The sequence below is a fragment of the Chryseobacterium proteolyticum genome, from assembly GCF_046591535.1.
Lineage (GTDB): Bacteria > Bacteroidota > Bacteroidia > Flavobacteriales > Weeksellaceae > Chryseobacterium > Chryseobacterium proteolyticum.
The window spans coordinates 747,355-978,040 of sequence record NZ_JBJLWK010000003.1 but is presented as its reverse complement, the minus strand read 5'-3'; the positions used below and the strand labels follow the sequence as shown (position 1 = coordinate 978,040).

The following is a 230,686-nucleotide window of genomic DNA, read 5'->3' as shown; positions in this document are numbered from 1 at the left end:
AGCTAAAGAAAAAAATAGAAAATATTTTGAATAAGGTAGCTACCTTAGATAATCAAAATTTTGAAAATCACACCCAAGAACTGGAAGAGCTATACCAATCTATAAGAAGTATTGGGAATTTATATTTTACAAAAAGTAAATTATTACAAGCTGATTTAATAAAAGAGCCTAATAACTCATCTTTTGATTCTGAAAACATTAGGATTATATACGAGGCAATGGACGCTTTAACCAGACTCAGTTTAAAAGGCAGAGAAAATTCTGAACTAAAAGCCTTTAAAAAGAGTTTTGCTAAGAGATATGAAAACCAATGGGTCCCTGTAGCAGACGCCGTTGATATGGAATATGGTATTGGATATGGAGACAAAAGTGGTACCCATAAAAATTATTTGGTTGATGATTTCCAATACACAGCTAGAAATAGATCACCTCTAACAAAAATTACATGGGACAATAGTTTACACGATTTTTGGAAAGACAAAATACTAGCTGGCTTATCTAATCATTCCAGCGATATTGAGATCACAGAATCCGAACTTAAAAAATTTCCTAAAGACGAAAAATCACTTAATGCGACTTTTTGTGTATCAACATCTCTTGTTAGCAATGAAGAAAATAATAAAAAAAATATTCTTAAAATACGCTGGGGGACCTACAGCCAACTTCCTTATTGGAAGATTTTCAACAATAGATGATCAAATCAAAGATCTTTATCATGACATTGTGGATGCCGAGGAAAAAATTCATCATGATAAAATTGTTGCTGAGCTCAACCACCTTCCTCAGGATCGATTAGGAAATGTTATGCACAGGGCAAATTCAAGAAAATATGAAATACCTTATTTAGTAAATTCAAGTGTAGATCAAGAATATCAGATCCCAATTTCAGATTTGGAAATAAAACTTGTTAATGATGAATTTATACTAAGGTCAAAACAAAAGAAAAAAGAAGTCTTACCTTATTTAAGTTGTGCTTTAAATTACAAAGCAAAAGGATTACCAATTTTCACCTTTTTAGCCGAACTCCAGGAACTTCAGGGGACTGGAAGCTATGCATTGGATTTAGGTTTTTTACCCGACTTCTTCGAAAGAATCCCAAGAATAAATTATAAAAACATCATTTTAAGAAAAGCATCCTGGAAAATACCAAAGTCAGTTATTGAGGCCCTGGAAAATACTTCTTCAGATCACGAATTGTTGGAAACATGGGAAAAGTATATAAAAGAAAAAGGAATTCCAGCCTTCTTTAGTATCAGTATGTTTGATAATGAAATGATGATTAATTCACATCATGCTACATCTTTGAAAATATTTATTGAAGAAGCTAAAAAACATTCCGTAATTAATATCCAAGAGTCTATATTGGAAGAATATAAAGCGATCAAAGATACTGACGGAAATGATTATCATAACGAAATGCTTTACTTTTTCAAAAAACAAATTCCGGCTAAGATAATTTCTAATGATATTTATTGTTCTGAAAAAGAATTGAGTGCTCAAAGAAATTATATAATTGGAAGTGATTGGACATATTATAATATCTATATGGGATCTAATCAATCTGATAAAGTTTTAACTGATCTAAAGGAAGAACTTGATGTATTAGTAGAAAACAAAAGTATTGACAAGTGGTTTTTTATTAGATATAACGATCCAGACTATCATATAAGATTAAGGATTTTCAGCAATAAACAATCATCAATACCTCATTTAGCTTTAAATAAAGTATTCAATGCCTTATATCAAGATAAACGAATCATAGACATTTCTCAAAATACTTATAAAAGAGAATTAGAAAGGTATGGGGCGAAAACTATCGAGCCTGTTGAAAGTATATTCTTTCACGACAGCATGATGTTGACAGAATTGTTAACAGTAATCACTCATAATTATCAAAATCCTGAAGAGATCAAATGGAAAGCGGGAATTTATATTGTACACAAATATATAGAAGCATTTAATATTTCTTTGGAAGACGCTAGTCAATATACAAGCAATGTTTGTGATTACTTTACTAACGAATTTTCGTTCAGCAGGGAAACAATCGTCCAGCTAGATAAGGATTATAATCAAAAGAGAATCTATTATAAGAATCTTATAGATGAAAAGAAAGTAGAAGATATAGAAGAAGGGGAAATATTGTTTCAAATTATAGATCATTACTTTAGCTTAATAAGGGAAGAAATAATCCTGCATCAGCTTTCTCATGATAAATTAGTAGAAAGTATTATACATATGAGTGTCAATAGGCTTTTTACTAATAAACAAAGACTATACGAGTTTTCATTATACCATATCCTTAAAAGATATTATAATCAAAAGATCAATCAGAATAAAGTAAAAAAGCCGGTTGAGATTTTAGCAAAATAAGGTTTTTAAAGGGAATTACGTCTCTTCTGGTAATACAGCTTAGAAGAATGAATGATGAAGTTATCTTTATTTATACAAATACTTTTGAAATGGAAATAAACAAAAATATTATGCTAAGTAGACTTAAAGTGGTTTATATCCTCCTATTTATATGGATTAATAGTTCCACTATAAAATCACAGGAATACAAACATACTTCTATAAATATGGAAACAGGGAAAAACCTGAAACAAGTAATAAATGCCTTTGATACAAAAAGTATTATTGGCTTAGGGGAAGGAACACATGGCACTAAAGAATTTAATGATGTTAGAATAGCATTAATAAAGGAACTTGTCAATAAAGGTTATAAAACAATAATTTTTGAAAATGCATTCGGTGATACTTATTTCTTTAATCAGGAATTAAATTCTGAAGTTCCTTTGTCTATTGTGATGCAGAATAATCTTTTATCCATATGGCAAACAGACGAAGTTAAAAATTTCCTTACATGGATTAGACTTTACAATCAAAAACATTCAGATAAAATTACTTTGTATGGAGCTGATTTTAATTATGTATCTAATGCAATTAAAATTCTGCAGCAACAACTTGGGTCAAATAATGAAGATATAAATAAGGATCTTTTAAGGCTAAAAGAAATTGGAAATATCCAGGATTCTATCTGGAATAAACAAAATGACAAAAATTTTAAGATTGATATGAATACTCTCATAGAAAATGGGAATGAAGGATATGAACTTACACAAAAAATTGATGCATTTACAAAGCAAAATCCAATGAAATCCTCTAAGCCTTCATTAGAATTAGCCCTTGCCAATTGTACCTACGCTTTTTCAACTTTTTATGCAGCAAAGAAGAAGACAGAGGAAAAATCAAGAGATGAATTAATGGCAAATATGATTTCAAAAATTCAGGAAGAAAAAAAGAAAGTCATCATATGGGCACATTCTGCGCATATTTCTTTTCAATTTCCTTATAATGTTACAGATCTGGCTATGGGAGGATACCTAAAGCAACATTACGGTGATAAATATTATGCATTGGGAACTTTAACCGCTAAGGGAACTTATAGTGCAACACTTGATAGAATTGACACAAAAAACAATAGTTTTAAATCCTATACCCTTAACCCTATCGTAGAGAAATCATGGGAATATTATTTCTCCCAAAACAAAGACACTATGTTCTTCGTCGATTTACATCAAAACTCTAATCTGAAGAAGCTGCTGAAAATGAAGTTTATTGGTTATGGTCCTGAAAGGGAAGACTCCTATACTAAAGACATTAATATTAGTGACTTCTTTGATGGCATTATTTTTATCAAAAACACATCCGCAGCTGTACATACCCTTTAAAATATGTCACCTTGCAAAAATTTAGCAAATCTCTATTTTAGCATATATAAATGATTAACAATAATTTACTAAATCTCTATTAACACATAACAAGCAACGAAATTCAAAAATAAGTCTTAAGTCACCTATAAAGGAAGAAATATTTGTTTTATTAAAACATCTTTGTATTTTAGATAAAAAAATTAGCATGACCTTAGATAAACTAATCAACTACTTAAAACTTGATAAGCAGGAATTCATTTTCCAGTTTAATTCGCATCCCAATTACCCTTCAGCACTTGCTTTTAGTGATACGCTCAACTTTTTGGGTGTAAAAAATGATGCTTATGAATTGGATAAAGAATATTGGGATGAACTTCCTGAAGAATTTATAGCAATTGTTGATAATTCTTTCTCTTTGGTTAAGAAAACGGGAACTCAATATTCCGTTTATTCTGATAAATCAAAGACATTAAATAAAGATGAACTTCACAAAAATGCGACCAATTTTGTTTTGTTATTTGAGAAAACAGAAAATGCAGAACAAAAAATATCAAATTACAGACCTTTTATATATGCAATTCTTGCCGTAATCCTTTTATATTCCATTCTGAATTTTTCATGGTTTGAAATCCTCTTTAATTTCTTATCATTAGTGGGAGTCTATATTTCACTGGAAATTTTTAATCAAAAATTTGGGAATACATCAGCAGTAATTGGTAGCATTTGTGGTGATACATCAGCAAATCAGATTAAGAATTCTTGTAATAAAATTATTAATGAAGATAAAACAAGTATTCTGGGATTGAAATTTTCTGATTTCTCCTTAATCTATTTTGTTGGAATTACAGTATTGGGATTATTTTTGCCTGCAACAAGTTATGTAATAAAGGGCTTTACCATTGTTTCCCTTATTGCCATTGGTTATTCACTATATGTTCAGGCTTTTGTAGAAAAAACTTTTTGTAGAGTTTGCCTATTAATCATTTCAGTTCTTGTAGCTCAACTTATTTTAACATTATTCTTTTTTGAAAACTCTTATTTCAATGCAAATATTGCCATTTTAAGCATATTATTATGGGGAATTACATTTTTTGCCGTTTCTTATTTCAATACTTTGCTTACGGATAAGGAATCTCTTCAAAAGTCTAATGCAAAAAATTTAAGATTTAAAAGAAATTATGATTTATTTAAAAGAGAGCTTTTAGATAAGGAAAAAATTACGTTCAGTGATAACGAAACTTTTTCACTGGGAAATAAAGATGCAAAAATCCATATTTCAGTAGTTTCAAATCCTTATTGTGGTTTTTGCAAGGGAGCACATGAAATTTTAGAAAGCCTTTTAAAAAAATATCCGAATGAAATTTCTGCCCAGATAAGATTCAATTATTTTGCAGAAAAATCTAACGAAAAAGCGACAGGCCTCCTATCAGATTTTATGAGTATCTATAAGAACAAGCATGAAAGTGAGTTTTTAAAAATAGTAGAAACCTGGTTTGAAAATAAAGATGAGAAACAAATCAGAGATCTGGCAGGTACTAATGGCCAATTAGAGGATCTTAATTCATTAAACGAGATGTCAAAAGAAAATCTAAATGCGGGATTAAGCTTTACTCCTATTTTAATTATTAACGGATTTCAGTTTCCTGACAAATATGATCGTGAGGATATTCATTATTTCATTGATGAATTAATTGAGGATGATGAAATTTAAAATAATTACAATAATTTAACAAATTTCACTAATTTAGGAAAAAAATAACCATCATTATACAAGTCATCACAGTGCTTACACTGATCGAAAACTAATAGCATGAAAAACATACCACTTTTTTCACATCAGAATCCTAAAAGCATTCAAATAGAATCTTTAATCAGCAGACCATTATCCAACGGAAGACTTGTGTTATATTCTGATTATTGTCCTTCAGAAATTTGCAGGGTAATAATGTCCAAAAGATGTTTACTGATGGACGGCAATTACTAGAAATAATGACAATTAGTATAAAAAATATTAATAAAAAATGTCGTCAAAATATGACGGCATTTTTAAATGATTTTGAATTTTGAAGAAATTTCCTTTTTACAGGCAACCTGACGCTAAAGACTGTGGTCCTACATGTCTTAGAATAGTCAGCAAACATTATGGTAAAAGTATATCGTTACAACAAATCCGCAGCCTTTCTGAAACTACACGTGAAGGAAGTAGTTTATTAGGGCTGAGTGATGCTGCTGAGGATTTAGGATTCCGTTCATTAGGAGTTCAGGTGGACTTTAATACTTTTGTTGAAGAAGTTCCTTTTCCATGTATAGTACATTGGAATAAGAATCACTTTGTCGTAGTCTATAAAGTTGATAAAAATAATAAAGTATATATTTCTGATCCAAGTTATGGACTCATCACCTACAATAAAGACGAGTTTATCAAATTATGGATTGGTGAAAATGCCACTGAAAATACAGAGGAAGGAATTGTTCTTATCCTTGAAACAACTCCAGCTTTCTTTCAAACAGAATTTGATGATCAGGAAAGTAAGGCTAGTTTTTCCTTTCTTTCTAAATATTTATTTAAATATAAGTCTTTGGTTATTCAGCTTGCTGTAGGATTATTGGCAGGAAGTTTATTATCCCTTTTATTCCCTTTTCTTACTCAGAGTATCGTAGATGTGGGAATACAAAACCAGGATCTGCATTTTATTTACCTGGTCTTACTTGCACAAATCATGCTTTTTATAGGAAGGATGGGAATTGAAGTTATTCGAAGCTGGATTTTACTTCACCTTTCTGCAAGAATCAACATCTCTATTATTTCGGATTTCTTTATCAAACTTATGAAACTCCCTATCAGTTTCTTTGATACAAGAATGACAGGAGATATTATGCAGAGAATTAATGACCATCATCGAATTGAGCAGCTTCTGACCAATTCATCACTTAACACGTTATTTTCACTTGTTAACCTAATTATCTTCAGTATAGTATTACTTCTTTATGATTACAGACTGTTTATTGTTTACCTCGTGGGAGCTATCTTATATATTGGATGGATCACATTCTTTTTAGGCAAAAGAAAAGAGCTGGATTATAAAAGATTTTCCCAGGTTTCTCAGGAACAAAGTAAAGTTATCGAACTCATCAATGGAATGCAGGAGATAAAAATGCATAATGCAGAGAAACAGAAACGTTGGGATTGGGAATTCCTTCAGGTTAAGCTGTTTAAAATCAGGATCAAATCTCTTTCTCTAGAACAATGGCAATCTGTAGGAGGTAACTTTATTAATCAGATGAAGGATATTCTGGTAAGCTTTCTTTCCGCTAAACTGGTTTTAGATGGAAACCTCACGTTAGGGATGATGCTTTCTGTACAGTATATCATAGGCCAGCTTAACAGTCCCCTTTTACAGCTCATTGATTTTATCAAACAAACCCAGGATGCTAAAATTTCCCTTGAAAGACTAGGAGAAATACATGATAAAGAGGACGAAGAGAATAAAGATGAACAATATGTTTCAGACCTTCCTCAAAAGGATATAGACATAGAAAATCTTTCATTCAGATATATAGGCTCGGATTCTTATGTGTTTGAAAATCTTAATCTGAGTATTCCATATCAAAAAACAACAGCAATTGTGGGAGCCAGTGGAAGCGGTAAAACAACTTTGCTCAAACTGTTAATGAAATTTTATGAACCCAATCAGGGAGATATTAAAATTGGTAACACAAAACTAACAAATGTTTCACCCAGATTCTGGAGGGATCATTGTGGTGTTGTTATGCAAGAAGGCTATATCTTCAATGATACCATTGCTAATAATATCGCGATAGGTGAAGATCATATTGATAAAAAGAAGTTACGGAAAGCAGTAGAAATAGCGAATATAAAAGAGTTTATTGAAGAACTTCCACTAAGCTATAATACCAAAATAGGAAATGAAGGTGTGGGCGTAAGTGGTGGACAAAAGCAAAGGCTCTTCATCGCAAGGGCAGTTTATAAATCCCCGGAATACATTTTCTTTGATGAAGCAACTTCCGCATTGGATGCAAACAATGAAAAAGTAATTATGGAAAACCTTGAACAGTTTTTCAAAGGTAAAACAGCCATTGTCATTGCTCATAGACTTTCCACCGTAAAGCATGCAGATAAGATTATTGTTTTAGATAAAGGAAAGGTAGTGGAAGAAGGAAGCCATACTGAGCTTGTCGCTCTGAAGGGGGAATATTACAGACTCGTAAAAAATCAGCTTGAATTAGGAAATTAATCTGCGTTTTTTATTAACTTCACTACACTAATCCCATAAAATATTAATTATGAACAATTTAAAAAAAAATCAAAAGACAAGTTTTAAAAGAAGTAAATGGTGCAGGCCCAATTCCTGCATACCCATGCAATTGTTTTTGCATTATAGGAAATGATAAAGTGTGGAATGCATGCAACAGATATTGCCCGGGAGGAGTAATTCCAGGTGTTGAAATGGGAAATGATCCCAAATGTGATTATAATTTACCCCTATAATTTTTAGCATTATAGAGATTAAAGCAAAATCCTCTATTTGAGGATTTTTATTTTCAATTGTTTATTTTAATATGGAAAAAGAAATTTTAGATAATATAGAGCTTCGTTCGGAAAGTGTTCAGGATATTCTTACAAGACCGCCCCATTGGATGATACGCTGGGGAAACACCATCATATTTATTATCCTTATCCTCATTTTAATTATGAGTTATATAATAAAATATCCTGAGTTTGTGTCAGCTCCTATTGTGGTTACTTCCCAAAACCCACCTGAAAAATTAGAGGCCAGAACAAATTCTAAAATTGAAAAAATTTTTATCAAGGACCATCAGGAGGTTAAGAAAAATGATGTCCTTATGGTTATGCAGTCTGCTGCCAATTATAAAGATGTTCTTGCTCTGAAAAAAATCATCGACTCTCTTTCTCCTACTCACTTAGCTTCCTTTCCTATAAATGAAACGTCTCATTATAAATTAGGAGAGCTTCAGGGAGATTATAACAATTTTGCAAAAGCATTTCAGGATCAGGAATTATTTACAAGACTTCAGCCTTACGCTCCTGAAAATCTTGCTGCTAACCAAAGTATTTCTGAATACAGGGTAAGGATTGCCACGACAAAACAACAAAAGAAACTTGAACAAGCTAAATATGAGCTTACAAAAAAAAAGCTATCAAAGATCACAGGAACTTTTTAACCAGGGAGTCATCGCTTCCGTAGAACTTGAAGGGGAAAAAATAAAATACATCCAGGCTCAACAAAATCTGGAAAATATTACCATTTCTTTATCTCAAATGGAAGAAGCAATATCCAACCTTAACAAAACTAAAAGCGGGACTGCTATCAATACGGAAAAGGATAAAATTAATTACTCTTCACAATGCCTGCAATTGTTTGAGCAATTAAGAAAATCGATGAAACAGTGGGAGCAGAACTTCCTTGTTATTTCTTCTACAGATGGTATTGCCAGCTTTCAGCAATTCTTTGGAGAAAACCAATTTGTAAAAACAGGGGATGCGATCTTATCTATATTACCTCGGAATAAAGAAAATTTAGTTGGAAGAATGTATGTTCCTCCTACTAACTCTGGAAAAATTGCTCCCGGAGAAAAGGTTTTGATCAAACTGGATAATTACCGGTTTCAGGAATATGGTATTGTGGAAGGTAAAGTACAGAATATCTCTCTCTCTGCCGATGAAAAGGGGAATTACTACGTAGATGTTCTACTTCCTAAAGGCTTAAAAACATCATATAACAGAAATCTCACATTTGATAAAGAGCTTAGAGGTAATGCTGATATTGTTACTCAGGATCTAAGACTCATCGAAAGGTTTTTCTATCAAATCAGAAAACTATTGGGATATCAAAGCTAATAGAGCCAAATCACAATATATAAAAACCCACAACTAATAGTTGTGGTTTTTATATAATCTTTAGTAATCACATATCAATAGTAATGTTTATCACATAATCATATGCACGTCAATTGTGTTATTTAGCCATAACTAGTTCATAAAAACATTTTATATATAAATGCTTACAAAATTCTTTTTATAAAGCTGAATTGATATCTATTCTAAGAAAACTACGGAGATTCGGAACCAAGAATGAGAATAAATATTAATGGGTATCATCTTTTACAATATTTGCAGAAAACAAAAAAGGAAAAGTAAATTATTACTTTTCCTTTCTATAGTAGCGAAGACGGGAATTGAACCCGTGACCTCAGGGTTATGAATCCTGCGCTCTAACCAACTGAGCTACCTCGCCTTTTTGGTGGTGCAAATATATAAAATATTTCTAAACCTCCAAAATTATTTTAGCTTAAAAAACTCCAAAACATCGGCAACATGGTCTGGTTTATTGATTATCTTATTGTTAGCATCTAAAATAAAATAAGTCGGAGTTGCATGAATATTATAAGTTTCACTATAACTACTATTCCATCCTCTTAGCTCGGAATCATTAATCCAAGGAAACGCGGTAATTCTTTTATTGTAAGATTCTTTATCTACATCCAAAGAAAGCCCAATTACCTGAACATTCTTCGCTTTTAAATCATTATATTTCTCCAAAAGTTTTGGCAATTCAGTTTCACAATGAGAGCATGTGGAAGACCAGAAAACAATGATTTTCTTATCTGCTTTTACATCATAAATAGACTTGGCATTTGTATTAACCGGAGCCTGGAATTTATAATTAGGAAAAGTTGCTCCGATCTGTACATTGGCATTTGCCTTAAGTGTTGATGCTAACCTGTCTGTAATCGTACATTTGAGATCTTTAGCCTGATCAAGATATTTTTTCTTTAAATCAGCCATTTCATACACATCAAAAATGTCAATCAACTCGGATAATACCGTTTGACCCCGTGGTGTTTCCACCTTTAACCGGTCAAGTAATTTATCTACAGAAGCTCCAACATTGCTGTTTCCACCAGAATTAAGATAAGATACCAATACAGGTCTCAACAATGATGATGTCTCAAGCATATCATTAGACTTATCAATAAAATTGATTATTTCTTCCTGTGATACCTTTTTATTAGGGTCATTAGTTAAAAATTTACTATAGTTTGTATTATAGTAATAAATAAACGGATGGTCCGTGGAGTTCACTTCTCCAAGGCCTCCTGATAATCTTGATATTTCTGCTTTCAGAGCTTTTCCAAAATCTGTATTATCTTTATAGTATTCTTTAATCTGTGCTAATGCCGGTAATATAAGCTCTTTTTTCTGAGAACCATCTTGTTGTTTACTCATTAAACTATTCGACTCATCCTGGTAAATAACATCTTTGATCTTATTACCCTGAGTATCTAATTTAATGTTTACATTCTTATTTTCTGATATGAAATTGAATGTATTATTGGTAGTAGGAAAATACATTTTCATCATACCAACATAGTTCTGCGGATATTTAAAAGTCCATACATTATTTTTACTCTGCTCTTTTGTAAAAATAACATCTTTGGAACCATTTAATGTATATAGAATTGCATCTTGATCTTTAAAATCAGCCGGTGCCTGAACGGTAATTGTGAATTGTGCCTGTAAAGAAAAAGCAGATAAAACTGCTGATAATACAAATATCTTTTTCATAATGTAAAAATAAAAAAACTCTCTGATTAATCAGAGAGTTTTCAATATTTTAATTAAATTTTTATATTTTTTGACCCTTATATTTTCTTGTAAAAAATACAATGAATAAGATGGCAACAATCGATAGTAAATAAACATACATATCAATTGGCGCAGCCCCAGGGCCTACACTACCACCACCATCACCCGGTTGTGGTGGTTGCCCTCCTCCAGGGCCTGAACTTCCTTGAGCATTAGCCAGGAAAGCACAAAAGAAGAAAAGACTGTATATTAATTTATTTAAAGCTTTCATATATTTTATTTTAAGATTTTAGTGTTAACAGTTTCTCCCTTATCTGAAACAATTTTTACAACGTAAGAATTTTTGATAGAATTATTTAATTCAATTACAAAATCTGTAGAAGTATTAACTGCTTTTTTAGAGATTACCAGTTTACCACTCATATCATAAACTTCAATATCTGCTTTTTTCCAATCTGGGTCAAATCTTACAATATAGTTTGTAATATCTGGGTTATAAATTACTTTAGTCCTTGATGAAGGCTTAACAGCTGTTCCATCCATTGCAACACTTCTTGCTGTAGAAGCATTAGGTGCTCCATAATAAAGGCTATATTCAGTTGCTGTAGCAGGAATAACATCACCTTGTTTAGCTTCTGTTACAGTTCCGTTTGGAGCTTTATAATAGTAACCAGTACCAGAAGATAACTGATGTGTTCCATTACTTACCAACTCACCATTTTCTCTAAGCTCAAATTTAAAGGATTTAATGTTGCTGTTATAAGTTGCTAACATCACATTTTTCCCTTTAAAGTCATTCTCATTAGCTTCGTTGATATATAACCAATACTTTGAAGTAACGTTATAATCATACCCTCCATTAACGCTTTCTTCAAAAGTTCCAATAACGTCTGCTGTTGAAGCTGTATACTGAGTTTTTGCAGCAACAGAATTTCCAGTCGTTCCATTAGGATAAACTACATAATATGTTCTTCCTATTTCTTTACCGTTAGCATCCAGAGCAATAACTCCTAATTGCTTTACAGTACCTTGTGTGCCACTAGCAGCACTTCTGCTTGCAGTAACATTATAGTCTGTATTAGCAGCTCTGCTATAATAATTAAATCTTCTTAGATTCGCGAAGTTTAAAACGTCAGTATTGTTATTATTATTAAGTTTAATAGCAAATGCCCCCATAGGTCTTATCATCATATAGTCAAGATCTCCTGTTGGAACACCTGCAGCAAACGTAATTGCTTTATAAGAATTTGAACTACTTCCATTTTGATTGGTTACAACACCTGAAACATCAAGTCTAACACCATAAATATTGCTAAGATTTACTCCATCTCCATTTGCCGCTGGTTCATTGTATGCAATCTTAGATAAATCAAGATTGGTCATAAAAGGATTGGCAAATTGATACCAGTTTTTACCATAATTACCTGTCCAAACTGATCCACCAGCTGCTATTTCAAAACCATCCTGAATGTAGCTGTTGTATTTTTCCTTGTAATCGTTTAAATTAGAACCATTAGCACCAAAATTAACTGTTCCTGCATTTTTTAAGGTTACACTCACCTGTGCTGCATCTACATCACTTAGTGGACGTCCTTTTACAGTACGTGTTACATTACTTACATCAAGGCCGTTTCCTCCCAGGATCCAATAAGCATATGCATAAGCAGCATCCGCAAATTTATAAATCCCATTGATATTAGGTAAATGATGCCATTCTGCTCTTGTATTATCCCAGTGAAGGATTCCATTTTTAGAGTTTCTTACTCCATTAAAAGTTTTACCTAATTCAGCACTAAGCGTAGCTGGAGTTTTCATAAAGAATGGCATACCAACTTGCTGGTAATCACCATGACGAATCTGTCTGAATTCTTGGTCTACAATTCCGGTAATGTTTGCTTGTGGAACACCTGTGATGAATAATTGTCCGTAAGTATAAACGGGAGTTGCTGTAGAATTGTTTGTATTAACAGATGCATAAGCCGTAGGCTCATTAAGCTTGTTAATAAAATTACCTCCTCCGTTTGCTTCTGTCTTATCAGCATTTGACGCATCAATAGTCTTGACAAGATCAGTTGCTGTACCAGAAACCATAAAGTTTCCATGGTTTTCTATAGTACCATTAGCTTTCATTTGTAAACCTCCCCCGCTATAAACTAGGGTACCTTTACTTACATACATATTAGCATTAGCGTCTACGTGACATAATATCTGCGCCTGAACAGAATAACTAATTGCTAAAAGACCTATAGCAAATAAACTTTTTCTCATTGTATAAATTATTTGTGTGTGTTATAATACAATCTCACCCGCAAAGGTATGATTTTTTTCATAATAAAAAAATTATTTTTATTTATTAACAATAATATTATCTTCAGTTAATACTATTTTCTTTTCCTCACCTATTGCAAACATGTAGTCTTCCAAGACTTTTTCGGTAGTTCCTCTAAGTCCTCTGGCTCCCAATCCTTTATCAAGGGTTTCCTCCACGATCTTTTCAATAGCACCATCCGTAAATACCAATTCTGTGCCATCCATTTTAAAAAGCTCAATAAACTGATTGACGATTGAATTTTTGGGCTCTTTCATGATACGTACCATCGTTTCTTTTGTTAGTTTTTCGAGGTATGTAATGATTGGAAATCTTCCCAAAAGTTCGGGAATTAATCCGAAAGAACGAAGGTCTATTGCATTAATATTTGTTAATACATATTCATCCTCATCTACATTATTTATCTTTTCAGTACTGAAACCTATTGCCTGCTTGTTCATTCTTCTCTCGATAATTTCCTTTATACCGTCAAAAGCACCGCCAGCAATAAATAGTATGTTCTGGGTATTAACCTGGATATATTTCTGATCCGGATGTTTTCTTCCTCCTTGTGGTGGAACATTTACAATACTTCCTTCAAGCAATTTTAAAAGCCCCTGCTGAACACCTTCCCCAGAAACATCTCTTGTAATACTTGGATTATCAGATTTTCTGGCAATCTTGTCTATTTCGTCAATAAATACAATTCCTTTTTCAGCTTTTTCCACATCATAATCTGCAACCATAAGAAGTCTTGAAAGAATACTTTCAACGTCTTCTCCTACATATCCGGCCTCGGTTAAAATCGTGGCATCTACTATACAAAAAGGAACATTAAGTTCTCTTGCTATAGTCTTGGCCAGCAAAGTTTTTCCGGTTCCTGTTTCACCGATCATGATAATATTGGACTTTTCAAGCTCTACTTCTCTATTTTCATCCTGTGCATGAAGCAATCTTTTATAATGATTGTATACAGCAATCGAAAGTTGTTTTTTTGCCTGATCCTGTCCGATCACATATTGGTTAAGGAACTCTTTAATCTCCTTTGGCTTTTTTAGCGTATCTATATTTTCCGCAGGTGAAAATTCAGTTTTAGTAGCACTGTCTTTTACAATCGCATGAGCTTGTTCTATACAGTTTTCACAGATAAAGCCATTCTGACCAGAAATAAGCATCTGCACTTCATTTCTTTTTCTGCCACAAAAAGAACATTGGTTTGAATTCATACTATTTATATAATATATATGTTAAAGAAAATCGTAAAAAATTTCTTTTTTACGATTTCTTGATTTTTAAGAATTAATAATTGATTTTTGAATTTCGGTATACTCTTCATCCGTTAATTTCAGTCTCTCATTTTTAAAATTCATATCTTCCACTGTATTGAGTGGTATTAAATGAATATGTGCATGAGGAACTTCCAGGCCTACCACTGCAATCCCTACTCTAATACAAGGAATTGCTTTTTTAATCTGCTTGGCAACCTTTTGTGAAAATCCCCACAGGTTTTTATACTCATCGCTTTCCAGATCAAAGATCAGATCCACTTCTTTTTTAGGGACTATTAATGTATGTCCTTTAACTAAGGGCATTGCATCTAAAAACGCAACAAAATTTTCATCCTCTGCTATTTTGTAGGAAGGAATTTCGCCATTAATGATTTTTGTGAATATAGTACTCATATGCATCAAAAAATTTACTTCAGAGAATTATACATGTATTAATTTATCCCTACAGGGTAATTTCAAGTACTTCGAAAGATAATTTATTTCCGTTCGGTAAAACAATCTCTGCGGTCTCCCCCACAACTTTACCTAGCAAACCTTTTGCAATAGGTGTATTTACAGAGATCTTGCCGCTTTTAAGGTCGCTCTCATTATCAGGAACTAAAGTAAATATCTGTTGTTGTTGCGTTGCATTATTTTTTAGTTTCACAGTTGTTAAAATGGAAACTTTTGAAGTATCTAGCTGACTTTCATCTATTATCTTAGACCCTGAAATAACATCTTTCAGTTTAGAAATTCTCATTTCAAGCATCCCCTGAGCTTCTTTTGCCGCATCATATTCTGCATTTTCAGACAAATCACCTTTGTCTCTAGCTTCTGCAATCTGTTGAGTAATTTTAGGTCTTTCTACAGTTTCCAACTGCTCAAGCTCAGCTTTCATTTTATCTAACCCCTCCTTTGTAACATAGCTTGCCATAATTTTCAAAATTTAGTTTTAGTATAAAAAAATAATCCGACATTTGCCGGACAATGTTTTCGTGTTGTAATCGTTTAATTTTTACAAATATATAAAAATTTAAATTGAAATGAAAAAAACTTTTTCAATCTTATTCTTTTCCACTTTACTGATAATCAGTAATATATCTGTTAATTCTTGCGGAAGTCGGGAAGACACGGTAAGCTGCTTTCCCAATACTCCAATTAACGTAACCTTGAACCTTAATTTAGCTGCATATAATAATTTGAACTATGTAGGTGGATGGATCTATGTGGATGAGCAACAATCAGGAACACGGGGTTTAATTATTGTCCGTAGATCAGATAATCAGTTTATGGTATTTGATAGAAATGCACCTCATATATGCCCTGATAATGATACTACACTTGAAGTAAAAGACAATATTAGTATCATTTGTCCAAAGGATAACGCTAAATGGATTTTACTTACCGGCCAACCTTCGTCAGGAACGAATGTACCTCCGAAAACTTATCCTTACAATTATAATCCCAATACCAGAGTATTAAATGTTTATTATTAATTTATGAAAGTTGTAATACAGAGAGTTTCAGAAGCCAATGTAAAAGTAGAAGACAAAATCGTCGGTGAAATCAACAGAGGCTTTATGCTCCTAGTTGGCATTGATGAAAATGATGAGAAAGCAGATGCAGATTGGCTCGTACAAAAAATACTGAACCTAAGGGTTTTTGCTGATGAAGATGACAAACTCAATCTTTCATTAAAAGATATTTCAGGAGAAATCCTTTGTATCAGCCAGTTTACATTGATCGCTGATTACAAAAAAGGAAATCGTCCCTCTTTTATAAAAGCAGCAAAACCCGATAAAGCAATTCCTCTTTTTGATTATTTCAAAGCAGAGATGGCAAAGTCAGGGTTAAAAACAGAATCCGGAATTTTTGGAGCGGATATGAAAGTTTCTTTAATTAATGATGGTCCCGTCACTATTGTAATGGATAGCCAAACAAAATCATAGATTACTAATTTTCATAAAGTTATTATTAAAATATCAATAGAATTAAATATATTTATTTCACTAAATATTGAAATTTTAATACAAAAATTATGAAAAGAAAAATCTTCCTTCTGGTAATTTTCTGTTTTGTGCTATCTTTTGGCCAAAACAGAAAGGGGCAATTTCAATTAGAACAAGATTCGAAATCCCACTCTATTTACGTCTGTTTTTCAAAAGCTCCCGTTGCAGAGGACATTATTAGGTATGCAATGAGTACAAACTCTTCATTTAAAGATTTTGTTAAAAAAAATGACCTTTCATTTATTTATGATTTTGAATTGAGTGACAGGAAACTGAGTGAAATGGTTGAATCCAGTAAAAAGAACAAAAAAACTGGTGAATCTATTGAAAAGCTAAAGAGGATTTACAAAGTAGAGTCTCCTGTTAAAAGTAATAAAGATATTCTGAAGCTTGCAGAAGATTTTGAAAAGTTTCCGGAAATCGAATATGCATCACTAATGAGTAATGAACCTATCACTCCTCCTTTTATTAACACCTATGCTGCTACTCCAAATTTGGAAAGTTCACAGACTTATCTACTGGACAATCCGGGAATTAATGTCAATTATGCCTGGTCAAGAGGAATTACAGGACAAAATGTGAGAATACGTGATGTTGAATATGGATTTCATAAATCTCATGAGATGCTCGTTAGTCAGAATGCCATACAATTTGAATCAGGTGTTTCACCTAATCCATCATTAACCAATCCAAGCAGCTCATATTATAGTTTTCTGGATCATGGTACCTCGGTAATGAGTATTATGGGTTCTGCCAAAGATAATATCGGGCTTTCAGGAACAGCATACAATGCCACTGAAATGAAGGGATATTTAGAATGGACAACAACTTCATATAACAGAGCTTCGGCAGTAAGCAGATCAATTAACGCATCCCAGGCAGGGGATATCATTCTGTATGAAATGCAAACTGGTGGACAGAATTCAAACTATGTTCTGGCCGAATACAACAATGTAATCTGGGATCTCACAAAAGCGGCTACTGATTCGGGAATTATTGTTATTGCGGCAGCTGGAAACGGAAATGAAAATTTGGATGCATCATTCTATTCGGCCTATAATGCAAGAGGAAATAGTGGCGCAATTGTTGTTGGAGCAGGATCTAATACAACCCAGCATTCTAAATTAAGTTTCAGCACGTATGGTTCACGAGTAGATGTTCAGGGGTGGGGACAGAATGTTTTAGCTGCAGGTTATGGTTCCTGGGCTAAATATGACAATGATAATAACAGAACTTACAATCTTTTTAACGGAACGAGTTCAGCAACGCCAATAGTCGCTTCGGCTGCCATATTGATCCAATCTTTTAATTTCCAGCAAACAGGACAATTTTTAAGTCCATCCGAAATGAGAAGTTTATTAGTTAATACTGGAATTCCTCAGGGCGGAAACCTTACCACAAAAATAGGTCCATTACCTAACATTAAAGCCGCCATAGAGTCCTTGGAAAATAGCAGCAATACACTTTCTACAAAAAATGTAATTGCAGGCCCATTAAAAATAGAAATTTATCCTAATCCCACCTCAGACTATATTTTTGTTCGAAATACCGAAAATGCAACTATCAATTTTGAAGTCCTTACTCTAGCCGGACAGATTGTTTTAAAAGGAAAAACATCATCCGATAAAAAGATAAATATTACAAATTTGCCAAAAGGTAATTACCTTATTATTGCATCAGATAGTCAAAGAAAAGTCATTGAAAAATTAATAAAACAATAACCCAAACAAAAAGGTCCTTCAAAATTTGAAAGACCTTTTTCCTAATAAACTTTTATAAAAACTAATTCGCAGGTATACTGCTGAAATTCAATGCTACTTTTAAGTTCATATCTGAACTTGTCTGATTTTTCAGTTCATAAACTGTTCTTACTGTAAGTCCGTTGCTCTTTACGACCTCATCCAAAAATCCATTATTATTAAGATCGAGGTTTAAGCTGGAACTATTTGAAGAGATGTTGGATCTTGATGCAACAAGTCTTTCACCCGTACCATTTGAAGAAATATAAACTTTAATGTTTTTAAAAGCACTTAAGTTGCCACCAGAAGGAGAAACCACAGAGATTTTTGCATCTGCCAATCTCACATCTTTTATTTTAGCATTATTATTCCCACCAAACCAAGTCTGTACATTAGAAGCAGTAGCCGTAGAAGACACCTCTTTATCAGCAGGCACCCCTGTGGATACTAATACATTAGCCGTGTAAGGAAACGTATTCTGAACCAATGACTGTACTGTTCCACAACTAACAAGGGCAACAGAAGCTGCCACTGCAGTTAAAAATATATTTTTCATAATTGTAAATCTTAATACAAAAATTATCTTGCAGAAACTATACCAAAGAATTATTATTCGACGCTTACTGAAAAACTTCCTTTTGTGTTTCCGGAAGCCATGTTACTTTTGCCTATAATTAGCCATACTTCACCCTTGCCCGCCATCTGATAAAAAATATCTCTTCCAAAAGGACCATCGTATTCTCCATTTGGCAATTTTATCTGATTGAAACGAATATTAAAATCTTTTTCTTTTGTAGAAATGGATGCCTTGATATCACTTTTATTATAATTTGTGATTTTGAGAATCAGCTCCTGTCCTTCTTTTGTAAATTGCTCTCCTACTGTAAATGGAAGCTGTGAGGCATCGGCAGTTCTTATTATTTGCCCATCTTTCTCACTTCTCATCACACCTTTTTTTTAAGACATGTTTGGTGACGGGAGAATTATTAATGATAGAATCTTTTTTTTCTTATAGCAGCTGAATCTACTGAATGTTCTGGACCCGGCTGTTCTGAAATCATGATCGAATCTTTGTTGGCTGTTTCGTTTACATTTGGTTCTTTTTTACAAGAAACAATAATCAATGGGATCAGCAATAAGGACTTTTTCATAATAGTTATTCTTTTAGTGTTTCATAGTAAAGTACTTCTGACAAGAAAGAAAATGATTTCTTTTGTTTCACTTTACTTATAATTTGTTTTTTTTAGTATAATATCTTTTTTTTCGGCAGCAAACTTCAGTAAACTTTTCTCACTAAAGTTGATTTCTGTGAAGTGATAATCAGCATTAAAATCACTTCGCTTCATATTGTGAGAAGTAATTAATCCTCCCCAATTGATATAACTACAAGCCAAAATTGTTCCATAAAAATACCATGTCATTGTATTAAACAGAAAAGCATTTCTTTTTCTGTATTGAATTTTAATATACGTCATTGTCAAACCAATCAATGAAAGAGTCAGGAAAGCATATACTCCAAGCCTTTTATATGTAAAACCATAATTGATAATGTATTCGGAGTTCTTTATCATCGTGGAAATAATCAGTGCCGCATTTAAAAAAAATCCAGATCTTAGCCAGGTTTTTCATAAGCCCGGCTTTTGGATCAAAATTAAATCCGGATTTAAAATAAAACATAATCACCAGAATAGACATAATAATAGACATGATCACAGCATTTACTCTTTGGTGGGTTTCTTCTGAAAGCTGGCCGGGAGTTTTTGAAGCTTCGTAGAATAGTTCGTAATTATAAGTGATGATAAAAAAGATCAATAATACATTTAATGCTAAAAACGAGATTATACCGCTCATCCTTTCTGCATCAATATCAAGAAAAGAATATGTTGATTGTACGATTCGATCTTTCGTGTGAAAAGTATCATCTAAAAAATGATTTTGTTTATAAATGATTTTTTCTACAGCATAATTCCAATAATTGAAAGCGATAAACATCCCCAATACTGTTATGCAGAACAGTTCCCAAATATTAATATCTATTTTGATATTCGTAAACAAGCTGGCAAAATGATCACTTCCTACAGAGTAAATTCCAAAAAAAAACAGCAACTAATACCAATGGAATCAAGATAAAGGCAAATATTTTCTGTCCTAACCCCGAAATATTTTTTTGGGGAAGCCAACTATCAAAATTAAAAAATCGACATAAAAAAGTAAAGCAGTTCACTATAAAAACAGGAATCAAGAAGAGAATTTTTAGTCTTTTATTTCCTGATCTGTAAGATAAAAGCAGAAGTGAACTTACAACCGCCACAAAAGAAGCAAAATCTCCATACCAGGCAAAAGCTACTGAAGAAAAAATACTTGTGAAAAAAAGCATGAAAAATACTTTTGTTTTGTTTGACTTTGGTGTTTTGTACCATGTTAGTAACGCATAAGCAATACCTAACAGTCCAAGATTTAAACCTACATTTTCGTTATAAAAAAGAATAATAAATAAGACGGTTGTAAGGAGTATATAGTGATGTGTTTTCATGATATTTAATAATAAGTTATTGTATTTTTTTGCTGAATAAAATCTTTCAGATTTTCAAAATTTTGCCATAGCAAAGCTTCAAAATCCCAATGATGAAAGGACCTCATATTTTGACCTTTCCGAAATGCCTGCAGGTACATTTTTGAATATTCCGGTAAAATCAAAGTTCCTAATATGATTGCTGCCAGAAGATGGGCATTAAGTTTTCCATTTCCCAACAGCAGATATTGCATGGCAATTTCATCTTCGAAATTAGTTCCGCAACCTGTAATCAAATGATGAACATCGTGATTTTCCATTTTAGGAATCATGGTAAATCCATGACGCTTATAAAATTCCCCCAGTTTACGGCCTAAGGTATCTTCATTGAAACTAAGCAGTTGTTTTTCGTTGAACTGCCATTGTCTTTTCTTTTTCTTAAAATATCTTCTGTAAAACTTTTGAGTTTTATCATATACAAAAAGTAAAAACTGAACACGTAATTTTTTCATAGTTGATTATTTAATTAAGATTAACTCCAATAACAGTATAAAGACAGGCGATAGGGATATTGATTAATAATATTCCGATTGATTGTAAACAAGCATGAAGCTTGGCATGATATATCGACCCATAAATTAAAAGTCCGGCGATGACCAATAAATTCAAGATGGATCCAAAAATGAGCAATAAGAAGCCTCCTATCGCAAATACATCAATTCTGCTGACAAGGTATCCGAACAGGCATATATTCCCAAGCAAAAATGAAAGCCAGAAAACATATTTTCCTATATTCACAATTTCTTTATTATCCATATTATTTTAAGCTTTTGTTAAGGTAAAAACAGTAATTTCCGGACGAACCATAAACCGAACTTGATAAGAATGTCCGATTGCCCGGTTGATGTAAAGCATTCTGCCATCCTGCAAATCAATTTCTCCGGAAACATATTTCTTATTTTTAACAGGGAGTATGGGAGTGATCACACCGGGAATCCGGCATTGTCCGCCATGGGTATGCCCGCTTAGGATCCATCCCTGATATCCGTTCCATACATCTTTATCACAAACATCAGGATTGTGGCAAAGAATCAGATTCGCTTTAGACTGATCTAAATCTTTCATAACCTTCAAGGGATCAAAATTGGGTGAGCACAGATCCTCAAATCCAATAAAGTTGATTCCATACCGGTTATTTTGATCATTATTTAGCATCTCAATTCCATAGCTATTTAAAATCCGACAAATACTCCTGGAAAGCTCAATGTCTTTCCACCCTGGTCCATAATCGTGATTTCCCAAAATTCCAAATGTTCCAAGGTTTCCATATACGGCTTCTTCCATTACTATTTTTAAATCGTTTTGTTCGTCCAGTGTTCCGTGATTTACAAAATCACCGGTGTACACTACAAAATCCGGATTAAATTTTTTAGCCTTATGGAAAGATTCAATAAGGAAATTCCAGTCAAATCGGTTACCTACATGCAAATCGGAAATCTGCATCAAAATTTTACCTTCAAGGTTCACCGGTAAGTTTCTAATGGGAAGCTTACGTTCAACAAACTCCACCCAAAAAGGCTCTACCTGCCATGAGTATAGAGCAGGAAAGGATCCTACTACAGCGAGCTGAAAGAGCTTTTTTAAAAACGTTTTTCTTGTCATGTACTATTTTTATATATTGAATAAAAACAAAGAACTTTGAATTACAAAGTTAATTGATAAAAAAATTAGTTTTATCTGCCTATTAATTTTTCAAGAGCATCTAAATGATCAGAAAAAGCCTTTCTTCCACTCTGGGTAACCCTATAAGAGGTTTTAGGTTTTTTCCCAACAAATTCCTTCTTTATTTCTATGTATCCAGCCTTTTCCAAAGCGTTACTATGACTGGCCAAGTTACCATCAGTAATCTCCAATAATCCTTTCATTTCCGAGAAATCAACCCAATCGTTAACCATAAGAACAGACATAATGCCTAATCTTACCCGACTTTCAAATTCTTTGTTGAGCTGATTTATTTTAATCATAATCTTTGGTGGTAGGTATAGTATACAGTATTACTTTTTTAGAGCTGCAAATTTAAATCATTATTTATATTTTTTATGCATAATGAGGCCATACACTATATGTAAAAAACCAAATCCCAGCGTCCACGCTACTAATCCCCATCCTACAAAGAAAAGGGAAACTAACCCTAGTATAATCTGGCAATAGCCCAGATATTTGACATCAGTTAAAGTATATCTCTCAGCATTCACGAGTGCTAAACCGTAAAAAATTAATGTCGCAGGGGCAATCAATGGAAAAAGGTGATGATATAAAAGACCCAGACATACTACGCCTCCTGTTATTAATGGAACAGAAAACGTTAATAGCAGACGTTTTGTCGTAGCATCCCATATTTTCAATCCTTGCTTTCTGCTTTTATTCGCTGTAAAAAAGTATCCGCTCAGTACCGCAACAAATAAGATCAAAGTTCCTATAATCACTAATTCTCTCACTAAAGAAGGATTGTAGATATTTCGATCTCCATCAAAATAATCGATTCCTTCTCTCTGAAAAACAAAATACACATACACTGCACCTGCAATGGCAGCAAGTCCGGCAAAAACACCAGACAATCCACTCAATGAAATAAATCTGGAAGATCGTTCCATCATAGAACGGATGTGGGATAGATCTTCGTGGTAGTTTTTTGAATCCATATAAAGAACTTTGAAATACAAAGTTAAATATTTTTCTGAAACTTAAAAATATTTCGAAGATTATTTAAATAAAAAAACCGCTGATTATTTCAACGGTTTTTTTATTTATGAAGTAAGCCTTTACTTAACTCTTAATTTTTCTTTAATAGACTCAATATTTTTCTTTGCAGATTCTTCCAGGATAAGACTAGCACTCATATGAATCCTTTCCGGCATTAATTCATTGAAGTGTTCTGTTCCTTCCCATGATACCTTTTTAATAAGTGCAAGAGCATCACTGCTTCTGGAAGCTAATATCTGTAGAAATTTATCCAGTTTAGCATCCATTTCTTCGATATTTTCTGAAACAGAATGATAAACATTATGTTGTTCAGCCCATTCAGCAGATCTGAAATCTGCATCAATCGCCATTGCAGAGAATTGTGATTTTCCTATTTTCCTTTCAACATACGGGCCTATTACAAAAGGACCAATACCTAAATTAATTTCAGTCAAAGCCAAGGCAGAATCCTTTGTTGCAAAACAATAATCAGCTCCACAGGCAATACCTACTCCTCCACCTGTCGTTTTTCCCTGAACTCTTACCACAACTATTTTACCACAATTTCTCATCGCATTCAGTACCTTAGCAAATCCTCCAAAAAACCTTGTAGATGCATCTAATTCTTCAATAGCAAGAAGTTCATCAAAACTAGCACCGGCACAAAAAGCTTTTTCACCACTGCTTTTTACAAGAATAGCTTTTACTTCATCTTTTGCACCTTCATCTAAGATCGTTTGTGCTAATTTTTCCAGAATCGCTCCAGGAAGTGAGTTACTTTTAGGGGTCCCAAAGGTGATTTCTGCGATATTGTTTTTAAGTTCTGAGACTACAAATTCGTTCATTTTAATTTAAATTGGATTCTTACAAAAATACGAATTACAGCCTGTTAACGAAAATTTAACCACAACAAATTGACCTGCAAAATAGTGATCAGCATGTCATTCTATTTTAAGCCTATTACGTAGAAATACGGATGCATCAATTTGGTACTTTCTACTCTACTTTCGGGTCCCATTATTATTGTTCCTTTGAGATACTAAATATGCTGCTTTTTTCCTGCTACAGTGCCAGCTCTTAAAAAGCACAGAAATTAAAAAAGGAGTACATGAAAAAGATATCTCTAAATTCCCTGCAAGAGCATATCTAATTAAAATTCCTTTGGGATCAAATAAGATCATAAAGAAATAGCTTACGACGATAAAAACTAATAACCGTGAAAATAATATCATAAGCTATCATTGTACCGTGAAAGATTCTACTACACAAATGGAAAATCCCTTGAGCTATTCAAGGGATTTGTTTTTTAATGCAAGTATATATTTATCAATATAGCTTTGCTTTTCTTTTAGTTTATATTGCTGTATATATCTGGGATGTTCAAGAATGGTCATTTTTTCAAAGAGATTTGCTTCTTTATTCAGTTTTGAGATAAAATCTGCATTTTTCTTTCCTAAAACAAATACTTCTGAAGTATCAAGATTTAAACTAATATGCTTTTTTAAGGATTCAATCATAAAATCTTTAACATCAGAAAATAGCTCCTTATCATCATAGTAATTAGCATTAAGCCAGCCATTTCCGGATCGTTTTACGATTGCTAAGGGAAAAGGAGAGTTTATATAAAAATCTTTGTAAAATTCAGTGGCTCCTCCATACTGTTCGATCATATCATACATGAAAACAGATGAAACCTCATGCGTACGTGCAGATTGCATTGCTATCCCACAAACACTTTCAAGTTGTTTTGTATCTGTAATGGTACTCCAGTTACACCAGCGCCATGTCTGCTGGGATTAATTCCTACCATAAACTTTCTTTGTATGGAATCATTATAATACTTTTTATAAAACTGCTCCATAACAGCCATCGTTTCCGGATTGTCAAAATATGGATTCAACACCTCAAAATTATGTGGCAGCTTACCGTTATAATTAAGGTTTCTATTAAAGTCAATAACTTTATCAGCAAAACTAGCTCCCATCATTAGCAATCTTCTTCATCCTCCTGCTCTTCGGAAAGGGCCAGTTCAATGTCAATAAACTGAATATATAACCCGCATACCTGATTATCTTCGTCGTAAGCAAAGTATACAGGATAAGCGCCATCACCGAACCCACTGGCAAACATCGGAATTTGATAAGATGTACCTGGTATTGTCCAATTGATCCAATCCCCTAACTCTCTCTGGTTTTTGGGGTTGTTTTTATAACTCTGAGCAAAGATATCGGCAAAATAATCATCGTAAATGTTACCCACATTTTTTTGGGTAAGGAACTTATCGAAATAAGGCAATACCTCCGCATCAGTAATACAAGCAAGACCAGCGTCTACAGAAAATCCAAAATATTCTCCTTCTCCCACTCCTTCCAGTTCTTCATGTCCTATTAAAGCCTCACGATAAATTACAGGCCTTTTATCCGTAAATGAAACTTTTACCGCTGCATAGCGATTCCCCCAATCTTCAGATTTTACTACTGCTATTTGTACCGGAAAATTTCCTTTCGGAGAGTTAATAAAGTAAGGTTTTTCTGCTGCATTCAAATAGACCAAAGGATCTCTTACTATTACTTTTCCAGAAGGGATAGAAACATTTCCGACATGTATTACTTCCATTTTTTTTTCCGAAAATCTCGTCTGAAGTAAAATAAGCTTCTAAATCTGTAGGACAAACCAGAAGATCTTTCATTTCATCCCATTTTTGTAGCCAGCTTTCATTCATGATATTATTTTTTATCAATTCATTTAAAAATTAAAATTACTATTTATTTAATCCGGATCAAATGAAGACGGACTTTTAAAAACAAAAATATATACAAAATACTATTACTTACTGATTTTCAATTATTTTAATTATTTTAGTCATCGAACTTATCGTGCTGAAAATACGATATAAAAACTATTTACCCATGATCGGAATTCTTGCTGAACTTATTATTTCAGGGCTCTTGCTATGGTATATCGATAAAAAAACACTTTCTGTTTTAGGATTTAAACCCACCAGAAATAGAATTATGAACTGGACAACAGGCTTCCTGTTAGCAGCATTGGTATGCTTAATTTATCATGTAATGAATAAGACTTTTAGCGATAACAGCTGGATATTAAATAAACATATGACCTTACAGACAATATTCACCAGCGTCTGGTGGACTTTAAGATCAGTCATATTTGAGGAACTCATTTTTAGGGGAGCATTACTTTACTTAGCCATTGAAAAATTGGGAATTAAGATCGCCTGTTACCTTTCTGCCATTTGCTTTGGTGTCTACCATTTGTTTTCTTATAATGCATTTGGAAACCCTTTTCAAATGGTGATTATTTTTTTTTATGACCGGAATATTTGGATTGATGCTTGCATTTGCATTTGCAAAAACAAAATCACTTTATCTTCCTTTTGGACTTCACCTGGGATGGAATATCTTTAATATTGTTATTTTCTCAAACGGTCCTTTGAGACAACAGGTTTTGATTAAAGCCAATGAGAATAAGCCGGAAGGTCTCATCTCACTTTTTATATTTCTATTTCAAATCTTTGCACTTCCCATTTTGGTTTACTGGTATTTGAGATATCTAAAAAAACAAGACATCAATACCCAAAAAAAGGAAGCTTTATAAAGCTTCCTTTTAATATTATCAGATCAATCCAAATTGTTCAAAATGATGGGTAAAATGCTTCTTATGCATCAATTCCCACATTTCTTTATTTAGCTTTCCGAACACAAAATTCAGATGTTCTGCTTGAGGATTTTCTTTGTAATAAATTGAAAATCGTTTCAGGTTATCTATGAATGATTCTTTTGCCGCATCAAAATTCTTATGTCTTAATTCCAACAGTTTTTCATCTTCAGCCAAGTAAGGTGCCGGAAAATCCTTAGGCATTTTCCTGTGATTGTAAAGGGAATCCTGCCATTTTTCGAGCTGTTCTTCAGGAGTAAAGCATTTTTCAGCTTCAGGTTCTCCCATACTTACCAAAACGCCATGCTCAAGATGCTCAATCATTTGTTGTGGAGACATATTACCCCAGTTTGGTTTTGTACTTCGGGTCAAGCCTCCTAAAATTTTCTGAATATTTTTAATATTAAGATCAACAAAAGGAGATTTTTTTGCAACTAAAGTTAAAATAGTAGCCACACAAACCACCTCATCTCTTTGATTAATTACTTCCACTAACCATTTAACAACCCCAGATGGAATATTTCTTCCTTTGACTCCCCTGTTTATTTTTTCTTTAGCTGTCAAATAAACAGTAATTGTATCTCCTGCATATACCGGTTTAAAGAAGCTGCAATTTTCCAGACCATAGTTTGCTATTACCGGTCCTTTTTTACCTGATACAAATAGTCCGGCAGCAGCAGAAAGGATAAAGTATCCGTGAGCAACCGTCTTATCAAAAATAGTTCCCGTTAAGCTTGTAGCATCTGTATGTGCATAGAAGTGATCCCACGAAACATTGGAGAAATTCACAATATCTGCATCGGTAACTGTTCTTCCTGCTGTTTCCAGAGAATCTCCAACTTCAACATCTTCAAAGTATTTTTGAAATGGGTGCTTATCTGCATATTTTTTCTCCGCCCCTTGCTGGTAAATTTTGGTGATTGCCGTCAAAATATCAGGTGACCCTTGAATAGCTGTTTTTTGTAAAAAGAAATGCAGCCCGTTTAACCCTCCCATTTCTTCTCCTCCACCTGCTCTTCCCGGTCCTCCGTGCATCAATGTAGGAAGTGGGGAACCATGTCCTGTACTCTCTTTAGCATTATCTCTGTTCAGTACATAGATTCTTCCATGTTGCGATGCCATTTTCCAAGAAGTTTCAGCTACAAATTGATCATCGTGGGAAACAATTGAGCCAACTAAACTTCCTTTCCCCCTTTTCGCCAGTGCTGCAGCTTCTTCAGCATCTTTGTAAGGCATCAAAGTAGAAACGGGACCAAAAGCTTCTACATCATGAGAAATATTTTTCTCGAAAGGCTTATCGTTCAGGAATAATTTAGGACTCATGAATGATCCTTTTTCATAGTCTGCATCTACAAGCTCATGTTTACCATCATAAACTAGTTCTGTTTCAGTTTTCAGAATATCTACTTTTCGGAGAACCTCATCATACTGTTGCTTTCCTACCAATGATCCCATTCTTGTTTCACGGCTTAGAGGATTTCCTATTTTAGTTTGATCCAATGCTTTTGCCAATGCATGCTGTACATCACCGATAAGGTGTTCCGGTACAATTATTCTTCTTATAGCGGTACATTTCTGGCCAGCTTTTGTTGTCATTTCATTACGAACCTCTTTGATGAATAAATCAAATTCCGGAGTTCCTGGTTTTGCATCCAGTCCCAGGATAGAACAATTCAACGAATCTGCTTCCATATTGAAACGAACTGCATTACCTGCCACGGAAGGCAATGATTTCAGTTTTCTTCCTGTATTCGCAGAACCCGTAAACAATACGGAATCTCCATCCTGAACATAATCAAGAATATTTCCGGGTTCGCCACAAACCAACTGTACAGCACCTTCCGGAAGAAGACCACTTTCAATCATGTCCTGGAATACCGCATTGGTAAGATAAGATCCAAAAGGTGATGGCTTTACAATGGACGGAACACCTGCCAACAATGAAGTAGAAAGCTTTTCCAGCATTCCCCACACCGGAAAGTTATACGCATTGATTTGTATAGATACTCCTTCACTTGGAGTAAGGATATGAGTTCCTAAATGAGTTCCGTTCGCTGAAATTTTCTGTGTATCTCCATCTACCCAGAATGGAGTATTAGGCAACATTCTTTTTGCCAATCCCGAGTAGGTAAAAAAAAGTCCCAAAACCTCCTTCAATATCAACCCAGGAATCCACATGGGTAGCTCCAGTTTTATAGGATAACTCGTAGTATTTTTTCTTTCTTTCCAGCAGGTAAAGCGCCACTTTTTTCAACATTTCTCCACGGTCATAGAAAGTCATTGAAGAAAGATTTTTATATCCTACAGTTCTTCCATAGTCAAGAGCCTGTTCAAAATTAAGGCCTTCAGTATCGGAAACAGCTACCTGCTCTCCTGTAACGGCATTGTACAAAGGAACTCCGCTTCCGGTCCCTTCTATCCATTGTCCGTAGATATAGTTTTTTAACTTTTCCATATAGTTTTTTTACTTTTTACTTAAATTAATTAGTGAGCCCTAAGGTATTCGCAGTAATAACCGAATTACTATTACGATCAAATATTTTTAGGAACACCGATCAAGTGAAACTGATTTACTTCGGCTCCTGGTAAGGAAACATTTTCACCAATCCTTCATATAAACTTCTGTGAAGAATAGTAGCATGATTGTCTGTTTCCATCATTTTATATTCTAATGTCCAGTTTTTCTTTCCGGCTTTTTTCAAAACATCGTAGAAAGCTTCGGCATCTTTTACCATTACCGGATGTTCTCCTTTTCCTACAGAAACATAGACAAACTTTTTAGTATCCGAAGATTTTGTAAGTAATTGAGGAGCCTGCTTTAAAAGGCTTTCATCATCCCACCATAAACTTGGACTGATAATAAAATAATTATTGAACATTTCCGGCTTTTTCAAAAGAATTTCCGTTGCTAAAAGTCCGCCCAGAGACTGGCCAAAAAGGTATTTTTCCGTAGTTTTAAATTGGCTTTCAACATAGGGTTTTAGCTCTTTTTCCATGAATGTAATAAACTGATCAGAATGCCCTGTGGTAGGATAGTCTTTCTGCAAGTCTTTTAAATCTGTATGAAAAGTAAAATCTCTTTTTCTATCTACGTTAGCAACTCCCACTACAATGGTTTCCGGCATGGAATACATCTGATTAAAGAATTGTACTAATCCCGTAACGTGAATAAAATCTTCATTTATGCTTCCATCCAACAGATAGATTACCGGGTATGATTTTGTTTTGTCATATCCTTGTGGAAGATAAATATTCAATATTCTGTCTTCATTTAAGGTTTTAGACTTAATCGTCCTCACTTCTCCAATTGTAAGCGGTTTTGTAGTAACAGTTTGTGCTGACACCAAACTATTTATCGCCAACATCATGCTGCATATAAGTGCAATTTTTTTTAATCATATTTAATTGTATGGTTATTGTTTTATATCATCCCAGATACTGTAATCCACAATTTTCGTTGGAATCTGCGGGACATATTCTGTAAAAGGCTCACAAGGCAGAATAGCTTCTTTTCCCTCTCTTGCCAGTTCCTGATATAACTTTGTCCCTTCTGTTTTCCAATGAATCATTTCATCGGAAACATCACGAATGATTTTTGCAGGACTTCCTACAACCAGTTTTCTTGGTTCACATCTGAAATTAGCCGGTACAAAAGCCAATGCTCCAACAATACTTTCATCGCCAATATAAGCTTTGTCCATTACCACAGCGTTCATTCCGATCAGACAGTTTTTGCCGATGTGTCCGGAGTGAATAATAGCTCCATGTCCGATATGTGCAGATTCTTCTAATATCGTTTCTATATTCGGAAAAACATGCAGGGTACAGTTCTCCTGCACATTAGCTCCATCCTTGATGATAATTTTCCCCCAGTCCCCACGGATTACCGCATTGGGACCGATATATACTTCTTCACCTATTTCTACATTCCCGATAATGACTGCCTGCGGATGAATGTATGCAGAAGGTTTTATAATGGGACGAATCCCGTGGTATGAATAGATGTTCATCTTTTTTTAATTTGAAAATCTGAGAATGCGATAAATTGAAAATTAGGAATGTCTTTAAGCATTTTCAAATTCTCAAATTAACTCACTTCCAAATTAATTATACTTTTTCAATTACCATCGCATATCCTTGTCCTACACCTATACAAAGTGTACACAACGCATATTTCTTATCCTGTTTATGAAGCTCCATTGCTGCAGAACCTACGATTCTTGCTCCGGAAACTCCCAGTGGATGACCTATTGCAATGGCACCTCCATTTGGATTTACTCTTTCATCATCATCTTTCAACCCTAAACTTCTAGTTACTGCCAGTGCCTGTGCTGCAAATGCTTCATTCAACTCGATGATATTCATATCTTCAAGAGAAAGGTTTAATCTTTTCAGTAGTTTTTGAGTTGCTTCTACCGGTCCTATTCCCATGATTCTTGGTTCAACACCTGCTACTGCGGATCCTAAAATCTTTGCTTTTGGCTTAAGACCATACTTTTTAACCGCTTCTTCACTCGCTAAAATTAAAGCAGCAGCTCCGTCATTCATTCCTGAAGCGTTTCCTGCTGTAACTGTTCCTTCTTTTCTGAAAGCTGGACGAAGTTTTGCCAATCCCTCCATAGATGAAGAAGGTTTAATAAATTCGTCTTTTTCAAAAATTATTGGATCACCTTTTCTCTGAGGAATTTCAACTTTTACAATTTCTTCTGCCAGCCTTCCGCTTTCCTGAGCTCTTGTTGCTTTTTGCTGAGACCAAAGGGCAAATTTATCCTGATCCTCTCTATTGATCTGATGTATATCTGCTAAATTTTCGGCAGTTTCTCCCATTCCATCAACACCATACAGTTCTTTCATTTTAGGATTGATAAAACGCCATCCGAAAGTAGTATCAAACATCTGGCTGTCTCTTCCGAAAGCAGCACTTGGTTTTGACATCACATAAGGTGAACGGGTCATATGCTCTACTCCTCCTGCAATATAAATTTCTCCTTCTCCTGCAGCTATTGAACGAAAAGCGTTTGCCACGGCGGACATTCCGGAAGCGCATAGCCTGTTGACAGTTTCTCCCCCGATTTTATAAGGAAGACCAGCCAGTAAAAGACCCATTCTTGCAACATTTCTATTATCTTCACCCGCCTGATTGGCACACCCGAAAATAACGTCTTCAATTTCTTCTACCGGAACTTCGGGATTTCTTGCAACAATTTCTTTGATAACAATTGATGCCAAATCATCAGCTCTTACTTCCGATAATCCTCCCTGTAGTTTTGAAATAGGAGTTCTGATATAATCTACAATGTATACGTTGTTCATTTTTTATTTAGATTTTGAGATACCAGACAAAAAGATTTCACTCGTTTTTAATCAGATATCTGAGTCTTATGTCTGATTTTATAATTCTGTTACTTTTTTTCCGATCTTATATACTGTTCCTACAAATTTTGCAATAAGCTCTTCATTTTGATTGGTGATCTGAATATCATAAACAGCAGTTTTCCGGGTATCGTTAACCAGCTTACTTTCTGCCCTAAAGATATCACCTTCTTTTCCTGCTTTAGTAAAATTGATGATACAATTTAACGCAACTGCAGCGTCCCCGGAATTATTGGATGAAAAGGCCAGTGCAGAATCTGCAAAGGCAAACGTCACCCCTCCATGGACCGTCTTAAGTCCGTTAATCATATCTTTTTTAATAGGCATTTCTATTAGACAATAATTTTCTTTCACCTCAATCATTCTGATATTCATCCATTGGGAAAAATAATCCTGACCGAGCATATAATCTGCAATTTGTTTTGGATTCATTTTTAGTTTATACTTGTTATTTCTTCATATAATTCTTCAACCAATACATCATAAATCCCCATAGTTTTACCTAGAATCATATGTTCATATGAAAAGTCTTCGGAAGGATACGAAGCATTCAGATCGAAATTATTTTCATCAGCTATTCTCTTGATCGCCTCCTTATATTTATCATTAAATTTCCCCAGCAATTCCAACCTTTCCTGACCATCTTTGATCAGAGAACATTCTCGGACCAGGTATTCTTTTTCCATCAAAAGCCTCTGCTTTAATTCTGCTCCGAAAATATCTAAATCCATTATAATAGTTTTATCCTTCTTATTAAGCAAGCTTATTTAATAAAGGGCTTTGTCGGTATCTTTCTTCCTGATATTCGTTATAAAGGTTCTGCAGGGTTTCCGAGATTTTTGTATATCCTATTTCTCGCCCCCAGCTTAATAAACCTTTCGGATAGTTGACTCCTTTTTGCATTGCCAGCTCGATGTCTTCATCATTCGCTACACCTAATCTTTTAGCTTCTACAGCTTCATTGATCAGCATGGAGATGATTCTTAAAAAGATCTGTTCATACAACGCATCATCTTTTCGAGCAATCGGTTTCTCAGCTCCTTCCCTGTAATCAAAAAAACCTTTTCCGGTCTTTCTTCCATGAAGTTTTGCTTCAGACATACGTTGCTGTAACAAGGAAGGTTTATATTTCGGATCATTAAAATAATCCTTATAAACAGTTGTTGTAACTGAAAAATTGACATCAACTCCAATGAGATCCATTAATTCAAAAGGTCCCATTTTAAAGTTTCCTAAGGTCCTCATGGCATCGTCTACCTGCTCTGGTGTAGCAATATTTTCTTCAACGATTCTCAATCCTTCACCATAGAAAGGACGTGCAATTCTGTTGACAATAAATCCTGGAATATCTTTAGCAATAACAGGAACCTTTCCCCAATCTTTCATGAGGTTATACATTCTCTCTGCTAAGGACTTCTCTGTTAATAAGGAAGGAATAATTTCAACTAAAGGCATCAGAGGTGCAGGGTTGAAAAAGTGAATTCCAATAAAACGTTCAGGATATTTCAATTCAGCGCCAAGAGATGTGATAGAAATGGACGATGTATTGGAACCTATAATACAGTTTTCGGAAACATGATTTTCCAGTTCTGCGAAAACTTTAGTTTTAATTTCTTTGTTTTCAATGATTGCTTCAATGACTAATTCACAGTCTTTGAAATCTTTGAGATCTGTAGCGATAGAGACATTAGCCAGAATTTCGGTCATTTTTTCAGTTGAAATTTTCTGTTTATCTACTAATTTGGTTAATGTTTTTTCCAAACCCAGCGTTGCCGTTTCTACCTGTTTTGAGTTGGCATCATATACCCAAACTTTACAGCCATTTGTTGCTGCTACTTGTGCGATGCCTATTCCCATAGTTCCGGCACCGATAATTCCTACATTCATATTTTAAATTTGAAAATTTGAAAATGAGCTAATTTGAAAATTACCTAAGCTTTTGAACTTGAAATAATTTTAGATAAGATTAACACAATCTCTTTTAAATCTGATCGTATTTTTTCATCCGGAGATTTTAAATATTGAGATTGAGAACATAACAAAAGCCAATACTCTGTTTCTTCAGCTTCTTTAGCCGCGATTTTTATTTATGAATAAAATCAGCCTTGCTTTCTGCATTTTGAGCTTCTCTAACATTAGCCCCAATTGAAGCTCCTGATTTAAAAATCTGGTTTGCCAATGGAAATCTATTAGCCTTATATAGTTCTTCAGAAAATTCAATAATGCTCAATGCAAAGTCAAAAGTCTTATTTACAATGATATTTTCTTTGTCATCTCTCATTTTCAAATTTTCAAATTAGCCCATTCTCAAATTAATTATCTTCCCTTATAATCAGGTTTTCTTTTTTGTAAAAAGGCGTTTACACCTTCTATGAAATCTTCTGTTTCTGCAGCTTCCTGTTGCAGGTCGCCTTCTAACTCCAGTTGCTCTTTGAGTGTATTATTGTACGACTGAGCAAATGCTTTTTTAGTAAGTTTTATAGCAGCGGTAGGCATATTGGCCATTTTCTCCAGAATTTCCATCGATTTTGGAATAAATTCCTCTTCGTTGAAAACTTCAGCTACCAAACCGTAAGCTTTTGACTCTTCTGCTGACAATCTTTTTCCTGTAAATGCAAGGTAATTGGCTAATTGTCTTCCCAATAGTTTCGGAAGGAAATAAGTTCCTCCCGTATCAGGGATCAACCCGATATTTGAAAAAGCCTGTGCAAAATAAGATTTGTCAACTGCTAATACGAAATCACAGATCAAGGCAAGCATGGCACCTGCTCCAACTGCCGGGCCATTTACCAGTGCAACCACAGGTTTTCTGCAATGTGTGATTTCTGTAACCAATGGATTGTAATAATCCACTACTATTTTTCTAATGATATCATGATCATGGTGTTCATTTCCCTGTACAAAAGCATCATCTAAATTCTGTCCTGAGCAAAATGCTCTTCCTCTTCCGGAAATCGCCACACATCTTACCGTTTCATCTTCATTACAGGATTTTATAAAATCTTTCAAATCTGCCAAAGAAGGTTTTGTTAATGCGTTTAATGATTCAGGTTGATTCAGGTAGGCAATTTTGAGTTTTCCATCAAAATGAGTCTCGATATCAAGTTGTGTATACATAGTTTTTAAATTTATTATTTAACAATGCTCTAATTTAACAATATAAATTAATGTAACCATCTACCAGCTTAGTAATCCGGCAGTAGCTTCGTTATGCTTTACATAGCCATATGCCTTAAATATAAAAAGTACATTAATTTATCAATGGCATTTAAAATAATCAAAAGGTTCTAAACAGTCCAGACATTGGTATGATGCTTTGCATAATGTAGATCCAAATCTGCTGATCTGCTTAGAATGCATAGAACCACAGCGTGGACATTTTTTAGGTTTCCCTATATGGTGCTCATCTGCCCCTTTCTCCGGAGGAGTAATTCCATATTCACGGAGTTTTTCTCTTGCTTCATCTGTTAGCCAATCCGTTGTCCAAATTGGAAACATTTTGGTAACAACCTTTGCATCCCACCCGTTTTCCTTCATGATTTTCATGATATCTTCCTCAATGGTAAACATAGCGGGGCATGCAGAATAAGTAGGCGTAATTATTACCTCGCAAGAACTTTCGCTGGTAGCTTTTGCCTCTCTTACAATACCTAATTCCACAATATTGATTACCGGAATTTCCGGATCAGGAACCTGGGATAATATGTTTAATAATTGGTTCATTACTTATTAATCATTTGCCTATTTGAAAATCCATTATACAATTGTTTAATTTTTAAATGGGGATATATTTTCAAATAAATCTTATTTTACTACCACGTACACCCCGGATATGCTCTCTGCATATATTGTAATTCACAAAGAATATATCCAAAATACTCGGTATGGTAACCTGTTCTTGACTTTGGCTGCATAAAATGATCCGTTGGATATTCTAGTCCAAAATCAGCAAAATCTTTTTCTGTAACAGCAATAAACTGCTCATAAAGGGCATCAACATCAGGTACAATATTAAGAGTGATCAGATCATCTTCGCCTTCCACCTTTGCAAACAGACCTTTTGTGTATTCCCAGATATTTTCAATTGCTTTTATCAGACGTACTTTACTTTCTTCTGTTCCCTGTGCAAAAATTTTCATCCAGGATGAAGCATGAGTATAGTGATATTTAACCTCTTTCAAAGATTTTTGGGCAAGCGCGGATAAGTCTTCATCTGAAGAATTTGATAAAGCTTCATACATTAATTTCTGATAGATAGAAAAAACATACACTTTAAGAATTGTCTGGGCATAATCTTCATTAGGGAGCTCTACCCAATGAGCATTGATGTATTCATGTTCATATCTCAAAAATGCCAGATCATCCTCGCTTTTACCATTATCAGCTACTCTTGAAGCATACTGATAAAAGTTATTCGCTTGTCCAAGTTCATCAAGAGCAATGTTGGTCAATGCAATATCTTCTTCCAGATAAGGACCTTCACCGCACCACTCGGATAGTCTCTGCCCCATGATGAAACTATCATCCGCGAATTTTAATAAATAATTATATAATGGATTCATTTTTTGATGGATTTCAGATTCAGATTTCAGATTTCAGATTTCAGATATTTAATTTTCATATCTGAAGTCTCATATACTGAAGTCTTTATTAATTACATATTTTTTACATCATTAGGAATGTCATAGAAGGTTGGATGACGGTATAATTTATCATCTGCAGGATCAAAAAATGATTCCTGATCCATACCTTCTGAACTTACAATATATTTGCTGGGAACAACCCAAACGCATGTTCCTTCTTTTCTCCTGGTATAAACGTCTCTTGCATTCTGAAGAGCCATTTCTGCCGTTGGTGCCTGAACTGTTCCTGCATGTTTGTGGGATAATCCCGGTTTAGTCTGAATAAACACTTCCCACATATCTAAATTTGCCATAGTCAATTATAAATTTGAAAATTTGAGAATTTGAAAATGTGTTAATTAATTTTCGATCAGTACATTTTCAAATCATCATCTTATATCACTTCTTTTTGTTGTTTCTCCGCAAAAGCTGCTGCAGCTTCTTTCACCCAAAGGTTTTCCTGCTGTGCCTTTACTTTAGTTTGTAATCTTTTCTTATTACATGGTCCGTTTCCTTTCAGAATGGTCATAAATTCATCCCATGGAAGTTCTCCAAAATCATAATGCCCTCTCTCCTCGTTCCACTTCAGATCTTTATCCGGAATCGTTAATCCTAAAAACTCAGCCTGGGAAACAGTAACGTCAATAAACCTTTGACGAAGGCTATCGTTACTTTCTCGTTTTACTCTATAGTTCATAGAGATCTTCGAATTTGGTGAGCTGTCATCATTAGGTCCAAACATCATCAGAGCCGGCCACCAAAAACGATCTAACGCTGCCTGAGCCATTTCTTTCTGTTGTTTTGTTCCTCGGCAAAGTGCCATTAAAATCTCATACCCTTGTCTCTGATGGAAAGATTCTTCCTTGCAGATTCTTACCATTGCTCTGGAATAAGGTCCGTAAGAGTTACCCATCAGCATTACCTGGTTCATAATAGCAGCGCCATCAACCAGCCAGCCAATAGCTCCAATATCTGCCCAGCTCAGTGTAGGATAATTAAAGATACTTGAGTATTTAGCCTTTCCTTCCAACATATCTTCATAAGTAGCATCTCTGTCTGCCCTGATTGTTCCGTTTCCTAAAGTTTCAGTTGCAGCATAAAGATATAACCCGTGCCCTGCCTCATCCTGAACCTTAGCCAAAAGGGCCATTTTTCTTCTCAAAGAAGGAGCTCTGGAAATCCAGTTAGCTTCCGGCAGCATTCCTACAATCTCGGAATGGGCATGTTGAGAAATCTGACGAACCAATAATTTCCTGTAATCATCAGGCATAATATCCTTGGGTTCTACTTTATTTTCTTCGTGAACGTATTGAACAAATTTTTCTAAGTCCATTTCTTTTGTCTTTTGTAAAATGTAAAACGTATTAATGTATTCATGAATACTTTTTACATTTAATCGTTAATACAATTTAAACATCATAATTAAGCATCACCACATTGGTTGTCGGGTGACATTGACATGTCAGAACGTAACCTCTGGCTACTTCTTCTTCGGTAAGCGCAAAGTTTTTTTCCATGAAGACTTCTCCTTCCAAAACCTCTGCTTTACACGTACAGCAAACTCCTCCTTTACAAGCAAAAGGAACAGGCAGCTGATCTTTTAATGCCTTATCTAAGATACTCTCTTTTTTAGAATTAAGATGGAAGGAATATTCATCGTCGTCAATGATCACCGTTACCATACTTTCTATATTGGCGATAGCTTTGAATTCATCACTCATTTCCTCAGAATTTTCTTCATCGGGAGCTGTGAAATATTCAAATAAAACCTGAATAGCAGGTACCTTTTTTTCTTTTTTCAGATAATCCGCAATTCCTTTGATCATTTCCGCAGGACCACAAATGAAATAGGTAGCTTCTTTAACATCTATATCGGTATATCTTTCAAATAAATGATTTAGTTTTTCCGGAGAGATTCTTCCTTCAAAAATAGGATCTTCATGCTTTTCACGACTTACCAGATATACTACATTCAACCTTCCTTTGAAGTGCTCAACCAGTTTATCGATCTCCGCTTTCTTCATCACATGATTCATGCTTCTATTGCTGTAAAATAAATATGCCTTACTATTAGGCTCCTGGTAAAGACTTTCCTTGATATTGGAAAGAACTGGACTGATTCCACTTCCTGCAGCCAGACCAACATATGTTTTGGTATTCGATGGGTGATAGGTGGTATTGAAACCTCCCATAGGGGGCATTACCTCAAGCACCTCATCCATATGAAGATGTTCATTAAAATATCCTGAAACCTTTCCACCTTCTAAAAGTTTGACCAATACTTCCAATGTATTGCTTTTTTCACTTGGAGCATTGCAGATAGAATAAGAACGTCTCTCCTCATTTCCGTCGATCATCATCCGGAAGTTAAGGTATTGTCCCTGCTTGAATCTGAATTTATCTTTTAGTTCATCAGGAATTTCCACTGCTACATTCACAGCTTCATCGGTATCTTTCTGAACTTTTACCGTTTTTAGTTTATAAAATGAATTCATTTTTTCTTTAGTATTCTATTAATTTTTCCACCTTCGCATTTAGGTAAGCTATCCTGAGTGTGGATTTTCACTTTTGTGGTTATTCCTACCCGTTTCTTTATTTCGTTTTCAATATTTTTTCCAAAATTTCCGACAAAAATAAGATAATCATCGGTATTTATTTCAAGTTGATGAGATTTAATAAAATCATTGCCTATTTCCAGATCAATGTCTAAAGCAACGCACATTTGCTCCTTTTCGATCGGTGTAAGATAGTAATTTGGTACGACTCCTTCTACATGGGAAAAAGCTTCTTCAATCTGGCTTGGATAAACATTTACCCCTCTTACAATCAGCATATCGTCAGCTCTTCCGATAAGAGGTCTCATTTTTACCATCGTTCTTTTTCCACTCTCATCATAGTAAAGACTTGTAATGTCATTTGTCCAATATCTTAGAAGTGGCATCGCTTTTTTCGTCAAAGTGGTAATCACCAGTACGCCTTCTTCTCCAAATGGAACCGGTTGTTTTGTATTCGGATCCAAAATTTCGGGATAAAAATGATCTTCCCAGATATACGAACCGCCTTTTTCTTCGAAATCCTCCATCGATACTCCGGGTCCGATAATCTCACTTAATCCATAAATATTAGTCGCATGAACCCCCAGTCTCTCTTCAATGTGATGTCTGATGATTTCTGTCCATGGTTCAGAACCCAACACAGCATACTTTAAACTGATTTCATCAGCAGAAATTCCTCTTTTAGCAAATTCATCAGCTATTGTTAAAGCATACGAAGGTGAGCAACAAATTACTTCAGGCTTAAAATCCATTATCAAATCCACTTGTCTCGTTGTCATTCCCCCCCGAAATAGGAAGAACACTCATTCCAAGCTTTTCAGCTCCATAATGCAGACCTAATCCGCCGGTAAAAATTCCATAACCGTATGCATTATGCAATTGCATCCCAGGTTGGGCTCCTGCTGCGTTCAAAGACCTTGCAACCACCTCGCTGAAAAGATCAACATCTTCCTTCGTGTATCCTACTACCGTTGGTTTTCCTGTGGTTCCACTTGAACAATGTATTCTCTGTAATTCATTCTTCGGAACCGTAAATAATCCAAATGGATAGTGATCCCGCAAATCCTGTTTATAAGTAATGGGTAATTTCGAAATATCTTCAATCGACCTTATTTCCTGAGGTGATATTCCCGCTTCATTAAATTTTCTTTTATAAAAATCTGATCTTTCCTCAAGATAACCTACGAGATCTACCAATCTTTTGGACTGGAGCTCCCTAAGCTGGTCGAGCTCTAAATATTCAACTGAAAAATCCATAAAACTAACTAACATTTGTTAGGTGTAAATTTAAAAAGATTTTGGAAGCTGACAAAATTTTTATGATTTTCATCATATTTTGAATGATTCTAAATAACCGGAACGGTAATTTTTTTATCTCTTTTGGTTTCCAAGCAGTCCAAAGAGTATCTTATTCCTGATTTCATCAGTGATCTCTACATTTGATCCTGTGTTTCTTTTGAACCAGAAATAAGAATTATTGAGTGTATGAAGAATAAACCTTGTAGTAAAGGATGGGGATTTTAATTCCCAATTTTCGGCCTTATAGATCCCGGAAATTAATTGTTCGACTTCCTGTTGATATTTTTTCCTCAACTCAACAAATTCAGGAAGCCTTTCCTCAAGATGCTTCCATTCGTTGGAATAAATATGAGTAACATCGGGATTTTTGAGAACAACAGATAAGTGTTTATCAATAAATAAATTCAGCTTATCACTGGGTTTGATATCTGTGTTCAATACTTCCTGAAGCTCAACAAAGAAATCCTGAGCAATACCAAAGCAAATCCATTCAAGGATTTCTTCCTTAGAACGTATATGTGCATAGAGAGAGGCAGCTTTTATATTCAATTGAGTTGCCAGATCTCTTACAGAACTTCCCATATAGCCTTTCTCTTTGAAAAGCTGAACGGCTTCGTCTAATATTTTCTTTTGTTTTTCTTTAAGCTCCATCAGTAGATTGCAAAAGTAACTTTTTTGATCCAAACTGTTGTTTTTTGCCTCATAAAAGTTTTACATACCTCTTTTAATCTGATTTCAAAATAAAAAAGAATGTCAAAATTTACAGATGATATGATGAAAATGGAAATTTTGTCTAGTTACTTCAGTGTTAAAAATACAATATTCGGAAATTTTGTCCAATTTATTTATAAATTCAATAATTGAACACTTTTTGTGTTATACGACCCGAATTAAATGATTAAATTAGATCAAGGACATCAGACTTTAGATACGGATTTAAGAAATTAAATTTAATTCAAAGTCTGAATGGTCTGAAATCTGATGTCTAAAATCTATACACTTTAAGTCAACCCAAAAATATAAAATATGAATTTAAATCAATATACTGTAAAATCACAAGAAGCCATCCAGGCAGCTCAGCAAGTTGCTATGGAATTGGGTAATCAAAGCATAGAACCTCAACATCTACTGGAAGGAATCTTTCAGGTAGATGAAAATATTTCACCTTTTTTACTGAAGAAATCGGAAGCCGATGCATCTTTGGTAAGAGAGAGGAACCGTGAAAGTTTAGAAAGACTTCCCAAAGTTCAGGGGGGTAATATTTATCTCTCACAATCTGCGAATAAAGTCCTATTGGATGCGCCGAACATTGCAAAAAAAATGGGTGATGAGTATGTAACAATCGAACACTTATGGCTGTCACTTTTGGATACTTCATCTGAAGTTTCTAAAATGCTGAAAGATATGGGGGTTACCAAAAGCTTACTGGAAGGTGCTATTAAGGAATTAAGAAAAGGGAGCAAAGCCAATTCTGCAAGTTCAGAAGAAACTTACCAATCTCTCAATAAATATGCTAAAAATTTTAATGAATTAGCAGCAGAAGGAAAACTGGATCCGGTAATCGGACGTGATGAAGAAATCCGTCGTGTATTACAGATTCTTTCCAGAAGAACAAAAAACAATCCGATCCTAATTGGAGAACCAGGTGTGGGTAAAACTGCAATTGCAGAAGGGATTGCACATAGAATCATTAACGGAGACGTTCCTGAAAATCTGATGGATAAAACTTTATATTCATTAGATATGGGAGCATTAATCGCCGGAGCAAAATATAAAGGAGAATTTGAAGAGCGTTTGAAGTCTGTCGTTAATGAGGTAATAAAATCTGACGGACAAATTATTCTTTTCATTGATGAAATCCACACATTAGTAGGAGCTGGTGGTGGTGAAGGCGCTATGGACGCTGCAAATATTTTGAAACCCGCCTTGGCAAGAGGAGAGTTAAGAGCAATAGGTGCCACTACCCTGAATGAATATCAAAAATATTTTGAAAAGGACAAAGCCCTTGAAAGACGTTTTCAGAAAGTAATGGTGGAAGAGCCAGATACAGAATCTGCGATCTCTATTTTACGTGGAATTAAAGATAAATACGAAGCGCATCATAAAGTAAGGATCAAAGATGAGGCTATTATTGCAGCAGTTGAAATGTCTCAGAGATACATCTCAGACCGATTCTTACCGGATAAAGCAATTGACCTTATTGATGAAGCTTCTGCCAAGTTGAGAATGGAAATCAACTCCAAACCCGAAGAACTTGATGTCCTGGATAGAAAGCTTATGCAGATGGAAATTGAGCTGGCTGCTATTTCAAGAGAAGGCAATCAGACCAAAATTGACCATTTAAAAGAAGATATTTCTAAAATTTCCGAACAAAGAAATGAGATTAATGCAAAATGGTTGAAAGAAAAACAAAAAAGTGAAGATCTTACACAGATTAAAAAAGATATTGAATCTTTAAAACTAGAAGCGGAAAGAGCTTCCAGAGCTGGAGATTATGCTAAAGTAGCAGAAATCCAATATGGAAAAATCAAAGAAAAAGAAGATGACTTGCAGAAGCTGGAACTTGAAATGCAAAATCATCAGAACGAGTTAATAAAAGAAGAAGTAACTGCAGAAAATATCTCCGAAGTAATTGCTAAGTGGACAGGAATTCCTGTAACAAAACTTTTGCAATCGGAAAGGGAGAAATTGCTGCACCTTGAAACAGAACTTCATCACAGGGTTGTGGGACAAGAAGAAGCCATTCAGGCTGTTTCTGATGCGATCAGAAGAAATCGTGCAGGATTGAGTGATGAGAAAAAACCAATAGGATCCTTTCTTTTCCTCGGTACAACAGGTGTCGGTAAAACAGAGTTAGCAAAAGCGCTGGCTGAATTTTTATTCGACGATGAGAACAATATGACCCGAATCGATATGAGTGAATATCAGGAACGTCATTCTGTTTCCAGATTAGTAGGAGCGCCTCCCGGATATGTAGGATATGATGAAGGAGGACAACTTACAGAAGCAGTGAGAAGACGACCTTATTCAGTTGTTCTTTTGGATGAGATTGAAAAAGCCCACCCTGATGTTTTCAATACCTTATTGCAGGTTTTGGATGATGGTCGTTTGACAGACAACAAAGGCAGAGTTGTCAACTTTAAAAACTCAATTATCATTATGACTTCTAACCTGGGCTCACATTTGATTCAGGAAAATTTTGAAAACATTACTGAAGCCAATCAGGATGAAATCGTAGAGAAAACAAAAGAAGAAGTTTTTGACTTATTAAAGCAAACTCTTCGTCCTGAGTTCTTAAACAGAATTGATGAGATTGTATTATTCCAGCCTTTAAGAAAAAAGGAAATTGGAAAAATTGTTCAGTATCAGTTGCGAGGCTTTAATGATATGTTAGCAAAACGAAATATTATCATGACAGCAACTCAGGATGCCGTAGATTATTTAATGAATAAAGGATATGATCCTGCTTTTGGTGCAAGACCTTTAAAGAGAGTTATCCAGCAGGAAGTTTTAAATAAACTATCCCGTGAGATTCTGGCCGGAAATGTAAATGACGGAGACCGAATCACTTTGGATTATTTCGATGAAACAGGTCTGGTTTTCAGACCGGCGGAAAAATAAATAGTTTTTTTCATATATATTATTTTTGTAGTAAGTGCTGTAGACAAAATCTACAGCACTTATTTTTGTTAATTCACATTGACATAACATCTGGACAACGCTATGAAAGTAACACATAACGATATCAAAAAAGATTCAAGTGTAAAAAAAGCGGTAGAAACTATTATTTCTACCGCTTTTTATTTTTATCCGGACATCAAAGTTATTTAAGAGCCGGGAGATTATTTAGAATATTCAAATTTTTACTATTTGCATCATTCCCCTTAGGAAATGCTGTAAAAAAGATGCATTGGCTTCCTGCCTTTTGCTTCCCTTTATTCACAGCGCCCGAACTGAAGCTATTCTGTCCCATATTAATTGCAATATTCACATCACTAATACCATTAATCACAGCCTGTTCTTTTACGTATTGAAGATATCCCTTCAATAAACCAATACTATAAAAATATTGCCTTTTAACTTCAATTCCCTTTGCATCCAACGTCTTTTCATTGTTTAATGCATAGGTTTTATCCAGAAGTGAAGCCGTTTCATTAGCTATGAGATAATTATTAATATTCTTATCTAAAATATCATTTTTATCTGCCGTCGCATCAGGAGGAATAATACTACCATGATTCATTGCCTCTACACAATTAGCCGCAGAAACAGTATCTGCAGGAGTTTTGTAAGACATTAGATACATAGTCTGATATCCTTTATAATCTTCTCTCTGATGAGCGTCCACTATTTCGGAAGAAGGGTATTGTCCGATATTAACCCCAATTAATGCATCTTGCCCTGCTTTCTCTTCTACACTTGCAATAAACGCTTCCAAAATTTCTATTGGATAAATTACCTGTCTTGCATCTTCGGCTGACAATCCCCTAGCTGTTCGTCCCCCTAATAATACAGCGTAGTTATTAGTGAGATAAGTATCTCCCAGCGCCTGAGCTGTTTTACTATCAATTAATCGGTCCTTGTAATTTTGAGAAATTACTTTATCGCTTGATGCTTCACTTTCATTATCACTGTTGCATGATTGAAATAACATTCCAACCGATAAAAGTCCCAATATGGCAATGCTAAAAAGTTTTGTTTTCAAAATTATTTTTTTTTTCTACAAGTAAATATATTCAATTATTAATAATTATAATATAATAAGCATTTATTTTAACATAAAAATAAAATCTAATTAAGATTCGAAACATCAATTTTTTCACCAAAAAATTGCCATTTTATAAAGAAAATCCATCTTCCCGTAAAATCACGGATAACAAATAGGAGAAATCCCTGTCATTTAACCTAAAATTTTTCCGAGATTTGCATTACTAACTAACACTGTGTTTAAAAAACTAACATTATGGAAACAAAACCTATTCTCGAAGGTGATGTGGAGACACTAAGTCTTCCAAACACTATGAGTAATGTCTTTATTCAGGAGCTGATTAATAATTACCGTAATAATCAACTGAAAGCAATTAATTCTACTCTTGAAATGACTGATGCAGATTCTATCTGGTTCGACTTACCTAAATTGAAAAAATTCATTAACGATCTTGAAACAGAAGCTAAGAAAGTGAATCCCGCAACCAGTGAAAGTGATTTGGGCATTAGATTTTATTATGCTGCTTATCCTAAGATTGACAATTGGACAATTATGGAAAGTCATACTGTTCCAAAAGAGTACGCTGAACGACATACTTTAATAATGGTTCCCACTCTAAAAAAAGAAGACAAAAACGGAAAGATTTTACATTACGATTTCAATCCATCCAATTCCAATGGTCAGGTAATCGCTATGGCATTAAAATCTCGAAATACAACAGATCCTATTGAAGAAGAAGGCGGACTAGCACAAAACCACGGAAGCTTAATTCCTCCTGATTCTCCAATTGTTCAAAACTATTAAGTAAAAAATGGATTCATTGCGAAGTGTACTGGACTATTCATTATATTGTACAGAAGGTTTATCCGCTTTAGTTTCGATTTTTTTTCTAAAGTCATTAAAAAATCAATACTGGAAATACTTTTCAATATATTTGATAGCAATTTTTATATTTGAGTCTTTTGGCAGGTATGGAAATTTTTCCTTATTCTCAAAAATCAAATATTATAATTATTTTGTAATCCCCATGGAATTTTTGTTTTTCTATTGGTTATATGCTGCAAAATCGTTCAACAATAGAAAACTATTCGGGATCCTTTCCTTATTTTATCTGATTTCATTTATTCCCAGTGAACTGTATTTTAAGGAAAGTAAAATAATTTATTCATTTAATTATACTTTTGGGTGTTTACTTTTAATGATTTTAGTTATCATGGAGTACTATAAACAGGTGAATTCTGAAGATATAATCAATTTCAGTAACAATAAAATGTTTTATATAAACCTGGGAGTAACATTATTTTATATTGGAACACTTCCATTTTTTACATTTTATACACTTCTATATTATGACAACCGGGAAATCTGGAGTATTTATTGCAATTACTCACAGATTTCAGATATTATCATGTATTTATTATTTTCAGCTTCATTCATATGGGGAAAACGGAACTTTTAATAACCATTATTTTATTTAACGTATTCTTTGTATTATTCGTAGCTGCGCTAATGGTATATATTAGAAAATACAGACAGCGAAAAAAAGAGTATTTAAATGAAATTGAAATAAAAAATGAAATCCATCAGAAGGAGCTCTTGGCCACTCAGCTGGAGATCCAACAGGCTACTATGCAACAGATTGGCCGTGAACTTCATGACAACATAGGACAGAAACTCACATTAGTAAGCTTGTACACTCAGCAGCTTTTATACGAAAATAAAGTTCCTGAAGTCAATGAAAGAATAGAACAGGTATCACAGATCATCAACCAATCCCTTCAGGACCTTAGAAGCCTTTCGAAAACTTTAACTGATGATAATATCAATCAAAAGGAAATCGTAACCTTAATTCAGGAAGAAGTTGATAACACCAATGCTTTTAAAAAATGTAATGTAAGCTTCAAACATAATTTTAAACAACTCGACCTTGGATTTGTACATAAGAATGTACTTTTAAGAATCACCCAGGAATTTATTCAGAACAGTATAAAACACGCCCAGTGCAAAAATATTTTCATTAACCTCAATACTTCGAGTGAAGCACTTTGGGAACTGAATATTCAGGATGACGGTATCGGATTTGACAGGACTAACATAAGATCTAATGGCATTGGATTAACCAATATGAAAAACAGAGCGGAAATCATAGGAGCAGACTTCACTCTGGAAAGTTTAAAGAACAAAGGAACAACCGTTAATATTACACTAAAAAGACAGCCATGAAAAAAACAATTGTTATCGTTGACGACCACATCCTTATTGCGAAGGCATTGGAAGGTATTATTGACAACTTTAAAGATTTTGAAGTTATTTATGTCTGTGAAAACGGAAAAGATCTTATTCAGAAATTCGAAAATAATAATAAAATTCCTGATATTATCTTACTCGACATCAGCATGCCAATTATGGATGGTTTCGAAACCGTGCTGTGGCTCAAAGAAAACCATCCTGATATTAAAGTAATGGCCCTGAGCATGCAAGGGGATGACAAAAGCGTCATCAAAATGATCAAAAACGGGGCAAAAGGGTATTTATTAAAAAACACCCACCCTAAAGAACTGGAAACAGCTCTTGTGAAATTAAATACGGAAGGATTCTTTTATCCGGAATGGGCGTCACGCATTATATTTTCTAATCTGAACAATGAAACTGAATCTAAAGATACAGTGCGGATTTCTGAGCGTGAAAAAGAATTTCTGAAATATACAGTTACTGAACTAAGTTATAAAGAAATAGCTGATAAAATGTGCTGCAGTCCAAGAACTGTGGAAAGTTACAGAGACCAGCTTTGTGAAAAATTAGATTTGAAAACCCGTGTGGGACTCGCTGTTTTCGCCATGAAAAATGGATTCGACTAGTTTCTCGGATTGCTTACTGAATAAAAACCTTTTCCAATTTAAATTATAAAAGTCCCTTTCTGAAATTCAGAAAGGGACTTTTTACACTGTAAATACTGGCAAAAGAAAGACAAAACATTCGAAGAGCAGTAAATCATACCTTCCCATAATACGTTTTATTAATTATGCAATGAATATCATTTTACTTACATAATTATAACCAAAATAAAGATTTAGATATGGAAATTATGAAAATGAATAAAAACACAAAAACACCGCCAGCAAAGTATAAAATAACTATAAAATGAAATAAATTACTGAATTAAAATTTATAAAAATCCATAAAACAATAGCAATTCACAAAAATAGAATCTTGCAAACTCACCCAAAATAATATAATTTCGTTTTTCCACAAATAAATTTATAGAAACTATGAAAAAACTATTATTTGGAATCCTGGCATTAGGATTCATGTCCGCTTGTAACAGCGACAATGTTTCAAATCAAGGTGAAGAGACTGCAAACAAATCTGCAACTGCTTCAGATTTAGCCAACAGAAGATCTTGTCCTTCAGAAGAAATCAGAAAGCAAACACTTCAGAACAATCCTGAGCTCAGACAAAAGTATGCAGCTATTGAAGCGAATACTGAAAGATTTGCAAACGCAATTAAAATGGGGAAAGTTCTTGCAGATGGTACTGTTGAAATCCCTGTGGTAGTAAATGTATTGTACAATACTTCTGCACAAAATGTTTCTGATGCCAGAATAGCAGAGCAAATTGCTGTTCTTAATGCTGACTACGGAGGTACGAACAGTGATGTAAATAAAATACCAACAGAGTTTCAATCTGTAAAATCAGGGGATGTAAAAGTGAGATTCAGACTAGCAAATACCGTAAGAAAATCTACAACTAAAACAAGCTGGAGCACTAATGATGCCATGAAAAAAGCTTCTTCCGGAGGTATTGACGCCACCAATCCTACCAACTATTTCAACATCTGGGTAGTAGGCAGCATGGGACAAGTTCTTGGATATGCGACCTTCCCTGAATCAGCAGGATTATGGAATGATGGGGTGGTGATTGCAGCTCCTTATTTTGGAAAAACAGGAGCATCTTCTCCTTTCAATTTGGGAAGAACGGCTACTCATGAAGTAGGACACTATTTAAATCTTAGACATATCTGGGGTGATGCAAATTGCGGAAACGATCAGGTAGCGGATACACCTACACAAACGGGAGCTAATTATAACAAACCTACATATCCTGTATACAATACTTGTAGTGGGGTATCAAGATCTATTATGTTCATGAACTATATGGACTATGTAGATGATGCTGCAATGTTTATGTTCTCTGCAGGGCAAAAAACAAGAATGCAGGCAGTTGTAAGTTCTTCTGGTCCTAGAGCAGGTTTAAGAGTATTATAAGTTTTCTTAATATGTTAAAAAAGCCTTTCTCAGTTTTGAGAAAGGTTTTTTTTTATATTTTTGGCAAATTTTAAAATTTAAAATAAAAAACACACAATGATGAATAAATTAGTATTAGCATTTTTTATGCTGCTTACCTTATGCCTATACAAGGCACAGGATACTCTTCAGCAAGAAAACAATCTCTCTCATTCTATTTCAGAACCTCCCGCACTTTCAGCGAAGGTACCTTTCTTAAAAAAAGAATGGGTCCAAAAATCAATTGCCCCAACATTATTATTTACCGCTTCAGCAACTACCTGGGGTGAGCGTAAAAACATCCGTGACATAAGAAATCGATATCTGCCGGATTTTAAGGCTAGTTTTGACGATTACCTTCAATATGCTCCTGCTGCTACGGTGTACGGTTTGAAGTTAGCGGGAATTAAAGGACGTAATAATATTGGGAGAGTTACTTTATCTTATGCCACAAGTTTAGCTATTATGGGAATCATCGTCAATTCTGTAAAGTACACATCTAAAGTTGAACGTCCGGATGCATCAGCCAAAAACTCTTTTCCATCCGGGCACGCTGCAATGGCTTTTGCCAACGCCAGCTTTCTACACAAGGAGTATGGACTCGTAAATCCGGCTTACAGTATTGGAGGATATGGCGCAGCTACATTGACAGGACTTGGAAGAAACCTGAATAACAGACATTGGATGCCTGATATTCTTGCAGGTGCAGGAGTAGGGATTATTTCTACTGAATTAGGATATTTTTTCATTGATAAATTTTACAAGAATAAAGGAGATAATCTAAGCCTGCTTTCCAGGATAGAAAGTAACGGATATCCTTCTTTTCTGTCTATAAAAGTGGGATCAGCACTCGCTACCACGAACTTCCTGAAAGAATCTGAGCTCGATAACAGAAAGCAGGTTGGTTTTGATGCAGGATTAGAAGGAGCTTATTTTTTTTCAAAAAAATGGGGAATTGGAGGAGATCTTAGCTTTAGTAGTTTCCCGATCAAACCTCAAAGACTTACTTTGGATGATGAGGAACACTATGAAAACTTTGATATCACGACTCAGTCATTAGGATTTCTCAATTTTGGTTTGGGTCCATATTTTTCTCATGAATTTGCAAAAAACTGGGAAGTCATGTTAAAAGCTACAGGTGGCTATTCAATACCTGCAAGCGGAAAAATTTTTGTTAAAAGTGAGCATATTGGCACTCCAGACAATCAATTGGAGCTGGCAACTTATAAACCTTCAAAGGCTTTCAGGCTTAATTTAGGAAGTGCTATCACTTATAAATTCAATCCTGAACTCGGGATTACCGCCTACGCCGAATACAACCAGATTAAGTCCACGATGAATTACCACTTTAGCGACCTGGTAAAAGACGACGAAGAAATGAACGAAGTATTCAACACTTCTTTTGCTAAAGAAAAAGTTAGATATATAACGATTGGATTAAGATTAACAGCTTATTTCTAATAATCAAAAAGCCTTCAGTATTCTGAAGGCTTTTTGATTATAAATTTTTAGAATTATTTTCAGGAGTATAGTCCATAAAAATATCCCCATCCAGCTTAATCGATTTTACTTTATTTTTTACAGGAATCGTAAGAACTGCCTGTTTTTGATTTTTCTCCCATAATGAAGGTGTAAAATGAAGATTTTCAATTCCTCCGTCGTCATAAGTTATTATAGCATCAAAAGGAATTGCAAAACCTCCGACATTATCAATATTTACTGTAAGCAATCCGTTCTCCTGAGTTCCTTTTGTAATTTTGAGATCTATATAATTGTTTGTATAGAACCAATTATTCCAGAACCAGTTCAAATCTTTCCCTGATCCTGTATTCATAGAATTAAAATAATCCCATGGAATTGGGTGTTTTCCATTCCAATTGTTCATATAATGGTGTAATGCTTTTTTAAACAGATCATCTCCAAGATAATCTTTTAAAGCCAGATAAGACAGAGATGCCTTCACATAAGAATTATTCCCATATCCTGCTCCACTTACCTGTGTACTCATGGTAATAATGGGCTGATCCTGTTCGGCAGAAGGATCATTGATCCATTTCTTTACCCTGAAATTTTTATAAAAATCCTTTGCTTTAGCTTCACCATTCTCATCAATTCCAATCAGGTATTCCAGGGTTGTTGCCCAACCCTCATCCATAAAAGCATATCGTGTTTCATTGATCCCCATATAAAAAGGGAAATAGGTATGAGCAATTTCATGATCTGCCGTTAATCTCGCATCCTCAAAATTATCAGGAATACTGTTATCATTAATCATCATAGGATATTCCATATCAGCATAACCCTGAACAGCAGTCATTACAGGATATGGATACTCCACGCCCGGCCAGTTTTTAGAATACCAATCAAGGTTATAACGCATCCAGTCTACATAACGTTCAAAATCTTTAGCACCTGCTTTGTATGCAGACTGCACACTTGCCCGTTTTGTTTTGAGCTGAACACTTGCCCCATCCCATACATAATGATTACTCAAGGCGAAACAAAAATCCGTGATATTAGCGGCTTTGAATTTCCAGGTATTCCACTTATTCTGCTTAGTTACCTTTCCTGATTTCATTTCCTCCTGGCTTGCAATATGAACAACCTGATCGCTCCTCAGAGATGTCTTGTATCTTTTTAAATAATTAGGTTGTAAAACAGCTTCGGGATTGAGAAATTCTCCCGTTGCCCAAACCACATAATTTTTGGGTGCAATGATTGCAAAATTATAATCATTAAAATCATTGTAGAATTCTTGCCTGTCCGAATGTGGCAGCATATCCCAGCCATTATAATCATCATACACTGAAATTCTTGGGAAAGAATAAGCAACATAAAATGTTTCAGGATCAATCTGTCCTTCTCTTTCACTTTTTACAGACAATGGATATTCCCACTCTATTTTAATTTCTGATTTTGATTTCGATTTAATAGCGGTTTGCAGCTTTACACTTGCAACAGTTCCCCAATCATCACTGTTTATGTTATATTTTTCCCCATTTACAATAAAGGATTTGATATGCAATCCTGAAGATAGAAAGTCTTTGGATACAAAGCCTGATCTCGGAGCCTGCGGCTTATGAAGGTTATTGACAAACCTTATGGCTAAAGAGTGTAAATCGCCGGGGCTATTGTTAATATAAGTAATCGTTTCTTTTCCGGAAACGATTTTTGTATTATCATCTACTTTTACTTCTACATTGTATATCCCTTTGTTCTGCCAGTAATTTTTACCCGGAGCCCCGGAAATATCACGCGTCCCATTTTCATATGCTTTTTTTACATTTCTTGGTATGTATAGTTCTTGTCCTGAAAAATAGTGTGCTGAAGCAACCATTAAACATCCAAAAAGCAATCTCTTCATATCTATTTTTTAAAAATAAGTCTCAAAATTAGGTAAAATGTAACAGAGAAATATAATTAATCACCGCACAGATGCTGATATTAGCAAATTTTAACGTATGTTTTTTACATCCACCCTTGTTTATCAGTTTTTTTTGTTGTTCTGGCCCTATTAGCACATAAGCTAATCCAATCCCTGAGAGGAATTGGATTTGAAATTAATTTCCGAATAAAGAAGATTAGATTTATAATGAAAGCTCTGCAATAACCGGAAAATGATCCGAAGGATACAGCAGGTTTTCTCTTCTGTCATTAATATGCCTGTGAGATTTTATTTTCATTCCCTTTACAAAAATATAATCAATTCGGTCTTTAGGAATTTCATTGACATTAAATCCGGTGAATGTCCCTTTTGGACCATAGTGTTGGGTTTCAGAGTTATAAAAACTATCCTTCAGATTTTGGGAAATAATCTTTATAGGTTCACTGTTGTCTGTTAAATTGAAGTCTCCACTTAAAGTTAAAGGCAGATTTCCAGGATTCAATTCTTTTATTTTTTTAAGAATCAACTCCGCAGATTCCACTCTTGCAACATTTCCAACATGATCAAAATGAAGATTCATTGCTAAGAATTCTTTTTTAGATTTTCTATCTTTAAAAACGGCATACGTACATACCCTGTTGCATGCCGCATCCCAGCCTCTGGAAGGCTTATCCGGTGTTTCCGAAAGCCAGAATGTACCGGATTTCACCACCTGTAACCTTTCATTATCATAAAAAATAGCTGAAAATTCACCTTCTTCTTTTCCATCGTCCCTGCCCACACCGACATAATTATAATTTTGCAATCCTTTTTTAAGATCTTTCATCTGTTCTGGCAATGCTTCCTGAACCCCAAAATAATCCGGATGATAATACATTAATAAATCCTGTACATCTTGCTTTCGTTCTGTCCAAGCATTTTCCTTATCAGATTCTACCTGTAATCTGATATTGAAACTCATAACTTTAAGGTTTTGTGAAAACCCTATAACAAAAAACAAGACAAACACAATTGAAAATCTAAAAATCATAATCACCTATTTTAAATAATAATTAAACAAAAATAAGGCTTCTCTACCAGAGAGAAGCCTTAAAACCATGATTATATTGTTAATTTTCTGTATTCTTTTTTAAAACAGAATTATTATTCCTTCGTTAATTTAATTTCCTTTTCACCCTGAGTAATCGTCATTGTTTTCTTGTCTTTAGCAAATGTAAAAACAGACTGCCCGAAAAGAAACTTATTATCTCCGTTGTATTCAAGAGGAAATTGTGCATCTCCACCGGCCTGGCCGAAAAGTTGTCCGTTTTTTACTTTAAATGTCAGCTTTAATGGAATTTCTTTGCTTCCAAATGTCCCTGTAAAATCTTTAGGATCAATTTTATCAATTTTCTTGGTATCTGTTACAGAAGCAGAATTGTTTTTCGGATTGATATCGGGAATCTGAGAATTAGGATCCACCTTTACCTCTTCGATTTCCTTAGCAGATTCAATTTGAAAAGTCCATTCTTTATTACGTTTCCAAACCTCAACCGGAAGCTTTACAATTTGTGTTGTCCCGTCTTTAAATCTTACTTGAACTGTAGTTGGCATAGGTAATTGCCCTAGGTTTTCTACCGTAATCTGAGCTCCATTTTTAAAGTCACCACTTATATATTTTACACTTTTAACGGATTGATCAATTTTCCATTTATTAAAGAACCATCCTCGCCAAAACCAATTAAGCTCTTCACCCGAAACGTTTTCCATGGTATGGAAAAAATCCCAGGGAGTAGGATGTTTGAAAGCCCAACGATCTATATATGTTTTAAATGCTTTATCAAATTTTTCAGGTCCAAGGATTGACTCTCTCAAAATGCCTAAGCCCATACCCGGTTTGAAATAAGCAAGAACTCCGATACTGTGTTCTTTCATATTATCCGGTCCTACCATAATCGGTTCAAAATTATCGCTCATCAGATAACTTCCTGTTTGTGCAATATTTTGCTTTTTGTAATACTCCCCTTTATTGAAGGCTTCAGTAGAAAGCTGATTAATGAATGTATTAAAACCTTCATCCATCCAGGCAAATAACCTTTCATTAGATCCCACAATCATTGGAAACCAGTTGTGTCCGAATTCATGATCCGTAACTCCCCAAAGATCATCTCCCTTGGAATCCATATGGCAAAACACAATACCCGGATACTCCATTCCACCTTCATTACCCGCAACGTTTGTAGCTGCAGGATAGGTATATTCATACCATTTCTGAGAATAATGTTCTATCGCAGCTTTCGTGTATTCGGTAGATCTTCCCCAGGCTTTTTCACCTCCACTTTCAGCCGGATACGCTGATATTGCCAAAGACTTCTTGCCACTCGGCAGATTAATTCTTGCCGCATCTAAAACAAATGCAGAAGATGATGCCCATGCAAAATCCCTGGCCTGTTCTATTTTAAACTTCCATGTTTTCGTTCCTGAAGATTGATTTTTACCTATCTCCGATTCAGGGCGGATCATTACAGTTTTATCACTATTTCTTGCCTGTTCCCAACGGTTATTTTCCTCCTTGCTATACACTTCTTTCCCATTAAGAAGTTCCCCTGAGGCAACAACATAATGATTAGCAGGAACAGTTATATTGGCATTGATATTTCCATATTCCAGATAAAACTCCGAAGCCCCCAGATATGGCAACGTATTCCATCCCAGAACGTCATCATACACACACATCCTCGGATACCATTGTGCAATCGTAAAAACTTTACCATTTTTAGTTTCCTGTACACCCATCCTATCAGAACCATATTCAGGAGAAATAAATGAATAATCAATACTAATTTTCGCCACTCCTCCTTTTGCCTTCAAAGCCTTTGGTAAATCAATCTGCATTCTGGTGTCGGTAATCGTATATTTTACATCTTTACCATCAAGTTTTACCGATTTAATTTTGTAACCACCCTCCAATTTTTCTCCATGGGCTCCATTTCTACTTCCTGAAATAGGAACTACCGCATTACCACGGGAATCCTGATTAAACAAATTCTGATCGAGCTGAAGCCAAAGAAAACTCAGCTGATCTGGGCTGTTATTGGTATATTTTATTTCAGCAGTACCGGTTAACTCATTTTTAGTGTCATTTAAATTTATGTTAAGATTATAGTCTGCAGAATTTTGCCAATAAGCATGTCCCGGCTGTCCACTTGCAGAACGGTTTTCCGTGCCTGTTTGTGGATAGAAAAACGGCTTAAATGCCTCTACATAATCATATTTAGGTGTTTCCTGAGCAAAAGCAGATCCTGAAAACAGAAAAACCGCTATCGCAGAAACAAAGGTTGATACTTTACACTTCATTTTAAAAATTTATATACTTACTTAATGGATAGGTAAAAAAAATCCCGGAATTGTTACAAATCCGGGATTTTTTAACTTATTTTGAATTAATTTGATTTTTTAGACTTGATCATTGCCTCTAAAGCATCCCACATTTCCTGAGGAATATCTTCCAACATATTAAACTCTCCTGCTCCTTGCAACCATTCACCACCATCTATAGTAACAACCTCTCCGTTCATATAAGCAGAATAATCCGAAACTAGGTAAGCTGCTAAATTAGCCAGCTCCTGATGCTCTCCGACTCTTCTCAACGGAACTTTTTTTCTCATATCGAATTTCTCCTGGAGATCTCCCGGCAATAATCGATCCCATGCTCCTTTTGTAGGGAAAGGTCCCGGAGCGATTGCATTAAAACGTATTCCATATTTTGCCCATTCTACCGCTAAAGACCGAGTCATTGCCAAAACTCCTGCTTTAGCACATGCGGAAGGAACGACATAAGCAGAACCTGTCCACGAATAAGTCGTTACAATATTTAAAACAGTTCCGGGAGTTTTGGAATTTATCCAATGTTTTCCTACGGAAAGTGTGCAGTTTTTTGTTCCCTTTAAAACAATATCTAAAATAGAATCAAATGCAGAATGTGTTAATCTTTCTGTAGGAGAAATAAAGTTCCCGGCGGCATTATTAAGCAAAATATCAATCCTTCCGAACTCCTTTAATGCGGCTTCCTTCATAGCTTCCACTTCATCCCAGTTTCTCACATCACAAGCCACACATAGCACTTTTCCTCCTGTTTCCTCTTCCAGTTCTTTGGCCGTTCCTTGTAATTTTTCGATATTCCTTGAAGTAATCACCACTTTAGCGCCCAATTGAAGAAAATATCTGGTCATTGCTTTTCCCAAGCCGCTTCCTCCTCCCGTTACAATAGCTACTTTATCTTTTAATGCGTCTTCACGCAACATTGGTTGTGTATACAGATTCATACGATTTAATTTTTCCTAAAAATAATAAATATTCAACGGATAAAGCTCAGAATAAGTTTATAAATAAATGTTATAAATAATTGTTCTTTGTTTTTTATTTAATTTTACCACTCTAAAATTTATGCATCCATGAAAATATCAGGAACTCCATTTCTTTTATTCTTCCTGTTTTTTAGCCTTAATTATAATGCTCAAAAATTTGAAAAACTAGTTCAATATGTAAATCCACTTATAGGTACTGAAAAAATGGGACACACCTATCCCGGAGCCACTTTTCCTTTTGGTTCCGTACAGCTCAGCCCTGAAACAGATACCATTTCATATGAACTTAATGGAAAATATAATGGAGAAGTCTATAAATACTGTGCTGGCTACCGCTACGAAGACAAAACCATCGTCGGTTTCAGCTCTACACACTTTAGTGGAACCGGGCATTCTGATTTAGGAGATTTTCTAATGATGCCTACTGTTGGAAAACTTCAGTTTAATCCGGGCACCGCTTCTCATCCGGAAAGTGGTTACAGAAGCAGGTTCTCTCATCAGAATGAAAAAGCAGAAGCCGGTTATTATAAAGTGAAACTGGATGACTCTAATATTTTGGCAGAGCTTACAGCTACTACAAGAGTGGGAGTTCAGCGATATACTTTTCCAAAGTCTGATCAGGCCCACATTATTCTGGATCTGATGGCCGGAATTTATAATTACGAAGGAAAGAATGTCTGGACATATGTTCGGGTAGAAAATGATCATACCATTACCGGATACAGACAGACTAATGGTTGGGCAAGAACCAGAACAGTATACTTTGCGATACAGTTTTCAAAACCATTCAAATCATACGGACAGAAAAATTATGATGGAAAGCAAGTGTATGGAGGATTCTGGAGAAAATTCGACCAGACTAAAAATTTCCCGGAAATAGCCGGAAAAAATCTGAAAATGAATTTTGATTTTGACACCAATGAAAATGAAGCCATTGAGGTAAAACTTGCTTTATCCCCGGTGAGCCAAAACAATGCTCTTGATAATCTGGAGAAAGAAACAGGAAATTTATCTTTTGATCAGGTAAAAGCCCAAACACAGGAAAATTGGAATAAAGAGCTGAATAAAATCATCATTAAAGGTTCCGATACCGAAAAGACCAATTTCTATACCGCCATGTACCATACCTTTATTAATCCAACAATATATATGGATAGCAATGGAGAATACAAAGGTTTAGATCAGAATATTCATAAAGCAGATGGTTTTACCAATTATACTACATTTTCCCTCTGGGATACCTATCGGGCATTACATCCCTTATTTAATATTATTCAGCCTAAACGAAATAATGACATTGTAAAATCCATGATGGCCCACTATAACCAGTTCTCTTTGAAAATGCTCCCGATCTGGTCTCATTACGCCAATGAAAACTGGTGCATGAGTGGTTATCACAGTGTGAGTGTTGTTTCAGATGCTATCATCAAAGGTGTTTATACCGGTGATGCAAAAGAAGCGCTCTATGCCTGTGTTGCAACAGCAAATAAAAGGGATTATGAAGGAATTGGGCAATATATTGATTTAGGATATATTCCTGCTGAAAAAAGCGGGACTTCTGTGTCCAATACTCTGGAATACGCCTATGATGACTGGGCAATTGCTCAACTGGCAAAACATTTAGGAGAAACAGAAATTTACAATCAATTTATTACACGTTCTGAAAACTGGAAAAATAATTTTGATAAAAGTATTGGTTTCATGCGGCCCCGTTTAGCAGATGGAAGTTTCAAAAAGGATTTCGATATTCTGAGTACTCACGGACAGGGATTTATTGAAGGTAATTCGTGGAATTATAGCTTTTTCGTTCCACAAAACCCCGATGAACTTATTACCATCATGGGAGGAAAGAAAAAATTTGCATCCAAACTTGATGAATTGTTCACAATGCATTTATCCGATGAATTTTTTGCCGATACTGAAGACATTACGAGAGAAGGAATCATTGGAGGATATGTCCATGGTAATGAACCCGCTCATCATGTAGCTTACCTGTATAACTGGGCTGGGCAGCCATGGAAAACACAAGCCAAGATTCGCCATATTCTTGAAATGCAATATAAAGCTACTCCTGATGGATTGGGCGGAAACGATGATACAGGACAGATGAGTGCATGGTATATTTTAAGCTCACTCGGATTTTATCCGGTAGCTCCGGGTTCAGAAGATTATGCGATTGGAAGCCCGGCAGTTGATTACGCAGTACTTAATCTGGAAAATGGAAAAACGTTTGAAATTGAAGCAATTGATCAGAGTCCACAAAATGTATATGTTCAAAAGATTCTTTTAAATGGTAAAGAAATTAAAAACTTTACTTTAAAGCATTCCGATATTATAAAAGGTGGAAAACTCAGTTTTTATATGAGTGGCAAAGCAAAAAAATAATCAGTCTGCAGATTTTCAAGATCAATTTTTCGAAACAAAAATAAAAAAAGACTACAGTGAGTAGTCTTTTTCTTTATTATATACAGAGCTGGGTTTTCAATCTTCCAACTTACTCCTCAACTTCAAAAAGTAATCGCTCACCAAATTTTTCGTCAGCAATTTTTCCATTATCGAATACAAGATTCCCATTGACAAATGTCTGGGTAATTTTAGAATGAAAATTCATACCTTCTAAAGGACTCCAACCACATTTATAAAGAATGTTTTCTTTATTTACTGTCCAGTTTTCATTTAAATCCACCAAAACCAAATCTGCTTTATATCCTTCTCTTATAAAACCTCTTTTCTCTATTCTGAAAAGAATTGCGGGATTATGGGACATCTTTTCAACGATCTTTTCCAGAGAAATTTTCCCATTTCTGAAATTTTCGAGCATCACATTTAATGAATGCTGAACCAACGGTGCTCCGGATGGACATTTTGTATAAACATTTTGTTTTTCTTCCCAGGTATGAGGAGCATGATCGGTAGCAATTACATCAATTCTACCATCTAAAAGAGCTTCCCAAAGTCCGTCTTTGTCCTTCTGAGTCTTTACTGCCGGATTCCATTTAATTAGACCGCCTCTTGTTTCATAATCATCATTGGTAAATGTTAAATGGTGTACACAAACTTCCGCGGTGATCTTTTTATCTTTTAAAGGAATGTCATTTCTGAACAAGGCTGTCTCTATAGCTGTTGACAGATGGAAAACATGGAGTCTCGCTCCTGTTTTTTCTGCTAATTCGATGGCTTTGGAGGAAGATTTATAACAAGCTTCTTCACTTCTGATGAGATGATGAAACTTAACAGGAATATCATCTCCATATTGTTCCATGTATTTCTGGGTATTTGCTCTTATCGTTGCTTCATCTTCACAGTGAACAGCAATCAGCATTTTTGTATTGCTGAAAATATTTTCAAGGGTTTCAGGATTGTCAACCAGCATATTTCCTGTAGAAGAACCTAAGAATAACTTGATTCCCGGAACATTTCTCGGATTGGTTTTAAGCACCTCTTCAAGATTATCATTCGTCCCTCCCATCATAAATCCGTAATTAGCGTATGCTTTTTGGGATCCTATTTCATATTTATCCGCCAACAATTCCTGCGTTACAGCGTTAGGTACAGTATTCGGCTGATCAATAAAACTGGTAATCCCACCAGCAATTGCTGCTCTTGATTCACTTTCAATATCTCCTTTATGGGTTAATCCCGGTTCACGAAAATGCACCTGATCATCAATCACCCCGGGTAAAAGATATTTTCCGGAGCCAACAATAATCTGATCTGCTTCATCAGAAATATGGGGTTGTATTTTAGAAATTAAATCGTCTTCAATTAAAATATCGCTTTCAAAGATTTTTCCTTCATTTACGATAGTAGCATTTTTGATAAGGGTCCTCATTTACTTTTCTTTAGACTTTATATTCCTTGCAAAATTAAGGTTTATGAATGAATTTTAATATCCCTGATAAAAAATCAATTTCTAAATATTTACATTTGCAAGAAATTTCGCATTTTGAAAAAACTTCTTAACGAAACTATTATCTATGGAATAGGGGCAATTATGCCGAGAGTGATTGTAGTATTGCTGAATTATTTATTCATTAAGCATATTAATGTTAATGATTTTGCCATCTTCACCAATCTGTATGCATTAATTTCTTTTGTTAATATTGTTCTTTCTTTCGGCTTCGAAACGGCTTACTTCAGATTTTCCTCCAACAAGAATGACGAGCAAAAAGTCTTTAATACCTCTTTTTGGTTTTTAGCCACTTTATCTCTTGTCTTCCTTATCGTGGTATTGCTTTTTAACCAGCCTATTGCCGATGTTTTTGGCTATTCAAAGACTCCTGAATTTATACGATGGTTTGCATGGATTGCTTTTTTTTGACAATCTTCTTGTCATTCCTCTGGCATGGCTAAGGTTCCATAACAAACCAATAAAATATGCTGCTGTAAGGGTAATTCAGGCAGTATTTCAAAGTATTTTTGTAATTGCTTTATTTTTATACATTCCTGAAACGATTAGCTCCAAATTTGGGCTACAGGAAAAAGTAACTTATCCGTTTTATAGTAATTTAGTCGCAAGCTTTTTGGGATTTCTTCTGGTTTTTCCTATTATTCTGAAGCTTAAATTCCAATTCTCTAAAGGTCTTTTCCTTCAGATGATCAAATATTCCTGGCCGATAATGATTGCTGGTCTTGCATTTATGGTGAATGAAAATTTTGATAAATTTATTCAAAAATTCATTATTGATGACAGCTCAGCAGGAGCCTATGGGGGATGCTACAAGATGGCGGTACTCATGACGCTGTTTGTAACGGCATACAGAATGGGAATCGAACCATTTTTCTTCAAACAAATGCAAAATGAAAATGCAAAACTAACCTATGCGAAAGTAACTGAATATTTTTCTTTTTTTGCCTCCATCGTTGCATTGGGAATTATTGCGAATGTATCATGGATAAAGCTTCTTCTGGTTCCCAATAGTTCTTATTGGATCGCCATCAACATTATTCCTATTATTGTAATTGCCAACTTGTTTTTCGGAATATATTATAACCTTTCAACCTGGTATAAAGTAACAGACAGAACACGTGTAGGAACATATATTTCATGGACCGGAGCTATTCTTACCATTGTTTTGAATCTTGTGCTTTTACCAAAATATGGCTTTATGGTTTCGGCATGGGTAACGTTAGCTGCTTATTTTACCATGATGGTACTATCTTATTTCCTGGGCCAAAAATATTATCCTATCCCCTACCGAATGAAAAAAATCGCATTTTTCATATTACTTTTGGGAGTTTTCAGTTATATCATAGCGAATGTGTCCGACTATAACTTCTGGATCGGGAACCTATTGTTTTTGTTCTACACAGGAATTCTATTATATACTGAGAAAAATATGTTATTAGCAAGAATGAGAAAAAACTAAACTTTGGTCTCTATTTTGATGCTAATGATTTGAAAAATTAAACAAATATTTAAAATAATACACCCTTTCAATACTATGGCTTTATTTATGAAGACAGCCATCAGATTAAAAACAACTAAAAATACCCTAATATAACTTATGAAAATTATCGTTCCAATGGCTGGACGTGGTTCCAGATTACGTCCACATACACTAACCGTTCCTAAACCTTTGATTCCCATTGCCGGAAAACCAATTGTACAAAGGCTTGTAGAAGACATTGCTAAAGTTGCCGGTGAAGAAATTGAAGAAGTAGCCTTTATTATCGGAGATTTTGGCCCTGAAATTGAAAAATCCCTGATTCATATTGCAGAAAAACTAGGTGCAAAAGGAAGCATATATTATCAAAATGACCCTTTGGGAACGGCTCATGCCATTAAATGTGCGGAAGACTCTATGCAGGGCAATGTAGTTATCGCGTTTGCTGATACTCTTTTCCGTGCGGACTTCCAGCTTGATAAGAATTCAGATGGTGTTATCTGGGTGAAAAGTGTAGAAGATCCTTCTGCATTTGGTGTTGTGAAATTAGACAATTATGGTTTTATTACAGATTTTGTTGAGAAGCCAACAACCTTTGTGTCCGACCTAGCCATTATAGGTATTTATTACTTTAACAGTGCTGAGAAGTTAATGGATGAAATCAATTATATCATGGATAATGATATAAAAAATGGAGGAGAATATCAGTTAACAACTGCATTGGAAAACTTAAGAGCAAAAGGTGCCAAATTCACTTTAGGAAAAGTAAATGACTGGATGGATTGTGGAAACAAAAATGCTACGGTAGAAACCAATAGCAAAATTCTTGCTTACGAAAGAGAAGAGATGTCTCAATATCCATCTTCGGCCGTTATCGAAAACTCGCTGATTATCCAGCCTTGCTTTATCGGTGAAAATGTAAAAATTTCGAATTCTAAGGTAGGTCCCGGGGTTTCATTGGGTAACAATACTATTATTGTAAATTCTAATATTGAAAATTCGTTGATCCAGGAAAACACAAGAATCAACCATGGAAACCTGTCTAATTCTATGATTGGTAATTCAGCACAGTATTTTGGAGTTGCCAGAGAAATTTCTTTGGGTGATTATTCTGTTTTAGATTTTCTATCTAAATAGTTATAAGAAAAGCAGCAATAAATAAGATATATTCAAACCACACAAAATGTTTTGTGTGGTTTGGCGTTAATATTGCAAAGTATTATTTTTAATCGAAAAGACAAATACATGAAAAATTGGATCCCATTAGTTTTATTACTTCTTATCTTGTCATCCTGTAAAACACGGAACGTTTCCAAAAGTGGCAACGGTGGAATTAAGGACAGCACAGTTGTGGAGAATAACAACAATCCAAAAGATGCAGGAGAACCGGTAAGGGATAAACTTACATTTTTCGAGCATGTAATAATCCCTCCTCAATTCGAACAGATTAAAATTAACAGCAAAGTTAACGTAGAAACAGGAAATTTCGTTCCTACCCTGGATGCAACGATCTATATTGAGAAAAATAAAAAAGTATGGATGAATTTATCTGTATTATTTATAAATGCTGCCAGAGGAATAGCTACTCCGGAAGGAGTAAAGGGATTTGACCGGACAAGTAAATCCTATATCGATTCTGACTTTGAATATCTGAACCATCTCTTAAATGTAAATTTCATCGATTATCAATCCCTGGAAAAAATACTTCTTGGACGAACTTTCGTAAAAGTTAACGATTCTCAGTTCATCCTTACAAAAAATGCGCAGGGTTATCAGTTGGTTTCGTCTGTGAATCAAAAGATTGTTACTGATGAAAAAACGAGAGAGTATAAAATCTCATTACAATATGATGATAATTATGATCTGCTGAACGTTCAGTTAAAGGATGTTTTATCTCCGGACCAATTAGAAATTTCTTATAGCAATTGGGCTGAATATAATGAAATTCGTCTACCAAAAAATGTTAAAATAATTATAAAAGGTTCAAAAACAAGCCAGATTTTATTAGAAAATACGAAATTTGATTTTTCGAAGATGGAAGTGGCCTATTCAGTCCCAGCCAATTATAAGAAAATTGAAATTAAATGATTAAAAAATTTAGCTTTTTAATAGGTATTTTATTGTTCGGATTGCACAATGGGCAACAAAATAAAGAACAATTGCAGAAGCAAAATGCTGAACTTAAAAAACAAATCACACAAATAAATTCAGATCTCGCTAAAACAAGAAACGAATCTAAACTCTCCATAGCTTATCTTAATAATATCAACAAAAAATTAACCCTAAGAGAAAAAGTTTACAACAACACTCAAAAGGAAAAAAGATTTATAGAAGATGATATTTATCTTCGTCAACTGGAGATCAACCGTCAAAATAAAGAATTGGCGGTACTTAGAAAAAATTACGCAGAAGTTTTAGTGAATGCTTATAAAAACAAGGGAGTACAAAACAAAGTAACCTTTATTCTTTCTGCTAAAAACCTTGGAGAAGCTATTCGTAGAGTTCAATATCTTAAAGAATATTCGGACTATCAGGATAAAAAAGCGGCTGAAATTACAGACGCTGCAAATCAGATCAAAAAAACAATTGCCCAAAGACAAAAATCGGTTGCAGATAAGCAACAACTTTTGATAGATCAACAAAAAGATCTGGCTACTATTAATGTGGAAAGAGCTCAGAAAGAGCAGCTTGTTGAGGATTTTAAGAAAAATGAATCGAAATTAACTGCTGAATTAAAACAAAAACAAGTTCAATCTAAAGCTCTTGAAGGGCAGATCAGAAGCATCATTGCAGAAGAAATCAGAATAGCAAAAGCGGAAGAAGAAGCCAGAAGAAAGGCTGAAGCTGAGAAAATCCGTTTAGCTAAAATTGCAGCGGAAAGAGAAAAAGCAAGAATAGAAGCTGAAAATAGAGCAAGAGCAGAAGCACTTGAAAGAGAAAGAAAATTAGCTGAAGCTGAAGCTAAAAGAGCCGAGGAGCTAGCCGCAAAAAGAGCTGAAGAGGAAAGAAAACGTACAGAAGAAGCAGCTAGAGCAGAGGCTAATGCAAGGGATGAAGCTCGGAAAATAGCCGCAGCAAAAGCTTCTTCGGAAGCCAATGCAAGGGCAAAAGAAGCAGCCAGCAAACTGGCAGCCGCAAAAGCAGCTGAGGCCGCATTAGAAAAGAGAAAAGACGACGAGAAAAAAGCAGCAGAAACCAAAGCGATGACGAATTTTGGAGTTTCTACTGCAGCAGGCAATAATTTTGCTGAAAACAGAGGAAAGCTAGGCTTCCCTGTTGACAAAGGCCAGATCACCCATCGTTTCGGAAGACAACCACACCCTGTTTTTAAAAATATTACAGAAGAGAATAACGGAATTAAAATCTCCGTACCATCGGGTACACGGGCAAAATCAGTATTCCCGGGATCTGTATCTTCAGTTCTGGCTAACAGTGACGGAACCAAAACGGTAATGCTGAAACACGGAAATTATTTTACGATTTATTCAAATCTGGGAAGTGTCAATGTTTCTAAAGGCCAGCAGGTTTCCGCAGGCACCATTGTAGGTACTGTAGGACAAGACTTTGATGGGTCTTATACCCTTGATTTCCAAGTATGGAACGGAACTACACCTGTTGATCCATTAGGGTGGGTTTCTTATTAAAAAAAGACTAACTTTGTAAAAAATTTAGAAATGGAAACATTAACAATACTTGCCTTATCATGGCAGCATATCCTTATCGTAGCAATTCTGCTTGTTTTACTTTTTGGAGGTAAAAAAATTCCGGAATTAATGAGAGGTGTTGGATCAGGGATCAAAGAATTCAAAGACGCAGTAAAGGAAGAAGATAAAAATCCTACTGAAAATAAAAATTCTTCGACGAACAATCCTTCAAGCAACTAAAATTCTTCAGAATTAATGAATTTCACTGAGACTGCATGGAAAGTCTTCAATCAATCTATTGAAGACTACCACGTATTTGATGACGTTAACCATCTAATTAATAATCCTTTCGAAAAAGACAGTTTGGAACGAATTTTGTACGCAAAGAACTGGATTGATACCGTTCAATGGCATTTGGAAGATATTATAAGAGATGAGAACATAGATCCGGTTGAAGCTCTTCAATTAAAGAGAACAATAGACGCCTCTAATCAGAAAAGAACTGATCTGGTGGAATTTATTGACAGCTGGTTTCTTGATAAATTTAAAAATACAACTCCTAAACCTCATGCAAAGATAAACACAGAAACACCCGCTTGGGCTGTAGACAGATTATCAATACTTGCGTTAAAGGTTTATCATATGTCATTAGAAGCAAACAGAGAATCTGCTTCAGAAGAACATCGATTAAATTGCCAGGCAAAATTAGATGTACTTCTCATACAGAAAGAGGATCTGTCGACTTCTATTAATCAGTTGCTTACTGATATTGAAAACGGTGATGTTAAGATGAAAGTATACAAACAAATGAAAATGTATAATGATGAAAGTCTTAACCCAATCCTTTATCAAAAGGGGCAACAAAAATGAAAAGATTATTTTTTTTTTGGAATACTGTTTATACTAACTTCTTCTTGCGCATCGGAAAAATTAAATTTTTCTCCGTTGTCTAATAATTTTTATAGTGAAGCAAAAGGTTCAGATTCTGATAGAGGACTAAAAAAAAGCATAGACATCAATATCAAAGAAAATGTAAATGCTTCTGAAATATCCAATTTAATTTCCACCTTTCCTAAATTCAAAACTATTAGTATAAATGAAGAGGTTCTGTCGCTAAAATACAGCCTACAGAATTACTTGTATGCAATTGACGCCAACAATATTTCAGGAAAGAACAGAGCCATTAAAAGCTTTGAAAAATCTTATAAAAAAAATTCAGAAACTCAGACAGGATCTTCCAAAAGATGATGATGAAATCCTAAACAGATATTTGGTAAGGTTAAAAACCAATATTTCTGTTATAGAGGATTCTCTTAAAGGAAATTAAAAACTAGTTCAACGACCTTATTATTAATGATTAAAATTCAAGCGGAAGCAAACGTTCCAACGGAACACGGAACTTTCCGAATGATCGCTTTCTCTGAAAACGAAAATGACTGGATGCCTCATATGGCTATTATCGCTGAAAATACAGATTTTTCAAAACCAGTTAATGTACGTTTCCACTCAGAATGTATTACCGGTGAAGTTTTCCATTCAAAAAAATGTGAATGTGGGCAGCAATTAGATGCAGCCATGAAATATATCCATGAAAATGGAGGAGTTATTGTTTACCTTCGTCAGGAAGGAAGAAACATTGGAATAATAAATAAGTTAAAGGCTTATTCTTTACAGGAAAAAGGATTTGATACAGTAGAAGCTAATCTACAGCTTGGTCTCCCAGCAGATGACAGAAACTTCAATGTAGCCATTGAAATTTTAAATGTGCTGGAAATAAAAGACATCAATCTTTTGACCAATAACCCTGAAAAAGTAAAATATGTTACGGAAAGTAACATCCACCTTAATTCGAGGGTTCCTTTGCAAATACCCGCGAATGATATCAGCAGAGGTTATTTAAAAACAAAGAAAGATTATTTTGGTCATCTTCTGGATGACAATGATAATTAAAAATAAACAAAGGGCTCCTGAATAAATTCCGGAGCCCTTTTTAATTATAAAAAAACTGAAAAGATATATCTTAATTCTTAGTCTTTATTTTAGACTCGTCAATATTATAATATTTAATTACACTGTAATAATCATTATAATCTACAGGAGCAGCTGCAGTCTTGGAATTTTTCCCACCTGTATTAGCAGGTAAGATTACCACTCTAAATCTTTTGTTCGTATAGTACGTTGGATTAGCCGTTAGATTCAAGCTTGAGTTAACATTAATTCCTATATCAAATTTGCTAAAATCAAATGAATAATCAACAGCAACGTTGTTATTAGTAAAGAATGTATAAGGAAGTAATCTCCAGATTGGAGCATTGTTATTGGTAAGACCCGTTTGCAAGTAAATAAGCACAACATCAGATTGTACTAACTCATTTGTAAATGCGTCTGAATACTGATATAAATTATCATTCGTTTTCGTAAAAGTTGGGGTAATGTCAAAAGCAGTCCCTATTGTATCATGATCCACAAAATTATTATCATCGTCTTTATTATCACAGCTGAATATAAATAAGCTGACAAAAGCTAATAGTAGGATTGGAAGAAATTTTTTCATTTTTATAAAAGTTTTAATATTATTTATAAAGCACATCCAAAACATATACCAAAAAACTTAAAAACATCCATTCTGATGATTTTTTTAATTGTATTTTTGTTCTTATTCAAAAGTTATGAACAAAATAGTTTGCACTTCTCTATTCATATTCTTATCTATCAGTTCAAAAATCGCTGCCCAGTATATACCAAAGGGCATTTCACAGTCTGATGTAAGTAAAGCAAACCAGTGGGTTAATCAAACATACAAATCGCTTTCCCAGGATGAAAAATTAGGACAGCTTTTCATTGTTGCTCTTTATACCAACAAAGGCGAGGATTATATCAACCAGGTAAGAAATATTGTCACCCGTGATAAGATCGGTGGATTGATTCTGATGCAGGATGATGCAGCAAGAGAAATATCTCTGGTAAATGAGTTTCAGCAAAAATCTAGAGTTCCGTTGATGATCGGAATGGATGCTGAATGGGGATTATATCAGAGAATCGCAGCGGCTCACAAATTTCCATGGGCGATGACTTTAGGAGCCATACAGGATAAAAATCTTATTTACCAGATGTCCTCTAAAATTGCCGAAGACTGTAAGAGGATGGGAATCAATTGGGATTTTGCCCCGGTAGTTGATGTGAATACAAATCCTAATAACCCAATCATTGGAAACAGAAGCTTTGGTTCAGAGGTAGATAATGTCATCAGCTCTGCAATAGCATATTCTAATGGATTACAGGACAACAACATACTAGCAGCCATTAAGCATTTCCCTGGCCATGGGGACACCAGTACAGATTCACATCTGGATCTTCCTGTAGTTCCTCACCAACTCGAAAGGCTGAATGCTGTTGAATTGGCACCTTTTAAGGCTCTTATGACTAAAGGTATCGGTGGAGTAATGGTGGCTCACTTATATGTGCCAACGTTAGAATCGGGAAAAGGAATTCCGGCTTCGGTTTCCAAAAATATTATCACCGGACTTTTAAAAGAGAAGTTAGGGTATAAAGGCCTCATTATTACGGACGCACTCAATATGGGTGCAGTAGCCAATAAATATAAGCCCGGGGAATTAGATGCATTAGCCTTTAAAGCAGGTAATGATATTATGCTTTTCTCGCAGGGAGTGTCTGAAGGAAAAAAATTAATTCAGAAGGCTATTGACAATGGAGAAGTTCCACAATCAAGAGTTGAAGAAAGTGTAAAAAAAATATTACTGACCAAATATTATTTAGGGCTGGATAAATACAATCCCAAAAATCCTGAAAACATTAATAACGACCTGAATAATGATTCACACAAACTTTTGGTTCAGAATCTTTATTCTAATGCACTTACCCTATTAAAAGATGAGCAAAAGCTACTTCCCATTGCCGGAAAACAAGTGTATTATGTTCCTTTAGAAGAAGCTCCTTATCAGACGTTTGCCAATCAGCTAGGTTCAAATATCATTCTTAAAAAAGCTGACGAAATCAGTACAATTCCAGCTAATTCTATAGTTATTGCAGGACTTCATAAGGATAATGCAACAGCATATAAACCATATAAAATTTCCGGAGAATCTAAAAAGATTCTTGCTGATTTAACTAAAAATCAAAAAGTTATTTTAAATGTATTTGGAAGTGCTTATGCTTTAAAAGATATCGATATTTCAAAAATTTCCACGGTTCTTGTTTCTTATGAAAACAATGACGATTCCATGATTGCAACAGCTAATGCGCTATTGGGAAAGACAAAGATCCAGGGAAGACTTCCGGTACTTGTTAATGATCAACTAAAAGCAGGAATGGGACTCGATTTGAATCCTGCAACTGCTTCTGAAACAAAAGTGAATTCAACTATATTTACAACATCAAAACAATAATATTCCAATGAAAATAGGCATACTTTGCTATCCAACATACGGCGGAAGCGGTATCGTAGCAACAGAACTGGGAATGTCTCTTGCTAATAAAGGCTATGAAGTCCATTTCATTAGTTCAGCCCTTCCTGCGAGACTCGATATTACCAATCCTAATATTTTTTTTCATAGGGTAAATGTTCAAACTTATCCCCTGTTTCAATATCAACCTTATGATATTGCACTGAGTTCGATGATCTACAGAGTTGTTAATTTGTATAAACTGGATTTATTGCATGCACACTATGCCATTCCATATGCTTATGCAGCGTTTACGGCTAAACAGATGCTACAGGAAGATAATAACGACATTCCTTTGGTAACAACACTTCACGGAACAGATATTACTTTGGTAGGACAACATCCCAGCTACAAACATGCTGTAGAGTTTTCAATCAACAAATCCGATGCAATTACCTCTGTATCTGAAAGTTTAAAAAAAAGACACGCTACAGTTTTTCAACATTAAAAAACCAATCCAGGTGATCACGAATTTCATCGACAATTCTGAATTTGATGAATGTAATGAATGCCAGAGAACGCAGTTCGCTGATCCGGATGAAAAAATATTAATACACGTTTCCAATCTTCGCCCTGTAAAACGTGTGGATGAAGTTCTTCAAATTTTCAAGAATGTTCATAAGAAGGTAAAATCCAAACTGATCATTATCGGAGAAGGTCCGGATATGGAGAAGGTGAACCAGTTTTTAGAAGAAAATCCGGATTTGATTTCTAAAATCAGGCTTCTTGGAAAGGTAAATGACCTGTATAGAATTCTTCAGCTTTCTGACGTTTTCTTATTACCATCAGAACAGGAAAGTTTTGGATTGGCTGCATTGGAAGCCATGGCAGCGTATACTCCGGTGATCAGTTCCAACGCAGGAGGAATTCCTGAAGTAAATGTCCAGGGAGAAACAGGATTCTTAGCTGAAATCGGAAATGTAGAAGCTATGAGCAACTATACGATCAAGTTATTGAGCAATGATGAACTTTTAGCCAAAATGAAGATAAATGCGAAAGAACAGGCGATAAAATTCGATTTGAAAAACGTTCTTCCTATATATGAAGAAATGTACAAAACAACCATAGAAAATTTTAAAAACGAGTTGTCAAAAGTATAATAGATCTATTATATTTGTGACACACTCATGACGGAAAAATTACTTCAATATCTTTGGAACTTTAAAGTTTTCAAAAATTTTGACTTCAAGGATATTGAAGGAAATTCCGTTGAGATCATACATTTCGGGAAATGGAATACCAATGCCGGGCCTGATTTTCTTCTGGCGTCCATTAAAATCAACAACCTCATCCTGAGTGGAAACATAGAGCTTCATGTAAAGTCTTCAGACTGGATCTTCCATAATCATTCCGGGGATCCCAACTATCAAAATATTATTCTTCATGTTGTTTTTCAAAATGATATTGTGATTGAAGAATTTAATGATAAAAAAATTCCTACTCTTGAACTGAAGAATTATATTGATGAAAATATTCTGTGGAAGTATGAGAAACTCATCAAAGAAAATCAGTTTATTCCCTGCTAAAGTATTTTTGATCAGCGTAATGTTCCTCTTCATTTCCACGAAGAAAATGTTTTAAGAAAACTAAATGAGAAATCAGAGGAACTGGAACATGCTTTACAACAGTCAAAAAACAATTTCGAAGCTATCCTCTTTCATAGTCTTGCCTATTCTTTCGGACTAAAAGTAAATGCCTATATATTCAGACAAATTGCTGAAAGTATTGATTACAGTGTCATCAATAAAATCAGGCAAAACCCAACACATCTTGAAGCTTTATTCTTTGGAATTTCGGGGTGGCTTGAGTATCCGGAAGACGAACAAATGGAAATCTGGAAACGGGAATTTCAGTTCATAAAGGTAAAATACCGAATCCTGGACATGAGGTTTCCACCTAAGTTTTTAAGGTTAAGACCTCCTAATTTTCCTACCATCAGACTTTCACAACTAGCCGATCTTTATCACCGGCATCAAAATTTATTTTCTAAAGTCATACATTCAAAAAATAGTAAGGACTTGTTTGAAATTTTTAAGAACGTACAGGCGTCCGGCTACTGGAATACCCATTTTAAATTTGGGAAAATTTCCTCAGTTAATCAGGTTAAAACATTAAGTAATGACTTTATCGAGCTGATTATATTAAATACGATTCTGCCATTAAAATACACCTACCATAAATATCATAATGAAGAAATTACTGACGATATATTAAAATTTTATGCAGAAATAGCCCCGGAAAAGAATACCATTATTAAGTCCTGGAAAAATCTGAACATGAAAATTACCAGTTCCTTAGAAACCCAAAGCCTCATTTATCATTTTAAAAATTCCTGTGAAGAAAAAAATTGCTTAAATTGCAGTATTGGATTTAAACTTTTAAAAGATTCTTCAGATGCTTGATAATATCCGTCACAAAATGGAAAGAGAATGGTTTGGTGTTCTTACAAGAATGGGCGCTAAACTTGGGATTCCTGTTTCTAAACTTCGGGTATTCTTCATTTACTCAACTTTCGCCACGGCGGGTTTCTTTTTTCTTATCTATCTGGGATTAGCGTTTACGCTTTGGATTAAAGATATTTTCATCACAAGGAGACCAAGTGTTTTTGATTTATAATTATGGAATTTTTACCTATAACTTCACCGGAAGACTACAAAATAAAAGATATTTATCACTCCTACTCCACAACCTTTCCCGAGGATGAAAGAAGAGACTGGGATCAGTTTGTAAAGTTATTCAGCAATCCTCATGTGAAGGTTATTTCTGTATTGCACGAATCTAAAGTGATTGGATATCTTATTTTCTGGGAATTAAGCGATTACATTTTCGTAGAACATTTTGAGGTTTTTGCAGAGTTCAGAAGCCAGAAACTAGGTTCTCATATTACAGGATACTTATTCAAAAATTATCCAAGGATTATTCTTGAAATTGAACCAGCCCATATCGGGGAAGATGCTCAGAGACGATATTCTTTTTACCAGAAAAACGGATTCTCATTAATAGAAGAAATGTATGTACAGCCAAGTTACGGGGAAGGTAAGCAGCCTTTAGACTTATGGTTGCTGGCTAATTATTCTCCTGCAGATCTTAAAAAGATAAAAGAAGAAATTTATGATGTTGTTTATCATTAAAATATAAAAAGCCAGCACAATCTGCCGGCTTTAATTTTATCGTACATTTTAGAACTTTAAATGGTCAATAAGTTTATTACAGTTCCTATTAATTCACTTCATACTCCAGTTTTATCGTGATACTTGCCACTTTCTCTTTAGAGGTTGTGTTAAAAGCCCCACCATAAGAATAATCTTCATTTGAATTAGGTGCAGTGATCTGGATAACTCCCATGGTTGCCTTTTTTAAACTTCCAAGACCACTTCCTGAGTTTTCCGCAATTTTTTCCGCGCGTTCTCTGGCATCTTTTGTAGCGGTAGCGATCATTTCCTGCTTTACAGCAGTTAGCTTTGTATAAAAATAAGATGGCGAAGAGGATGTAAATTCTATTCCCCGATTGATAATCTCTGTAATATTTCTTGAAAGGCTTTCGATCTTAGCCACTTCCTTACTTTCTATAGAAACAGTCTGCGTTAGGTTATATCCTGAAAATTCTCCCTGGACACTATTTCCATTGGCATCATTATAATTACGAAATTGTTTCTGAATGTCTACTGAGGAATAAATAATTTCATTTTGCTTTATTCCTTTTGAAATCAGATAATCATTGATCACTTTTTTATCAGCAAGCAGCCCGTCGTAAGCAAGTTTTAAGTCAAAATTATTTTTTGAGAAACTTCCGGACCATGTAATAAGGTCTGATGTAAATTGCTTTGTTCCCAATCCAGTTACAGAGATTGTATTTTCAGATTTATTTCTGTTTTTAATAGCATTTCCCAGTAGTCCCAGTCCAAGAACAAAACCAATGGCTGCAATAACCATTAATATGATATTTCTGTTCATAAAATTTTGTGAATTTGATTGATTGGTCATTTAAATTTAAATTTTCTTATGAACGGATACATCAATTTCTATTCCGTAATTTTAAGATTTCTTTAACAAATCGTTCAATCCTTTTTTAATCGTTCCAAAAATGCCGGCATAGTTTCTTCTAATCTCAGCAGCACCCCCGAGAGATTCCTTGCTTTTACATAAGTTCGAGCCTGTGGTTTGATAACAAAAGAAAACTCTATAAATTCCGAGATTCTTTCCGCAGGAATCCCTGCATTAGTAAAATAATCATCATCCACTCTCTTTCTCACCCATAAAATATTGTCCTGCAGATCGTCATATCTGTATTGACGCTTTTGTCTTCTTGCTTTTCCACTAATGAGATCAAAGGCTCCCTGAACATTCAGCTGCCCTAAAAGTATCGGAAGTAGTACCTGTTTTACTTCTGCCGGTTTTTCCCTCATTTTTCCAACAGGTTGTGGAAGGCCCACTGCCTGCTGAACAATTTCCCCTTTGTCAACTTTAGCAACACTTCTTGAATCCTTAGCCAGGTCCCCGGATAATTTCTTTACCTCTACTTCCTCTATTTCTTCAGGAATTTTTACCATTGTTATGAAAAGTTGAGAATCAACACCATCTGCAAAAACTCTTTTAGAAATCCTTTCATATCCAGGTCTTACAAACCTTAATTCATCATTTTTTGAAGCTTCAATAGAAAACTCGCCCGAAGAATTACTATAGACTTTCTTATCTGTTGAAAGGTTGATGACCGTAACTGATCCAAGATTAATGTCATTATCATCTGTTATTTTCCCCGTAACGATCTGTTGCGAATAGGCAATTCCATATATAAACAAAACAATAAATAAAATTATATTTTTCATTTAATTATGATTGTTTTATTGCACTATTAATTTTTAATTACGTGGGTCTTGTCGTATTCTATGAAAGCAATTCTTAGTTCTGATTCGATCACGCTTTTATTAAAAGTTTTCCTGTATTTTTTTGCAAGATACCTTTTATCGTTAGCATATACCAGAAATTCATCTATCTGCTCTTCATTCATTCCCCTTTCTACAAGAAAATCTAAATTGATCTCCAATTTAAGCCTGTTAATGAAATTTTGGGTTTCATAATAATCAGGTTTGGTAACTTTGGGTTGGCTTGCTTTTTTTTATAAGACCTATACCCGTGAGAAACAATTTGACCATATCGACCTGTCCTGCATTAAAATCATGTCCGCTAAAGGTTTTAGAAATTTTGTTCTCGGGTAATGGCTCTTTCAAAGGGCTTCTCATATAGGCGTCCATTTCAAATTTTAATACATGGATCTTCCTTCCCTGATCATAATGTTTGCTATCTTTTTTCAGATTACCTGTGGGTTTGTAAGGAATTTCAACTTCCGGAATTAGAGTTTCAATCTTGATGAGTTTAATATCTAATAGTAAATTTATATTCTCCTTATTGATCTTTTTATCAATACGGTAATAATCTTGCTTTACAAAGCGGATCTCTTCGTTTTCCTTAGCTTCAATTACAAATTGACCGGAAGAATCACTTTGAGTTTTTGTGTTGTTGGAAATATTATAGATAAGAACAGACGCCAGAGCATTATTATTCTCATCCGCTACTCTGCCTGAAATCTTTTGTTGCGAATAAAAATGGGCAAAAGCAAAGCATGGTACGATATACAAAGTATTTTTAATCATAAAACATTCATAGATTATCTCTGGGTTTGAGGAGCACGATATGAGGAAATTCTTGCCAGTACAGCTCTTTGAAATCTCATCAGGTCTGCATCACTGCAAAAACCGTATTTAAGGATCTGTCTCCTCTCAAAACCTGATCTTAAGACATAATAAATGAAATGCTCGATTAAAGATTTATCTATTTTTAAATCTATAAAATACTGATCTCCGAGGCTTTTACGCAAGTAACGCATGAGATCCACATCGTCCCACTTATCTTTCACTTTCCCGATTGAAAACCCTTGTCCTTTTGGCTGGACAAACTCTCCTGCTTTTGCCGCCAGGATTCTCGGATCAGATTTTCGGGCAATGTATTTGTCAATATCTTGGGTTAACTTTTCTACTTTTCTGGGTCTGTTCAGGTTTTTAGAATCTACTTTCAGGTCGCCTGTGAGTCCCTTCTTTACTTCGACCTCTTCAATAAGAGTAGTCTGCCGGATTAACGTTATGCTTAGAGGAGCTGAAATATTGTCTTTTGTAATTCTCCTGTTCATCCTTTCGTAACCGCTTTTTATAAATCGAAGTTCATCTCCTTCCCTGCCTGAGATCATAAAATGTCCATCAGCATTAGTGGTTACACGTTCATCAGTTCTAATGTTGATTACAGTAACATCAGGCATTTCTATATGCTCTTCTGAAGTTATTTTTCCGAAAAGATAATCCTGTGCCTTTATTTTTTGAATGAAGAAAATGAATGATAAAAGAAAAAGTAGTTTTAATTTCACGGAAAGTTTTTTTATAAAACAAATCTAAACTTATTTTTAATGTTTTCCACAAGTTTAACCACAGTTAACGCGTTTTAGCATTTTTTTTTGATTTTCCATTCTGATTTTGTTAAAGCACCATTTTCAATTGTTAAAATTTCATTTAAATTTTAGCTAACTTGCATCTTCAATTCATCTCAAAAAATGCAAAATTCTTATACAGTAATCAATGCTTCCGCCGGTTCCGGAAAGACCTATGCGCTGGTTCAGAGGCTTCTGATGATCTGTCTTCGTTATCCTAATCAGCAGCATGCCATCAGAAATATTCTGGCATTAACGTTCACCAACAAAGCGGCCAATGAGATGAAAGAAAGAATTTTATCCTGGTTGGGAGCCTTTTCTGCAAGCAACTTCGCTGATAATAATGATTTAAAAAACATTCAGAAAGTTTTTGAAGAAGAAGGTTTAAAGATAACCATTGATGAATTGCACATCCGGTCTAAAAAATTACTGGATTATATTCTTCATAATTATTCTACCTTAAATATTGGTACAATCGATCGTTTTAATTCCCGCCTGGTAAGAAGTTTTTCTTACGAATTAGGGTTAGCTAAAAATTTTAATCTCGAGATTGAAGCAGAGCCTTTCCTCATTGAAGCTGTAGACAAAATGCTTGATCAGATCGGTGAGAATGATGCAATATCAAATTCTTTCATGGATTATGTGGATTACAGCCTCGAAAATAACGAGCGAATCAATCTTAACAAGAATCTTTATGACTCTGCAAAAGAGTTTGTAAAAGATATTCACTATGAACAGCTGAAAAGCAATACCAATTTTGACGATTCCAATTATGAAAATATAAAGAATACTATCCGGAAAGAGATTGTATTTAATAAGAAAAGAGCTGTTGAAATCGCTACGAAATCTATTGATCTTTTTAAATCAAGAAATATCGATGTTGAGGACTTTGCACAAGGTAAAAACGGTATTGGAGGGTTTTTTACTAAAGTTCTGGATTTTTACCATCAGAAGAGACCCGGTTTTCCTTTTCCGACAACTCAGGAAGACTCTGTGGTTAATAATTACAGAAAAGGAGCCGCCTCAAAATCAAAAAGTAAAGAGCCTGAAATTCTAGAAATTCTTGATGAATTATTAGAAAACAGAATGCAGCTTATTCTTCTTTATATTGAAACACAGAAAAAGGAGAAAATATTATCTGCATTACTTCCTTTAAAAGTAAACAAGGACATTCAGGATGAATTAAAAAAAAATTGAAGAGGAAAATGATCTTGTTCTCCTTTCTAAATTTAATATCCTCATCAATGAAAACCTGAAAAATGAACCTTCGGCTTTTATTTATGAAAAAGTAGGCTCCCAGTTTCAGCACTATTTTTTTGATGAATTTCAGGATACTTCGGAATTACAATGGCAAAATTTCGTCCCATTAAGAGACCATAGTGTCTCGACAGAGAATACAACATTTACATTGGTAGGTGATCCCAAACAAAGTATTTACAGATTCAGGGGTGGTGAGAGCAAGCTCATGCTGGACATTATCAACAAAAAAGAAATTTCTCCCAAACAAGCCGAACTTCTTGTATTAAAAGATAATTGGCGAAGTGCAAAAAATATTGTTCGATTCAATAATGAACTGTATCAATTTCATGCCTTAAATCTTGAAGAGGAACATAAAAATATATTTGGGACGGATGCCGAACAAAATCCTAAATCAGAAATTGATGGAAGGGTCAAAGTAAATCTTATTGAAAATCTCACCAATGAGGATTTCTACAATGACACTTCCGAAAGAATGCAGAAAGACATTCAGGATTGTCTTGACAACGGATTCAGGTTTGCAGATATTACTATTCTATGTCGTGGCAATTTTGATATTTTCAGCTATTCACAGAAGCTAGGGAACCTGAAAGTGAGGTATAGAGGAGAAGAAACCAATATTAAAACCATATCAGATAAAGGACTGACGCTAGAACTCTCAAATACCATTCAGGCTGTCATTGAGTTCTTAAAATGGGAAACCAATCCTAAAAACAAAACCAATTTAATCATGATGATGTATTATCTGAATAAATTGGGAAAAGTAAACATGCCAGATTTTACCCTGAGTATGAAAGAAATTCTGGATATTGAATCCCACGATGACATCCTCCCGTTTATCCAAAACAAATATGCTTTACGACTAAAACAAGATCACTTCCCCCGATTTAATTTATACAATTTTGTAGAGTACTATATTAATGAGTTTTCTTTTGATAATAAAGAAACCGACTTCCTGTTAAACTTTCTTGAAATGCTCTTTAACTTTACTCAAAATGCAGGAGCGAGCACTAAAGAATTTTTAAAATACTGGGATGAAGAAGCCTCCACATATACCATTCAGGCCTCAGAAAATATTGATGCTATCCAGATCATGACGATTCATAAAGCCAAAGGACTTGAGTTTCCGGTTGTTTTTATTCCTATGATGAATAAAAACCGTGATGCTGAATTTTCCAACTGGTTTGAAACCAACAGCAATGAAGCTTTGAAATCTGTTAATATCAATCAGTTTAGCAAAAGCCTGGAAGTCTATGATGAAGAAATTGAAAAATTCAATAAGAAGAATTCCTATAAAAATCTGATAGACAGGTTGTGTCTTCAGTATGTCGCCACTACTCGTCCTGTAGAACAGCTGTTTTTCTATATTCAGAAACAAAATAAAACTTCAAATAATCTCGAAATCCTGGAATTTATTCAAGGTAAAAATACAGAACAGTCTGATGAATTTGATCTTTATGAGGTACATCCTGAAATGCTCAAAAAAAAACTCTAAAGTCAAAACCTCATCTTTCAGGACAAAAGATATCAGGAATCTCAAAAATATCAACGAAAAAAATACATCTGTAAAAATAGCGACACCATCTAAGAACTATCAGGTTCGCAATGAGAAAGTGAGGATAGGACTTTTCGTTCACGAACTGTTATCTAAGATCAACACTAAAAAAGATATTCAGAAAGTATTGGAAAGCTACCTTCTGGAAGGGCAAATCACAGTAACTGAAAAGAATGAAATTGAGGAAACGCTTCAGGAAATCGTTACAGCTCATGCTGAATTCTTTGACGAAAGATGGGAAGTAATCAACGAGAAAGATATCATGATCTCCGAAAGAGGGGAAAGCAGAATTTACCGGCCCGACAGAATTCTAAAAAATGGTGAAGATTATATCATTGTAGATTTTAAAACCGGAGAAGTCACTGAAAAAAAATGACCGTCAAATTGAAACTTATAAAAGTGTACTGGAAAGTCTCGGAAGGAAAGTTATCAAGACCCAGCTCATCTATTTATAACGCAAAATCCCTTTAACAGAAGGATTTCAGGAACTTTTAAAATTTACAAATCGTAGAATTACGACAAAATATCGTAGAACTACGACATGAAATCGTAGAACCACTACAAAAATCAAATCTTGTCTTTAAAAATTTTTGAGTCCGATTAAAGTACTATACATTTGCTACATAATCACTGAATTATATAATATTTAATAACGATTAAAATTTACCATTATGGCAGCAAATTCAAGAGGAATCTTAAAATTCAACGGAAGTGAAGGTCAGAAATTATTAAAGCTTAACTACAGCGTATCAAGATCTACAGACGTTTCAGGACGTGTAGCTTCTGACCCTTCCAACGCAATCATCAAATTAACGATCGAAGCTACAGAAAAATCTGACATCTTAGAAAGCTTACTTAACGGGAAATATAAGCCTACAACAGGTGAAGTTACTTTCAACAAATCTCACGAAGAAGGAACATTAATTACTTTAACATGGGAGAACGGATATGTAATTCAACATGAAGTAGACTTTGATGCTGTGGATGACAACAGTATGCTGATCAGCTTCATCGTAAGTGCAGAAAAAATTCATTATGGTAACGGTATCTATGAAGGTATCTGGCCAGGTGCATAATCAATGCCTACAAACATTTATACATAAAAGATCATCCATAGGGATGATCTTTTTATCTCTCCGGGAGAATATTATACAATTAATCATTCTCTTTGGTCACTTAAAATGTTCAGTTAGTAAATAAAATATTTTATACTTGTTTTTCAATATGACGATTATAAAATAAACATTTACATCTATAAAAGTCGTAATTCTACTACAGTTTTTAAAATTTAACAAAATTAATCAACTTGAATTGGAAAACATTTCTAATTTAGTAAGTGAACACCAAAAACATAAGAATGAAAAATAAGACTACCAACGCAGATAAAATTGCTGAAAATCATATTGCAGGAGTACAGCGTGTGGTGAAGCTGGACGTAGTGATTGAAGGTAAAATTATTAACCATTTCAAACACTTCCGCTTACAGCAAAGTACAAGAAGACATCATAGCTTTGAGTTGACCTTAGCTCACGATTCTTTAGGGTCTTTGCAAAATCATGAGCTTGATCAGGCTCAGCAGTTTCTCGGAAAACGCTTAACGGTCGTTTTTAAATATAAGGATGCTGAAAATGAGAGTCCTGAACAAACTTTCGTCGGACTCATTACCAAAGTGGCTTTTAGTCAGGAAAAAATGAGTTTAGGCAATATTGTTCTGAAAGGATACAGCCCTACTATTTTAATGGATTCCGCTCCACATACACAAAGCTTTGGCGGTGATAAACCGGTGAATACTTCTATCATTGCCGACAGGATTTTAAAGGAGACCCTTAATTCAGGTAAATTTGACTATAAAGTTGATACCCAGAACAAAAGCTATATTAATTACAGCGCCCAGTACAAGGAAACCCATTACAATTACCTTGCGAGGCTTGCCGAAACCTACGGAGAGCAATTCTATTATGATGGCGAAACACTGTATTTCGGTAAACTTCCACCCAAAGATCAACCCATACGCCTTACTTACGGAAGTAATGTAAGTGATGTTTCCGTGGAACTGAGAGCGGTGCATACTAAACCGGAGTTTTTTGGATATAACAGCAGTAATCACACAAAATTATTAAGTACATCTGCAAGCATAAAGCATTTGGGACAGCTGGCTGCCAAGGCTTATGATCTTAATAATGACATCTATAAAACCCGTTCCCTGAACCCATCTCCAATTAATGCCAATATGTCGTTAAATGTTGATGATTCCCAAAAAAGTGCTGCGGGAAGTGCCGCAGTAGAAGTCTTTACCGTATCAGGGACAACCTCTGTTCCTTTTTTACATCCTGGTTGTGTTGCAGATATAGAAATGAGAAAACCGGATAGCAACCAGACGACTTATTTCACCAAGCTTATGATCACTGAAGTCTCTCACGAAGTTAATACCAGAGGTATCTATACAGGATCATTTGAAGCAATAGCCGAGGGGACCGGATTTATTCCAAAACCGGAATTTATCACTCCAAGTGCAGAACCACAGATTGCCACTGTAGTTTCCAATACAGACCCATTAAATCAGGGACGGATACAAGTACAATTTGACTGGCAACTAAATGACACCACTCATTTTATAAGAATGATGAGCCCTGATGCCGGAGGGACAGATGTAATCACTCAAAACAGAGGGTTTGTAGCGATTCCGGAAGTTGGAGATCAGGTAATGGTTGGCTTTGAATATCATCATCCCGACTTTCCTTTCGCCATGGGTGGAATGTTTCATGGAGCTGTTGGTTTAGGAGGAGGTGTTAACAATCATATAAAATCGATACAAACGCGAAGTGGAAATAAGGTAATTTTTAATGACGCAGAAGGAAGTATCTACATAGAAGATCCGAGTGGGAATACCTACTTTATGGATGGAAAAGGAAGCATTATTGTGAATGCTCCAAAAGATATGACCTTTACTGCAGGAAATAATATAAGAATGTCCGCAGGAAATGATATCACTTCCATAGCGGGCAGCAATATATTTGCTACAGCAAATGTCAATATCGTATCGAATGCGGGAGTAAACATGGTTGATACAGCCGGAAGAGACCTTTTACAAACTGCTACAGGAAATATTCATGAGTCTTCTGATATGAGAACAGAGATTGCTGAAAATGAAAGAAATGTTCAGTCCAAAAAGAGCGACTCTTATGCTGAAAAGGTTACCGTTGTGAGTACTAAAGAAAATATGATCTTACAAAGTGAGAAAACCGTAAAATCTCAAAGCGGAGAGCAAGGAAATTCACATTAAAAACAGTGATATGGCCATTGTAAAAAAAAGCTAATAATATCAATATACAGGTCAGTAATAACTATACTAATCTATGCAAAGTTTCCAATGAAGAATCGGAACATGTAATTATTGAGGCTACGAAGCAAAATCTTGAGCTCTCAAGTCAGAAACGTGCCATATTACAAGGTTTCGGAAAAGATGGAAAAGGTGATGAAGGATGCAAAGAAGGGGTAGTCCGAATAAGCCAGAAGCAGATTGGCAAGGCCAAAAGGGATCCTGGATTCAATTTTGACGGAACAAAGGCCGAAGATATGTATTTTGCCGATAAGCCGGCATCTTCCGCCTCCATACAAAATGATCCGGTTTTTAAATTAAATGATGCAACATTAGGAGCATATCTGGATCAGCTGATGAAGTCTTTATCTATTGGTGATATGGAAACTGTAGCCCTGGAAATGTCGGATCGATTTAAAAAGGGCACAGGTGGAACTTATAAGAGTGATGTTCTGAATAAAAAAATTGCAGGCAATGATGCCTTTATCACTTATCATAATAAATTTCTAACGGATTTTAAAAAGGAGCTGAAAAAAAGTAATTATGATCCAGCTGCAATGGGAGTTATTTCGATGGGACTTTTAAATTTTTCGTCATTCTGGGATAAAGTATCAGGATTAGGGATTACAGTACATCAGGTATGGAGTGCCAAAGCCGAAATCCTGGATTATTCTTATAACAAATGTACCAAAGTATGGAGCGGAAAGCTGAAATATACGTTTTACGATCACTATGGTCTGGATTGGGATGATATCGTAAAACATGGTGGTGACATTATCCCGCAATACCATACCGGAGATTTTTTTAAAGCCTGGTATATTCTACAGCATTACAGAACGGCAAGACCTTTCATTACCGAAATGGAAAAAAGCGTAGATTTAAATGGCAATTCCGATAAGGACTAAATTTATCATGAAAAACTTAATCATTTTATTAACATTATTTGTGGCATGTATCCAAAACAAGTCGGAAGACTTTCAGTTAGTTGCTTTATCTCCCGTTACCTACGAGTTTAAAGCAGGAGAAAATAAAAATAGAATCGACTATTTTTATGTAGAAGGAAATTTTTCATACGACGTTGATGAATATGAAAAATTGAAAAAGAAAATTGATGACAAAACAGCAGAGACAGATATAAAGAACTATCAGCTATACTCTGTTTATATCTATAAAAAAACAGATGTTCTGAATCAACAGTATAAGGCTGGAAGAGAAGGATTAGACGGTCACAACCAGGATCTCATCGCTTATATCAGATATGATAAAGGAAACAGGGATATTTTTTATATAACCGAAAGAGGCAATGTGGTTTATGATGTTCTTTCAAACAAGGAAGAAGATTTTGAGTTTGAACAATAATACAAAAACTAGAAGCAACCATGGGCGCAGGTGTAGTATTTGATGAAAAGACCAACATTCCCAGAAAAGGGATTGAGGCAACGCAAGTCAAAAGTATTAAGCTTATTTCTGACCTGGATGATGGTTCTTTAAACGACGGAAGTAAAACGATCAAGGAAAAGTCCGGGCTTGTATACGGAAAGACCTATACATTCAAAGTAGAAACATATACCAACGATGCACCAAAGGATCCTAGTATGATTCGGTGGGCGGTTAGCTATACAGATACTGAAACAGGTAAATTCTACAAAAATGCTTTGGAAGGTCCCAATACTGGTGAAGAAATCAGTATAACATTTAATGATGCCAACGGATGTGGAAATAATCTGGAGATCAAAGCATATATCAACGATGTAGATAATGAAGGAAAATTAACCCTTTTCAAACACAACAGATTCCGGTTTTTTGACCGCAAAACATTAAAATCGGAAATCCAGCAAAGGATGAATACCGGAAAAGATATAGATCAGGGACAAAGCTCAATGTGTGCTATTGCACTGATCGGGCACTTTCTGGCTATCCAGAAACCCTCTGATTACGAAAAAATAATTTTAGACATGCACCGTACGGGTGAAGCTATAGTTCCATCTACTCAATATAAAATTAAACTGGATAAGGATGAGCACCTTATCAAAGTGAAAGATTCCGATGCCAGCTATCCGAATAACAGCAATGGTGGAAAAATGTCTTATGCTGACTTTATATTTTTATTCACCATTAAGGACTATTTGAATAGTGTTTTTGATTACGATCCCGACGGTACAAGTGCAGGCGGTTTTGTAGAAGGAGGTACTGGACTCACACTTCCTCACGAAGTGGCAAGCATGATGAAGAACATTCTTTCTTACACTGATGTGAAAAATGAGACCAACCTTGTGACAAGTAAATGGGCAAGTGCAAAAAGTTCGGCAAATGAATTGTCCGGGCTTCTCACCAACGGCTATAGTATTGGCCTCCTTATTACTGCCGGTAATTTTCAGAATAACAGCAAAGGTACATTTACGATTCCTAACCACTGGGTGGGACTTAAAGGAGTTACATTAGATGAAAAAAATGAAAAAGTGATATTGACCCTATTTACATGGGGGGGATATCAGTAAGGTATGGACTGTATCTTTTGATCCTTTTGAAGACGGATATTTCGGGTATGTAGCCGGAAAATAACTCTATGATATAACTAACGAACGGATTATGATAAATAATTTTATAATAAAGAACTGGAAAACAATTTTCAATATTCAGGTAGTCATATTTGTGGCATTTGCTATCCTTACATTTATTTATTACTGGGATAAACCAGCACATACCTATTTCAACAGAAGCTTTGACACTTCAAACCTCCAGGCCGTGTTTTCTTTACTAATGACTTATCTTTTCGTCTTTTTTTATAGCTATGGCTTTTATTTATCCCATCCTCTTTTTAATTCAGATATTGAGTTTACGAAAGGAAAAGGACAACAAAAAAACAATGAAATTATTGATACTGTTTGTATTATATATTTTAAGTATTATTTCAGTTTTTGCGTTATATACCATTAACAATGCTCAGGCCATAAAAGCTCTTAATCACTAACATCAATAGGAATGTTTTTCTAACCACAATTATAAGAATGCAATGATACCTTCTAAAGCTGACATATTCCCTACATCCACTTATTTTTTACAGGATAAATGTACCGTGAAAATAGGAAGAGAGGAACATGAAGCCTTACTGTCTTATACATTATACGTGGAAACCAAAGAGGATGAAGATTATGATGTATCTATCAGCAGGACGAATCTTAAAGTAAATAACAAAAAAATAGATACGAAGTTCCTTGAAATATCAAACACTTATATGGAAGCATTATTTCCTATTCACTGTAAAATAGAAAACTACAAACTTAGCATCCACAATATAAATCAGATAAAAAAACGCATACAAAAAACGGACTCAGAAATACGATCTGTTTATAGTGGAGAAGGCACAGATCATATCCGGAATCATTTTTTCAATGCTACAGAAACTGAAGAAAAACTTATGCAATTTATCCGAGAGCTCCATTTCATGAAAGTTGCTGAAGCCAGTATGCAAAAATTCAACAATAAAAAGCAATATGACACTTCCTGGAAGGTACTTCCGATCGGGACATCACAATGGAAGGGAGAAACTTTCTATGAAAAGGAAAAAAATACCCTATTCTTTGAACCTAAAATAGATAATGCCCAGGAAATTATGAATGACGTTATCAGATATATTCATCAACATGAATATGCCGTTGATTTTGAGAAAGAAAACGTCCCTCTCTATGCAGATTTTAAACATAATATCAGCTACACGGGTAAAACAGCAAGGATTGAATCAGCCGAAACCGATGTCTGTATAGAAGTAGAAGATAAATTCTATTACCAACACATTATAACCATACAAACAAAATAACGATATGGCAGCTTCCATCCCATATAAGGTACAGAGCGGTGAGACGTTACAGGATATAGCCAAAAAATTGGGTATCAAAGAATGGACTAAGCTCAAACAATACCATGATCAAAATGCAGGCGCTGACCCAAAGGTTCCGAATGTTCCCTATCCGGGGTTTAATCTCCTGACTCCGTCAAAAGAGGAAATATATGAGATGAACGGAGAAACTCCTCCACCCGACCCTGCTGAAGAACAAAAAAAATGCCGAACAAAAACAAGGAGAGGAAAAAAAAGAAGGAAGAAGAGCAGAAAAAAGAAGAGAACGCTGCTAAAAGCGATCACGATGGAAAATACTTTGTCGTACATAATGCAAAATGTGTTTGTGATAAAGCTGAAAATCCAAAACAAACCGCTGACCTTCAAGTAACCACTCATAAAATAATAGTTCTTAATGACGATAGCAGTAAGCTGGCTGCTACGGAAGAGGACAAAACCTTCAATCCACCGGTTGCAACCTTCGGAAAATGTACCCTTAAGCCCTCTGCCGGAGGCAACCTGCCTTGCGCTCTGGCTCCAGCACCCAAATGGAACAAAACCTATGAAAGCACACAGGTAATGGGCAAAAATACTCTTACAGAAATATCCGAATTGCAATGTATGGTTGGGGGCAAAATAACCATAGACAAACATGGACAGACCGATTCTGTAAGTAACGCACATGCAGATAATACCAATCCCTTAGAGCTTGCCATGGTAAATCCTGCAGTAGCACAGCCTAAGAAAAAAGAGGAATATCCAGTAGTTACTTCTATAACGCTTACAAAAATAGAAAACAGAAAAGATTTTAAAGAAATCGATTCAAAAGGTAAAAAAGACATCATTTATCTTCGAAAAAATGAAGAAACTGATTTCAAAGCCAACCTGAAGAGCGGAAACAAGCAGCTTACCTCTTGGATGGTTTACAAGAATCATCAGGGTAAAAAAGAAGACAGGATTCTTCTCAAAGAACAAATCGGAACTGAGTTTTCACAGAGCTTTGCGGAAACAGGCAAATTCAGAGTAGAAGGATATGGGAAGCCTAAAAGTCCTGATTTTGAAAAAGGAAAATATGACAAATGTGACCCTTCATGCTCAATCGATATTGAAGTGGTAGAAAACACTCTGCTCGATATAGAGTGTACATCAGGAGATTTTTCGACAAGGATAGATCCTTCTAAAAACAGAAAATTCAGACGCGGTGTTCCTTCTGTCTTTAAAGCTAAATTTTTTATTCCTGATCTCACTGAAGAAGAAAAATCAAGACTTACATTATCTTTACTTGATGGAAGCGGAAATGTTGTTACGGATGCTGTTCAAGATGGAGATACATTGACGTTTACTCCTCAAAATACCCAGGCAAAATATACTATTATAGCCCGGTATATAAATGATACAGGAAACGTTATAGAAAAACAAATGTCCGGAGAAACTGAGGGTAATGCTGTAATCGGAATAAGCCATGGTGCTGAAGTAGTAAGACCGGGAACCGCCATGTCATTCAGTGTTTCGAAAATGAAATATAACTTCGGAAACAATCCTCTTTATGACCTTACTTCAGATGAGTCTTCGGAGATCAAGTGGAATTTGAACGGAATATTACAGGGCACAGGTAAAAGCATTACAATACCGGGCAATCTGCTTATGGCGCCTGGAAAATATGTTGTGGAAGCCTATAGCAAAGTTGCCAACGCTACGGGAAAACGAGCAAAAGACGAAGATGACGACTGGCGTTTCGAAGTAAAAAATAATGTGGTCACCGAAATAAAATATGATAAAAAACCAAAAGTTGGAGTCAATATTTTATTTGAAATAAGCAAAATGCTTATTAAAGACTACGATGCTTCAAAAGACGGACCTATTATCTGGAAGATCACAGGTCCGGTTACGGCAGGAGGCACAGGTGAAAAATTTTCATATAAGTTTTTAGTTCCCGGAAAATATACTATCAATTGCAGTATGGGAGGTAGAAATTGTGAAAAGCCTTTATCTTTGGATGTTATTCAGCCCAAAGTAATTGCGGATACTGCAAAATGGATGGATAATGACGGAAGCAGCGGGAATATTATAAAAGAGGCCGGCTATGGCCAGGATATATCTGCTTATGTAAGATATGAGGGATTACAAGGTGAGGAAGTAAAGCTGGAAGTATACGATAATGACAGCACGGGAAGTAATATTATTTTTGAGAAGACAGGAACTTTAAATGAAACTGCTACAGCGGTTTACTGGCCTTTCACGTTAGATGACTCTATAAAACAGAAAATAGAAAGCAAGGGAGTAACTAAAAAAGGAGAATTGTTCTTTAAAATGAAATCCACAAACCCTTCGCTCATCATTCAGAATGCAGATAAGGCACTCGCCTCTTCTCTTATAGTTTCTGATGTTTCCAAAATCGTGGATGCTTATTTTTGTGATGCATCAGACACTGAGAAAAGATACAACTCCCCCATCACCACTCCGCTCTATTTTAAAATTTACGCCATCAATATGGTAGACAAAAATGTTGAGGTGCATTTTATTACAAAATCAGACATATATTTCGGAATAGCATGGAGTCCTAGACAATGGAAAGACTGGAAAGACGTAAAAGAAAAATTTTCTAAAGAGACTTTTTTCAATACACAAACAGGCAAAATCAATAAAAAAGGTGAGCTTATATTAAAAGTTGATCCTGCGAAATTAGGAAAGCCTAAAAATTATTTTAAAATTTCCGCCATTATTAAGGTAACAGAAGGAGAAGGAAAAGAAGCCAAGGAAAGGGCAGTGTATCTTGATCATTCCGATATGGCTATCTTATATGCAACTGCCAGCCTTCCTAATATGGTAGAAAACAAAGCTGCGGTAAAAGTTGGAAGAGAATCCTTATCAACAGGAAAAAATGAAGACGGAGTATGTGAATGTGAAGCAAAAGTAAGAGCATTCATGAGAATGCTAAGGGTGGGTGAAGGTACACAGGATGAAGGAGGTTATTCAAGAATTGTAGGAGGAAGTACATTAAAAGATCATGGAAAAGATTTCAGTGACCACCCTAAAGTAATGGTCTGGATAGATCAAATAAATGACTATTCTTCAGCCGCCGGAGCCTATCAGATTACAAAAAAGAATTGGCAGGATAACGGTTTTGCAACATGGAGAACCAATCATGGTATCACAGATTTTTCACCTGAAAGCCAGGATAAATATTGTGTATACCTGATTAAAGAAAAGAAAAAAGCATTAGATTTAATTAAGAAAGACGATATCAAAGGAGCCATCAGTAAGTGTAGAACTGAGTGGGCAAGTTTACCGGGAGCAGGATATGGTCAAAGAGAAGAAGCACTTGATCATGTTTTGAAAAAATATGAGCAATTCTATCAGGAAGAATTAAAAGGGCCAACAAATCATTTACATCTTAAAAAAGGATTTCTCAAAGAATTTGGTGAAAAGTGTTGTGACGAAGTTAAAGCAGTGGCAGGAGATATTAATAAATACAAAATTGATGTAGATAAATACACTTGCCCTAAGGTTATGAAATGCGATACATCTAAAAAATACCAATATGATATCTATGACAATAACCAATTGGTGAAAACAATTACACTGGAGAAAAATGAGCATAACCTATTACCTTTTCCAGAGACAGGACCTAATTGGGGTAGATTCGGAACGAGAGACAGAGGAGGTGATAACTGGGTTGCGGAAGATGTATGTGCAGCATTATTAGGATTCTTTTATTCATTACCTAAAAATAATTTTTCTGAAACCTTGTATTTCAATGATATATCTGCAAATGATGGACGAAATATAGGGCACTCCGGACATAATGAAGCAGGAAATGACATCGATATACGATATCCGGGTAGTTCAAACGGTGGCCAAACTTTATGGAGTGATGCAAAAGAAGCCTATAAAACAGAAGAGAAATTTATTGAAGTTTTGGAAAATATACTCCTGGTGGGAACCAAATGGGGCTTTAATAAAAACTATGCTTATAAAAAAGATATCAAGCATACTACCGGTAAGGCGACTTCAGTTCACCAGGATCATTTCCATTTAGGATTAAGATAACAAATATGATGAAAACAAATTTTTCCCTTTATACACTCATAGCGTTTGTTTTATTATTTTTTAATAATTTTAAAAGCCAGGAGAAAAGAGCACTAAATTATCAGAATGATGATTTAATACAAACTATTGGGATAGGTCTGGTACAATTAGTAAAAACGGATAAGGATATTGTTCTGTATACTGATAAATCCTTATCTCATATTAAAATAAAAAAAGCACAACCAGGAAAAGATATTATTCCTCTTCTTAATAAGGCAGATTATGGTATTCTTTTCTTCAGCTGTGTAGAAAAAAATGATAAGTTTTACAAGGTGGTAACATCCAAAAATAATTATGCCTATATAAAACCTTCAGAAAACTATTTATTTTATAGCTGGAAGGATTTTTTGGAGGATCAGATAACTAGTATTGAAACGAAAGATCCTAAAAAAAAATCCTCCGCGTGAAGCAATTAATGGCAAAATACTAGATATAAAAAACTGGAAATCTGATGATGAAATCGAAGTACTGAAAATCCAGGGCACCTGGTTACAGGTTAAAAACATAACCAGAAATAACCAAATATTTTGGATCGAATGGCGCAGTAATGATCAATTAAAAATATACTTAAACCTTTTAATGTAAGAATGAAAACAACCCTATTAAGTATTATATTAACTTCCATTTTTTTTATAAATTGCAGTAAGCCTTCCCCTGAAAAAGGGCACGGCTCAGGAAACCCTACAACAGAAAAAAAAAGAAGTCAAAACATCTAAAAATGAAAATTTTGATTTTAAGGTTAGTGTTGCTGCTAAAGATGACGAAAACAGACCTGTTCAATTGAAAATTAACATCTTTAAAAATAATAAGGGTTTCCAGGAAATCATGTATACACCAGGGACGTGGCCTGTCGTTGAAGATTCTTTAAGTTTAAACAGAATTAATTATTTCTTATCCGGAGAAAAAATAAAAGAAGGAATCGAAAATTATCATGATTTTATCATTGCTGATTTTAATTTTGACCAGCTTGAAGATTTTGCCATTCTGTATGATTCCGGAGGCAATGGTGGACCTGTATACTCTTACTATTTCCAGGATAAAAATGATGGCACATTTAAAATGAATAAAGAATTTCCTTTAAACGAAGGAGCCTTTCCAAAAATTATAGATAGTAACAATAAAACTTTGACAACCATTGCGCCATTAAGTTGCTGTAAAATAAATACTACCATTTTTCAGCTAAAGGAAAACAAGTGGAATATTCTGTCTTCAAAAGAGCAGGATATGAAACGTTAATAAAATATATCCCTACTTGTGGTTTTTTTTCATAAATTTAGTTTCTAAAACAAATTTAAGATGAAACAATTTATAACCTTAATGAGTCTGGGCGCCCTATTGCTGGTAAGTTGCAATGCTCCCAAAAAAGAAGCAATAGCAACAGATAAAGCTTCTCAGGGAAAAAATGTAAAAATCGAGTTTACAGGTACAGACAATGTAATTCCCAAAAATGCAAAGCTTAAAGTTAATTTGTATGGGGTACCTGCTAATATGGCTGATGTACCGGCAACCTTGATCGCAGAGAAAGAATATTCACAGGAAAAAATTCCTTTTACCATTGAACTTCCTGTACCTAACAACCCCGAAAGCCTAATTAAACCGGAAGTAAAGAAAGGAGATCCGGTAAAGTATTACGTTACGATTAATTGGGATTCCGATGGAAACGGAGTTGAAGATAAAGGAGATATCGTTATTGATTATGATAAAAAATTTCCAACCATCGATATTAATCAAGACCATCAACAAATCTTTTTAAAAGTATCAAAATAGAAACATCATATCGTAAAAAATAAAAAGAGTGAACTTGGATAAGGTTCACTCTTTTATATCTTAAAGCTATTAAGTCTTATGCATCTGCAGCAGGAACAAAAACTCTTTGAGCTAATTCCTGATCAAAAAGATACAATGCCGAAGGATTATCACAAACCATTTTGATTTTAGTAACCAATTGAGATGCGCTTGCCTCTTCCTCTACCTGCTCATTAATAAACCACTGTAAAAAAGAAGTTGTTGCAAAATCTCCCTCATCATTTGCATTCTTTACAATATTGAAAATACTTTTCGTTACTATTTTTTCGTGTTCAAGTGCTTTTTCAAAAATATCTGTTGCATTATCAAACTCATGAGGTGGTTTTGGAATTTCTCCGATAATGATTTCTCCTCCTACATCATTTAAATAATCAAACATCTTATCTGCATGCATTAATTCTTCCTTACTCTGAACCCTGAAATAATTGGCAATCCCGTCAAGATCCTTACTTGAAAACCAAGCAGACATTGAAAGGTAATATTGTGCGGCATATTGTTCGTGGGCTATTTGTTCGTTGATTAATTTTGCAATTTTTTCGCTTACCATAATAAAAGATTATATTCAAAATTACGGAATTAAAGCCCGATTTCAAAAAAATTAATGAAAATTAATGTAAAAAGGACGGAATTACTTCCGTCCTCAACACATTAAAAAAACACAATTATAAACTATCAATTTGCATTCGCAGTACCTGCAGGCATCGGCTTAACCATCATTTTTCTGTCTTTCATTTCTGCCTTTCTTTTTTCCATTTTAGCTTTTCTATCAGCCTGCCATTTATCATACTGCTCTGGAGTTAATATCTTTTTCATATCCGCATCCATTTGTGCTCTTTTGGCTTTCATTTCCTCCATCTTCGCTTGTCTCTCTCCTTTATTCTTTTCGAAATCAGCCATCATTTCCACTTTTCTCTTAGCCTGAAGGTCTTTAATCTGAGCAACCTGATTCTGGTTTAGATTAAGATCTTTCTGCATCTGATCCAGGCGCTCCTGTTCTCTTTGTTGCATTTTTTGCTGCATTTCAGCCTTTCTTGCCTGCTGATCCTGAGGAGTTGTTTGTTGAGCCATTGCAAAGCTTCCCATTCCGATAAAAGCTATTGCTAAAATTAATTTTTTCATTTTTTATATCTTTAATTAATTGTTATACATCTTTTGGATACCCAAACAAAACAGAAGTTAAATGAAAATATTCATAAAAAATGTTAATTTAAAGTATAAAAATCATAAAATAAAAACATAGCATTGAAAAAGGACAGATTATAAAAACCTGCCCTTCACACCACTTAAATATAATATATGAAAATTAATTATTTGCCAGTTTTTGTCTGAATCCGGAACCTCTGTTGTCGTTTCCATTATTTTGCTTTCTAAAACCGGAGTTTTCAGTTCTTTGTTGTCTGAACCCTTCTCCTCCTCCGTTCCTGAAACCATTATTGTTTTCTCTTCTCGGTCCATTGTCCCTTACGGCATCCCGATTTCGGTTTGTACGGAACCCACTGTTTCCGGATCTTTCTCTGTTTATATTATTATCACTTCTGAATCCGCTGTTATTTCTAACATTGTTATCCTGATTCCTGAAACCTCCCTGACTTCTGAATCCATTGTTTCCCTGATTTCTGTTGTCATTATCTCTAAAGCCAGAATAGTTTCTAGAGGAAACAACTTTAAGAGTAGGATTATCCATTCGTCGGAATCTTGCCCTATCTACTCTATAAACATTGATGTTTATATTTCTGTAACGTGGCATCACCGCATATCTTGGAACATAATAGCTTCTTCTGTAGTTTTGAAAGTAAACAATAGGACTTGAGCCATGATAGTAATTGTTTTGGAAAACAACGAAAACCCTTGGTCCTAAAATTCTTTGCATTGCATAAAATCTATCATAATACCATCTGTCCGGATTATACCTGTAGAAGTTATTCCAGCTTGCAAAATTGGAGTAAAGATTATTCAGATATAAGATCTGATCAATCTGCCACCGGTTTAATCTGTTTTGAGCAAAGAATACATTCCAGTTTACATTGATGATACTGTTCCTGTAATCATTGTAGTAGCTTTGGTAATAATCATTAGGATAATAGTCCTGAGGATAGTTGTAATAGTAATCGTCAGGGAAATAATTCTGATCATCCTGGTTGCTGTAGTATCCGTTATTATTATCATACCCATCATCATCCCATCCGTTATGTGGATACTGCTGGCCGAACGACAAAGTCGCCAAACCCAGTGCAAATCCTAAAAGTATATTTTTCATCTCAATAGCGTTAATTGGTTAATATATAGTAGAATATCTCTATTCTATCTCTTTGATACGAATAAAAAAAAGAAGTTAAATCTTTTCATTCAACTTCTTTTAAAATATCATTAATTAATTGATAATCAATTGTTAAATCTTACTTCCGACCACTATCTTTTACCCAGTGACTGATTTTTTCATTAAATGCAGTTTTGTCCATTAAGCTTTCTAGGTTCAAATGCATGCGGTAACGCCAGTAATGAGGAAAAACAGCAGGATTATTAATTCTTTCATTATCCATTTCAGGATTTACAAGCTCTTCATCAGTCGCTAAATATTCCTGAAGAGGAAAAACCGCCAGCATAGCATCATTGTACAAATGCTGCTTCATAATGATTTCCGCCAAATAAGCGTTAAGATCTTTTGGAGCTTTTCCATATTGTATCAGCTGATTATTAAAATATTTTTGAGTTAAATCCGGATCCTCCTTCCACCATTGCCGTAAAGTTGAGCTATCATGTGATGATGCCGTAACCACATTCATATAATTTGCAATTTTGGGATTATAAAATGGAATATCATCCGAAGGCATACGCTGGACTTTTAGAGCTATGATACCGAGCTCATCCATCACTACAGGCACACAAGCCGGAACCATTCCTAAATCTTCCCCACAGATCAACATTTTTGTTGCGTTAAGTATCATAGGTAATTTTTCCATGGCCTTTTCGTACCAAAGGTGGTCTTGCCTTCTGAAAAAATAGTCGTGATACAAATTATAGATCGAATTCTTCTCCCAATCAGACAAATAAAAATAAGAATCCGTATTGTATACATTGAATCTTGGATGATACACAGTTTTCCCATTTCTCTCTTCTGTCACAAACAAAACATTTGCGCAAAGAGAAAGAAGCCTTTCTTCCAAAAAAGAATTCTCCTTATTTTTTTTGAAATAGTCCGATAATTTCCTTTGTGTATCAAACTCTTTTTTAAATGAGTAAGTTCCATCGGCATTCTTATTTACAAACTCCAGAACCTTACTACTCTCGTCTGCAAAATACTTCCATAAAATATGGTCATTAATAAAAGGCTTACAATACCGCTCAAAATTAAAAGGAATGTTCAGAGCTTTAAATTCCTCAGCTACTATAGGAACAGCTGGATAAAAATATCCGAGTATACCCTGAGTGGCGGATATGGGCATTCTCCATATTCTGAAAAAGCCTAAAATATGATCTATTCTCATGGCATCGAAATACTGCTCCAAAGCTTTAAACCTGTTCTTCCACCATCGACAATCATCTTTCTTCATGGCTTCCCAGTTATAGGTTGGAAATTCCCAGTTTTGTCCCAGTTCAGTAAACTGGTCAGGTGGTGCCCCAGCCTGGAAATCCATTCCAAACAGTTCTGGTTCAGCCCAGGCTTCTACAGAATACCTGTAAATACCAATGGGCAGATCTCCTTTTACCGAAACACCCAAACTATGAATATGATCTATAGTTTCCTTCAGTTGCTTATGAAGTTGATACTGAACCCAGGCATGAAGCATCGAATCATCATAATCTTTACTTTTTGCAGAAAAAAATGGGGCAATTTTTCCGGCAATATATTTTTTGTGTGTTTTCCAGTTATTAAAGTTGGGCGTTTTATATTTATCCCTCAATACACAAAACGCACAATAAGGAATCAGCCAGCTTTCATTATCTTTTATAAACTTTTTGAAGTTTCTGTCTTTATAAATCTTGGTCTTCTGCAAGCTAAAAACAGCTTTCAGAAATTTCCACTTACCGGCAATTACTTTCTCATAATCAATCAATTCTAAAGCATTCAATTCTTTTTTTTTCTGACTGATATTCTTCAACTAAATCATCAGGTAAAGCATAATCAAGATTTTCCAGTGAAATATATTGTGGGTGTAAAGCATAAACAGAAACAGCGGCATAAGGATAGGAATCCGTCCAGGAATAATTAGCTGTAGTGTCATTAATAGGAAGGATCTGAATAATACCAAGATCAGTCTTTTGTGCCCATTCGGCTAACTTTTTCATATCAGCAAATTCCCCTACACCAAACCCATCTTCACTCCTCAAAGAGAATACAGGAACTGCAACTCCTGCATCATGGTACATCTGATAAGCTTTAAATTTAAAATAATGGTTGGCAAGGACCTGTAAAACATCAGGCTGAAGATTAGGAACCGTAAATCTATTCTCACCAGTTTCTACGTCGACAACTTTCTGTAAACTTTTATCGTAAATACAATATTTATACTGTATAAATTCATTTTCAGGAATTTCCACTGTTGCTTCCCAAACTCCAAAGTCAGTTTGTGATAAATGAATTACCCTTTCATAATCCCAGCTACCTAAAGATTCAGTGTTCCCAAAAAGAACGACCTGCCAATCCGGGTTATAAATAGGAGCTTCAATCCTGAATAAATGAGTATGCTTTTTGAGAACCGTAATTTTCTCTGGAATAAACTGATTAAGTTTATTATAAAGAATTTTATTGTTGAGATAGTTTTCAGGAAAGTTCTTATTATTCCACTCATCAAAGATTAAAAATTCTTTATAATTATGGGGAAAATTCAAATGATGGGATACAAACTCTTCCCTCAGGACATTCCCTCTTTCATTGATATGTTGATATTTATAAGAAATAGATTTTGAGAAATAATCTACCTCACATTTCCATAAACCGTTTTCTGTGTAGAACATTTTATGAACTTTAGATGCAGCTCCTTCTTCTTTGATCACCAACTGTAATCCTTCTCCAATTTGCGCGCTGTATCCTACATTAAAGTATAATTTCATCTCTATTTTTTTATAAAAATACACTATAATCTCGAAAAACAAAACTTATTCAAGATCAAATATTCATTAAAAAAACCTTTTCAGTCACTTTGAAAAGGTTTTAAAATCATAAAAATTCAGGATATTATTTAGTGACAATAATCTTCTTATTTAATAATATTTTACCTGAGTCTTCTGTAAGATTTACAATATATGCTCCATCCACTAAATTGTTCAGGAATATTTTTTGGTTTAAGGTTCCTCCTTTAGCAGATATATTTTGTTTCATCACATTTTTACCAGACATATCAAACACATTAAGTATAATATTTTCTTTGATCTTTTGATCATTTATATCTATTGTAATAAAATGCTCGTTAACCTTCGTAGGATAAATATCTACGCGGGTTAAAACATTTGAGCTTACGGATTTATCGTTTACAAAATACTTACTTGCCAGGTCATAAATATGCAGATTCAGATCTCCGGGAATTTTATCCGCGGTTAATGTCTGCATATCCACCTCATACAATGGGGCTCCCTTTGCACTTGCAATCACTACCTTTCCTTTTGAATTAACGGCAGAACCATTCACTGAATAATTTTCAGGTAGACCGGTGATCTTCCCCACAAACCTTGCCTTAAGTTCTTTTTTCAGAATCTTAAAGACATTTCCTGATGTCGAAAAAACATAGAAATTACCGTCCGCATCAGCAATCATATCTCCACCAAAACCTGTTTCAATAGTTGTAAAAGAATTCTTTCCGTTAGATATATCATCATTAATAATTCCCAGGTCATGAACCGAATATTGATTACCTGTTCTGGTAATTTGTAAAAATTGAGTTCCTGCATTATTAATAGCATAAACATTTCCATCGTATCCTGTCGCCATTCTCGTTATATGGGAATTCATATCACACGCAGTTACTCTTGTTACGTTGTTTTCTACCAAAGTAATTTCTTTGGTTTTATTATTTAAAACATATACATTAGAAGAAAACATCGGCATGTATATCAGATTATTTGCCGACGGATCATAAGCTAAAGCAGCCATTGTTGCAGACTGGGCATGGTTATAAGAGTTTTTATCCTCAGTAACAGATCCGTTTCTCGACTGTGAAAATACTTTTGCCATAGAATCAGCTGTCAACACAGTTTCACCGGAAGTTCCATTGATAACATCCAGGGCCCGGAAATCATTAAAAATAATGCTCGGAGTATCTTTTCCGGTAAGTGCAAAGAAATCTTGCTGCCCGGAAGCTTTCACTCCTAATAACAGTAAGATGACAGGGAATAAATATTTTTTCATAATTAATAGGATTTATTATCACTAAGTTACATATTTTCTAGATTAAATAATAAAAAATACAATTATTTAAAAATTTAATAATACATCAGTAGCTTTAATTAGCATATTCATTAAATCTAATATTTATTCAAATAAAAAAATCCCACAGATTCTACTGATTTGAACAGACATTCTATTTGAAAGCTGCGTAATCCGTAAAACCTATGGGAGGTAATATGTAAAAAGATCTACTTTTAATTCAAAACATAAGTAGTTCCATCTCTGCCATCTTTTAGCTCTATTCCTTCAGCAAGTAACTTATCCCTGATCTGGTCTGAAAGCTCAAAGTTTTTAGATTTTCTGGCTTGATTTCTTAATTCAATCAAAACCTGTAAGGTCTGATCAAGCTTTTCATTATTATTTTCTTCAATAGGTTGTAGGCCCAGAACATCAAAAATAAAAGCATGTAAAGTAGATTTTAAATCAGCAAGATCCTCTGTAGAAATGGTTTCCTTACCGTCATTCAAAGCAAAAATAAATTTCACCGCTTCAAACAAATGCGCGATCAGTATTGGTGAGTTAAAATCATCTGTCAGCGCGTCATAAGCCTTCTCCTTCCACTCTTTAAGATTGAAACCTGATTCTTTACTATCATCCGGCATAACAGAATTCAGCACTTTTACGGCTTCCATCAGCCTGATAAATCCTTTCTCACTGGCAATCATAGCATCATTAGAAATGTCCAGGACACTTCTGTAATGAGCCTGAAGGAAGCAAAATCGTACGATTGACGGGTGGAAAGGCTTCTCAAAGAAATCATTTTCACCGGAAACCAGCTGCATCGGCAGGATATAGTTTCCTGTTGATTTACTCATCCGCTGGCTGTTCATAGTTAACATATTGGCATGCATCCAGTAATTAACCGGAGCTACATCATTGCAGGCTTTACCTTGTGCAATCTCACATTCATGATGTGGGAACTTAAGATCCATTCCTCCACCGTGAATATCAAATTTCTCACCGAGGTATTTAGTACTCATTGCAGTACATTCCAGGTGCCATCCCGGAAAGCCTTCTCCCCAAGGAGAATTCCATCTCATGATATGAGCAGGCGACGCTTTTTTCCAAAGTGCAAAATCCTGTGGGTTTTTCTTTTCCCCTTGCCCGTCCAGATCACGGGTATTAGCAAACAGTTCTTCTATATTACGTTTTGAAAGTTCCCCGTAATTCAATCCTCTTTTATTATACTCCAGAACATCGAAATAAACAGACCCATTACTTTCATATGCAAAACCTCTTTCAATTAACTTTTGAGTCAGCTCAATCTGCTCTACAATATGCCCGGTCGCCGTAGGCTCAATATTAGGAGGCAAAAGATTGAACATATCTAAAACTTTATGAAAATCCACAGTATATTTCTGTACGATCTCCATAGGCTCTAATTTTTCAAGACGGGTTTGCTTTACAAACCGGTCATTATCTACATTCCCATCATCAGTAAGGTGTCCCGCGTCTGTAATATTTCTAACATATCTTACTTTGTACCCTAAGTGCATTAAAGTACGGTAAATAAAATCGAAGGAAAGGAACGTTCTTACATTTCCTAAGTGTACATTGCTATAAACCGTCGGGCCACAAACATACATCCCAATGTTTCCTTCTAAAATAGGTTTGAAAATTTCTTTTTCAGCAGTTAGCGAATTATATATTTTTAATTGCATTGATTTTAAAATTAAAAGATTTAATGATTTATAATCTAGTTTAAAGTTTTAGTATTAAAAGATTGTGACCTTTTAACAACAGCATTTCTGGCAACAACAAATAATTGTGGTTACAAAAATTTTATCTGAAACTTTTTTTAAATTTTATCATTATTAAATTGTTTTTAAATGGTGCTGCAAATGATCCATATAATCCTGAATCAGATACTCCAGCGTATACACTCTCTGCTCTGTCTTTGAAGTATCACAATTTTTATGCAAAACCTCATCCGGCATATTTTCAACAACATTCACGATCTGAAGATTGAGATATTTCCAAAGATTGATCACGTCAGCTATCGGAATATTTTGATAGTTCTGAGCTTTCACCCAAAAATTCTGATCGTACACTATATTTTCATTTTCCTTGTATTGGGTAACCACAAATCTCCTGATATTGGTTAGTGCACTATCACAAAGATGACCTAAAATTTCTTTTTTGGACCACTTCTCAGCAGAAAATTTGTAACTCCATTCTTCTTCAGAAATCATTCCAAATCTTTTCACCTCCGCCTCCACGGTATCTTTTAAAATCTGATAATCCATTTCGATTAATCCAAAGTCGTATGGCTTCCTACATAGTGCAGGAATTCCTGTCTGGTAATAGGATTAGTCCTGAATATCCCACTTAATTCTGCCGTAATCGTAGAACTTGCCGTATCTTTAATTCCTCTGCAGTTCACACAAAGATGTTTCGCATCAATAATACACGCTACATCTTTTGTTCCCAAAGCTTCTTTAAGGGCATTTACAATTTGCATTGTAAGTCTTTCCTGAACCTGAGGTCTCTTTGCATAATAGTCTACAATCCTGTTAATTTTTGAAAGACCAATTACCTCACCATTTGAAATATAGGCAACATGTGCCTTTCCAATGATTGGTAAAAAATGATGCTCACAGAACGAATATACTGTAATATCTTTTTCCACCAACATCTGACGGTACTTATATTTATTGGAAAAAGTAGAAATTCCCGGCTTGTTTTCCGGAAGTAGTCCACCAAAAATTTCATTCACGTACATTTTTGCAACACGTTTGGGAGAATCTTTTAAGGAGTCATCCGTCATATCCATTCCCAAAGTTTCCATAATTTCCCCAAAAAGCTGGGTAATCTTTTCTATCTTTTCCTGTGGCGATTTATCAAAAGCATCTTCCCTTATAGGCGTATGTTCTTTTCCAGTGAAAATATCATCGTCGTTATCAGTAAAATCAACCATTTTTTATAATTTGCAACAAAAATACGGATAAAATCGATTCATTGATTTCAATTGAAACCAAAAACATTATCTTTCACCCTCTATTTTTATAAAATTTATGATTATTGTTGAAGAAGTACAGGACCAAGAACAAAAAAAAAGAATTTCTGCAGTTTCCAGCTGTACTTTATCAGCACGATAAAAATTACATCAGACCTTTAGACAAAGATATCGAAGAAGTTTTCGATCCCAGTAAGAATAAATTTTTCAAAACCGGTGAGTGCCAAAGATTTTTGTTTAAAAATAAAAACAATCAGACCGTTGGAAAGGTCGCTGTTTTTATCAATACTTTCTACAAGCAGGATCAGCCAACCGGAGGATTAGGTTTTTTCGACTGCATTAATGATCAGGAAACAGCTAATTTTATTTTTGATTATTGTAAAAACTGGCTGCACGAAAGAGGTATGGAGGCAATGGATGGACCGATTAATTTTGGAGAAAGAGATAAATTCTGGGGTCTCCTTTCAGATGGATTTTCACCTCCCTTATTTGGCATGAATTATAATTTTCCTTATTACAAAGATCTCTTTGAAAATTATGGATTCAGGTTATATTTTGAACAGCTTTGCTTTTCAAGACCTATCTTCGCGGACGTTTCACGGGTATTTAAGGTAATGCATGAAAAGCACCGCCGAAATCCGTCCATCTCTGCAGAGCCTATGAAAAAAAAATAATCTGGAAAAATTTGCAAAAGATTTCACGGAGGTTTATAATAGTGCCTGGGCAGCTCATGGAGAAGGAAAAAGACTGGAAGAAGGCAAGGTGCTGAAAATGTTCAAAACTATGAAGCCTATTATCAACGACCATATTTCATGGTTCGTTTATGAAAATGAAAAGCCGATTGCCATGTGGATGAATATTCCGGACGTGAATCAATGGATCAGATACCTCAACGGAAAGTTCGGATGTATAGAAAAATTGAAGTTCCTTTGGTACAAAACATTCAAAAAAAATGAAAAAATGGTCGGATTGGTTTTCGGCGTTATTCCCGAATGGCAAAGGAAAGGAATCGATGGATATATGATCTGGGAAGGAACCCAGCATCTGAGAAAACATACAGATTTTAAAGTAACCGAGCTTCAATGGATCGGAGACTTTAATCCGAAAATGATAAAAATTGCAGAAACTCTCGATACTACTGTGACCAGAAAGTTAATTACCTATCGGTATCTTTTTGATAGGAACAAACCTTTTGAAAGGCATCCTATACTTTAGTTCTATTTCAGAACGTTTCCAGAAATGGAAACTGATGGCTTTTTTTAATGTATTAAACTCTGCTATAATCTCCTGAACATTTTTTTTTGGAGATAAACAACAATCTACTTAGCATTTTTTTGCTAAAAGCCCATTCCATTCTATGAATATTTTTCAAAATTTTAAAAATCCAGATTTATTTTTTTCTTTATTTTTTTAAATAAATTACAAATACAGACCAGAATATCAAATTGTTACGTGTTTTAAATCTACATATAGTGAACATTTTATATGTTTGCAAAAACACAAATAAAATTTGATCACTGCATGAAAAATAATTTCCCCTATACATTTTAACAGATAAAATGTATTTCTAATGACTTTCCATTTTTAAAGGTTTATTCCCTTTAATTTTTTATGGACTTAATCCTTTTAATGATTCTGATTCAAAAATCAGGACCATCTAACCATTATACCCAAAAGTATATTTAAATCTACAACTATCGTAATAAAAAATTCAATAATGAAAAAAAGTTTACTCACTGGCATTATTTTATTCACTCAGTTACATTTTGCACAGCAGGCCGCTAATCTTCAGGTTCAGGATACAAGAAATGTAAATCCACTTCCATCTGAATATAATCGTGAATTTAAAGCTGAATTTAAGGACAGAGCTATCATTGAAGCACCCGGCACGGGAAAATTTTCAGGATTACTAACTATAGCTCCGTGGTCAGGAAATTCAGGAAATAAAAATCACCAGATCAATTTTAATGATGGAGGTGTATTTTATAGAAATGCTCTCCCGAATGATCCCAAATGGAGCAAATGGGGCAAGTTTCTTATCGAATCAAGTGAAGGTACAGTAGCCATCGGAGGTCCAACAGACCCTAATATTGCTTTTAAAAACTATGGAAGAGCTCAATTTTACACCAATATCAACAGTGATGGTGTTCAGGTAAGAAGTACAGTACAAAATGTAAGTTCAGGAATGGACCTGATGTGGCTTGTATATGACCACTATCAATCTAATGATGTAGGATTGCTTACACTTTCTTCTCCCCATACACAAGGGGATTGGGCAAAATACGTGTTCACTGTACGAGCAAATGGTAAGGTCCTTATCGGAACTTCATGGAATAATACAGCACTATCCGCCTGTAATGACTGTAATGAATATCGCTTGTTTGTAAAAGACGGAATAAAAACAGAAAAAGTAAAGATTGAAGTTCCTTCTACCAATGGATGGGCTGATTATGTCTTCGGGAAAGATTATCACCTTCGTTCGTTGGAAGAGGTCGAAAAGCATATTGAACAAAAAGGGCATTTGCCCAATATTCCTTCCGCTGAAGAAGTTGTAAAAAACGGAATCAATGTGGGTGAGATGGACGCCAAGCTACTGGAAAAAATTGAAGAGCTGACACTATATTCTATTGAACAAAACAAACAATTAAAATTTCAATCTGAAAAAATAAAGCAACTAGAAAAACAATTAAAGTCTCTTTTTTCAGGAAAAATCAAGTAAATGCAACTTATGAAAAGAAAAATATTTTCCTTCTCTGCCTTACTGATGGGATTCTTTGGTTTTTCGCAAACTGAAGTTTATTTCAAATACGATGAGGCTGGAAACCAGCGATATCGCGGTACTAATAACACGAGTAAAAAGGTTTCAGATGAAACAAAGAAAGAAAGTCAGGAAACCAGAACCATAGCTCCCTTGCAGCAAAATCCAGCCATGGATGAAAAAACATTCTGGAAACAAATCAGGCTTTATCCGGTTCCTGTGAACGATATTCTTACTATAGACTGGACCAACGAAGCAGACGGTCTTATTGAATCTATAGCACTGTATCAACATAACACCATCAACTGGAAATTCCGGAAGCAAAACATGCCTGATCTTAATAAAGAGATTAAAATCAATATGTCTGGCTACGATTGGGGAGTATATATCCTTCAGTTTACCTTAAAAGACGGAAGAGTTTTCAGCAGGAATGTTACAAAAAGGTAGTTGTTTAGACAAGAAAAATTAAGTATTACTTATTATTTTATCATCTATGAAATTTTTATACTCGTTTATTATTTCATTCTGCTCAGTATTGGGCTTTTCACAAACAATTTTATATCAACAGGAAAACGCCTCACGAACAGTACAGGACCCACAGGCCATACTACTGGCACAGGGATTCAAAGCAGCTGCGGATACCTCAAATCCATTTGTGGCAAAGATTGGACCTGCTACAGAAAATCCGGGAGGAGGTCCAACAGATTCTAATGCAGGAGCAACCAATCCATACGGCACAACTGCCCCGGAAGGACAAAGCTTCCATGATACGAAAGGAAATATTGAAGTATCCGAGTCAGGTCAATTACAATTTACCCTGCCCATAGCTTTGCCTCCCGGGATAAAAAGTGTAGCCCCACAAGCTAATCTTATTTACTCCAGTGGTTCCGGAAATGGAATTGCGGGATATGGATGGAGTTTATCAGGAATCACCTCGATTTCAAGAACTGGAAGGAATATGGAAAAAGATGGTGAGATTAAAGGAGTTCAGTTAGATGAGTCTGATTATTACAGCTACAATGGACAAAGACTGATCTTAAAATCCGGGGAATACGGAAAAGATGGCTCAGAATATGTGACGGAAAAATACTCTAATATTAAAGTAAAATCAATAGGAACAATAACCGGGCAAGCATGGAAAGGGCCATTATATTGGGTGATTACTTTTGAAGACGGATCTCAAGCCTGGTATGGAGCGACCACTTCAGGAAATAGTCCGGCAAGAACTCCGGTAGACTACAATATTGTAAAATGGAAAGATGCTCAAGGTAATTATATTAGCTATCAATATACTCAATCCAATAATGTAGCCATCATTTCAAATATACAATGGGGAGGAAATGAAAATAGTAATACCGCTCATTTTAACACTATTTCATTTAATTATGAAGCAAGACAATTGACAGAGACTTCTTATCTTAAGACACAGAGCTTTATCCAGTCTAATTTACTAAAAGACATTACCGTCCATACCAATGGTCTCTTATTTAAAAAATATAAGATTCTCAATGAGCTTAATAGTGATAATAAATATCAGCTGGTAAAGTCGATTACTGAGCAGAATGCTAAGCAAGAGTCTGCCAATCCTATACTTTTCACCTATGAAAACGCCACGGTGAAAGATTGGAAAGAATCCCGAATTTACGATGTGAATGGAGATAATAAAGGAATTAATGGAGATTTTGATGGCGATGGAAAAGTTGATGTATTAAGAAATGAAGGAACCAATATTATTTTATATAAAGATGTTTTTGGAAATAATATCAAAGTCCCTGTTGGAAGTCTTGCTTACATGAATGCCCAAATCTGGTCATCAAGTACTTCTTTTACCATAAAAAATACACAAAACCAGTTATTAACACGACAAGGTTGGGTTACACTAGAGCAAAAAACAATTAATGGAACTCTAAAAAAAGATTTAATCATACGTGGGTATTCTGTGAACGATGATAATCAACTTATAGCAGAGTTTGAGAAAACTTTATCTGGAGACAAATATGATTATTCTTCATCCAATGATTACGAATATGCACCTTATCCTAATAACCCCTCCTATACTATAACTTTAAACAGCTCTCTAAACTCAACTCTTGAAGCAAGTAAAGAACTTGATCTTGACGGAGACAATCAGTCTGAACTGATCTTGAAAATTACAGATATGTATTGTAACGATGAGGTAACTAATAATCCGGATCAGGATCAAACATTTCCTATCATTGATAGGAAGTGTAATAATAATTCCAGAACGATGATTGTCTCTCTGTATGATAATATGCAAGTTTCTCATGCGGGAGGGGGAACAAAATCTTTATTTGAGTCATTAGCCGGAGATTTCGATGGCGATGGTGTCCTTGAGTTTATTTCTTATAATGGGTCCATAGAGAGTTATAAAAAAGGGCAAAATGGCTTTACTGCAACAATAAGAAATATATCTCGCCTGGAAGGCGTTTTTGACAGGGCTATTGTAGGAGATTTTAATGGAGACGGAAAAGCGGATTTAATGATTCCCCAAGCAGACAAATCATCTCATTGGAACTTATATATTTCCAATGGAGTGGGTTTTATAAAAGAAGTAAAAAATAACCTGGCCTATTTTACCTTGAATTACGAAACGAGTAAGGAGGGAGTGCATAATACGTTTTTCGAATCTGGGTGTGGGTATGCCACGTTTACGGGGCAACTTTTTGCTGCTGATGATTTAGACGGAGACGGAAGATCAGAATTCATTGCAACTACTGTTTCTTTTGTTGATCATAGTTGGAACAATCATTTTAACTGGGAAAATACCAGCGTTTCCTCAAAAGTTTTTACTACAGCAAATTCTAATGGAGTACCTATCGTATTCACTCAACATGGGCCGACAAAGAATTTTTATTTTAATCAGGTTGTCGTTCCTTTCGCAACAACAACGATGTATAGAGATGGAAAGAAAGTCATTATTCTTGGGAAACCTCAAAACTGTGGCAAAACCGATTGTGAAAGGTTTATTTTTCTTGAAGCTAATGGCTTTAGAGATACCGGCACTTACTCAAGAATTTCTTCCATTGTGCAAGGAGATCTAAGTACAAATATAGAATACAAGGAACTGAACCCCTCTACCAATCCCAATCTTTATGCTTCAGTAAAAAAAGAAGAATACCCTTATATTGAGGTAAATAAATTTTCTGGATTGTATGCAGTATCACAACTACTTCAGACCACCAATAACGGAGTCCGTAAACAAGATTTCCGTTATAGAGGATTTGTAAGTCATTTGCAGGGTCGGGGAAGTATTGGCTTCCGCCAGACCGCCCGTTCTTCGTGGTATGCAGATGGGTTTGAAGCTACCAAAATCTGGTCCGGAGTAGAGATCGATCCATTGAATGAGGGCGTTCCTGTAAAAGAATGGTCTATCCGTACCAATAACGAAAATATGATCTTCCCCGCCAACATCTCTGAAAACAACACCCAACTTTTAAGCTTTAAATCAACCATTTACGAAAGACAACAACTGGTAGACGGACAGGTTACAACCAATATTACGGAGGCAAACCAGCATAAGGTAGTGGTAGCCATTATACCTACGACTAATAAAATCAAGGATTTTTTAACCAATACCCTTACAGCAAGCACGATTATCTATGGAGATTATTATCTTCCTGCAAAAAGGGAAACCAGAATCAACAATAACTTTGCTATAACTACTTCAACCTTTGACTATTTCCATAATCCATCAGGAACAGGAACCAATTATTACATTGGTCGTCCGAAAATTAAAGAGGATGTTGTACAGGCTTATGGGGATACCAAAAGAACCAAAGAAGAATATACCTATGAAAATAACCTGTTAAAAACACAGATCACCTGGAACAGAAATAATACCGAATCTATAACAGAAACCTATAACTATGATGCCTTCGGAAATATTACAAAAAGGGCAATAAGTAATAGTATAGATTCACGGATTCAGAGTACGGAAAGCAGGTATGATCCTAAAGGCCGTTTTGTGGTAAAAAAAATGGACAATTTAGGTCTTGAAACCAATATTGTGTATAATGACTGGGGGCAGATTGAAAAGCAAATCGATCCATTAGGCAATACCTTAGAAAATAAATATGATGGATGGGGTAAACTCTTAACATCCAAAACCAATCTGAACGGAATCACTTCTTATCAATATGAGAGAGATAGTAATACTAATATTATGATGACTCAAAATGATCCGGATGGGAATATAACTAAAAAGTATACCAATAAACAAGGCCAGGAATATAAGACTTCCACTAAAGCCTTTGGACAAGGGCAATATATTTCTAAAGAAACTCAATATGATGTATTGGGTAGAAAAATCAAAGAAAGCGAACCCTATTTTGAAGGTCAATCAGCCAATCAGTGGAATAGTATTTCGTATGATGATACTGTATTTCCAGCTAAGATAACGGCGACCTCATTCAATGGCCAGAAAGCAGAGACTTCTGTTTCAGGGCTGACCACAACGGTCAAAGAATTGAATGGCTATGGAAGAACAACCACCAAAACAACAGATGCCTTAGGAAATGTAATTTCAAGTACTGATAAAGGAGGAACCATTCAATTTAGCTATAATGCTGCTGGTGAACAAATCAAAGCCCAATACGCTGAAAATATCGTCACGACAAAATATGACTATTGGGGCAGAAAATCAGAATTTAATGATCCGTCGAATGGAATCTATAAATATGAATATAATGGTTCCGGACAACCTAAAAAGATTATTAGCCCCAAGGGAACGAAAGAATATACTTATAATAATCTAGGTCAGCTTATTTCCCAGAAAGAAATTTCTACAATGGACGGTGGGGAAGCCACTAACAAAAATATCACTTTCTCTTATGATGACAAAGGAAGGGTGATTTCAAAATCAGGAACCTCTAAAGGTCAGGCATACAATTCCAGCATAATTTATGATCCACAGGGAAGAGTTTTATCCTCATCGGAAAGCAGCAATGGAAAATACTTTATCCAAAAAGGAATTACCTACGATGATAAAGCAAGAGTGATTTCCTATGAAAAACAACTCTATTCTTCCGGGGTATTGACTAAAATACAAATAGAAAATTTCTACAGCAATTGGAATGGGGAACTGCTTCAGGTAAAAGACAAACAGACAGGTAAAACCCTGTGGCAGCTTCAGGAAACCAATACCAAAGGTCAGGTTCTAAAAGCTATGCTGGGTGCAACCAACATCAATAACACCTATGCAGCTGATGGTTTCTTAACCCAGGTCAATCACTCTTCCAAAGTAAAAGCAAGTATCTTACAGCTTTCCTACTCTTTTGATGCCATCAAAAATGAGTTGAAAAGCAGAACAACCGGAGGAGATTTTAACATCATTGAATCTTTTGATTATGATGACAATAACCGTCTGGTTAACTGGACCAATCCGGTAACAGGGGCTAAACCATCAAATAATAGGAATGTCTACGACGTAAAGGGAAGAATCACCCAAAACGATCAGGTAGGAACAATTAAGTTTGAGAACAGCCAGAAGATCTATCAACCTACAGGAATGACCCTGAATGCAGCAGGAACACAGAACTACAATAATGATTTGATTCAAAGCATTGTTTATAATGAAAACAATGACCCGGTATACATCGATGGTGAAAAAGGAGATGTGGCATTCCAGTATGGCTTAACCAATATGAGGCAAAGGGTGAACTATGGCGGTAACTTTACTACTAATGGAGAAGGAAAGTTTACAAAATTCTATAGTGAAGACGGAAGTTTTGAAGTGATTAAAGATAACGCTACAGGAAGAGAGAAACATATCCTGTACATTGGTGGCAATCCATATGACAGCAATATTGTATATTTGAAAGACTATACAGAGAGCAGTGGATCTTATAAATTTTTGCACAAAGATTATATCGGAAGTATTCTGGCGATTAGCGATGAGGCAGGAAATAAGCTGGAACAAAGGCATTTTGACGCATGGGGTAACTTTACCCATCTTAAAATTGGGAATGGAGCTATTATTACCGATCAAAATGTAATTCGTAATTCATCACTCTTAATTGAAAGAGGCTACACCAGCCATGAGCATTTTACAGAAGTGGGAATCATTCATATGAACGGAAGATTATATGATCCTCTCTTAAGAAGATTCTTGAACGCAGATGAGAATATCCAGGACCCCACCAACACCCAGAATTATAATAAGTATGGATATGTATTGAATAATCCTTTAATGTTTAATGATCCCAGTGGAGAAGAATTGGTCACATTATTAGGGATTTCAATGTTTGCAATATGGAAAGCTGTATTTATAGGAGCTGCTGTAGGGCTGGTATCTTATACATTGACACTGGGACTCACAGGAAATATAGATAAATGGAGTTTTGGGGGAGCCTTAAAATCGATGTTCTTTGGCGCGGTCGGGGGTGCTGCTACCTTTGGGATAGGAACTATTTTTTCCGCCGCCGCGAAAACCTTTGGTAATGCACTATTACAAGCCGGGGCTCATGGTCTCTCACAAGGAGTATTGGGAATGGTGCAAAATAATGGCAGTGGGTTTCTTCAGGCTTTTGCTTCTGGAGCTCTGGGAAGTTTAGGGGCAGCAGGTTTTCAGAAACTTGTAGGCGATGCTGCCAATAGTGCCGTGGGTACGATTGCTTTTGGAGCCTTAGCAGGAGGGATTGGATCAGAACTCACAGGAGGAAACTTCTGGCAAGGAGCCGTTATCGGTGGTATCGTTGCTGGATTGAATCATGCGATGCATAGGATTAGTCTAAAATATGCAATTGATACCGAATTAGAGAATACAGATATAGATCCTAACGGAATTCCAAAGAAAGGAGATATTTCAACAGTAAAAACTTTAGTGAAGAAAGTATCTTCCTTAAAAACTATTTCTAGATTATCAAATGACACAGCGCAATATCAATATAGTCCTGATTTGGAAGATGTTGCTGTTACACCAGCAACTGGAAAAGGTAACACAATTTATTTTGGTCCTAAAGCATTCAGTTCTTATCGTACTTTAGCATTAACGATTGGTCATGAACTTATGCATGTTTATCACAATTTCATGCCTTCTATGAGAGCTACTTGGAATCAAAAATATGGTGATTTGAATGGTAAATATATTTCAGAATATCTGGCCCATTCTTGGTCAAATGCAATGGTAAATGGAACTAATTATCTTTATTCGTTAGATCTTAAAAATAAATATTGGAAATTGGCGAAAAATTTTAACTTTTAAAATATGAAAATTTTTATAATAATCTTTTTTCTTCTCCTATTAGGAAATAATTTACTAATTGCACAGAAGAACTATTTTTTTAATTTTGACAAAGATACAGTAGAATTAAATGATGCTTTAACAGGATATTTTTTTAAACTTAGTAATTTAAAAGAAAAAATTTGTTTTGATAGAAAAACAAAATTTATATTCAACTTAAGTGATAATGATAATTATCTTTTTGATGCGAATATTATATCCGCAAACAAATGTACTTCTAAAAAAAAATCCAATGGTAAGGTTTTCATTTAATATGAATAAAATAAATAGAAAAGATTCAAAAAATCCTGAAGTTTATATTACAAATGTTTTTTTACTATACTATTTTAATAATCATCCAAAAATAGAAAAATTACCTAAAATTAGTATTATAAAATAAACACATCATTGAAACTCTCGTTGCTGGATTGAACCACACATTGCATACTCCCAAAGGATCAGGAAATGGTAATAAGAAAAAAAGCAAATTATAAAATACAAAGACAAAATAGTCCTTGGGATTTAAATAGAGATGGGAGAATTGATTTAAAGCAAATAATTGGTATAGAAATGGAAATGGTCAAGCAGTTACATTAGATGCTAGTAAAGTAGATTTAAATTTTATAGATACGACGACATGGAAAGCTGGTAATGATTACTATGTGCAAACTCTTTTCAGCTCAAATGAAGGAAGGGTTTTGGGAAATATAAAAGTTAATTATCTAGGAAATAATAAGGTAACTATCTATCCTGATACATACAATTTTGAACAGCACAGCTCATACCTTAGTTCTCCTGTAAGAAATACAGCAAACTCCATAGGAAGATGGGTTGCAGGAGAAGGAACGGAGTTTCAAATAAACTTTAAAGGTGTAAATACAATCATACATAAAACTTAACCAACAAGAATTTATCCTTAAAATTTTTATCAGAATGAAAAAGTATTTGTTAATAGTATCATTGGGTATTTTATCTTTATTGACTATTTTTTTGATAGTAACGACTAATTACAATTTTTCTGATTTTACAGAAAAAGGACCTTCTGGATATGTATTTATTTTTGAAGGAGGCAAACAAAATAGTATAATGAAAGATGATAAACTTATCATTGATAGCGGGGCTGTAGACTTTAAATATAATAACAACTATATAACTTTTTCTGTTGATACCACTTATTCCATGAAGCCTCAAGAAGTAAGTAAATCAAAATTAGCATATTATCTTTATGATGTTAAAAAGAATGTTTTAAATAAAGAGATTGGCTTTGACGAATTTAAAAATCTAATAAAAGAAAAATCTTTGGAAGACATTGATATTACTAAATAAAAGCTAATTTTCCTTTTCTTCCTAAAAAATGAAAGTTGGAGTAAATCAAGCCAGAGCTCATAGATTATCGCAAGAGTCCTAAGAGAGGGACAGAGTAATGTTAGTGGGTTTCCCGCGGCGAAAACCTTTGTTAATGCACTATTACGAGCCGGGGCTCATGGCCTCTCACAAGGAATATTGGGAATGGTGCAGAATAATGGCAGTGGTTTCTTCAGGCTTTTGCTTCAGGAACTCTGGGAAGTTTAGGGGCAGCAGGTTTTCAGAAACTTGTAGGCGATGCTGCCAATAGTGCCGTGGGTACGATTGCTTTTGGAGCCTTAGCAGGAGGGATTGGATCAGAACTCATAGGAGGAAACTTCTGGCAAGGAGCTTTGATTGGAGGTGTAGTTGCAGGATTAAATCATGTGGCGCATTTGGGAGACGCGCCCGATAATGGTTACGATAAAGATGTTATGATCATTCTAATAAATAGAGTACGAATTATCTAGTTGGTATAGTATTAATCATTTTAGGATTAGGATTTTATTTCTTGACCAAAAAAAAAGAAAAATTATGAGGACAAATCAAATGATCCTAGTCCTTATTCAAGAAGCCAAAATATAGGAGGATATATTTTTATGATAATATTAATTATTTTTGGAGTGATTTCGCTATTCAGAGGTTGTTCTTAGTTGTCGCTGGATTAGTTTAAGCAAAATGGGAGTAACTAATCTCAGTAAAGCTAAATTAGGTATTCCTGTTCTAGGTAAGGCTAGTAAAACCGTCTTAGAATCTTCTCTTCACTACTCTAAAATTTATGGTTATAAAAAGATAAATTTATTGGGTGGATTAATAAAAAAACTTCCATATTTCACTGGAGTTAAAGCCGGGATGACAAGGAATTGGGCTAGTTTTTATGGTCGAAATGCTGTTTGGTTCGGTGCTGGAAGATTCAGTATAGGAGGAGGATTAATCTATAATAATATAAACAAATAATTAAATGGATACAACTGATATTGTAGTAGATTATTTTAAAAAACGTGGGTATTATAATGAAGAACTGAAATATAAAACAATTATTAATGATAAAAATGAAGATTTTATGGATATGGAATGTCTATTTGAATCTTTTTTTAAAAATTTCAATATTAAAAACAGTAATGAGTTTAATGTAAATAAGTATTTTTACAATAATTTTCTGATAGAGAAATTTTTAATAAAAATAGGAATTAAGACTAATACCATTTCTAAACCTTCAATAACAATCGCTCACATGATAAAAGTAGCAAAAAGGCAGAAATGGTTTGATCCGGAATGAAAGAACTAGCTCCTTGCCTTTGCGAGGAGCTAGTTTTTATAACACAGTCATTATCATCCAAAACACTGATGCTGCTCTGATAAGTAACTCGGGAAACACTTATGCTTAAGATTAGCTATGTATAATAAAGCAGGGTATTCTGTAAATGGAGATTGGATAGGTGGTGGATTGAGATATTATTCTTCCGCTAAAAGAATGACAATGAATTATTTGAATAATTTCGGATGACAATACACTTATATTATAGTTAACCAAATACCTCGAAGCATAAGATGAGTAGACTACCCTATATATTTTTATTAATTTTGTTATATTCTTGTAATCAAAATAAAAAGAAATCATATTTGAATGGATTTGATGTTTCACCTGATATTAAGACTATAATTTTCTCTTACAAAGAGGATTCACTATATTCTGTATATGCTAAGCTTATTAATACCAATAATAGAATAACATACAATATTTTCAAAGGTCCCGGAAATTATGTTAACCCAAAATATTCTGATAATGGTAAAACTATAATTGCTTTATATTATCCTAAAAATAAATTACGTCCCGAATTTCACTTTTACGATCTCCTTAGTCATAAAATAACTAAGAAAATTAAAGTTGGTGATGGATTTATTTCCGATTATATATTTTCACAATCCAATAAAATATTTTATCTGCAAGCGAAAACTTTTCAATCGTATTCTCCAATTGTACCAAATGCTTATCATAATTATGACATTTATGAATTAGACATAAATAATTTAAAATCAAAAAAAATTTCAAATTTAAACTCATATTCTATGCAGGAGATTTTAAATGTAGGAAAAGATAGCTTAGTAATTTCTATGCAAGGATACCCAGCTGGAAGTGGTTTGTTTTTCTTTAATACAAACCATAACATAACGAATCCAAAAACACTTAATAAAATTATGATTACAAACGACACATTACGAAATTCTACAATGTATTCTAATCCTGTATTACTGACAAATAATAATGTACTATGCGCATCATCATTTCAATTAGTAATGTTAGACTTAAAAGCTAAAAAAGAATTTCCTGTTTTGCCATCTACAGGTTACCATTATAATATTATAAGAAGTGTAAATGACGTAATTTTTTATCAACAGAACGACAATACAAATAATATATATTATTTCAATTTATATGAAAAGAAGATAAATTCTATAAACATTCATTACCCGCAATAATTCGGATTATCCTATTTTATAAAAAAACCCCTGTTGACAGAACAACAGGGATTCCTTTCATTAATACTCCTTCATTAAAATAATTCCCCTGCGACTTTCTTTATGTTATCACTTTTACCCATAGAATAAAAATGTAAAACAGGCACTCCAAAATCCAGAAGCTCCCGGCACTGATTGATTGCCCACTCTACCCCAATTTGCTTTACAGCTTCATTGTTTCTGGCATTTTCAACTTCACTGATCAATTCTTCGGGCAAATCGATTTTAAATACCTGTGGTAATAATTTTAAATGCTTTTTGGTTGCAATAGGTTTGATTCCCGGAATAATAGGAACCGTAATTCCCATTTCCCTTGCTTTGTGAACAAACTCAATGTACTTTTTATTATCAAAAAACATTTGCGTGACGATGTAATCTGCACCCGCATCTACCTTTTGTTTTAGCCATTTAAGGTCATAGTTCATTGAAGGGGCTTCAATATGCTTTTCTGGATATCCTGCAACTCCAATACAGAATTTATTCAGTTCGTCACCAACCTCATCTTCATTATGAAGGTATTTTCCACGTCCGAGATCATTAATTTGATATACAAGATCCATCGCACTTTCATGTCCGCCTGGAGTTGCTTCAAAATACTGATGTCCTTTCATCGCATCTCCCCGCAGTGCCATAATATTCTCAATCCCGAGATACATACAATCTACCAAAAGGTACTCTGTTTCTTCTTTTGTAAAGCCTCCACATAATAAATGGGGGACGGTATCTACATTATATTTATGCTGAATAGCAGAACATATCCCCAGGGTTCCGGGGCGCATTCTTGTAATTCTGCGTTCCATCAGACCATTTCCTTTATCAAGATAAATATATTCTTCCCTGGAAGTTGTAACATCAATAAAAGGCGGTTTGAATTCCATCAAAGGATCTATATTCCTGTAAAGGTCCTCAATACCAATTCCCTTTTGTGGCGGAACCACTTCTAAAGAGAATAAAGTCTTTCCATTTGCTTTTTTTATATGTTCAGTAATCTTCATGCTTGTTTTAATCTGCTAAATTAGGTGACAGCCATTTTTTGGCTTCCTGAATGCTACACCCCCTTCGTGCGGCGTAGTCTTTTAATTGATCTTCTGTGATTTTCCCCAATCCGAAATATTTTGCATGCGGGCTGCCAAAATAATATCCGGAGACTGATGCTGTTGGGAACATCGCTAAACTTTCGGTAAGATAAACGCCTATATTTTCTTCTACTTTTAAAAGATCCCAAATAGTTTTCTTTTCCAGATGGTCAGGGCAAGCAGGATATCCGGGAGCAGGGCGTATTCCTTTATATTTTTCGGCAATAAGTTCCTCATTGCTTAGCTCTTCCTGTTTTGCATACCCCCAGTATTCTGTTCTTATTTTTTTATGTAAAAATTCAGCATATGCTTCAGCGAATCTGTCTGCCAAGGCTTTTACCATAATGGAATTGTAATCATCATTCGCCTTTTCATATTCTGCAGAAAGCTCATCTGTTCCAAAACCTGTTGTTACGCAGAAAGCTCCCATATAATCTGTTTTTCCTGAACTTTGGGGAGCGATAAAATCACTTAATGCGAGATACTCTTTGCCTTTTGACTTTTGAACCTGCTGTCTTAAAGTCAAAAACCTGGTCTGCTCCTGATTATTTTCATCAAAGATGATAATATCATCCGTTTCATTAGAATTGGCTCTAAAAACTCCAAATATGGCTTTTGCAGTAAGAAGCTTCTCATCAAGAATTTTTTTCAGGATCACCTGAGCATCTTTAAAGAGTTCTTTTGCCTGAGTACCTACTACCTCATCCTCTAATATGTTCGGGTATTTCCCATGAAGATCCCAGCTCCTGAAGAAAGGTGACCAGTCAATAAACGGAACCAATTCATTCAGATCCTGATCCTGAAAGATTTGTACACCGATATTATTGGGTGTAAAGATATCTTCACTTTCCCATTCTATTTTAAAATGATTTCTTCTGGCTTCTTCAATAGAGACGTAGTCTTTATCGATCTGTCTGTTCAGGAACTTTTCACGGAAATCAGAATACTCATTTTTTAAGTCATCCACGTACTCCTTATTCCGGTCTCCCAATAAAGAACTTACCACATTTACCGCCCGGGAAGCGTCGTTTACATGTACAACAGCGTTTTTATATTTCAGGTCTATTTTTACGGCTGTGTGCGCTTTTGATGTGGTAGCTCCTCCTATTAGTAAGGGAAAATCCAGATTCTGCCTTTCCAGCTCAGCAGCAATATACACCATTTCATCAAGGCTTGGTGTAATTAAGCCGCTCAGTCCTATAACATCCACTTTTTCTTCAATTGCCGTCTGAATAATTTTTTCAGCCGGAACCATTACTCCAAGGTCTACGATTTCATAATTATTACAACCCAAAACAACACTAACAATATTTTTTCCGATATCGTGAACGTCTCCTTTTACGGTAGCCATAAGTATTTTACCATTCGCAGGTCTTGAACCATCTTTTTCCGCTTCGATGAAAGGCTGAAGATAGGCAACTGCCTTTTTCATTACCCGTGCAGATTTAACTACCTGCGGAAGAAACATCTTTCCGCTTCCGAATAAATCTCCTACAACACCCATTCCCGTCATCAGGTTGACCTCAATAACATGCAATGGTTTTTCTGCTTCTTTTCTTGCTTCTTCTACATCTTCTTCTATAAAACGATCTATTCCCTTTACCAAAGCATGGGTAATTCTGTCCTGAAGAGGTTTTGTTCTCCATTCCAGATCTTCCGTTTTCTCTTTTTTTACAGACTTATGCTTTTCAGAATAATCCAGAAGCCGCTCAGTAGCATCTTCCCTTTTATCTAGAATAACATCTTCTACAAGCTCCAGTAATTCTTTATTGATTTCATCATACACCTCTAGCATCGCAGGATTCACAATCCCCATATTCATTCCTGCCTGAATCGCATGATAAAGAAAAACAGAGTGCATCGCTTCTCTTACCGTATCATTCCCCCGAAAGGAAAATGAAACGTTACTAACTCCACCACTTACAGAGGCATAGGGAAGGTTTTGTCTAACCCATCGTGTTGCATCGATAAAATCCAAAGCATTTCTTCTATGTTCATCCATTCCTGTTGCAACAGGGAAGATATTTAAATCGAAAATAATATCCTCAGCAGGAAAATCAATCTGATTAACTAAAATATCATATGATCGCTTTGAAATTTCTATTCTTCTGTCTAAGGTATCTGCCTGTCCTTCTTCATCAAAAGCCATCACAATAACAGCAGCACCATATCTTTTTATTGCTTTTGCCTGTCTGATGAATTCTTCTTCCCCTCCTTTTAAACTGATAGAATTCACCACACATTTTCCTTGAACAACCTGTAGTCCTGCTTCCAGGATCTCCCATTTGGAAGAATCCACCATAATGGGAATTCTCGCGATATCAGGTTCGGAAGCAATCAGATTCAGGAATTTAACCATTGATGTTTTACCATCAATCAGTCCGTCGTCAAAATTAACATCGAGGATCTGCGCTCCCCCTTCCACCTGATGTCTTGCAATATCTAATGCTTCAGGAAATTTTTCTTCTTTGATTAATCTTAAAAACTTTTTAGAACCGGCAACATTAGTCCTTTCACCAACGTTGATGAAATTACTTTCCGGTGTTATGATAAGAGGCTCAAGGCCCGATAATCTTAAATATTTCATCAATTTTTTATTCTTCTAAAATGTAATATGCATTATTTGCATTTTGCCTCAGCAAATCAACATGTTTGCCTAAAGCAGTAAAAATTGGAAATCTTTTGTATACTAAACCATGTTCTCTAGCAAACTCTTCTATTTCTTCTGTTATCTCGTTATAGTACATATAGCTATAATTTGGAAAGAGGTGGTGAGCCACATGAAAATTGAAATTCCCCAATACATTTCTGATCATCCAATTATTATTGGTTAAATCATTGGTTACTTCCAACTGATGCCGAATCCAGCTGTATGGAAGTGAGTTTTTCTCATCTAATTTTGGAAAAGCATTATCAGGAAGCGGATGTAATGGCAATAAAACAAACAAAGCAAAAATGCTTGCTGTAATGACCTGTAAAAACCAGGCTCCTATCGCCAATCCAATCGAAACTTTAAAGAATACAACAGGAACAACAATCTGATAAAAGAAATAAAAGAGTTTATAAACAACCATCTTTACTTTCTCAATAACCGGAATGGCGCCCTGGGTTTTTAAAATAACCCTTTCCTTATCAAAGAAATCCCTGAAATCCCTGATAAACATCCAGTTGAATAAATATAAAGGATACACCAGAAAGAAAAACAGATGCTGGTATTTCTGCACTCCTTTTGCCCGGATCCATGGAACAATCAGCAGTAAACCACTCTGCTCTATATCAGTATCCCATCCGTCTACATTCGGATATGCATGATGGCTTGCAATATGCCTTTTCTTCCAGATATAAGAATTGGCTCCCACAAAATCAAAAATTTGCAGTACCCAGCTATTTAATCTTTTGTTTTGGAATATATTATTGTGAGCTGCTTCATGAATTAAATTCAGATAGATCAAAACCAACATAATTCCCATTAACACAAAACTCAAAATATAAAGCAAAGATTTCTCAACATTAATCAACGCAAAAACATATAGCCCAATATAAATAAGGGGCAATAAAACAGCTTTAATCTGAATGTAGATATCTCTGTTTTCCTCTATGTTTTCGACTCTCTGGTTCACCTTTTTTCTTAATTCATTAAAGATTTTTGTGTCTTCTGCACTCTTTAAGTAACTCGGCTTTTCCATATGATTAGTTTTAGTTTAACTTAAAAATAATAATACTAAACCGTTATCTTACAATTGATTCAATGAAAAAAATCTATCAAATCATGCAAATTTTCTCAATTTTCTTGGCTCATACTTATTCACTAAGTCCGCTATAGCCCTGATATGTTCAGGGGTTGTACCACAACACCCTCCAATAATATTGATCAGACCTTTTTCCACATATTCTTGTATCTGTTCTGCCATAAACTCGGGTGTCTCGTCATATTTACCGAAAGCATTCGGTAATCCCGCATTGGGATATGCTGAGACATAAAAATCCGAATTATGAGCCAATGTTTCCAGATAAGGTGTCAGCTGATTAGCTCCCAGCGCGCAATTGAATCCGACGCTCAAAAGATTCAGATGTGAAACCGAAATTAAAAATGCTTCTGCCGTCTGACCACTCAAAGTTCTTCCCGAAGCATCGGTAATAGTTCCTGAAACCATTATCGGAATTTTTATTCCTCTTTCATCCTGAATTTCATCAATGGCAAATAAAGCTGCTTTCGCATTTAAGGTGTCAAAGATTGTTTCTACCAGCAAGATATCAGAACCCCCATCCAAAAGAGCTTCGGACTGCTGTTTATAAGCAATTCTCAGTTCATCAAATGTAATGGCGCGATATCCCGGATCATTTACATCAGGGCTCAGGCTTGCCGTTCTGTTCGTAGGACCAATAGATCCTGCTACAAACCTAGGTTTATCCGGGTTCTTAGCTGTGAATTCATCACATACTTTTCTGGCAATTTTTGCAGATTCATAATTCAGCTCATAAACCAGGTCTTCCATATGATAATCTGCCATTGCAATTGTAGTTCCCGAGAATGTGTTGGTTTCGATAATATCAGCTCCCGCTTCCAGATATTTTCTATGAACTTCTTCAATAGCATGAGGCTGTGTGAGGGAAAGTAGGTCGTTATTTCCTTTAACCAGATGCGGATAATCTTTGAAACGCTCACCACGATAGTCTTCTTCTTCAAATTTGTATCGTTGAAGCATCGTTCCCATAGCCCCATCAAGAACTAAAATTCTTTCGGAGAGTGCCTTATATAATTGTTCTGAACTTTTCATTTTGTAGATTGTGGCTAAAGCCGTTAATATTATTTTTCTTAAATGGGCTAAAGCCCATTTCAATTGAGTTAATCCAATGCCTGTTTTAAATCTGCAATAACATCTTCCACGTTTTCCAACCCTACAGAACAACGTACAAGGCCGGCAGTGATTCCCACTTCATTCCTTTCCTCATCGGTTAATTTGGAATGTGTAGTAGAAGCAGGATGTGTAACAATTGTTCTGGTATCACCAAGATTTGCTGAAAGTGAACACATCTTTATTTTATCTAAAAATTTTCGACCTCCTTCAATTCCTCCTTTGATTTCAAAAGCGACAATATTCCCTCCTAATTTCATCTGTTTTTTTGCTACTTCATAGCTTGGATGTGAAGGTAAAAAAGGATATTTTACTAATTCCACATTCGGGTGGCTTTCTAAAAATTCAGCGACTTTCAATGCATTTTCACAATGCTTTTCAACTCTGATGGCTAAAGTTTCAAGACTTTTAGATAAAACCCATGCATTAAAAGGAGACATGGCTGGACCTGTATTTCTTGCAAAAAGATAGATTTCCCGGATAAGGTCTTCTTTTCCTACCGCAACTCCACCAAGAACCCTTCCTTGTCCGTCAATTAATTTTGTTGCCGAATGAACCACAATATCAGCTCCGTACTTGATAGGTTGTTGAAGATAAGGGGTGGCAAAACAATTATCTACAATGAAGATAAGATTATGTTTTTTTGCAATTTTCCCGAAAAACTCAAGATCCAGAATCTCAATTGCCGGATTAGTCGGAGTTTCCAGATATAAAATTTTTGTATTAGGTTTGATAAGCTTTTCAACATTTTCTGCATCTTCTGCCTTAAAATAGGTAGTCTCAATATTCCATTTCGGGAAATACTTTGTAAAAAGTGTGTGTGTAGATCCAAAAACAGACTGGCAGCTTACAATATGATCTCCGGCATCAAGCAAAGTTGCAAATGTTGAATAAATTGCTGCCATTCCGGTAGCAAAAGCATATCCCGCTTCCGCACCCTCCATTTTCACAATTTTATCGGTGAATTCAGTAACGTTTGGATTAGAGAATCTGCTGTATAAATTTTTTGATTTTTCTTCTGCAAAGCTCGCCCTCATATCCTCTGCATCCTGAAAAATAAAGCTGGATGTAAGATAGAGCGGAGTAGAATGTTCATCAAACTGAGTTCGTTCAGTCTGCGTTCTTATTGCAAACGTTTCAAAATTTTCCATATAGTTTTAATTTTAATATCATGTATCAATGCAACAGTTTACCAATGAATCGATCGAATCTGATCTGAGCCATTTTTATCGGCATACTGTTATATCGTTACATTCGTACATTGATTTATTTTGTTTCACTTACTCTTAAAATATCACCAAAAACACCTCTCGCGGTTACCTGTGCTCCCGCACCGGCTCCCATAATTACAATAGGGTTTTCACCATAGCTCTCCGTATAGATTTCAAAAATGGAATCTGATCCTTTTAATTGCCCTAATGCGGAAGTAGCCGGCACAGAAATTAATTTTACATCAAGTTCTCCTTTTTCTTTTTGAAGATCGCCATGTAGATCGCCTACATATCGTAGAACATGATCTGCCTCCTGATTTTGTTTAATTTTCTGGTATTCCTCGTCCAATTCTCCCAATCTGGAAATGAATTCATTTTTGCCAATAGAAAGAAGGTTTTCAGGAATTAGATTCTGAATATTAATATCATTGAATTCATTAATCAGATCCAACTCTCTCGCCAGAATCAAAAGCTTTCTTGCAACATCATTTCCTGAAAGGTCCTCACGAGGATCCGGTTCAGTAAATCCTTTCTCCATTGCTTCTCCTATAATGGTTGAAAATTTCTCATCTCTAACTGAAAAATTATTGAAGATATAACTTAAAGAACCTGAAAACACGCCTTTAATTCTTGTAATATTTTCCCCCGACAGGTGTAATAGTTTAATGGTATCGATCAAAGGCAAACCTGCTCCCACATTGGTTTCGTAAAGGTATCGTCTGTTATTTTTATTCAACGTATATCTTAGTTTACGATATTCTTCTATTGGAAGGGTATTGAAAATCTTATTGGAAGATACAAGATCAAATCCGTTCTCAGCTAAAGCATGATAATTCTTAACAAAATCCTTACTCGCCGTATTATCAACCACAATAAGATTCTCCAGCTGATTCTCTCTGGAGAAACTGATAAGTTCATCAACATTAGAAGGGTTTTCTGCAACTAAAACCTCATCATTCCAATTATGACCAAAACCTTTTTTTATTGAATGCTATTTTTCTTGAATTAGCAACAGCCACTACTTTAAGATCTATTTTTTTTCGTCTCTTAATTTCTTCGGAAGATTCCAATACCTGGTCAATCAGAGTTTTACCCACATTCCCATGTCCAATGATTGCAAGATGAACGGTTTTAGGTTTTTTGGATATTTCAGATTCAATGATATTCTTAGTTTTCTCATCCTGAGAAGAAGTAACTACAATATTTACTCTTTTTTCACTTGCTATCTGATTCAGAAGCAAAGGAAAAACATTATTTCTTGCGAGTTCCGCCAGTATTTTATTAAAATCTTCTGCTACAAATCCCAAAACTGAAACGTTATTAATACTATAAATCTGAGATACTGCCCCTGATTTCCTTTCTGCTTCAAATTCCTCTATCAGACAATTAACCGCATTTTCAGAATCGTTTTCGTGAACCAAAATTGATATTCCGTTTTCTATAGCTTGTTGTGAGATCACTCCTACACTAATCCTGGCTAAAGTAAGTGCTTTAAAAATTCTACCGTCAATACCGATTTCCCCTAAGAAATCTTCTCCTTCAAATTTGATGATTGATCTGTTCTTTAAAAATTTTATTTCGTTAACATTTTTCATCTGTTCATTCTTTATTGTTTAGCTTTATTACAGGTTTCTTGTAATTGTTCAGTTTCTTTCTGTAATAAAATGGTTTTAATGATATTATTTAATTGTTTGTATTCCATTAGGAAGGCATCATGCCCGTGAACTGAGGTGATCTCGTGATGAGAAACATTCTTTTTTTTACCTTTCAGTTTTTCAAAACACATCCGGATTTCGGAAGCAGGAAAGAACAAATCTGTATCAACGGAGATCAAGTGCATTCGTGCCTGTATATTCTCCAGCCTTTCTTCCTCGGCATTAATGTTCATCAGCAAATGATTCATCAGTTGATAAGATTTTAAACTAAATCTTTCATTAAGAGCTTTTCCGTGATATTCAAGCCAATCTTCCGATTCAAGCTTATTTTTTGCGGTATTGTATTTATTTTGAAATCTGTCGTTTAAAGATTGTGGGGTTCTATAACATAGCATTGCATGGATTCTTGCCTTTTGTAACGGAGCGTCATTTCCATTTAATAAAAATTTCTGAACCATACATTGCGCATGCAGCCAATCATGAGTTCTGAAATCACAGGCAATGGGAATAAATACTTCTGCAAGTTCCGGACGTTTAACCAGCATTTCCCATCCTATTCCTCCACCAAGAGAACCTCCGATAATGGCATATAGACTTTTAATGTTAAGTAATTCTAACCCTTTTAAAAATATGCCTGCAATATCCGAAGGAGTAAACTCTTCATATTCTTCAATTAAAAAATCATCATAACCATTTCCGGGAATATTGAAACACAAAACCGTATAGACATTGGTATCAACCACCTGGCCATCTCCTACTAATTGCTTCCACCAGCCATTTGTTCCCGATACATTGGAATTTCCCGTTAAAGCATGGTTGATTAAAATAACAGGTGCCGAAAACAGTTCTTTCCCGAAGGTCTGATAGCTCAACGGGATATTGCATTCCTTTCCGGAATTAGTTTGATACGAAAGATTAATATGTTTTAGTTCTGTTTTCAATTCTATTATACATTATTTATAATACAATTGAAAATGCCACAGGAAATGGCTGAAAAACTCAGTAAGTTATCTGTCCAAAAAATAATTTGGTAGAACGTAGCACCTTCTTCGCTTGCACAAAGGGTTGCTAAGGTTTCATCGGGTCTAATCCCTCAACCTTTCTTGATAACATTTTCAATATTTGAATGATCGAATGGTGCAAAGATATAATATTTTATTTAATTTTTTCATGAAAAAATTAATTTATTCTGAAAATCCCTGTAATCATTATAGTTACAAGGATGTGTTAAGAATTATTCAGATAGAAAAAATTGGAATTATTTTTCAAAAAAAATTACCTTCGTAGTGAAAAATGATGAACTATGACTGCAGAAAAACAAAGATTACAGGATATAAAATGGAAAAACTGGGGGCCTTATGTAAGCAACAGACAATGGGGTAATGTTCGTGAGGATTATAGTCCCAATGGCAATGCGTGGAATTTCACCAATCATGATAAAGCTGAAAGTCATGCCTACCGTTGGGGTGAAGAAGGGATTGCGGGAATATCGGACACCAAACAGCTTTTTTGTTTCGCTCTTTCATTTTGGAACAAAAAGGACAAAATGATCAAAGAACGTTTTTTCGGATTGAGTAATCCCCAGGGCAATCATGGTGAAGATATCAAAGAGATCTTTTACTATCTGGACAACACGCCTACCCATAGTTATATGAAGATGGTGTATAAATATCCGATCCATGAATTTCCTTATGATCACCTGCTATCTGAAAACGGAAGACGAAGCAAAAAAGAAGCTGAATTTGAAATCTTTGATACCGGAATCTTTGATAATGATGAATATTTTGATATTTTCATCGAATACTGTAAAGCAGATGCTGACGATTTTTTAGTCCGTATCACAGTTTGTAACAGGAGCCAAAACGATGCACCTATTGTTGTCGCTCCAACAGCCTGGTTCCGTAACAACTGGAAATGGGGATATAATACTTATAAGGGGCAGCTAAACGCCTCATACGACGGCTGTATTGATATTAACCATGATAGTATTTCCATCAAAAAATTCTATTCAAGAAACACCGGTGCCAAAAGTCTCTTTTGTGATAATGAAACCAATACACCTAAATTATACGGAGCTCCTTTAACAGATAACACCTATTTCAAGGATGGTATAAACGATCACATTATTCATAACTCCAATACCGTTAATCCGGAAAAAAGAGGCTCAAAAGCCGCTTTTGTGATTGAAGAAATTATTGGTGGGGGACAATCAAAAACCTTTGATTTCAGGCTGTCGCCAAACGACACCGATGAACCATTTCATCATTTTGATGAGATTTTCAACACCCGGATTGCTGAGGCCAACGAATTCTATGAAGAAGTTCAGCACGATGCAACGAATGATGATGAAAGAAATGTTCAACGTCAGGCGTTCGCAGGGCTATTATGGAACAAACAATTTTATCATTATAATGTTGGGAAATGGCTTAAGGGAGATCCTAATTTTGATGCACCGAGGGATTTCAACCACTATGTAAGAAATACAGAGTGGAACCACATGCACAATAAGGACATTATTTCAATGCCTGACAAATGGGAATACCCATGGTATGCTACCTGGGATCTCGCTTTTCACTGCGTTCCCTATGCATTAATTGATGCCCAGTTTGCAAAAAACCAACTTCTCTTGTTAACCAAAGAGTGGTATATGCATCCTAATGGACAACTTCCGGCGTATGAATGGAACTTAAGTGATGTAAATCCACCTGTCCATGCTTGGTCTTGTTTCAGGGTATTTAAGATTGATGAAAAGACCAATGGAAAACCGGATCTCCTGTTTCTGGAAAAGGTTTTTCAAAAATTACTTTTGAACTTTACCTGGTGGGTAAACCGTAAGGATAAAAACGGTAAAAATATTTTCGGCGGCGGTTTTCTAGGTCTTGATAATATCGGAGCTTTCGATCGTAATATGGAACTTAAAGACGGTGAGCATCTTGAACAGGCAGACGGTACAAGCTGGATGGCAATGTATGCATTGAATATGATGAGAATTGCAATGGAACTTGCCCAATACTATCAGGTATATGAAGACATGGCCATTAAGTTTTTTGAGCATTATCTTTACATCGCGGAAGCGATGGAAAACATGGGTGATGGAAAAGAAGGCCTTTGGAATGAAGAAGATGGTTTTTTCTATGATGTACTACAACTTGGGAACGGCGAAAGTGTTACGCTTCGTTTAAGAAGTATTGTCGGGCTTATTCCTTTATTTGCTGTGGAGATTATTGATCACGGATTATTGGAAAAAATGCCCAACTTTAAAATAAGAATGGAATGGGTGCTGAAAAATAAGCCGGAACTTACGAAACTGGTTTCCCATTGGGATGAAGAAGGTCATGGCAGAAAACATTTAATGAGTATCCTTCGTAAAAACAGACTAACAAAAGTCTTGACAAGAATGCTGGATGAAAAAGAATTTTTAAGTTCTTATGGTATCAGGGCCATGTCTAAAGTATATGAAGAAAATCCTTTTATTTTCTCTGTTCATGGGACAGAAAATGTGGTTTATTATACCCCTGCGGAAAGTGACAGCAGAATGTTTGGAGGAAACAGTAACTGGAGAGGCCCGATCTGGTTCCCTATTAACTTTTTGATTGTCGAAAGTCTGCAGCGTTTTCATTTCTATTATGGAAACAGCCTGAAAGTGGAATTACCGACAGGAAGCGGAGATAAAAGGAATCTGGATGAAGTAGCACAAAATATCAGTAACAGGCTATGTTCTATATTCCTTAAAGATGAAAATGGACAAAGAGCTTTTAATGGGGGAAACAATAAGTTTAATTACGATGAGCATTTCAAAGATTATATCACCTTTTATGAATATTTTCACGGAGATAACGGACGTGGAGTTGGCGCCTCACATCAAACAGGATGGACGGCAACGGTCGCTAAACTGATGAAACCGAGATAGAATAAAAATGTACCACTTTCTTAAGTGGTACATTTTTTTTTATCAATTAATTAACCTTTAGTATTGAACATCATTGATGCCTTAATTTTAGCCATAAACTAAAACAAGTAACAAAAATAATAATTATAATAGATTATTGATAAATATTTCATATATTTACATCGTTAACCTTTAAGAAAATGAAACTCAATGTTTAAATCTTAAAGAAAGAAAATACCCTCAACAACACATAATAAGCATAAAGCCGGATTTTAACAATCCGGCTTTTTTATTTTGTTTATAACATCCTTAAATTTTTTCCCCATTTACAAATACATCATAACCGATTTCTACATTAGGTTCCAAAGTTTTAGAAACAGAACAGTATTTATCAAATGATAACTGCGCTGCTTTCAAAGCCTTCGCAGGGTCGATGTTACCTTCCAAAAAAAAACTGAACTTTAATTGATTTAAAAGGCTTAGCATCATCGACAGGGACTCTCTCTCCTTCTACTTCTGCTTTAAAACCAGTGATATCCTGTCTTTGTTTTTTTAATATGGACACGACGTCTATTCCACTACATCCTGCAACTGCCATTAAAACACTTTCCATGGGAGAAACTCCTTTAGCTCCAGGCTGCGAAGTATTATCCAAAAGAATGGAATTCCCTTGGGAATTTGTACATTCAAACAAAAAGTCATCGTTTATTCTATTAAGTGTTATTTTCATTGTTCTGTTTATATTATTAAATCCTAGAATTAATCTATGATGTATTAAAGTTATCTATGCAAAATTATAAAATTCCTCTTGCTTTGATCTCAAGATATTTATTGATAACGTCAATATTTAAATTTTCAGGAAGGGTATACACTGTATAAATACCATACTTTCGAAGTTCCTGTATGATTAGTTTTTTTTCAAATTCAAATTTTTCAGCAATAACTTCATCATAAATCTCCTGCATACTCTCCGGATTCTTATGAATTAAAGTCTGGAGTTCCGAATTCTTAAAAAATACAACGACCAACAAATGATTTTTTGCAATGCCACGCAAGTACTTTAACTGCCTGTTCAAACCATCCAGCGTTTCAAAATTTGTAAAAAGTAAAATCAGGCTTCTTTGGTTGATTGAATATTTTACATCCTGATAAAGGCGGTTAAAATCACTTTCAAAAAAATTGGTTTTTATATTATAAAGTGATTCCGAAATTTTCTTTAGCTGACCGGATTTGTTTTCTGCAGCTATCTTGTTTTCAGTTTTTTTTAGAGAATGTCATCATCCCTGCCCGATCTCCTTTTTTTTAATATAATATGAGACAGGGCCATTGTCGCATTGATAGAATAATCAAGAAGACTTAACTCTTTAAATGGCATTTTCATGGTTCGTCCAGTATCAATCAGCATGAAAATCCTTTGAGATTTTTCATCCTGAAACTGATTAACCATCAAACGATTGGTCTTTGATGTAGCCTTCCAATTGATTGTCCTGATATCATCCCCAGGAACATAATCCTTGATCTGCTCAAACTCCATGGTATGGCCGAGCTTTCTGATTTTTTTGATACCCCCCAATAAGAATTCACTTTGAAGAGCCATTAATTCATATTTCCGTAAATGAACAAAAGAAGGATATGCCGCTAAATTTGCATTTTTCTGGAATCTATATCTTTTCGAAACAAAACCTATCGGAGAAGAAGTATAAACATTTAAGCTACCAAAATTATATTCACCTCTTTCTTTAGGCTCAAGAATATATTGAAAGAATGCATTTCTGCCGGGATCAATTTCTTTTCGAATTAAAAAATCCCTTTTCTGAAACTGAAACGGAATTTCATCAATGATTTTAGTATTGATCTTAAAACCATAATTATTTTTAATATCAATTTTTATTGGATTCTCATCACCATTTGATAACTTTTCAGGTAAGATCCTTTGTGCTAAAACACCTTCTTTTTGATTAAAAAGTAAAAGATAATCTACCATTGCAGCCAAAAAGCAAAGCAAGAGCACAATATGAGCTACATAAATAAAAATTGGAAAGAAAAAAGCCAGAACATAAAGTATCCCCACTCCAATGAGCGTAAAGAAAAAGCGATTATTAATGTATAAGTTTCTCATTTTTCAGGTTGTGGATAATAGATTTTATAGCAGCCTTATAAATCCACTACAAGGAATCTATTACTCTCTTCAACATTTTGAAATTTTATAATATCACTTATTATTTATCTTGGAATTTCTATTCCCTCCAGAATCTGTCTGATAATTTCGTCAGCACTTAAACCTTCCATTTCTCTTTCCGGCGAAACAATTACTCTGTGTCTTAACACTGCATAACTGGCTTCTTTGATATCTTCCGGAGTTACAAAATCCCGCCCCCTTAAAGCCGCAAACGCTTTAGATGCCGTAAGTAAGGCTAAACTTGCCCTTGGTGAGGCTCCTAAATATAAAAACTGATTTTCTCTTGTATTAACAATGATTTTAGCAATATACTCCATCAGCTGTGCTTCTACAATGATCTCTTTCACCAACTGTTGATAGTTTTTTAATTGCTGCGCAGTGATAACACGTCCTACTGCTTCTGTTTTATCTTCGGTCCTGCTTTCATGTTGATTCTTAATAATCAGAACTTCCTGTTCAAGATTAGGATACCCAACATTTATTTTAAACAAAAACCGGTCTAACTGTGCTTCCGGAAGCCTGTATGTTCCTTCGTGCTCAATCGGATTTTGTGTAGCAACGACTAAAAACGGCTCCTCCATCGTATATCGGATACCGTCCATTGTAATCTGCCTTTCTTCCATTACTTCAAACAAAGCAGCTTGTGTTTTTGCCGGAGACCTGTTGATCTCATCAATTAAAATAAAATTGGAGAAAATAGGTCCTTTTTTAAACTCAAACTCCGAATTTTTCACGCTGAATACTGAAGTCCCTAAAATATCCGAAGGCATGAGATCAGGGGTAAATTGTATTCTGCTGAAATTTACATCAATAGTTTTTGCCAGCAACTTTGCCGTAATGGTTTTTGCAACTCCGGGAACTCCCTCAATGAGAACATGTCCATTTGAAAGGAGCGCTGCCAAAAGATGTTCTATCATACTCTCCTGCCCCACAATCACCTTACTTATTTCGGCTTTTACTTTTTCTAAACTCACACGGAGTTCAATCATATCGATTCTCGATTGAAAATCGTTTTCTTCTTTATCAAGATTTATAGAACTTTGATTTTCTAAATTTTCGTTCTCAAGGTTTTCCATACAATTTTAATTTATCATTTGTCAATGTATCCGTAACCACAGTTACTACATCGTTATATTATTTATCGTATTATTTCATCCAGGATCGTATTCATTCTGGTGAGATCTTCTTTCATTACACTGGCATAAGGATCCTGAGCTTTCCGGATAAGAGCAATAGCTTCGGTAATTACCTCTATATTTTTCCCTGTTTTCAATTGCAGTTTCTTTGCAAACGCATTATCGAGATTCTGGGTATCGATAAGAAGATCCATTCTAACTTTATTCAGGAAATATTGGGCTTTTTTAGCCATCATATCATGAAAATCACCTTCCTGCAGATAAAGATTTCCGATACTTTTCACAAATTCCACAGAAGTATTTTTCAGAGGTTCTATTACAGGAACAATTCTCTGTTTCCTTTTCGCATTGAAAAAAATAAATAAGATCATCCCTCCTAAAAATACCCACCATGCATATTTCAGCGCTGGTTTTGACAGAATAAATCTCATAAAAAAGCGGGAAGAAGCCTTGGCATCTGCAGCTTCCACAAACCAAACGGTTTCTTTATCGTTAAGATACGAAAAAACATCCTGTGCATATTTTATATTTCCAGGTTTCAGAAGATAATAGTTGGTGAGAAAAAGTGGCTCACTATGAACGAAAATATTTCCCTTTCCCAACTTTACTTTTATAAAATTTGCCTGATCCGTGTTATTCTTTTCAACAGTCTTTCCTAGTATCTCAACACCGGGTTTAACATAAGAAAATCCTCTTCCAGACGGAAATTTATCTAAGTTAATAAAATCATTCTGATATTTCTTATCTGTAAGCTTTAACACATTCTGATCTTCAAAAGAGATTTGAGATGCATAAAAGCCTATACTATCAGAAATTTCTTTTGGTATCCTGCCTGCAATCAACATAGCATTCGATCCTTTGGAGACTTCATTCAAGATACTGCGCCAGGATTCCCTGTCAATTTCTTTTTCTATTATTAAAATATTGTGAGACTGCTTTTTATTCTCATTATAATATTCATATGGTGTTTCAGCTATTTTCTTAAGCTGATTTTTAAAAAGATCTTTAGACTCTTTGTTAAATACAAATAACCCAAAAGGTGATTTTTCATTTGGATCAAAGTTCTTTCGCCAGTCTGTAACTTCCTTTTTATTAACTTCAAGCAATGCTAGAATCACCATGATAATGATGAAAATTACAGCATATATTTTGAAAGTTTTATTCATTTTTAAAGATTTTATTATGGCTTAAATGTCTGATATTGATTTTTAAATTTCAAATAATCCTGTTCGGTAATACTAAATTCACCATACCATACATAATCAAATATATAGGAAAGGTTTGAAAATTCTTTTTTCAGGTATTCTGCTTTAAGCTCTGCCGCATAATCTTTATTTGTCTTTTCAGGATTCCAGATGATAAGCTTTTTATCGCTCAACTTTTTAAGAACGTATAAAAACTGATAACGTACTGCGGAACGGTAATCTCCTGTTACTTCAAATTTTGCAATGCTCTCAGGAAAATTGATTTCATGGATATTTTCATGCAATTCTTCTTCATTGATATTTACTTTTTTATTCTTTTTCCCAAAGAAGAAATTGCCGTCTTTACTTATGAGATACCTGACAATAAAATATAGAAGAAAACCTATAAGTAAAATGGCAAATAAACGCATCACAATAGTGGTAACCTTTGCAGAGGTTCCAAAGGTATCCTCACCGAAAATACTCTCAAGAATTCTTGCTATTTTCCGTTGCAGTTTTTGCCAGAAAGATTCCTTGGGTTTTATCGTTGTGTAATCAAACTCATTTCCTTTGTATCTTGACTTAAGATTTTCCCTGAATTTTTTAGGATAAATCGTATTTTCAGAAACCGGGTGTTCTATCAATACAGAATCTGCACGGTACATATTTTTATAATGCCCTGTACTCAAAGAATCTTCAACATATGCTTCCGGCGGCAATTCAATGTCATCCTGAGCATACACGAATCCTGTTGAGAAAAAGATCAGTAAGAAAAAAACAATTTTATTCATTATTACCGATGGTTTCTATTTCTGCAAGTTCCACCTTCTGATGCAGATCTGTCCTGCTATCGTAATACATCAATCCAGAATTGATATACATAATATTTGAAAGAAAAAATGAAAGCAGCATGGAAATCCCATATATCACAAAAAAAAGCACTCCCATGGCTCCCTGAAAGGGATTTTGTTCAAAATTTCCATCAGGAGCTGAAGTAAGAATTGAACTGTAGAAAAATATCATGGGAATAAATGTGAAAATGGTGGTTATGGTATACATGATAAGAAAAATGATCGTTGTAGCTCCCCAATACTTCCAGTAAGGAGACTTTTCCCTTCCGTTGGTATAAGAAAACTGTGATCTTATCGAATAACTTAAACTCTCAAAAAAACCGCGGCCACTATTAAAATAATCATACATCAAAAATGTAACAACATTAAACAATGTCGGATACACCAGCAACATAATAAATAATCCGATGATAATTAGTATCAATGCGTATGAGATGCCGATCATAATCAAAGCCAGGGGAGTTACAATAAATACCATTCCCAGGCAAAGTGTACCTATTCTTCTTGCGTTATTTTTAAAATCGCTGAGAATATCATCCGTCCTTATTTTTTCTTCGCCCTTTGAAAGTCTTTTCAGATAAAAAACAGGATAAAGATAATTGACAATCACCAGGATAAAAAAAAGCAGAAACGTAAGCAAGCAAACAACAATTAACATCCCTGCATTATCTTCAAAATACTGCTGAAAATAGTAACTGTTACCATTCATATTTGACCCGAATATCTGGGAAAACAGTTCCCTGTATCCAAAAACAAAAATGGTAGTCATTAAAATCAGCAACAAACCATTCAGCAAAATATAGTTTTTGAAATAATTCTTTCCATATAATTTGAAAAAATTAAAACTATCACTGATAAAGGTCCCGAAATCTCTTTTTTTATATAGCTGCATCATCTGTGTTTTTAATTTTTTTATTGACAACGGATGGATAAATAAAATAATAATATCCGATAACCGTTAGCGAACCTAGGATAATAATTAAATTTAAAGCTAATGGCATTTTTAAAGCATGCCTTGTAACATAGCCTTCAATAATTCCCGCACAAATGGTAAAAGGAATTGTACTTAAAAATATTTTGAAGGAATCTTTAAATCCATTTTTAAATGAGTTGAATCTCGACAGGGTTCTTGGAAATAAAATTGATGCCCCGAGAATTAATCCGCACATAGCTTCAACAACCATTGCGAAAATTTCAAAAACACCGTGTAACCATATTCCTCTTGCACTATCCTTAAGTGCCCCATAGTCATAAAAGAAGTACTGGAAGGATCCGAGCATCACACTGTTTGAAAGTAATGCATACAGTGTACCTACTCCTCCAAAAACTCCGTAAATATACAATTTAGCACCTACCCCAATGTTATTAAAGATAATCCCAATGGTACTTCCCCATGTAGAACCACTTTGATAGACACCAACCGCATTTCCTTTCTTAATATTCTCTATTGTTTCATTCACATAACTTTCACCCAGAATTATATTTACAAAATCCTTATCATAAATTGCTGAAAGGACTCCTATTGAAGTAAACAATGCAAAAAACAAAAACGCGTAGAGCAAATATCTTTTGTATTGATACACTAACAAAGGAACCTCTGTTTTGAAGAAATAAAGGACTCTGTTTTCCTCTACCCTTTTTGTTTTGTAAATTTTCTGGAATATCTGTGAAGAAAGATGATTTAAATAAACCGTAGTATTACTTTTAGGATAATAAGTCTGAGCAAAAGAAAGATCATTAATGAGGTTGATATACAACGATGACAGGTCATCCGGATTTTTTTTTTATTTTCCCTTGAATAACCTGTTCAATTCCCAACCATTTTTCTTTATTTTGTTTTATGAAATAAACTTCTCTCATAATCTAAAGGCTAAAATAATAAAAATTATGTCTCAAATTGCGATTAATACCTCACAAAATGTAAATATTAATTTCAACATTGCCAGTGTTGGAGAAAGAATGCTTGCATTTATTATAGATCTCCTGATAAAAGTCGCTTATGCAGTCGTTACTTTCTATGTATTTTTCAATTTTCTTGATTTGGGATATTTATTAAACGGCCTGGATCAATGGTCTCAGATGGCTATTTATATTGCCATCACATTTCCCATTTACATCTATCCTTTGGTTTTGGAAAGCTTAATGGAAGGGCAGACTCCCGGAAAAAAAGTAATGAAAATCCGTGTGGTAAAAATCGACGGATACCAGGCTGGTTTTGGAGATTATCTCATCCGTTGGGTATTCAGGATAATAGACACATCTTTTGCGGGTGTTATCGGATTAATTTCCATGATTGTTTCTAAAAATAATCAGCGCCTCGGGGATATCGCATCAGGCACAGCTGTTATTTCATTAAAAAATAGCATTAATATTTCTCATACTATCCTGGAAAATATCCAGGAGGATTATGTTCCTTCATTTCCTCAGGTTATTGCGTTAAGTGATAATGATATGAGAATTATTAAAGATAATTACACAAAGGCCCTAAGAGTAGATGACCGGCAAATCATCAGTAAGCTTTCCGACAAGATCAAGAATATTTTGAAACTGGAAGTTGATCCTGTAAAAATGACAGAAAGACAGTTTATCAATATTATCATCAAAGATTACAACTATTATACAGGAAAAGATAATTAGAATTTCTGTTTGGAATTATCTTTGTCCATAGATTACACTCAAATCCAAGTCGGTGCAGTTTTTGCACGTGATACAATACTAAGCTTTTAATTATGAAATTTGAAAACAATAAATCCGGAAACGGAGGAGTTCTTACACTAAACAATGAACTTACAGAAATTGGCAGACTGACCTACACCATCTTCCCGGAAGAAAACAAATTCATTATATCCTTTGTTTTAGTGCATCCTGAATTTGAGGGCAGAGGAATGGGAAAATACCTCGTAGAAGAGGCCATCAGATTCGCAAGAGAAAACAATTGGAAAGTGTATCCTCATTGTTCTTATGCCAGATCAGTAATGATGAGAATGAATGATGTAGATGATATTTTTTTAAAGAATTAAAACCTCGTTTAACAGTATTTGTTCAATATCATCAGGGTAATCTACTTTAATGTGATGATCTGAAGCTACCCATTCCATTATTTCCCCAAGCTTTAATACTTTAGAATTGGGAATTCCCATCTTATCCAGAGCACAGGCATTGCACTCCTGCTCATATTGATTATGAATTGGAATAACAAACAACTTTTTATCCATAAAGAGAGCTTCAGCCGGAGCTTCAAAACCTGCATTACATAAAATACCATCACAATTTTCAAAACAGGTCAGGTATTCCTTTTCATCGATGGGGAATATTTCAACATTTTTTATTTTAAGCCTCACTTTACTGTACTTGGAAAAAACCTTCCACTGCACAGGAATTTGTTTTAACACTTTAATAATATTTTCATCAGAAAAGCTTGGTAAATAAACCAGGTAGTATCCTTTTTTATCAGGGTTAAGATTTCGTATTTTATGTCTTATGACCGGCTTCTTTATTTGTGGATGATAATTTTCAAAATGAAAACCAATCCTTCTTTCACTGGGTACATAATACTTCAAAATAAGTTCACCCAGGAAATCTCTTTTTTTTAGGTTTTGGAGTTTCAGCAAAACTCATCGAAGCCTGATGACTAAGCTCAATCATCGGAAGATTCTTTAGCTTGCTCGCCCACCCCGTTAACGGTTCATAGTCATTAATGATGAGATCGTACTGCTTTAGTTCCAGATCATTGATTGTTTTTGCCGCCTGAATAAATTTATTTTCAGTAAATGTTTTTCGATAGGATAAACCACCTGTTTTGTTATAGAGTAGGGAAATCCCTTTATATTGAAAGTTAATGTCAAAATCAGCCTTTAATTGCGATTGATGACCACTGATTAAAGTATCAACCGAAGCATATTTTTTTTAATATAGGAATGATCTCCTGAGCCCTTGCAACATGTCCGTTACCTGTGCCTTGAAACGCATATAAGATTTTCATTCAGAAAAGTTAGTTACAATTTTAAGAAGTTCGTTGGTATCAAGATCCTGAATTTCATCTGTTTCATCGTCCTGCAGCAAGTGTTTATGCTCATCATAGTAAAAGATCTTCCATTCTTTATCATGATACTCCAAAGCTGATAAGTTCTCTATCCAGTCTCCGGAATTAAGATAAGTGCAAGCGCCTTTTTTATTGGTAACCTTACGAATTTGAGGCTGATGGATGTGACCACATATGACAAAGTCGTAATGATTATCTATTGCAAGTTCAGAAGCCGTAAGTTCAAAGTCACCAATATACTTTACCGCCTTTTTTACGTTATTTTTGATTTTTTTTGGAGAATGAGTATTTTTCCCTACCCATTTTTTCCAGGATCCAATTAACGACGTTATTGATCATGATTAGCAAATCATATCCTTTTCCGCCTAGTTTTGCGATCCATTTAGAATGTTGAACAGATGCATCAAATACATCACCATGAAAGATCCATGTTTTCTTTTTATCAATATCAAGACAGATTTTGTTGCAGACCTTAAGTTTACCTAATTCGAAATCGGTAAACTTTCGGAACATCTCGTCATGATTTCCGGTAATGTAATATACCTTGGTATTTTTTGTTGCAAATGAGAGAATCTTTTTAATTACCTTCAAATGAGGTTTAGGGAAGTAAGACTTTTTGAATTGCCAGATGTCAATGATATCACCATTCAAAACCAGAATTTTCGGTTGAATAGAATTCAGATATCTTAACAATTCTTTAGCCTTACATCCATAAGTTCCCAAATGAACATCCGAAATAACAACTAATTCAACGTTTCTTTTCATAGTTTTATGCAAAGAAACTAATTGAAAGTTAACTGTATATGAATGTTATATTATTTTTTTACAAAGAGTTCATGAGCTCCTCTGTAATTTCCATGTTATGATAAACATTTTGTACATCATCATCTTCCTCAAAGCGATCAAGCATTTTCATATTGGCTTTAAACTGCTCTTCAGTAACTTCTTTTGTATTGTTTGGAATTCTTTGAAGCTCTGCGCTTTTAACTTCAATTTTTAGTTCATCTAATTTATGAGATAAAGAACCGAAATCTTCAAATGCAGTAGTAATCATTATTTCTTCATCATCTTTATCAATATCTTCTGCACCACCATCAATCATCTCCATTTCAAATTCATCCCAATCCATTTTTACCTGGCTCGGATCGATGTAAAAGATCCCTTTTCTATCGAAGATAAAGGCCAGTTCCCCGTTTTTCCCCAGGTTACCATCAAATTTATTAAAGACAGCTCTTACATTCGCTACCGTTCTTGTCGTATTATTTGTAGTACATTCTACAAAGAAAGCAACTCCTCCTTGTCCATACCCTTCGTATGTTACCTCTTCATAGTTTTCAGCATCAGCTCCACTTGCCTTTTTGATTGCTCTTTCCACGTTATCTTTCGGCATATTTGCACCTTTGGCATTCTGGATGCATCTTCTTAACGCCGGATTTGATTCCGGGTCTGCTCCACCTGCTTTTACTGCTAACGCTATATCTTTACCAATTTTAGAGAAAGTCTTGGCCATTTTATCCCAACGCGCCATTTTCGAAGCTTTTCTATATTCAAACGCTCTTCCCATTTTTATTTTTAAATTTTGAACAAAATTACTTAAAAGTGAACGAAAAAAAAAATACCTCCAAAAAATTTGGAGGTATTAATTATTTAGAAAAATTAATTATTTTTTCTTTTTAGCAGCAGCTTTTTTAGCTGGAGCTTTTTTCTTAGCTGTAGATTTTTTCTTAGCTACTGCTTTCTTAGCAGGTGCATCAGCGTAATCTTTCTTAGCGATTGAATTCCATTGAGCATCATCTTCGATAGCAGTTACAACTACTTTTCTATCAGCTTGTCTTTCAGCATCAGAAGCTGTTGCAGGAACTGTAGCTTTAGCTTTACCAACACCTACAGATTTAAGTGCGTTAGCATCTACTCCTCTTGCATCTAAAGCAGCAACTACAGAAGCAGCTCTTTCTCTAGATAATTTCAAGTTGTAAACTTCAGAACCTTTAGCATCTGTTCTTCCTTCTAATAGATAGTGACCTCCATCTTTCTTAATGATATCAGCTGCTCTATCTAACGCTGGCTTAGACTCAGCTTTGATTGAAGACTTGTTGAAATCGAAATAAACATTTCTGAATTCGTTTTCTACTTCAGTTGCAGTTTGTTTTTTAGGCTTAGGACATCCGTTGTATTCTGGTAATCCAGGAACTGTAGGACAAGCATCATCTTTATCAAGGATACCGTCACCATCTGTATCTGGCCAAGGACAACCGTTGTTTTCAGCTGGACCTGCTACTGTAGGACAAGCATCATCTTTGTCGATAACACCGTCACCATCTGTATCTGGCCAAGGACAACCGTTGTTTTCAACTGGTCCTGCTACATCTGGACATTGATCGTCTTTATCTGGAACTCCATCACCGTCAGTATCAGGACATCCTTGGAATTCTGGTAAACCTGGAGTATCAGGACAAAGATCGTCTTTATCTAAGATACCATCTTTATCTCTATCTCTGTTACCAAATCTAAAGTTCAAAGATGCAGAAGCTTGCCAGAAGTTTGCAACTGTAGATTTATCACCTGGAGTTGAAACATAATCTCCTTGAACACCTAAACCGAAGTTTTTAGTTACCCAGAAGTTGATACCAGCACCAGTAGAAACTGTAAAGAAGTTAGCTTTACCGTTTTCATTACCGTTATCCCCGTTACTGATAACATAACCGTTAGCGTCAGTTCTTGGGAAAGTTAATGCAGTATAATCATGTCTTAAATAGTTCGCACCTACTCTTAAGTATGGATCAAACCAAGACTCCTCGTTCCATAAAAGACCCGCTGCCTTAGCTTGGAAACCAAGACCAGTCATTAGGAAAAATTCTTTCCCGCTGTTGAATCTCTTATTGTCAACGTTCCCTACTGAAGTCTGCCAGTCGATTACTAAACCTTTACCGATATTTCTTGCTACAGTAAGTTTAGATAATGGAGGCGTAATAGAGAAGTTGTTCATATTGAACAAAGTCTTTGTTAAATTTCTTGCAGCAAAAGTATTACTGAAGTTGTTTCTCTGAGCTGTATGATTTTCCGCATGAGCACCAACTCCGATCATCCACGGATTGTTGGTAGTCTGTGCGAATACAGTAGAAGCAACAGTAAGTGCCAATGCTGAAATTCCTAATTTTAGATTTTTCATAGAATTAAATGATTAAATAATTGATATTGCAAAATAAATATAATTTTTCTTTATATACAAAGTTTTTTGAATGATTTTTAACTTTTCTTTAATATTCTATCCAGGGTTCGTTTATTTTCTCTATCTTTTATCGCTTCCCTTTTATCAAAAAGCTTTTTCCCTCTTGCAAGGGCTATTAAGACCTTAGCTTTTCCCTTATCCGTAATATATAACTTCAAAGGTATAATTGTGTTCCCTGCATCTTTTAACTTTTTCTCGAATTTTTGTAATTCTTTTTTGTGCAAGAGCAATTTCCGTTCCCTTTTTGTTTTATGATTGTAAAAAGTGCCTAATTTGTACTCATCAATCATCATGTTAATGATGTACAATTCCCCATCAATAAACTGACAGAAGGATTCTGCAATGGATGCTTTTGAAGAACGTAAAGATTTTATTTCTGTGCCTGTTAAAACCATTCCAGCTTCAATTTCTTCAATGATTTCGTATTCAAAACGGGCTCTTCTGTTTAATATGTTAACTGTTTTCTCGATCTTCATTATATTAAAATTTCTTTATGAAATATACAAAAATACCTTTCATTTAAAAACTTGACTATTACATTATTATAAATTACCCAAATTCTTTTCGTATTTTTGCGCCAAATTTACAAAACTATATGTTAACAGTATCTAACTTATCTTTACAATTCGGGAAAAGAGTTCTTTTTGACGAGGTAAACATTATGTTTACTAAAGGAAATTGTTATGGGATTATCGGAGCTAATGGTGCAGGAAAATCAACATTCCTTAAAATACTAACCGGAAAACAAGACCCAACCACAGGAAGTGTATCATTAGAGCCTGGAAAAAGAATGTCTGTTTTAGAGCAGGATCACTTTGCATACGATCAATATAATGTCCTTGAAACAGTATTAAGAGGTAACAAAAAGTTATTCGAGATAAAAGCGGAAATGGATGCGTTATACGCAAAAGAAGATTTCTCTGATGAAGATGGTATCAAAGCTGGAGAGCTTGGTGTTATCTATGATGAAATGGGAGGATGGAATTCAGAATCTGATGCGCAAACAATGCTTTCTAACGTAGGAATCAAGGATGATATGCATTGGCAGATGATGAGTGAGCTAGAAAACAAAGACAAAGTAAAAGTTCTTTTAGCTCAGGCATTATTTGGAAATCCTGATGTTTTAATCCTGGATGAGCCTACCAATGACCTTGACATCGACACTATCGCATGGCTTGAAAATTTCCTGGCTGATTATGAAAACACCGTTATTGTTGTTTCTCACGACCGTCACTTCTTAGACACCGTATGTACGCACATCGGAGATTTAGACTATGCAAAACTTAATCTTTATACCGGTAACTATTCTTTCTGGTATCAGGCGTCTCAGTTGGCAACAAGACAGAGAGCCCAGGCAAATAAAAAAGCAGAAGAAAAGAAGAAGGAACTTCAGGATTTCATCGCAAGATTCAGTTCAAACGTAGCAAAAGCAAAACAAGCTACAGCAAGAAAGAAAATGATCGACAAACTGAATATTGATGATATCAAACCTTCTTCCAGAAGATATCCTGCAATTATTTTTGAAATGGAACGAGAAGCCGGAGATCAGATTCTTGAAGTAAAAGGACTTGAAAAATCTAAAGATGGGGAACTTCTTTTTTCTGATATTAACTTAAACCTTAAAAAAGGAGATAAAGTTGCAGTTCTTTCAAAAAATTCATTGGCTATAACTGAGTTTTTCCAGGTATTGGCTGGGGAATCACAACCAGACAAAGGAACATTCAATTGGGGAATTACTACTTCTCAATCTTATATGCCTCTCGATAATACTGACTTTTTCCAGGAAGACATCAACTTAGTTGACTGGTTAAGACAGTTCACTAAAAATGATGAGGAACGCCATGAGGAATTTGTAAGAGGATTCCTTGGAAGAATGCTATTCTCCGGTGACGAAGCTTTGAAATCTTGTAAAGTGCTTTCAGGAGGTGAGAAAATGAGATGTATGTTCAGTAGAATGATGCTTCAGAAAGCCAATATTCTATTGTTAGATGAGCCTACCAACCACTTAGACCTGGAAAGTATTACAACATTGAACAACTCTTTATCTAATTTCAAAGGAAATCTTTTACTGGCGTCTCATGACCACGAAATGCTTCAAACAGTCTGTAACAGAATCATTGAATTAACTCCTAACGGAATTATCGATAGAGAGATGAGTTATGATGATTATCTTGCGGATAAAAAAGTAAAAGAATTAAGAGAAAAAATGTATTCTTAATTGATCAAGACAAATTGAAAATAAATAAAAAATCCTCAAATAAATTGAGGATTTTTTATTTTCAGGTATTTACTATTTAGTAAGTTTAGTTGTTGGTAACGTGACAGTTCCAGGATCTTTCCATAGACCATCCTTTTCTGCTCTTTTCTTAATATTCTGAGCGCGCTTTTCACTATCTGGATGGGAATTAAACATTTTTTGAAAACCGGATTGTGTACTTCCTTCGGAAAGCAAAGCCAACTTTTTAAATGCTGTATATTCTGCTACGACATTATACTTATTCGTTCTCATAAAATCGTATGAGTATACATCTGCTTCAGATTCCTGTTTTTTACTGTGTGAAGCATCCATAAATGCATTAGCCATCTTCCCTATCTGGCTGTCATTTAATGTAGCTACCGCAGAGGATGCTGAAGATGCAGCATCTAATGCCGCAGCCTTTAAATAAGCCGATTTAATAGCGTCTTTAGTATCCTGATTTTTAACATGACCGATTTCATGTCCGATTACCGCCAGCAGTTCATCATCTGTCATTATATCCATTAATGAGGAAAACACGCGAACGCTTCCGTCTGCACAGGCAAAAGCATTAATGTCTTTTACTTTATACACTTTGTAATTAAGATTAAGACCATCTTGTGATTTATGTTTACCGAAAAGTTTATTCAGTCTGATGGTGTATGGGTCTTTAGGGCCGGCTACAGGATTATTTTTATCCATCCATTCTACAGATTCTTTAGATAACTTTACAGCATCTTCATTGGTAAAAGTGAGCGCCTTCGCTCCTTTAGAAGCAACATCTGTAATTTTTCCTAAACTAATTTTTTGTCCCTGAAATGCGTGAACAGCTCCCAGTAAGCATACGCTTAAAACAATTCTTTTCATATTAATTTTATTTTCCTTTTGGCCGGCGAATATATGATTTTTTTCAACAAAAAAATCCTTTTCTGAAAAATTTCAGAAAAGGATCCACACCTAATATTAAGAAATCACCTACACAATAAATAAAGATGCAATTGCTGTTGCATCACTACCACTTAAAATTTCATCGTAAGCAGCAGAACCTGCTGCAGCTCCAAATGCAGTTGAAGTATTGTATCCGGCTTGATTTGTATTATCCTCACCCGCGTACACAGGGTTTGTCGCAGACGGCATGTTTCCTCCGTTGGCCAGTTCAATCCAGCCTTTATTTCCTCTCATCCTTCTTACTTGCGAAGCATGTCTGGCTTCTACAGAGTGAATTTGTAAAGCAGCCTGTAATACTACTTTATTAGACATTACATTTCCTGCCTGTCCCTTATAGGCTCTAACGCCCGTATCTTCAAAGGCTTGCGCCAGAACAAGAAACTGATTATAATCTGTAAACGGAGCAAAATTACCTCCCGCCGTAAAGTCAAAAGTAGGTTTCGATGCGGGTGTAACTCCCAAAGAGGTCAATGTACTTTTCAAGAAACCAACATGTGCAGACTCATGTTTAGAGATTTGCATAAAAACAGTACGGTCAGCATTAGGAATTAAACTTGCTGTAGATAGTCCAATACTGTAATATTCATTTTCTAAGTATTCCAGCGTCAGGGCCAGTTGTAACGCATCGGTTAAAGTACTTTTTAAAAAGCTTCCTGTAACTGGTGTTGTATTTCGGTTTTCAGCTTTCGCCGGAGTTGACATTGCGACTCCTAAGCCCAGAGGAACCGAAGCAATAGCTGCTTTTTTTCCAAATGCTGAAAGATTTGTAATGGTCTCTAATCTTGATGCTTCTGTTGTAAAGAATTTATCATCAGAAAATCTATCTAGTAATTTAAGAATGTTCATAATAGTACGTTTTTAAAAGTAAATAATTTAGTTAATGCCTCTTTCTTTCCAGGTAAAAGGTGTCTTTATAAATCCTCCTGCAGCCATTACAACATCTTTTGGCTCTTTTGCCACATCCAATCCATTGGCATCAATCACATCATCCCCTGAAAAATCAGCAGATCCGGGATTTATAAGATTTCTGATCGCAGAAGCATGTCTTGCTTCCACAGAAACTATTTTCCCTGCAATTACTAAATAATTAGGATCCGTAATATACTTTCCTGCTGCATTATACGCAGCAACACCTGTATCTTCCAAAGCCTTAGCAGTAGCTAATACTGAACTTCTGTTATTAAAATTCACACCCGGATATTGAAATTCAAGCTTTGGCAGTACATTAGCAGTAACTCCTGATATTGCAGCTTTAAAGAAATCCCGATGGATTAATTCGTGATGATAGAGGTCAGTAAATAATTCTTTTTCAATGGTTGAAATACCTGAATAAAAACTGTTAACAACTTTAGTATAGAAATCTGCTTCGAGCTGCTCAAGAGCATAAGCATAATTCAATACCCCGACATCGCCTTTACCAAGGTCGAATACCTGGTCGTCTGTCATTTGAAAATCATCATTATCATCACAGCCTACTAATGCAAGACCTGCCATGGCAAGTCCAATGCCGCCGAGTTTTAAGAAATTTCTTCTACCGGTATCCAGTGTGGCGCCCTGGCTAGAAACATTAATCGTCTTTTTCATAATATTAATTTTTAAAGTGTTTAGTTATTTAATATCATTTACGACAATCAATTATCTTTGGATTTACAAAATCAAAAAAAAATGTTAACTTTTCTCTAAAACTTTTCCAAATAACCTATTGAACATCTAAAAAGCGACTCGATAAATATTAATAACAAATCAGAATTGAAAGGTCTTTAACGTCACTTAAAATCTTTGTTTTATATTATTATATTAACAGTTCATCATTCCTTTTTAAAATATATTTTCCCTATTTTTGTGAAATGAGTCAAAAATGGATTTACAGACCTGAACCCGATGAGGAAGTTGTAGACAGATTAAGTTCGTCACTTGGTTTCGGAACTTTTGAATCTAAACTTCTCGTTCTTAGAGGAATTGACAATTATCAAAAGGCAAGAGAATTTTTTAAGCCCAATCTCACTGATATACATAGTCCGTTTTTAATGGCTGATATGCAAAAGGCTGTAGAGCGTATTGCAACAGCTATCGAGAATGGTGAAAAAATATTGGTTTATGGAGATTATGATGTAGACGGAACAACTGCTGTTGCGCTGATGTATTTATACCTCAGCAAAATAGTTCAGAAAAAATATCTTGATTATTATATTCCGGACAGAAACTCTGAGGGATACGGTATTTCAACAGAAGGGATAGATTTTGCAAAGGAGAATGGATTTTCTTTGATTATAGCTCTGGATTGTGGGATCAAAGCAATTGATATGATTAATTATGCGCAGAATTTAGGCGTTGATTTTATTATTTGTGACCACCACTTACCAGGAGAAGAAATTCCTAATGCAGTTGCCGTATTAGATCCTAAAAGAAGTGATTGCAGATATCCTTTCAAAGAGCTTTCAGGGTGCGGAGTTGGCTTTAAATTATGCCAAGGTCTAAATACAATCTACAAAATACCGGATTCGGAGCTGTTTGAATTAACCGATTTGCTTGCAATTTCTATTGCTGCAGATATTGTCTCAATGACCGGAGAAAACAGGGTTCTGGCCAAAATGGGTTTAAAAACCCTTCGAAAAACAAGAAATTTAGGATTAAGACTCTTAATTCCCGAAGATAAACTTTCCCATTTTGAAATTTCAAACATTGTTTTTGAAATTGCTCCAAAGATCAATGCTGCCGGTAGAATTTCTCATGGAAAAGCAGCTGTAGAGCTTATGGTTTCAGATAATCTGAAACATGCGCATCAGATTGTAAGTGACATTATGGGACTGAATGATGAAAGACGGGAACTCGATATGAACTCGACGCTTTCGGCACTTAATCAAATCATTGAATCGCAACAGGAAACCAATCTGACAACGATTGTTTACCACCCTGAGTGGAATAAAGGTGTTATCGGAATCGTAGCATCCAGACTCATTGAGACTTATTATAAACCCACTTTGGTTTTTACAGATGGTAACAACGGAGAAATGGTTGCTTCCGCAAGATCAGTTTCTGATTTCGATGTTCATGAGGCGTTGGATATGTGCTCAGAGTACTTTTTGAAATTTGGAGGACATCATGCTGCGGCTGGACTTTCAATGGAAAAATCAAAATTCGAGGCCTTTAAGGAAAAATTCGAAAAGGTGGTCGCTGAAAAAATTCAGGAACACCAGAAAGAATCATCGATCATTATAGATTCTGAAATAGAAATTGATGATATCAACCGCGAGTTTATAAATTTCCATAGAAAGCTTGCTCCCTTTGGTCCACATAATATGAAACCCATCCTCACTTTAAGAAACCAGAAATTATCCGGTTATATAAAAACAATGGGGAAAGATAATAATCACGTGAAATTTTATATTAAACAGGAATCCACCGGTAGAAATATAGAATGTGTTGGTTTTAAATTGGGGCAATTCTCTGAAGACTTCAGAAATAAACATTTCGATCTCGCATTTACTCTGGAAGAAAATCACTGGAAAGGAAATGTAACACACTACCTGAATATAAAGGATGTGAAGTTTAGGGACTAAGGATAAATTACAACTTTAACACTATACTTTGCATCTCATATACACCTGCAAATGAAAATGAAAAAAATCGGTTTATTCTTCGGATCTTTCAATCCTATACATATTGGACATCTTATTCTTGCGAATTATATTCTGGAAAATTCAAATATGGAAGAATTATGGTTTGTTGTAAGTCCTCAAAATCCTTTTAAGGATAAAAAATCATTGCTTAAAGATCATAATCGACTGGATATGGTGCAGGCAGCTATTAAAAATTACCCGAACATGAGGGCTTCCAATGTGGAGTTTTCTTTACCCAGGCCAAGTTATACTATTGACACTCTGACATATCTCAATGAAAAATACCCTGATCATTCATTCAGCTTGATTATGGGAGAGGACAATTTGGAGGGCCTCCATAAATGGAAAAATTCCGAAACTTTATTAAAGAATCACCATATTATTGTTTATCCACGAATTTTTGAAGGCGAGAAAAAAGATTCTGAGTATGTACAACACGAAAATATTTCTTTTATCAAAGCCCCTGTCATTGAAATTTCTGCAACGGAAATTCGCCATATGATCAAGGAAGGTAAAAATGTGCGTCCTATGCTCCCTCCTGAGGTTTTTGAATATTTGGATGGTAGTAGTTTTTATAAGTAATTTTGCGGAGTAGAAATCAGATACTGAAAACTATCTAGAAGGTAAAGAGGAGCTCTTAACTTTTAATTCTCAATTTATAAGTAAATAAATGAATTTCATCGAAAAATTTTTCTCAAAATATCCCCAGGAAAAAATCATTAAATGGTTCAAGCAAATCTGTGTAGCTGAAGCAGTTTCCTGTTTTTTACTTTATGGGGTTGCCATGATCTGGAAGAGATATGATAACGAAGGATTGCTTCCCACAATTTTTATTATTGTCATCGGAAACATTCATGGTCTTTTTTTTACTATATATCTTTTACTTTGTCTTCCGGTGAGAAAAATATTCAAATGGGATGACGAAGATTTTGTTTTTGCCCTACTCTCGGCATTTTTCCCATTTGCCACAATATGGGTAGATAAAAAATTAGCCCGTTTCGACAGAGAATAAATCGGTTCTCCACTGAATATACAATATATTAAAAAGGACTGATAAGTCCTTTTTTTTATTTATCTACATTGCATTCCTATACATATCTATCACATCACTTTTAATTGAGTAATAATCAACATCGAAATATAACTGAGACAGAAACTTTTTTAAGTCTCTTTTATGTTAATTTTTCCTAATTGCCGATTATGATGTAACAACTTTAGAACTTAAGTTGTCTAAATAATTGAAACATCTTAATCTGTAAAATTTTTAATTTAAAATTTACATCCTGAAAATCAATAAGTTAATAATAAGTCAAAAATATTTTAAGTACTTTGTATTGCATAATACTAAATTTATTATATATCTTTGTAATGTTAAATAATAACAAATACAAGCTATTAACAAACTAAAAATAAAATCATGAAAACGCCACTTCTCATTTCAGCTTTATTTTTCAGCGGATTTATTTTTGCCCAACAAAAATCTGATACTTTAAAAACTAAAAATATAGAGGGTATAACTTTAAAGAAACAGGTCTTTAGAAAACAAAGCGACCGTTTTATTTATGATGTTGCATCATCCCCTATTGCGAAAGGAACCAACTCTTTCAATCTGCTAAAACAAACTCCTATGATTTCCAGCATTGACGGAAAATCATTAAAAATTATGGGAAAGTCAGAGGTTGTTATCTACATCAATAATAAAAAGACCAACATGGATTCTGAATCATTAATTGAAATGCTAAAAAATACACCTTCAGAGGATATTCAGAAAATTGAGGTAATTACAGTCCCTGGCAGTGAATTTCAGGTTGAATCCAACGAGGGAGTTATCAATATTGTGATGAAAAAGAAGAGGAATAATGGTTATAATGGAACTTTGAAAATGCAAAATGAACAAAGTTATTATAACAATCCTTCAGCCGGAGTTTCTTTTAATTTCAGACAGAATAAATTTGCTGTAAACACCAATTTCAATACAGGAAGCTGGACAGAAAGAGAAAAATACAGGTTGTCAAACGGAGATTCCACATTTAAAAATGAATCTTTTGGATTTAATGATGATCCAAACAAAAATTTTGGCGGAAGCGTAAATATTGATTATGAAATCGATAAAAAACAGAACCTCAGCTTCACTTATAATATGAGGTATAATAAGAGCTTTAACTCAATCTTAGATATCACAAATATTCAGAACGGAGTTTTAAAAAACAGAACCGTAAATGATGAAGACGCACAAAGAAGAAACCATTCTTTCAATTTAAATTATGAAATAAAAACGGATACATTAGGTAGTAAACTAACTTCCAATATTTCATATTTGTGGTTCAACAGGGATAAATACAGTATTAACGAAACCTTTCCATTTGTAACTGACAAGGATAACAAATATGGAGCGTTTAAACAATGGGTTCCCCAAATCATCAATAATTATGCTGCTAATATCGACTACCTTAAAAAAAACAAAATCTGGAGATTCATGGTTGATGGGAGTAAGCTATAACAATACGAAAACAGATAACGATACAAGACAGGATATTTATACTGCTAATGGTTTTGTAAATGACTACGATCAAACAAATTATTTTATTTATAAGGAAAACATCTTAGGAGCATACATCACTTATGAAAAGAAATTAAACGAAAAATTGTCCGGTAAAATAGGAACCCGTTATGAAATGACTAAAAGCAGCGGAGAGATTCTGGGAAAAACCAGCTTCGACAGAAATTATAACAACCTGTTGCCGTATGTTAATATCAACTATGCAATTAATGCAGATAATAACATAAGCTACACTTTCTCAAGCCGGATCAGAAGACCAAGATTCTGGGAACTGAATCCATCAAGAACTTACTTTACACCGGATAATTATACTCAGAATAATCCTTTTGTATTAGCTTCTAAACATTACAATCAGGAAATTAACTATATGTTTAAGAATGCATTTTACGCAAATTTAAGCTTTAACTATGTAGAGGATGCTTCGAATCAGGTGCCATTACAAGGAACAGTCACCAAACCGGAAAAGGACAAAAATGGTCAGATCATTCTGGATGAAAATGGAAATCCTAAAATGGTTACGACTAAATTCCTAAGATATATCAGAACGAATTATGGAAATAACAAACAGCTGGGTCTAACTCTCGGAATGAATAAATCATGGATCAAAGAAATCTGGACAACCAATTACTCTGTTAATTTAGCTTATGTAATGTATTCAGGGACAGTAAGTGAAGATCCGACATCTGTTCAAATACCAGGACAAACAGAAGTACTTGCTCCTTATATCGTTGATGTGAAAAATTTCAATTTTTCAGCACAGTTTAATAATACAATCCGCTTATCTGCCAAAAAAGACTGGTTCCTGGGAATCAATTATTTCTTTGCAAGCAAAAGTAAAATGGAAATCGGAGAAATGGGTATCAGACAGAGTCTTGACCTGAGTGTCAAAAAGATCATGGGTAACTGGACTTTTGTAGCAGAATTATATGATGTGTTTAACCAAAACTTCAATAAAATCAATGGTGTCCAGCCTAATGGCAGCTATAATAATGTGACCAATTTTGGTTATCCAAGAATATTGAATATCGGGGTCACTTATAACTTCGGAAACCAGAAACTGCAAAAAGCAAGGGAAATAAAATCAGCAAATGATGCTGTAAAATCAAGAACTTAATTAACTAACCTATTACAGCTTTAGATCAAATACATAAGAGTCCAAAGCACCACAAAAAAATAAATTTCATGAAAACGCCACTACTCATCGCAGCCTTATTTTTCAGCGGATTAGCACTCGCCCAGGAAAAAAAATCAGATTCGGTAAAAACCAAAAATATCGAAGGAGTTACTCTAACAAAACAGATTTTTAAAAAGCAGAGCGACCGCTTTGTATATGATGTAGCTGCTTCACCAGTTGCTAAAGGAAATACAACATTTGATCTTTTGAAGCAAACACCACTGCTATCAACTACAGATGATAAAACATTAAAAATAGCAGGAAAGAATAATGTACTGATCTATATCAACGGACGAAAAACCAATATGGACTCTGAGTCTCTGGTGCAGTTCCTTAAAAATACTCCTGCAGAAAATATCCAGAAAATTGAAGTCATTACAGTTCCCGGAAGTGAATACCAGGTGGAATCCTCTGATGGAATCATCAATATCGTTTTAAAGAAAAAAATGAGCGACGGATTGAATGGGAATATGAGAATGTCCAATAGCCAAAATAAATACAATGCAAGTTCAGCCAGTTTTTCTGCTAATTACAGAAAAGATAAATTAGGAATCAGTGCTAATCTCAACGGGGGAGAAAATATTCAACCTCAATCTTATATTCTGCGAAATGGTACAGATCAGCTAAAAAATGAATCGGTAGGAGATATTGATGATCCAAATAAAAATATTGGTGGCTATCTGAATATTGATTATCAACTGACCGAAAAAAGTAATCTGGCATTATCATGGAATTCCTGGGCTAACAGAAGTTACAACTCCACGATCGATTTATTTAATACCTTAACGCAGCCAAACTCGTTGGGTGTGGTAGAAACAACGCATACATGGACTAAAAACAGAGAAGATTCCAGAAACTACAATAACTCTGTGAATTTAAACTATGAGCTAAAACTGGACTCCCTTGGAAGTAAATTTAATGCAAATGCTGCATATCTTATTTACAAAAGGTTTCAGTTTTCAAAAAATAACACCATGATTCCGGATGAAAATGGTAACGGTTATTCCAGACCAGGAAAAACAATCACACAAAATACTCCGCAGGTCATTAAGAATTTTTCAGGTACAGTAGATTATATTCAGAAATTTAAGAACGACTTTACCCTCTCTTTAGGTGGAAATTTCAATAAAACCAAAACTGATAATGATACAAAGAACTTTACATATCAGTTTATAGATAAGGATGGTAATTATAACAATAATCCACAGCCAGCACCGGATTTCAACCATTTTATATATGATGAAAATATCTATGGAGTGTATCTCACTCTTGAAAAAAAAGTTTTCAGATAAATTTTCAGGAAAGGTGGGTGCCCGATATGAAATTACAAACAGCCTGGGAACAGCGGATAGTCCTACCAATATAATTGAAAGCCAAAAACATCAGAGAATTGAGAGAAATTATAATAATTTCCTGCCGTACCTCAGCTTCAATTATGCTATCAATGATAAGAATAATATTTCCTATTCATTTTCAAGCAGAATGAGAAGACCAAGCTTCTGGGAATTAAACCCGATAAGAAATTACATTACAGAGTTTAACTACACACAAAACAATCCCTTTGTAAAAGCTTCATCAACATACAATCAGGAATTGACCTACATGTATAAAAACTCTTATTTCCTGATTTTAAACCACTCTTATTTTAAAGATCAGATCACACAGGTTCCTTTACAAGGCTTTATAAAATCTGCGGATGGAAAAATAGGCACTCAAAATGTACTGCGTTACATCAGAACAAATTTTGGAGACAAGCAGGAAATGTCTGCCATGGTAGGAATTCAGAAAAATTTCTTTAAACAATACTTGACCCTGAATTTTAATGCCGGTGTTCAGCACAATATCAACAATGGTTCTTTGGCTGAAGATCCAACTACAGGAGACACTTTTGTTGATAAGGACGGAAAGCCATTGGTTTATACTAATACTGTAAAATCGACAAGCATTGTAATCACAAGTAATAACACCATTCGTCTAGATAAGAAAAAAACCTGGTTTTTAGGAGTTAATTATTTCTTTATTGACAAACAACAAATAGAGCTTGGAATGCTGAAAAACCTGATGAGTCTTGATTTAAGTATAAAGAAAAACTGGAACGACTGGACCTTTGCTCTTAATGTGAATGATGTTCTAAGAACCAATATCGTAGAAATAGAAGATTATCAGCCAAACGGAAATTACAATTACATCAGAAACGATCAGTACAGAAGAGGAATGACTTTAAGCATCACTTACAATTTCGGAAATCAAAAAATAAAAAAGGTAAGGGATATTGAAAGCGCCTCAGATGATATTAAAAACAGAACCCGATAAAAACATTCATTCTTCATATCAATTATTTTTGCCAAACTCACTGATTTCTCAGTGAGTTTTTTATCTTAGAGCATATGAAAAATCTGATATCCTTTTGTAGTTTATTATTAATCCTGTGTAGCATAAGTTGCAAAAAGAAGACAGTCAGTCTTGGTAATAAGATATGTTTTAAAAGTGAGGAAAATATTTCCTACGGTGAGAGTCCGGACCAAAAAATGGATTTATATTTCCCACCTCATTACAATTCAAAAACTGATGTCTTTTTAATTATACATGGTGGAGGCTGGCGTAGTGGAAATAAATCTCAATTAACATTCTTTACTCTATCCCTGATGCAAAAGTTCCAGAATTCCATTTTCGTTAATATGAACTACAGATTAGCTTCAGTTTCACAGTTTGGAATTCCGAATCAAACCAATGATATTGATAGTGTTTTATCCCATTTGGAAAAAACACTTAAATACAAACCACGTTTTATTCTTCTTGGAAATAGTGCAGGAGCTCATTTATCAATGATATATGCTTATAAATTTAATAAAAACAAGAGGATAAAAGCAGTTATTAACATTGTAGGCCCTACAGACCTGGCAGATGCAGGTTTTAAAGGGTATTTTGATTACTCATTTGTTGAAAAGCATCTGATTGATACAAAAGTGATCCCTTCTGGTATCTCAACAGTACAGTTTGCGAGCCCCGTTAATTGGATTACAATGACCTCAGCTCCTACTTTATCTTATTACGGAAAGAATGATCAGGTTATTCCCGTATCTCAAAAAAAAAATTCTTGATTCTGTTTTAAATAAGAATAATATTTTTCACGAATCTTTTGAATTTAATGGCGGACACCTTGATTGGGATAAGGAATATAACAGTACTTTTCTTATTACAAAGATTGATCAATTTTTAAAGCAAGCTGATAAAAAATAAGCGCTTATTTTTTATTCTGATTTCATTACTTCTGTTCTTTCCGAGATTCCATTAGCGTTGAAAGCTTCTATCTGAAAATAATACGCATCCGTTCTGTCTGCTCCAGTAAAGAAATACTCATTCTTTCCATATACCATGATGCTTCCGTATAATTTATCCGGCGACTTACCCCAATATATTACATACCCATCGGCATCCTGGTTTTGCTGCCATTTCATCCAGATACTTCTTCTTTCTCCATATTTTTTTGCATCAGCACGCAAAGGAACAAAGTTCTGAACTTTTGGAGGTTTTTGTCCCGCTCCTTTTCCAAATACCCTGAAACCACTTAATGCAAATTTTCCGGTAGGCATTTTAAGGTTTTCCATTTTAAGGAATCTTGCTTTTGCCGGCTTTTCCAGCTCCACATAATCGTGAGGAACATCCTTTGTGTTTTTACTTTTATCCACAATAACAGTCCATTTTTTCCCATCATTGGATCCATAGATTTTGTATTGATGCATTTTCCCTAAATTCTTCCCTAAGAATTCCACGTCCTGATCAGCATAATTGATCTGAATTGCATTGATTGTGGAAACTTCGCCAAGATCCGTCTGAAACCACTCACCAGAATTACCTGTTTTAGCACTCCAGTAGGTCTTTATATCTTCATCAACAGCATAGTTTGAATGATATCCTCCTAAGGTCGAAGAAACCTGGACAGGCTTATTATAATTCAACAGCATCCAACCTGCAAAAAGACCTTTGGAGAAATCTTTTCCCTGCGCATATTGTGGAAGATAAGTAGGGTAATCTCCATAGGATGTATTACAATACATTACATCATCTTTATCGAAACCTGCAGGCCAGATCCCCAGTCTTCTCTCAAAATTATTTTTTGTGGAAATAAAAATTGTTGAAACATGCCACCAGTTTTTATAATTGTCTTCGAAGGTTGCTCCATGTCCGGCACCTCTTGCAAAACCACCTGGTTTGTATGAAAAGGGATTATGCTGTTGATATCCGAAACCTTCTAAAGGATTTTTACTCACATACACTCCATCAGAATATCCACTGAATTCAGTAGCGGGAGCTCCGTACTGCATATAATATTTGTTATTATGTTTCGTCATCCATGCACCCTCAACAAAAGGCTGTAAAAATACGTTATCATTATATTCTCCAAAACGTTCCCAGCCATGATCTTCCGGCTTTAATCTCAATATAGGTTTTACAAACCCTTCAGATTGTAATGTCTTTACTTTTACTTCTGTTCCAAGCAAGGGCCATTCATTACTTGAACCCCAATACAGGTAGAGTTTATTTTTGTCTTCGTCATAATGAAAGGCAGGATCCCAGGCTCCGACTTTTAAAGTATCTACAGCAATTTTCCAATCATCCTTCGTGGGATTTGTACTTTTCCAGATCGGAAAGTCCTGTTCCCAGGTCGAGCCGAAAACATATAAAGTATCTTTCATGGCCCAAACTGCAGGTGCATTTAGATCATGAATATATTTCTTATCACGTAAAAATTTTCTTTGTACAAATTTCCAGTCAAGCATATCATCACTATACCAATAACCTTCCTGGTTTGTGGAAAACAAAAAAAGTTTGTTTTTAAAGTTCACGATAACCGGATCAGCAGTCGCCCGGTGTTTTCCCTGTTGGGAAAAAGATTCAAAAGGCGTATATCCGTAGTCGATATTAATGGGATTACAAAATGTTTTTTGCTGGGCTTTCAGACTTGTTCCCAACAAAACAAGCATCATAAAAAAGTACTTCCGCATCTTCATAATTTTTATGTAAGATCCAAATTTACTTAACTTTTTTCGGTTTTCTCCAAATAAAGCCATCTAATAGGTAATGGGTTAATTGAGGAACAACTAATAAAGGGACAATAAAGTGAAGCCAATTTAAAGAAGAATGGAAGCCTACTGAAAAGTGCTCTCGCCATACCAATATTTCCCATAAAAATTCTTCAAAAAAAAGCGAATGCAACAATGATTATTATGAATAAATAAATTCCAAAAGCAGATTTAAACAGGGATATCTTGTTTAATTGGGCATTATCCTTTTGCTTAATTTCTCTAATATAAATCAGGGAGATGTATGGAATTCCATGCGACAATACATTCAATAAAGTGAATATCAAATCATTATTAAAATATACAATTCCAAAGTACCAGGAAAGATATGTCCCTACAATTAGGGCGACTTTTGGGATGTTCATTTGCCTGGCCTTAAAAATATCAAAACCAGTTTTGACGATCCAAACGGACAAAATAATAAAATATAAGACTGTAATAAGATTTATATAATCTGGTAAGCTTCTAAGCCAGACAAATTCATTTTCAACAAACCATGTAAACGCCCTAGGTGTTTTTATCCAATATAGCATAGGATAAATCGTTGCTGTGTAAATAGCCACCTCATCTATTTTCTTACTCCAGATATTTGGTTCTAAACGGGAATAAATTCGCATGAAACCATATTGCTGTCTAATAAAATGAAAAACAGCAACCAAAGCCAAAAATGACCAAAAGGTCAGGCTGCCGAATTGATAGAGCAACAAACCCAAAATCCAACTCAACAAAGGAATCCCCAAATATAAAAGCTTTTTGCGCTGAACCTCTTTTTTAATAAAATAAGTTTTAAATAAGGTTGAGTAAACGTGAGCTACATCTACAAATACAATCAGGAATAACCAGGTGTAAAAAGAATATTCGTTTTCTAAATTTAGAATTTCCTTCTGAAAAACACAAATGATTAACAAAATCAAAAAGGGAGGTGCAAGTATAAACCAACCATCTGTTTTAGCATTATGAATCCAAGGCTGCTTCATATCATCTTTTCTGCAGTTCTGATTCCCTGATAAAAAGCTTCCTCAAAAATAGATATTCCTGAAAGGTCAGTATGAGCGAAAAATATTCTATTTCCAATAGACTGCTTAGCCATTTCAGCCTTTCCAAAAATTTGACCAGGAACAGGAGCAATCATAGCATGACCAATTTTATGAAATTGCATCTCAATAATAAAATCTTCAATTAAAGGGTGAGCTTTCTTAAGATCATCTAAAACAAAATTCTTAAGGTTATCTTCATCCATAGAAAATAGTTTTCTCCTTGCTTTTCTACAATCATTAGTCGAAAAACTTCTATAGTATGTGATTACTTTTTCACCCATAATCTGATTGACATTCTGATGCTGATTATAGATATACCCAAGACCATCAGATCCATAAATCACATTATCCCATGCTAATTCTTCATCTCCTCCAAATTCATTTTTCAAGGTAATTGTTGCTAAAAGCCAAGGTACATAGTTGAAAGATTTTGTATCTCTATCCATAAAAACTCTCTCATTTACAAATTGTGGCGTTGCGAATAGAACCTTTTCAGCAATTATTTTTTTTTGTCTTTTTTTTGAACATTATCAAAAGATAAAATCTCAGCATTATTCTCATTTAACTTTACGTCAAAAACCAAATGATTCGTTAATTGTTTTCCTTCTATATATTTAAAAAAATGTTTTACCAGATTGGCGTTTCCTTCAGGCCACGTAAAAACCTGATCCTTATATTTTTTGCTCCAATTATTTTTCCTTCCGGCAAAATAGTGAATACCAGCCCATGCTGAAACATAATCAATTCCTAAACCATAGTCATCCCTGCAGGAATAATCCAGTAACCATAGTAATTCTTCAGATTTAAAACACTGGTGTTTTAGCCAGTCTTTGAAAAGTATTTTTTCCAATTTTACCCCCTCAACTTCCCTACTGGAATCTTCAACTGGAATAGCAAACCAATATTTATTATTTAGATCTTTTTTCTCACGATAATCATCCATAAGTTTAAAAAACCGATTAAGCTCATGTTGGACTTCAGCAGAAATTCCTTTTTGAGGAACAATATCATTTTGCCAGGCATTTTTATAAAATAGTCTTTCTTGCTGGGGAAACGTCATTTGATATTCATCGAGTATTGGCTCTCCACTTTCATCATCTCCCTCATAGATCCCGCATTCTTGCAAAAAATCAATAATTTCTTTATTCTCCTTATTAGGTAAAGGCAGATAGTGTGCTCCTAAAGGGAATTTTGAATATCTATTTTCACCATTCGAAGAGTTCCCTCCAAAGTGATTTTCCATTTCAATTAACAGATAATCATCCTGGTTATTTTTGTTTAAAAATCGACATGCAGAAAGGCCCGATATTCCACCTCCAACGATAAGATATTTTTTATGTATTTCTTCAGTAGGGGCGGGAAAATCTTTAGCCCAAAGTTGATGTCCAAGAATGTGATTAGTACCTGTAATTCTAAGCAATAGAGATTTCCCCTTCTTTTCACAATATTGTAAAAAAGGAAAAATAAGACTTCCAAAAACCATCGTTTTAAGAAAATCTTTCCTACTGTACTTTCCCCCACTCTTCATCAAAGTATCGAACTAATATCTGGTTATCCAATCTATTAACTTCCACATTATTTATTTTCATGTCCTTGCTAAAGTATGACAGCTGTGAGAAGTTATAATCATAAAATCTCAAATTAGGAATTCTTCTGTAGACTTTGTTATTTATTGGTTCAAAAGAGGCCATAGAGAATCCCCACTCACCGAAAGAAGGAACATAAGCATGATAAGCAGATGTAAAAGGAAATATCTGATGGAGTGTTTTCTCAATACACCAAAATGACTTTGGTGCAAAATAAGGAGATGTTGTCTGCACTACAATTTTAGTGTCAGTTGTTGCAAGTCTTTCCAATTCTTTATAGAATTGCAGTGAATAAAGCTTTCCCAAACTGTAGTTTGACGGGTCTGGAAAATCAACGATAATCACATTGAATTTCTTTGTACCCTCTTTAGCCCAAACATAAGCATCTTTATTGATAACATTTACTTTGGTATTTGATAGAGAGCCATCATTAAGTTTGCGCATTGTTTCATTAGTTTTGAAAAAATTAGTCATTTCACCATCCAAATCTACTAAAGTGATATTTTTAACATCCTTATATTTTAGCACTTCCCGAACTGCAAATCCATCACCTCCGCCTAATATCAATACATTGCTGATATTTTTAGCCATTGACATTACCGGATGCACCAATGCTTCATGATATCTGTATTCATCTGTGGAAGAAAACTGGAGATTATTATTTAAATATAATCGAAACTCACGATTATTCCTTGTTAATACAATCCGTTGATAAGGCGAACTTTTTGTATACACTACATTTTCGCCATATAATCTCTCTTCAGAATAAGACAGAATCCTATCTGAGAATATAAAAAGTCCCAACAATAATAGAAATGCTCCAATTGATTTCACTCTTAAAGAAAGTGGACTTGATAATTCTTTCTTAAGATAAAAACATAAAAAGATAGCAATCGAAATATTAATTAACCCAAAGAATAAAGGGGTTTTTACAATTCCTAAATTTGGAATAAGGACAAGAGGAAAAAGGATAGATGCTAATAAAGCTCCGACATAATCAAATGCAAAAACATTGGAAACTAAATCCTTAAAACCAATTCTATCTTTTAGAATATTCATCAGAAGAGGGATTTCCACACCCACAAGCGTTCCGGTAAAAAAGACAAACAAGTACAAAACACTCTCGAAATGAGCTAAAGCATTGAATAATGTAAATAAAATAACAGAGCTTATCCCCCCGATTATTCCAACAAGAATTTCTATTTCAATAAATTTATCAATAAGATTTCCTTTTATGAATTTTGCAAAATAGGATCCAACCCCCATTGAGAAAAGATAAACTCCAATAATAAATGAAAATTGCTTTACAGAATCTCCTAAAAGATAACTTGCCAATGCCCCAGCAACCAATTCGTAAAATAATCCACAGGTTGCAATAACAAACACTGAAAACATTAAAAGTAACTCCAGAGGAATCCTCTTCTTATCCATGAATTGCTGCACTTATGATAATTGAAATTCCAACGATGATCGCTCCAAAAATAATAGCTAAAGCTACGTTTTGATTTCTAGCAATTTCATGCCATGTCCTTTCGGGTGTTAATTTTTCAACGATAAGATAGCAGATTAATAAAATCCCTATTCCTAAAAATGAATAAAGAATTGAATTAATTATTGGCAATAAATTAATTTTGTCCATATGTAATTTTTATTTGTGGTAAAATCTATAGAAGCCAACTCTTGAAGTATGACTTCTTGTTGTTCCATCGCGATAAGTTTCTGTTTTTTCACAATCGCAAACTTGATTTCCTTCATATGTAAGGTATATAAACCAAGTCAGAAATATCCCCCCTACTAAGAAGACGAACCAATTTTCTTTTAGATAATTAAATACTACTGACATAATTAAGATTGCATATATGGTGAATTTGAACTATCACTCCATTTGGATACATTGAAGAGATGTCTGCCCCAATAACAAATGATAAAGAAAATAATCATCAAAGTTAGGACAATTCCAAAGTTCCAGAATGAGACAGGTAACCAGGTTACTTTAATATCCACAGAACTATTATCTCTATTCTCTATATTTCGTGAAGCCTCTGATAACGTTGTATTTAAACTAAGAAGCGAGTCTAGATTTTGATTTCCAAAAGTTCTTCTTACAAGTTCACCTATATCAGATTGATCTTTTCTTAATGTATTAAGATCTCCAAATGACGCTGATTCTCGTGTATTATTGTTCACCACATTAATTATTCCAGATGCTTCCCTGGATAAACTTACACCACCGTCCGCGGAGGTATAATAATTAGAAGCTGTACTAGTTAAAATAGATTCCTGTTTTTCAGCTGAAATTACAAAATGATATTTCCCGGAAGAAATACCACAAAGATTAAATTCTTCGCTTGTACTACCTTCACTCCAGTTTTCACCATCTTCATATCCATGATACTCTTCAATATCTTTAGAGGTATAAACAACTTCGTTTGTATTTTCATTAACAAGACTCAATTGAACATTCGCCCATGAATTATCTACAGCTGAATGTAAATTTACTTTCAAAGGAGCTGAACCTCCGGAAAGAGAAAAGCTTTTGCTAACCATTTCTTTATTTTTCACATCTTCAAACTTTACCGTCTGCTCAAATACTGTATAGTTACTTCGTGAAGTATAAACATACAATTGTAACAGGCAAATTAAGAGTGCAACAATACAAAGAATATTAATAGCCTGTTTTAAATTAAAATAAAATGGCTGTACAATCCCAATTCCTGAATAATTCGGAAGATGTGGAATTTTAAATGCTCTTTTTATAGTATGCTTAGAAACATGATTGCCCACAAAATATTCCGTGGCGCTTACAGACTGTTCTTGAGAAATCATTTCTGTACCATTGACATATTCTTTATAAGTAGCCAAATTAAAGTTCAATGCATCTTCAAAAAAACCAGCTGCTGCATCAATATAACATTGCGTAGTTTCATACCATCTATATGTCTTCTGATCCCTAAAAATCTGCTTAGAACTTTTTGTTCTTAAGTTCTCTTTAGCCAGAGGTAACAAGAAGACCCAATGCCCATTACTTTCACTCAGAAAAGCATCATTCCTCTTTTCATCCTTCAAATAATACTCACGCCAATAAATACTTGAACCATATTTACGAACAATAATTCCTACAACACTATATTCTGTATCATTTATTATTCCTTTTCTTCCAATATCCAACACAACATTTTCAACTGGCTTTTTAACGACCATACTTGAAGCGTTTTTGTGTACATTAATAAGATTAGCACATGATCTGCACACGTACTCATTTACAGGAAAATTAATTTCGTGTGTGTTTACAGTTTTGCAGATGGGACAAACATAATCCATTTTTTATCTATAAATCTTGTGTTTTTGGATGACTTTAGCTTTAAAGTAATGAATAATCTCATGTGCAATTTGTTCAACTTTATCGGTGTTATCCCTTAGATAATTGCAAAGGAAAACATCAAATGTTAATTGCTTATACTCAGGCCATGTGTGAATACACAAATGAGATTCTTTAAGGCATACAGCAGAAGTAAAGCTTTGGTTTTCAAATATGTGATTCATTATTCCCACGATTTCAACTTCTTTATTTTCCAAAATTCGTTCGGTATATTTAAGAAAACCATTACTGTCTAATAGCAAATCTTCTAACTCCGTTTCCAAAGTTAGAAGAATATGTAAACCTTTACTGGTTGATAATTCCAATTAATTATATTTTGCGCAAATATATTATTTTCCTTTTATATCTAATTCTTAGGCAAGAAAACCTCTGCCAGCATACAACGTGCACTTCCACCACCATTTACTTCTATTGTATTTAGATCTGAATAGATAATTTCACAATATTTTTCAATGGCTGATACTTGATCTGATGTTAAAGATTCATATGCAGTCTGGCTCATTACTAGAAATTTCTGACCCTCCTTATTCTGGACCTGAAGCATATTCCCCGCAAATTGCTGCATCTGTTCTTCTGAAATCTCAATAATTTCTTTTCCTGAATTTTTGATGGTTTCAATAACTTTACTTCTTTCAAGCTCGCTATCTATACAGTCCAGGCAAATGACAACAAATTTGTCAGCTACACACATCATAACATTGGTATGGTAAATAGGAAGTCTCTCTGAACCTACGGTCTGAAAAGAATGAAAAACAATAGGCTCGAAACCATATTTTTCGCAAAAATCTCTGAATAATTTTTCATCCAATCTTAAAGAAACAGAACCATAAGCGATTTTATTGTCATGGTCAAAGATCATGCTTCCGGTTCCCTCTAAAAAGTGTCCCTGGATTTCAGGAAGTGACCAATCATCTACTTCCGTTATTTCAAAACCTTTGCTTTTTATTGTTTCCAGGATATCTTCTCTTCTTTCAACTCTTCTGTTTGAAGCAAACATAGGGTATAAAACTACTTTACCATCATTATGGAAGCTTACCCAGTTATTCGGAAAAATAGAATCCGGAGTATGAGGATCTGGGGTATCTTTAATTGTAATCACATTGATCCCTTTATTTCTTAACTTTTCAACAAAAACATTGAATTCGCTTAAAGCTTTAGCCTGAACATCCGAATCTTTCTGTTCAACCTGAAAGTAATTATTTTCTGCGGTCTCCGCATTATAACCGAAAGCAATCGGTTCAATCATTAATACTGTATCTGTAGTTTGCATTTATTTTTATGTTTGAGAATATTAGGGTTTGAGAGTATGAGAGTCTTAATCTGTTTAAAATTAGAAATTACCATCTTCATGATTAAAAGATGAAAATGAACACCATTTTTCAGATTGATTTATCATACTAACCAACATCCCAATTATTTGATTATACTGATTATTTAAATTATTGAATTGCTCTTCATTAATATATTTACACGCTAAGGAAAATTGTAATCAAGTCTGAGTCTCTCTTGCTTCACCTTCTGAGTCTGTAAGTTTTGCGATAAAAGACTTTTCATATTTCCTTTTTCCCCATGCCTCACTAATATTAGCTGAGACCGATCTGGACGACCTTCTGATTTGATCTTTAAGAGAATAAAGTTCTTCTTTCGGAAAAGATTTTGAAAGTTCATAAACCGCTATGGCCATTTCAAAAGATTTTTGAAAAACTCTTAAATCCTGATGAAACTTAACTATTGACATAATTTAAATTTTATTCATAAGAAAACGACACCCTCAAAACCTCCTACTCTCAAACTTTTTCACACTCTTACTTTATTATTCTCTCACTAATGGCATTGTAGAGCAGCGTAAAAGTCCGCCCATTTTGGAAATTTCACGGTATGGAATCTCTTCTACGGCCATTCCCCATTCATTTCTCAGATGGTTGTTCATTCTTGTAAATGTTTGATCTGAAACCACTATTTCAGGAGATATAGAAAAGATATTAGGAAACATTTCAAACATCTCTTCATCTGTCAAATGGAAACAATTTTCCTCCCCGAAAATATCAACAATCAAACGATAATCGCTTTCGTCCACAAAACCATTCTTATAGATAAGGCATTTATCCTTTCCAACAGGATTGAATGTACAATCTAAGTGAAGGATACCCTCGAAAGGAATTTTATCATTCTTTTTTAACTCGAGGTCTATGATCCTCTTTTTGGGAAAGTACTCTTTTAGGATCTCTATGGCGTATTCGTTGGTTCTTGCTGTTTTGTAATTTCTGTAATCTTCGCTAAAGCAAGTTCCTATGAACAGGAAATCATCCCAGACAATAACATCTCCACCTTCAATATGAGCCGTTTCCGGGAGATTAATAATTTTTCTCCAGGCCACTTTCTCAAAAACTTTTTTGTAAGCTTCCTGCTCATCTGCCCTGTCAGCAATTACATTGGAAATAATCATCTTATCATCAATTACAAAAGCAACATCTCTTGCAAAAACCTGATTGTAATCTTTGATAATGCTCGGACGCAAAACTTCCACATCGTATTTTTTCAGTACTGCTTCAAAAGCATTCATTTCATCAATAATATCCGATTCTTTAGGATATATGTTGTGTTCGATTGAGTAGTATGACTTGGCATCATAGCTTTCCTCAAGGGTGGGAACCGGTCCCAGAGAATTAGGTTGGCCCAGAACAACTGATTTTAACCTCCCCGTTTCGTTTTTAATATTTAGTTTCATAAAGATTTATGCAATGTACAAATATAAGTAAAGGTCCCTAGCTGGAAAACTTTTGAATTAGTTTCTCTAAGAATTTATTCTTGGTTACAATAGAATAATGCTACTCATTCATTTCTGAGACCCGTTAAACTTTAAAAAAATCTATAAACAACTGTTTATCATCTACATTTGTTGAAAAATAATAGTAAATATTACAAATAAAACTCCTATATTAGTGATATAATTTTATGTAAAATTAAAACTAAATCATCAACATCAAAAAATCAAAATCATGAACAAGAACATTTCAGTGCTAAAAAATGCACAAAAATTAGGAAGAGATCAACAGAAATCAATTATTGGAGGTGCTGGCCCAACGAAGCCGAGATACTGCTGTGAATGGAATGATGACGGAAGCTGCAGAATCTGGACATGTGGTAATTGTGTATGTCCATAATTAAAAAAAAACAAAAACCTGCTATTTCTTGTAGCAGGTTTTATTTTATCTTGATCTATTCTCCTCGTCAGTTTTCTGTATTTCCTTTCCCTGATATTTTGAGCTTCCGAAATTGTAACTTACCGCAACCAGAAATCTCCGGCTGTCCCACCAATGGGTAAATTGGTTATCTATGATTTGCTTATGCCTGAATACCAGACGTTGATCATATGAGTCAAACATATTATTATAACTGATCTTTGTATTCAGCTTATTGTCAAACCATGTTTTTTGTATTGAAAGATCGACCGTATACATGGGCTTAATGATATACAGGCTATTTCCCGTTTTAGATTCATAGTTTGTAAAAAGATTTACAGTGTAGCCCTTAGGTAGTGAAAATACCTGATTAAATCTCAGCTCATAATTGTAAATTGAAAAAGCAAACACCTCATTAAAATAAGGCCGGAATTCGTAATTATAATATCCTGTAATCTGCGTATTGATATTCCACCACTTTGTAATTTTTATAGGAAAGCTCATTTCCAGAATAGCAAAATTCCGATAAGGTAAGTTCGTCCCTAAATATTCTAAAACATTTGTTTTGGGATCATATCTCGGATATCGGACCATAACATCCGTTTCTTTTCCTATCGTTAAATCTGTCACCCAATTTTTATAACGATAAGTTGCCTTGATCTGACTGGTAAATGAAGGTTGCAAATAAGGATTTCCAATCCAATAGTTCAATGGGCTGAAGTAAAACCTAAAAGGATTGAGCTGTGAAAAAATCGGTCGTGTAATTTTCCTGCTGTATGAAACAGAAATCTCATTAGATTTGTTAAAGGCGTAATTTATTCCAAAGGATGGCAACCACTCAACATAATTTCTTGCTACCACAGAATCGGAACTGATTGCATCGGAAATACTTTTTGTGTTTTCAAATCTTATTCCCCCATTGATTTGAAGTTTGTTAAGTTTCCGGCTGAAAGCTACATATCCTGCAAATACCTCTTCCTTGTATGAAAACATATTACTACGCGTAGGATCCGGAACAAACTGATTATTTAACGCCAATGTATCATACCTGATGTTGTTGCTGGTTTCTGTATTGCCATATTTTATTCCGGCTTCAAAATTAGTATTTTTCACTTTTTGACGAACATCAAGTTGAGCAGTATAAATTTTTATCCTATTTGATAAATCGGATTTCCAATATGATAATAACGCATAATCAGGTCGCTTCTTATTAATAAAATCATCTTTTTGCTTGTTGTTAACCAGTAGATAATTTCCTAAGAAATTCACTTCAAAGTTTTTGCCCCTCCATGAATAATCTGTCGATATTCCATAATTCTCCTGACCGTATTCTGTGGGATTATTGCTTTCAGTATTAAAAATTAACTGCGTTTCATCTTCATTGGTAGTATACAATGATCCTGTTCGTGTCCTGTTATTATTTCTAAAATTCCCTCTCAGTGTAAACCGTAGTCGATTCTTACTATTTATCCGGTAATCAATGCCAGTAAGAACAGAGGTTACCTTCCCCGCATCTTTTTGATAGGTTTCAGTTCTCATAACATTTGTGTTAGCAAGTCGTTGCAGCGCATTGTAACGATAAGTTGAAACTCCCTCATTATAACCCACCTGCATTTGATATGCTATCTTTTCAGTGTTATAAGATAACGTCAAAGAGTTTTCCCGGTAATTGAACTTATTAACTGAAATATTTCCATTATAATTTCCTTTCCAGCCCAGATTCGCATTTCTTTTAAGTCTGATATCAATGATACCTTTGAACTCAGCATCATACTTAGATGACGGATTGGTATTTATTTCAATAGATTCAACCATTTCAGGAGATAAGGACCGCAGATAAGCTCGAGTTTCCTGAATACTCATCACTACAGGCTTTCCATCAATGAAAATTGCAGGAGCTATTCTTCCACCGATAAATATCCCGTCTTCCTGATCCACCGTCACTCCGGGTGTTTTCCTCAGTACATCCAGCATGTGAGTTGCCGTTTTAAAATCCTTATTCCCGGCTATATTCATTACCGTATTTCCATCATTCAATTTTATATTACGGGATGGTGATTGTAAGACTATTTCTTCAATAGTTTTTCCGGATGGGACCATTTCAATGACAGAAATTTCCCTGAATGTATCCAACCGTTTTGTTTCATATCCTCTTTTTTCTACTATTACATAAAGTCCTTCCGGGAAACCTTTAAAACTAAAACGGCCTAGAGAATCTGTCGCTTTTTTCTCAATAAGTTGGGAAGTGAGTCCATTGAAAAATGAAAGATTAACGTCCGAAAGGTTAGCCTTTGTCTCAGAATCCACAATTTTCCCTTGAATATTCTTTTGGGCTTTAGCAAAATATGACAGAAACAATACCATGATCAGCGTCCACAATCTTAGGTTCATAAATTTTATATTTTATGAAACCAAAAGTAGGATTCGGAAATACAAAGGAGGTTTTAAAGTTTAAATTCCGAAGTACGAAATTATAAATTTGAACTCTGAAGTTCGCTTACAGATGGCGTTTGCGAATGTCTGTATAAAAGAGGTGTAGTATTTTTTATTTTCTTGAATGTCGAAAAGAATGTCGATTTAGAATTAAATCCTACTTCGTATCCGATTTCTTCAATTTTTAGAAATGAACCGTTTTCAATGATCACACAGGCTTCGTGAATCCTGTACTCATTAATGTAAGTTGAAAAACTTTTTCCCAGATTATCATTAAGCAACTGAGAAAGCTGGTGAGAGGATATCCCCATTTTTATTGCCAGATCATTTAATTTCAAATTAGGATTTTTGTGCAGTTCTTCGACTTCCATTAATTTCTCGAGTTTTGAAACAAAGCTGTCTACCTGCTCGTTCGATATTTTCTTATTAGAATACCTACCAGGCTCCTTTATTTCGGTAGTATGGTACTTTTTATTAAACAAAATGAGAAAATTCGCATACAGAACAAATGAAAACACTAAACTCCCACCTGCACAATAGATCTGAACCCAGCCTGTAGAAATAAGCTGATATGTTAAGAATATAATCAGATTACTAATAAGAACCGGTAGTATGAATTTATCCGGCTTTTGTGATTGTTTTATAGTCCTGTTATAATACTCATACACCGACATGAATACAAATATTGTCCATACTGAATAAATAAAAGTACCGAAATAACTATCCCACGTTACCGGAAAAAAAAAGGTATAAAAGACCTACAGTACCCAAAATTAATGTCAAGATACCAAATGACTTTCTGCAATTTTTAAGGATAAACTGTTCTTTTAAAAAAGATGATCGGATATAATAATATATCGCAGGTCCGGTAAAAAACAATGCAGACAATCCAAGATGAGGAATAATCCTGGGTAAGTCCGGATAAAAATAGATGCATACAGATATGCCGACTCTTATGCTTAAAGTTAATAAAATCAGGCCTAGAAAGAAATCAGGAAGGTACTTCAGCTTTTTAACAAACAAAAGGTAAAAACCAAGCAAAAGCCCGTTAAAAGCTCCTACAGCACTAAAGAAGAATAACAATTGTTGCCCGAAAGTCATTGTATATTAGTTTTTTACACCAAGTAAAAATAAGAAATTTCAACATCCGATTTTTAAAATCCCATCATTTTTTTATTATAATTCTTCCTCCTACACCCTACAAAGAATATGATAAGAAACAAAAAATCCCAAAGCTCACTTTGGGATTTTTTTATTGTTGAAGCAGATATTATCTGTTTACCATATCGATATAGTCTCTTTGCTGAGCTCCTTGATATACCTGTCTTGGTCTTCCGATAGGATCTCCTTTTAATCTCATTTCTTTCCACTGAGAAATCCATCCCGGAAGTCTTCCTAATGCAAACATTACAGTGAACATTTCTGTAGGAATTCCTAACGCTCTGTAAATAATTCCTGAATAGAAATCTACGTTTGGATATAATTTTCTTTCAATGAAGTATTCATCCTCAAGAGCTACTCTTTCTAATTGCATTGCAATATCCAGAGCTTTATCCTGGATTCCTAATGCACTAAGAATATCATCAGCAGCTTTCTTAATGATTTTAGCTCTTGGGTCGAAGTTTTTGTAAACTCTGTGTCCGAATCCCATCAAACGGAAGTTATCGTTCTTATCTTTTGCTTTTGCAACATATTTAGAAACATCTCCTCCATCTTTTTCAATTAATTCAAGCATTTCAATTACTGCCTGGTTAGCGCCACCGTGAAGAGGCCCCCAAAGTGCAGATACCCCAGCAGAGATAGAAGCAAAAAGACCTGTATGAGCAGAACCTACCATTCTTACAGTAGATGTAGAACAGTTTTGCTCGTGGTCAGCGTGAAGAATTAATAACTTATCCAATGCACCTACAACTACCGGATCGATTTCGAAATCAGCATTTGGTAATCTGAAAGCCATTTTATAGAAATTCTCAACATAGTTAAGATTGTTATCTCCATGGTTTAATGGTAAACCTTGAGTTTTTCTGTAAGTCCATGCACAAAGATGAGAGAATTTAGCAATCATCAATTCAGCAGCATGGTCCATTTCTTCTTTAGAATTTACGTTAACAGCTTTTGGATTAAAAGCGGTTAATGCAGAAGTCAGGGAAGATAATACTCCCATAGGGTGAGCAGAACGAGGAAAAACATCAATGATCTTTTTCATTTCGTCTGCGATGAAGTTATATTTTTTGATATTGTTTTCGAAAGAACTGTACTGATCCTGAGTAGGTAATTCACCGTGTAATAAAAGATACATTACTTCCGTAAAGTTAGATTTTTCAGCAATCTGTTCGATTGGATAACCTCTGTAGAATAATTCTCCTTTATCTCCGTCCAAGTAAGTAATATCACTAATGGTAGCTCCGGTGTTTTTATACCCTAAATCCAGGGTAATAAGACCCGTCTGGTCTCTTAGTTTTGAAATATCTATCCCTCTGTCTCCGATAGTACTATCCACGATAGGATATTCATATGAATTACCGTCGTAATTCAATATAACTTTGTTGTCTGACATTATTTATTTATTTTTTTTTAAATTTACTAAAATTCCATAAAAAAACAGCAAACAAATTATCGTTCGCCGTTATTTATATTTTCAATTATCTTTTAATTTTGAATGCTTCCAATCCTGGGAAAATAGCTGTTTCTCCAAGAGCTTCTTCTATTCTCAATAACTGGTTGTATTTAGCCATTCTGTCTGATCTTGAAGCTGATCCGGTTTTGATCTGCCCGCAGTTCATAGCTACTGCTAAATCAGCAATAGTAGAATCTTCTGTTTCTCCTGATCTGTGAGACATTACTGAAGTAAATTTGTTGTGCTGAGCCATTTGTACAGCAGCCATCGTTTCAGATAGAGAACCTATCTGGTTTACTTTTACAAGGATTGAATTGGCAATACCTTCTTTAACACCTCTTGCAAGTCTCTCAACATTGGTTACGAATAAGTCATCACCTACAAGCTGAACTCTGTCTCCGATTTTATCCGTTAACATTTTCCAACCTTCCCAGTCATTTTCCTGCATACCATCCTCGATAGAGATAATAGGGTATTTAGCTGCTAATTCAGCAAGATAAGAAACCTGCTCACTGCTTGTGAACTGAGCAGCGTCAGCCGTCTGGAATTTTCTGTAATCGTAAATTCCATCTTTATAGAATTCTGATGCAGCACAGTCCAGCGCCAGCATAATATCATCCCCAGGTTTGTAACCTGCTTTCTCAATAGCCTGAAGTAATGTATCCAAAGCATCTTCCGTTCCTGTAAACGTTGGAGCAAAACCTCCTTCGTCACCCACCGCTGTAGATAAACCTCTTGAATGAAGAATAGATTTTAAGCTGTGGAAAATTTCAGTCCCTTTTCTCAATGCATGGGAAAATGAATCTGCTTTTACAGGCATGATCATAAATTCCTGGAAAGCAATTGGCGCATCTGAGTGTGATCCTCCATTGATTACGTTCATCATAGGTACAGGAAGTGTATTTGCATTTACTCCTCCTACATATTTATATAATGGCATTCTTAACTCTGTTGCTGCTGCTTTTGCTGCTGCTAATGAAACTCCAAGAATAGCATTTGCTCCAAGATTTCCTTTATTCTTAGTTCCATCAAGGTCGATCATGATCTGATCTAAAAGGTTTTGGTCATAAACCGGAAGCCCTACTAATTCAGGAGCAATAACTTCTCTTACATTCTCAACGGCTTTAAGGACACCTTTCCCCAAATATTCTGAACCTCCGTCACGTAATTCAACGGCTTCATGCTCTCCCGTAGAAGCTCCTGAAGGTACCGCAGCACGCCCCATTGCACCATTCTCCGTGAATACATCAACTTCTATTGTAGGATTCCCTCTTGAATCCAAAATTTGTCTCGCTTCAATGTAAGAAATGTAACTCATAATTTTTCTGTTTATACTATCTGCAAAATGCTTCCAGTTGTTTATTATTAATTAATATACTTGAGTTACAAATTTAATGAAAAAAACAGTGGTATGAAAAAACTGGACTTTAATATTTGGTAATAAAAACATAAAATTCTCCAAAATTTTCAGGGTAATTTGGAGAATTTAAAAATGCATGACATAGCAACTGATTTTTGTTGCTTATTTCACGGTGTCAAATCATATTTTTTTTCGTTCTTCCGGCGTTAATGTTCTTAAAGTTTTAGCTTTTTCTTCTTCAGCCTGGGCTTTTGCTTTATTGGCTTCCTCTTTTGCCGTTTCTGAAATTTTGCCCTGAAGTTCAGTGATATTATTAACAATATTATTAAAACTAGTCCAATAGAGCTCTCCTTTGCATTGCTCTTCAAAATTAATACAATGTTCTTCCAATCTGTATAATGCATCTCTAAGCATATTAACCGGAGCAGTCCTTTCACCAAGCCTGGAAAGGCTTTCTGTAATTTTAGTCATTTGTTCAGCAGAAACACTATCCCCCGACTTCAGCTTACCCATGAGCGTACTTGTTATATCTGTGGTTCTGGCAATGGCAGCATCTGGTTGCACCTCCGATAATATTTTGTTGATTTTCCCATCTGGTTTGATGCTTACTATGGCTCCTCTTCGCATGGCATCATACGACATCTGATAGTTTGAGGTTGTACTTTTCAGTTCTTCCAATGTTGCCTTATGCAGGTTACTGCAAGAAGTGAACAAAAGAACTGTTCCCAATGTTAAAAATATATTTTTCATCACATTACATTATAAATTGAGTTATCAGTTGGGTCATATTTGGCTTTGCCTTTTCCAAGTACATGTGCTAATGCACTGAAAGTTTCGTAATCTAAATCCTCCATGATTTCTTCAGATCCTGCATCTTTAAACTTTAAGATGATCTTTCCGCTTCTGGATTTAATGTTCCAATCTAATAGGTAGTTTGTGATAATTTTAGTCATGATTATAGTTTTTAGGTTATTTGTTAGGTGAAGGAGCTAAAAGTCCTGCCAGGGCTCCAATCGCTCCTGATGAAATAGCAGTAAAAATGGTAATTAACTGCTCGTTTAAAGTAATTTCCTTGTGCAAGGATAATATAATCAATCCTGTTATGATACCAATAATCGCAAGCCCAAACATCAGGACGATAATTCTATATATCCAGGTATCGGTTTCTTTGGGATTTTTTACTTCAATACTATTGACAGCCTGAATAGGATTATCCCTAAATTCCTGCTGTAGTTTATTGTTGTTGCTTAGTGTCTGTTTGAAATCTTCAAAACTGTTGTTAATTGTAGTTTTCATGATGGTGAATTTTACTCTATCAAATTTCTCACTAAAAGAGATTAAAGTCAATTACACAAAAGGGTGATTATGCAATTAGTCTGATGGTTATATCACTATTGTAAAAATCAAAGCAGTTCCATCTTCTTTGGAAACAATTTCAAATTCTCCATTTAGTTCCTTCATCCTGCGTTTCATATTTCGAAGACCATTCCCTTCATTTTTTCCTTCAATCATCCCTATTCCATCATCCGAAATCTCCATACTAAATTCACGATCCATTTGTGAAAACGAAATTGATATTTTATTTGCCTTGCTATGTTTATAGGCATTATTCAATGATTCTTTTAAGCACAAAAACATATTTCTTCTAATTTCAGCGGAAACCGGCATATTGTGAATGATCCCCCGATCTGTCACAATAAAATTGATGGATGTTTTTTTCAGGAAGCTTTCAGTATACATTTTTGAGTAACTTGTAAAGCTTCCAATCGTATCGTTTCCTGTATTCAAATTCCAAAGCATTTCCCTCATCGAAATATTCATTTCTTCAGATGTTTTTAGCAGCTCGTCAATATCATTTGTTAGATCACTATTTTCTGCTTTTTGTTTTAAAAATTCTGCCTGAAGCTTAAGAGCTGAAATTCCTGCTCCCAGATCATCGTGCATATCATGTGAGATCCGTTCCCGCTCCTGCTCAATCAGTTTTTGTTTTTCGAGCTCTTTTTGTAACAATTGATTTTGGTATTCTGCTTCTTTAAGTTGTTTTTCTTTTACAAACAAAAGCTGCTTCCTATTGTACATTAATACTACAAAGATGATAAATACCACAAAGAACAGCATAACAACTGTAATGATTGCATAGGTTAATTTTAATTCATTAAGAGAAGTCATTATGTTTTTTTGTGTATTTGGATAAAGAAATTAAAAAAAGGAAATAAAAAATGATATTAACAATAAAAAAAAAATGACTGTGACGCAATTAATACTTTATCATCAATTTTATCAAAAACGTACCGCGGTATAATTCTTAAAATAAAAAATACTCCCCAAAATAATAGCCCACAGGAAATCCAGAACTTTGGATCCTGCATGATGCTCCTGGTATTTGGACGTTTTAATTTTCCATAGAACCAAATTAGACTATAAAGTATGTATACTAACGAAAAAGCAATACCTATTGTCTGATTGACTTCTTTATAATTTTTTAAAATGAAACCAAGATAGATAATGAGAAAAAGAAAGAAAATTACATTATTGATTTTAACCAGGACGATATCCTGTCCCCGATTAAAATAAATGAGGAAAAATAATGTACAAAATAGAATATAAGCATTGTATAAGAAACCAAAGTTCGCGGTGGTCTTAAAATATATCTGGACAATGTACATTAAAAATTCAAGAATAAAAGTCAATCCGAGGTAGAGACACAAAAATTCCTGTTGCTTCTTTCCATTCCTTATACTTAGGATCAACGAAAAAGAAGCAACAAGAAAAAGAATAATCAAATATGCTAATTGGAAATCAGAGTACATTATGGTTGCATATTACCTATATCATAGAATCCTTGATCTTCCTTTTGAAATGCTAATGATAATCTGCTTTGTTTTTTATTATCATTTAAAACTCTTGATACTGCAACATTTTGACTGTTAATATCACAATTTTTATGTATTGCAATTAACCTCACATTCACCTCTTTAAAGTTTCCGGACAAATCATTTCTAAAGGTTTCAAACATAACATTAGAAAAAGATATATATTCTGTAATTGCATTGTACGTAGAGTTTTCTCTAATAGCCTTTCCTACTCCTCCCAAAAACTCTTTTCTCATTTCAGCATAAATTTCATTTGGCAGTTCTATTGTTTTAGCCATTCCGGCACTATCTACTAAATAAGCATCATAAGTGATAAAATCAAAAACATTCAGATCTTCATGATCACACACAACAATTATATAGTATAAATTATGCTTATGACTTCCCGGTTGAATAGTAGGGAATCTCATCAAAGAGGTTTTATCCACAAAAATAAAGTGTATATATTTATATTTTATGGGAAGGTTTTTGAAAGATCCGGTTTCAATTTTAAAGTCTTCAAGAGTTTCCTTCAGTATTCTATTTGCTCCCTCGTTCATACATCCGGTTTGTTCTGCTGAAAGTTTCAAGTTCACAAGTGGACTCAGTGTAGAATAATCATTGATTACCTCGCAATCTAATTGTAAAATATCTCTTATTAAGTCCAATTTTTTTTTCAGCACAATCTGTGCTTTCATTCTCTAAGTTTCTCATGGTTTTTTAGTTTTTAAAGTGGTTAAATTTATTGATAGCTTCTACTTTATTGCTTACATGCAATTTTCGATAGATATTTCCAACATGCTTTTTTACCGTATCCATGCTTATGCATTTTTGATCTGCAATTTCTTTATACAACAAGCCTTGTGAAAGTAGTTCAAGAATTTCTTTTTCCCGATGCGTCAATTCATCAAATTCTTTTACATCGGTTGTCTTTTTTTCAAAATGATTTAGTACTCTTCGTGCTATTGAAAAGCTCATCGGTGCACCTCCATTGTATACATCACGAATAGAGGCGAGAATTTTGTCCATGCTTTCTCCTTTGATGAGATATCCCATTGCTCCTGCTTTTAGAGAATTAAAGAGCTTTTCATCATCTTCGAAGCTTGTACACATGATAAACTGTGTATCGGGCATATCTTTCCGTACTTTTTCAATGATTTCAATTCCAAGCATATCCTGAAGCTGGATATCCATCATCACAACGTCCGGAGAAATAAGAGGTAAATTATGCAGTGCATCGTTGCCGTCAAAGAACTGGGCAATGACTTTCATATCAGCCTGATAATTGATGACCTTCTTCAACGCATTGTTGTAGTTTTTTTCATCTTCTACTATGGCTATTGAAATACTCATGTCCTTTACTTATTTGAGACAAATATCTACAGAAAACAAAGCAGAATCAATTACACTTTTGTGTAATCTTTAAATTTGAGTTGGTTTATTTAGTTTTTCTTCTTTTAAAGTTAATCAATTTCTTTCAGTTAACGACTGATATCACATTACTTAATTTAAAAAATTTTTTTTGATTATTTAATCAATACATCTAGAACTGGTGTACTTACACTGTTAATTTCTGATATATTTTTATCATTAATCTGCTCAAAAACCTGAATAGTGTTTTCTCCTTTTTTCAACCATACACCAGGAACATATAATGTAAGCTGGGGACCTACCTTGCTCCAGTATCTCCCTACATTTTTTCCATTCACAAACACAATTCCTTTTCCGAAATTTCTCATATCAAGAAAAGTATCTCCTTTTTCTTTGAGTTGAAATTTTGCTTCTTTTATTACAGGGCTCCTTTCAGGAATATCTTTCGACTTATTTTTTAGTTCAGGTATCTTATCAAAAGGAAGCGAATACATTTTCCATAGACCTTTAACAGGATCTCCATTGATTTCAACAGGACTTATAATTCCCTTAAGGTTATGTACAATTTCAGCTCCGTAATTGATCCGTCCCATATTTTCAACAAGGATATCCAAAGTCTCCCCGGCTTTGATTGAGATATCAAGATCATATTTTTTATAGTATCTGTTCAATTCACCTTTCCAAATCTTATCAATATAAATATTTGCATAATCCCTCAACCCTTTTATTTCAAGTTTCCCTTTATGATCTTTATCAAATTTTATCCGGTAAAGAACATAGCCGTTACCTTGATTCAGTTCTTCAAATGTATAGGGTCTTTCTGCTGATACAAATTTCTGTCCCTCTATTAAATCAAAAATAGAAAGAGTTTTAGAAAATTTTGCATGTGAGAATGTAATAACCTTTTCCCGGGCAGGCACTTCAGGAAGCTTTTTTGGATTCAGTTTTTGAAATATAGTACGTAGTGCTGTATATTTTGGAGTTTCCCATCCTGCTTCGCTTATCGGAGCGTCATAATCATAGCTTGTAATATCCGGTTGAATGTCGTGGTTCTTATCATAATTAGCACCACTGGTAAATCCGAAATTGGTTCCTCCATGAATCATATAATAATTAAATGACACTCCATTCTTGATGTATAACTCAGTTTGTTTTACTACATCTTCTACAGGAACTTTCACAAAAGGTTCGGCCCAGTGGTCAAGCCATCCCGGATAATATTCAGCTACCATATACGGTCCTTTATTTCCGTTATATGCATTCACTTTCTCTTTAAGGGTCTCAATATTATCTTCCCCGTTGGCCGTCGGTAATGCACCTTCTATCGCTCCGCCCTCAAAAAGGGAGCTTCCGTCCGAGGTAAAGAATGGGACAGAAATGCCCGATTTAATCAACATATTTTTAATTTCATGGCTGTATCTTCGATGCTGCTCCAATGGTATGTCTTTTCTTTGGGCAACATAGGAGCCAAACTCATTTTCTGCCTGAACCATTATAACAGGTCCGCCATTATTGATCTGCAAAGGAATGATCTTCTTTGCCAGTTGATTAATATATTTTTCGCACTCTTTCAAAAAGGGCTGGTTATAGGTCCTTATTTCTAAATTTTTATCCTTTTGCAACCACCATGGATATCCTCCAAATTCCCACTCTGCACACACGTAAGGTCCAGGACGTATAATCACATACAATCCAACTTCCTGTGCTGTTTTTATAAATTTTTTCAGATCTTTTTCTCCAGAGAAATTCCACTTTCCAGGAGCTTCTTCATGATAATTCCAAAATACATAGGTAGTAACCGTGTTTAGCCCCATTGCTTTCATCATCTGAAGACGGTGTTTCCAGTACTCTGATGGCACTCTAGGATAATGAAGTTCACCCGAATGGATAATAAACTCTTTTTCATTCAAAAAAAAATGACCGTCTTTAATTTCAAATTGATTTCTTTTTATTTGAGAAAACACTGAATTAAAGGACATAATCAGAATGATCAGAAGAAAATATTTATAGTGAGATTTCATAGGGCAAGGCATGATTTTTGTAAAAATAAAGAATAAAATTAAAGACTTCATATTAAACTTTATCAATCATGAAAAAAACGATCATTTTACTCAACACTATATTTCTTTTAGCAGTAGTAGGCTGTAAAAAATCAACCGATGGCAATAAAAACATCATTAAAACTGATAGTTCAGTATCAGCAGTATCTGATCAAAATGGAAAGATAGATTCAGCTTCGGCAAGTTCATCCATTATAGACGTAAACGGTAAAAGAATTGAAAAAACAGATTTTGTATATAAGGCAACCGATGGATCCTTGGTAAAAGTAGTTTTCAAAAATGATCCAAAAGAGAGTACTGTCGCAATAACCAGTAACAAAAAGACGTTTACCCTTCCTAAAGAAGAAACTAAAGATGGGGAAACAGTCTATAAAAAAGACGACATGACTGCAAGGGTAAAAGGAGATAGCCTGCACCTTGAGCAAGGAAACAATGTGATCGAATTAGTAAGAACCAAAATATAAAAATAAAAAAACCGTTCAGAGTCCTGAACGGTTTTTATTTATATCTGAATGAATATTATTCTTCAGTCTTTTCCTCTGTAGAATCAGCTGCTTCAGCCTTAGGCTCTTCAACTTTTTCTTCTACTACAGGAGCATCAGCAACTACAGTTTCTGCTTTTTTAGCAGTTGTAGATCTTCTGCTTCTTCTTGTAGCTTTTTTCTCTTCAGCATTAGGATTGTAAAGCTCATTGAAGTCTACTAACTCGATAAGAGCCATATCAGCAGCATCACCTTGTCTGAAACCAGTCTTGATGATTCTTGTATAACCGCCATTTCTTTCAGCGATTTTAGGTGCTACAGTTCTGAATAATTCAGTAACAGCTTCTTTATTTTGAAGATATGAAAATACAGTTCTTCTATTATGTGTAGTATCTTCTTTTGCTTTTGTTAATAGGGGCTCAACATATACTCTTAAAGCTTTAGCTTTAGCAACAGTAGTGTTGATTCTTTTATGCTCAATTAGAGAACAAGCCATATTAGAAAGTAACGCACTTCTGTGAGAAGCTGTCCTTCCTAAGTGATTGAATTTTTTACCGTGTCTCATTATTAATTATTTATCAGCGTCTAACTTATATTTTGCAACGTCGAAACCGAAGTTAAGACCTTTTGAATGCACTAATTCTTCTAGTTCTGTCAAAGATTTTTTACCAAAATTTCTGAATTTCATCAAATCAGACTTACTGTAAGAAACTAATTCTCCTAACGTTTCAACTTCTGCAGCCTTCAAGCAGTTCAGAGCTCTTACTGAAAGATCCATATCTGCTAGTTTAGATTTAAGAAGTTGTCTTGTGTGAAGAGTTTCTTCGTCATATTGGATAGATGCTTTTACAGCTTCTGTTTCAAGCGTGATTCTCTCATCAGAGAACAACATGAAGTGATAAATTAATATCTTAGAAGCTTCTGTCAAAGCATTTTGAGGACTGATGGAACCATCAGTTTCTATATCTAATACAAGTTTTTCGTAGTCTGTTTTTTGCTCTACACGATAATTTTCAATACTGTACTGCACTTTCTTAATTGGAGTGAAAATAGAGTCAATAGCAATAGTACCTACAGGTGCATTGTTTGACTTATTTTGTTCAGAAGGAACATACCCTCTACCCTTTTCTATATTGAAAGTAATTTCGAAAGTTACATCACTGTTCAGGTTGCAAATCACCAACTCAGGATTCAAGATCTCAAATCCGTTGATTGATTTACCTAAATCTCCAGCAGTAATAATCGTTTGACCAGAAACCTTAGCAACAACCTGCTCGTTGGACTGGTTTTCCGCTATAGATTTTAATCTTACCTGCTTAAGGTTAAGAATAATTTCGGTAACATCTTCGATTACTCCTGGAATAGTTGAAAATTCGTGCTCTACACCTTCTATTTTGATAGATGAAATAGCATATCCTTCTAGAGAAGAAAGCAACACTCTTCTCAAAGCATTACCTATTGTAAGCCCGAAACCTGGTTCTAAAGGTCTGAATTCAAATTGACCTTTAAATTCATCAGAGTTAAGTAAAATTACTTTATCGGGTTTTATGAATTGTAAAATTGCCATATTATTGGGTTGAGCAAAAATTTGATTAAAAAATTATTTAGAGTAAAGTTCGACGATAAGCTGTTCCTTGATCTCCTCCGGAATCTGGATTCTTTCAGGCGCAGATACGAAAGTACCTTCTTTCTTCTCATCGTTGAATTGTAACCACTCATAGTTTGCTTTATAAGCTAATGCATCAGTAACTACTTCAAGAGACTTAGACTTTTCTCTTACTGCAATTACATCACCAGCTTTAAGCAAATAAGATGGAATATTTACCAGTTCTCCATTCACAGTGATGTGTCTGTGAGAAACCAATTGTCTAGCACCAGCTCTGGTTTTAGCAAAACCTAATCTGTATACTACGTTATCCAATCTAGATTCGCAAAGTTGTAATAGAACTTCACCTGTTACACCTTTACTTCTGTGTGCTTTATCGAATAAGTTTGCAAACTGTCTTTCTAAAATACCATAAGTATATTTAGCTTTTTGTTTTTCAGCTAACTGAACTGCATATTCTGATTTCTTAGCACCTCTTCTTTTGTTAGGACCGTGTTGTCCTGGCGGTTGGTTTTTTCTTTTCTCGAAGTTTTTATCATCTCCGTAGATTGCAGCACCAAACTTTCTAGCAATCTTAGTTTTAGGTCCAATATATCTTGCCATAATGGGTAAATTCTAAAAATTAAACTCTTCTTCTTTTTGGTGGTCTACATCCATTGTGCGGCATTGGAGTCACATCAATGATTTCGCTAACTTCAATTCCTGAATTGTGAATAGTTCTGATTGCAGATTCTCTACCTGCCCCAGGACCTTTCACAAACACCTTTACTCTTCTTAATCCAGCTTCATGAGCAACATTAGAGCAATTTTCTGCTGCCATTTGAGCAGCAAATGGAGTATTCTTTTTAGAACCTCTGAATCCCATTTTACCGGCAGATGCCCAAGAGATAACTTCTCCGCTTTTATTTGTTAAAGAAATGATGATGTTATTGAAAGAAGCCTGAATATGCGCTTCACCAATAGCTTCAACTTTTACTTTTCTTTTCTTAACTACTTTAGTTTGTTTTGCCATAATTCCTAACGATTATTTACTAGCTTTTTTCTTGTTAGCAACAGTTTTTCTCTTTCCTTTACGGGTTCTAGAGTTGTTTTTCGTTCTCTGGCCTCTTAAAGGTAGTCCTAGTCTGTGACGTATTCCTCGTTGGCATCCTATGTCCATCAATCTCTTGATGTTCAATTGCACTTCAGAACGTAATTCTCCTTCTACTTTAATGTTTTCAGAGATATAAGTTCTAATTGCAGCCAATTCATCGTCATTCCATTCGTTGACTTTCTTGTCTTCGCTGATACCGGCAGCTTTAAGGATTTCAGAAGAAGTACTTCTTCCCACCCCATAAATATAAGTTAAACCGATAACGCCTCTTTTGTTTTTTGGTAAATCAATACCTGCAATTCTCGCCATAATTTAATATTAGCCTTGTCTTTGTTTAAATTTTGGGTTCTTCTTGTTGATCACAAAAAGTACACCTTTTCTGCGTACAATTTTGCAATCAGCGCTTCTTTTCTTAATTGATGCTCTAACTTTCATTTGATAGTATTTATTTTTTAACAATAGCCAAATGGAAACCCGAAGACTCCATTTGGCGTTTGTTTAATATCTAAAAGTAATTCTCCCTTTTGTCAAATCATAGGGAGACATTTCTAGTTTTACCTTATCTCCAGGTAAAAGTTTAATATAATGCATTCTCATTTTACCAGAAATATGAGCTATAAGTATATGCCCATTTTCTAGCTCTACACGGAACTGAGCGTTCGAAAGTGCTTCCGTTATTACGCCGTCTTGTTCAATATGTTTTTGTTTCGCCATAAATTAATATCCAGTCGTTCTTGATAATTTAGACTGCATTAAGCCATCATAATGATGGTTCAGCAGATATGTATTAATCTGTTGAACAGTATCTAAAATAACTCCAACCATAATCAATAGTGACGTTCCCCCGAAAAATAGGGCGAACGCATCTGTCTGAACTAAGCTTCCGTGTACAATTGCCGGAAGGATTGCAAAGATAGATAAAAATATTGCACCTGGCAAGGTAATTTTAGATAAAATATCATCTAAATAATCAGCCGTCTCTTTTCCTGGTCTTACTTTCGGTACCAAACCTCCGTTTCTCTTTAAATCATCGGCCATTTGGTTCACCGGAATTGTAATTGCAGTATAGAAAAATGAAAAGATTATAATCAGTAATGCAAACAATACATTGTACTGCCAGCTAAAAACATTCTTGAAACCTGCAAGAAAAGTATTGGATTCATCAAATTTAGTTAATAAACCTGGAACAAACATCAATGCCTGAGCAAAGATAATTGGCATAACTCCGGCAGCGTTAACTTTCAATGGGATCCACTGTCTTGCTCCCTGCATAAGATTTTTATTTACACCTCCTCTTGCTTGTGCTCTGCTTACATATTGAATTGGAATCTTTCTCACAGCAACAGATAACACTACTGCTAAAAGAACAACCAACATCCAGAATATCACCTCAATAAGGATCATAATAGATCCCATCCCTCCTTTTCCGTTCTGCACGGCCATTTCCTGAACAAATGCTTCTGGAAGTCTAGATAAGATACCTACCATAATAAGGATAGAAATACCATTTCCTATTCCTTTATCAGTAATTTTCTCACCTAGCCACATTGCAAATACTGAACCGGCAACCAAAATAACAATACTTGGTAACCAGAACATGATAGAATTTGGCTCTACATAGTATGCAGACTGGAACTGAGCATATGGTAAAAATAATTGAGTAATAGAAGTTAAATAAGAAGGTGCTTGTACTAAACACACACCGATTGTTAACCATCTTGTAATTTGATTCAATGTATTTCTACCTGACTCTCCATCTTTCTGAAGTTTCTGAAGATAAGGAATAGCCATCCCCATCAACTGAACAATAATAGAAGCTGAAATATAAGGCATTATACCAAGTGCCATAACAGAGGCGTGGCTGAAAGCCCCCCCTGTAAACGACGAAAGCAAGCCAAGGAGACCTGCTCCTTGCTTGTTACCGCCTTGACTTTTATAATGCTCTAAGAGATCTCCTACTTGTGCAAGGTTAATTGCAGGTAGAGAGATATAAGATGCGAATCTATACACAAGGATAATACCTAACGTAAAAAGAATTTTATCTCTTAATTCCTTTAGGCTCCAAATATTTTTGAGGGTTTGTATAAATTCTTTCATTAGTTACTATTATAATGTAATTGCTTTTCCACCTGCCTTAGCAATAAGCTCTTCAGCAGATTTAGTGAATTTGTCAGCAGAGATTGAAACCGCAGATTTCAATTCTCCTCTACCCATAATTTTCACTATTTCGTTTTTAGTAGCTAAACCGTTTGCTACCAAAACCTCTTTAGTAATATCTCCAGTGATAGATTTATTTTCTATTAAAGTTTGGATAGAGTCCAGGTTAATAGCTCTATATTCTTTTCTGTTTACATTTTTGAAACCAAATTTCGGTAATCTTCTCTGTAAAGGCATCTGTCCACCTTCGAAACCGATCTTCTGAGAATAACCAGCTCTAGATTTCTGACCTTTGTGTCCTTTTGTAGAAGTACCTCCTTTTCCACTACCTTGTCCTCTACCAATTCTTTTTGAATTAAAAGTAGAACCTGCAGCAGGTTTTATGTTGTTTAAATTCATTTTAATTTCTTTTTAAAATTATTTTTGAACTTCAAGTAAATGACTAACTGCAGCTATCATTCCTAAAATAGAAGGCGTAGCTTCGTGCTCTACAACTTGGTGAAGTTTCTTAAATCCTAATGCTTCAAGCGTTCTCTTTTGGGTTTTCGTTCTTCCAATAGCGCTTCTTACTTGCTTTACTTTAATTGTTGCCATTGTTTTTATATTAACCGTTAAACACTTTAGTTAAAGAAACTCCTCTCATTCTTGCAATTTCCTCAGGTCTTCTGATGTCTAACAATGCTTTGAAAGTAGCTTTCACCACGTTGTGAGGGTTAGAAGATCCTTTAGATTTTGAAAGGATATCGTGAATACCAGCAGATTCCAATACCGCTCTTACCGCACCACCGGCGATAAGTCCTGTACCGTGAGAAGCAGGTCTTAAGAAGATATCTGCACCACCGTATCTAGCAGTAGTTTGGTGAGGAATAGTGTGGTTCATTACAGGAACTTTCACAAGGTTTTTCTTAGCATCTTCAACTGCTTTAGCAATTGCAGAAGCAACTTCCTTAGATTTTCCTAAACCGTAACCAATAATTCCATCTTCATTTCCAACAACTACAATAGCAGAAAAGCCGAAAGCTCTACCCCCTTTAGTTACTTTTGTTACTCTGTTTACAGCTACGAGACGATCTTTTAATTCTAATCCTCCCGGTTTTACTCTTTCTATATTATCTAGTCCTAACATATTTTCCGAAATTTAATGATTAGAATTTAAGTCCACCTTCTCTCGCACCATCAGCTAGAGCTTTCACTCTTCCATGGTATACGAAACCGTTTCTATCAAACACAATATTTTCAATTCCTGCAGCGATAGCTTTAGCAGCGATAGCTTTACCAACAGCAGCAGAAACTTCAATTTTAGTTCCATTAGCGTCTACTCCTTTCTCTCTTGAAGAAGCAGCTACTAAAGTTTTACCATCTTTATCGTCGATTAACTGAGCGTAAATTTCCTTATTACTCTTATATACCGATAATCTTGGCAATTCAGAAGATCCAGAGATTTTTCCTCTTACTCTTCTTTTGATTCTTATTCTTTTTTCTAATTTACTTAATGCCATTTTCTTATAATTTATTAAGCAGATTTACCAGCTTTACGTCTAACATTTTCACCTACGAATCTTACACCTTTTCCTTTGTATGGTTCAGGTTTTCTGAATGAACGGATCTTCGCAGCCACCATTCCAAGAAGTTGCTTGTCGAAAGACGTTAAAGTAATAATTGGGTTTTTACCTTTTTCAGTCAATGTATCAATTTTAACTTCGCTAGGAAGCTCTAATGTAATACCGTGAGAGAATCCTAAAGCCAACTCAAGTTTTTGACCTGAGTGAGATGCTCTATATCCTACCCCTACAAGTTCTAGTTTCTTTTCGAAACCTGCAGATACACCAACAATCATGTTGTTGATTAACGCTCTGTATAAACCGTGAAGCGCTCTGTGTTGTTTAGAATCAGATGGTCTGTTTACATTCAGTTCTCCATCTTTTTGTTCTAAAGTAATTCCTTCTGTAAGTTCCTGAGTAAGTTCTCCTTTAGGACCTTTTACAGTTACTACACTGTTATTTTCAGTGATGGTAACTCCAGCAGGAATTGTTATAATTGCTTTACCAATTCTTGACATTTTCCTTTGATTAAAAATTAATAAACATAGCAGATTACTTCACCGCCTACTTTCTCTTCTCTAGCTTTCTTATCTGTCATTACTCCTCTTGAAGTAGAGATAATAGCTACACCCAAACCGTTCAATACTCTTGGAAGTTCAGCAGAACCTTTGTACTGTCTCAAACCTGGTCTTGAAGCTCTCTGGATAGATTTAATAGCTGGTTTGTTAGTTTGCTTGTCATACTTTAAAGCGATTTTGATAGTCCCTTGAACAGCGTTATCTTCAAACTTGAAGTTTAAGATATACCCTTGATCAAATAAGATTTTCGTAATCTCCTTTTTGATTTTCGATGCAGGAATTTCCACCACTTTGTGGCCTGCGCTTTGTGCGTTCCTTACTCTGGTTAGGAAATCTGAAATTGGATCTGTTACCATTTTTCTATTTTAAATTATTGGTTGAAGAACAATCAGTATTGAAAGGACTTGAAGAGTAAAATATCAGACTTCAGAAATCTTAGGTCTGATATTTTTTTCTTTAGTATCCAGACAACTTAATTGTCCCGATTATTGATTAATGATTACCAACTAGCCTTTTTAACTCCTGGGATAAGACCGTTGTTTGCCATTTCTCTGAAAGTTACTCTGGAAATTCCGAACGTTCTCATGTATCCTCTTGGTCTACCTGTTAGTTTACATCTGTTGTGTAATCTTACAGGAGAAGCATTTTTAGGTAATTTCTGAAGTGCTTCATAATCACCAGCTTCTTTTAAAGCTTTTCTTTTGTCAGCGTATTTAGCAACTAGTGCTTCTCTTTTGCGCTCACGCGCTTTCATTGATTCTTTAGCCATTTCTTAGTTCTTTTTAAATGGTAAACCGAAGTGAGTTAATAATGCTTTCGCTTCTTTATCTGTTTTCGCAGTTGTAACGAAAGTGATGTCCATCCCTTGGATTTTTTTCACTTTGTCGATTACGATCTCAGGGAAGATAATTTGCTCAGTAATACCTAAGTTATAATTACCTCTACCATCGAAACCATCAGCTTTGATACCAGAAAAATCTCTAATACGTGGTAAAGCAGAAGAAGTAAGTCTGTCTAAGAACTCATACATTTTATTCGCTCTTAAAGTAACTTTAGCTCCTACAGGCATTCCTTTTCTCAATTTGAAAGCAGCTTCGTCTTTCTTAGAGATAGTACCTACGGCCTTTTGACCAGTAATGTTTGTAAGTTCTTCTACAGCATAATCAATGATCTTTTTGTCTGCAGTAGCATCACCTAATCCTTGAGATAAGATGATTTTTTCCAATTTAGGCACCTGCATTACAGATTTGTACCCAAATTCTTCCATCATTGCAGGAACAATTGTTTCTTTATATGCTTTCTTGGGTCTTGCTATATATTCCATGTGTTATTTAAAATTATAAAGTTTCACCCGTTTTTTTGTTGATTCTTACCTTCTTATCTCCTTCAGTTTTGTAACCTACTTTTACAGCTTTACCGTCTTTACCAACTAAAGCTACATTTGAGATATGAATAGAAGCTTCTCTTTCAACGATTCCTCCTTGAGGATTTGAAGCTGAAGGCTTAACGTGTTTCTTAATGATGTTAAGTCCTGCAACAATTACTCTAGGGTCTCTACCTTCTTTTTTGATCACTTCAATAACTTCACCAGTCTTACCTTTGATATCTTTCTTACCAGTAGTAATGATTACGTTATCTCCTCTTTTTATTTTTAACTTTGACATTTTCTTTTAAAAATTTTTAAAATTAAAGTACTTCAGGAGCTAATGAAATGATTTTCATATATTCTTTGTCTCTCAACTCACGAGCCACAGGTCCGAAAACACGTGTTCCTCTCATTTCTCCTGCTGCGTTTAGTAATACACAAGCGTTATCTTCGAATTTGATGTATGATCCATCTTTTCTTCTAACTGCTTTTTTAGTTCTTACTACTACAGCTTTAGATACCTGACCTTTTTTAGCATTCCCTGATGGTGTAGAATCTTTGATCGTAACTACGATTTTATCACCAACTGAAGCATATCTTCTTCTGGTTCCTCCCAGAACTCTGATAACCAATACTTCTTTAGCACCTGTGTTATCAGCAACTTTTAATCTTGATTCTGTTTGTAACATTACTTAGCTTTTTCAATGATTCTTACTAATCTCCATCTTTTACTCTTGCTCATTGGTCTAGTTTCTTGGATAAGAACTGTATCTCCTTCTGTGCATTCGTTGTTTTCGTCGTGTGCAGTATATTTTTTCGTTTTTAATACGAATTTACCGTACATCGGGTGTTTCACTCTAGTAGTCTCACTTACAACAATGGTCTTTTCCATTTTATTGCTGGAAACTATTCCGATTCTTTCTTTTCTTAAGTTTCTTTCCATAATGTATGAAAATCTTATTGTTGTTTAGTGGTTAACTCTGTATTTAGTCTTGCGATTGTCTTTCTCAAATCTCTGATTTGAATTGGATTTTCAAGAGGACTGATTTTGTGAGCTAATTTCATTTTAGAGAACTCAGCTTTAGCTTCAGTCAATTTAGCTTGAATATCTTCTGCGCTTAGATTTTTAATTTCAGCTTTTTTCATTGTATTCAAAGATTATAGAGGTTTAACAAAATCGTTCGCAACTACAAATTTGGTCACTACCGGTAATTTCTGAGCAGCAAGTCTTAAAGCTTCCTTAGCGATTTCGTAAGGTACACCACCAACTTCAAACATAATTTTACCTGGTTTTACTACAGCTACCCAATATTCCACAGCACCTTTACCTTTACCCATCCTTACTTCAGCTGGTTTTTTAGTAATTGGCTTATCCGGGAAAATTTTGATCCATAGTTGACCTTCTCTCTTCATATATCTTGTCGCAGCGATACGCGCAGCTTCAATCTGTCTTGCAGTGATCCAAGCTCCTTCTGTAGCTTTGATTCCGAAAGTTCCGTAAGCAAGTTGATTACCTCTCTGAGCAATCCCCTTCATCTTCATCTTATGAACTCTACGGAATTTGGTTCTTTTTGGTTGTAACATAATTTCTTAAATTTTAGATTTTAGAATTTAGATTTTAAAAAAGTAACGGTCATTTAAAAACTATCCTCTAAAATTTTATTAATTATTTTTTTTATCTCTTGAAGGTCTTCTGTTATCTCTGTCTCCTCTGTTTCCTCCTCCTGAAGGTCCTTTTTTCTGTTGTCCTACTAAAGGAGAAAGTTCTCTTTTACCATAAACTTCACCTTTCATAATCCAAACTTTAACCCCAAGTCTACCATAAGTAGTATGAGCCTCTGCAATGTGGTAATCGATATCAGCTCTGAAAGTAGATAAAGGAATTCTTCCGTCTTTGAAAGATTCGCTTCTTGCCATTTCAGCTCCGTTCAATCTACCAGAGATCTGAACTTTGATACCTTCTGCACCCATTCTCATTGTGCTAGCAATAGCCATTTTAACAGCTCTTCTGTAAGAAATTCTGTTTTCAATTTGCTTAGCAATGCTATCAGCAACTAATACTGCATCAAGCTCAGGTCTTTTGATTTCGAAAATGTTGATCTGAATATCCTTACCAGTCAATTTCTTCAACTCTTCTTTCAATTTATCAACTTCCTGACCTCCTTTCCCGATGATAAGTCCCGGTCTAGCAGTAGTAATAGTAACTGTAACTAATTTTAATGTTCTTTCAATAAAGATTTTTGAAATTCCACCTTTAGATAATCTAGCTTCAAGGTATCTTCTGATTTTATAGTCTTCAGCGATTCTGTCTCCATAATCGTTTCCACCAAACCAGTTAGAATCCCATCCTCTGATGATACCTAATCTGTTACCAATTGGATTTGTCTTCTGTCCCATACCTTGATTAATTTTCTTTATTACCTAAGATTAGTGTAACGTGGTTAGATCTTTTTCTGATTCTATGCCCTCTACCTTGTGGAGCTGGTCTTAGTCTCTTCAATTGTCTTGCACTATCCACGAATATTTCTTTAATGATAAGGTTAGCTTCTTCTATATCCGAACCTTCGTTTTTCGTCTGCCAGTTTGCCATAGCAGAAAGAAGTAATTTCTCTAACTTGTTAGATGCTTCTTTTTTAGAATATTTAAGGATATAAAGAGCTTTATCTACCTGCTCTCCTCTGATGATATCAGCAACTAATCTCATTTTTCTTGGAGAAGACGGGCAATTGTTTAATGAAGCCTTTACAACGTCTTTGTTAGCTTCTTTTCTTGCGATTGAACTATCTTGTTTTCTTGATCCCATGATTATCTGCTTCCTTTGTTTTTGTTACCACCATGACCTCTGAAAGATCTTGTTGGAGAAAATTCGCCTAACTTGTGACCAACCATGTTTTCTGTAACATATACAGGGATAAAAGATTTCCCGTTATGTACAGCAATAGTTTGTCCTACGAAGTCCGGAGAGATCATCGATGCTCTAGACCAAGTTTTGATAACTGTCTTCTTACCAGACTCTATATTTGCCTGAACCTTCTTATCTAAAGTATGATGAATGAACGGTCCTTTTTTAAGTGATCTTGCCATAATTATTTTCTTTTAGATACGATGTAACGGTTAGACACTTTGTTTTTCTTTCTAGTTTTGTAACCTTTAGCCGGTTTACCGTTTCTAGACCTTGGGTGACCTCCTGAAGAACGTCCTTCACCACCACCCATTGGGTGATCTACCGGGTTCATTACAACCGCTCTTGTTCTTGGTCTTCTACCTAACCATCTGCTTCTACCAGCTTTTCCTGATACTGTTAATTGGTGATCAGAGTTAGAAACAGATCCAATCATTGCATAACATTCAGTAAGGATCATTCTAGATTCTCCTGAAGGCAATTTGATGATTGCATATTTTCCGTCTCTTGAAGTTAATTGAGCTGAAGAACCAGCACTTCTTGCTAAAATAGCACCTTGTCCAGGCTTCATTTCAACACAAGAAATAACAGTACCTAATGGAATATTTTTCAATTTCATTGCGTTACCGATATTTGGCTCTACGCTTTCTCCTGCAATCACCTTTTGATCAACTTTAATACCGTTTGGAGCGATGATATATCTCTTCTCTCCATCTGCGTACTCTAATAAAGCGATAAATGCAGTTCTGTTTGGATCGTATTCTACAGATTTTACCGTTGCTTCAACATCATGTTTGTTTCTTTTGAAGTCGATAATTCTGTATTTCTTTTTGTGTCCACCTCCGGTGTAACGCATGGTCATTTTACCTGTTTGGTTACGTCCACCTGACTTTTTAATACCAACTGTTAGAGATTTCTCTGGTTTGTTGGTAGTAATTTCCTCAAAATTATTTACAATTCTGAATCTCTGTCCCGGGGTGATAGGTTTTAATTTTCTAACAGACATTACTATTATTTATAATTAATAATTAATTTACAGCAAAAATATCGATAACCTCACCTTCAGCAAGTTTGATTACCGCTTTTTTCAATTTGTTTGTCTTTCCTACTTGAAGACCTTTTTTAGTGTATTTCGAAGAAACCTTCGGAGCATAAATCATTGTGTTAACGTCTGCTACTTTTACACCGTAAGCTGCTTCAACAGCTTTTTTGATCTGGATTTTATTCGCCTTAGTATCCACTAAGAAAGAATAAGAACCTCTTAAATCTGTAAGGTAATTAGCCTTTTCTGAAATAACTGGTTTAATAATAATAGACATGACTTATTTCTTTAAATTTTCTTGGAATTTCTCGATAGCACCTTCTAAGAATACGATCTCACCTGCATTGATTAGGTCATAAGAACTAATTTCGTTATAAGCAAGAACTTTAGTCTTAGGTAGGTTTCTTGAAGATAAATAAACATTTTTGTTTGCTTCATCTAAGATGTAAAGAGATTTTTTACCTTCGAATCCTAAAGCGTTATTGATGTTGATAAACTCTTTAGTTTTAGGAGTTTCGAAATTGAAAGCCTCTAATACTTTAATACTGTTATCTCTCAATTTCTGAGATAAAACAGATTTTTTTTGCTAATCTCTTAAGAGCTTTATTCAATTTGAATCTGTAGTCTCTTGGCTTAGGTCCGAATACTCTACCTCCACCTCTGAATGTTGGAGATTTAATATCACCATATCTAGCAGATCCAGATCCTTTTTGCTTCTTAAGCTTTTTAGTAGAAGCCGTAATTTCGCTTCTTTCTTTTGATTTATGAGTACCTTGTCTCTGAGCGGCAAGATATTGCTTAACTTCTAAGTAAACCGCGTGCTGATTTGGCTCAATTCCGAATACTGTTTCGTCTAGAGTTACTTTTCTTCCGGTCTCTTTTCCTGATGTATTTAATACTACTAGTTCCATTTTCTGATAATTACATAAGAATTTTTAGCTCCCGGAACAGCACCTTTTACTACTAAAAGATTTTGTTCTTGATCCACTTTTAATACTTGAAGGTTTTGAACAGTTACCTGCTTACCTCCCATTCTTCCAGCCATTCTCATCCCTTTGAATACTCTTGAAGGGTCTGAACCAGCACCGATAGAACCTGGAGCTCTAAGTCTGTTGTGCTGACCATGAGTTGCCTGCATTACACCTCCAAATCCGTGTCTTTTAACAACACCCTGGAAGCCTTTACCTTTTGAAGTCCCTGTTACGTCAACATACTCACCTTCAGCGAATAAATCAACTTTTACTTCTTCTCCTACTTTTACTTCATCAACGAATTCTCTGTAGAATTCTACCAATTTAGCTTTAGGAGCAGAACCAGCCTTTTTAAAATGGCCAGCTAACGCTTTACCAACGTTCTTTTCACTCTTGTCATCGAAACCTAATTGAACTGACTTGTAACCGTCCTTTTCAATGGTTCTGACCTGTAAAACCGAGCATGGACCAGCTTGAATAACTGTACAAGGAATGTTTTTTCCTTCTTCGTTAAACAAAGACGTCATACCGATTTTTTTACCAATAATACCTGACATTGTTTATGTTATAATAAAATTTATCCTTTATTTATCCTCATTTTCAGCAAGCTAAAGTAATTTCCACGTTTGAGATGGGCATACTTTTCCCCTAAAATGAGTGTGCAAATTTATGGATAATTTTTAGATTGACAAATTTTTACAGCAAAATATTTTGATTTTTAGTAGTTTACAAAATAAATTACTTTTTAAGCCCGATTCTAACCAGAGCATAGAATATAGCACGGCTACTTCGTGATAACACTCAGACCTATTTCTTCGAGCCTCTTTTTATCCTCTTCCAGTATGCCATCATCGGTAATCAGATAATCTATTTTATCTAAAGAAGAAATCTTACCGAAGCCTTTTTTGTTTAGTTTGGATGAGTCCGCCAAAATCATCACTTTATCGGAACATTCTATCATTAATTGATTGAGATGTGCTTCAGCTGCATTGGAAGTACTGATTCCAAAATCCATATCAATGCCGTCTACCCCCAGGAATAATTTATTGCATGAAAACTGAGCAAGAATTGTTTCGGATATAGAACCCACGATCGATGTAGAACTTTTACGAACCTCACCCCCCAATTGTATAATATTTATATTAGGATTATTACATAACTCCAGTGCCACTCTCAGCGATGACGTAAGCACAGTAAGACGGCCGAAATTCACCAGCATCCTTGCCAGATAATGCATTGTAGTTCCTGAAGCCAGAATAATACAATCGTTTTCTTCTATAAGTTTCACTGCCACCTTGGCAATATTCTGCTTAGCCTCTACGTTAATATTCTCCTTTTCATCTACGTTCTTTTCATACGCATACCTCACATGCTTGCTTGCACCTCCATGATTTCGAAAAAGAAGACCCAAGCTTTCTAAATAGTTCAGATCCTTTCGAATGGTAACGGAAGAAACATTATACTTTTCGCATAATTCCTGCACGAGAACATAATCTTTCTTTTCCAGCTCCTGCAGTATCTCAGTATGCCTTGGTATTAATTTTTCCATTCTTTTTCTTTCCCCAAAGTTATTGTTTTTTTCCAAGAACATAAAATTTCACTTATTTTCTTTTTACTTTCATTTTTAATTACTAGCTTTGAATTCGAAACTTAACGAAACATTATGAAACGAAATGAAGAACTCAGCAAATTAACCACCGTAAAAGAATGGGACTTTTTAGTCATTGGTGGAGGAGCAAGCGGTTTAGGTTCGGCATTGGACGCAGTAAGCAGAGGGTTTAAAACATTACTGCTGGAATCTCACGATTTCGCGAAAGCTACTTCCAGCAGAAGTACAAAGCTGGTACACGGCGGCGTAAGATATTTGGCACAGGGAGATATAGGTTTGGTAAAAGAGGCATTGAAGGAAAGGGGATTGTTGGCTAAAAATGCAGCTCATGTGGTAAAAAATCAATCATTTATTATCCCTAATTATACATGGTGGGGAGGAATTTATTACAAAATAGGACTTTCGATTTACGATTTTCTGGCAGGGAAATTAAGCTTAGGTAAAACAAAATATATCAGCAAATCAAAAACAGTTGAAAAACTTCCGACGATTGAACAGAAAAATCTGGCAAGCGGGGTTGTATATCAGGACGGGCAGTTTGATGACGCGAGATTGGCTGTTAATTTAACCCAGACCATTATTGAAAAAGGAGGCACAGCAGTTAATTATGTTAAAGTAATTAACCTGATAAAAAACAGTTCCAATAAAGTAATCGGTGTAATTGCTGAAGATCAGTTTACCAAGCAGCAATTTGAAATCCACGCAAAAGTAGTCATCAATGCGACAGGAGTTTTCACGAATGATATTCTGAATATGAACAACCCGAAACATGGAAAATTCGTTGTTCCAAGCCAGGGTATTCATTTGGTACTGGATAAGTCCTTCTTGAAAAGTGACGACGCTATTATGATTCCGAAAACTTCTGACGGAAGAGTCTTGTTTGTCGTTCCATGGCACGACAGAGCACTTGTAGGAACAACCGATACATTATTGGAAAGCGAAAGTTTTGAGCCACGAGCATTGGAAGAAGAAATTAAGTTTGTTTTAAATACAGCAAGACAATATTTAGCAAAAAAACCTACTCGGGAAGATGTAAAATCTGTTTTTGCAGGACTTCGGCCGCTTGCCGCACCAAAGGATGGAAGCAAAAGCACAAAAGAAGTTTCGAGAAGCCATAAAGTAGTAACATCCGATACAGGATTGGTTTCCATCATCGGAGGAAAATGGACCACCTATCGAAAAATGGCAGAAGATACTATCGATGAAGCGATGAAAGTTCACCATCTGGGAACAACTACATCCAAAACAGAACATCTTTCGATTCATGGAAATGTAAAACCTGAAACGGTAGACAGAAGCAATCATTTGTATGTTTACGGATCAGACATTCCGGAAATCAAAAAACTACAGCAGAGCAATCCTGAATTTTCAGAAAAAATACATCCTGATCATCCATTCACAGTTGCTGAAGCAATTTGGGCAATCCGTCAGGAAATGGCAGAAACCATTGAGGACATCCTGGCCCGAAGAGTCCGTCTTTTATTTTTAGATGCAAGAGCAGCAATCGACAGTGCACATAAGATTGCTTCTATTATCGCAAAAGAAAACGGACATTCAGAGGAATGGGCTAATGAGCAGGAAAGAGAATTTATCGAATTGGCAAAGGGATACCTGTTAACTCCTTATTCGCCAAGATCCATTTAACCTAAATCAACGTCACAACATGAGTGAAAAGTTAATTCTCGCTCTGGACCAAGGCACAACTTCGTCAAGAGCCATTTTATTCAATCACAGCGGAGAAATAGAATTTGTTTCTCAGAAAAGTTTTGAACAGATATTTCCTACCCCGGGTTGGGTAGAGCATGACCCTAATGAAATCTGGTCTTCCCAAGTATCGGTAGCAGCAGAAGTTATCGCTAAAGCAGGTATCTCAGGGCTTGAGGTTGCAGCGATAGGGATTACAAACCAGCGCGAAACAACGGTCGTTTGGGACAGAGAAACAGGGGAACCCGTTTATAATGCTATCGTATGGCAGGACAGGAGAACATCAAAATACTGTGACTCGCTAAAAGAACAAGGGTATACAGACATGATCAAAGAAAAAACAGGTTTGGTTCTTGATGCTTATTTTTCAGCAACCAAAGTAAAGTGGATCCTTGATAATGTAGATGGAGCAAGAGAGCAGGCAGAAGCAGGAAAATTGTGTTTTGGAACTGTTGATACATGGCTGGTATGGAAGCTAACGCGTGGAAAAATGTTTATCACAGATGTTTCGAACGCAAGCAGAACAATGCTCCTAAACATCCAATCTTTGGAATGGGATGAAGATCTTTTAAAGTTATTTAATATTCCAAAAGCGATCCTTCCTGAAGTGAAACAAAGCAGTGAAGTTTATGGAGAAACCGCTACCACTTTATTCTCAACAAAAATCCCAATTGCAGGTATTGCCGGAGACCAGCAGGCAGCTTTGTTCGGACAAATGTGTACAACACCGGGAATGGTAAAAAATACATACGGTACAGGATGCTTTCTTTTGATGAACACAGGTAAAGAGGCCGTTCACTCTAAGAACAACTTGCTGACAACCGTTGCATGGAAGATAAACGGAGAAGTTAATTATGCACTGGAAGGCAGTGTTTTTGTGGGAGGGGCTGCAATTCAATGGGTAAGAGACGGGCTCAAATTAATTAACTCAGCTGACGAAATTAACAGTCTGGCCAAAACCGTCGAAGATAATGGAGGTGTTTATTTTGTACCGGCACTTACGGGTCTGGGAGCTCCATATTGGGATCAGTATGCAAGGGGAACTATTGTTGGAGTGACAAGAGGAACCACTAACGGACATATAGCCAGAGCTACTCTAGAAGGTATAGCATTCCAGGTATATGATATTGTAAAAGCGATGGAGGCAGATTCCGGAACTGGTAGTTTAGAGCTAAGAGTTGATGGTGGTGCTTCCAATAGTGACTTACTAATGCAAATCCAGTCTGATCTATTCGGTTTCAAGATTACACGACCAAGAACTTTAGAAACAACAGCGCTGGGTGCTGCCTATCTTGCCGGACTTGCTGTAGGTTATTGGAAAAATATTGACGAAATTCAATCTCAATGGATCGTGGATAAAGACTTCCACCCTCAGCTTGAGAAAGAAAAAGCCGACAAGATGATCCACTTCTGGCACAAAGCAGTAAAGCGTTCTCAAGATTGGATTGAAGATTAATTTCCACTAAATAAAAATAAACTATGACTCCATTTATAGCAGAAATCATCGGAACAATGCTTATGATCCTACTCGGAAACGGTGTAGTGGCCAACGTTGTTTTAAAGGATACAAAAGGAAACAATTCCGGTTGGATTGTAATTACCACAGCCTGGGCACTTGCAGTTTTCGTTGGGGTAACGGTTGCAGGGCCAGTGAGTGGCGCTCATCTGAACCCTGCCGTAACGTTAGGCCTGGCTATCGCGGGAAAATTTTCATGGGATCTGGTTCCCACATATATCGCCGGAGAAATGATTGGCGCCATGTTAGGTGCTTTTCTTGTCTGGCTATTTAATAAGGATCACTTTGCCATTACCGAAGATGAAGGCGCAAAATTAGCATGTTTCAGCACAGGTCCGGCAATAAGAAAGCCGGTTTCGAATCTTATCAGTGAAATTATAGGAACGTTTGTGCTTGTTTTTGTGATCTTCCATTTTGCCGATCCAAGCCTCACTTTGGGTAATGATCCGACCGCTAAGATCGGACTGGGGACTGTTGGTGCTCTACCTGTTACCTTACTTGTTTGGGCTATTGGCTTATCATTAGGAGGAACTACAGGTTATGCCATTAATCCTGCCCGTGACCTTGGACCAAGGATTATGCACGCTATTCTTCCGGTAAAAGGAAGCAGTGATTGGGGATATGCATGGATTCCTATTGCAGGACCAGTGCTAGGAGCAGCCCTTGCGGCTTTATTGCATCTCGCTTTAAGTTAATCAAAGAAAGTTTACAGTATGAAAAAACTACTTTTTATATGCCTGATTATTTTAGGTACAGGGAGTCTCTTTGCCCAGGAGGACACAGAAGTCAAGGATGACGGTCGCCTGGATTTCACTGCTAACATCCAGAATAACCACTTGTGGAGAGGCTTGATCATTACAGATAAGCCCGTGGTAATGGGAAACCTTTCTTACGCTTTGGATAAAGAAAAAAAATGGAAAGTGGGAATATGGGGAGCATCCGCTTTAACCGACGACAAGGATGGCACGCATTATAAAGAGATCAATTATTATGTTCAGTATTCTGACGGACGGCTTTATATTGGGTTATGGGACTTATTTAACTCCAGAAACATCAATACTGCAGTAGCTTCGGATGACATCTTTAATTATTCAAACAGAAGAACCGCCCATATTATTGATCTGAGAACAAATTACACCTTCGGTCCTTCGTTCCCTTTAAACATTGAAGCAGACATCATGCTTTATGGAGGTGCTAATGCGGGAGAAGTTGTTTTGAAACCGGACGGGAGCTATAAAAAGAATAAATATTCCACGTATGTTCAGGTAAGCTATCCTGTTATTGCCCATCAAAAAGTAAATCTGGATGCATTTGTTGGTGGAGGCTTTGCCTTCAATGACAGCACATTTTTATATGGTAATGGAAAAAACAGTTTTGATATCGTAAATGTAGGTATCAAAGCCAGCAAAGCTTTAAAGATAACGGAACATTATACCCTTCCCGTATCAATGATGGCCATGTGGAATCCATCAAATAAATATGCAAGGATTCAGCTGGCAGCAACCGTATTTTAAAAAAATCAACATTATAAGAGGTCCATTCCGGTCACAACCGGAATGGGCTTTTTTACATATATCATTGATATCCTTAAGACAAAGTAAATACCGTGTTTTTACGGTGTAATTCTTGCATAAATCTTTTTACATTTGATCAAAAAAATGAAAAAGATATTCTGCGTGCTTATCCTCTGCATCGCAACCCTTTCCTTTTCACAATCTAAAGTTCCGTTTACTGGAAAAAGATCTTTCAATATAATAGAAGGATACAGCGGAACCGGCACACCAGCCTATTATCTTGATGTAAAAAAGAACGGCGATGTTTATTTTGGCTATGTACAGGTAAATCAGGCTAGCGGAGAAGAAACCAGTGAAGAAATAAATGCAGGGAAATACACCCCTCAGGTCATGAAGGTCCAGTTCAAAAAGTACAATGAAACTTTCTATGTAAAGTTTGATAAAGAAAAAATATACCTTACTGATGAAAAGGGAAATATTCAGAAATCTGAGGATTGCTGTTCTGCGATGGAAAATGATAAAGAAAGTTGTACCTGTGAAAGCGCTTTTTACCAATAATGAAAATAATTAAGTTTTTAGTCATTCTTATTTTGCTTGTTTCATGCAGCGAAAGAGAGAAACATCCGTACACGTTTTATTACTGGAAAACAAAATTGTCTTTAGACAATGAAGAGAAAAAAGCATTAGATAAAACAACCGTCCCGATTCTTTACACAAGGTTCTTTGACATCAATAAAGTAAACGGTAGATTTCAGCCTTTAGCCGTCATCACCAAAGACGAAAGTTTCGAGACAGACAAACAAATTGTCCCTACCGTATTTATCACCAACCAGACTTTTGTTAATATTTCAGGGGAGGAAATACACTTCCTTGCAGAAAGCATACATCATTTAATTGACAAAAAGAGTAAAGAATATAAGCTGAAGACCAATCATGAAATTCAGATTGATTGTGACTGGACAGCCGGAACACGTGACGATTATTTCGCGTTTTTAAAAGAACTTCACAAAATTTCCGGGAAAGACATTGACTGTACGCTTCGGCTTCATCAGGTAAAAGATAAAGCAATAATGGGAATCCCTCCTGTAAAAAAAAGTATTCCTGATGTGCTACTCCACCTCTTCTCCTTTGGAAACATCTGATAAGAATTCAATTCTGGATGTTAATATCCTTAAAAGCTATCTTTCAAAATTGGAAGATTATCCAATCAAGGAAATTGAAGTGGCTTTACCTATTTACTCGTGGGGAATTGTTACCAATCATTTAGGAAGACACAAGCTCATCAATGCTTTATCACAAAATGACCTGAAAAATCCTAATTTTAAAAAGATTTCAGATCATGAAATTGAAATTCAAAAAGATGGATTTTACTTTGGAAATTACCTGAATAAAGGATTTACGATAAAAGTTGAGGAAATTACAAACGACCAGCTCAGAGATGTCATTGCTTTTTTAGATAAAAAAATACCGTTGTTTAATATCGTTTATTATCAATTAGATACTAAATTTGTTGTGAACCAAAATTTCAAACTGATGTCTAAATTCCAGAGTGATTTTTAACATCATAGAATACAATAAAACACAACGCAAAAAATACTACATACCCATGAAAAAGTATATTCTCACAATTGCAGTCTTTTCACTTTTTTATACAAAATCAGAAGCTTGCGCCTGGTCAGATCCGGATTATGAGTATTTTAATCTTTTTACCCAAAGTATTATCAAGGATAAATCATATCTGCCATTTCTGCACAGTTATTCAACAAGATTTTATACTGACTTTAAACCAGGTCAGATTCCGGATGAAAATATTGGGACATGGAGGAAATTCTTTGGCAATCAGCTGAGCTATCAGGAAACCAATTATCTGGTAAATAATATAAGCCTTAATGAGCTTAATGAGCTCAAAAAAGGAAATCCGGGTAATCAACTATTGAAAAAACTGGGAACAGGTTTCTATCAGAAATATCGCGAAGGAATTGATTACTTAATTGAAGCTAAATATCTTGAGCCTTATATGAGGATCAATTTTATTGAAAATCCTGATTCTTATTTTTACAACGGCCCTCAAAGTGATAAAAATGCAACCAACCTTGATTATAACAAAACTATTTCAGCATTAACTTCTTTATATAATGCTGCAAAAAATCCTGAGATAAAACAGCGATACGGTTACCAACTGGTCCGTTTCAATCATTATACCAGAAATTATGACGCTGCACTTCAGGCTTTCAGAACCTATATTGAGCCGATCAAGTTAAAAGGAGTTCCTTACTTTATGGCTCTTGACCAATTAGCCGGCGCACAAAGAGGTATGAAGATGAACAGTGATGCCAACTGGAACTTCTTTCAGGTTTTCATGAATAGTGATAGCCGTAAAGAGTCTGCTTTTGTTTCTATGAAACTTTCTGATACCGCATCTTTTAATAACATTTTAAAAAGAGCAGGTACTCCGAATGAAAAGAATATGGCTTATTTTCTTTTGGGATATGAAGATTTCACCAATCCTATTCCTATAATGGAGAAGATGTACGATATTGATCCTAATTCGGAAATTCTGAAAGTAATGGCGGTAAGAAGTATCAATGAACTGGAAAGAGCTTATCTTCCTACTTATTATTATTCTGACGACACAGATAACGCAACCGTTCAAAAAGAAAACTCAAGTACATCTGCTGATTCTCAGAAAAAAGAATCTCCGGAAGTAAAAGAAAAAAAAACTTTCATTCTGGCAGAAGATTATCCGGTTCTTTAAAAACCTGTTCGGAGGGTCTAAATCGGATAAGACAGCTGACGGAAAAGCAGATCAAAGTGATGATGAGCTATTAGATAATCCTAATCGAATTCCTTTCCACACAAAAAATCAAAGTTTTTGGTATGGAGATAGCAAGCAGATAGATTATCTTAATGATCTTGAAAAATTTACCTCAAAAACCAAAGAGAAATCTAAGGATGAATATTGGCAGATTGCAGATGCATACCTTAAATTTTTAAAAAAAGACTACAAAGCAAGTACTGAAATTCTGGAAGATATTAAAACAACCAATCCTGAATATCTTGAAGAGATCAAAAGGATGAAGGTCTTAAATGATATTGTTTCCCAACCGAAGATTACTTCCGATTACGAAGATCATCTAATGAAAGATTATCCGGAATATTTCATCGAAAAAGAAGTGAAGTCAGACAGTACAAATTCTGATTATGACAATTATTACGGTCCTGTTCCATCTACTGCATCATTCCTTAAGGACGTTTTAGCTAACCGATATTTCCTTCAGGGAGAGGATGGGAAATCATTCCTAATGAGCAATAAGCTTTCTGATCTCCAATATAATCCTAATTCAAGTTTGGTTAAAAGTGTAGAGGACTTTTACAGGAAGCCTAATAAAAATCAATTCGAGCAGCAGATCATTGCCAAAAATATGGACGATGTAGGAAATATTGAGGCATTCTTCAGTGTAATTTATGGCGACCGGGCGATGAGAGTTGCCGATTTTGAAAAAGCAAAATCATATTATCAGAAAGCGCAGGACTTTGTAGGAATTCCTAGGATCAATTATGACTGGGTTTCCAGTGAACAACCAAAAGTTCCTCATCAATATGCTAAAGACGAATACAATGGTTTCAGAAATATCCCGGATTATGTTTTTGGCCATAATGTATGGGAAAGCTTCGAAAGTGATGCAGCCACCAGCATGGAAAACGAAGACTACACTCAATTTCCTTTCATAAAGACCATGATGAATAAGCTTGAATTAGCAGATGCTGCTATAGAGCTTAAGAAAATTGGTAACGGAAAAGATGAAAAAGCTGCTAAAGCGAGCCAGCTTATTGGTAATTTATTGTATAATACTTCTATTCTTGGTTATTACCGACAGCTGTTCGTAATGGATGTAAATAATAGTAATGGTGGCAAATATGATTTCTGGAATACAGATAAGAAAACACCATATCAATATTATTATAAAAATTTCCTTGACAGATCTTACATTGAACCGGATAATTTTGATCTGGCTATCAATTATTATAAAAAAGCACTGGCCCTTTCAGGGAATAAGGAAGAAAAAGCGAGAATCTTATTCCAGATGGCTAGTGCAGAGCAAGGAAAATACTATCAATACGAAGCAAAAAATCCATCAAAGATAAGCTACTCCGATCCTCAATATTCTGAGAAAAGCGATGCCTATCAAAAGCAACTGGACAATATAAAGAATGAAAAGTTCCGAACCTATTTTGCTTTATTAAAAACCCAGTATTCTGATACGGAAACTACCAAAAATCTAATGGGAAGCTGTTCTTATTTTAGTTACTTCATGAAATAGAACAATCGCTTTCGGTCTGAAATAAAAAAAGGAATCACTATGATTCCTTTTTTTGTTTTTCCAACCATTCCTCATGTTTCTTTTTAAACAGATCATGCTTGTAGCTTTGATTTCTTTTAGCCGCATCAATAGAATGAGAAGTATGGATATCCACATCATCTTGAGCAAAGTCAGCTAATTTCTCATAATAGGTATGCAGCTGATCCAATTCTTTTTCGGATAAGTCTTCTATATCTACAATCCGGTTACTCGCTTTTTCATGGGCTGCGATCAGCTCATTTAGTTTAATCTGTATAGCTTTAGAATCTTTATTCTGGGATTTCTGAATAAGAAATACCATCAAAAAAGTAATAATCGTTGTTCCTGTATTGATCACCAGCTGCCAGGTTTCAGAATAATGAAATACAGGTCCGGAAAGAGCCCAGATTACAACAATAGCAGTAGCTCCAATAAAAGCATGGGAACTTCCTGTAAATTTGGTTGCCCAATCTGAAAACTTTTCAAAAAAATTATTATCCTTATGACTCATAGTGATTATTGTTTTAAATAATAAATGTATTAAATAATATTATTTTTTAAGCAAAAAAAACTTAAAACAATAAACATAGTGATGTGTCTAAAGTTCCACAGATCAATTAGAATTTATAATTTACTTGCACTGCAAAATTCCGGGGTTGGATCTGATCAATATATCCACCTCTGAAATACGAATTGTAGCCTACAGTATCAAAAATATTATTGAGAAAGACTCTTAATCCCAATCCTCTTTTAAATGAATATCCTATCTGCGCATCAACTGTTGTATACTGAGGCATATTAAAAGGCTTTTCACCAAGCTGAGTCCCATTGATATGACCATTTGCAGCATTAGAATATTTTTGTTTATAATCATCTACAGGTCTTGTACCAACGTAATAAATCCCAGCGCCCACGTCAAGACCTTCCAGGGCTCCGGTATTAAATTTATAATTCAACCATGCGTTGGCCGAATTCTTTGGAGTATTAATAGGGGCAGAACCATTCACAAATGAAGGGCTGTCCCTGTATTGTGCATCTACATAAGCCCAACCCGTCATAACCTGAAGATTAGGAAGGATTTTACCTATTAATTCAACTTCGATTCCTTTTCTTTTTAGCTCTCCTGCCAATGCATAGGTCCCAGTTCTGTTTCCATCAGTTAAAATTTCATATGAGAGGTTGTCTGTATTAATATTGAACAATGTAACATTGAACCTTAACCTTTCACTAAGCCAGTCGGATTTGATCCCTGCTTCCCATTGTTTGGTTGTGGATGCTCCTACTGTCCCACCTCCGATCAGTACATTATTTGCAGTTCTTAAAGAAGTTGTACTAGTATATGAACCAAAAATATTCATATTTTCGACAGGCGAAATCATTAACCCTAATGATGGATTCCATGCATAGCCCGGATTTTTATCCGATCCATTTAATCGGCTATAACGAATACCTAAATGAGCTTTGATGTATTTATTGAATGTGATAACATCCTGGGCCATTAATCCTAATGTCGGAGTAACAGTATTGATGATAGCATCTTTCTTTGCCAGTTCAAAATTGTTGACATCAATAGAAGCGGGAAGAATATTATTAATTTCATTAAGAACATTGATCCGGTCAACATCTTTACTCTGATAAGAGGTCGTTGTAACATTCGATTCTTTCCAATCAAAACCTACCTGGAAAGTATGTTTCATAAATCCTGTCATTACATCAGATCCGATAAAATCAAACTGAAAAACCTTGTTTAGATCCTCTCTTCCTGATTTCGTTAAACTTCTATCTCTTATTTCATTTGGGTTCTTTGAATCGACAGGAGATAAAGCTGCACCTACAATGTCCGACTGATAAGAAGAGCTCATTAATGCAGCTCTTACTTTCAATTTGTTGGTCAGTTTTCTAGTAGCCGTTGTAGAAAAGTTGAATGTTTCCATCTTTGCATTATCTGTAGAAAACCCAAGAAATTTTCTACCCGGCATTCTGTATATAGCTTCAACATCACCTTTTGCAAGATTTACGGTCCCTCTATCCGGCGTAGTATTGTTATGCATATAATCCATTTCTACCACGATTTCCGTTTTATCATCAGGTCGAATAGCTATGGATGGATTTACATAGATCCGATCCGTATGAATAAATCTTCTGAAACTATTATTATCCTGATATGCTGCATTTAATCTTACGGCAATCCTACCATCAGAATCCAATACCCTTTGAAAATCTATTGTTGGTCTGTAAAAATCCCAGCTACCATACCTAAACCCTATATTTGTTTCATCAATAAATTTAGGAACTTTAGTAACCACATTGATCACACCTCCTGCGGAACCTAACCCATCGCCAATTCCCTGAGTAACTGCTGCTGAGCCTTTGATCACCTGAATACTCTCTACTCCCTGCATATCCGTAAGCATTGCTCCGGTCCTGAAATCTGAATCCATCTGAACACCATTCTTTAAAACAGGAACTCCTCTGTATCCTCTAATTGACATACTTTCTCTCGTTCCCCCATAACTTCCAAACTGGGTTACCCCCGGTATATTCTTTGCAACATCCGTCACCGTAAGCCCTCCCAGGTTTTCTATCACTTTATAAGATATAACAGAAATACTTTGGATCTGATCCCTCGTTTTTAAGGGTAATCTTGTTATGACTTCTAAGCCTTCCGGTTGTTTTTTTTCTTTCTCCGAATAATTCTACTTCTTCGATTGTGTTTTCTTTTCTAATGCTATCATTTACTTTTTGTCCACTGACAAAACCAATCCCTAACACTACTAAAGAAAAAGATACTGTTCTTTTCATCTCTTATTTTTTGCAAAAATATTATTTTTATTAATTCTAAATAAATTAATACTGGTGATATATGTCATTGCAAAGAATTACTCTTTGTAATTTTATTACCTCTCAGTTTAATTCGCAAAAAATTCTACAAACATAAAGTTCAATATTTACCAAATAAAAAAAAAGGTCAATCGTTCTCAACAGACTCCTCTACTTCTTACGGTTCCTCATCCAAATACCATTGAAATCTTTCTTATTGATACATAAAAAAATCCGCCCCTTTTACAGAGGCGGATTCTATAATCATTGCAAAGTATGCAATTATCACACTTTAATTTCTACGTCAACACCGCTTGGTAACTCTAATTTCATTAGAGCATCAACAGTTTTAGAAGAAGAAGAGTAGATATCCATCAATCTCTTGTGAGCTGATAATTGGAACTGCTCTCTTGCTTTTTTGTTAACGTGTGGAGATCTCAACACCGTGAAGATTCTCTTGTTAGTTGGTAATGGAATAGGTCCGTTTACAACAGCCCCGGTAGCCTTTACCGTTTTTACGATTTTCTCAGCAGACTTGTCTACCAAGTTGTAATCGTAAGATTTTAGTTTTATTCTGATTCTTTGTGACATTTCTTTAATTTAAAAATTAACCTTTTGCTTTAGCAATGATTTCTTCAGCAACGTTTTGTGGAGTCTGAGCGTATTTCTCTAATTCCATAGAAGATGTAGCTCTTCCTGATGAAAGTGTTCTTAGAGTTGTTACATATCCAAACATTTCAGAAAGTGGAACAGAACCTTTGATAACAACAGCACCGTTCTTTTCTTCCTGACCACTGATCGTACCTCTTCTCTTGTTAAGGTCACCAATAATGTTACCCATATATTCTTCCGGAGTTACAACTTCCAGTTTCATAATAGGCTCCATAATTACCGGCTTAGCAGCTTTACCAGCTTCCTTAAATCCTAATTTAGCAGCTAATTCGAAAGAAAGAGCATCAGAATCCACCGCGTGGAAAGATCCATCTTTAAGAGTAACTTTAATACCTTCAACTTCGAAACCAGCCAATGGACCGTTCTTCATTGCAGCTTTAAATCCTTTTTCAATTGCAGGAACGAATTCTCTTGGAACGTTACCACCTTTGATCTCATTGATGAATTCTAAACCAACTTTACCTTCGTCAGCAGGTCCTAGTTCAAATACAATATCAGCAAATTTACCTTTACCACCTGATTGTTTTTTGTAAACTTCTCTATGGCTGGCAACTTTTGTTAAGTTTTCTTTGTACTCTACCTGAGGTTGTCCTTGGTTCACCTCAACTTTGAACTCTCTCTTCATACGATCTACAATGATATCCAAGTGAAGCTCACCCATACCAGAGATAATCGTTTGTCCAGAAGCTTCGTCAGTTCTAACAGTAAACGTTGGATCTTCTTCAGCCAATTTCGCTAATGCGTTACCCATTTTATCCTGGTCCGCTTTAGTTTTAGGCTCAACAGCGATACCGATTACCGGATCAGGGAAAACCATCGATTCAAGAACGATTGGGTTTTTCTCATCACACATCGTATCACCAGTTTTGATAGATTTAAATCCTACTGCTGCACCAATATCTCCTGCTTCAATATATTCTACAGGATTTTGCTTGTTAGCGTGCATCTGATAGATTCTTGAGATTCTTTCTTTATCTCCAGAACGAGTGTTCAGGATATAAGAACCTGCATCTAATCTTCCAGAGTATGCTCTGAAGAATGCTAATCTTCCCACGAATGGGTCAGTAGCAATCTTAAATGCTAAAGCCGCGAAAGGCTCATTTACGTCTGGTTTTCTTGTAATTTCAGCGTCTGTTCTTGGATCAGTACCTTTGATATCATCTTTATCCAATGGAGAAGGCAAGTATTTACATACTGCATCCAACATGAACTGTACTCCTTTATTTTTGAATGAAGAACCACAAGTCATTGGGATAATAGATAAATCAATAGTAGCTTTTCTAAGAGCTTCGTTGATTTCTTCTTCAGAGATTGAATCCGGATCTTCGAAGAATTTCTCCATCAAAGTCTCATCATAGTCAGCTACAGCTTCAACTAATTTCTCTCTATATTCGTGAACCTCAGCTTTCATGTCTTCAGGAATTGGCACTACTTCAAAAGTAGCTCCTTGTCCTGCTTCATCCCAGATGATAGCTCTGTTTTTAATTAAGTCTACAACACCTTTAAAGTCTTCTTCAGCACCGATTGGTAAAACGATTGGAACTGCATTAGATCCTAACATTTCTTTAACTTGTTTTACAACGTTAAGGAAGTCAGCACCTTGTCTGTCCATTTTGTTTACGAATCCCATTCTAGCAACTTTGTAGTTGTCAGCAAGTCTCCAGTTTGTTTCAGACTGAGGCTCTACTCCATCTACTGCAGAGAATAAGAATACCAAACCATCCAATACTCTCAAAGATCTGTTTACTTCTACTGTGAAGTCAACGTGTCCCGGTGTATCGATGATGTTGAAGTGGTAAGGTTTAGTGTCGGCTACAGGTTTTCCTTGATCTGTTGGAAAGTTCCAAGAACAAGTAGTTGCAGCAGAAGTAATGGTAATACCTCTTTCTGCTTCCTGCTCCATCCAGTCCATTGTAGAAGCACCATCGTGAACCTCTCCAATTTTGTGGTTTACACCAGTATAGAATAAAATCCTTTCTGTAGTGGTAGTCTTACCTGCATCAATGTGAGCAGCGATACCAATATTTCTTGTAAATTTAAGATCTCTTCCCATTTCAGATTAGAATTTAAAGTGTGAGAAAGCTTTGTTAGCTTCCGCCATTTTATGAGTGTCACTTTTCTTTTTATAAGCAGCACCTTCTTCTCTAGAAGCAGCAACAATTTCGTTAGCTAATTTCAAAGCCATAGACTTATCATTTCTAGCTTTAGAATATTTAATTAACCATTTCATCGCCATAGAAATTTTTCTATCAGCTCTGATTGGCATTGGGATTTGGAAGTTAGCACCACCTACTCTTCTTGAACGAACTTCTACGTGAGGCATTACGTTAGTAAGGGCATCTTTCCAGATCTCAAGAGAAGTCTTTTCAGTTTCTCCTTTTTTAGTTTCTACAACGTCTAATGCATCATAGAAAATTTTGAATGCGATAGACTTTTTACCGTCTAGCATTAGGTTATTTACAAATCTAGTTACCAATTGATCATTAAATTTTGGATCTGGTAACAACGGTCTTTTTTTTCGCTTTTGTCTTTCTCATTGTTTTGTACCTTATTTAATGATTATTTTTTCTTTCCTTTAGCTGGTGCAGCAGCTGCCTGACCTGGTTTAGGTCTCTTAGCTCCGTACTTAGATCTTCTCTGTGTTCTTCCATTTACACCTGCAGTGTCTAATGCACCTCTTACGATGTGGTAACGTACTCCCGGTAGGTCTTTCACCCTTCCGCCTCTTACCAATACTATCGAGTGCTCTTGAAGATTATGTCCTTCGCCCGGGATGTAGGCGTTGACTTCTTTACCGTTTGAAAGTCTTACCCTTGCTACTTTTCTAAGTGCAGAGTTAGGTTTCTTAGGAGTGGTAGTATATACTCTCGTACATACACCTCGTCTTTGTGGACAAGAATCAAGGGCAGCCGATTTGCTCTTCTTGGCAAGCGTGGCTCTTCCTTTTCTTACTAATTGTTGAATAGTAGGCATTTAATTGCTTTTTATTTTAAGCTGCAAAATAGTAATATTTTTTTTAATTGACAAGTAGTTATGTATTTTTTATACACCTGAAACTAAAATATTTATTTGAATACTTCTTTGATTACTTTTCCTTTAGCGTACTGTAAAGGAACTCCTAAAAGTTCGGCAATAGTACTTGCTATATCAATCTGCTCATAATTTCCGGTACTAATCGTAGTGTTCTTTTTAAAATCCGGCCCAAGAGCAAAAAATTCAATATGCCTACATCCGTTACAACTGTCTCCGTGCTCGGCAAACCCACCATTGGCGTCCAAATGTCTTCCGTGATCATTAGAAACAATAAGAGTAGTTTTATCTTTATAGGCAGGAAGAGACTGAATATGATCCCATGCTTCCTTAATGGAGGCATCCGTCGTTTTTATTGCATTAATATAGGCATTCCAATTGTTAGCATGTCCATAAGAATCAACATCTTTTAAATTGATGACAATAATATTTGGTGCATATTGTCCCATTATATTTTTCACCCTGGAAATTGTTACATCATCAGCCCTGTAGCCTGAGCCATTTCCACTTACCCCGCAATCCGTACTTGGTTGGAATTTATCTTTCCAGTCTACCTGCTTGCAGTTATTTAAAACTTCCAGTTTATCTTTAGAAGATACAATCCAAGCTTTTGTTTTAGCTGCTCCGGTATATTTCAACCATTGTTGCATTACCGAAGGATAACCTGGTAACTCCGTACCATTATTCTTAATATTTTCATATACTCCGGAACACATGGCACTATGTCCGGGGTTGGTGCTCGTAGTTCCATTGTTTTTAAAATTACTGATAAATACTCCTTGACTCAAAAGGCTCACTCTATTAGGAATATTCTTTTTTGTTGATTCTTCCCAGGTCTCAGAAATACGGGGGCCATCTACAACCAATAAAACAACATTCTTGGTTTCATATTTTTTTTTCAGTAGGCGCTTGTCCGTCTTTATCTCTATCTGAACATGAAAAAATAAAAAGAAGGAACGCTAAAAGTAAAATAGTCTTTTTCATAATTTGTAGAATTTTGGTTCTAAAATTAGGAAAATACATCATCGAGTAACATTAATAAATTGTTATACATTTTTAAAATTAATCATAACAACAGTATGCAATAGAAATCACTAAACTAAAATTAATAAAAAGATTTCTTCATCTACTAGTCCACAATACGAACTTCAACGTTCTTATTCCACTTAAAATCCCGGATATTTCTTCTTAATGTCTCTGGATTAGTTTGCTCAAGCGCATAAATGGAAACCTCATCTTTTGATACGGCAATCATATTTTTAATCTTCAAAACGGCAATTTTTTTTCCAATTTCGTGGAATATGACCCTGAAACCATTCATCATATATTACTGCGATTTCATATTTCTTATTAGTAGTATATTGAATTAGAAAATTCTCAAATTCCTCATCTAAATTTCTTTTATCAGCGGTAAAAGGAATCATTTCTACAGATCCAAGCCCCACAATATCCAGCAAATGGATATCTGTATAGTAACTTATAGCACCAATATCATTTGCTACCACTTTAGATGTATTATAATAGGTATGTAAAAATCTTGCGGATTGTATTTGTTGTTCATAAATATTTTTTCCGCCATTCTCAAGAATACGATCTGCGAACCAACTTTTATAAAAAAGAAGCAGGATATTCATAATTACCAGGATAGTAATAAGTTTTTCTCCTTTGATGTAACTTTTATAGTCAGAAAACAGAGCAGATATTCTGGGAATAATTGCCATACAAAACCCTGTCAATATATAGGCTTCATACCTGAACATCCCTTTAAGATCAGCAAACATGGCATGACAAATCATTAAGAGGGAAAAAACAATTAGGAAAAAGTTCTTTATAATAACTTCTTTTAAAAACTTATTCCTGATAGTATCTCTGCATATGAAAACAGTACTTATTAAAATTGGAAAAATACCTATTTTATAAAAGCTTTTATTAAGGAATAAATGATCAAGAAAGATCGTTTTAAGCCGCACAAACATTTCAGATCCTAAAGTCAATTGAGTTCCTTTTACCACAACTGAATTGGGAAAAAAATAACCATCCTGCTGATAATTGAAATAACAGAATAGTAATACAGGGACAAAACCTGCAATTAAAACACCTAAGGCATTTTTCCATTTTTTAACCGTAATAAGAACACCAGCGAGGATCACAAAATAAAACATACTTTCGAAGCGGACCAGCCCCATCAATATAAGGGAAAGATAAAATGCCGGAACTGCCATCCTGCTCTTATTCCAATTGCTGAAGGAATATATATTGACGATAAAAAGAAATACCTGAAAAACATGTTCCATACCGGAGAGTACCTGCAAATGCAAAACAGCAAAAAACAAAGTAACCAACGTTGCTAAAACAGTATTTCTTACATTCCTGAAAGTTTCTCCATAATACATGGAAAGGAAATAAAGAATTCCTAACGCGAAGGCTATATTAAAATACAGAGGGATCTGATCATGATTACCGAATACCTGGATTAAAAAACTGATCATAAAAGTAAACAACGGAGAGGAAGAAGTAGAGGAAAACCCATACCTTGTAATTCCCCATACATCATGTAAAGCAAAATTCTTAGCGATAGCAAGATGAATATAAGCGTCGTCAAGAGGATATACATATTGTCCATCTGTTTTTGAAATACTAAGTATATAATAAAATATACAGATACCAAAAAATACAAAAAGAGATAAAAAGAAACTCTGCAAACCTATATTTCGCGATGACGACATTTTATGATAAATTATAAGAATACCAAAGATAAGTATCATCAATCAGGAACCTACTATTTCGGCACAATATTTACTGCATATATAGCATAAAAAAATAAACGTATGAAAAATGCCAGTATTATCGGTCTTAAAGAAACCGATTGTAAAAACATTTCGGAAAAGCTTAATGTACTATTAGCCAATTATTCAGTATTTTATCAAAACACAAGAGGTTCTCACTGGAACATCAAAGGTGACCAGTTTTTCACACTACACCCGAAATTTGAAGAATTATATAATAGCCTTGTATTAAAGATCGACGAAATTGCCGAAAGAATCCTGACCTTAGGAGCAACTCCCGGACATAATTATTCAGACTATTTAAAAATATCTACAATTAAAGAAAGTAAGGAAGTAAGTGACGGAACGAAAAGCGTAGAAATCATTTTAAATTCTTTCAAAGTAGTTTTGGATCTTCAGAGAGAGCTTCTTGATATTACCGAGAAAGCAGGAGATGAGGGAACAAATTCACAAATGAGCGACTATATTACGGAGCAGGAAAAAGAAGTATGGATGTATAACTCTTATCTGGGTAAATAACCCACAAAGATCATCGATATATAAAAAAAATCGTCTTACATTTAGACGATTTTTATTTTTAATTATTAAATTTGCGTTAAAATTACACAATATGCACGACGTACGATTGAATTCCATTCTAGATAATGATTTCTATAAAATAACCATGCAGAATGCCGTGGTCAAATTATTTCCAAGCTCCATAGTTAAATATGAATTTATCAACAGAGGAAAACATCAGTTTCCGGAAGGTTTTGATATTGCCCTAAGAGAAGCTGTAAACAAAATGGCCGAACTTAAACTCACCAAAGATGAGAAAAAGTTTATGGCGAGAACCTGTCCTTACATCGACCTTCCCTACCTTGATTTTTTGGAAGGGTACCATTATGATCCTTCCGAAGTAAAGATCCATCAGGATGGCGGTGATCTTTCGGTAACTGTTGAGGGGCTCTGGTACAGAACTATCTTGTGGGAAGTTCCTTTATTAGCATTGATCAGCGAGCTGCATTACGAAATGAACCATATGGAAAGGGATTCCAATGAAATCGTTATGCATAGAACCATAGAAAAAGCAGATTCATTAGGAAGGCTTGGTGTTACTTTCGCAGAATTCGGAACCAGAAGAAGGCATTCTTACAAAGTTCAGAACCTGGTGATGGAAGCGCTGACCCAAAAAAAAGACTCAACTTTCATAGGAAGTTCAAATGTTCATTTCGCCATGAAATATGGGGTAAAGCCTATCGGAACCCATGCACATGAATGGTTCATGTTTCATGCAGCCGAATATGGCTTCAAAATGGCCAACGAACTGGCCTTGGAACATTGGGTAGATGTGTACAGAGGTGACCTTGGGGTTGCTCTTTCAGACACATATACCACTGATGTGTTTTTCCAGCAGTTTGATAAAAAGTTTGCAAAGTTGTTTGACGGAGTACGCCATGATAGTGGTGATGCACTGGAATTTGCTGATAAGACGATCGCCCATTACAAGAACAATGGAATCAATCCACTCTTTAAATACATCATTTTCTCTGATGCATTAAATCTTGAAAAAGTAGAAGAAATCACTAAATACTGTAAAGGTAAAATCGGTGTTTCATTCGGAATCGGAACCAATCTTACCAATGATGTCGGTTTGAAACCGATGAATATAGTTATGAAATTAATTGGTGTACAGGCTCCAAATAAAGAATGGATCCCAACTGTAAAATTATCTGATGAACATGGAAAATATACAGGTGATCCAAAAATGATCGAATTAGCAAAAGAGTTTCTTAGAATAAAAGATTAAGTAGATGCTAGATGTCAGATCTCAGACTTATAACTAAATAACCACTATATCATGAAATTTAAAATTTATTTTTCTCTTAGTTTCCTGATAGCAACTTTATCTGTCGCTCAAGAGAAAAAAGAGGTAAAACCGAAATTCAACCAGGAACTGGCTACTTCGCTGGGAGCAGATCAATATGGAATGAAGGCTTATACTATTGTTATGCTTACAACAGGACCCGTAAAAATTGAAGACAAAGTTAAAATGAGTGAGATAATGAAGGGACATATGGCTAATATTGGAAAATTAGCTGACGAGGGAAAGATTATAGTAGCCGGACCTTTTTTGGAAAAGAATAAGGAAAATTATCGTGGACTGTTTATTTTCAATACCAAGTCTAAAGAAGAAGCCGAACAATGGGTAAAAACAGACCCTGCAGTAAAGGCCGGAGTCTTCAGCTATGAACTTCTTCCCTGGTATGGATCAGCTGCCTTGCCTCTGTACGTAAAGCATCACCAAGAGATCACTAAGGAAAATCCATAAACAGGCTTTTATCCTCTTTATATATTTAATTAAACAGGATGAATTACCTGAAAAACAAGAGACAATCTGGCTGTATTTGTTACAACTGTCCTTAATTGCTTTTGTTTTATATTATTTATTTCCAATTAAAATAATAATTATATCTTCACCCATAACAAAATAACAACAATGAAAATAAGACTATTTGTTTTGATATTTTTAGTATCAGCAAAACTACTCTTCGGGCAAAATACTCCAAAAGAATATACGGAGAAAGTAAAAAAGGCCGAAGGATTTTATAAAGCCAAGGATTTTAAAAACTCTGCTAATAATTATTCCGAAGCATTTAGGTCTAATGGGTGGAAAGCCTCTCTTAATGACAGATATAATGCAGCATGCTCATGGGCAATGGCATCCGTAACGGATAGCGCATTTTCTCAGCTGGAAAAAATTGCTACTCAATTTAGTAATTATAACCATATAACAGGAGATACGGATCTGAACTCTTTGCATGCAGATGTTCGATGGAAGCCATTGCTTGAAAAAATTAAACTCAACAAGGAGAAAGCAGATGCCAAATTGAATAAACCTCTGGTTGAAAAGCTTGGAAGCATTTATAATGAAGATCAAAACGGTAGACGCGAGATTGGAGAAATTGAAAAAAAATACGGCCGGGATTCAAAGGAAATGCAAGAGCATTGGAGAACTATAATTAAAAAGGATTCTTTAAATTTAATAGAAGTAAAAGCTATTCTTGATAAATATGGTTGGTTAGGCCCTGATGTAGTAGGTAACCAAGGAAACAATACCTTATTTCTTGTTATACAACATGCTGATTTGGAGACGCAGGTAAAATATTTGCCCATGATGAGGGAAGCTGTAAAAAATGGAAAAGCCCAAAGCGGTAGCTTAGCTCTTTTAGAGGATAGAATTGCTTTAAGACAAGGTAAAAAGCAAATTTATGGAAGCCAGATTGGACAAGATCCTGAAACTCACGCATTTTATGTATCACCTTTAGAAGATCCTGACCATGTAGATAAAAGACGGGCAGAAGTTGGACTTCCTCCATTAGCAGAATATGTAACCCATTGGAATATGAAGTGGGACCCGGAACAATACAAAAAAGATCTACCGAATCTCGAAGCCAAAGAAAAACGCAAATAGAATAAAATTATTTTCTGATAGTTCTATTCTCATGGAATAATTTACTACTTTAGTGTATATAACTCATTCTTATTTACTTAATTATAAAAAAGTAATAAAAAATCACTAAACAAAAAAAAATTAAACCATGAAAAAATCTAATTCAAAAAAACTTTCAAGAACAGAATTAAAAGATGTAATGGGAGGAACATTGTATCCGGCACAATGCCCGGGAGGATGCCCTGGTGAGGCCTTGATCAGATGTCCTGACGGCTCTACCACGATGACTAATTTTATATGTATGGGTGGAAGATGCGAACCGGCCGCAATGTGCAAGCCATTGGTTCTTGAGCCGTTCCCGGATCCGATTATCATCACGCCATAATCTGACCAAAGACAATATACAAAGTGAGCTTTCCGGCTCACTTTTTTTATTCATAAATCAAAAAAATGCCGGAATCCTCACATTCCGGCAAACAAAACTAACATGTAATAAAATTGAAAGAATTATAATGTTGCTTTGTATTTTTTCTGATATGCATAATAGAAAATAACAGGCAATACGGTAAAAGACAATATCATGCATATAATCAATCCTCCCACGATCATAATGGCTAAAGGCTTTTGAATCTCAGACCCCATTCCATTGGACATTGCTGCGGGAAAAAGTCCCATTGATCCCATCAAGGCAATCATTATCACCGGTCTGATTCTGCTTTGAACTCCCTGGCTGATTGCTTCTTTCAGGGACATTTTATTCTGAAGATTTTCTTTCATAACCCCTATTAATACAATTCCGTCAATTGTTGCAACACCAAACAGGATAATAAACCCTATTCCCGCTGAAATTCCAAAAATAGTTCCGGTAAACCAAAGTGATAAAAACCCGCCAATAAATGCAAAAGCCAATGTTACAGATGAAATCAGTGTATCTTTAATGTTACCGAAGTTAAAGTAAAGCAACATCAGGATAAGCAAGAGAGAAATCGGAACAACCATTGCCAACTGTTTGGCAGCCCTCTCTTTACTTTCGAATTCCCCTGCCCAGGTCATTTTATGGTTTTTAGGAATATGTACATCTTTTGCTACTTTTGCTTTTGCATCTTTAATCGTACTTCCAAGATCTCGTCCCTCAATATTAAATCCGACACCAATATATCGGCTATTACCTTCGCGATAAATAAAGGATGGCCCGGTATGGTAGTCAATCGTTGCAATTTCCTTCAACGGCACCTTCTTATTATCCTGTGTCGGAATCAGAATATTTCCTATTTTCTCCGGATTATCACGATATTGTTTTTCAAATCTTAGCATCACGTCAAACATCCTTTCATCTTCATAGAATTTTGTTGCTGCCTGCCCTCCGATAGTCATTTCAATCACCGCCTGTGCATCAGCAGTTGAGACACCGTATTTTGCCATTTTGGAATCATGAAGCTGGATCCTTAATTCCGGTAAGCCTATATTTTTAAAAACATTCACATCGGAAATTCCGGGTACGGTTCTAATGGAATTCGCAACCTGATTGGCATAGTTTTCAAGCTGGAAAAGGTCATTACCAAAAATCTTGATCACCAGAGGAGCCTTTACCCCTGCCACATATTCTTCCACATTATCCTGAATAGGCTGGCTGAACCCAAAATTAATGCCGGGATATTTTTCCAGCGAAACCCTCATTTCCTCCAGAAGTTCTTCTTTGGAAATCTTTTTCTTCCATTCATTTTCAGGTTTTAACTGAATATTAAATTCAATATTAAAAAACCCCGTCGGGTCTGTTCCGTCATTCGGACGACCGGTTTGCGTCATTACAAATTCCACTTCATCATATCTGGAAAGTATTTGTTTCATTTCTTTAGTAAGCCTCACGGATTCATCGAGATTTACACTATTGGGAAGGGTGGCACGAACGTAAATTGCCCCTTCATTAAGCTTTGGTAAAAATTCCGATCCATAATTGGAAAACCTCCATCCACAAATAACCAAAAGAACCCCAAATCCAATAATAAAAGCTTTTTTGTAGCGGGCGCTCAACTCGTAAAGCTTATAAATGTTCACCCTGAAAAATTTCGAAATAAAATTCTCCTTTTCTTCTATATCCTTCGTGAGCAAAAGTTTACACATTGCAGGAACATAAGTTAAACTCAGAATCAAAGACCCCAGTAAAGCATATCCCAGGGTAAATGCCAATGGAGAAAACATTTTACCTTCTACTTTCTGGAAGGAGAAAATAGGCATTAACGCTACAATAAGAATTAAAAGGGCAAAGAAAATATACCCTGCAACACTTCCCGCACTTTTCTTGATAATGCCCAGTTTCGACATTTTATTGAATCGCCGTAAGCCTACCTTTTTGGCCTTTTGTTCGAGAGCTACAAAAACATGCTCTACAATAACGAGTGTACCCTCAAGAAGCAGTCCAAAGTCAAGGGCTCCCATTGAAATAAGATTAGCCGGCAATCCCTGGATCCTCAGCATAATGATCGCAAATAAAAATGCTAAAGGAATAACTGACGCCACAATAAATGTTGTTCGCCAATTGTATAAAAATATAAATACAATAATAGATACCAGAATCACCCCTTCCACCAAATTTTTGGATACGGTATGCACAGTGGTATTTACAAGTTCTGTACGATCGATGATAGGAACGATCTTTACATCGCCTGGCAATTCTCCTCCGTTCAATTCACCTATTCTTTCTTTAAGACGTCCAATCACCTCACTCGGATTCTCCCCACGAAGCATGATCACAATTCCTTCTACAACATCATTTTCTTTATTGTACCCCACCTGCCCTAACCTTGGCTTGGCAGAAACTTTTACTTCAGCCACATGCTTCACCAGGATCGGGGTGGATCCTTTAACCTCAATTTGTATGTTTTCAATATCTTCTTTACTTTCCAGAAGCCCTATACCACGAACCACATATGCCTGATCTCCTTTTGAAACCACATCTCCCCCTACATTAATATTACTTTTGGAAACAGCTTCATAAACATCCAATGGCGAAAGATCATAATTATGTAATTCAGTTGGATTGATCTTTATTTCATAAATCTTTTCTTCTCCCCCGAAACTTACAACATCCGCAACCCCCGGGACCGCACGAAGCTCTCTTTCAATCACCCAATCCTGAATAGAGGTAACCTCTTTAATAGGCAATTTACTTTTAATGATGTATCTGTAAATTTCTCCGGTAGCACCTGAAGGTGGTTCTATACTGTAATTTGCTCCATTAGGAAGTTCAACATTTCCCAATCGGTTCGAAGCATACTGCTGGGCATAAAAATCATCCACATGATCATCAAAAATAACCGTCACCACAGATAAACCAAATAAAGAAATAGACCTTACTGAGGTTTTATTCGGTATTGTGCTCATTTCTTTTGAAATTGGCAGCGTGACAAACTTTTCTATCTCTTCAGCACTTCGTCCCGGCCATTGTGTAATTACCCTCACCCTGGTGTTGGTAACATCCGGAAACGCTTCTATTGGAGTATGCATATAAGAATAAATTCCACCAGCAAGCAAAAGCAGAGTACCCAGAAGTACAATCAAAGAATTTTTTAACGAGAAAGAAACTATACTTTGTACAAATTTTCGCATTACTTCGTAGAATTATTGGATTGATTTTTCATGTTTTCGTAGATAAGCAATCCATTGGAAGCAATAACCATCTCCCCTTCTTTAAGGTCTCCTTCTACATAAATGTACTGACTGTTGGATGCCACTTCGGTAACGGCTCTCATTTCTATGGCACAATCTTTTTTATAGACCACAACATAACTTTGGTTATTATCAAAGATCAGAGCTTTGGCAGGAATTGCCAATGCTGTTCTGTTTTGTGCATTAATAGGTAAAACAATATCTGCAGACATTCCCGGTCTAAGTTTCATATTATTATTGTCCATAATAATTTTAGCTTTCAACACTCTTTCATTTTCATTAAAAACCTGGGAGATGACATTAATCTTTCCGGAAAAACTATCATCCGGATAGGCAAGCGTTTTTACCACTACAGGCTGATTCACGTACACATGTCTCATATTGGTAGCATACACATTAGCCATTACCCACACCTTATCAAGATTAGAAATGGTAAAAAGCTGTTCACCTCCGGCAGTTACAGGCATACCGGTAGAAATATTTTTAGCAATTACGTAACCATCTGCAGGAGCTTTAACCTGCATATTTGTACTGCCTGCAGAATACAGCTGCATATTCTTTTTGGTTTTGGACATATTGGACTGTATGATCTGAACTTCAGACCTTGCTTCCTGCAAATCTTTTTGTGAGGCAATATCATCTTTATACATTGCCTCCACAGAAGAGAGCTTTCTTTTAGCAACAGCCAGCTGAGCCTGTAAAGTTTGGGTATCATCCTGCATTTCGTTTAGGGATACACTTTTTATACTGGCAAGGACTTGTCCTTTTTTCACATAATCACCCAAGGAAAAATAAGTATCCGTAACCACTCCATCCACTAAACTTACAAAAGGAACTGTTTTATCAGAATTGCTTTCAACTTCTCCGGTAAGAGTAATACTTTCTTCCACAGGGCGCATTTCTACTTTTGCCAGCTTAAGATCTTTTTTTAGCTCTTTGCTAATGCAGTAGTTTTCGGATCCCGTATTTTCATTGAGCTTTTTCTCTGTGCAACCGGTCAGGACAACAAGTGCTAAAAAATAGCCAGCTGCTATATATTTTGTGCTATTCATTTTCATATTTATAAGTCTTGCCCTACAACGTACTGCAGGTTTTCATAATATTGATTAAGTTCTTTTTTCGTATCGAGTATGATCATTTTATTTCCAATGTAGGTTTCCAGGAAATCCATATATTCCAGCATGCTGATATTTCTCAGCCTGAAGTTTTTCTCATGACTGGCCAATAAACCATCCAAAGTACTTTCATACGATCCATCAAGTTCCTCAGAAATCTTTTGCGTTCGGGTATAATTCTGAAATACGGAAACGATTTCATTTTCCGATTTAAGGATGTTTTTGCGGGTCTCAAAATTGGATTTGGTAACCTCCAGTTTAGCCTCCTGGATATTTCCTTTATTTCTGTCGAAAACCGGAAGGTCAAATGAAATACCCAACCCTACAAAATCCTTCATTATATTTCCACCCCGGTCATATCCCACGGAGAGCGCTATATCAGGAGTTCTGAGAGCTCGTTGTAATTCAAGATTTTTTTTGTGCGTATTTCTCTTTATTTTTTGTAATCTGGATGTCCGGACGATTTTCTTTGGCAATATTCAGCCAGTTGGATAATTCCAATTCAGAAAGCTCCTTTTCAGGAATTGACAAATGATCTGTAATAACAAGATAAGATGTAGCCGGAAGAATGAGTAAAGCTTTCAACTCGACCTGTTGTTCCGCAATTTCCTGTTGTAATGAAATTAATTTCTTTTTGAATTCAATTTCCTGGGCCTTCAGCCTCACATATTCGGATTTGCTTATGTTTCCAAGGTTTAACTGATTCTGATAGGATTTTGTTAGTTTTTCTATAGAAGAAATCTGACCGCGATACAGTTTCTGCTGTTCCTGATTGTAGATAACCTCTGTCAGAGTATTTCGCAATAACTTTTTCAGCTCACGCAATACTTCCTGCAATTCATACTTTTCTCCATCTACTTCAATTTTCTGTAGTTCTATATTTTTCCTCCTTTTTCTTGCAGTCTGGATTACCTGCTCTATCTCAGCAGAGAATTGGGTATTCCTTCCCCAATTCCCTATTAAAGCCGGCTGCTGTTCGATATCGTAAGTACGCCAAAGATTAACTTCATTGACAGTCAGCTTAGGATTAGGCCAGAATTTCGCCTGAACGACACGGGCTTCCGCCTGGGAAATTTCCAGTTTTTGCGCAATAATATCCAGGTTATTCGCAAGAAATAATGTTTCCGCTTCTTTTCTTCCAATCTGCAAGGTGTCCGCAATTTGTGCCGAAAAGAATCCGAAAAAATGAATATAGAATAGTGTAAAAATGATTTTCTTCAAGGTCTTCTGTTTAAGACCACAAAGCTATTTTGTAAACATTAAAGCCAATTCCAAATACCATTAAGATTCGGTTAATCCAAAATTAGAATTCGATTAGAAAACTATTTTGTAACCGGAAATATGAGCGATATCTGGGTTCCTGAGCCCACAACAGAATTAATTTTCATCTGAATATGATGATGATCGAATATGCTTTTAGATAAGGATAGGCCAATGCCACTTCCTTTTATATTATCCACATTTTTTCCGCGATAAAAAGTTTCCGTGATCTTTTGAAGATCATCCTCCGAAATACCTCTGCCCCGGTCCTTAACTTCAATCAATAAATGTCTATCCTGTTCTTCAGACAACACAATCTCTACAGAATGATGCCCGGAATATTTAATAGCATTTTCAACAATATTGTACAATGCCAGATAAAGCAAAGTTTCATTACCAGGAAATTCCAGTAAATCCGGAGTGTTTACCAAAAGGTTGATTTTAATAGAAGAGTTATTTTCCTGGGCTTTAGGATTCAGCTTTTCATATATCTTCCAGATCAGCTCGTCAATTCTTACCTGCTGGTGAGAATTTTCAAGCTTGGTAAGACCTGACATCAACAGCAGGTTATTAAGGATACTTTCAATTTCATATACGTTATCCAATGATTCCTTGACCACTTTTCGGTATTCTTCAGGCGTCCGGTCCTTTTGAGCAAAAACCTCAAGATTGCCAGAGATAGCGGCTAATGGTGTTTTAAATTCATGAGACACATAGTTGATAAAATTCTGCTGAAGCAAAATACTTTCAGAAATTCTTCCAAACAATTTATTATAGGACTTGATCAGGTCATCTATTTCATCATGAGTATGGGTAGATGTAATTGCGCTGGAAATATTGGTATAATCTACATTATTGATCCTATCCACAACATTGGATAGAGGTTTATACACGATTTTGGAAAGATACCTGCTCAGGAAATAAATAACAAGTAATCCTAAAATCAGTACTGCCAGCATAATTATGGAAAGCCTTACCATTTGTGATTTAAAAGAATCATTCGGGGCTTTGACAAAAACGACAAAGTCACCCTGATTATCCGGATAGAATATGCCGTAATAAAAATTATTCCCGGCCATAAACTGTACCATCTTATTATTTCTTGCAGACTTCAGATGAAGTGCTTTGATATTCTTATCATTCAGGTTCTGCCCAAAAGTAACTTCATTGTATTTATTGTAAACGGCTACTTTTTTATTCTCTATCAAATGATTGTATTCCGTTTTTATCTGGGCATGCCTGCTTTTTGGCAATTCATCTTTTTCCAGATAATAAATGGCAGAAATAAGGGCCGTATTTCTTAATCTTTCAAAATAAGAGATTCTGGTACTGTCATAATAAGCAAAAAACACCACCGCAAAAGCGATGATGGTAACAATACCGAATGAAAGACTCGAAATTATGGTAAACCTGTTTCTTAACGTCATCTTTAATCTTTAATCAGATATCCTGTTCCTTTAATTGTGTGGATAATCTTTTGATCCGTTTCATTAATTTTATTCCGCACATAAGAAATGTACACATCAACAACATTCGTTGTACTGTCAAAATCAATTCCCCATACATTATGTAAGATCTGAGTCCTGCTCAGAACTTTGTTTTTATTTTCTAAAAGGAAAGTCAAAAGTTTATATTCTGTAGGGGAAAGTTCAATTTCTTTATTATCCTGAACCACTTTGTGGAGATCTGTATCAATTGTAAGGTTACCACAACGTAAAAGCTGCGATCCTTCCTGATAGCTTAATTTATTTCTTCTGGTCAATGCTTTGATTCTCGAAATCAATTCTTCAAAATGGAATGGCTTTGATAAATAATCATCGGCTCCCAGATCAAGCATTTTTATTTTATCATCAGGACTATTCAGAGCGCTAAGAACCAAAATCGGAGTATAATTTTTTTTGAAGCGGATGATCTGCGTCAGCTGCATTCCATCCAGCCCTGGCAACATAATATCCATGAGAATAATATCAAAGTCATAGGTACTGATTAGATCACGGGCTTTCTCTCCGGAATCTGCGAGAACCATTTGATATCCGGCCTCGCCCAAGCCTTTGACAAGAAATTTACTGATTCGCTCATCATCCTCTACTAACAAAATGTTCATAAACACTTAAATTTCCTATAAATATAAGTATTCTTATTCAGAAAGGAGGTTGTGGAAAGAAAGCTGGGAGCAATTGAAATCTCACAAAAAGTCAATAAGTATTTTATTTTTATCTATTTAAAAAACTTAAACTATTTAACGGAAAACAACAGGTTCCTGATCTCACTTCCAGCTTCCAGCGTTTTTTCATAATTTTGAAGAATGGAGATGACATATTTAATCGTAGGTTTTATAACCGGTGCCTTATTAGGTGCCGTTATTTTATATTTTATGCTGAAATCTTCAATGGTTTCAAGGGCTTCTTATGACGAGATAAACAATTTATATATAAGAAAGAATTCTGATCTGGAAAATATCAATCAAAAAATCCAGGAATTATATCAGGACATCAATCATGAAAAAGATCAGAATCAGCAACAATCAGATCTTCTCAATGATCTTAAAAATGAATATGCAAAAATTTCCGCGGAATATTCATCTTTAAATAGTCAGTTTCAGGAACAGAAACAAATTATTTCCAAACAAGCCTCGCAGCTTGAAAGCCTTCTTACGGAAAAGCAGCATTTGTATGCGCGTAACTCTGAACTTTCGGCAGTGAATGAAAATTTACAGAAATCACTTCAAACCCAGAAAGAAGAAATTATTAAGATACAGGAAGATTCAAAGGTTCAGTTTGAAAATTTAGCCAATAAAATCCTCGAGGAAAAAGCTGAAAAATTTACCGCTCTGAATCAAAATAACCTTAAAACTATTCTTGAGCCTTTTCAGGAAAAGATCACTGATTTGAAAAACAGGGTAAATGAAGCTTATGAAAAAGAAAATAAGGAGCGTTTTTCACTGGCTGAAAAAGTAAAAGAACTGGCAGAGCTCAATCAGCAGATTTCCGAAGATGCAAAAAAACTGACCCGGGCCTTAAAAGGAGAAAGTAAAACACAGGGAAACTGGGGAGAAATGATTCTTGAAAGCATTCTTGAAAAATCAGGACTGGTTAAAGGAAGGGAATATTTTCTAGAGCATGAACTGCGAGATGAAGATAACAAGGCATTATTCTCAGAGTTTTCAGGAAAAAAAAATGCGCCCGGATGCGGTCGTAAAGTATCCTGATGAAAGAAATGTTATTGTGGACTCCAAGGTTTCCCTAACTGCCTTTACAGAACTAGTAGACGAAACCGATCCTGAAATCTACGCCATTAAATTAAATCAGCATCTATCGTCCGTAAAAAATCATATCTCTCAATTAAGTCAGAAGGCTTATGATGATTATGGCAAATCTTTAGATTTTGTGATGATGTTCATTCCGAGTGAACCGGCTTATATTGCAGCAATGCAGGCCGATCAGAATTTATGGAATTTTGCTTATGACAAAAGGATCCTGCTTTTAAATCCAAGCAACCTGATTACTTCCTTAAAACTCATTGCAGATCTCTGGAAACGAGAATACCAGAACAGAAATTCCATGGAGATTGCAGACCGGGGGGCCAGATTATATGATAAGTTTGTAGGTTTTGTAGAAAACCTTGAAAAAGTAGGTAAAAATCTAGATCAGGCCAAAAATGTTTTCAATGATGCTTATAAACAGTTATCTACCGGAAATGACAACCTGATTATCCAAACACAAAAACTTAAATCCCTGGGAATAAAAAATAAAAAAGAGCTTCCTCAAAGCCTTATTGATAATAGTGAAAATATAACCAGCATAGAATAATGATCAAATGAAAAAAACACAAATTATTTTTGCAATAAGCCTTGTTATATTCTTGATTTCTTTAACACAAGTAGCTGTTTACACGCAAGGGCGTGAAACCGATGCTTCTAACTGCTTTCTTTTAGGATGGCTTGAGCTAGAAAATAATATAGCCTGGTTAGCCAATCCTTTATTGTTTATTTCCTGGCTTGCCCTACTTTTAAAACAGGTTAAAGTATCTGTTATTTCCAGTCTGATCGCTTTCTGTCTGTCATTATTTTATTTTTCATCAAAAACGATAATTATTGATGAAGCAGGTAACGAGTCTGCCATCATTTCTTTTGGTGCAGGATATTACCTGTGGGTTACCAGCTGTTTGTGTATGGTAGTTGGAAGCAGTATTCTTTTAAACTCATCTAATAAAGAAAAACATAGTAAGCTTTTCTAAATACAGCTACTGAATTTTAATATTTCTCTTTCTCATCCTTTTTCAGTTCTTAGGAAACAAAAACCGATCAATAAATTTCCATAATTTTGCAGCATGTTAATAGAAAGTTTTCAAAACGATAAAATCAAGAATATTACTAAGCTTCTTACAGATAACAGATTTCGTAAAAAATCTAAAATCTTTGTAGTAGAAGGCCAACAGGAAAATGAAAGGGCTCAGAAATTTGATTTTGAACCGGTCGAATTTTATATCTGCGAAAAAATTTTCAAAGGAGAAACTCCTCTTGGGAAGGTATTTTATGTCAGTGAAAAAGTATATGAAAAAATTGCATACAGAGGCACTTCGGAAGGGATCATTGGAATTTATAAAGCCAAAGAAGCTGACCTTTCCTCTTTTAAACCTAATAAGGATGCAACTGTAATTATTGTTGAAGGAATTGAAAAGCCAGGAAACCTTGGTGCTATTTTAAGAAGTTGCGAGGCCTTTGGAATAGATGCACTGATTATTACAGATGCAAAAGCTGATTTCTATAATCCTAATGTGATCCGATCAAGTGTCGGATGTCTTTTCGGAATGAAAGTATTCCAGGCCGGGAATGAAGAGACCCTTGATTTTCTGAAAAAGAATCAGTTCGGTATTTATACAACCATTATGGACAAAGACTCTGAAGATCTCTACAAAAGGGATCTGACCCAAAAGTCTGCAATCTTATTCGGAACCGAGCATTCGGGTTTAAGTGATTTCTGGATTGGCAAAGGGGAAAATACATTAATTCCTATGGCAGGAAGTATAGATTCTTTAAATCTTAGTAATGCCGTAGCCATTACGTGTTACGAATCCCTGAGACAGAAAAAGGAATAAGGAAGATAATATATATAATAAAAAAACCGCTTCGCTGAGCGAAACGGTTCTTTTATTTAGTAACGTACTAGAATTATTTCTTAGCAGCGTCTTTAACTTCTTTAGCAGCTTCTTTAGTTGCATCTTTAGCAGCATCAGCAGCACCTTTAGCAGCATCAGCAGCTCCAGCAGCAGCACCTTTAGCAGCGTCAGCAGCAGCAGCAGTAGTTGCAGCAGCAGCACCTTTAGCAGCGTCTACAGTAGCAGTAGCAGCAGAATCAACAACTTGAGCAGCAGAATCAGCTACAACAGCAGCAGAATCAGTAGCAGCAACAGCAGCAGAATCAGCAGCACCTTCAGTAGAAGTAGCTTCAGTTTTTTTACAAGCAACTAGAGAGATTGCAGCGATAGCAGCTACGAATAACGACTTTTTCATAATAAATTAAATTTAATTTTGTTAATATTGTTTTATAAAATTTTCTTTCGTTCTGTTATTTGAACAAGACAAAGGTAGAGCAGATAGAAAGTTTGTCTATGAAAAATAATTGTAATACCTTTGTAAAACAATTTTACAAATAAGTACAACTGATAATCAATAACTTAATCACTTTATATAAACTTGACAGATTTAGATCTATTACACTTTGAGCAGCTGAAAAGGGATGTACAGGCTCAATATTTAGAAGAATACACTCCTTCCTATGATGATATTTCTAAATGGAAGGGGATTGATATTATCTATTTTCAGGAGGATCTTCGGAAAAAGGCGAAGGGAAACATCAGCGAAAAATCATTTTACACTTATTTCAAGAACTCACCGGTAACAAAATTGCCTAGGATAGACATGCTCAATTTATTGAGTATTTATGCGGGATACGACTCATGGTACGAGTTTAAAAAGCAACATCTTTTTGCAGGAGAATTATTACAGGATGAGAAAGATCTCAGCGATGAAGAACTGCAGGAATTGGAAGAAACGATCAATCAGCTACCTTCAACTCCAAAAAATGATGATCAACCACAAAAAAACGCCTACAAAAGGGCAAGAAAATGTTGATTTACAAAAATCAAATACTGAAAATCAAACAGTTAACCAAAATCAAAATTTCAACACTTTATCCGATACGGTTTCCCCTGAACCGGAAAAAAAGTTCATGAAAAAGAATGCCTGGGCCATGATAACCTCTATTTTAATTATCATTACCGGAGTTTTAGGCTTTAAGGATGAAATTTTCTCCAAAGAATATAAATATTGTTTCACAGATGCAGACAGAGGGGTTGCAGTAATCAATACCTTAGAAATAAAAGTATTTAAAGAAAACGAATCCCCGATCCTGTTTAAAATTAATCCGGGAGAATGTTTCAGGTATTCTACGAAGGATAAAATTCTGAAAATGCAGATCACGGCACCTTTCTACGAACCTCTAACTGTTAACAGAAGCCTGGAAAACGCCCCTGAGGAGGAAATGATCGAAATGAAGCCGGATGATTATAAAATGGCGGCTTATTACTTCTCTATCAAGGATGTAAAGGGAGGAAATCCGGAAGAACAATTTGCCCTGATCAAACAAAAAAGAAAACAGTTAGAAAATTTAATCAGCAACAGTGCCGTAATTTATCAGGTATATGACAACGATACGTATGGTATAGAAACTTTAGACAAACAAAAATATATTACCCTTGTGACGACTCCTACAACATCCCTGAAAAATTTAAAGGTGATTGAGATGAAAAAGGATGATAAGGGTAAAATAATATCTATTAAATTTAAAATTGCAAATACTGATGAAAAGAATAAATAAATTTTTAATTGCCTTATTACTGATAACAGCTTTTATTTCCTGTAACAATAAGAAAAGCGAGGTAAGTGATCTGGATAAATTGAGGAACAGCAATAATACAAAAACCTATCCGGCAGTTCAGATGGACAGTATGCAGGCTATTAATTCTATTACAAAGCAGAAAGTGCAGGAGCTTTTAGACTTATCTACATTATACCTGTCAGGAAAAAGAAATACGGAAATTGATACGGTAATTTACTCCCAGATGGAAAGCTATTTTCACAAACCGGACAGCCTTACCTTCAAAAATCTTTTCAGGGAACTAGACAGCTTAAAGGTGAAATCCGTGAAAGTAAATAACCTGGAAGTACATAAGGACTTTTATAAAAAAGATACTTTGGATTATGCAAAATTCAATGTAGAGTATTTCGACGATAAGAACAGATCACTTGGAACTTTTGAGAAAAACGCTCAATACACCCTTATGTCAAAACCAATAAAATTCAAAAAAGAATTCAAATTTTACTTTTTAAAATTCTATTCCTCTCCTGTAAAGAAAGACAGTACCTCAGTAGGAGTAACCAAATAATCTAAAGGAATATCATTTTCCCAGATATCATCT

General features: G+C 35.0%; 228 protein-coding genes, 1 tRNA gene, 12 pseudogenes and 1 riboswitch (1 of these 242 cut by a window edge). Of the genes and pseudogenes, 92 read left to right on the top strand and 149 right to left on the bottom strand.

Annotated elements, in window-relative coordinates:
- The 7 genes from ACJ5H0_RS15605 to ACJ5H0_RS15575 all read left to right on the top strand — a co-directional run.
- On the top strand, positions 1-695 hold the final stretch of the coding sequence (locus tag ACJ5H0_RS15605; protein WP_411250300.1) for a lantibiotic dehydratase. Its footprint begins 799 nt before the window's first position; the window shows 695 of its 1,494 coding nt (coding positions 800-1,494); its start codon lies off the left edge, out of view; it ends in the stop codon at positions 693-695.
- A complete protein-coding gene (locus ACJ5H0_RS15600; protein ID WP_411250297.1) occupies positions 607-2,370 on the top strand; it encodes a lantibiotic dehydratase in 1,764 nt (587 codons plus the stop codon). The genes ACJ5H0_RS15605 and ACJ5H0_RS15600 overlap by 89 nt, the downstream gene beginning before the upstream one ends.
- Before the next feature lie 110 nt (positions 2,371-2,480).
- On the top strand, positions 2,481-3,728 hold the full coding sequence (locus tag ACJ5H0_RS15595; RefSeq protein WP_411250293.1) for an erythromycin esterase family protein: 1,248 nt from the start codon (positions 2,481-2,483) through the stop codon (positions 3,726-3,728).
- A 187-nt stretch (positions 3,729-3,915) separates the two neighbouring features.
- Positions 3,916-5,421 (top strand): vitamin K epoxide reductase family protein, encoded by a 1,506-nt coding sequence (locus ACJ5H0_RS15590; RefSeq protein WP_411250290.1) that lies wholly within the window; start codon positions 3,916-3,918, stop codon positions 5,419-5,421.
- Between the two features lie 352 nt (positions 5,422-5,773).
- Positions 5,774-7,966, top strand: coding sequence for a peptidase domain-containing ABC transporter (locus ACJ5H0_RS15585; protein WP_273650643.1), 2,193 nt, complete (start codon positions 5,774-5,776; stop codon positions 7,964-7,966).
- Between the two features lie 325 nt (positions 7,967-8,291).
- Positions 8,292-8,915, top strand: a complete 624-nt coding sequence (locus tag ACJ5H0_RS15580) for an HlyD family secretion protein (RefSeq protein WP_411250286.1) — start codon at positions 8,292-8,294, stop codon at positions 8,913-8,915.
- The gene (locus ACJ5H0_RS15575) at positions 8,869-9,591 is read left to right on the top strand and encodes an HlyD family efflux transporter periplasmic adaptor subunit (protein WP_411250283.1); all 723 of its coding nucleotides are present in this window, start codon (positions 8,869-8,871) and stop codon (positions 9,589-9,591) included. The genes ACJ5H0_RS15580 and ACJ5H0_RS15575 overlap by 47 nt, the downstream gene beginning before the upstream one ends.
- A gap of 323 nt (positions 9,592-9,914) precedes the next feature.
- On the opposite strand, the gene ACJ5H0_RS15570 is transcribed toward ACJ5H0_RS15575, so the two are convergent.
- The 7 genes from ACJ5H0_RS15570 to greA form a co-directional block, all read right to left on the bottom strand.
- Positions 9,915-9,988 (bottom strand) — tRNA-Met (locus tag ACJ5H0_RS15570).
- A gap of 44 nt (positions 9,989-10,032) precedes the next feature.
- Complete coding sequence (locus ACJ5H0_RS15565; RefSeq protein WP_411250280.1) at positions 10,033-11,319, bottom strand: TlpA family protein disulfide reductase; 1,287 nt, start codon at positions 11,317-11,319, stop codon at positions 10,033-10,035.
- Between the two features lie 61 nt (positions 11,320-11,380).
- Positions 11,381-11,611: a signal peptidase gene (locus tag ACJ5H0_RS15560; protein WP_411250277.1), complete on the bottom strand. Its 231-nt coding sequence runs from the start codon at positions 11,609-11,611 to the stop codon at positions 11,381-11,383.
- 5 nt (positions 11,612-11,616) lie between these two features.
- Positions 11,617-13,608, bottom strand: a complete 1,992-nt coding sequence (locus ACJ5H0_RS15555; RefSeq protein ID WP_411250274.1) for a T9SS type A sorting domain-containing protein — start codon at positions 13,606-13,608, stop codon at positions 11,617-11,619.
- Between the two features lie 78 nt (positions 13,609-13,686).
- Complete coding sequence (gene clpX / locus ACJ5H0_RS15550) at positions 13,687-14,874, bottom strand: ATP-dependent Clp protease ATP-binding subunit ClpX (protein ID WP_411250271.1); 1,188 nt, start codon at positions 14,872-14,874, stop codon at positions 13,687-13,689.
- Between the two features lie 66 nt (positions 14,875-14,940).
- A complete protein-coding gene (locus tag ACJ5H0_RS15545; RefSeq protein ID WP_411250268.1) occupies positions 14,941-15,330 on the bottom strand; it encodes an HIT family protein in 390 nt (129 codons plus the stop codon).
- Positions 15,331-15,379: 49 nt separating this feature from the next.
- Positions 15,380-15,850 (bottom strand): transcription elongation factor GreA, encoded by a 471-nt coding sequence (greA, locus tag ACJ5H0_RS15540; protein ID WP_172284257.1) that lies wholly within the window; start codon positions 15,848-15,850, stop codon positions 15,380-15,382.
- Between the two features lie 109 nt (positions 15,851-15,959).
- Here greA and ACJ5H0_RS15535 point away from each other — a divergent pair, with 109 nt between their 5' ends.
- From ACJ5H0_RS15535 to ACJ5H0_RS15525, 3 genes are all read left to right on the top strand, one after another.
- Positions 15,960-16,412 carry a hypothetical protein gene (locus tag ACJ5H0_RS15535; protein ID WP_172284259.1) on the top strand — a complete coding sequence of 151 codons (453 nt, stop codon included), beginning with the start codon at positions 15,960-15,962 and terminating at the stop codon, positions 16,410-16,412.
- A 3-nt stretch (positions 16,413-16,415) separates the two neighbouring features.
- On the top strand, positions 16,416-16,865 hold the full coding sequence (gene dtd, locus ACJ5H0_RS15530) for a D-aminoacyl-tRNA deacylase (protein WP_411250262.1): 450 nt from the start codon (positions 16,416-16,418) through the stop codon (positions 16,863-16,865).
- Between the two features lie 89 nt (positions 16,866-16,954).
- A complete protein-coding gene (locus ACJ5H0_RS15525; protein ID WP_411250259.1) occupies positions 16,955-18,646 on the top strand; it encodes a S8 family peptidase in 1,692 nt (563 codons plus the stop codon).
- A 61-nt stretch (positions 18,647-18,707) separates the two neighbouring features.
- On the opposite strand, the gene ACJ5H0_RS15520 is transcribed toward ACJ5H0_RS15525, so the two are convergent.
- The 13 genes and pseudogenes from ACJ5H0_RS15520 to ACJ5H0_RS15460 all read right to left on the bottom strand — a co-directional run bounded on the left by ACJ5H0_RS15520 (position 18,708) and on the right by ACJ5H0_RS15460 (position 26,534).
- The gene (locus ACJ5H0_RS15520) at positions 18,708-19,220 is read right to left on the bottom strand and encodes a hypothetical protein (RefSeq protein WP_306615000.1); all 513 of its coding nucleotides are present in this window, start codon (positions 19,218-19,220) and stop codon (positions 18,708-18,710) included.
- A 53-nt stretch (positions 19,221-19,273) separates the two neighbouring features.
- Positions 19,274-19,609 carry a hypothetical protein gene (locus ACJ5H0_RS15515; protein WP_411250254.1) on the bottom strand — a complete coding sequence of 112 codons (336 nt, stop codon included), beginning with the start codon at positions 19,607-19,609 and terminating at the stop codon, positions 19,274-19,276.
- Between the two features lie 41 nt (positions 19,610-19,650).
- Complete coding sequence (locus ACJ5H0_RS15510; RefSeq protein ID WP_411250250.1) at positions 19,651-19,815, bottom strand: hypothetical protein; 165 nt, start codon at positions 19,813-19,815, stop codon at positions 19,651-19,653.
- Positions 19,816-19,887: 72 nt separating this feature from the next.
- Positions 19,888-20,235: a DUF4153 domain-containing protein gene (locus ACJ5H0_RS15505; protein ID WP_411250247.1), complete on the bottom strand. Its 348-nt coding sequence runs from the start codon at positions 20,233-20,235 to the stop codon at positions 19,888-19,890.
- On the bottom strand, positions 20,189-20,770 hold the full coding sequence (locus ACJ5H0_RS15500; protein WP_411250245.1) for a hypothetical protein: 582 nt from the start codon (positions 20,768-20,770) through the stop codon (positions 20,189-20,191). The genes ACJ5H0_RS15505 and ACJ5H0_RS15500 overlap by 47 nt, the downstream gene beginning before the upstream one ends.
- 432 nt (positions 20,771-21,202) lie before the next feature.
- A complete protein-coding gene (locus tag ACJ5H0_RS15495) occupies positions 21,203-21,688 on the bottom strand; it encodes a Coq4 family protein (protein ID WP_172284268.1) in 486 nt (161 codons plus the stop codon).
- A 10-nt stretch (positions 21,689-21,698) separates the two neighbouring features.
- The gene (locus ACJ5H0_RS15490) at positions 21,699-21,992 is read right to left on the bottom strand and encodes a hypothetical protein (protein WP_273650636.1); all 294 of its coding nucleotides are present in this window, start codon (positions 21,990-21,992) and stop codon (positions 21,699-21,701) included.
- A gap of 6 nt (positions 21,993-21,998) precedes the next feature.
- Complete coding sequence (locus tag ACJ5H0_RS15485; RefSeq protein ID WP_411250239.1) at positions 21,999-22,838, bottom strand: metallophosphoesterase; 840 nt, start codon at positions 22,836-22,838, stop codon at positions 21,999-22,001.
- Between the two features lie 71 nt (positions 22,839-22,909).
- Entirely contained in the window at positions 22,910-23,200 is a 291-nt protein-coding gene (locus ACJ5H0_RS15480; protein WP_172284273.1) for a winged helix-turn-helix domain-containing protein, read from the bottom strand.
- Positions 23,201-23,260: 60 nt separating this feature from the next.
- Positions 23,261-23,878, bottom strand: a complete 618-nt coding sequence (locus ACJ5H0_RS15475) for a hypothetical protein (RefSeq protein WP_411250235.1) — start codon at positions 23,876-23,878, stop codon at positions 23,261-23,263.
- 120 nt (positions 23,879-23,998) lie between these two features.
- Positions 23,999-24,763 (bottom strand): enoyl-CoA hydratase/isomerase family protein, encoded by a 765-nt coding sequence (locus ACJ5H0_RS15470; RefSeq protein ID WP_172284276.1) that lies wholly within the window; start codon positions 24,761-24,763, stop codon positions 23,999-24,001.
- Positions 24,764-25,204: 441 nt separating this feature from the next.
- Positions 25,205-25,902, bottom strand: a pseudogene (locus tag ACJ5H0_RS15465) (SMUG2 DNA glycosylase family protein).
- Between the two features lie 2 nt (positions 25,903-25,904).
- Positions 25,905-26,534 (bottom strand): DUF4241 domain-containing protein, encoded by a 630-nt coding sequence (locus ACJ5H0_RS15460; protein ID WP_411250232.1) that lies wholly within the window; start codon positions 26,532-26,534, stop codon positions 25,905-25,907.
- A gap of 293 nt (positions 26,535-26,827) precedes the next feature.
- Here ACJ5H0_RS15460 and ACJ5H0_RS15455 point away from each other — a divergent pair, with 293 nt between their 5' ends.
- Positions 26,828-27,346: a CPBP family glutamic-type intramembrane protease gene (locus tag ACJ5H0_RS15455; RefSeq protein ID WP_411250230.1), complete on the top strand. Its 519-nt coding sequence runs from the start codon at positions 26,828-26,830 to the stop codon at positions 27,344-27,346.
- The gene (locus ACJ5H0_RS15450; RefSeq protein ID WP_411250228.1) at positions 27,249-27,536 is read left to right on the top strand and encodes a CPBP family glutamic-type intramembrane protease; all 288 of its coding nucleotides are present in this window, start codon (positions 27,249-27,251) and stop codon (positions 27,534-27,536) included. Before ACJ5H0_RS15455 ends, ACJ5H0_RS15450 begins: the two co-directional genes overlap by 98 nt.
- Positions 27,537-27,554: 18 nt before the next feature.
- Here the strand turns inward: ACJ5H0_RS15450 and paaZ are convergent.
- The 17 genes and pseudogenes from paaZ to ACJ5H0_RS15365 form a co-directional block, all read right to left on the bottom strand.
- Positions 27,555-30,051: pseudogene (gene paaZ / locus ACJ5H0_RS15445) on the bottom strand (phenylacetic acid degradation bifunctional protein PaaZ).
- Positions 30,052-30,166: 115 nt separating this feature from the next.
- Positions 30,167-30,940, bottom strand: coding sequence for an alpha/beta hydrolase (locus tag ACJ5H0_RS15440; RefSeq protein ID WP_411250225.1), 774 nt, complete (start codon positions 30,938-30,940; stop codon positions 30,167-30,169).
- A 69-nt stretch (positions 30,941-31,009) separates the two neighbouring features.
- Positions 31,010-31,606 carry an acyltransferase gene (locus ACJ5H0_RS15435; protein ID WP_411250223.1) on the bottom strand — a complete coding sequence of 199 codons (597 nt, stop codon included), beginning with the start codon at positions 31,604-31,606 and terminating at the stop codon, positions 31,010-31,012.
- A 97-nt stretch (positions 31,607-31,703) separates the two neighbouring features.
- Positions 31,704-32,909: a 3-oxoadipyl-CoA thiolase gene (pcaF, locus tag ACJ5H0_RS15430; protein WP_411250221.1), complete on the bottom strand. Its 1,206-nt coding sequence runs from the start codon at positions 32,907-32,909 to the stop codon at positions 31,704-31,706.
- Between the two features lie 78 nt (positions 32,910-32,987).
- Entirely contained in the window at positions 32,988-33,401 is a 414-nt protein-coding gene (locus tag ACJ5H0_RS15425; RefSeq protein WP_172284290.1) for a PaaI family thioesterase, read from the bottom strand.
- 2 nt (positions 33,402-33,403) lie between these two features.
- Positions 33,404-33,700: a hypothetical protein gene (locus tag ACJ5H0_RS15420; protein WP_411250219.1), complete on the bottom strand. Its 297-nt coding sequence runs from the start codon at positions 33,698-33,700 to the stop codon at positions 33,404-33,406.
- A gap of 22 nt (positions 33,701-33,722) precedes the next feature.
- Positions 33,723-34,856, bottom strand: coding sequence for a 3-hydroxyacyl-CoA dehydrogenase NAD-binding domain-containing protein (locus ACJ5H0_RS15415; RefSeq protein WP_411250217.1), 1,134 nt, complete (start codon positions 34,854-34,856; stop codon positions 33,723-33,725).
- A 44-nt stretch (positions 34,857-34,900) separates the two neighbouring features.
- Positions 34,901-35,011 (bottom strand): hypothetical protein, encoded by a 111-nt coding sequence (locus tag ACJ5H0_RS15410; RefSeq protein WP_411250214.1) that lies wholly within the window; start codon positions 35,009-35,011, stop codon positions 34,901-34,903.
- Between the two features lie 41 nt (positions 35,012-35,052).
- On the bottom strand, positions 35,053-35,250 hold the full coding sequence (locus ACJ5H0_RS15405) for a four helix bundle protein (RefSeq protein ID WP_411250211.1): 198 nt from the start codon (positions 35,248-35,250) through the stop codon (positions 35,053-35,055).
- A gap of 35 nt (positions 35,251-35,285) precedes the next feature.
- Positions 35,286-36,086, bottom strand: a complete 801-nt coding sequence (locus ACJ5H0_RS15400) for an enoyl-CoA hydratase/isomerase family protein (RefSeq protein WP_172284297.1) — start codon at positions 36,084-36,086, stop codon at positions 35,286-35,288.
- 141 nt (positions 36,087-36,227) lie between these two features.
- A complete protein-coding gene (gene paaD / locus ACJ5H0_RS15395; protein WP_273650625.1) occupies positions 36,228-36,692 on the bottom strand; it encodes a 1,2-phenylacetyl-CoA epoxidase subunit PaaD in 465 nt (154 codons plus the stop codon).
- 89 nt (positions 36,693-36,781) lie between these two features.
- A complete protein-coding gene (gene paaC / locus ACJ5H0_RS15390) occupies positions 36,782-37,543 on the bottom strand; it encodes a 1,2-phenylacetyl-CoA epoxidase subunit PaaC (RefSeq protein WP_317168583.1) in 762 nt (253 codons plus the stop codon).
- Positions 37,544-37,623: 80 nt separating this feature from the next.
- Positions 37,624-37,905: a 1,2-phenylacetyl-CoA epoxidase subunit PaaB gene (gene paaB, locus ACJ5H0_RS15385; protein ID WP_172284303.1), complete on the bottom strand. Its 282-nt coding sequence runs from the start codon at positions 37,903-37,905 to the stop codon at positions 37,624-37,626.
- Between the two features lie 80 nt (positions 37,906-37,985).
- Complete coding sequence (gene paaA / locus ACJ5H0_RS15380; protein WP_172284304.1) at positions 37,986-38,924, bottom strand: 1,2-phenylacetyl-CoA epoxidase subunit PaaA; 939 nt, start codon at positions 38,922-38,924, stop codon at positions 37,986-37,988.
- Between the two features lie 76 nt (positions 38,925-39,000).
- Complete coding sequence (locus tag ACJ5H0_RS15375; RefSeq protein WP_172284305.1) at positions 39,001-40,086, bottom strand: 2Fe-2S iron-sulfur cluster-binding protein; 1,086 nt, start codon at positions 40,084-40,086, stop codon at positions 39,001-39,003.
- Positions 40,083-41,403, bottom strand: a pseudogene (locus ACJ5H0_RS15370) (phenylacetate--CoA ligase family protein). Before ACJ5H0_RS15370 ends, ACJ5H0_RS15375 begins: the two are co-directional and overlap by 4 nt.
- 114 nt (positions 41,404-41,517) lie before the next feature.
- A complete protein-coding gene (locus tag ACJ5H0_RS15365) occupies positions 41,518-42,129 on the bottom strand; it encodes a TetR/AcrR family transcriptional regulator (RefSeq protein WP_228457057.1) in 612 nt (203 codons plus the stop codon).
- A gap of 342 nt (positions 42,130-42,471) precedes the next feature.
- Between ACJ5H0_RS15365 and clpB the strand changes: the two genes are divergently transcribed.
- Entirely contained in the window at positions 42,472-45,066 is a 2,595-nt protein-coding gene (gene clpB, locus ACJ5H0_RS15360; protein ID WP_273650622.1) for an ATP-dependent chaperone ClpB, read from the top strand.
- A gap of 202 nt (positions 45,067-45,268) precedes the next feature.
- Here the strand turns inward: clpB and ACJ5H0_RS15355 are convergent, their stop codons facing one another.
- Positions 45,269-46,150 (bottom strand): hypothetical protein, encoded by an 882-nt coding sequence (locus ACJ5H0_RS15355; RefSeq protein ID WP_411250201.1) that lies wholly within the window; start codon positions 46,148-46,150, stop codon positions 45,269-45,271.
- 258 nt (positions 46,151-46,408) lie between these two features.
- On the opposite strand from ACJ5H0_RS15355, the gene ACJ5H0_RS15350 reads away from it, so the two are divergent.
- The 5 genes from ACJ5H0_RS15350 to ACJ5H0_RS15330 all read left to right on the top strand — a co-directional run bounded on the left by ACJ5H0_RS15350 (position 46,409) and on the right by ACJ5H0_RS15330 (position 51,897).
- On the top strand, positions 46,409-46,957 hold the full coding sequence (locus tag ACJ5H0_RS15350) for a hypothetical protein (RefSeq protein WP_172284309.1): 549 nt from the start codon (positions 46,409-46,411) through the stop codon (positions 46,955-46,957).
- A 633-nt stretch (positions 46,958-47,590) separates the two neighbouring features.
- On the top strand, positions 47,591-48,376 hold the full coding sequence (locus tag ACJ5H0_RS15345) for a sensor histidine kinase (RefSeq protein WP_345990793.1): 786 nt from the start codon (positions 47,591-47,593) through the stop codon (positions 48,374-48,376).
- A complete protein-coding gene (locus ACJ5H0_RS15340; protein WP_172284311.1) occupies positions 48,373-49,011 on the top strand; it encodes a response regulator transcription factor in 639 nt (212 codons plus the stop codon). Before ACJ5H0_RS15345 ends, ACJ5H0_RS15340 begins: the two co-directional genes overlap by 4 nt.
- A gap of 411 nt (positions 49,012-49,422) precedes the next feature.
- The gene (locus tag ACJ5H0_RS15335) at positions 49,423-50,418 is read left to right on the top strand and encodes a zinc metalloprotease (RefSeq protein WP_172284312.1); all 996 of its coding nucleotides are present in this window, start codon (positions 49,423-49,425) and stop codon (positions 50,416-50,418) included.
- A gap of 96 nt (positions 50,419-50,514) precedes the next feature.
- Positions 50,515-51,897, top strand: coding sequence for a phosphatase PAP2 family protein (locus ACJ5H0_RS15330; RefSeq protein ID WP_411250197.1), 1,383 nt, complete (start codon positions 50,515-50,517; stop codon positions 51,895-51,897).
- 37 nt (positions 51,898-51,934) lie between these two features.
- Here ACJ5H0_RS15330 and ACJ5H0_RS15325 read toward each other — a convergent pair whose 3' ends face one another.
- The 4 genes from ACJ5H0_RS15325 to ACJ5H0_RS15310 form a co-directional block, all read right to left on the bottom strand.
- Complete coding sequence (locus tag ACJ5H0_RS15325) at positions 51,935-53,800, bottom strand: M1 family metallopeptidase (RefSeq protein ID WP_411250195.1); 1,866 nt, start codon at positions 53,798-53,800, stop codon at positions 51,935-51,937.
- A gap of 223 nt (positions 53,801-54,023) precedes the next feature.
- The gene (locus ACJ5H0_RS15320) at positions 54,024-54,851 is read right to left on the bottom strand and encodes an endonuclease/exonuclease/phosphatase family protein (protein ID WP_411250193.1); all 828 of its coding nucleotides are present in this window, start codon (positions 54,849-54,851) and stop codon (positions 54,024-54,026) included.
- A gap of 113 nt (positions 54,852-54,964) precedes the next feature.
- On the bottom strand, positions 54,965-57,157 hold the full coding sequence (locus ACJ5H0_RS15315) for a M1 family metallopeptidase (protein WP_411250191.1): 2,193 nt from the start codon (positions 57,155-57,157) through the stop codon (positions 54,965-54,967).
- Between the two features lie 86 nt (positions 57,158-57,243).
- On the bottom strand, positions 57,244-58,125 hold the full coding sequence (locus ACJ5H0_RS15310; RefSeq protein ID WP_172284316.1) for an SDR family oxidoreductase: 882 nt from the start codon (positions 58,123-58,125) through the stop codon (positions 57,244-57,246).
- 129 nt (positions 58,126-58,254) lie between these two features.
- On the opposite strand from ACJ5H0_RS15310, the gene ACJ5H0_RS15305 reads away from it, so the two are divergent.
- Entirely contained in the window at positions 58,255-60,552 is a 2,298-nt protein-coding gene (locus ACJ5H0_RS15305; protein ID WP_411250187.1) for a GH92 family glycosyl hydrolase, read from the top strand.
- Between the two features lie 109 nt (positions 60,553-60,661).
- On the opposite strand, the gene ACJ5H0_RS15300 is transcribed toward ACJ5H0_RS15305, so the two are convergent.
- On the bottom strand, positions 60,662-61,999 hold the full coding sequence (locus ACJ5H0_RS15300; protein WP_411250186.1) for a dihydroorotase: 1,338 nt from the start codon (positions 61,997-61,999) through the stop codon (positions 60,662-60,664).
- Positions 62,000-62,113: 114 nt separating this feature from the next.
- Between ACJ5H0_RS15300 and ACJ5H0_RS15295 the strand changes: the two genes are divergently transcribed.
- The 9 genes from ACJ5H0_RS15295 to ribA all read left to right on the top strand — a co-directional run bounded on the left by ACJ5H0_RS15295 (position 62,114) and on the right by ribA (position 69,148).
- On the top strand, positions 62,114-62,488 hold the full coding sequence (locus tag ACJ5H0_RS15295; RefSeq protein WP_411250184.1) for a lipopolysaccharide biosynthesis protein: 375 nt from the start codon (positions 62,114-62,116) through the stop codon (positions 62,486-62,488).
- Positions 62,430-63,536 (top strand): lipopolysaccharide biosynthesis protein, encoded by a 1,107-nt coding sequence (locus ACJ5H0_RS15290; protein WP_411250182.1) that lies wholly within the window; start codon positions 62,430-62,432, stop codon positions 63,534-63,536. Before ACJ5H0_RS15295 ends, ACJ5H0_RS15290 begins: the two co-directional genes overlap by 59 nt.
- Positions 63,537-63,674: 138 nt before the next feature.
- On the top strand, positions 63,675-64,691 hold the full coding sequence (locus ACJ5H0_RS15285) for a sugar phosphate nucleotidyltransferase (RefSeq protein ID WP_172284320.1): 1,017 nt from the start codon (positions 63,675-63,677) through the stop codon (positions 64,689-64,691).
- A 108-nt stretch (positions 64,692-64,799) separates the two neighbouring features.
- Positions 64,800-65,642, top strand: coding sequence for a DUF4292 domain-containing protein (locus ACJ5H0_RS15280; protein ID WP_345990810.1), 843 nt, complete (start codon positions 64,800-64,802; stop codon positions 65,640-65,642).
- Positions 65,639-67,198 (top strand): peptidoglycan DD-metalloendopeptidase family protein, encoded by a 1,560-nt coding sequence (locus tag ACJ5H0_RS15275; protein ID WP_172284322.1) that lies wholly within the window; start codon positions 65,639-65,641, stop codon positions 67,196-67,198. The genes ACJ5H0_RS15280 and ACJ5H0_RS15275 overlap by 4 nt, the downstream gene beginning before the upstream one ends.
- Before the next feature lie 30 nt (positions 67,199-67,228).
- Positions 67,229-67,438 (top strand): twin-arginine translocase TatA/TatE family subunit, encoded by a 210-nt coding sequence (locus ACJ5H0_RS15270; RefSeq protein ID WP_172284324.1) that lies wholly within the window; start codon positions 67,229-67,231, stop codon positions 67,436-67,438.
- A gap of 15 nt (positions 67,439-67,453) precedes the next feature.
- Complete coding sequence (locus tag ACJ5H0_RS15265) at positions 67,454-68,068, top strand: DUF4254 domain-containing protein (RefSeq protein WP_172284326.1); 615 nt, start codon at positions 67,454-67,456, stop codon at positions 68,066-68,068.
- Between the two features lie 75 nt (positions 68,069-68,143).
- Positions 68,144-68,446 (top strand): hypothetical protein, encoded by a 303-nt coding sequence (locus ACJ5H0_RS15260; RefSeq protein WP_411250176.1) that lies wholly within the window; start codon positions 68,144-68,146, stop codon positions 68,444-68,446.
- A 105-nt stretch (positions 68,447-68,551) separates the two neighbouring features.
- On the top strand, positions 68,552-69,148 hold the full coding sequence (gene ribA, locus ACJ5H0_RS15255; RefSeq protein ID WP_273650609.1) for a GTP cyclohydrolase II: 597 nt from the start codon (positions 68,552-68,554) through the stop codon (positions 69,146-69,148).
- Positions 69,149-69,218: 70 nt separating this feature from the next.
- On the opposite strand, the gene ACJ5H0_RS15250 is transcribed toward ribA, so the two are convergent.
- The gene (locus tag ACJ5H0_RS15250) at positions 69,219-69,665 is read right to left on the bottom strand and encodes a hypothetical protein (protein WP_411250174.1); all 447 of its coding nucleotides are present in this window, start codon (positions 69,663-69,665) and stop codon (positions 69,219-69,221) included.
- 202 nt (positions 69,666-69,867) lie between these two features.
- On the opposite strand from ACJ5H0_RS15250, the gene ACJ5H0_RS15245 reads away from it, so the two are divergent.
- From ACJ5H0_RS15245 to ACJ5H0_RS15225, 5 genes and pseudogenes are all read left to right on the top strand, one after another.
- Positions 69,868-71,604: a glycoside hydrolase family 3 protein gene (locus ACJ5H0_RS15245; protein ID WP_411250172.1), complete on the top strand. Its 1,737-nt coding sequence runs from the start codon at positions 69,868-69,870 to the stop codon at positions 71,602-71,604.
- A gap of 7 nt (positions 71,605-71,611) precedes the next feature.
- Positions 71,612-72,761: pseudogene (gene bshA, locus ACJ5H0_RS15240) on the top strand (N-acetyl-alpha-D-glucosaminyl L-malate synthase BshA).
- A 27-nt stretch (positions 72,762-72,788) separates the two neighbouring features.
- Positions 72,789-74,063: pseudogene (locus ACJ5H0_RS15235) on the top strand (DUF2851 family protein).
- Complete coding sequence (locus tag ACJ5H0_RS15230) at positions 74,056-74,277, top strand: PspC family transcriptional regulator (protein WP_007839346.1); 222 nt, start codon at positions 74,056-74,058, stop codon at positions 74,275-74,277. Before ACJ5H0_RS15235 ends, ACJ5H0_RS15230 begins: the two are co-directional and overlap by 8 nt.
- Before the next feature lie 2 nt (positions 74,278-74,279).
- The gene (locus tag ACJ5H0_RS15225) at positions 74,280-74,792 is read left to right on the top strand and encodes a GNAT family N-acetyltransferase (protein ID WP_411250169.1); all 513 of its coding nucleotides are present in this window, start codon (positions 74,280-74,282) and stop codon (positions 74,790-74,792) included.
- Positions 74,793-74,880: 88 nt separating this feature from the next.
- Here ACJ5H0_RS15225 and ACJ5H0_RS15220 read toward each other — a convergent pair whose 3' ends face one another.
- The 5 genes from ACJ5H0_RS15220 to ACJ5H0_RS15200 all read right to left on the bottom strand — a co-directional run bounded on the left by ACJ5H0_RS15220 (position 74,881) and on the right by ACJ5H0_RS15200 (position 78,076).
- A complete protein-coding gene (locus ACJ5H0_RS15220) occupies positions 74,881-75,615 on the bottom strand; it encodes an SIMPL domain-containing protein (protein WP_411250167.1) in 735 nt (244 codons plus the stop codon).
- A gap of 104 nt (positions 75,616-75,719) precedes the next feature.
- Positions 75,720-76,487 carry a carboxypeptidase-like regulatory domain-containing protein gene (locus ACJ5H0_RS15215; RefSeq protein ID WP_273650604.1) on the bottom strand — a complete coding sequence of 256 codons (768 nt, stop codon included), beginning with the start codon at positions 76,485-76,487 and terminating at the stop codon, positions 75,720-75,722.
- Positions 76,488-76,513: 26 nt separating this feature from the next.
- A complete protein-coding gene (locus tag ACJ5H0_RS15210) occupies positions 76,514-76,705 on the bottom strand; it encodes a hypothetical protein (RefSeq protein ID WP_411250165.1) in 192 nt (63 codons plus the stop codon).
- A gap of 37 nt (positions 76,706-76,742) precedes the next feature.
- Positions 76,743-77,312, bottom strand: coding sequence for a peptidase associated/transthyretin-like domain-containing protein (locus ACJ5H0_RS15205; RefSeq protein WP_411250163.1), 570 nt, complete (start codon positions 77,310-77,312; stop codon positions 76,743-76,745).
- 14 nt (positions 77,313-77,326) lie between these two features.
- Positions 77,327-78,076, bottom strand: coding sequence for a peptidase associated/transthyretin-like domain-containing protein (locus ACJ5H0_RS15200; protein ID WP_411250159.1), 750 nt, complete (start codon positions 78,074-78,076; stop codon positions 77,327-77,329).
- 183 nt (positions 78,077-78,259) lie between these two features.
- On the opposite strand from ACJ5H0_RS15200, the gene ACJ5H0_RS15195 reads away from it, so the two are divergent.
- The 13 genes from ACJ5H0_RS15195 (at position 78,260) to ACJ5H0_RS15135 (ending at position 93,958) form a co-directional block, all read left to right on the top strand.
- A complete protein-coding gene (locus ACJ5H0_RS15195; protein WP_411250155.1) occupies positions 78,260-79,333 on the top strand; it encodes a UvrD-helicase domain-containing protein in 1,074 nt (357 codons plus the stop codon).
- Positions 79,329-80,888, top strand: a complete 1,560-nt coding sequence (locus tag ACJ5H0_RS15190) for a UvrD-helicase domain-containing protein (RefSeq protein WP_411250366.1) — start codon at positions 79,329-79,331, stop codon at positions 80,886-80,888. The genes ACJ5H0_RS15195 and ACJ5H0_RS15190 overlap by 5 nt, the downstream gene beginning before the upstream one ends.
- Positions 80,851-81,324 carry a hypothetical protein gene (locus ACJ5H0_RS15185; RefSeq protein ID WP_411250152.1) on the top strand — a complete coding sequence of 158 codons (474 nt, stop codon included), beginning with the start codon at positions 80,851-80,853 and terminating at the stop codon, positions 81,322-81,324. Before ACJ5H0_RS15190 ends, ACJ5H0_RS15185 begins: the two co-directional genes overlap by 38 nt.
- Before the next feature lie 295 nt (positions 81,325-81,619).
- Entirely contained in the window at positions 81,620-82,024 is a 405-nt protein-coding gene (tssD, locus tag ACJ5H0_RS15180; RefSeq protein WP_172284349.1) for a type VI secretion system tube protein TssD, read from the top strand.
- 281 nt (positions 82,025-82,305) lie between these two features.
- A complete protein-coding gene (locus tag ACJ5H0_RS15175; RefSeq protein ID WP_172284350.1) occupies positions 82,306-84,231 on the top strand; it encodes a type VI secretion system Vgr family protein in 1,926 nt (641 codons plus the stop codon).
- 293 nt (positions 84,232-84,524) lie between these two features.
- Positions 84,525-85,172 carry a DUF3289 family protein gene (locus ACJ5H0_RS15170; protein ID WP_411250147.1) on the top strand — a complete coding sequence of 216 codons (648 nt, stop codon included), beginning with the start codon at positions 84,525-84,527 and terminating at the stop codon, positions 85,170-85,172.
- Positions 85,173-85,179: 7 nt separating this feature from the next.
- Entirely contained in the window at positions 85,180-85,626 is a 447-nt protein-coding gene (locus ACJ5H0_RS15165) for a hypothetical protein (RefSeq protein ID WP_411250146.1), read from the top strand.
- 20 nt (positions 85,627-85,646) lie between these two features.
- Positions 85,647-86,765 carry a hypothetical protein gene (locus ACJ5H0_RS15160; RefSeq protein ID WP_411250144.1) on the top strand — a complete coding sequence of 373 codons (1,119 nt, stop codon included), beginning with the start codon at positions 85,647-85,649 and terminating at the stop codon, positions 86,763-86,765.
- A gap of 515 nt (positions 86,766-87,280) precedes the next feature.
- Positions 87,281-88,084 (top strand): hypothetical protein, encoded by an 804-nt coding sequence (locus tag ACJ5H0_RS15155; protein ID WP_411250142.1) that lies wholly within the window; start codon positions 87,281-87,283, stop codon positions 88,082-88,084.
- Between the two features lie 243 nt (positions 88,085-88,327).
- Positions 88,328-92,152 carry a PAAR-like protein gene (locus ACJ5H0_RS15150; protein WP_411250139.1) on the top strand — a complete coding sequence of 1,275 codons (3,825 nt, stop codon included), beginning with the start codon at positions 88,328-88,330 and terminating at the stop codon, positions 92,150-92,152.
- A 5-nt stretch (positions 92,153-92,157) separates the two neighbouring features.
- Positions 92,158-92,598, top strand: a complete 441-nt coding sequence (locus tag ACJ5H0_RS15145) for a hypothetical protein (protein WP_411250136.1) — start codon at positions 92,158-92,160, stop codon at positions 92,596-92,598.
- Positions 92,599-92,971: 373 nt separating this feature from the next.
- Positions 92,972-93,427, top strand: coding sequence for an XAC2610-related protein (locus tag ACJ5H0_RS15140; RefSeq protein ID WP_411250133.1), 456 nt, complete (start codon positions 92,972-92,974; stop codon positions 93,425-93,427).
- Between the two features lie 60 nt (positions 93,428-93,487).
- Entirely contained in the window at positions 93,488-93,958 is a 471-nt protein-coding gene (locus ACJ5H0_RS15135) for a hypothetical protein (protein ID WP_172284364.1), read from the top strand.
- 76 nt (positions 93,959-94,034) lie between these two features.
- Here ACJ5H0_RS15135 and ACJ5H0_RS15130 read toward each other — a convergent pair whose 3' ends face one another.
- The 9 genes from ACJ5H0_RS15130 to folE all read right to left on the bottom strand — a co-directional run bounded on the left by ACJ5H0_RS15130 (position 94,035) and on the right by folE (position 103,296).
- Complete coding sequence (locus tag ACJ5H0_RS15130; RefSeq protein WP_172284366.1) at positions 94,035-94,544, bottom strand: ferritin; 510 nt, start codon at positions 94,542-94,544, stop codon at positions 94,035-94,037.
- Positions 94,545-94,669: 125 nt separating this feature from the next.
- Positions 94,670-95,116, bottom strand: coding sequence for a hypothetical protein (locus tag ACJ5H0_RS15125; protein WP_411250130.1), 447 nt, complete (start codon positions 95,114-95,116; stop codon positions 94,670-94,672).
- A 184-nt stretch (positions 95,117-95,300) separates the two neighbouring features.
- Positions 95,301-96,254, bottom strand: a complete 954-nt coding sequence (locus ACJ5H0_RS15120; protein WP_411250128.1) for a hypothetical protein — start codon at positions 96,252-96,254, stop codon at positions 95,301-95,303.
- A gap of 139 nt (positions 96,255-96,393) precedes the next feature.
- Positions 96,394-98,067, bottom strand: coding sequence for a 4-alpha-glucanotransferase (locus tag ACJ5H0_RS15115; RefSeq protein ID WP_411250126.1), 1,674 nt, complete (start codon positions 98,065-98,067; stop codon positions 96,394-96,396).
- A complete protein-coding gene (locus ACJ5H0_RS15110) occupies positions 98,045-99,049 on the bottom strand; it encodes a 4-alpha-glucanotransferase (RefSeq protein WP_411250124.1) in 1,005 nt (334 codons plus the stop codon). Before ACJ5H0_RS15110 ends, ACJ5H0_RS15115 begins: the two co-directional genes overlap by 23 nt.
- 124 nt (positions 99,050-99,173) lie before the next feature.
- Positions 99,174-100,340, bottom strand: a complete 1,167-nt coding sequence (locus ACJ5H0_RS15105; protein WP_411250122.1) for a T9SS type A sorting domain-containing protein — start codon at positions 100,338-100,340, stop codon at positions 99,174-99,176.
- 233 nt (positions 100,341-100,573) lie between these two features.
- A complete protein-coding gene (cysS, locus tag ACJ5H0_RS15100; RefSeq protein WP_411250119.1) occupies positions 100,574-102,040 on the bottom strand; it encodes a cysteine--tRNA ligase in 1,467 nt (488 codons plus the stop codon).
- A 153-nt stretch (positions 102,041-102,193) separates the two neighbouring features.
- On the bottom strand, positions 102,194-102,625 hold the full coding sequence (locus tag ACJ5H0_RS15095) for a DinB family protein (protein WP_172284377.1): 432 nt from the start codon (positions 102,623-102,625) through the stop codon (positions 102,194-102,196).
- A 5-nt stretch (positions 102,626-102,630) separates the two neighbouring features.
- Positions 102,631-103,296, bottom strand: a complete 666-nt coding sequence (gene folE, locus ACJ5H0_RS15090) for a GTP cyclohydrolase I FolE (RefSeq protein WP_172284379.1) — start codon at positions 103,294-103,296, stop codon at positions 102,631-102,633.
- A 107-nt stretch (positions 103,297-103,403) separates the two neighbouring features.
- Between folE and ACJ5H0_RS15085 the strand changes: the two genes are divergently transcribed.
- From ACJ5H0_RS15085 to ACJ5H0_RS15030, 12 genes are all read left to right on the top strand, one after another.
- The gene (locus ACJ5H0_RS15085) at positions 103,404-104,009 is read left to right on the top strand and encodes a hypothetical protein (RefSeq protein WP_411250116.1); all 606 of its coding nucleotides are present in this window, start codon (positions 103,404-103,406) and stop codon (positions 104,007-104,009) included.
- Positions 104,010-104,118: 109 nt separating this feature from the next.
- Positions 104,119-104,550, top strand: a complete 432-nt coding sequence (locus ACJ5H0_RS15080; protein ID WP_411250115.1) for a hypothetical protein — start codon at positions 104,119-104,121, stop codon at positions 104,548-104,550.
- Positions 104,551-105,052: 502 nt separating this feature from the next.
- Positions 105,053-106,054, top strand: a complete 1,002-nt coding sequence (locus ACJ5H0_RS15075) for a cell wall anchor protein (protein WP_411250113.1) — start codon at positions 105,053-105,055, stop codon at positions 106,052-106,054.
- Between the two features lie 9 nt (positions 106,055-106,063).
- Entirely contained in the window at positions 106,064-106,540 is a 477-nt protein-coding gene (locus ACJ5H0_RS15070) for a hypothetical protein (protein WP_411250112.1), read from the top strand.
- A 46-nt stretch (positions 106,541-106,586) separates the two neighbouring features.
- Entirely contained in the window at positions 106,587-113,315 is a 6,729-nt protein-coding gene (locus ACJ5H0_RS15065) for an RHS repeat-associated core domain-containing protein (protein WP_411250110.1), read from the top strand.
- Positions 113,316-113,318: 3 nt separating this feature from the next.
- On the top strand, positions 113,319-113,606 hold the full coding sequence (locus ACJ5H0_RS15060; protein ID WP_411250108.1) for a hypothetical protein: 288 nt from the start codon (positions 113,319-113,321) through the stop codon (positions 113,604-113,606).
- A 660-nt stretch (positions 113,607-114,266) separates the two neighbouring features.
- Positions 114,267-114,659, top strand: a complete 393-nt coding sequence (locus tag ACJ5H0_RS15055; protein WP_411250106.1) for a hypothetical protein — start codon at positions 114,267-114,269, stop codon at positions 114,657-114,659.
- A 293-nt stretch (positions 114,660-114,952) separates the two neighbouring features.
- On the top strand, positions 114,953-115,147 hold the full coding sequence (locus ACJ5H0_RS15050) for a hypothetical protein (RefSeq protein ID WP_411250103.1): 195 nt from the start codon (positions 114,953-114,955) through the stop codon (positions 115,145-115,147).
- Between the two features lie 5 nt (positions 115,148-115,152).
- Complete coding sequence (locus ACJ5H0_RS15045; protein ID WP_411250364.1) at positions 115,153-115,215, top strand: LPXTG cell wall anchor domain-containing protein; 63 nt, start codon at positions 115,153-115,155, stop codon at positions 115,213-115,215.
- Between the two features lie 140 nt (positions 115,216-115,355).
- Positions 115,356-115,634, top strand: a complete 279-nt coding sequence (locus ACJ5H0_RS15040) for a hypothetical protein (RefSeq protein ID WP_411250101.1) — start codon at positions 115,356-115,358, stop codon at positions 115,632-115,634.
- 4 nt (positions 115,635-115,638) lie between these two features.
- Entirely contained in the window at positions 115,639-115,956 is a 318-nt protein-coding gene (locus ACJ5H0_RS15035) for a DUF1493 family protein (protein WP_411250099.1), read from the top strand.
- Between the two features lie 344 nt (positions 115,957-116,300).
- Positions 116,301-117,158, top strand: coding sequence for a hypothetical protein (locus ACJ5H0_RS15030; protein WP_411250096.1), 858 nt, complete (start codon positions 116,301-116,303; stop codon positions 117,156-117,158).
- A gap of 74 nt (positions 117,159-117,232) precedes the next feature.
- Here ACJ5H0_RS15030 and metF read toward each other — a convergent pair whose 3' ends face one another.
- The 7 genes and pseudogenes from metF to ACJ5H0_RS14995 all read right to left on the bottom strand — a co-directional run bounded on the left by metF (position 117,233) and on the right by ACJ5H0_RS14995 (position 126,936).
- Positions 117,233-118,192 (bottom strand): methylenetetrahydrofolate reductase [NAD(P)H], encoded by a 960-nt coding sequence (gene metF, locus ACJ5H0_RS15025; protein ID WP_273650577.1) that lies wholly within the window; start codon positions 118,190-118,192, stop codon positions 117,233-117,235.
- A gap of 7 nt (positions 118,193-118,199) precedes the next feature.
- The gene (gene metH / locus ACJ5H0_RS15020) at positions 118,200-120,860 is read right to left on the bottom strand and encodes a methionine synthase (protein WP_411250093.1); all 2,661 of its coding nucleotides are present in this window, start codon (positions 120,858-120,860) and stop codon (positions 118,200-118,202) included.
- A gap of 7 nt (positions 120,861-120,867) precedes the next feature.
- Positions 120,868-121,959: a fatty acid desaturase family protein gene (locus ACJ5H0_RS15015; RefSeq protein ID WP_411250090.1), complete on the bottom strand. Its 1,092-nt coding sequence runs from the start codon at positions 121,957-121,959 to the stop codon at positions 120,868-120,870.
- 81 nt (positions 121,960-122,040) lie between these two features.
- Positions 122,041-123,051 (bottom strand): homocysteine S-methyltransferase family protein, encoded by a 1,011-nt coding sequence (locus tag ACJ5H0_RS15010; RefSeq protein WP_411250087.1) that lies wholly within the window; start codon positions 123,049-123,051, stop codon positions 122,041-122,043.
- A 68-nt stretch (positions 123,052-123,119) separates the two neighbouring features.
- Positions 123,120-124,280 (bottom strand): O-succinylhomoserine sulfhydrylase, encoded by a 1,161-nt coding sequence (locus ACJ5H0_RS15005; RefSeq protein WP_345990841.1) that lies wholly within the window; start codon positions 124,278-124,280, stop codon positions 123,120-123,122.
- 115 nt (positions 124,281-124,395) lie between these two features.
- Positions 124,396-125,935: pseudogene (locus tag ACJ5H0_RS15000) on the bottom strand (ACT domain-containing protein).
- A gap of 11 nt (positions 125,936-125,946) precedes the next feature.
- A complete protein-coding gene (locus tag ACJ5H0_RS14995) occupies positions 125,947-126,936 on the bottom strand; it encodes an alpha/beta fold hydrolase (protein WP_411250083.1) in 990 nt (329 codons plus the stop codon).
- A gap of 63 nt (positions 126,937-126,999) precedes the next feature.
- Positions 127,000-127,108, bottom strand: a riboswitch (SAM riboswitch).
- Between the two features lie 190 nt (positions 127,109-127,298).
- On the opposite strand from ACJ5H0_RS14995, the gene ACJ5H0_RS14990 reads away from it, so the two are divergent.
- Positions 127,299-129,905 carry an MGH1-like glycoside hydrolase domain-containing protein gene (locus ACJ5H0_RS14990; protein WP_411250080.1) on the top strand — a complete coding sequence of 869 codons (2,607 nt, stop codon included), beginning with the start codon at positions 127,299-127,301 and terminating at the stop codon, positions 129,903-129,905.
- Between the two features lie 288 nt (positions 129,906-130,193).
- Here ACJ5H0_RS14990 and ACJ5H0_RS14985 read toward each other — a convergent pair.
- The 7 genes and pseudogenes from ACJ5H0_RS14985 to ACJ5H0_RS14955 all read right to left on the bottom strand — a co-directional run bounded on the left by ACJ5H0_RS14985 (position 130,194) and on the right by ACJ5H0_RS14955 (position 137,094).
- Positions 130,194-130,614: pseudogene (locus tag ACJ5H0_RS14985) on the bottom strand (OsmC family protein).
- Positions 130,615-130,678: 64 nt separating this feature from the next.
- Positions 130,679-132,003 (bottom strand): annotated as a pseudogene (locus ACJ5H0_RS14980) (DUF58 domain-containing protein).
- Positions 132,004-132,107: 104 nt separating this feature from the next.
- Positions 132,108-133,139: an AAA family ATPase gene (locus tag ACJ5H0_RS14975; protein WP_172284425.1), complete on the bottom strand. Its 1,032-nt coding sequence runs from the start codon at positions 133,137-133,139 to the stop codon at positions 132,108-132,110.
- A 62-nt stretch (positions 133,140-133,201) separates the two neighbouring features.
- Complete coding sequence (locus tag ACJ5H0_RS14970; protein ID WP_411250076.1) at positions 133,202-134,365, bottom strand: hypothetical protein; 1,164 nt, start codon at positions 134,363-134,365, stop codon at positions 133,202-133,204.
- Between the two features lie 14 nt (positions 134,366-134,379).
- Positions 134,380-135,174 carry a DUF4129 domain-containing protein gene (locus tag ACJ5H0_RS14965; RefSeq protein ID WP_411250073.1) on the bottom strand — a complete coding sequence of 265 codons (795 nt, stop codon included), beginning with the start codon at positions 135,172-135,174 and terminating at the stop codon, positions 134,380-134,382.
- Positions 135,167-136,126, bottom strand: coding sequence for a DUF4013 domain-containing protein (locus ACJ5H0_RS14960; protein WP_411250070.1), 960 nt, complete (start codon positions 136,124-136,126; stop codon positions 135,167-135,169). The genes ACJ5H0_RS14965 and ACJ5H0_RS14960 overlap by 8 nt, the downstream gene beginning before the upstream one ends.
- Positions 136,113-137,094 (bottom strand): annotated as a pseudogene (locus ACJ5H0_RS14955) (stage II sporulation protein M). The gene ACJ5H0_RS14960 and the pseudogene ACJ5H0_RS14955 overlap by 14 nt, the downstream one beginning before the upstream one ends.
- A gap of 27 nt (positions 137,095-137,121) precedes the next feature.
- Here ACJ5H0_RS14955 and ACJ5H0_RS14950 point away from each other — a divergent pair.
- Both ACJ5H0_RS14950 and ACJ5H0_RS14945 read left to right on the top strand, forming a co-directional pair.
- Positions 137,122-137,871, top strand: coding sequence for an RDD family protein (locus ACJ5H0_RS14950; RefSeq protein WP_172284431.1), 750 nt, complete (start codon positions 137,122-137,124; stop codon positions 137,869-137,871).
- A gap of 92 nt (positions 137,872-137,963) precedes the next feature.
- On the top strand, positions 137,964-138,254 hold the full coding sequence (locus ACJ5H0_RS14945) for a GNAT family N-acetyltransferase (RefSeq protein WP_172284432.1): 291 nt from the start codon (positions 137,964-137,966) through the stop codon (positions 138,252-138,254).
- Here ACJ5H0_RS14945 and ACJ5H0_RS14940 read toward each other — a convergent pair.
- The 5 genes and pseudogenes from ACJ5H0_RS14940 to smpB form a co-directional block, all read right to left on the bottom strand.
- Positions 138,243-138,845: a glycosyltransferase family protein gene (locus tag ACJ5H0_RS14940; RefSeq protein WP_411250067.1), complete on the bottom strand. Its 603-nt coding sequence runs from the start codon at positions 138,843-138,845 to the stop codon at positions 138,243-138,245. The genes ACJ5H0_RS14945 and ACJ5H0_RS14940 overlap by 12 nt on opposite strands.
- Before the next feature lie 367 nt (positions 138,846-139,212).
- A pseudogene (locus ACJ5H0_RS14935) lies at positions 139,213-140,041 on the bottom strand (UDP-2,3-diacylglucosamine diphosphatase).
- A gap of 58 nt (positions 140,042-140,099) precedes the next feature.
- Entirely contained in the window at positions 140,100-140,840 is a 741-nt protein-coding gene (locus tag ACJ5H0_RS14930) for a YebC/PmpR family DNA-binding transcriptional regulator (protein ID WP_172284435.1), read from the bottom strand.
- A gap of 96 nt (positions 140,841-140,936) precedes the next feature.
- Positions 140,937-142,445: an OmpA family protein gene (locus ACJ5H0_RS14925; protein ID WP_172284436.1), complete on the bottom strand. Its 1,509-nt coding sequence runs from the start codon at positions 142,443-142,445 to the stop codon at positions 140,937-140,939.
- Between the two features lie 77 nt (positions 142,446-142,522).
- Entirely contained in the window at positions 142,523-142,981 is a 459-nt protein-coding gene (gene smpB, locus ACJ5H0_RS14920; RefSeq protein ID WP_172284446.1) for an SsrA-binding protein SmpB, read from the bottom strand.
- A gap of 119 nt (positions 142,982-143,100) precedes the next feature.
- Here smpB and ACJ5H0_RS14915 point away from each other — a divergent pair, with 119 nt between their 5' ends.
- Positions 143,101-144,723 (top strand): ABC-F family ATP-binding cassette domain-containing protein, encoded by a 1,623-nt coding sequence (locus ACJ5H0_RS14915; protein WP_172284448.1) that lies wholly within the window; start codon positions 143,101-143,103, stop codon positions 144,721-144,723.
- 72 nt (positions 144,724-144,795) lie between these two features.
- Here ACJ5H0_RS14915 and ACJ5H0_RS14910 read toward each other — a convergent pair whose 3' ends face one another.
- The 3 genes from ACJ5H0_RS14910 to ACJ5H0_RS14900 form a co-directional block, all read right to left on the bottom strand.
- Entirely contained in the window at positions 144,796-145,608 is an 813-nt protein-coding gene (locus ACJ5H0_RS14910) for a M48 family metallopeptidase (protein WP_411250066.1), read from the bottom strand.
- A 108-nt stretch (positions 145,609-145,716) separates the two neighbouring features.
- Positions 145,717-146,535, bottom strand: coding sequence for a ferritin-like domain-containing protein (locus tag ACJ5H0_RS14905; RefSeq protein ID WP_411250065.1), 819 nt, complete (start codon positions 146,533-146,535; stop codon positions 145,717-145,719).
- Positions 146,536-146,562: 27 nt separating this feature from the next.
- The gene (locus ACJ5H0_RS14900) at positions 146,563-147,273 is read right to left on the bottom strand and encodes a ferritin-like domain-containing protein (protein ID WP_172284454.1); all 711 of its coding nucleotides are present in this window, start codon (positions 147,271-147,273) and stop codon (positions 146,563-146,565) included.
- A gap of 263 nt (positions 147,274-147,536) precedes the next feature.
- Here ACJ5H0_RS14900 and recJ point away from each other — a divergent pair, with 263 nt between their 5' ends.
- The 8 genes from recJ (at position 147,537) to ACJ5H0_RS14860 (ending at position 156,144) form a co-directional block, all read left to right on the top strand.
- Entirely contained in the window at positions 147,537-149,249 is a 1,713-nt protein-coding gene (gene recJ / locus ACJ5H0_RS14895) for a single-stranded-DNA-specific exonuclease RecJ (protein WP_172284456.1), read from the top strand.
- Between the two features lie 57 nt (positions 149,250-149,306).
- A complete protein-coding gene (nadD, locus tag ACJ5H0_RS14890; protein ID WP_273651076.1) occupies positions 149,307-149,891 on the top strand; it encodes a nicotinate (nicotinamide) nucleotide adenylyltransferase in 585 nt (194 codons plus the stop codon).
- An 88-nt stretch (positions 149,892-149,979) separates the two neighbouring features.
- Positions 149,980-150,321, top strand: a complete 342-nt coding sequence (locus ACJ5H0_RS14885) for a DUF3817 domain-containing protein (RefSeq protein ID WP_411250064.1) — start codon at positions 149,980-149,982, stop codon at positions 150,319-150,321.
- A gap of 405 nt (positions 150,322-150,726) precedes the next feature.
- On the top strand, positions 150,727-151,809 hold the full coding sequence (locus ACJ5H0_RS14880) for a TonB-dependent receptor (RefSeq protein ID WP_411250063.1): 1,083 nt from the start codon (positions 150,727-150,729) through the stop codon (positions 151,807-151,809).
- Positions 151,739-152,983 (top strand): outer membrane beta-barrel family protein, encoded by a 1,245-nt coding sequence (locus ACJ5H0_RS14875; RefSeq protein WP_411250062.1) that lies wholly within the window; start codon positions 151,739-151,741, stop codon positions 152,981-152,983. The genes ACJ5H0_RS14880 and ACJ5H0_RS14875 overlap by 71 nt, the downstream gene beginning before the upstream one ends.
- 68 nt (positions 152,984-153,051) lie before the next feature.
- Positions 153,052-154,335, top strand: coding sequence for a TonB-dependent receptor plug domain-containing protein (locus tag ACJ5H0_RS14870; RefSeq protein WP_411250061.1), 1,284 nt, complete (start codon positions 153,052-153,054; stop codon positions 154,333-154,335).
- Positions 154,313-155,356 carry an outer membrane beta-barrel family protein gene (locus ACJ5H0_RS14865; RefSeq protein WP_411250060.1) on the top strand — a complete coding sequence of 348 codons (1,044 nt, stop codon included), beginning with the start codon at positions 154,313-154,315 and terminating at the stop codon, positions 155,354-155,356. The genes ACJ5H0_RS14870 and ACJ5H0_RS14865 overlap by 23 nt, the downstream gene beginning before the upstream one ends.
- Before the next feature lie 215 nt (positions 155,357-155,571).
- Positions 155,572-156,144, top strand: a complete 573-nt coding sequence (locus ACJ5H0_RS14860) for an alpha/beta hydrolase fold domain-containing protein (protein WP_411250059.1) — start codon at positions 155,572-155,574, stop codon at positions 156,142-156,144.
- A gap of 150 nt (positions 156,145-156,294) precedes the next feature.
- Here ACJ5H0_RS14860 and ACJ5H0_RS14855 read toward each other — a convergent pair whose 3' ends face one another.
- From ACJ5H0_RS14855 to ACJ5H0_RS14805, 11 genes are all read right to left on the bottom strand, one after another.
- A complete protein-coding gene (locus tag ACJ5H0_RS14855) occupies positions 156,295-158,049 on the bottom strand; it encodes a discoidin domain-containing protein (RefSeq protein ID WP_411250058.1) in 1,755 nt (584 codons plus the stop codon).
- 191 nt (positions 158,050-158,240) lie between these two features.
- Positions 158,241-159,104, bottom strand: a complete 864-nt coding sequence (locus ACJ5H0_RS14850; RefSeq protein ID WP_411250057.1) for a hypothetical protein — start codon at positions 159,102-159,104, stop codon at positions 158,241-158,243.
- On the bottom strand, positions 159,101-159,610 hold the full coding sequence (locus ACJ5H0_RS14845) for a hypothetical protein (protein WP_411250056.1): 510 nt from the start codon (positions 159,608-159,610) through the stop codon (positions 159,101-159,103). Before ACJ5H0_RS14845 ends, ACJ5H0_RS14850 begins: the two co-directional genes overlap by 4 nt.
- A 53-nt stretch (positions 159,611-159,663) precedes the next feature.
- Positions 159,664-160,647: an NAD(P)-binding protein gene (locus tag ACJ5H0_RS14840; protein WP_411250055.1), complete on the bottom strand. Its 984-nt coding sequence runs from the start codon at positions 160,645-160,647 to the stop codon at positions 159,664-159,666.
- Positions 160,648-160,666: 19 nt separating this feature from the next.
- The gene (locus ACJ5H0_RS14835; protein ID WP_411250054.1) at positions 160,667-162,181 is read right to left on the bottom strand and encodes a polyamine aminopropyltransferase; all 1,515 of its coding nucleotides are present in this window, start codon (positions 162,179-162,181) and stop codon (positions 160,667-160,669) included.
- Entirely contained in the window at positions 162,174-162,389 is a 216-nt protein-coding gene (locus ACJ5H0_RS14830) for a DUF350 domain-containing protein (RefSeq protein WP_411250053.1), read from the bottom strand. Before ACJ5H0_RS14830 ends, ACJ5H0_RS14835 begins: the two co-directional genes overlap by 8 nt.
- 206 nt (positions 162,390-162,595) lie before the next feature.
- Positions 162,596-163,951 carry a DUF4178 domain-containing protein gene (locus tag ACJ5H0_RS14825; protein WP_411250052.1) on the bottom strand — a complete coding sequence of 452 codons (1,356 nt, stop codon included), beginning with the start codon at positions 163,949-163,951 and terminating at the stop codon, positions 162,596-162,598.
- Positions 163,952-164,074: 123 nt separating this feature from the next.
- Complete coding sequence (locus tag ACJ5H0_RS14820; RefSeq protein ID WP_411250051.1) at positions 164,075-164,434, bottom strand: S-adenosylmethionine decarboxylase family protein; 360 nt, start codon at positions 164,432-164,434, stop codon at positions 164,075-164,077.
- 41 nt (positions 164,435-164,475) lie between these two features.
- Positions 164,476-165,399 (bottom strand): citrulline utilization hydrolase CtlX, encoded by a 924-nt coding sequence (gene ctlX / locus ACJ5H0_RS14815; protein ID WP_411250050.1) that lies wholly within the window; start codon positions 165,397-165,399, stop codon positions 164,476-164,478.
- A gap of 219 nt (positions 165,400-165,618) precedes the next feature.
- A complete protein-coding gene (locus ACJ5H0_RS14810; protein WP_411250049.1) occupies positions 165,619-165,867 on the bottom strand; it encodes a four helix bundle protein in 249 nt (82 codons plus the stop codon).
- A gap of 75 nt (positions 165,868-165,942) precedes the next feature.
- On the bottom strand, positions 165,943-166,857 hold the full coding sequence (locus ACJ5H0_RS14805; RefSeq protein WP_411250048.1) for a dimethylarginine dimethylaminohydrolase family protein: 915 nt from the start codon (positions 166,855-166,857) through the stop codon (positions 165,943-165,945).
- Between the two features lie 271 nt (positions 166,858-167,128).
- Here ACJ5H0_RS14805 and ACJ5H0_RS14800 point away from each other — a divergent pair, with 271 nt between their 5' ends.
- Positions 167,129-167,293, top strand: coding sequence for a hypothetical protein (locus ACJ5H0_RS14800; RefSeq protein ID WP_172284474.1), 165 nt, complete (start codon positions 167,129-167,131; stop codon positions 167,291-167,293).
- 45 nt (positions 167,294-167,338) lie between these two features.
- Here ACJ5H0_RS14800 and ACJ5H0_RS14795 read toward each other — a convergent pair whose 3' ends face one another.
- From ACJ5H0_RS14795 to ACJ5H0_RS14740, 12 genes are all read right to left on the bottom strand, one after another.
- Positions 167,339-169,702 carry an outer membrane beta-barrel protein gene (locus tag ACJ5H0_RS14795; protein ID WP_411250047.1) on the bottom strand — a complete coding sequence of 788 codons (2,364 nt, stop codon included), beginning with the start codon at positions 169,700-169,702 and terminating at the stop codon, positions 167,339-167,341.
- An 80-nt stretch (positions 169,703-169,782) separates the two neighbouring features.
- Positions 169,783-170,418 carry a helix-turn-helix domain-containing protein gene (locus tag ACJ5H0_RS14790; RefSeq protein WP_411250046.1) on the bottom strand — a complete coding sequence of 212 codons (636 nt, stop codon included), beginning with the start codon at positions 170,416-170,418 and terminating at the stop codon, positions 169,783-169,785.
- A 46-nt stretch (positions 170,419-170,464) separates the two neighbouring features.
- A complete protein-coding gene (locus ACJ5H0_RS14785; RefSeq protein ID WP_411250045.1) occupies positions 170,465-170,845 on the bottom strand; it encodes a hypothetical protein in 381 nt (126 codons plus the stop codon).
- Between the two features lie 169 nt (positions 170,846-171,014).
- Positions 171,015-172,301: a citrate synthase gene (locus ACJ5H0_RS14780; protein WP_172284486.1), complete on the bottom strand. Its 1,287-nt coding sequence runs from the start codon at positions 172,299-172,301 to the stop codon at positions 171,015-171,017.
- A gap of 85 nt (positions 172,302-172,386) precedes the next feature.
- The gene (gene eno, locus ACJ5H0_RS14775) at positions 172,387-173,679 is read right to left on the bottom strand and encodes a phosphopyruvate hydratase (protein ID WP_172284488.1); all 1,293 of its coding nucleotides are present in this window, start codon (positions 173,677-173,679) and stop codon (positions 172,387-172,389) included.
- A 222-nt stretch (positions 173,680-173,901) separates the two neighbouring features.
- A complete protein-coding gene (locus ACJ5H0_RS14770; RefSeq protein WP_411250044.1) occupies positions 173,902-174,471 on the bottom strand; it encodes a hypothetical protein in 570 nt (189 codons plus the stop codon).
- Positions 174,471-174,674, bottom strand: a complete 204-nt coding sequence (locus ACJ5H0_RS14765; RefSeq protein WP_172284491.1) for a hypothetical protein — start codon at positions 174,672-174,674, stop codon at positions 174,471-174,473. Before ACJ5H0_RS14765 ends, ACJ5H0_RS14770 begins: the two co-directional genes overlap by 1 nt.
- 16 nt (positions 174,675-174,690) lie before the next feature.
- Positions 174,691-175,017, bottom strand: a complete 327-nt coding sequence (locus tag ACJ5H0_RS14760) for a hypothetical protein (protein WP_273650552.1) — start codon at positions 175,015-175,017, stop codon at positions 174,691-174,693.
- Between the two features lie 87 nt (positions 175,018-175,104).
- Positions 175,105-175,890 carry a sensor histidine kinase gene (locus tag ACJ5H0_RS14755; RefSeq protein ID WP_411250043.1) on the bottom strand — a complete coding sequence of 262 codons (786 nt, stop codon included), beginning with the start codon at positions 175,888-175,890 and terminating at the stop codon, positions 175,105-175,107.
- Between the two features lie 640 nt (positions 175,891-176,530).
- Positions 176,531-177,271 carry a hypothetical protein gene (locus ACJ5H0_RS14750; protein WP_411250042.1) on the bottom strand — a complete coding sequence of 247 codons (741 nt, stop codon included), beginning with the start codon at positions 177,269-177,271 and terminating at the stop codon, positions 176,531-176,533.
- Between the two features lie 22 nt (positions 177,272-177,293).
- Positions 177,294-177,926 (bottom strand): response regulator, encoded by a 633-nt coding sequence (locus ACJ5H0_RS14745; protein ID WP_411250041.1) that lies wholly within the window; start codon positions 177,924-177,926, stop codon positions 177,294-177,296.
- Positions 177,927-178,099: 173 nt separating this feature from the next.
- Entirely contained in the window at positions 178,100-179,965 is a 1,866-nt protein-coding gene (locus ACJ5H0_RS14740; protein ID WP_411250040.1) for a glycoside hydrolase family 35 protein, read from the bottom strand.
- A 68-nt stretch (positions 179,966-180,033) separates the two neighbouring features.
- On the opposite strand from ACJ5H0_RS14740, the gene ACJ5H0_RS14735 reads away from it, so the two are divergent.
- The gene (locus tag ACJ5H0_RS14735) at positions 180,034-180,468 is read left to right on the top strand and encodes a hypothetical protein (RefSeq protein ID WP_273650547.1); all 435 of its coding nucleotides are present in this window, start codon (positions 180,034-180,036) and stop codon (positions 180,466-180,468) included.
- Positions 180,469-180,523: 55 nt separating this feature from the next.
- Here ACJ5H0_RS14735 and rplQ read toward each other — a convergent pair whose 3' ends face one another.
- From rplQ to ACJ5H0_RS14590, 29 genes and pseudogenes are all read right to left on the bottom strand, one after another.
- Complete coding sequence (gene rplQ, locus ACJ5H0_RS14730) at positions 180,524-181,051, bottom strand: 50S ribosomal protein L17 (protein ID WP_172284505.1); 528 nt, start codon at positions 181,049-181,051, stop codon at positions 180,524-180,526.
- Positions 181,052-181,057: 6 nt separating this feature from the next.
- Entirely contained in the window at positions 181,058-182,053 is a 996-nt protein-coding gene (locus tag ACJ5H0_RS14725) for a DNA-directed RNA polymerase subunit alpha (protein WP_172284507.1), read from the bottom strand.
- A 33-nt stretch (positions 182,054-182,086) separates the two neighbouring features.
- Positions 182,087-182,695 (bottom strand): 30S ribosomal protein S4, encoded by a 609-nt coding sequence (rpsD, locus tag ACJ5H0_RS14720; protein WP_172284517.1) that lies wholly within the window; start codon positions 182,693-182,695, stop codon positions 182,087-182,089.
- Positions 182,696-182,714: 19 nt separating this feature from the next.
- Positions 182,715-183,104 (bottom strand): 30S ribosomal protein S11, encoded by a 390-nt coding sequence (gene rpsK, locus ACJ5H0_RS14715; protein ID WP_089028777.1) that lies wholly within the window; start codon positions 183,102-183,104, stop codon positions 182,715-182,717.
- 12 nt (positions 183,105-183,116) lie between these two features.
- On the bottom strand, positions 183,117-183,494 hold the full coding sequence (gene rpsM, locus ACJ5H0_RS14710; protein WP_040993540.1) for a 30S ribosomal protein S13: 378 nt from the start codon (positions 183,492-183,494) through the stop codon (positions 183,117-183,119).
- Positions 183,495-183,503: 9 nt separating this feature from the next.
- Positions 183,504-183,620, bottom strand: coding sequence for a 50S ribosomal protein L36 (rpmJ, locus tag ACJ5H0_RS14705; RefSeq protein WP_007839480.1), 117 nt, complete (start codon positions 183,618-183,620; stop codon positions 183,504-183,506).
- A gap of 63 nt (positions 183,621-183,683) precedes the next feature.
- Positions 183,684-183,899 carry a translation initiation factor IF-1 gene (gene infA, locus ACJ5H0_RS14700; protein ID WP_034684855.1) on the bottom strand — a complete coding sequence of 72 codons (216 nt, stop codon included), beginning with the start codon at positions 183,897-183,899 and terminating at the stop codon, positions 183,684-183,686.
- A gap of 3 nt (positions 183,900-183,902) precedes the next feature.
- Positions 183,903-185,282: a preprotein translocase subunit SecY gene (gene secY, locus ACJ5H0_RS14695; RefSeq protein ID WP_172284519.1), complete on the bottom strand. Its 1,380-nt coding sequence runs from the start codon at positions 185,280-185,282 to the stop codon at positions 183,903-183,905.
- 9 nt (positions 185,283-185,291) lie between these two features.
- Complete coding sequence (gene rplO, locus ACJ5H0_RS14690) at positions 185,292-185,741, bottom strand: 50S ribosomal protein L15 (RefSeq protein WP_172284521.1); 450 nt, start codon at positions 185,739-185,741, stop codon at positions 185,292-185,294.
- Positions 185,742-185,759: 18 nt separating this feature from the next.
- Positions 185,760-185,936: a 50S ribosomal protein L30 gene (gene rpmD, locus ACJ5H0_RS14685; protein ID WP_007839493.1), complete on the bottom strand. Its 177-nt coding sequence runs from the start codon at positions 185,934-185,936 to the stop codon at positions 185,760-185,762.
- Positions 185,937-185,946: 10 nt separating this feature from the next.
- On the bottom strand, positions 185,947-186,468 hold the full coding sequence (gene rpsE / locus ACJ5H0_RS14680; RefSeq protein ID WP_172284523.1) for a 30S ribosomal protein S5: 522 nt from the start codon (positions 186,466-186,468) through the stop codon (positions 185,947-185,949).
- Positions 186,469-186,487: 19 nt separating this feature from the next.
- Positions 186,488-186,841: a 50S ribosomal protein L18 gene (gene rplR, locus ACJ5H0_RS14675; RefSeq protein WP_172284525.1), complete on the bottom strand. Its 354-nt coding sequence runs from the start codon at positions 186,839-186,841 to the stop codon at positions 186,488-186,490.
- 14 nt (positions 186,842-186,855) lie between these two features.
- The gene (gene rplF, locus ACJ5H0_RS14670) at positions 186,856-187,401 is read right to left on the bottom strand and encodes a 50S ribosomal protein L6 (RefSeq protein WP_172284527.1); all 546 of its coding nucleotides are present in this window, start codon (positions 187,399-187,401) and stop codon (positions 186,856-186,858) included.
- A 17-nt stretch (positions 187,402-187,418) separates the two neighbouring features.
- Entirely contained in the window at positions 187,419-187,817 is a 399-nt protein-coding gene (gene rpsH / locus ACJ5H0_RS14665) for a 30S ribosomal protein S8 (protein ID WP_172284529.1), read from the bottom strand.
- 143 nt (positions 187,818-187,960) lie between these two features.
- Positions 187,961-188,230, bottom strand: coding sequence for a 30S ribosomal protein S14 (rpsN, locus tag ACJ5H0_RS14660; protein WP_007839501.1), 270 nt, complete (start codon positions 188,228-188,230; stop codon positions 187,961-187,963).
- 3 nt (positions 188,231-188,233) lie between these two features.
- On the bottom strand, positions 188,234-188,785 hold the full coding sequence (gene rplE / locus ACJ5H0_RS14655; RefSeq protein ID WP_039364081.1) for a 50S ribosomal protein L5: 552 nt from the start codon (positions 188,783-188,785) through the stop codon (positions 188,234-188,236).
- A gap of 13 nt (positions 188,786-188,798) precedes the next feature.
- Positions 188,799-189,125, bottom strand: coding sequence for a 50S ribosomal protein L24 (gene rplX, locus ACJ5H0_RS14650; RefSeq protein WP_172284531.1), 327 nt, complete (start codon positions 189,123-189,125; stop codon positions 188,799-188,801).
- 22 nt (positions 189,126-189,147) lie between these two features.
- Positions 189,148-189,516, bottom strand: coding sequence for a 50S ribosomal protein L14 (rplN, locus tag ACJ5H0_RS14645; RefSeq protein WP_007839504.1), 369 nt, complete (start codon positions 189,514-189,516; stop codon positions 189,148-189,150).
- Positions 189,516-189,773 carry a 30S ribosomal protein S17 gene (gene rpsQ, locus ACJ5H0_RS14640; protein ID WP_052186088.1) on the bottom strand — a complete coding sequence of 86 codons (258 nt, stop codon included), beginning with the start codon at positions 189,771-189,773 and terminating at the stop codon, positions 189,516-189,518. The genes rplN and rpsQ overlap by 1 nt, the downstream gene beginning before the upstream one ends.
- A gap of 11 nt (positions 189,774-189,784) precedes the next feature.
- Positions 189,785-189,973, bottom strand: a complete 189-nt coding sequence (gene rpmC / locus ACJ5H0_RS14635; protein ID WP_172284533.1) for a 50S ribosomal protein L29 — start codon at positions 189,971-189,973, stop codon at positions 189,785-189,787.
- Positions 189,974-189,985: 12 nt separating this feature from the next.
- Positions 189,986-190,411 (bottom strand): 50S ribosomal protein L16, encoded by a 426-nt coding sequence (gene rplP / locus ACJ5H0_RS14630; RefSeq protein ID WP_172284535.1) that lies wholly within the window; start codon positions 190,409-190,411, stop codon positions 189,986-189,988.
- Between the two features lie 78 nt (positions 190,412-190,489).
- The gene (gene rpsC / locus ACJ5H0_RS14625; protein WP_172284536.1) at positions 190,490-191,224 is read right to left on the bottom strand and encodes a 30S ribosomal protein S3; all 735 of its coding nucleotides are present in this window, start codon (positions 191,222-191,224) and stop codon (positions 190,490-190,492) included.
- Between the two features lie 7 nt (positions 191,225-191,231).
- A complete protein-coding gene (rplV, locus tag ACJ5H0_RS14620) occupies positions 191,232-191,630 on the bottom strand; it encodes a 50S ribosomal protein L22 (protein ID WP_172284538.1) in 399 nt (132 codons plus the stop codon).
- Between the two features lie 2 nt (positions 191,631-191,632).
- Entirely contained in the window at positions 191,633-191,911 is a 279-nt protein-coding gene (gene rpsS, locus ACJ5H0_RS14615; RefSeq protein WP_002983209.1) for a 30S ribosomal protein S19, read from the bottom strand.
- A 2-nt stretch (positions 191,912-191,913) separates the two neighbouring features.
- Complete coding sequence (rplB, locus tag ACJ5H0_RS14610; RefSeq protein ID WP_172284540.1) at positions 191,914-192,735, bottom strand: 50S ribosomal protein L2; 822 nt, start codon at positions 192,733-192,735, stop codon at positions 191,914-191,916.
- A 22-nt stretch (positions 192,736-192,757) separates the two neighbouring features.
- Complete coding sequence (rplW, locus tag ACJ5H0_RS14605) at positions 192,758-193,048, bottom strand: 50S ribosomal protein L23 (RefSeq protein WP_042720941.1); 291 nt, start codon at positions 193,046-193,048, stop codon at positions 192,758-192,760.
- Positions 193,049-193,051: 3 nt separating this feature from the next.
- Positions 193,052-193,682, bottom strand: a pseudogene (rplD, locus tag ACJ5H0_RS14600) (50S ribosomal protein L4).
- Complete coding sequence (rplC, locus tag ACJ5H0_RS14595) at positions 193,673-194,299, bottom strand: 50S ribosomal protein L3 (protein ID WP_007839520.1); 627 nt, start codon at positions 194,297-194,299, stop codon at positions 193,673-193,675. The pseudogene rplD and the gene rplC overlap by 10 nt, the downstream one beginning before the upstream one ends.
- A gap of 227 nt (positions 194,300-194,526) precedes the next feature.
- On the bottom strand, positions 194,527-195,291 hold the full coding sequence (locus tag ACJ5H0_RS14590; RefSeq protein WP_411250039.1) for a DeoR/GlpR family DNA-binding transcription regulator: 765 nt from the start codon (positions 195,289-195,291) through the stop codon (positions 194,527-194,529).
- Positions 195,292-195,405: 114 nt separating this feature from the next.
- On the opposite strand from ACJ5H0_RS14590, the gene ACJ5H0_RS14585 reads away from it, so the two are divergent.
- The 9 genes from ACJ5H0_RS14585 (at position 195,406) to ACJ5H0_RS14545 (ending at position 204,407) form a co-directional block, all read left to right on the top strand.
- Complete coding sequence (locus ACJ5H0_RS14585; protein WP_273650546.1) at positions 195,406-196,995, top strand: glycerol-3-phosphate dehydrogenase/oxidase; 1,590 nt, start codon at positions 195,406-195,408, stop codon at positions 196,993-196,995.
- A gap of 19 nt (positions 196,996-197,014) precedes the next feature.
- Positions 197,015-198,511, top strand: coding sequence for a glycerol kinase GlpK (gene glpK / locus ACJ5H0_RS14580; RefSeq protein ID WP_411250038.1), 1,497 nt, complete (start codon positions 197,015-197,017; stop codon positions 198,509-198,511).
- A 23-nt stretch (positions 198,512-198,534) separates the two neighbouring features.
- Positions 198,535-199,266 carry an MIP/aquaporin family protein gene (locus tag ACJ5H0_RS14575; RefSeq protein WP_411250037.1) on the top strand — a complete coding sequence of 244 codons (732 nt, stop codon included), beginning with the start codon at positions 198,535-198,537 and terminating at the stop codon, positions 199,264-199,266.
- An 18-nt stretch (positions 199,267-199,284) separates the two neighbouring features.
- Positions 199,285-200,085, top strand: a complete 801-nt coding sequence (locus ACJ5H0_RS14570; protein ID WP_411250036.1) for a hypothetical protein — start codon at positions 199,285-199,287, stop codon at positions 200,083-200,085.
- A gap of 144 nt (positions 200,086-200,229) precedes the next feature.
- Complete coding sequence (locus ACJ5H0_RS14565) at positions 200,230-200,643, top strand: hypothetical protein (protein ID WP_172284554.1); 414 nt, start codon at positions 200,230-200,232, stop codon at positions 200,641-200,643.
- Positions 200,643-201,227, top strand: a complete 585-nt coding sequence (locus ACJ5H0_RS14560) for a hypothetical protein (protein ID WP_411250035.1) — start codon at positions 200,643-200,645, stop codon at positions 201,225-201,227. Before ACJ5H0_RS14565 ends, ACJ5H0_RS14560 begins: the two co-directional genes overlap by 1 nt.
- Complete coding sequence (locus tag ACJ5H0_RS14555; protein WP_411250034.1) at positions 201,190-201,645, top strand: hypothetical protein; 456 nt, start codon at positions 201,190-201,192, stop codon at positions 201,643-201,645. Before ACJ5H0_RS14560 ends, ACJ5H0_RS14555 begins: the two co-directional genes overlap by 38 nt.
- A gap of 46 nt (positions 201,646-201,691) precedes the next feature.
- Positions 201,692-202,840 (top strand): hypothetical protein, encoded by a 1,149-nt coding sequence (locus ACJ5H0_RS14550; RefSeq protein WP_411250033.1) that lies wholly within the window; start codon positions 201,692-201,694, stop codon positions 202,838-202,840.
- A 319-nt stretch (positions 202,841-203,159) separates the two neighbouring features.
- Positions 203,160-204,407, top strand: coding sequence for a hypothetical protein (locus tag ACJ5H0_RS14545; RefSeq protein ID WP_411250032.1), 1,248 nt, complete (start codon positions 203,160-203,162; stop codon positions 204,405-204,407).
- A gap of 37 nt (positions 204,408-204,444) precedes the next feature.
- Here ACJ5H0_RS14545 and ACJ5H0_RS14540 read toward each other — a convergent pair whose 3' ends face one another.
- The 10 genes from ACJ5H0_RS14540 to ACJ5H0_RS14495 all read right to left on the bottom strand — a co-directional run bounded on the left by ACJ5H0_RS14540 (position 204,445) and on the right by ACJ5H0_RS14495 (position 213,673).
- Positions 204,445-204,936 (bottom strand): low affinity iron permease family protein, encoded by a 492-nt coding sequence (locus ACJ5H0_RS14540; RefSeq protein WP_172284560.1) that lies wholly within the window; start codon positions 204,934-204,936, stop codon positions 204,445-204,447.
- A gap of 106 nt (positions 204,937-205,042) precedes the next feature.
- Positions 205,043-207,013 (bottom strand): TonB-dependent siderophore receptor, encoded by a 1,971-nt coding sequence (locus tag ACJ5H0_RS14535; RefSeq protein WP_411250031.1) that lies wholly within the window; start codon positions 207,011-207,013, stop codon positions 205,043-205,045.
- 1 nt (position 207,014) lies between these two features.
- Positions 207,015-207,227: a hypothetical protein gene (locus tag ACJ5H0_RS14530; protein WP_411250030.1), complete on the bottom strand. Its 213-nt coding sequence runs from the start codon at positions 207,225-207,227 to the stop codon at positions 207,015-207,017.
- Between the two features lie 303 nt (positions 207,228-207,530).
- On the bottom strand, positions 207,531-207,836 hold the full coding sequence (gene rpsJ, locus ACJ5H0_RS14525; protein WP_002661363.1) for a 30S ribosomal protein S10: 306 nt from the start codon (positions 207,834-207,836) through the stop codon (positions 207,531-207,533).
- A 16-nt stretch (positions 207,837-207,852) separates the two neighbouring features.
- The gene (fusA, locus tag ACJ5H0_RS14520) at positions 207,853-209,970 is read right to left on the bottom strand and encodes an elongation factor G (protein WP_172284564.1); all 2,118 of its coding nucleotides are present in this window, start codon (positions 209,968-209,970) and stop codon (positions 207,853-207,855) included.
- Between the two features lie 6 nt (positions 209,971-209,976).
- Positions 209,977-210,423 carry a 30S ribosomal protein S7 gene (gene rpsG / locus ACJ5H0_RS14515; RefSeq protein WP_411250029.1) on the bottom strand — a complete coding sequence of 149 codons (447 nt, stop codon included), beginning with the start codon at positions 210,421-210,423 and terminating at the stop codon, positions 209,977-209,979.
- A gap of 53 nt (positions 210,424-210,476) precedes the next feature.
- Positions 210,477-210,890, bottom strand: coding sequence for a 30S ribosomal protein S12 (rpsL, locus tag ACJ5H0_RS14510; RefSeq protein WP_002983146.1), 414 nt, complete (start codon positions 210,888-210,890; stop codon positions 210,477-210,479).
- A gap of 92 nt (positions 210,891-210,982) precedes the next feature.
- The gene (locus tag ACJ5H0_RS14505; protein WP_411250028.1) at positions 210,983-211,813 is read right to left on the bottom strand and encodes a sulfatase-like hydrolase/transferase; all 831 of its coding nucleotides are present in this window, start codon (positions 211,811-211,813) and stop codon (positions 210,983-210,985) included.
- Between the two features lie 263 nt (positions 211,814-212,076).
- Positions 212,077-212,202 carry a hypothetical protein gene (locus ACJ5H0_RS14500; protein ID WP_411250027.1) on the bottom strand — a complete coding sequence of 42 codons (126 nt, stop codon included), beginning with the start codon at positions 212,200-212,202 and terminating at the stop codon, positions 212,077-212,079.
- Positions 212,203-212,206: 4 nt separating this feature from the next.
- Positions 212,207-213,673: a hypothetical protein gene (locus ACJ5H0_RS14495; protein ID WP_411250026.1), complete on the bottom strand. Its 1,467-nt coding sequence runs from the start codon at positions 213,671-213,673 to the stop codon at positions 212,207-212,209.
- A 102-nt stretch (positions 213,674-213,775) separates the two neighbouring features.
- On the opposite strand from ACJ5H0_RS14495, the gene ACJ5H0_RS14490 reads away from it, so the two are divergent.
- From ACJ5H0_RS14490 to ACJ5H0_RS14470, 5 genes are all read left to right on the top strand, one after another.
- Positions 213,776-214,252: a Dps family protein gene (locus ACJ5H0_RS14490; protein WP_172284572.1), complete on the top strand. Its 477-nt coding sequence runs from the start codon at positions 213,776-213,778 to the stop codon at positions 214,250-214,252.
- Between the two features lie 91 nt (positions 214,253-214,343).
- Entirely contained in the window at positions 214,344-215,522 is a 1,179-nt protein-coding gene (pncB, locus tag ACJ5H0_RS14485) for a nicotinate phosphoribosyltransferase (protein ID WP_172284574.1), read from the top strand.
- Positions 215,523-215,573: 51 nt separating this feature from the next.
- Complete coding sequence (locus ACJ5H0_RS14480) at positions 215,574-216,044, top strand: YciI family protein (protein ID WP_411250025.1); 471 nt, start codon at positions 215,574-215,576, stop codon at positions 216,042-216,044.
- 168 nt (positions 216,045-216,212) lie between these two features.
- Positions 216,213-217,187 (top strand): DUF6624 domain-containing protein, encoded by a 975-nt coding sequence (locus ACJ5H0_RS14475; protein WP_411250024.1) that lies wholly within the window; start codon positions 216,213-216,215, stop codon positions 217,185-217,187.
- A 127-nt stretch (positions 217,188-217,314) separates the two neighbouring features.
- The gene (locus ACJ5H0_RS14470) at positions 217,315-217,551 is read left to right on the top strand and encodes a hypothetical protein (protein WP_172284580.1); all 237 of its coding nucleotides are present in this window, start codon (positions 217,315-217,317) and stop codon (positions 217,549-217,551) included.
- Positions 217,552-217,673: 122 nt separating this feature from the next.
- On the opposite strand, the gene ACJ5H0_RS14465 is transcribed toward ACJ5H0_RS14470, so the two are convergent.
- The 6 genes from ACJ5H0_RS14465 to ACJ5H0_RS14440 all read right to left on the bottom strand — a co-directional run bounded on the left by ACJ5H0_RS14465 (position 217,674) and on the right by ACJ5H0_RS14440 (position 225,311).
- Positions 217,674-220,772, bottom strand: a complete 3,099-nt coding sequence (locus tag ACJ5H0_RS14465; protein ID WP_411250023.1) for an efflux RND transporter permease subunit — start codon at positions 220,770-220,772, stop codon at positions 217,674-217,676.
- On the bottom strand, positions 220,772-221,884 hold the full coding sequence (locus ACJ5H0_RS14460; RefSeq protein WP_411250022.1) for an efflux RND transporter periplasmic adaptor subunit: 1,113 nt from the start codon (positions 221,882-221,884) through the stop codon (positions 220,772-220,774). Before ACJ5H0_RS14460 ends, ACJ5H0_RS14465 begins: the two co-directional genes overlap by 1 nt.
- A gap of 8 nt (positions 221,885-221,892) precedes the next feature.
- Positions 221,893-222,423 (bottom strand): TolC family protein, encoded by a 531-nt coding sequence (locus ACJ5H0_RS14455; protein ID WP_411250021.1) that lies wholly within the window; start codon positions 222,421-222,423, stop codon positions 221,893-221,895.
- Positions 222,353-223,168, bottom strand: coding sequence for a TolC family protein (locus ACJ5H0_RS14450; protein ID WP_411250020.1), 816 nt, complete (start codon positions 223,166-223,168; stop codon positions 222,353-222,355). Before ACJ5H0_RS14450 ends, ACJ5H0_RS14455 begins: the two co-directional genes overlap by 71 nt.
- A gap of 101 nt (positions 223,169-223,269) precedes the next feature.
- Positions 223,270-224,634: a sensor histidine kinase gene (locus tag ACJ5H0_RS14445; protein ID WP_411250019.1), complete on the bottom strand. Its 1,365-nt coding sequence runs from the start codon at positions 224,632-224,634 to the stop codon at positions 223,270-223,272.
- 2 nt (positions 224,635-224,636) lie between these two features.
- Complete coding sequence (locus ACJ5H0_RS14440; RefSeq protein ID WP_411250018.1) at positions 224,637-225,311, bottom strand: response regulator transcription factor; 675 nt, start codon at positions 225,309-225,311, stop codon at positions 224,637-224,639.
- A gap of 201 nt (positions 225,312-225,512) precedes the next feature.
- On the opposite strand from ACJ5H0_RS14440, the pseudogene ACJ5H0_RS14435 reads away from it, so the two are divergent.
- The 3 genes and pseudogenes from ACJ5H0_RS14435 to ACJ5H0_RS14425 all read left to right on the top strand — a co-directional run bounded on the left by ACJ5H0_RS14435 (position 225,513) and on the right by ACJ5H0_RS14425 (position 228,304).
- Positions 225,513-227,016: pseudogene (locus ACJ5H0_RS14435) on the top strand (DNA recombination protein RmuC).
- Between the two features lie 7 nt (positions 227,017-227,023).
- Positions 227,024-227,443 (top strand): hypothetical protein, encoded by a 420-nt coding sequence (locus tag ACJ5H0_RS14430; protein WP_172284592.1) that lies wholly within the window; start codon positions 227,024-227,026, stop codon positions 227,441-227,443.
- 93 nt (positions 227,444-227,536) lie between these two features.
- Positions 227,537-228,304, top strand: coding sequence for a TrmH family RNA methyltransferase (locus ACJ5H0_RS14425; protein ID WP_411250017.1), 768 nt, complete (start codon positions 227,537-227,539; stop codon positions 228,302-228,304).
- Between the two features lie 73 nt (positions 228,305-228,377).
- On the opposite strand, the gene ACJ5H0_RS14420 is transcribed toward ACJ5H0_RS14425, so the two are convergent.
- A complete protein-coding gene (locus tag ACJ5H0_RS14420; RefSeq protein WP_172284597.1) occupies positions 228,378-228,719 on the bottom strand; it encodes a hypothetical protein in 342 nt (113 codons plus the stop codon).
- 183 nt (positions 228,720-228,902) lie between these two features.
- Here ACJ5H0_RS14420 and ACJ5H0_RS14415 point away from each other — a divergent pair, with 183 nt between their 5' ends.
- The 3 genes from ACJ5H0_RS14415 (at position 228,903) to ACJ5H0_RS14405 (ending at position 230,653) form a co-directional block, all read left to right on the top strand.
- The gene (locus ACJ5H0_RS14415) at positions 228,903-229,340 is read left to right on the top strand and encodes a hypothetical protein (protein WP_411250016.1); all 438 of its coding nucleotides are present in this window, start codon (positions 228,903-228,905) and stop codon (positions 229,338-229,340) included.
- Positions 229,341-229,437: 97 nt separating this feature from the next.
- Complete coding sequence (locus ACJ5H0_RS14410) at positions 229,438-230,085, top strand: hypothetical protein (protein WP_411250015.1); 648 nt, start codon at positions 229,438-229,440, stop codon at positions 230,083-230,085.
- Complete coding sequence (locus ACJ5H0_RS14405) at positions 230,069-230,653, top strand: hypothetical protein (RefSeq protein WP_172284601.1); 585 nt, start codon at positions 230,069-230,071, stop codon at positions 230,651-230,653. Before ACJ5H0_RS14410 ends, ACJ5H0_RS14405 begins: the two co-directional genes overlap by 17 nt.
- The last annotated feature ends 33 nt before the right edge of the window (positions 230,654-230,686 follow it).

Excerpts from the sequence above, each read along its gene's own strand:
- rplN (WP_007839504.1), bottom strand. The coding sequence starts at position 189,516 with ATGTTACAAACAGAATCAAGATTAAAAGTTGCTGATAACACAGGTGCT.
- ribA (WP_273650609.1), top strand. The coding sequence starts at position 68,552 with ATGATTAAAATTCAAGCGGAAGCAAACGTTCCAACGGAACACGGAACT.
- cysS (WP_411250119.1), bottom strand. The coding sequence starts at position 102,040 with ATGCAATTAAAAATATATAATTCGCTAACTGCTGAAAAAGAAATTTTC.
- rplF (WP_172284527.1), bottom strand. The coding sequence starts at position 187,401 with ATGTCAAGAATTGGTAAAGCAATTATAACAATTCCTGCTGGAGTTACC.
- ACJ5H0_RS15310 (WP_172284316.1), bottom strand. The coding sequence starts at position 58,125 with ATGAATCTGTATACACAACCAATGTTGCGTGAAGACGCATTAAAAGAT.
- recJ (WP_172284456.1), top strand. The coding sequence starts at position 147,537 with ATGAGTCAAAAATGGATTTACAGACCTGAACCCGATGAGGAAGTTGTA.
- ACJ5H0_RS14445 (WP_411250019.1), bottom strand. The coding sequence starts at position 224,634 with ATGACGTTAAGAAACAGGTTTACCATAATTTCGAGTCTTTCATTCGGT.
- ACJ5H0_RS15350 (WP_172284309.1), top strand. The coding sequence starts at position 46,409 with ATGGAAACAAAACCTATTCTCGAAGGTGATGTGGAGACACTAAGTCTT.
- pcaF (WP_411250221.1), bottom strand. The coding sequence starts at position 32,909 with ATGAACAACGTATACATTGTAGATTATATCAGAACTCCTATTTCAAAA.
- ACJ5H0_RS14570 (WP_411250036.1), top strand. The coding sequence starts at position 199,285 with ATGAAAAAACTACTTTTTATATGCCTGATTATTTTAGGTACAGGGAGT.
- rplB (WP_172284540.1), bottom strand. The coding sequence starts at position 192,735 with ATGTCTGTTAGAAAATTAAAACCTATCACCCCGGGACAGAGATTCAGA.
- ACJ5H0_RS14965 (WP_411250073.1), bottom strand. The coding sequence starts at position 135,174 with ATGAATAAAATTGTTTTTTTCTTACTGATCTTTTTCTCAACAGGATTC.
- ACJ5H0_RS15525 (WP_411250259.1), top strand. The coding sequence starts at position 16,955 with ATGAAAAGAAAAATCTTCCTTCTGGTAATTTTCTGTTTTGTGCTATCT.
- ACJ5H0_RS15590 (WP_411250290.1), top strand. The coding sequence starts at position 3,916 with ATGACCTTAGATAAACTAATCAACTACTTAAAACTTGATAAGCAGGAA.
- ACJ5H0_RS15215 (WP_273650604.1), bottom strand. The coding sequence starts at position 76,487 with ATGAAAAATATAATTTTATTTATTGTTTTGTTTATATATGGAATTGCC.
- ACJ5H0_RS15420 (WP_411250219.1), bottom strand. The coding sequence starts at position 33,700 with ATGGATTTAGATATTTTCGGAGCAGAATTAAAGCAGAGGCTTTTGATG.
- ACJ5H0_RS15325 (WP_411250195.1), bottom strand. The coding sequence starts at position 53,800 with ATGAAGAGATTGCTTTTTGGATGTTTAATGGTTGCTTCAGCACACTAT.
- ACJ5H0_RS14560 (WP_411250035.1), top strand. The coding sequence starts at position 200,643 with ATGAAAATAATTAAGTTTTTAGTCATTCTTATTTTGCTTGTTTCATGC.
- paaA (WP_172284304.1), bottom strand. The coding sequence starts at position 38,924 with ATGGACTTAGAAAAATTTGTTCAATACGTTCACGAAGAAAATAAAGTA.
- paaB (WP_172284303.1), bottom strand. The coding sequence starts at position 37,905 with ATGGCAAATTTAGATATGTGGGAAGTGTTTATTCAGACTAAACCGGGA.
- ACJ5H0_RS15185 (WP_411250152.1), top strand. The coding sequence starts at position 80,851 with ATGAGGTACATCCTGAAATGCTCAAAAAAAAACTCTAAAGTCAAAACC.
- ACJ5H0_RS15375 (WP_172284305.1), bottom strand. The coding sequence starts at position 40,086 with ATGAATTCATTTTATAAACTAAAAACGGTAAAAGTTCAGAAAGATACC.
- ACJ5H0_RS14810 (WP_411250049.1), bottom strand. The coding sequence starts at position 165,867 with ATGTCAATAGTTAAGTTTCATCAGGATTTAAGAGTTTTTCAAAAATCT.
- ACJ5H0_RS15170 (WP_411250147.1), top strand. The coding sequence starts at position 84,525 with ATGTATTTTGCCGATAAGCCGGCATCTTCCGCCTCCATACAAAATGAT.
- ACJ5H0_RS14575 (WP_411250037.1), top strand. The coding sequence starts at position 198,535 with ATGACTCCATTTATAGCAGAAATCATCGGAACAATGCTTATGATCCTA.
- ACJ5H0_RS15095 (WP_172284377.1), bottom strand. The coding sequence starts at position 102,625 with ATGGATTATCAGATTTTAAAAGATACCGTGGAGGCGGAGGTGAAAAGA.
- ACJ5H0_RS15055 (WP_411250106.1), top strand. The coding sequence starts at position 114,267 with ATGAAAAAGTATTTGTTAATAGTATCATTGGGTATTTTATCTTTATTG.
- ACJ5H0_RS14855 (WP_411250058.1), bottom strand. The coding sequence starts at position 158,049 with ATGCGGAAGTACTTTTTTATGATGCTTGTTTTGTTGGGAACAAGTCTG.
- ACJ5H0_RS15470 (WP_172284276.1), bottom strand. The coding sequence starts at position 24,763 with ATGAACGAATTTGTAGTCTCAGAACTTAAAAACAATATCGCAGAAATC.
- ACJ5H0_RS14465 (WP_411250023.1), bottom strand. The coding sequence starts at position 220,772 with ATGCGAAAATTTGTACAAAGTATAGTTTCTTTCTCGTTAAAAAATTCT.
- ACJ5H0_RS14950 (WP_172284431.1), top strand. The coding sequence starts at position 137,122 with ATGTCTCAAATTGCGATTAATACCTCACAAAATGTAAATATTAATTTC.
- ACJ5H0_RS14900 (WP_172284454.1), bottom strand. The coding sequence starts at position 147,273 with ATGAAAAAGACGATTAATGTTTCTAGCCAGGGCGCCACACTGGATACC.
- rpsS (WP_002983209.1), bottom strand. The coding sequence starts at position 191,911 with ATGGCAAGATCACTTAAAAAAGGACCGTTCATTCATCATACTTTAGAT.
- ACJ5H0_RS14470 (WP_172284580.1), top strand. The coding sequence starts at position 217,315 with ATGAAAAAATCTAATTCAAAAAAACTTTCAAGAACAGAATTAAAAGAT.
- ACJ5H0_RS14945 (WP_172284432.1), top strand. The coding sequence starts at position 137,964 with ATGAAATTTGAAAACAATAAATCCGGAAACGGAGGAGTTCTTACACTA.
- ACJ5H0_RS15495 (WP_172284268.1), bottom strand. The coding sequence starts at position 21,688 with ATGAAAAAATTACGTGTTCAGTTTTTACTTTTTGTATATGATAAAACT.
- ACJ5H0_RS15270 (WP_172284324.1), top strand. The coding sequence starts at position 67,229 with ATGGAAACATTAACAATACTTGCCTTATCATGGCAGCATATCCTTATC.
- rplW (WP_042720941.1), bottom strand. The coding sequence starts at position 193,048 with ATGTCTATTATTATTAAACCAGTTATTTCAGAAAAGGCTAATTACCTT.
- ACJ5H0_RS14845 (WP_411250056.1), bottom strand. The coding sequence starts at position 159,610 with ATGGATAGAGATACAAAATCTTTCAACTATGTACCTTGGCTTTTAGCA.
- ACJ5H0_RS14960 (WP_411250070.1), bottom strand. The coding sequence starts at position 136,126 with ATGCAGCTATATAAAAAAAGAGATTTCGGGACCTTTATCAGTGATAGT.
- rplE (WP_039364081.1), bottom strand. The coding sequence starts at position 188,785 with ATGGAATATATAGCAAGACCCAAGAAAGCATATAAAGAAACAATTGTT.
- ACJ5H0_RS14790 (WP_411250046.1), bottom strand. The coding sequence starts at position 170,418 with ATGTCGGTGTATGAGTATTATAACAGGACTATAAAACAATCACAAAAG.
- ACJ5H0_RS15225 (WP_411250169.1), top strand. The coding sequence starts at position 74,280 with ATGGAATTTTTACCTATAACTTCACCGGAAGACTACAAAATAAAAGAT.
- ACJ5H0_RS15315 (WP_411250191.1), bottom strand. The coding sequence starts at position 57,157 with ATGAAGTGTAAAGTATCAACCTTTGTTTCTGCGATAGCGGTTTTTCTG.
- ACJ5H0_RS15490 (WP_273650636.1), bottom strand. The coding sequence starts at position 21,992 with ATGGATAATAAAGAAATTGTGAATATAGGAAAATATGTTTTCTGGCTT.
- ACJ5H0_RS15145 (WP_411250136.1), top strand. The coding sequence starts at position 92,158 with ATGATGAAAACAAATTTTTCCCTTTATACACTCATAGCGTTTGTTTTA.
- rplP (WP_172284535.1), bottom strand. The coding sequence starts at position 190,411 with ATGTTACAACCAAAAAGAACCAAATTCCGTAGAGTTCATAAGATGAAG.
- ACJ5H0_RS14425 (WP_411250017.1), top strand. The coding sequence starts at position 227,537 with ATGTTAATAGAAAGTTTTCAAAACGATAAAATCAAGAATATTACTAAG.
- ACJ5H0_RS14825 (WP_411250052.1), bottom strand. The coding sequence starts at position 163,951 with ATGGTCGTTAAAAAGCCAGTTGAAAATGTTGTGTTGGATATTGGAAGA.
- ACJ5H0_RS14590 (WP_411250039.1), bottom strand. The coding sequence starts at position 195,291 with ATGGAAAAATTAATACCAAGGCATACTGAGATACTGCAGGAGCTGGAA.
- pncB (WP_172284574.1), top strand. The coding sequence starts at position 214,344 with ATGCACGACGTACGATTGAATTCCATTCTAGATAATGATTTCTATAAA.
- rpsK (WP_089028777.1), bottom strand. The coding sequence starts at position 183,104 with ATGGCAAAACAAACTAAAGTAGTTAAGAAAAGAAAAGTAAAAGTTGAA.
- ACJ5H0_RS15220 (WP_411250167.1), bottom strand. The coding sequence starts at position 75,615 with ATGAACAGAAATATCATATTAATGGTTATTGCAGCCATTGGTTTTGTT.
- ctlX (WP_411250050.1), bottom strand. The coding sequence starts at position 165,399 with ATGCAAACTACAGATACAGTATTAATGATTGAACCGATTGCTTTCGGT.
- ACJ5H0_RS14990 (WP_411250080.1), top strand. The coding sequence starts at position 127,299 with ATGACTGCAGAAAAACAAAGATTACAGGATATAAAATGGAAAAACTGG.
- ACJ5H0_RS14860 (WP_411250059.1), top strand. The coding sequence starts at position 155,572 with ATGGATTTATATTTCCCACCTCATTACAATTCAAAAACTGATGTCTTT.
- ACJ5H0_RS14760 (WP_273650552.1), bottom strand. The coding sequence starts at position 175,017 with ATGAAAACTACAATTAACAACAGTTTTGAAGATTTCAAACAGACACTA.
- ACJ5H0_RS15285 (WP_172284320.1), top strand. The coding sequence starts at position 63,675 with ATGAAAATTATCGTTCCAATGGCTGGACGTGGTTCCAGATTACGTCCA.
- ACJ5H0_RS14480 (WP_411250025.1), top strand. The coding sequence starts at position 215,574 with ATGAAATTTAAAATTTATTTTTCTCTTAGTTTCCTGATAGCAACTTTA.
- ACJ5H0_RS15035 (WP_411250099.1), top strand. The coding sequence starts at position 115,639 with ATGGATACAACTGATATTGTAGTAGATTATTTTAAAAAACGTGGGTAT.
- ACJ5H0_RS14430 (WP_172284592.1), top strand. The coding sequence starts at position 227,024 with ATGAAAAAAACACAAATTATTTTTGCAATAAGCCTTGTTATATTCTTG.
- ACJ5H0_RS14500 (WP_411250027.1), bottom strand. The coding sequence starts at position 212,202 with ATGATTGCCGTATCAAAAGATGAGGTTTCCATTTATGCGCTTGAGCAA.
- ACJ5H0_RS14975 (WP_172284425.1), bottom strand. The coding sequence starts at position 133,139 with ATGGAAAACCTTGAGAACGAAAATTTAGAAAATCAAAGTTCTATAAAT.
- ACJ5H0_RS14930 (WP_172284435.1), bottom strand. The coding sequence starts at position 140,840 with ATGGGAAGAGCGTTTGAATATAGAAAAGCTTCGAAAATGGCGCGTTGG.
- ACJ5H0_RS14410 (WP_411250015.1), top strand. The coding sequence starts at position 229,438 with ATGAAAAAGAATGCCTGGGCCATGATAACCTCTATTTTAATTATCATT.
- ACJ5H0_RS15400 (WP_172284297.1), bottom strand. The coding sequence starts at position 36,086 with ATGTATACACAACTTGATATCGAGACTCATTTTGATGGAAAACTCAAA.
- ACJ5H0_RS14870 (WP_411250061.1), top strand. The coding sequence starts at position 153,052 with ATGAAAACGCCACTACTCATCGCAGCCTTATTTTTCAGCGGATTAGCA.
- ACJ5H0_RS15545 (WP_411250268.1), bottom strand. The coding sequence starts at position 15,330 with ATGAGTACTATATTCACAAAAATCATTAATGGCGAAATTCCTTCCTAC.
- ACJ5H0_RS15335 (WP_172284312.1), top strand. The coding sequence starts at position 49,423 with ATGAAAAAACTATTATTTGGAATCCTGGCATTAGGATTCATGTCCGCT.
- smpB (WP_172284446.1), bottom strand. The coding sequence starts at position 142,981 with ATGAAGATCGAGAAAACAGTTAACATATTAAACAGAAGAGCCCGTTTT.
- ACJ5H0_RS14725 (WP_172284507.1), bottom strand. The coding sequence starts at position 182,053 with ATGGCAATTTTACAATTCATAAAACCCGATAAAGTAATTTTACTTAAC.
- rpsJ (WP_002661363.1), bottom strand. The coding sequence starts at position 207,836 with ATGTCACAAAGAATCAGAATAAAACTAAAATCTTACGATTACAACTTG.
- ACJ5H0_RS14745 (WP_411250041.1), bottom strand. The coding sequence starts at position 177,926 with ATGAGTATTTCAATAGCCATAGTAGAAGATGAAAAAAACTACAACAAT.
- ACJ5H0_RS14765 (WP_172284491.1), bottom strand. The coding sequence starts at position 174,674 with ATGACTAAAATTATCACAAACTACCTATTAGATTGGAACATTAAATCC.
- ACJ5H0_RS15080 (WP_411250115.1), top strand. The coding sequence starts at position 104,119 with ATGAAGCCTATTATCAACGACCATATTTCATGGTTCGTTTATGAAAAT.
- ACJ5H0_RS14835 (WP_411250054.1), bottom strand. The coding sequence starts at position 162,181 with ATGGATAAGAAGAGGATTCCTCTGGAGTTACTTTTAATGTTTTCAGTG.
- rpsC (WP_172284536.1), bottom strand. The coding sequence starts at position 191,224 with ATGGGACAGAAGACAAATCCAATTGGTAACAGATTAGGTATCATCAGA.
- ACJ5H0_RS15130 (WP_172284366.1), bottom strand. The coding sequence starts at position 94,544 with ATGGTAAGCGAAAAAATTGCAAAATTAATCAACGAACAAATAGCCCAC.
- ACJ5H0_RS14910 (WP_411250066.1), bottom strand. The coding sequence starts at position 145,608 with ATGAAAAGAATTGTTTTAAGCGTATGCTTACTGGGAGCTGTTCACGCA.
- nadD (WP_273651076.1), top strand. The coding sequence starts at position 149,307 with ATGAAAAAAATCGGTTTATTCTTCGGATCTTTCAATCCTATACATATT.
- ACJ5H0_RS14565 (WP_172284554.1), top strand. The coding sequence starts at position 200,230 with ATGAAAAAGATATTCTGCGTGCTTATCCTCTGCATCGCAACCCTTTCC.
- ACJ5H0_RS14735 (WP_273650547.1), top strand. The coding sequence starts at position 180,034 with ATGAAAAAAACGATCATTTTACTCAACACTATATTTCTTTTAGCAGTA.
- rpsE (WP_172284523.1), bottom strand. The coding sequence starts at position 186,468 with ATGTTAGGACTAGATAATATAGAAAGAGTAAAACCGGGAGGATTAGAA.
- rplQ (WP_172284505.1), bottom strand. The coding sequence starts at position 181,051 with ATGAGACACGGTAAAAAATTCAATCACTTAGGAAGGACAGCTTCTCAC.
- ACJ5H0_RS15195 (WP_411250155.1), top strand. The coding sequence starts at position 78,260 with ATGCAAAATTCTTATACAGTAATCAATGCTTCCGCCGGTTCCGGAAAG.
- ACJ5H0_RS15520 (WP_306615000.1), bottom strand. The coding sequence starts at position 19,220 with ATGAAAAATATATTTTTAACTGCAGTGGCAGCTTCTGTTGCCCTTGTT.
- ACJ5H0_RS15435 (WP_411250223.1), bottom strand. The coding sequence starts at position 31,606 with ATGAACATCTATTCATACCACGGGATTCGTCCCATTATAAAACCTTCT.
- tssD (WP_172284349.1), top strand. The coding sequence starts at position 81,620 with ATGGCAGCAAATTCAAGAGGAATCTTAAAATTCAACGGAAGTGAAGGT.
- ACJ5H0_RS15010 (WP_411250087.1), bottom strand. The coding sequence starts at position 123,051 with ATGAAAAGTTCAGAACAATTATATAAGGCACTCTCCGAAAGAATTTTA.
- rpsD (WP_172284517.1), bottom strand. The coding sequence starts at position 182,695 with ATGGCAAGATATATTGGACCTAAAACTAAGATTGCTAGAAAGTTTGGT.
- ACJ5H0_RS15265 (WP_172284326.1), top strand. The coding sequence starts at position 67,454 with ATGAATTTCACTGAGACTGCATGGAAAGTCTTCAATCAATCTATTGAA.
- rpmD (WP_007839493.1), bottom strand. The coding sequence starts at position 185,936 with ATGGCAACAATTAAAGTAAAGCAAGTAAGAAGCGCTATTGGAAGAACG.
- ACJ5H0_RS15415 (WP_411250217.1), bottom strand. The coding sequence starts at position 34,856 with ATGAATGTAGGAATTATCGGTGCCGGAACTATGGGAATAGGCATCGCA.
- rplX (WP_172284531.1), bottom strand. The coding sequence starts at position 189,125 with ATGTCAAAGTTAAAAATAAAAAGAGGAGATAACGTAATCATTACTACT.
- ACJ5H0_RS14795 (WP_411250047.1), bottom strand. The coding sequence starts at position 169,702 with ATGAACCTAAGATTGTGGACGCTGATCATGGTATTGTTTCTGTCATAT.
- ACJ5H0_RS15205 (WP_411250163.1), bottom strand. The coding sequence starts at position 77,312 with ATGATTAAAAATACTTTGTATATCGTACCATGCTTTGCTTTTGCCCAT.
- ACJ5H0_RS14555 (WP_411250034.1), top strand. The coding sequence starts at position 201,190 with ATGTGCTACTCCACCTCTTCTCCTTTGGAAACATCTGATAAGAATTCA.
- ACJ5H0_RS15505 (WP_411250247.1), bottom strand. The coding sequence starts at position 20,235 with ATGATAAAGAACTCCGAATACATTATCAATTATGGTTTTACATATAAA.
- ACJ5H0_RS14770 (WP_411250044.1), bottom strand. The coding sequence starts at position 174,471 with ATGAAAAATATATTTTTAACATTGGGAACAGTTCTTTTGTTCACTTCT.
- ACJ5H0_RS15120 (WP_411250128.1), bottom strand. The coding sequence starts at position 96,254 with ATGAAAAATATACTTTTAGGATTTGCACTGGGTTTGGCGACTTTGTCG.
- ACJ5H0_RS15110 (WP_411250124.1), bottom strand. The coding sequence starts at position 99,049 with ATGAAATTATACTTTAATGTAGGATACAGCGCGCAAATTGGAGAAGGA.
- ACJ5H0_RS14925 (WP_172284436.1), bottom strand. The coding sequence starts at position 142,445 with ATGAAAAATCTAAAATTAGGAATTTCAGCATTGGCACTTACTGTTGCT.
- ACJ5H0_RS15555 (WP_411250274.1), bottom strand. The coding sequence starts at position 13,608 with ATGAGAAAAAGTTTATTTGCTATAGGTCTTTTAGCAATTAGTTATTCT.
- ACJ5H0_RS14545 (WP_411250032.1), top strand. The coding sequence starts at position 203,160 with ATGAAGGTCTTAAATGATATTGTTTCCCAACCGAAGATTACTTCCGAT.
- ACJ5H0_RS15405 (WP_411250211.1), bottom strand. The coding sequence starts at position 35,250 with ATGAGAGATGACAAAGAAAATATCATTGTAAATAAGACTTTTGACTTT.
- rplC (WP_007839520.1), bottom strand. The coding sequence starts at position 194,299 with ATGTCAGGTATTATTGGTAAAAAAATCGGTATGACGTCTTTGTTTAAC.
- ACJ5H0_RS14530 (WP_411250030.1), bottom strand. The coding sequence starts at position 207,227 with ATGAAAAGAACAGTATCTTTTTCTTTAGTAGTGTTAGGGATTGGTTTT.
- ACJ5H0_RS14550 (WP_411250033.1), top strand. The coding sequence starts at position 201,692 with ATGAAAAAGTATATTCTCACAATTGCAGTCTTTTCACTTTTTTATACA.
- rpmJ (WP_007839480.1), bottom strand. The coding sequence starts at position 183,620 with ATGAAAGTTAGAGCATCAATTAAGAAAAGAAGCGCTGATTGCAAAATT.
- ACJ5H0_RS15595 (WP_411250293.1), top strand. The coding sequence starts at position 2,481 with ATGCTAAGTAGACTTAAAGTGGTTTATATCCTCCTATTTATATGGATT.
- ACJ5H0_RS14880 (WP_411250063.1), top strand. The coding sequence starts at position 150,727 with ATGAAAACGCCACTTCTCATTTCAGCTTTATTTTTCAGCGGATTTATT.
- ACJ5H0_RS15515 (WP_411250254.1), bottom strand. The coding sequence starts at position 19,609 with ATGAGAAGTGAGAAAGATGGGCAAATAATAAGAACTGCCGATGCCTCA.
- ACJ5H0_RS14420 (WP_172284597.1), bottom strand. The coding sequence starts at position 228,719 with ATGAAAAAGTCGTTATTCGTAGCTGCTATCGCTGCAATCTCTCTAGTT.
- rpsH (WP_172284529.1), bottom strand. The coding sequence starts at position 187,817 with ATGGTAACAGATCCAATTTCAGATTTCCTAACCAGAGTAAGGAACGCA.
- ACJ5H0_RS15245 (WP_411250172.1), top strand. The coding sequence starts at position 69,868 with ATGAACAAAATAGTTTGCACTTCTCTATTCATATTCTTATCTATCAGT.
- ACJ5H0_RS14785 (WP_411250045.1), bottom strand. The coding sequence starts at position 170,845 with ATGACTTTCGGGCAACAATTGTTATTCTTCTTTAGTGCTGTAGGAGCT.
- ACJ5H0_RS15485 (WP_411250239.1), bottom strand. The coding sequence starts at position 22,838 with ATGACAAGAAAAACGTTTTTAAAAAAGCTCTTTCAGCTCGCTGTAGTA.
- ACJ5H0_RS15305 (WP_411250187.1), top strand. The coding sequence starts at position 58,255 with ATGAAAATATCAGGAACTCCATTTCTTTTATTCTTCCTGTTTTTTAGC.
- metF (WP_273650577.1), bottom strand. The coding sequence starts at position 118,192 with ATGAAGATTACTGAACATATAAAAAAAGCAAATGGAAAGACTTTATTC.
- ACJ5H0_RS15160 (WP_411250144.1), top strand. The coding sequence starts at position 85,647 with ATGGGCGCAGGTGTAGTATTTGATGAAAAGACCAACATTCCCAGAAAA.
- ACJ5H0_RS15460 (WP_411250232.1), bottom strand. The coding sequence starts at position 26,534 with ATGGAAGTAATACATGTCGGAAATGTTTCTATCCCTTCTGGAAAAGTA.
- ACJ5H0_RS15580 (WP_411250286.1), top strand. The coding sequence starts at position 8,292 with ATGGAAAAAGAAATTTTAGATAATATAGAGCTTCGTTCGGAAAGTGTT.
- ACJ5H0_RS14915 (WP_172284448.1), top strand. The coding sequence starts at position 143,101 with ATGTTAACAGTATCTAACTTATCTTTACAATTCGGGAAAAGAGTTCTT.
- rpmC (WP_172284533.1), bottom strand. The coding sequence starts at position 189,973 with ATGAAAAAAGCTGAAATTAAAAATCTAAGCGCAGAAGATATTCAAGCT.
- ACJ5H0_RS14905 (WP_411250065.1), bottom strand. The coding sequence starts at position 146,535 with ATGAACATTCTTAAATTACTAGATAGATTTTCTGATGATAAATTCTTT.
- ACJ5H0_RS14405 (WP_172284601.1), top strand. The coding sequence starts at position 230,069 with ATGAAAAGAATAAATAAATTTTTAATTGCCTTATTACTGATAACAGCT.
- ACJ5H0_RS14460 (WP_411250022.1), bottom strand. The coding sequence starts at position 221,884 with ATGAATAGCACAAAATATATAGCAGCTGGCTATTTTTTAGCACTTGTT.
- ACJ5H0_RS14475 (WP_411250024.1), top strand. The coding sequence starts at position 216,213 with ATGAAAATAAGACTATTTGTTTTGATATTTTTAGTATCAGCAAAACTA.
- ACJ5H0_RS15340 (WP_172284311.1), top strand. The coding sequence starts at position 48,373 with ATGAAAAAAACAATTGTTATCGTTGACGACCACATCCTTATTGCGAAG.
- ACJ5H0_RS14875 (WP_411250062.1), top strand. The coding sequence starts at position 151,739 with ATGCTGCTAATATCGACTACCTTAAAAAAAACAAAATCTGGAGATTCA.
- glpK (WP_411250038.1), top strand. The coding sequence starts at position 197,015 with ATGAGTGAAAAGTTAATTCTCGCTCTGGACCAAGGCACAACTTCGTCA.
- ACJ5H0_RS15165 (WP_411250146.1), top strand. The coding sequence starts at position 85,180 with ATGAAAAACTTAATCATTTTATTAACATTATTTGTGGCATGTATCCAA.
- ACJ5H0_RS15560 (WP_411250277.1), bottom strand. The coding sequence starts at position 11,611 with ATGAAAGCTTTAAATAAATTAATATACAGTCTTTTCTTCTTTTGTGCT.
- rpsN (WP_007839501.1), bottom strand. The coding sequence starts at position 188,230 with ATGGCTAAAGAATCAATGAAAGCGCGTGAGCGCAAAAGAGAAGCACTA.
- ACJ5H0_RS15105 (WP_411250122.1), bottom strand. The coding sequence starts at position 100,340 with ATGAAAAAATATTTATTCCCTGTCATCTTACTGTTATTAGGAGTGAAA.
- paaD (WP_273650625.1), bottom strand. The coding sequence starts at position 36,692 with ATGAACCAATTATTAAACATATTATCCCAGGTTCCTGATCCGGAAATT.
- ACJ5H0_RS15450 (WP_411250228.1), top strand. The coding sequence starts at position 27,249 with ATGACCGGAATATTTGGATTGATGCTTGCATTTGCATTTGCAAAAACA.
- rplO (WP_172284521.1), bottom strand. The coding sequence starts at position 185,741 with ATGAATTTAAACAACATAAAACCTGCTGCAGGTTCTACTTTTAATTCA.
- rplR (WP_172284525.1), bottom strand. The coding sequence starts at position 186,841 with ATGGCATTAAGTAAATTAGAAAAAAGAATAAGAATCAAAAGAAGAGTA.
- rpsM (WP_040993540.1), bottom strand. The coding sequence starts at position 183,494 with ATGGCGAGAATTGCAGGTATTGATTTACCAAAAAACAAAAGAGGCGTT.
- ACJ5H0_RS15150 (WP_411250139.1), top strand. The coding sequence starts at position 88,328 with ATGCCGAACAAAAACAAGGAGAGGAAAAAAAAGAAGGAAGAAGAGCAG.
- ACJ5H0_RS14440 (WP_411250018.1), bottom strand. The coding sequence starts at position 225,311 with ATGAACATTTTGTTAGTAGAGGATGATGAGCGAATCAGTAAATTTCTT.
- ACJ5H0_RS15455 (WP_411250230.1), top strand. The coding sequence starts at position 26,828 with ATGATCGGAATTCTTGCTGAACTTATTATTTCAGGGCTCTTGCTATGG.
- ACJ5H0_RS14850 (WP_411250057.1), bottom strand. The coding sequence starts at position 159,104 with ATGAAGCAGCCTTGGATTCATAATGCTAAAACAGATGGTTGGTTTATA.
- ACJ5H0_RS14755 (WP_411250043.1), bottom strand. The coding sequence starts at position 175,890 with ATGACTTCTCTTAATGAATTAAAATTAACCTATGCAATCATTACAGTT.
- ACJ5H0_RS14800 (WP_172284474.1), top strand. The coding sequence starts at position 167,129 with ATGAACAAGAACATTTCAGTGCTAAAAAATGCACAAAAATTAGGAAGA.
- ACJ5H0_RS14490 (WP_172284572.1), top strand. The coding sequence starts at position 213,776 with ATGAAAAATGCCAGTATTATCGGTCTTAAAGAAACCGATTGTAAAAAC.
- ACJ5H0_RS15065 (WP_411250110.1), top strand. The coding sequence starts at position 106,587 with ATGAAATTTTTATACTCGTTTATTATTTCATTCTGCTCAGTATTGGGC.
- folE (WP_172284379.1), bottom strand. The coding sequence starts at position 103,296 with ATGGTTGATTTTACTGATAACGACGATGATATTTTCACTGGAAAAGAA.
- ACJ5H0_RS15230 (WP_007839346.1), top strand. The coding sequence starts at position 74,056 with ATGCTTGATAATATCCGTCACAAAATGGAAAGAGAATGGTTTGGTGTT.
- ACJ5H0_RS14830 (WP_411250053.1), bottom strand. The coding sequence starts at position 162,389 with ATGGACAAAATTAATTTATTGCCAATAATTAATTCAATTCTTTATTCA.
- clpB (WP_273650622.1), top strand. The coding sequence starts at position 42,472 with ATGAATTTAAATCAATATACTGTAAAATCACAAGAAGCCATCCAGGCA.
- ACJ5H0_RS15135 (WP_172284364.1), top strand. The coding sequence starts at position 93,488 with ATGAAACAATTTATAACCTTAATGAGTCTGGGCGCCCTATTGCTGGTA.
- ACJ5H0_RS14970 (WP_411250076.1), bottom strand. The coding sequence starts at position 134,365 with ATGAATAAAACTTTCAAAATATATGCTGTAATTTTCATCATTATCATG.
- ACJ5H0_RS15320 (WP_411250193.1), bottom strand. The coding sequence starts at position 54,851 with ATGATTTTTAGATTTTCAATTGTGTTTGTCTTGTTTTTTGTTATAGGG.
- rpsL (WP_002983146.1), bottom strand. The coding sequence starts at position 210,890 with ATGCCTACTATTCAACAATTAGTAAGAAAAGGAAGAGCCACGCTTGCC.
- ACJ5H0_RS15125 (WP_411250130.1), bottom strand. The coding sequence starts at position 95,116 with ATGAAAAAATTAATTTTAGCAATAGCTTTTATCGGAATGGGAAGCTTT.
- ACJ5H0_RS15345 (WP_345990793.1), top strand. The coding sequence starts at position 47,591 with ATGGGGAAAACGGAACTTTTAATAACCATTATTTTATTTAACGTATTC.
- ACJ5H0_RS15075 (WP_411250113.1), top strand. The coding sequence starts at position 105,053 with ATGAAAAAAAGTTTACTCACTGGCATTATTTTATTCACTCAGTTACAT.
- ACJ5H0_RS14885 (WP_411250064.1), top strand. The coding sequence starts at position 149,980 with ATGAATTTCATCGAAAAATTTTTCTCAAAATATCCCCAGGAAAAAATC.
- ACJ5H0_RS14495 (WP_411250026.1), bottom strand. The coding sequence starts at position 213,673 with ATGTCGTCATCGCGAAATATAGGTTTGCAGAGTTTCTTTTTATCTCTT.
- greA (WP_172284257.1), bottom strand. The coding sequence starts at position 15,850 with ATGGCAAGCTATGTTACAAAGGAGGGGTTAGATAAAATGAAAGCTGAG.
- ACJ5H0_RS15330 (WP_411250197.1), top strand. The coding sequence starts at position 50,515 with ATGATGAATAAATTAGTATTAGCATTTTTTATGCTGCTTACCTTATGC.
- ACJ5H0_RS15275 (WP_172284322.1), top strand. The coding sequence starts at position 65,639 with ATGATTAAAAAATTTAGCTTTTTAATAGGTATTTTATTGTTCGGATTG.
- ACJ5H0_RS14750 (WP_411250042.1), bottom strand. The coding sequence starts at position 177,271 with ATGAAAGCACAGATTGTGCTGAAAAAAAAATTGGACTTAATAAGAGAT.
- ACJ5H0_RS14540 (WP_172284560.1), bottom strand. The coding sequence starts at position 204,936 with ATGAGTCATAAGGATAATAATTTTTTTGAAAAGTTTTCAGATTGGGCA.
- ACJ5H0_RS15475 (WP_411250235.1), bottom strand. The coding sequence starts at position 23,878 with ATGGATTCAAAAAACTACCACGAAGATCTATCCCACATCCGTTCTATG.
- ACJ5H0_RS14585 (WP_273650546.1), top strand. The coding sequence starts at position 195,406 with ATGAAACGAAATGAAGAACTCAGCAAATTAACCACCGTAAAAGAATGG.
- ACJ5H0_RS15480 (WP_172284273.1), bottom strand. The coding sequence starts at position 23,200 with ATGATTAAAATAAATCAGCTCAACAAAGAATTTGAAAGTCGGGTAAGA.
- ACJ5H0_RS15300 (WP_411250186.1), bottom strand. The coding sequence starts at position 61,999 with ATGAGGACCCTTATCAAAAATGCTACTATCGTAAATGAAGGAAAAATC.
- ACJ5H0_RS14740 (WP_411250040.1), bottom strand. The coding sequence starts at position 179,965 with ATGAAATCTCACTATAAATATTTTCTTCTGATCATTCTGATTATGTCC.
- ACJ5H0_RS14840 (WP_411250055.1), bottom strand. The coding sequence starts at position 160,647 with ATGGTTTTTGGAAGTCTTATTTTTCCTTTTTTACAATATTGTGAAAAG.
- infA (WP_034684855.1), bottom strand. The coding sequence starts at position 183,899 with ATGGCGAAACAAAAACATATTGAACAAGACGGCGTAATAACGGAAGCA.
- ACJ5H0_RS15060 (WP_411250108.1), top strand. The coding sequence starts at position 113,319 with ATGAAAATTTTTATAATAATCTTTTTTCTTCTCCTATTAGGAAATAAT.
- ACJ5H0_RS14780 (WP_172284486.1), bottom strand. The coding sequence starts at position 172,301 with ATGTCAGACAACAAAGTTATATTGAATTACGACGGTAATTCATATGAA.
- ACJ5H0_RS15510 (WP_411250250.1), bottom strand. The coding sequence starts at position 19,815 with ATGAAAAAGTCCTTATTGCTGATCCCATTGATTATTGTTTCTTGTAAA.
- ACJ5H0_RS15175 (WP_172284350.1), top strand. The coding sequence starts at position 82,306 with ATGAAAAATAAGACTACCAACGCAGATAAAATTGCTGAAAATCATATT.
- ACJ5H0_RS15565 (WP_411250280.1), bottom strand. The coding sequence starts at position 11,319 with ATGAAAAAGATATTTGTATTATCAGCAGTTTTATCTGCTTTTTCTTTA.
- ACJ5H0_RS15600 (WP_411250297.1), top strand. The coding sequence starts at position 607 with ATGAAGAAAATAATAAAAAAAATATTCTTAAAATACGCTGGGGGACCT.
- ACJ5H0_RS15070 (WP_411250112.1), top strand. The coding sequence starts at position 106,064 with ATGAAAAGAAAAATATTTTCCTTCTCTGCCTTACTGATGGGATTCTTT.
- clpX (WP_411250271.1), bottom strand. The coding sequence starts at position 14,874 with ATGAATTCAAACCAATGTTCTTTTTGTGGCAGAAAAAGAAATGAAGTG.
- ACJ5H0_RS15280 (WP_345990810.1), top strand. The coding sequence starts at position 64,800 with ATGAAAAATTGGATCCCATTAGTTTTATTACTTCTTATCTTGTCATCC.
- dtd (WP_411250262.1), top strand. The coding sequence starts at position 16,416 with ATGAAAGTTGTAATACAGAGAGTTTCAGAAGCCAATGTAAAAGTAGAA.
- ACJ5H0_RS15535 (WP_172284259.1), top strand. The coding sequence starts at position 15,960 with ATGAAAAAAACTTTTTCAATCTTATTCTTTTCCACTTTACTGATAATC.
- ACJ5H0_RS15425 (WP_172284290.1), bottom strand. The coding sequence starts at position 33,401 with ATGAATCCAAAACAAATTGCAGATTATATGCTCGGTCAGGATTATTTT.
- ACJ5H0_RS15575 (WP_411250283.1), top strand. The coding sequence starts at position 8,869 with ATGAGCTTACAAAAAAAAAGCTATCAAAGATCACAGGAACTTTTTAAC.
- fusA (WP_172284564.1), bottom strand. The coding sequence starts at position 209,970 with ATGGGAAGAGATCTTAAATTTACAAGAAATATTGGTATCGCTGCTCAC.
- ACJ5H0_RS15040 (WP_411250101.1), top strand. The coding sequence starts at position 115,356 with ATGGGAGTAACTAATCTCAGTAAAGCTAAATTAGGTATTCCTGTTCTA.
- ACJ5H0_RS15005 (WP_345990841.1), bottom strand. The coding sequence starts at position 124,280 with ATGGAAAATTTTGAAACGTTTGCAATAAGAACGCAGACTGAACGAACT.
- secY (WP_172284519.1), bottom strand. The coding sequence starts at position 185,282 with ATGAAAGAATTTATACAAACCCTCAAAAATATTTGGAGCCTAAAGGAA.
- rplV (WP_172284538.1), bottom strand. The coding sequence starts at position 191,630 with ATGGGATCAAGAAAACAAGATAGTTCAATCGCAAGAAAAGAAGCTAAC.
- eno (WP_172284488.1), bottom strand. The coding sequence starts at position 173,679 with ATGAGTTACATTTCTTACATTGAAGCGAGACAAATTTTGGATTCAAGA.
- metH (WP_411250093.1), bottom strand. The coding sequence starts at position 120,860 with ATGAAATATTTAAGATTATCGGGCCTTGAGCCTCTTATCATAACACCG.
- ACJ5H0_RS15155 (WP_411250142.1), top strand. The coding sequence starts at position 87,281 with ATGATACCTTCTAAAGCTGACATATTCCCTACATCCACTTATTTTTTA.
- ACJ5H0_RS14805 (WP_411250048.1), bottom strand. The coding sequence starts at position 166,857 with ATGAAACTAAATATTAAAAACGAAACGGGGAGGTTAAAATCAGTTGTT.
- ACJ5H0_RS15015 (WP_411250090.1), bottom strand. The coding sequence starts at position 121,959 with ATGGAAAAGCCGAGTTACTTAAAGAGTGCAGAAGACACAAAAATCTTT.